This is a genomic window from Pseudoalteromonas sp. N1230-9, from assembly GCF_032716425.1.
Lineage (GTDB): Bacteria > Pseudomonadota > Gammaproteobacteria > Enterobacterales > Alteromonadaceae > Pseudoalteromonas.
This window is the reverse complement of record NZ_CP090420.1, coordinates 519,045-749,730: the sequence shown is the minus strand read 5'-3', so window position 1 is coordinate 749,730 and position 230,686 is coordinate 519,045. Positions and strand designations below refer to the sequence as shown.

Genomic DNA, 230,686 nt, shown 5'->3' with positions numbered 1-230,686 from the left:
GTCTATCACGACGGTAAACGGGTAATGTCTGCCAACGGCATCAACACTCGGCAGTAATGTGCCTACTTTTCTATCCTCAGTGACAACATTTTCACATAATGCAAAATGCCATACAGGACTGGTCAAGTATCGCTCCTGCCACTGTGAACCGAGCTGCTCTTTGCTTACAGCAATAGCAGCTTGTAACCAATGTTCCCAATGCTCACTAAATTGCTGACAAATGCCATCTTGGACAAAGTCGCCCAGAAAGGGGACCTTACCCAAGTAGCCTAACTTTAAAGCCTGGTCGGACATGAAAAACTCTCTATACTTGCGTTCCAGAATGGATGTCTAATCGATTTCGGCAGTAACTCAACCGTCGCATTATTTCCTTGCAATGAAAATTGCAGCTGCAAATCCTTTTCTGTCTGTGCTCTTTTCGCCTGTAAGTCATCTAGCATACGATACAAAGACCATTCACCTTCGTAGCTGGCATTAATAGTGCGTCCTCCATATGGTGGAGTAAACACAATACGCGTTTTATTTTGAGCGACATCACCAGGCCAAACGATGCTTTTAACTTTAGGTGGACCATGACGATAAATCATTGATTGGCCATCTATTTCTAGCATGAAACTGGAAACTGTTTGATCTAACTTTAATGGTTTTAAACCAAATTCAATGCGCGGAGTTTTGCTGTTACCATCAAAAAATACTTCGCGAATTTTGGCGGCTTTTTCAAACATTTCTAATGCTGACTTGCTTACACCGATATTCTTTTCGAATCGCCAAGGGCTCTTACTGGTGTCGACACTTGGTGCAATATAAGTATTAAAAAAGCTATCGATTGTGCCATCTGGGCCAAAAAAGTCTGAGAAATCTTTAAGATTTACCTCTTTAGATGAAGTTGAAACAAACGGATAACGACCGACAATTGCATCGTTGTACTCGCGTAATACAGTACTTTTCCATATTTCATTCAAGTGACGATTTGCACTGCTTCTGGTGATATTTGATGTATCTTGACTGATATTCAATAACCAGTTGTTCGCAGGATAAGGTAACCCTTTACTCTGGAACTCTAATTGACTAAGGAACTCAGGCTTACTCTTACCACTTAATTGATTTTTTACAGATGATTTTAGTAACCCGCCTCTATCAAGTTGATTTAAATAAATATTTAACTCTCTTAAACTTGCTTGAATCTGTTCAAGTTGCTGCTCATCAATTTCTAAAATATCACTAAAAGCTTCTTCAACCTGATAACCTGGAAGCTTTATATCAAATTGTGGTGCTTCATTTGGCAAATAGCGCTTAAGTCTATTAGCCTTAGTATGCATTGCAACTTCAGCAGCGTTCGCCGCAACCTTACCGGCTGCTTTTTGATTTTCTGAGATAGGTAGCTTAGTTAAACGCACATTCTTTTGTACTGTGGTAATGATATTTTTTATTGGGGTTTCTGGACCCGCTAACACATCAGTAACTCTGACGCCTTCATTAGGCGAGTTAAACTCATTTAGCGTAAGCTCATTAATAAACGAGCGCCAATAATAGATGTAATCTTGGAAATATTTCTGTTCAAGCTTTTTCTCTATATCTGCTTTCGAAATATCATAGGTCCCTGACGCTTCTTCACCATAAACCCAGCTACTTGCCATCAAATTACCCAACATCTTACTTTTCTCGACATTGAAGATGCCATGATAGCCATTATAGGTGTAAAGGCCTGGAATACTTTTCATGATTGATTCTGAGTTTTGGAAGCTAAACTGTTTCGCACTTTCATAGCTGATGATGTCAGTTAATTTGAAAGGCGGAATGCTGCTGTCGATAAAGTCAGCTTGTAACCTTTGATAAGCACGTTCAGCAATAGGTAATTTAGTTAACTCCGCTCGCGCTAATCGTACGGCTTGATGATCAATTTCTGATTCAGAGAAACCATGCTCTAGCAATGCTTTTGTGTGCTCAAATAATTCAGCACGCGTTTGGAAATTAACATCACCTGGTAAGTTTCTCTCGTAATATGCACTAAACCAAGCAAGCACATCTTCATTATTGTAATGCTCAGGTTCAAAGAACATTAAATAACAACGTAAGGTTTCGTAGAGATAACTTAAATAATCAGCCTGCTCTGTCATCTCAGAGGTCAGCGCATTTAATAAGTAAGGCTCTAAGTATGTTTTTAATGAACGTATATATGCTTTCTGTGAAGCCTCTGTAAGAGGTTCTACTTTACTAAAGCCATACGCTTCAAAATCATCGGCTTCTAACTGATTAACAGGGAAATTTTTAAGCATATTAAAGCGCTGATTTAGCACAATTAAATTCGCTTTATCGACCGTATTTTGATCAAGAGCTTGATACTCACTGAGCGCATTATCGGTTTTACCGATAAGCTCATTATTCCACGAAAAGCTCACATACCATGAAATACTCAAGCCTAATAAAACGACACTCGTTACGGCCAAGCAAGATATACGTAGCCACTTGTTCTGCTTTTCATGGTGTTTGTTAGTGCTTGCTAAGTTTTGCTCAGGAAAAATGACTTTTTCTAATAAGCGTTTAATAAAGAAACTTCTTGTCTGATTGATATAATCTTTCTTTACCGAACTTTGCTCGTTTAACAGGTTTGAAGGTACGCCTTCTTGAGTCGAACTTGTTAAATAAACACCGCGGAATATTGGCAGACTTTCGTATGCATTAGGTGTGAAAATTTCTTTTAAGAATGAGTAACCTACATTTTGTAAAACACGAAGCTGTTTAGGAAACTCAAAGATCTTCGATCTATTCGTTAGATCATGTTCATTGATCAAACGTCGATTAAGTAATGTTGTTAAATTAGAGATAAGCGCGTGAAACTCTTTATTAAATGCATCCATTTGATTGTCAGAGTTAGCATCAAGTTCGAAGGTAACACCCCAAACCTGCTCACACTCTTCATCGCTGAGTTCACAAAAGAATTCTCTAAACCCTTCAATTAGGTCAACTTTTGATAAAATAACATACACGGGGAATGTCATTCCAAGTTGACTTTGTAGCTCTTGTAAGCGCTGTTTAATGGCGCGTGCGTGTAAGTTTCTCTCTGTTTTTGTTTGGTTCATTAATTCAGAGATGCCCATACTAATAACCACACCATTGATGGGTCTTTTCGGGCGGTACTTTCTTAATAAGCCTAAAAATCCTTGCCACGCTTTCGCATCATGTAGAGCATGACTATTTTGTGTAGTATAGCGCCCTGCTGTGTCAATAATCACGGCCTTGTTGGTGAACCACCAATCACAGTTTCGCGTTCCGCCAACACCATGCACTAAATCAGTGCCAAGCTTATCTTTTAATGGAAAATCAAGACCTGAGTTATTGATGATATTTGTTTTACCGGCACCTGGAGGGCCAATCATGATATACCAAGGCAGTTGGTAGATGTTTCGCCCATTGAATAACTTGGCATTCTTAAGTAATTCAATCGCCTCAACCATACGTGCTTTTAATGTTTTGATCTCCTCTTGGATTTCATCACCAGCACCTTCATCAACCTCAATTAGTTCTTCGGCCATGCTTTCGTTGCGTTTATTTTGCTTTCTTAGGTGCAATAGCTTGGTTAAGGTATAAATTAATAGAATAGCGAGTATCAGGATCGCGCGTGCCGCAACACTTGCCAAAGGAGTGTAATCAGCAATAGAGATCAATGGACCGCCAAACCAGATCAATAAGAAGAGCGCTATAAAGCCAATTACAATCATAACTTTACGAGAGGTAAGCGCGTACATAGCACGCTTGCACTTTTGAATAAAACTCATTGCAACTCCATTAAAAAAGTAAGTCGATTTCAATTCTGCGATTCAATGCTTTCTGATTTGAATCGGCATTACTCACCAAGGGCTCCGCAGAACCTCTTCCTTCTGGCCATAACCTACCCATTAAGCCTGTATTTTTGGCCATAGAGTTTGCAACTTGCGTTGCTCTTGCTAATGACAGATGCCAATTTGAGGGGTACTGGTTGGTACTTATTGGACTGTCATCAGTGTGACCTGTTATTAAAATTTTACCTTTTGTGCCCTCAAGGCTCAGCGCAAGCTTTTCTAATATTGGTTGGAATGAAGGACGTAACGACGCTTCACCAACATTAAAGAGGCTTTCGTTATTAATGGTAATTCTAATTCGATCCGATTGACGCTCAATACTAACTACACCACGTTGTATTTCGGTGTGCATTAACTGCGTTAGTAGATCAAGCTGTGTATCTTTCGTGTCTTCGGTTTGTGAAGATGAAATAGGATGTACTAAATTTAAATTATCCGTTGTCGTCGCCACTTTTTCATTCAAACGCATATTAAAAAATAAATACACGGCCAATGTGAGTAGGGTCAAAACAGATACAACGACCCAAAGTGGGATCTGGTTTCTTAACTCCATACCGGCTGCAACACGGCTCTTCCAAGACGGAGTTAGGTATTTACTTTGAGGTCCATCTAGTTGATTTAAAATGTGATATACGCGATTTCGATAATCATCTATCTTACTATCGCCGCCGGTATCAACCCGATACTTACCTTTAAAACCTAAATTTAAACAGTGGTACTGTAGTTCTAAAAATTCTTTGTTTGCTTCAGGGTGTAGCAAGGCATCATCTAGCAGAGTGAAAAAGTATTCTCCGCCAAACGTCTCTTTGTGGAATGTTGATAGTAAACTTTCTTCTGCCCACTCCAGTGAGCTCCACTTAGCATTTAACGCAGCTTCATCCAGTGCAGCACACAAACAATAGCGGGCATTATTTATCACTGACAAATCGATAGATTTGGCACGCAAAGTACTTTCAAAACGTTTAATCGACTCAATGGCTCGGTGCTTCAAGGCCGCTAAATTTTCAACTTCCGAAGATTGGTTGATGAAAATCACTAAAGAAAAACAGTCATTAGCGGCTTCAAGCAAGCCATTTTTGAATATTGAAATATTATTTAAAGGCGCACTTCCACTTTCAGATTGGCTCAGTGATACGACTGTTTTATCTGAATGCGATTTTGAAGTATTTGCATCCTCCATGCCTCGGCTCAAACGGCCTGGACGTGGTTTAATTATTGTTTCATCCATTGAAACTTCCCTCTGTTAGCTTCTAATAGCCCATAAAACCAAGTTAAGATCCGGATAGTTACCGGACAAGTGAATTGCAATCCCACCGCTTGATTTTAGCTTATTCCAATGTTCACTTTGTTTGTTCAGTTCAAAGTAATGATAGCCCGCATGATACGGAACCTGACGCGGTGCTGTTGGCAGACTATTAATCGAAATCCCTGGTATTTGGTTATTTACCAAGTCACGAATAGTCTCCACACTACCTATCTTAATTTGTGAAGGTAGTAGTTTACGTAATTCTTCATGCGGCACACTGGCTTTAACTGCAAGCACAAACTGAGACGAATCAAGAATACTTTTATCTTTTAAGGCGCCAAAAGAAATACCAAACTTGCTTTGTTCAAGCTTAATTTCGGTTGCAGTTTGTTCAATAACTTGACTCAGAGATTGATACAAGAAGCTTACAACCTCAGAAAAGACGAACTGTAAATTTGCATGATCATACTTAGGCAAGACGGGCACACGCTTATTGGCCGCACTAAATGTCGCAAGTTCGCCAGCCATCTCAATTAAGCGCGTGTAAAATGCTCTTGGATGAACGTGAGAATGACTTAATAAGCTTTCAAAAACAGCGTCGTATTTGTTAAGTGTTTGAAGCATGATGAAGTCAGCCACAGACGCACTGCCAGCATACCCTTGACATAATCTTCCAGAGATACTTTCAGCGCGCTGTTTTATCAAACTGCCAATCTCTCTTACAAGTCCAATTAACGGTTTACAATGAGTAACTTGCAAGCATGGCGGAACGTATTTAGAGTCAAGCTTAATCGCCCCCTCGTTCGTTACTTCACTAATACGCGCAAGGGGCAATGTTACATAACCGGCTGTATCATCAGACATTAACATTAGTTTGCTATGAAGCTGTGCCACCTGGATAACTTCTTGCGCTTGAGAGCCTAAGTTATCATCACTAATCGATAAATCGGCAATTCGATATCGTGTAACTAGCTCATCTTCTTCAGTCGCTAAATTTATACCACTGCTTTTCAATGCTGGAACAGCTAAACATACAATTTCATTGTAGGTATTTTTTGGCACCACAAGCGGAGCAGGCAACTGCTCATTACTTGGCATGTTGATTGGACACAAATCAGAGGTAACAGCCGTTAGACTATCAACAGCGAACTGCCCTGTTACCAATAAGCCTGTGTCAATATCGATATCAACAACGCCCCACGAGTCAGCAACATTCGCTTCTATAATTTTCCTAATCGTGCTGAAGGTATGCTTGTCTGCTTGCTGGAAATGTTGGGGCCTTAAAAACATGCCCTCTGTCCATGCGACCCGCGTGTAATCACTCATTTTAATTCCTTTTAATCATCTCATGTAAGTCGCTAGCGACTCTACATTCACATCGATATCGTCATAACCTGTTGGATCTACTTCAATAACTGAACGCCAACGTGCTTTTTCAATATCTCTGTACGCCAATACAACACCAATGAATCGTGTGTTTCTATTTAAGCTCATTTTATACTCGAGCTTAGACCCTGGCTGTAACTCTAACTCATCCTTCTTTAGGAGGTCAGGTCCTAAAATTTCTTCTGGTGTATCATAAAGACTAAAAAAGTCTTGCGTATCAAAAATAGTTCGCGAACTAAGTTCAAACACTTTTAAAACTACAGGAGAAGGACGTCCTGAAATATCAGGGTTTACGTCAGCGGCAACATTAATATTTAGATCAGTTGACGGTGGTACAAATTTATTAACCGTTGAGCAGCCAACTAAAAAAACTAATAGAGCTCCAGCAAAAGTAAGTTTGGACTTTAACATGCTTTTATTCCCTTATATCACGCTTTACTGTGATTATTGTAAGCTCGCAAAAATTCTTCAGATAATGCTAATACACCTTTTGTTTCAACATCTTCAATAATTTCAGCGTGTAATTTTTGATATATATCCCAACTCGATGAGTCAGAATAAGTTGGTAAGTAATTTAAAATACTCTCTTTGTTACGCACTTGCTGCTTGATACCATCAGGAGATAATTGCTCTAATGCACCAGAAAGCGCGCCGGTGGCACCTGCTAACAGCCCTTTTTCATGAGCTTTGGTGTCGATAAAGCTCTCTTGAACGGCTTTATTTGCCTGTAAGTAGCTTGAACTTTTACGAATAAATAAGTTTTGAATAGCATCGTCAAGCGTAGCAGAGAATTTCAAAGGGTTATTTTGTTCAACCTGAAATGTCGTGTGATTCAACTTGAGTTGATTTTTCAGTAATGAACGTTGGCGAATTAAATCCATAGAGCCAACTAAAAAGTGTCTCAAGCTCTCGCCCATTTGTGCCCAAACACGTTCATCGTTTAATTCATTCGCAAGTTCACTATTCACTCCCAAGCCCTCTAAAAAAGCAGCAACTAAAGGCGAATCACCATTGCCAGTAACAGGTTTAGGTGCTTTAGCAGGTTGAGTAGCGCGAGGCTGAGCTGGCTTTTGTTGAACTTGCACAGGCGGTTCAGTAATAGGTGGACTAGCCAAATGTTGACTACTTTCACTTGCTACTTCGTTACTTGAACCCATAAACGCTATTTCATCCCAGTCTTCAGGGATTGGTTGGCTTAATGGGCTACTGTTAACAGGCTCTGAAATAGGTGCTTGCGGTTGCTGGAAAGAAGGCGCAATCATCGCTTCATCCATGCCATTAGTAAATTCATTATTTAACGAAGAATTAGCCACGTCATTATTCTGGTTATAGTTCTCTACTGACGGATTGGGCTGACTAAAGGCAGCAGCTGATTGATGTGAGCTTTGCTTTTGAAGCTGATTAGACAACTTAGCTTCAATTTGAAAATCCCCAATGGATAGTACGTCACCATCCGATAGCAAATGTTTATTTTCCTTACCCAGCGGTGAAACAGAATAGTTGATAAATAAACCATTCGTAGAGTAATCATAAACGTAGAAGCCATCTGCTTCTTTGACAACTTTACCGTGTTGACCAGAGATGACCTTTTCAGGATCAGGTAGATGCCAATCACATTGATCAGAGCGGCCAAAAGTTAATTCCTGTTCTACTGTTTTTGTAGCCTCAATCTCAGGTGAAAGTCTATGATAGCTGGTAACATTTAAAACCACTTCCATTTGATTGTTAGTCCCATAAATCTAAACATTCTAATAGAATAAAATACTTCGTTAACCAAAGTCAACGCTGTCTAATATACAAAAAACCAATTTAATTATTTCATAAAACTAAACAATAGGCGTTCTATCTAATAAAAATAACTCAAAAATAGTTAAACAACATAGTTCCTTGTTTATTTATACTAGCTGAATGATTGCTTATTATTTTGTTTTTTGTAAAATACACACCAATCAAACAGGAATGTTGATTTCAAAAAAGGAATTTAAATGACGACCGATAACGATAAAACACGCATTGCTTCAATTGAAACTAAAGGCAAAAGCCAAAATTCAAATAAACTTCATCTTATTGGTAAGAAGTTAGCCCAACGATATCTAATTGAAGAGTTAATAGGCGAAGGTGGTATGGGCCACATATACCGTGCCCGCGACATTCACTTAGAAACAAGCACCCATCAAGATAACTTTGTAGCGATAAAAGTTTTACATGAGGAGCTTTGTGACTCAGAGGAAGCCATTTCGCTTCTAAAAGACGAAACAGTCAAAACTCGTTCTTTATCTCATCCAAATATTGTAAAAGTATTCTCTGCGTCTTCAGATGAATCACACCACTTTGTTGTTATGGAGTGGGTTGAAGGTGAAACATTAGAACAGCTAATAAAAAGAAATAAACCTAATGGACTCACTCAAAAGCGTGCTAAGCCTATTTTAAAACAGCTTATTGATGCATTGTCATACGCGCATGCAAAAGGGATCATTCACAATGACCTTAAACCATCTAATGTTATGTTTGACTCTCAGGGCAATCTAAAGATTTTAGATTTTGGGATTGCAAAAACCCATAGCCATGAAGATCTATATGCAGCACCTAGCCTAAATGATGACAAACCAACCAGTACTGGTTACACCCCGACCTATGCAAGTCCTGCACAGCTAAATGGTAAAGAAGCCACTAAGAAAGACGATATTTTCTCTTTAGGCTGTATCGCGTACGAGCTTTTAACAAGCAAACATCCTTATAACAGAAAAGCCTCTAACACAGTTAGCAAAGACACCACAGTTAAAAAACCAAGCAATTGTTCAGCCTTTCTCTGGGCAAAATTAAAAAGATGCTTACAACTTGATGAAGCCAAAAGAGCTGATTCTTTAGCCGAACTAAATAATGAACTAACTAAAAGCAGAGTTCCTTTACTTGCGCATGTTGCATGTTATTTCATTATTATTGCTGGTAGCTTTTTCTACATCAACTCGGTTAAAGAGCAGCAAACAACATTGGATGCTAACTTCAAGAACTCAGTTGCTAAAGTTGAACAGCTAGAGGCATGGATGACTTGGGGCGGCGATGAGTTACCTCAACGATTAGATGAAATACCTCCACAATATAATGTTTTAAAAGAAGGTCTTTTAAAAGTTCATCAAAACAAAATTGTTGGTAGGTTTGAGCAACGAGTCGACAACTTAGCTCGCACGTCACTTAATACAAAAGACTATGATAAAGCGATAGACATTTATAATGAGGCACGGGTGTATTACCCAGATTCACAATTATTAGCTAGCAAGCTTGATAGTCTACTAACAGAAAGACAATCTATTATCTCAGATTTAAGCTACCGCTTAGATGTGCTGCTTGCACAAGGTAGATATGATGAAGGTGGCGAAAATAGTATTGAAAACTTAATTAAGCAGCTTTCAATTATTGACCTAAATTACCAATATAAGCCAAGCGAAGAGTACGAAAATGTTTATAAATTAGCTGTAATGGATGCGATTGAAAACGACGACTTCGCGATGCAAAAAACACTGTTAAATGTTGGTGAGCTCGCATTTAAAAATGCTGATAACCTTCAACCTCTGCTTATTGCACTTAGGAAGAAAGAGTCAGCAATGACTGCGCTTATTAACTACAACAATAAAGTAAGTAACGGCCAATCAGCAAGCTACCCTTCTGAAGATGCGCTTATTTTTTATCATGAAAAACTAGAAGGCTTTAAAACTCGTTTAGCTGAAATAGAAGACTATAAAGAGCTAATGGAGTTCGATGAAGCATTTTCTAAACAAGCTGAGATTTTCCCAGAGACCTTTGAGCCAATCTTATTAATTAAAGATGAAATTGCGAGCAAATATATTTCTATGGCAAGTCAACTAATGAAACGCAAAATGTATAGAACCGCGGAAAAATTAGTCGAACGAAGTGAAGTAATAAGAAAAAGTTTAGAGAATACAATTTAGCGCTATTTATAAATTAGCCAAACGTCAAGGAAGACTCAATTTGCACATCTCACGTGCTGGTTTTCCTTGTTGTTACATTTAATTTTAGTCTATGCAGTCAACGTCAATACAACAGAATATGGAGTAGTTATGAAAAAGTTAAGTACGTTATGTGTCATGTTATTTTTAACAGGTTGTTCGACAACCTCTACCGAAGTTGCTCCTGAACCCGAGCCTGTAGTAGAGCCAGTGGCGACAGCCATTGTAGCAGAAGAGACAGCAACCTCTTTAACTGTTATCACAACACCTGACGATGCGCGTGTGCGTATTATGAATATTAAGCCTGTTTACCAAGACGGTATTGAGCTTGATGAAGGTAAATACGATATTGAGGTAAGCAAACCTGGCTACTTAACTTATCGTAAATGGGTCGAAGTAAATAAGAAGACTGTATTAACTGTTGAGCTTGATAGCGTCCCAGCAACTGAATCAGCACAATAACGTATCGTTACTTTTTAACAACCATAAAGGAAAGCTCAGCTTTCCTTTTTTATGCCCTACTACATATATTGCAAATAATACAACAATGATAAAGCACATCCATTTGCAATAATTGTGAGCCAAAGCACAAAGATAAAACGGCGCTTTTTAGATTTATGCCTTAACCATTGCTGAGCAAGTAATGAGCCTGGCCAACCACCGAAAACACCTAAAATATGCAAGGTACGCTCAGGGACTCTAATCACATTCTCACCGTGTTCAACTGCTAAACGTTTATCCCAGCCATACACCAAAAAGGTTATCAGACTTACTCCCGAGTAAATACCAGCAATCAAGTAAGATAGATTTAGCTGCCAAGATACAACCCATAAAAATAGTAAAAAACAAACGGCAAAAAACGTTAGTGCTTTCTTAATCAAAGAATTATCACCTATACTAGACAAAATTATAACTAAACGAGGCATTATTATGGCACATCTAAAATCGCTTTTACTATCAATGTGCTTGTGTACTTTTTCGGTATTTTCGGCAGAGCCGCAGCTATCAGAACATTTGCAAGTTTTTAAACCTTATTTAGGCACATGGCAAGCTGACTTTGATGTTGCACAAGGTAAGCCAGCTGTACAGGATGTAAGTACATGGCAACGCGCACTCAACGGTATGGCAATAAAAACCATTCATTCAATAAATGAAGGTGAATATGGCGGCGAGTCGATGATTTTCTGGGATAATAACAAGCAGTCTCTGGTATTTTATTATTTCACGACCGCAGGGTTTTACACAAAAGGAACGATGAACGTCCTCAGTCCTACTCAATTTGTTGCTTACGAAAATGTGACTGGCAGTCAAGAAGGTATCACGAAAGTAAAATCGACGAGTGAGTATAAAGATAACAGCTTTATTGTTTCAACGTCATACTTAAAGAAAGGTCAATGGACAAAACCTGAAAAGCGCATCTATACCCGAAGTAATAAAGAGGTGAAGTTTAAATAATCACTCAGTTTGAGCACGGTCTAAGCGAGTAAACCTAAGCCGTGCTCAGTAAACGCTATTTTGCAAACTTTTTAAAAGGTTCATCAATCTCAGTGTTAGCAAGATGGTTGGTATAGTTACTCATCACTTTTTGCGATAAGCCTAATACAATTTCTAATAACTGCTGATTCGAATAACCCGCATCAAAAAAAGCGTCTAGTTGCTCTTTATCAATAACTCCTCGATTTCGCGTCATCGCTAATGTAGTACCACGAAGGATCTCGAGCTTAGCACTCGCCAAAGGGGTTTTATTAACAAGTGCATCCACAATTGCTTGATCAACTTTCATACTTGCCGCTATTGCACTATGTGCTGGCACACAATAATGACAATCATGTTCTACATTAATCGTTTGCCATACAACCGTTAGCTCCTCAGCGGTGAATGATGTTTTTTGGAATAGCTCATGCAACACTTGATATCCCTCAAGTAATGTTGGTGCTTCAGCCATTACAGCATGCAAGTTAGGGATCATCCCAAACGCAGAAACTGAATTATCTAGAAGTGACTTAGCCTCATCTGGAGCGGTATCTTTAGTATGTAACGTAAAGTTTGACATGTGTTCTCCTTAGTCTTTTTTAAATTATGAGTGCATAGCCTAGTTGTTTTTGAGCACTCGCTCAAGTTAAAATTGAACAAGTGCTCAAATTGGTGTAAAAGATGGTAAATAAAGTTAAGTTCGACCGAGAAAAGGTAATAAATAAGGCGGGGATTCTATTTTGGCAAAAAGGCTTTTCGGCCACCTCAACGCGGGATTTACAAACCACTGTTGATATGCGCCCAGGGAGTATTTATGCTGCCTTTGGCTCAAAAGAAGGCTTATATAGTGAAGCACTTAAGGACTACGCTGAACAACTTAAAACATTACTTGCCAAGCACTTATCAAGTAGTGATAGCATACTTGAAGGGTTGCACTCTTTTGTTCAGGCTGTATTGAATGATTCAGAACCCGGTTGTGAAATATGTATGCTAATTAAAGCAAATGCTGAATTTGACCACTCACAACCACTACTTAAAAACTTAACGAATGATCTACTGCAACAGTTTGAATGTTACTTAACACATATTTTTGACACTGCGCAAAAACAAAACGAACTAGCAACAAACCATGCACCGCTAGAATATGCGCGCTTGTTCCAAATCCAATTTACAGGCCTTAGAAGCTACATGCACAGGCCTCACTCACACACGATAAGCAATGAATTAGTGAACATGATGTTTAAATTAATTAAAGATTTTTAACTAAGCAAGTTAGGGCAAGACACTCGCCTTGCCCTTAAAATTAATGTCTAAAATCAGCCATTAACGCTGGAATACCTGGCAGCATACCCACAATAGCCATCACACCAGTTAAAATGACGAACATTACCAGTGGAATAATCCAACGACTCATTGGAGTCAACTCAGAGCTACGTTCTTTACAGCCAATCAAACCCAAGTTATCCAATAACATAGTCAGTGACCAACCAAACGCAGGGTTCACTAAAGCAGAAGAAAACACCACAATTGCTGCTGACTGGGTGGTTTTGCCTTCTCGCGTCATTTCCATACCAGCTTCAAGTAATGGAATAAATACTCCGACAATAAGTGCAACACATAATACCGGTTGCCAAATTGCTAAATCCATTGGGTATCCCCAAATACCTGCGATGATGCAAAATAAAGCCGTCAACACCGCACCAGCAGGTATCGGTCGCTTCGCGATGGCTGCTGGCACAATGTAAGTTCCCCATGACGAGGTAAAGTTTGAACCTCCTAACAACGAACCAAAGGTTTGACGAATTGAGGCGCTAAACATTGTATCGTCTATATTCATTTGTACCTTTTCGGTGCGCTCAGGGTAACTGATTTTTTGAAACACCTGATGCCCCAAAAAGTCAGGTGACCACATCGCAACCGCCAGCACCGCGAATGGCAATACCACTACAAAGCTCTCAAGTGTTGGTAAACCTAGCATCCAACCGGTATTTTCACCCCACCAATACATCGGGTTCATATTAGGCAACCCTGGGGCTGTTTTAAATTCAAACGGAGCACCCAGTAAAAAAGCGATTAAACCACCCAGCAAACAACTTAACGGTACGGCTAACCAACGCTTTTTGTAATGTTCAAGCAGTGCATACAAAACAATAGTCGATAAAATCACAATAAAGGCAATGTGAGTCATATCGATGCCCTCAGCCCATGCAAACAGCTTTTTAACCTGTGAAATTGTACCGATAAAGCCTAGGTAAAGCAGTAATCCCCCACACACACCACGGCTTGTTAAGCCCGCCAGTAAACTGCCTCCTTTACTGAGTGCGAGCAATAAACCAAATGCCCCGATCAGTAATCCAAACGCCATAGGATGCCCTCCCGCAGCAACCACGATAGGTATTAAAGGGATCAGCGGCCCATGCGTACCAGCCAAGTTTGCTGTAGGTAAAAAGAATCCTGAAAACAATAAGATAAATATAGAAACAATTAATAGCTCGTAGCGAACGTTTTCTAAAATAAATGCTTCGCCAAGGCCAAGCGGAGCTGCAAATGTGGCAGCAATTGCCCCCACCATCACCACTTTACCAATAGTACCTGCCATCGCAGGGATTGAATCTTCTAACTCAAAACGATAATCCCGAAAGGGTAAGTTTGGTCGCCAACGCTTAGGTTGCATGATTTGCAGTTCATTCTCGAGGTATTCATCGCGGCTTGAAAATTCGCTGCTAGGTTTGTGGAGTGCTTTGTAGCTTTGCTGGTCGAGCTCAGCAGGCGCAGTTGATGCTTGATGCTGCGTCTTATTCATGACTTCTCCTACTACTTAATCTTGAAAATTGTGTGAGTTTTTATTCTGCATTTAGGGTAAAGCAGTGAGGTATAAAACACGATTAGGCAAAAGGTAGGGTATGAATTTGTAAAAAGGCAGTTTTAAAATGTAGAACATTAAGAAAGAAAAGTTAAACCAATGAAATAAAATAGCTTTTTAATGTATAATTTATAAAAAGGCAGACAAACAATAAGTTACGGTTTACTTTTAAAGCACATTATCTATTAGTCTAATAAATTGTATGAATAGCAAACAGCGACGTTATTAGGTCGGAGAAAACAAGCATCACGCTTGCCTGTCGCGCGAAACAAGTTTCACGCCTACGTCCAAGGTTTTACTTTTGCGTTGTGATTAATCATTCATGACTAAAGTCATTCCTGCGAGATGCTATAAACGGGTTACTAGAAATGAGGTACGAGTTCGTAACAGCGATTTTACATCGCGCTTTATCTCGAACTCGTATCTCGCAACTGGCTCCTTAGAGCTATTTCGTCTTCAACTTATTCAATTCATCATCTTGCTGTGCAACGAGTGCATTAAGCGTTTGACTACCATCTCCAGCTTGTGTTGATAGCTCGGCTAATTGCGATGCAGCATCCGAAATTAACGTAAGGTTACGGTTAATTTCTTCTGTGACTGAGCTTTGCTCTTCTGCTGCCGTTGCTATATGGGTAATTTGTTGTGTAATTTCATCAACTTTTACCACAACTTCATGCAGCGCATCAAAAGCGACCGAGGTTTCATCCACCGCAGTTTGAGCTCTCACAACCCCTTGCTCAATAACTTTAGAGGCATTGCCCACTTCAAGCTGCAAGCTGTCGATTAGACCACTGATATCATCCGTTGAAGCTCGTGTTTTAGATGCAAGCGCCCTCACTTCATCGGCAACCACAGCAAAACCACGGCCTTGCTCCCCTGCCCTTGCCGCTTCAATAGCTGCATTAAGCGCAAGCAAGTTAGTTTGCTCTGCAATTGTTCTGATCACGTCTAGAATTTGTGTAATGTCGTTACTTCGCGCCGCTACTTTTTCAACGGCTTGATTAGCTTCTTTTATCTCGCTCGACATTGTTTTAACTTGTGTTACCGCAGACGATAAGCTTGACTCACTGCTGACCACTAAACCGTTAATTTCATCAGCTTGTTGAGCTGACTGCTCAGAAGCTCTCGCTACTTCCAGTGCAGTCGCGCTCATCTCATTCATTGCAGTTACGACGCTCTCAATTTCTTGGAACTGAGCTTGAACATTATGTTTGGTATCAACGGCAACACTGGTTGCAAGCTCTGCCTGTTGCTTTGTTTGAGTTGATACGTTTTTTAGCTCGCTAATCAGTGTTCGTAGTTTGGTAAGAAACGCATTAAAACCTGTAGCCAATGCAATAAGCTCCTCGTGGGTCTCGACATGCAAAGTTTGCGTTAAGTCACCTTCAGCACTGGCAAGATTATCGACCCGTTGTTGAATTTGTTGCAGTGGCGCAACAATCGTTCTTATCACTAACAGCATAATCAAAAATGCGGCACCAGCAATGATTAGTCCTGTAACCAGGATTAAACCGCCTAACGTATTTGCATTTTCACTCATCGTATTAGCAAGTGCTTGCGGGCCTTCAAGAGCAAGCTCTGCTGGCACTTCTATTAATAAATTCCACTGTGTGTTTGCAAGCTTAATGGTGATTGGATAATTAACCAAATACTCTGCGCCCACCTTAAAAATACCACTTTGCTTTTTTAACTTATTGTAGTTTTCAAGCATATTTTTTGGCACAGCTTCTTTTAAAGGTCTGCCAAGCTTGTCTTTGTAATGACTACTGCCAACGACTAAATCAAGCGAGCTTAATAAAGTAACCCGGGCTTTGCCGTTATACAGCTCTTTTGACAACTTTTCGGTCATTTTTTGGAAAACAGGAAGGGTTAAATCAACACCTGCAACGCCTATAAACTTTTCACCTCTAAGAATTGGAACAGTTAGAGAAGTCATCATTTCTGAGTACCCAGGCGAAATTTCGTAAAGGTATGGCTCCATAATGCAAGGGACTTTCGTGTCTTTCACACACAGGTACCATTCAGCTTCCCGTTGACCAAATTCATTGAGTGTATCTACGTATTTTTCTTCTGCATCTTCAACAACTTGCTGTTCAATAGCACCATCACGATTACGGGTAAAATAAATTTCAAGCGTCCCCGCCCCTGCAACTGAGTGATCATAACCGCTGATAAAATTTGCATCGCGGTTGTCAAACCCATTACGCTCAAATTGAGTATAAATAGACGACAGTAAGGTGTTTTTTTCAAGCAATGAGCGGTTTAACTCCACAACAGCTTCACGCGTTAGAGTACTTGCAGCTTTTTCATCACCCAACATCGCCGCATAAGAGTACGGCACACGATACGCTTCGTTAATAAACCCAGCAACTTGCTCACCATAGGCTGCTGCATTAGAGGCGAGTTTGTCTTCAACTTCAGCAACAATCAGCTTTTCTGATTGTGCTGATAACTGTTGGTTACTGCTTGATAACTGCCACCATAAAACACTCGATAGAACAAACACAGTAGTGAAAATACTGCCTACGGTAAGCCATAATAATTTCTTTGCTAATGCTAACTGCCGCATCGATTTTTCCCATTTTTATTGTTGGTTTGCTAATAGTTTAGACCATTTGCATGACAACAGAGGGACGAATAGAAAAAAAGTATGAATTTAAGAGCCATCAGTCCATGAAAATTGCTTTACTCTGTTTCTGCCGAAACGTCTTAGCACAATTAATTAACTATATTTAGATGGTTATTTAATTTTTTCAAATTACGTTCTATCTTTTACCCAGAAACGTTCTAAGTTATAAGCACATAATAATAAACGCCACTAGGTGATAATAATGCAGCAACACACATTTGATTTTGACCAAATTATAATAGGCTCTGGATTTGGTGGCTCTGTGAGTGCGCTTCGCCTAAGCGAAAAAGGCAATCGGGTTTTAGTACTCGAAAAAGGCCTAAGGCGCGACGATAAAGCGTTTCCAAAAACCAACCTAGATATCAAAAACTATATGTGGCAGCCAGAAATTGGCCTAAAAGGTTGCATTCAATTTTCGTTTACCAGCAAAGTCACTGTGCTGCATGGTGTGGGTGTTGGCGGTGGCTCACAAATTTATGCCAATGTGCACCTTATTCCTGATGATGAAGTGTTTCAATCTCCAGCATGGACACGCATAAAGTCAGACTGGAAAGAAAGCCTAATGCCCTACTATGGCCTTGCACAGAGGATGTTAGGCAGTGCCAAAAATACCTATACCAATGTTGCCGATCACACACTAAAAGACATTGCTGAGCAGATGGGTCAAGGTGACTCGTTCAAAACCGTGAACACCGGGGTGCTTTTTGCAAAACCAGGCGAAGCCTATAACAAAGAGCTACCCGACCCATACTTTAATGGTGATGGTCCAAGGCGAAATACCTGCCATTACTGTGGTAGCTGCATGATTGGTTGTCGCCATAATGCCAAAAACACCTTGATGAAAAACTATCTGTACTTTGCCGAGCGCAATGGCGTAGAGATAAGACCCAGCTCTGAAGTAATCAAAATCACCCCGATTAATGCAGATGGCAGCGCCGGATACAAAATTAAGATTAAAGATACCAGTCATCGCAATAGCCATGTTTATACGCTAACAACACGTGGCGTTGTGCTAAGCGCAGGGGTTATGGGCACCGTGCCTTTGCTTTTAAAAATGCGCGATAAAGACAAAACATTGTCCAATATTTCAGCTTGGCTTGGTCAGCAAATTCGCACTAATTCAGAAACCCTCACCACCGCGAACAACACCACTAAAAAAGTTGATGATGGTGTTGCGATCAGCTCATTTATTTCGGTCGACAAAGACACCAATATTGAAATTTGCCGCTTTAGAGAAGGCGCCGATGGCACATGGCTATATTTACCTTACGTTCCTATGGTGACTGGAAAAGGCCTCAAGCGTATTGCTAAGTTTTTAGTGAATACACTGCGTCATCCAATAAAAACAGCCAAAGTATTGCGGCCAAAAGGCAAAGCCCGCAGCTCAATTCTCTTTTTGGTGATGCAAAAATCCGAGGCGTTTATTCACCTAGAATGGCGACGTAAATGGTATCGATTATTTAAAAACGGCATTACTGCGGTGCAAAAAGACAATGACACGCCGCTTAGTGTTAGTTTTCCAAAAGCAGAAGAAGCAACCAAACTCTACGCCGAGAAACTCGGTGGCGTGCCAGGCTCAGCCTTATCTGAAGTGCTCTTTGGTGCCCCAATGACGGCGCATATAATGAGTGGAGTCGCCATGGGGACTGATGCTTCTAACGGCGTAGTTGATAGCTCAGGCGAAGTGTTCGGCTATCAAAACCTACGTGTTATTGACGGCTCAATCATACCGGGTAATTTAGGGGTAAACCCATCATTAACCATTACCGCCTTGTCGGAATACGCGATGAGCCAAATACCGGTATTCGATGCAGCCAGAGCAAGCATGATTAAGCCAATACAATTTAGTGAACCACGCGAAGGCCTAGTATCAGCGCTTACTGGTTCAGGTGATTTAGCAAAATCGATTGCTGAAAAGCAAAAAAGCCGTGCATAAAGCACGGCCTATTTTGGTATAGAGCAATTAGATCACTGATAATTCGACAGCAATGTTACCACGCGTTGCGTTTGAGTATGGGCATACTTCGTGCGCTTTATTAACCAGTGCAAGAGCGGTGTCTTTATCAAGATCACCTACCGATACCGCAAGCTTAACAGCGATACCAAAACCACCCTCGATAGGACCAATTGATACTTCAGAGTTAATGTGAGTATCAGCTGGTAATTTAATTTTTGCTTGGCCAGCCACTAACTTTAATGCACCGATAAAACAAGCCGCGTAACCTGCTGCAAATAACTGCTCAGGGTTTGTACCTTGACCATCATCACCACCTAGCCCTTTTGGTGTTGATAGTGCCACATCTAGACGACCATCATCTGATTTTGCTGTGCCTTCACGACCACCTGTTGCTGTTGCTTTTGCTGTGTATGCGACGCTTTGTAGTTCTTTCATGATTACTCTCCTAATTGAGTGAAAATATATTTTGCATGCAAAATATATTAGATCAGCTTTTTCGGGATTGCAAATACTTTGTATGCAAATTAAAATACACGTATTGAATTTTGAGGATCGAGTATGAAGTACCCACAACTAAAATTAGATAACCAGCTATGCCACCGCTTATATATGGCATCGAATGGGATTGCCCGTGCGTATAGAGATTCTCTCAACCTATTAGATTTAACCTACCCGCAATACGTCGTAATGATGGCGCTGTGGGAAAAAGATCAGATCAGCATTGCTGAATTACTTGAAAAAACCGCCATTGATGGTGGTGCGATGACGCAAATTTTGAAAAAAATGAGCGATAAAGCATTGTTGTCGATCACTAAAGATAGCCAAGATAAACGCAAACGACTGGTGCAGCTCGAAGCCAAAGGCAAGGCGATGCAAGATCAAGCCGCTGAGATACCGTCGCAAATTCGTTGTCGCTTCCCAAGCATTAACGAACAACAAGCACTGCAACTGATTGAGTTACTCGATTTAGTAAATAGTGATCTTAATTAACAAAAATTATTTGAAAGTGAATTTGGATTACACCGCTTTTTAATAAAACTAGATGCGCTATAGTGTTTAAAACTCATCAATACGGACACCATCATGAAAGCATTTGGATACACAACAGCAACCCCAACGTTGTCGGACTCATCATTACAAGCGATTGAATTACCTGATCCCGTTGCGACAGGTCACGACATTCTTGTAGCCGTAGAAGCAATTTCAGTTAACCCCGTTGATACTAAAATTCGCGCTAATGTGTCACCAGACACTGGCTACAAAGTTATTGGCTGGGACGCTGTAGGAACAGTTAAAGCTGTTGGCGACAACGTATCGTTATTTAATGTAGGTGATCGTGTGTTTTATGCTGGCGACTTAACGCGCCAGGGCAGTAATGCTGAGCTGCAACTTGTTGATGAACGCATTGTCGGTCTTGCACCAACAAGCCTGAGTAATAGTGAAGCAGCCGCCTTGCCATTAACCAGTATTACTGCGTGGGAGTTATTGTTTGACCGTTTACAGATTGAAAAATCTAAAAACAATAAGCCAGCCTCTGTATTAGTGATAGGTGCCGCAGGTGGTGTAGGCTCAATTTTAGTTCAGCTTGCTAAACAGCTTACCAATTTAACCGTAGTTGGTACCGCCGCACGAGAAGAAAGCGCCAACTGGCTTAAAGATTTAGGTGTTGATCATGTGCTTGATCATAGCAAAAGCCTTAACGAGCAACGTCTTGCGGCCGACCTGAATGAATTTGATTACGTAGTGAGCTTAACGCACACCGACCAACACCTTGATAGCATTATGGAAGTGATCAAGCCACAAGGTAAATTGGCACTGATCGACGACCCTGCAAGCTTTGATATTTTAAAGTTAAAGCGTAAGAGTATTTCGTTGCATTGGGAGTTTATGTATACCCGCTCAATGTTCCAAACCGATGATATGATTGCTCAGCACCAGCTTCTTTCAGAGCTTGCTAGCTTAGTTGATAACGGCACAATCAAAACAACATTGGGTGAGCATTTAGGTAAGATAAACGTAGCAAACCTTATTAAAGCCCATGGGATTTTAGAGTCTCACAAAGCTCGCGGAAAGCTTGTTTTGGAAGGATTTGAGTAACTAGCATGTAGGCGTCGCGCTTGCTTGGCGCGCGAAACAAGTTTCACGCCTACGTCCAAGGGTTTTACCTTTGTGTGGTGGTTAATAGTTCATGACTAAAGACATTCCTACAAGGCGCAAGCATGTAGCAGCGATTTCACATCGCATATTTCCTCAAACAATAATACAAGCACGCATCATTAAAGTGCATTACAGCACTTACCTTTCACTATTTTAGTGCCTGTTTGTAGGGACGCTCTAGCCGTAAAACATTAACCGATTGATTTTTAATACATTTAAATTTAATAAAGGTTTGGCACAGATCTTCCAATATTGAGTATGAACTGGCACTAACAAGGAGACTAACGTGACTAACTTTTTTCACACTCTTTATCTACTTTGGCGATTAGATATCAGCACATGGCATATTCATGAAGCACACGATCCGCATAATGTTGCTGATTTGGAGCGTCGCTATGTTAAATAATGATCCCGCATTTATCGAAGCATTAAAAAAGGTTTCTGTACATCAACTTACAATCACCGAAGCAGCAGAACAATACGACATCCCTAAAAGAGCTATTTACAAAGCATTAAGGCAGCAACAGACAAAGCTAAACAAGCAAAAGGCGTATTTAATTGCTACTCAAAAACGTCTTAAGCAAAACCTACGTAATGTAGAAATGGAGTTAGCTAGCTTCAGCTAAATAACTTCTGTATGGTTAAAATACACGCACAACAATGATGGATTAAGTATGCACGCAGTAGAAGTAAACTTTGATGGCTTAGTGGGGCCTACTCACAATTACGCGGGATTATCGTATGGCAATGTCGCTTCACTAAGTCACGCCTCTTCGCATTCAAACCCAAAAGAGGCGGTGCTACAAGGCCTTGAAAAAATGAAGGCGATGCACGAATTAGGACTTGAGCAAGGTATTTTTGCACCTCATGCTCGCCCCGACATTAACGTGCTAAAACGCTTAGGTTTTACAGGCACTGATAGCCAAATTATTGAAAAAGCATTTAAAGCCGACCCTGTTTTACTGCGAGCTTGTTACAGTGCATCGGCAATGTGGACAGCCAATGCTGGCACTATCTCACCTTCAGTTGATACCCTTGATGGCAAAGTGCACTTTACGGCTGCAAACTTAAATAATAAGTTTCATCGTTCGTTAGAGCCAATAACAACATCCGCGTTGTTAAAAGCCATGTTTAACGATGAGCGTTACTTTAGCCATCATACGCACTTACCTGAGCAAGGCTTTTTTGGTGATGAAGGTGCTGCAAACCATAATCGATTATGCGACAGCCACGCAGATACAGGGCTTGAGATCTTTGTTTATGGGGCAAGTAGCTTTAATAGCGCCCTTCCAAAGCCTGTAAAATTTCCAGCAAGACAATCTCTTGAAGCATCGCAAGCCATTGCCCGCTTACATCAACTAAAGCCTGAAAATCAGTTATTTATTCAACAAAATCCTGATGTCATAGACCAAGGCGTGTTTCATAACGACGTGATTGCGGTAGCCAATGGCAATGTACTTTTATGCCATGAACAAGCGTTTTTGCATCAAGCTGATACGCTAAAACAGATTAAACAAGCCTACCTTGGCAATAAGCCGCTACATATTATTGAAGTGCCGACCAATAAAGTAAGCATTACAGATGCTGTTAGCAGCTACCTATTTAATAGCCAGTTAATTACCTTAAGTGATAACAGTATGATGCTGGTTGCACCTAAAGAGTGTCAGCGCAATCAAGCCGTTCACGATTACATTCAAGAAATGATTGTTGCAGATAACCCAGTTCAACAAGTACGCTTTTTTGACTTACGCCAAAGTATGCAAAATGGCGGTGGCCCTGCTTGTTTACGCTTACGTGTTGCACTCAATTCGGATGAGCTGGCAGCGGTCAATCCGGCTGTACGATTTAGCGAAGAAAAATATAACCAACTAGTGAGTTGGGCGAATAAGCATTACCGTGACTCTTTAAGTAGTGACGACTTTGCCGATCCAATGCTTTTAACCGAAAGCTATCAGGCACTTGATGAGCTAACCAGCGTGCTTAACTTAGGCTCTGTGTATCCATTTCAACAAGAATAAATAATGAAAATTAAAGCAGTACACTCTATTAAAGGGGTATCTAAATCACTTAATGCATTGCTGATTGATAGCGTCGCCAATGGCGCATCAGTCGGCTTTATTGCCCCGTTATCATTACAGTCGGCACATGACTACTGGCAAGCAGTCGATGCCGATTTAGCCACTCCTTATCGTCGTTTATACCTTGCTTTCGATGGTGAAGATGTAATCGGCTCTGTGCAGCTTTCTTTATGTGCAAAGGCGAATGGTAGCCATCGAGGTGAAGTTGAAAAGCTGATGGTACATAGTGATTATCAGGGCAAAGGAATTGCAAAACAACTTATGAATAGCCTTGAAACAGATGCACAGGTGTTAGGTCTAGCTTTGCTTGTCCTAGACACACGACTTGGCGATACCGCATCACATCTTTATCGAAAGCTAAGCTACATAGAAGCAGGCACAATCCCTGGGTTTGCTAAAAGTTCAACAGGCGAATTTGATGCGACTGTGTATTTTTACAAACAAGTCGCTTAATTTAGTCAATTCAGGTGAATATAGCCATAAAGTCGACTTATAAAATTCTATAAACCCACTACACTAGTAGTAAGAATTCTATAAGGAGAAATTAATGGCGCTATCAATTCAGCAAAGGGTACTGCTTCTTGCCCTTCTTCCACCTTTACTCATTGCTATTATGCTCACTATTTATAACTATGTGCAGTCAAAGAATAGTGGTGCTCAAACAGTGGAAAGCTTTGCTTCACAAATGAAAAATGATCGCAAAGCAGAAGTGAGTAATTACCAAAAAATTGCCATGAGCTCTATCTCTCACTTAGTAGCGCAGGATAACGGTACAAATACTCAACAATTACAAGCTCAGGCTAAAGATATTCTTAGAAACTTACGCTTCGATGATGCCGGCGATACCGGCTATGTGTTTGTTTATGACCTACAAGGTGTCAGTGTTGCCCATGGTGTAAATGCATCATTAGAAGGTAAAAATCTCTACGATTTTAAAGATCCCAATGGGGTTTATTTAATTCGAGAGCTCATTTCATCAGCGAAAGACGGGGGTGGCTTCGTCGAGTATGCATGGAAAAATACCCAAGGTGTTATTAGTCCTAAACTTGGCTACGCCGCACTTATCCCTAAATGGAATTGGGTGTTAGGTACCGGATTTTGGATAAGCGGCCTTGAGCAACAAGTTGCCAGCACAGAAACAAGAGTTAATGACGCGATTGATAATGCATTTGTAAACACCATTATTGCCTCGGTGCTTGCTGTTGCTGTAACAGCCGCGATTGCCGTTGTGGTATCTCGCAGTATCACAAGTCCGCTACATACAACTGTGCTTGCCATGAATGACATTTCTCAGGGGGATGGTGACCTCACTCGACGACTCATGGAAAAAAGAACTGATGAGCTTGGCCAGCTTGGTAGTTCATTCAATCGCTTTGCTGATGATGTCGGCAAAATGGTCATCGATATTCGCCAATCATCACAATCGATGAATCACGCCTCACTCAAGCTCAATGAGCTACTTGCTAATATGCACACAGGTATTAATCGTCAACATGAAGAAAGTGAGCAAGTTGCAACCGCTATCAACGAAATGTCGGCAGCGTCAATGGAAGTTGCACGTAGCGCTCAAGAAGCATCAACTGCGGCTGAACATGCTGATCACTTGGTAAAACAAGCTAATAATCAGCTTCTTATTGCTATAAAAGTGATCAACGGACTTGCTAAACAAGTCGACGAAGGGGCGAATGCGGTTGACCAGCTCAATCAACAATCAAGTCAAATAGGCAGTGTGCTTGATGTGATCAGAAATATTGCTGAGCAAACAAATCTATTAGCACTCAATGCAGCAATTGAATCAGCACGCGCAGGCGAAGCTGGTCGTGGCTTTGCAGTAGTAGCTGATGAAGTTCGCACGCTTGCAAAACGCACCCAAGACAGTACCCATGAAATTGAAAGCATGATTGAACAAGTTCAGCAAGGTACAACAACGGTTACAAGTATAATGCAGGCAATAAAGAGTGGTAGCGCAACCAGTGTTTCTGAAGCAAGTGAAGTAGAAAAAGCTTTAAATGAAGTGTTGCACTCGGTTAACACGATTACATCGCAAAATGCACAGATAGCCACCGCAGCTGAAGAGCAAACATCGGTCTCTGAAGCGATAAACCAAAACATGACAACTATTGTTGAAATTGCAAATAAGACGGCCAGTGATACTGATGTAGCAACCTCTTATATGCACGAGCTTACTGATACAGCCACTCAATTGGAGCAGAACGTTAGCCGTTATAAGGCTTAGGTTAGGTCACACTTTTCAGCTGAAAAGTAATTTTTCTTAAGTTCAAGTTGCATTAAGTTTAATTCATTACACTTAATGCAACATTTAGAACACAAAAGGGATCAATCATGAACTTCAAAACAACTTTATTAAGCAGCGCTATTTTATTTGCACTTGTAGGTTGTGGCTCAGATAACGACGATAACGACACGCCAGATCCAACACCTCAAACAGCTCAGTTCACACTAGGTGTATCGGATGCGCCTGTAACAGGTTTAAAAGCGGTTAACGTTGTCTTTGATTCAATCACACTGAGAAGCCAAGGCGGTGAAGATTTTACATTTGAGACTCGTGAAGAGAGTGATGACACACTACCAGAGATGGTTAACTTACTCGATTACACTGGCGATGATGTTTTCTCACTACTTGATGATGAAGAAGTACCCGCTGGCGACTATCAATGGATCCGTGCTGATGTAATCAATGGTGACAGCAATAACCTAACGATGACTTCACATGTTGTATATGAAGATGACAGCATTGCCCCACTGGTTGTAAAGCGCAAAGGCAACGATGGTGTAGGCGAAATCCAGCTAGATGGTTTTACACTTAACCAAGCTGGTAACGATTTTGTAATGGAATTTGATCTTAAAAAGTCATTGGTTGATCCACAAAATAGTGACGAGATTTTCTTAAAACCTCGTGGTGTACGCCTAGAAAACCTTGCTGAGTCTGAAGATATTGAAGGTACAGTAAGCGACGTATTAATCGCTAACTGCGAAACAGATAACATCGATATCGCTCTTGAAGATGGCTCGTTTGGTCATGCTGTTTACCTATACAGCAGCGACGTAGAAGTACCAATGGATAACTACGAAGAAAATGAAGATGAGACCCCTGCTGATGCCCCGCTTGCAACAGCTGATGTCGTATTCGATAGTGATGACAATCAATTTGAGTTTGAGCTTGCATTCGTACAACCTGGTGATTATCAATTAGCATACACATGTGCAGCACATATTGATGATGCAGAAGCGCAAGACGAGGCTTTCACTCTTTATCAGGTTAAACCTATAACAGTCACTTCTGGCGACGATTTAGAAGTTTCATTCACTGTATCTGAATAATATTACAGCTTGCAAATTAAGCCCGCTATGCGGGCTTAATTACTTGCAATCCACTTCGCTACTCCCAATGCTTCCATAACAAATTCAACAGACAAAGCGGCCAAAATCAACCCCATAATACGTGTTAAGATTGACGCACCGCCAGTGCCTATTAATTTTAAAATGCGACCACTGAGTAATAACAATACAAGCGTTATTAACAACACCCCTAACATATTTAGCGCCGTTATAACTTGCTCTTTTATGGTGTATATATGGTTATCCGTTATTAAGATAACTGCCAATATTGCTCCTGGTGAAGCCGTTGCAGGAATAGCTAAAGGAAAAACGGAAATATCATGTTGCGGTTCAATATCGCCCTGTGAAGAATCATCAGCAAATATCATTTGCAGGCCAAATAAAAATAAAATGATGCCACCTGCAACCTGAAATGATAACAAGCTAATGCCCATTGCACTCAATAGTAATTGGCCAATAACAATGGCTCCTATAAGCACAATGGCAGCATACCCCACCGTTTTAAAGGCTGTTTTACGCCGCTTTTTAGCAGGTAATTTAGCCGTTAGAGCAGCAAACAGTGCCATCGTGCCTATTGGGTCAATTGTGGCCCAAATAACTAAAAAATCATGCAATACTTTATCTAACATACACACCTTAACATTTAAAAGCTGTGCCCTTAGATTAGCAATAAAGCATGGGAATAAATATCAAAAGTGACTCTTTTTCATACTTTCGCAATGCTTGCTTGCTTCTTTGTAATGATTCAATGAGGCGATAACATGAGCAATAGTGCCATTATTATTCGCAATAGGTTGAACATCACTCGTGTTAAAAGATACCTCTATTTGCTTGTAAGCCTGTTGCCACTCAGGAATTGATTCAATAACCTTTTGCTGGTCGATTATAAATTCTCTCCAACGGCTGACTTGTGACTGCAACGTTTCTTTTAACTCTGTAGCGCATTGCTGTCGAAAGTCTTCAACTTGATAATTAAACGCACGTAGCTGCAAACTTTCAACAGGGAGTACATCTACAAGCTTATCAAGTGGCGCATCATGGTGATATTCATTTCTCAAATAGGCTAAATGGTGCAAAGTATAATAATGTGCAGGCTCAATAAACGTACTAAATGTTAGTAGTGTATTGATATTAGCCTGATTGGCATTATCAGCTAACACGTTTTCAAGACGAGAAATAAATTGCGCCTTATGTTTACTACCATGTTGTATAGCAAATTCATCCATAATCGCTAAACGGCGATACATATCTCGCTCATCGGTCATACTCTTGGGTGACCAAAAACGCTCAGCAATAGCATAAACGCGTGGCCAAAGGCGTGTATCTATGGTATCTGTCGTGACTAGCTCCGCCCATATTGTTGCCTCACCGCCCAATACCTCGCCAGACTTTTTAACCTGCAATGTATCGTGTAATGTTTGATTAAGCACTTGAATGCTGGGTTTCTCATCAGGTGTAGTCTGTAAGTCATACGGGGTATTGCCAACAAATGCTGGTAAGTTACTCACTTTGTTAGTCGCAACAACCAGCATCGTAGGCCCCATCCATGTATCAATTAATACTTCGAACCCTGCCGCTCGTTGTTTCACATTTTTTGTTATAAACGCCCCTTTGCCTGTTATAGTAACTAAAGCGGCAAGCTCTGAATCGGCAGTTGTAAATACACTTATGTCGCCGGTAACAGCACTGCCCTTAAGGCGTGTTAGAGTGAACTGTGCGCGGCTTAAAATGTTGCTTGCGGTTAACGGGTCACGCTTTACAGGTTCAGGGTGATTACGATAATGGTAATTTGTCCATTGTGGCTGATCGATGTAAAAACCACTGGATAATAAACCATCAAAGCCCGCCTTTTGAATGGCAGCAAGAGAATGATGACCACGCCAAGACTGCACTAATGTTTGCTTAGGTAGTGTTGGATGTAGTACTTCATCCCAACCAATCATTTTGCGATTATATTTAGCTAAGATTTTAGCAACACGTTGATTAAAATAAGCATGTAATGCGTGACTATCTGGTAAGTCGTGCTCAGCCATAAACGCTTGTATTTTTTTATTTTCTTGCCAGTCACGCGCATCCACTTCGTCACCACCGATGTGTAAATAAGCGTCGGGAAATAACTCCGTTAGCTCTTTTATCACGTCCTCTACAAATGTATACACTTTTGGATTACTAGGGTCTAATAAGGGTCTAAATACCCCCCAGTGGCGCTCTATCGACGTAGGAGTTGTGCCACTGCCGAGCTCAGGGTAAGCAAGCACAATACTGCTCGCATGCCCTGGCACATCAAACTCCGGCACCACTCGAATACCTAACTGTGCGGCATAGCTAACCACGTCTTTAATCTGCTGCTGTGTGTAATAAAGCCCATCCGAAGCGTGTTGATGTAACTTAGGGTAACTTTTAAGCGCTATACGCCAGCCCTGATCATCTGTGAGGTGCCAATGAAATACATTCATTTTTGCTAAAGCAAGCCCTCTAAGGGTACGCTTTACATCTGCAATTGGTAAAAAGTGTCTAACGCTATCAAATAGTAGTCCTCGCCACGGGTATGCTGGCGTATCATCAATTTTGATCGCACTCAGTAAGTAAGGCTGCTTTGTTGAAAACACTAACTGCGACAAAGTACTAAATCCTCGGAGCATACCAAACTGAGTCGCGCTCTTGAGTAAAATACCTTGCGAACTAATACTCAACTGGTAGCTTTCATCCACTCCTAAAGTAGGGACTGCGGGTAACCAGTTATCAACGTCGATAACCAGCTGTGCTTTATTTTCTTCTGCCCAATTGACCTTGGCAAACTGCTGAAAAAACGCAGAGTGCTCAAATAACCCTTCACTAGGGTCTCGGTATTTCTCGGCTAAATAGACAGTTAAGTTTTTTTGATCTAATTGAAACTTGCCTTCATGTTCTGTGATACTTGCAGGCATCGGCATTAAAGGTAATGATTTAGCATGCGCAACACTTAGTACCCAAAGGCTACAAAATACAACGCGTAAAATAAATAACATGGTTTAACCCTCACTATGCTCTAATTGAATGCTGGTTGCGACTATCGCCCCTTTAGCAACAATAACTTGACTCGCCAATTGCTGAGCAATATCTACGGCGTATGTAATGGATCCAGTGTGTAAAAATGCAGCTAAAAAGCCAGCACTAAAAGCATCTCCAGCTGATGTTGTATCTATAACCAGTGTTACAGGCGTCACTGGAAAGCGCTGCAATGTTCCATGCTCAAGCACCAGTGTATCTGCCAGCCCTTGCTTTATTACAACAAGGTCAGATGAATATTGTTGATAAAACGCGACTAACTGCTGCTCTGTGCATTCACCAAACACCCCATAATGATCATCATCGGTAACAAACAAATAATCAGCAAGCTGGAATGCTTTTTTAAAGTAACCCACAGCATCGTCTGATCGCCAAAGTACAGAACGATAATTACTATCGAAAATCACTTTGCCGCCTGCCGTTTTAAAGGTATGCAATGCATCTAACAATAACTGTCGGCTAGGTGTATCTAAAATAGCTAGACTAATCGCTGAAAAATAACAATGGCTTATATGTCCTTCGCGCAAGGCATTAACGAACCTGTGTTGTGTATCTAAATAAAAATACCGCTTGGCAGCGCTGTCATCACGTTCGTAACTAAAATAACGCTCTCCTTTTGTATCGGTTGTTATACCGTAGCTACCAAGGGTTTTATTCGCTGCTATTTGCAAGTAGTCAAGCGATAAGCCCTGCTCCTGCCAAAGGCAACGTGCAACGTCACTTACTTCATCACTGCCCAGCGCCGTTACAAAATTTACCTTCGTATTTTTTAATTGTAAGCGCTTAAAATACACCGCAGTGTTATAAACATCGCCACCAAATCGAATGCGGTTATCACCGCCAAGCTCTTGCATTGCTTCGCCAAAGAAGGCCACATTAATCATGATGCATCGCCTCTCTTTGCTTATTTAAAATTGCTAATGCTTGTTCGCTACTGCAGCGTTGTTTTGGGGTGAGTAAGGTAACAATAATACAAAGTAGCATTGATGCAGAGGTTGCTGGAATGATGGGGTTACTCCAATAGGCTTGCCAATGTGGCGTTAAAATTACCGCCATTGACACAATAAATGACACTAATAATGCCGTCATCGCGCCCTGCCAATTAAATCGGGGCCAAAAATGCCCAAGCAGCACACAAACACACAACCCCGACATCAATGTCGCAATCATATTGGTGATGTAACCAATAACATCGTTAGTAAGTAACGCCAAAAGTAACGCCGTGCCAATTGTTAGCACTAAACCTATGCGTGATAGCAAAACGACCTCACTGGCATGTGGCATCCGTTTAAATACCAGCATATAGATATCACGAATCAATACGCTTACCGCCGCAATGGCATCGGAACTGGCACTTGAAATAGTGGCTGAGAGCCCAGCAATTATTACCAACGCCGCCAAGCCAAAAGGAAGAAGCTCAAAGGCCATATAAGGAAATGAAAAGGCACTGTTTTCAAGGGTTGGGTTGAGTTTGTATGCAGCCATACCTATTATGGCAGGTACAATTGCAAACAGCAGATATAAAGCGCCAGATAAATAAAATGACTGACGAATACTGCTAACATGCTTGCCAGAATATATTCGTTGGCGAAATGAAGGTGCAACAAGTACGCCAACCAAGACTGCAAAAAACAACGAAATACCATGTACAACACCTATTTTATCGAGTGATAAAAAGCTTTGATTCAGTACAGGTTGTGCTTCGTTGATCACCATCAAACCATCCGCTTGATAGAGCGCAACACCCGCCATCAAGAAAAACCCAATAAACAATACTAGAGCTTGAATAGAGTCTGTCCACACAACGGCAACATAGCCACCTATTACCACATAAATACTAAAACCAAGAGCAATGAACAATTTAGCACTCAGTGGTGATAACCCCGTTAACCAAGCCAAATACATTCCGCCACCTAGAATATGGGCGCCAAGCCAGCCAATACTGGCTACAAAAATGAATATAGCGATAGTATTCTTAACAAGCGGATCAGCCCCTACATAAAAAGAAACCTCTTCGCTCATAGTCATAAATTCATGCTTTCTGACAGGTGCAAATAGCTTTGCTAGCAGCAATATGCCGCATGCTCCACCAAGCCCATAAATCATCCCCGCCCAGCCATTGTTATAAGCAAAGCCAACTGCCCCCATTGAGGAGCCCGTACCAACCATAGTCGCAACGGTTGTACCCAAGGTTAAAATAAAAGGAAGGTTTCGTCCGCCTAGTAAAAAGTCATCACCGGTTTTGCTATTCCGACTTACCCACCAGCCAAACCAGATCATAAAAATCAGGTAGCCTAAAAAGGCCATTAGTAATTGCCACTTCATACAACATCCTGCTTCACCTCAGCCAAATTATTATCATTGCTTTATGCTTATTACACGGCTTTGGTGCTTATAATTATTTTTATGTATGAGTTCAACAGCCTAGGCTGTCGAACTTTTTTAATTTATGGGGCTTTATAACACGTCACATCGACTTCAACTTTGCAGTCAACAACAAGGTCTGCAACGGCACAAATTCGAGCAGGCGGGTGCTCACCAAAAAACTCTTTGAACACCTTATTAAATGATTGAAAGTAACGCGCATCCGTTAAAATCACTTTGACATGCGCAACATGTTCAAGGCCATAACCCGCTTCATCCATAATATCGATGCAGTTTTGAATAGCTAAACGAGACTGATCGATAATGCCACCTTCAACCACTTCACCGTCTTTCATTGGCGTTTGCCCAGACACCATCAACCAGCCGCCAGCTTCAATGGCTCGTGCAAAAGGTAAATGCTGCCCACCGGTGCCTGTACCGCCTTCTGTTCCTATACGTTTAATCATATTACTCTCCAGTTGAAGTTAAAAACTTGCCCGAATATGCAGGCACTACTTGGTCATCAATAAAGGTTGGTTGACCATTGGTCCACACTCTGTGAATACCTGATGCTGGTAATTCAGAGTCAATAAATGTGGCGTTATCGCAAATGGCATCGCTGTCAAAAAGCACCAAATCAGCAAACTTTCCTACGCTAATCTCACCACGGTCAGTTAAACCGTAATTACGAGCGCTGAGTCCTGTCATCTTATGTATTGCTGTTGTGAGTGAGAAAATGCCCTCATCACGTGCGTACTTACCTAATACACGAGGAAACGATCCCCACAAACGAGGATGCGGATGAGGATCACACGGCAGACCATCGGAGCCAATCATGGTTTTTTCAAAGGCTAGAATCATTGCCACATCTTGCTCATCAAGCCCATGATAAACAGCACCAGCCGGTTGCAGCTTCTTAGCACTTTCAAGTAACGACAACTGCCATGTATCTGCAATATCTTGCAGCGAACGCTCCGCCATTTCGGGATGAGGATCTGACCACGTTATAAAAATTTCGAAGTCGCTGGTCACTTGTTTTAAGTCCAAAGTGCTTGAACTGGCTGCATAAGGATAAGCATCGCAACTGCAACGAGAATGCGAACCTTGTCTTGAAAACCGATTAATCAGCTCTGGCGCACGTCCCCAGTTATTTTTACCAGCGCATTTCAAATGTGAAATAATAACTTTTATATCAAAAGCTTGCTCCATCGCAAACGCTTCATCCATCGCCTCGATGACAGCGTCAAACTCAGTACGCAAATGAGTTGTATAGATAGCGTCATGGGCTTTTAAAACAGGGCCAAAGGCTTGAACTTCATCACTGGGGGCCTGATTCGCATTTTTATAAGCAAGCCCCGTACTCAAGCCAATCGCGCCAGCTGCAAGAGCAGCATCAAGCTCTTTACACATATGCTTAATCTCTGCGTCATTTGCACCTCGCAAAAGATCATCCATGACATTATTACGCAATGTGGTATGGCCCACTAAAGCCGCTACATTCACATTTGCAGGTCTTGCTTGCAAAGCGTGAATATACTCAGCCATGGTGGCAAATTTAAATTCACTGAGTGCCCCCAATAAATTCATCGGATCTGGGGCTGCTTCACTTACCACAGCAGGGGCTGCACTGATCCCACAATTTCCAGTAATGACCGTTGTGACACCTTGGCTGATCTTCGCTGCCATATTAGGATTACGCAGTACTTCCAAGTCATCATGGGTATGTACATCAATAAAACCAGGCGCTAAACATAACCCTTTTGCATCTATAACTTGTTTAGCAGGCAATTCGTTGAGCTTACCAATTGCCATAATGCGATCATCGCTTATCGCTACATCAGTGACTGAGGCTTCATTACCTTGGCCATCAAATACCTTCGCCCCTAGAATCAATGTATCCACAGGCTGTGAGTCTTTGCTGTGCATTATTAATCTCCTAATGGGGCGCGATCAGGTCCTTGGCGATATTCATCTAACTCGTGTTTAATCCGACGTAGTTTTTCGCGTGATTTTTTCTGCGTTAAAATTGCCACTTCACTTGCTAGCACATCGACTGCGGCTAACATGGCATAACGCGCTGTACTTGGTGTGAAAATATAGTCAGATTCATTTGTTTTTATTGGTAAATGAATAGTGGCAGTGTTAGCAAGTTCACTCTCTGGGCAAATCGCAATCACTTTTGCCCCATAATCTTTCGCGATATTCGCTGCATCAATTAAGTCTTTGGTATAGCCTGTTAGTGATAAAACCACCACAACATCACTCACATCGACACTTGCTGCAGTCATGCGCATCATTACAGGGTCACTGTAAGCATTGCTTAAAATATCAAGTCTGAATAATCGGTTGTGGCACTCTTGCGCAACCACTGAGCTTCCTCCACCCACACCAAAAATTAAACTATGGCGACTATTTGCAATGTAATGAGCAGCTTGCTCTACATCAGTTTGATTAATTAGCCCTGCATTGACATCCAAAATGTCATGAATGGCCTGATAAATTGCCGGTATATCTTCACGCTGAGTGTTATTTTCAGTGATAAAACGCTCACCAACCGCTAAAGATTGCGCTAACTGCAACTTCATATCACGGACATTATTACAACCGAGCGCTTTCGCTAGCCGTGTAATTGATGCATGACTCACGTTTGCTTTGTCAGCCAAATCACTAATGCTTGCCGAGGCTGCAAATTGCAAATCAGCTAAAATTAACTGAGCAACAGCTTGTTCTGATTGGCGTAGATGACCCAAGCGCTCTTTTATTCTTGAAACTATATCCAAACGTCTTTCTCCTAAAAATAAGTCTCGACGACATCAACCACATTGTAGTTATCATCTATTACGTTGATGTAGCGCCACTTATCGAATGTTAAGCACGGATGAGAGGTAGCAAAGGCTACCATGTCACCAACCCGAAGTGTGGTATCATTTGGTACTTTCATCATGGCATGCTGGTCCATCATTTTTTCTATTTTCCAATTGCTATTTGCCGCGCTTATCTGCCCTTGCTGATCAACATGTAGTGTTGGGATTGGAAACCCTGCATCAAACGCTGCATCTCGTTTACCAAAGCCGATTATAGCCCTTCCCGCCTCTGGCATTGACTGCACATATGCCCAAATTTCTAAGCAAGATGTCAGCTCACTTCCTAAAGAGCATGCCAATTCATTGCGCGCTAAAATTTGCTGTTGGGCTTGCTCATAAATTCCCTGATCGTGAGTGACGTAACAACCAGGTCGCAACACGGCTATCATATTCTCGGTTAAATTATCAGGATGAAATGCCTCACACACTAAATCGTAGTATGCCGACCCACCAGCGGTGATCATCACTTGCTTAGTATCAAACGCATTATCGGCAATAAGCTGTTTGCAGGTCGCAACCGCATACTCAAGAAATTGACTCACGGCAAGGGGATCGCCCAGCACACCTTCATAAACCTCTATACCCGCTAGAGCTAATGAATCGAATTTTGCTATTTCTGCGATCAACTCTGCCAATAACTGACTGTTAACCACACCACAGCGGCCATCAGCAACACCAAGCTCAATCAGTACATGAATAGTGTGCTGAGTATTAGCAAAATACTCACCAAGCATACGTACGTTATCAAGGTTATCGACCAAGCAATAAAATACAATTTCATTGCTACTGAGTAAGTCATCAAGCTGTTGATAGTTTGCCCGACCAACCAATTGATTAGCCATCAAAACTCGCTCAGCGCCACTCGTTACTGCTGCCACAGCTTGAGCTGTGGTTGCCACAGTAATTGCATATGCTCCAGCCGCTAATTGTTTTTTAAAGATGGCAGGTGTCATGGTTGTTTTACCATGCGGAGCAAATAACACATGGCTTTGGTTGGTAAAGTCAGCCATCCAGCTAATGTTATTCAATAGGCGTGATTCATACAGACACAAACATGGCAAACTGACATCTTGCTGTGCAATGTTCCACCCTGATTTGTGAAGCTGCTGAACATTACCGAGTCCTTTATTGGCTCGGCTTACGGTTTCCAAGTTTGCAACGCTTAATTTTTTCATTCAAAAACTCTTTATATAAATCAGCTGGTTAATTACTTTTCATTAAAAACCATACAAAAAATGTGACTTATTTAATGTAATGGGTATTGCAATTCTGTTAAATCTAATGTTAATTAATAACACATTGATAGTCAATACATGTTACAAATTAACAGAAGATAATAATTAACTTTAAAAATACAGGATGAGGAACGTTTAAAATGAAAACTAAAACCCGTCACCAACATACACTCTCGCCAAGCATAACGGCTAAGGCTGTGGCAGCGGTCATTTGTGGGCTAAGTGGCCTAAATACAGTAGCCGCGCAGCAAAGTGATTTGACAAACGATGAAATAGAAACCATCGAGGTACGTGGTATTGCAGCCAGTAACAAGCAAGATATTAATAACAAACGCTTTAGTACTGGTGTGATGGATTCAATCACCGCAGAAGATATTGGTAAATTACCCGATGTGACCATTGCAGATACTCTACAACGTATACCCGGTATTCAAATTCGTCGCTCAGCAGGCGAAGGCTCAACGATTAATGTTCGTGGTATGCCGCAAGTGACAACGCTGTTAAATGGCGAACAATTTTTAAGTGCAGGCTCAATTACAACACTTCAACCTGACTTCACTGACGTACCTGCTGCGCTTTTATCGGGTATTGATGTACTCAAGTCTCCCCAAGCCGATATTCTCGCAGGTGGTATTTCAGGCACGTTAGATCTAAAAACTCGCCGCCCATTCGACTTAGAACAAGGCACGACTTTTTCATTTACAGGCGAAGCGACACGCGGCAGCTTATCAGAAGAAACCGATCCTAAATTAGTGGCATTTGCGGGCTATAACAATGACAAATTTGGTATTATTTTCACTGCCGCTTATGATGAAAGTACACTTGCTAACTACCGTAATGGCACGATTTTAACCTCCAACGAGATTCAAAATGAAACTTCTCGAGATTTCAATGGTGATGGAGACTTAAACGACAGTTACTACAGTCAACGTTTTTATGGCGTAATGCATCGTGAAACTGAGCGAGATCGCCTCGGCTTAAACACCACTGTGCAATATCAGTTGTCTGATTCACTGACTTTTACCGGTGATATATTCTATACCGACATGGATGATGCGGATCGCAAACAAGGGATGATGGTCGATAATGCGCGCGGCGAGATTTGGGCTTATTCAGATAACTTTATACCACGCCTCGACAACGACCGTGGTGGACAAATTTACACTGTTAACGACGCCACATTAGAAGCACGACGTGTCAGTGCTTACTCAGAAAGCTTAACCAATGATCGTGAATCAACTAACGCAAGCTTACTCTTTGAATACCAAGGAGATGGCCCTCTTTCAGGTGAGTTCAGATACATACATGGTAGTGCCGAGCGCGGTCATACCGAAAATGTAGCGCATGGTTATTTAACCTCTGGCGCACAACATGGCTTACTTAGAAACGACGGCACAGGCGCAACACCGGTTAACCCAAATGGTGTTGGCCCAGATCCTGTCATGGTTGATTTCTCTCGTACTGGCGAGTACATCACCCTAGGTTTTGAGGAAGGCTTTGGCAGCGATATCAATCAATATAACCTAGTATCAACTTACTCAGAAAATAACTTCGAAGAAGAAGCAACGCTTGATGTTGCTAGACTTGATGGCCGTTATGAGTTTTCAACAGACCACCTCACTAACGTCGATTTTGGATTACGGACATCAAAACGCGATGTAGAGCGCGAAACGTATATTTTAGTGGCACCATTTACATCTGGTGATATTACCGCTGATGTCATGTGGAAAGACTCTGGGGCCTCTTTAGGCGATACCAATGGCGATGGTGAAAACAGCGTTGCGGGTGGTGATTTAACTATTGGTCATCCCAACTATTTTAGTGATTTACCAGACGGCTGGGTAAACCAAATAAATGACTTTGGACCAGGTGGTGTAGGACAAGGGTTTTATCTTATCGATCCGAAAGTAATGGATGACCCTATGGCATTTCAAAATGCTATTTACCCAGGCAATAAACGACTGGCTAACCCATCACGCACTTACAAAGTAAAAGAGCAAACCCAATCAGCTTACTTTAAATTTAATTTTGCAGGTGAGTTGGCTGATATGAGTTACACCGCAAATATTGGTGCGCAATACATCAAAACAGAACTCGACATGTTACAAAACCAACTCGGTTCAGCACGTCCATGTTCATTATGTACCGCGAGTGAAAAAACAGGTGAAAAATGGTTAAGTCGTGATTATTCAGACTTCTTACCATCAATGAACTTTAATTTAAACCTCACTGAAGATTTCATTCTACGTGCTGGTTACGGCAAAACAATGACAACGCTAGACATTGGTAAACTTGCAGGCGGCATCAGTGTTGGTCGTACTCGTGCAGGTGATATCCTCGCAGCTGAACTTGGTGTGAGCCCAGATCTACTCGTTGCGGTACAAGGCACGCAAAATGGTAATCCAGACTTAGAGCCTTGGCGTGCAACTAACTATAACTTATCTGCCGAGTGGTATTTTAATGAAAGTGGCTTATTAAGTATTTCTGCTTTCTTAATGGATATAGAATCATTTGTCGAAAGTGGCACTGTAATGCTGGGTCTGCCAGACATTGACGGCGTAATTCGTCGCGAAGTACCTGTAACGACCGAAATTAATGGTGAAGGTGGTGAAATCAAAGGCTTTGAGGTTACCTATCAACAAGCATTCGACTTCTTGCCAGAACCTTTTGATGGTTTAGGTACATCTCTAAACTTTACCTATGCCCCGAGTGACAGCGCTAACGTCGATGTTTACGGTAAAAGTCTACCAATCCAAGACAACTCTGAAAAATCAGCTAATGCTGTTTTATGGTATGAAAAAGGGCCATTACAACTTCGCTTAGCTGCGAACTATCGTAGTGACCGTCTCGATAGCTTAAGCTCCGCTATGGGCGAAGGCGTGGTGCCGTTTTGGACTAAAAGTACACTGTATTATGACATGTATGCTGGTTATGAATTTGCAGAAGACACGAGCATTTATACGTCGATCAGCAATTTAACCGAAGAAAAAGAAGATATATACGCCCAGTGGTCAGACAATGTGATCACTCAAAATATCTTTGAGCGTCGTATTACATTAGGTATTCGTACACGCTTTTAAGCGTTAGCTAAATTTGGCTCACTTCTGCCCAAGTGATAAAAGACTAACTTAGTCTTTTTAATGAACAACGCACCGCGTAGTTTAGCCAAATACTAAACCAGTACAGACTCCCCTTGGTGCTGTACTGGTTTTCTCGTTGTTACTGTATGAATATGTTAATATTATAAGCCTAACCAGTTCTACCTAGGCTATGTGATGACATCTCGTTTTTTTAACTCTATTCTGTGTGCTTCTGTTTTACTAAGCTCAGCTATTTTTTTACAAGGCTGCCAAGAGCAACCAAAAAGTAACAATATCAAAGTCAATGGTGGATTAATCCAAGGACAGCAACAAGGTCGCGTAATAACTTATAAAGGCATTCCTTACGCCGCTCCCCCTGTAGGTGATTTACGCTGGCGAGCACCGCAACCTGTGCCCAAGTGGCAAGATGTAAAAGTACTTAACGATTACGCCCCTGACTGTATGCAAAAGCCATTTACAGGCGATGCTGCGCCGCTTACAACAACCCCTTCGGAAGACTGCCTTTATTTAAATGTATTTAAACCCACGAAACACAGCGATACTCCCTACCCTGTTGTGGTTTGGATACACGGTGGTGGCTTTGTAAATGGTGGCGCATCTCCCGCTGTTTACTCGGGTGAAAGCTTTGCTAAACAAGGCGTTATTTTTGTTAGCTTTAATTACCGATTAGGCCGATTTGGCTTTTTTGCACACCCTGCTCTTACTCGTTTTGAGAATGATGCACTAGGCAACTACGCATTAATGGATCAAATTGCTGCCCTTGAGTGGGTGAAACAAAATATCGCTCAATTTGGTGGTGATGCTTCTAAAGTGACACTCATGGGTGAATCGGCTGGTGGCGCATCGGTGCATGCGATGATGCAAACCCCTGCTGCTAATGGCTTATTCCAACAAGCGATTATTATGTCGGCAGGCGGACGAGAGCTATTTAAGCAATTGCCACTTAAAAGTGATGACGACACTGTATTAAGCGCCGAAAAAATTGGCGAAAACTTTGCCAAGCAACACACCATTTTAGGCAGTGATGAAAATGCCCTTGCTGCACTACGTGAATTATCTGCCGAAGACGTGGTTGATAACCTCAACCTGAGCACATTAAACCGACAAAATGATGATGAGCCTACCTACGTTGGCGGGCCAATTATAGATGGCACAATCATCAATTCGGCCACTGAAGCGCGCTTAAGTAAAGGCACATTTAGCCATGTTGCGACCATGGTTGGCACAACAGACATGGATTTAGGCTTTGCTAATTTTGCTTCAAAAGAGGCGCTATTCGCAAGTTTTGCTCCGCACAGTACACAAGCAAAAATGACTTACGATGCAGATGACCAAATGCCATTGCCTTTACTCAATTACCAAGTTGGTCAAGATACTTTAATGCAAGAACCAGCAAGGTTCGTTGCAAAACGTGTGACAGATATGGGTAAAGATGCCTTTTTGTATCGTTTTGGTTATGTGGCGCAAACCTTAGATAAACCTGGTGCAGAACACGCCAGCGAAATTCCGTACTTTTTTAATACTGTGGCAGCGAAATATGGGCATGTCACCACAGAGCAAGATAAGCAAGCCGCTAAAATAATGCACCGTTATGTGACTAACTTTATTAAATTAGGCACACCAAATGGCCCAGGGTTACCGACTTGGCAAGCATATAAAACTGATGAATCTTTTATACTGCAAATGAGCAAATCAGGGACTGCAGAGTTTTTACCCGACCCCTTACAAGCACGGTTAAACATCACAGCAACAAAAGCTGAAAATTAATTAAATAAGGCGCTTAATATAAGCGCCTTATTTTTTACCCTTGCTGCTGAACATACTCAAGCGCAGTCATCTTGTGGTAGGTTACATTAGAATGAAATACATGAGTAGGATCGGGGTCAACCACTTCTATTGGTGTGCCTCGACTACGTGCAATGTCGAGTGCCATTTGCGTAATATTGACGCTAAACGAGGTGCCGATAAAGACGATTTTATCAGCATCGAGCATACGCTGTTGCGCCTCTGAAATACGATAAAGCTCAGTGTAGTATTCGTCAAATAACAACACGTAAGGCTTAAACGATTCGTTAATCATCGGGCTTTCATTATTAATATTGAACACCTCAAGCAAGGAGTTGTGGAGATTGTCTTCATTAACTTTATCCCACGGCGCGTTAAAAGCCATCACATCGTCACCTTGATGATGAAACAGTGTCATTTGATCTAAGCGACCATGAATAGCAATAAAATCAGTATTACCTGCTTTGCCATCAAGACCATCGATATTTTGCGTAATGAGATTTTTATCACTCAACCAATGATGTACCTCATTAGGGCCGTGATGGCGATAGGTTGCAAAACGATGATAATACCAAGCTAAAAATTCGCGAGGGTTGTTTTCGTACATAGCACGGGTTGCCATTTCCATTGGCGTATAATTTTTGCTACCAATGGTCCAAAAGCCATCTTCACCACGAAAGGTCGGTATACCGCTAGCGGCACTCACACCCGCACCAGTAATATAGAGTGTATTCATAGAGATAACTTTACCTTGTAACCAAGTGCATCGGCTGTCACTTGTTGATTATTGTCCATACCACCAAGACGATACAAGCTTCCTTGGTGCTCTAATAAACCTCGATGATCCATGCTCGCAGTATCGGCTTTTGGCATCACTTGCCACGTGTTTTTATTAACATCAAAGCGCCAAACATGATCACTCGCTGGCGCGGGTTTACCATCGTATCCCATACCATTGTAGTTATATGGGTTATCAGAGCCGCCCATCATATAAATATCGCCATTGAAACTGGTTGCTGCCATACGGTAATGGGCAACACCTGTTGGATGTGGCACGGTACGCCAATCTATTTTTAATGGGTTATTAGCATCAATTGTGCCTTTTAAACACTGTGCAACCGCAGCAAATGAACGACGCTTATCTGCATTCGCCTGTGTTTTAACGCCATCACACACTAAAATAGTGTTGCCACTAATTGCCGCCGCTTGACCAAACACCGGTTGGCCTAAAAAGGGCGAAGCCTGTTGCCAAGTATCTGTTTGCGTATCATAAACTTGAACAAGGTTAACATTGCCATCGTTATGCCAACCACTGACTAAGTAGATATAACGCTGCTTATATGAAAGCGCCACACTGTCATCCACCGGCACTGGCATATTGGCAAGCTGCGTATATGAATCAGAGCGCACATCATAGCGATATACATCAGGTGTAGAGATTTCTTGATGGTCGGCACTAACGGTATAGCCACCAAATACATAAGCATGTTGACCAACACCCACTGCGGTACTCGCTAGGCGACCAGTAAGAGGCAATGTACTTGGCACCGCTTTAGCTGCTTGCCACGCATTATCGCCCACTTTAAGGACCCACACTTTATTGTGAACATCGGTATGTGCTTTGCCTGAGCTCAGGCCCATAAAGCTTAAAAAGTAGGCGTGTTCATCAATAACAACTTTGGCAACAGCGTTGTTAGCAACGGGCTCAGGTAAGGCAGGTATGGTTGCAAGTGCAACAGAAAATAACAGGCTCATAAATTAAATAGGTAACTTAACACATCACTCAAGAATACCATTTTATGAGCCTGAAGAAAGGCTCGTTATTAGTAAGCAATACTAATACGTTGATTTAAATGTGCTGCCGACTGTGCTTCATCAAGCATCGCTTTTGCATAGTCGGTGACTGATATTTTGCTTTCGCCGTTTGCATCAGTAAAGAAGCTGTCGCCACCGACACGGTATGGGCCTTCTGACTCACCAGGGTAGATAACCGCAGCGGGTGAAACAAAGGTCCACGGCGTATCTGTTGTTGATACTCTAAATACATCAAGCGCTTCACCTTGAGCAATGGCTTCTGCTTTGTATTCAGCAGGAAAGTCTGGGCTTGATACCAGTGTTACACCGGGTGCCACTTCTAAGCTTCCTGCACCGCCCACCCATAAAATGCGTGTGCCAGTACCTGCAAGCGCGTTTAGTAATTGCTTTGCTGTGTTTGCAACAATTTCATGGTTACCTAAAGCACGACCACCAATTGCAGCAATAACAACATCGCTACCCGCTGCTGCGCTTGCGATATCATCTTTTGTTAAATCAAATTCAGTCACAGTAACGTTATCTTGCGTTACTTTACTTGCATCTCTTACTAGTACATTTACTTGATGACCACGTGTGATTGCTTCTGATGTAATGTGACTGCCAATCCAACCTGTTGCGCCAATAACTGCTAATTTCATGGGGAATTCTCCGTTGTTTGTTTCAATGATTGCAGTTTACTTGTTCACTAATTACTGATAAATACACTATATAGATACACATTGTTTCACTTTAAGATACCAATGGACAAACTCAATTCAATTACTAGCTTTGTCGAAGTTGCCCGTACAGGCAGCTTTACTCAGGCCGCTGAACATTTAGGCTTGAGCCGGTTACAAGTTTCTAGGCATATTCAAGATATTGAAAAGTGGCTAAGTTTAAGGTTATTTCATCGCACAACACGAAAAGTAAGTTTAACTGTTCAAGGCGAAGAAGCCCTTAGCTATTGCCAGCAAATACTAAATCAAGTGTCTGACTTACAAAGCCGAGCGCATAGCCATAACAACGAATTGGTGGGGACTATTCGCGTTGCCTCTCCCATTGGACTTGGCCAACATAAGCTGTTTGATGCCATTAAAGAGTTTACCAAGCGCCATCCACAGACGCGATTTGAACTGTTACTTTCAGATAGTTTATCGCAGTTGGTTGATGACCGCGTTGATATTGCTTTGCGTTATATCCACCAGCCCGATGAAGGTCTTATTGCCCGCAAGCTCATGTATATCGCAACTGCAGTGTGTGCATCACACGATTATTTAGCTGCGAACCCACCGATTCATGAGCCGAGTGACTTAACTGCACACAATTGCCTTATTCATAACAAACACACTATTTGGCAATTTCAACGTGACGATAACACACAAAAAGTGACTGTTAAGGGCAACATTGTTGCCAACGATATGGGCGTACTTTTAAAAGCAGCAAAACAAGGGATGGGGGTTGCTCACTTGCCTTGTGACTTAGCTAATGACTATTTAGCATCGGGAGAACTTGTTAAAGTACTGCCAGAGCACATAACAATTGGCTCTCACTTATGGGCGGTGTATTTATCACGTAACTTCCAGCAAAATGTAGTGAGGGCGTTCATCGACTTTTTAGCAGAGCACTGGCAACAAGATATCTTATAATCTAAATCCGCTGCAGCTACGTATAAGCTACAAAAAGGAGCCGAAATGCAGCACTTAGATCATGAAATATCTCGTATTATAGAGATGGCGTGGGAAGACAGAACTCCGTTTGAAGCAATAAACCAACAGTTTGGCTTAAATGAAAAAAGCGTTATCACGTTAATGCGTGAGCAATTAACAAACTCAAGTTTTAAACTTTGGCGAAAACGCGTATCTGGGAGGCAAAGTAAGCATATAAAACTTCGCCACCCTGATATTCTACGTGGTTATTGCAAAACCCAATACAAGCACAGGTAACACTATTTAAGTTGGTCAGCGAACTGACCAACCGCATCCACTACTTTTTGCGCGCCGTTTTGAATGTCACTCATCACTTTTCCGGATTCAGTCGCAAGGCTGTAGCCCTGCTCAGCTTTACTTTTTCCTTGCTCTATCACCTCTACCGTATTTTGCGTCAGTGCCCTGTTTTGCTGTACAACATCAACAATTTCAACCGTCGCTTTCGAAGTGCGTGAAGCTAGCTGCCTTACTTCGTCGGCAACAACCGCAAAGCCTCTGCCTTGCTCACCGGCCCTTGCAGCTTCAATTGCCGCATTTAGAGCAAGTAAATTAGTTTGATCTGCGATACTGCTGATGCTCTGTACAATATTAGCTATATGCTGAGATTGCTTATCAAGTGCTGCTATTTCCGTTGCTGCTTGCTCCATTTTTTTTGCAAGTTCGTCCATTACATTCACCATATCACCTAATACCTCAGCGCCTTGATGAGCGATTTGGTCAGTTTCTGTCGAGGTGTTATATGCAATTTCAGCAGCTTGAGATACAGCTATTTCACGATTAATTAGCTCTGTAATCACTGTTGCAAATTTTACGATTTTATAAAGCTCCCCCTGCTCACAAAAAACAGGATTGTAGCTTGCTTCAAGCCAGACAGGTTCACCATATTTATTAACGCGTTTAAAGCGCGACGCAATAAACTCGCCCTTTTGAAGCTTTTTCCAAAAGTCGGCGTAGTCTGCTGAGTTTGCCTCCTCGGGTTCGCAAAAAATACTGTGGTGTTTTCCCACTATTTCTTGTTTTTTGTAGCCAACGCCTTGTAAAAACTGCTCATTGGCAGTAATTACATGGCCAGATAAATCAAACTCAATCACCGCCATTGAGCGATGAATCGCTTTTACTAAATCTTGGTTTTCTCTTGATGTTTCTATGGTTCGGGTAAGTGCACTGGCATGCAAAGTAAACTGCTGGAACTGCTGCTGCCTATTAATAACCGGATGCAAAATAACCCGCAACCACGCTTGTTCATTATGGGCATTTACAAGCTGTACAGCACCTACCCATGCCTCTTTATCATCAAGCGCTTTTTTAAAGTTGTGGTAATGGCGTGTCGTTCTTGCCAGTTCAGGCACTAAACTAAGAAGTGATTTGCCTATCAGTTGATTTTTTTCATAACCTAGCTCAACGGTTGCTTGTTCATTCAGTGACAAGATATGTGCATTTTTATCTAATTCTAAAGTAAGCATTTTACTGTCGAGCGTATTTTTTACTTGTGAAACAGTAAACAACTCATCGTCTAATTCAGTAACTTTATTCTTTAATGATTGACTAAAAAACATAGGACTCTTCACGTTAAGGTAAGATAAAATACACCTTGGTCTGATGTATAGGCATGCACATAGCAAAATAGTATATGCATGCTTACTTTAACGTATTCGTTACAGTAAAATCCTTATTTTTGCGATAATAGGAAAATTCTTAAGACGAAATAAGAATTAACTTAACAATTTGAATATAAAAAAGAAAAATACGCATATTTAACTTGTTAGTTGATTAGCAAACTGCCCAACGGCATCGACAACTTCCTGCGCTCCTTGCTGAATATCTTCCATGACTTTTCCTGATTCATTGGCTAATACTTGCCCCTGCTCAGCTTTAACTTTACCTTGCTCTATCACTCGCACGGTATTTTGCGTAAGAGACTGATTGTCTTTTACGACATCAACAATTTCTTCTGTTGCTTTAGACGTACGAGACGCCAATTGCCTTACTTCATCAGCCACAACAGCAAAACCACGCCCTTGCTCTCCGGCACGAGCAGCTTCAATCGCGGCGTTTAACGCCAATAAATTGGTTTGCTCAGCAATACTACTAATGCTTTGCACAATATTGGCTATTTGTTGTGATTGCTCATCAAGCGCTGCGATTTCCTGTGCTGCCTGCTCCATTTGCTGCGCAAGCTCATCCATCACAGCCATAGTGCTTTGTAAAACGTGTGCACCTTGTTTGGCGAGCTTGTCTGTTTCTGTTGAGGTGCCATAAGCAATTTCTGCGGCTTGAGAAATAGCATGCTCACGGTTCACTTGATCAGTAATGACAGTGGCAAACTTCATTACTTTATACAACTCACCAAAATCATTCGTAATAGGGTTATAAGACGCTTCAAGCCATACGTCATTACCATAACGGTCAACGCGCTTGAAACGCTCAGCAATAAATTCCCCCCGTCTTAGGCGCTGCCAAAATGCTTCATATTCTGCGGAGTTAGCGACCTCGGGCTCACAAAACATACTGTGATGTTTACCTACAATATCGTCTTTTTTATAACCCATGGCTGCTAAGAAAGGCTGATTCGCATTGAGTACATTACCATTTAGATCAAACTCAATAACGGCCATTGAACGGTAGATAGCATTAATAACATCCCGTTGTTCACGGGAACTGGCAATTGCATCAGTTAGCACCGTGCCGTAAATCGCAAAATAGTCCAGCTCCCCTTCTGCGGTATGAACTGGATGAGCAATTAAACGTAACCATTCGAGCTTGCCATCGAATCGAGCTATTTGTAGATGACCGACGCCATGCTCTTGACGATCAATTGCACGTTTTAGCGCTATAAATTGATCACTACTTTTAGATTGAGGTGTAATTATGTTTTCAAAAGGAGAGTTAATTAGCTGCTCAAGAGAGTAGCCTAATTCATCTAAAAAGTTTTGGTTAATATAAGCCATAACCCCATCAGCATTGAGCCTAAGAACCAGCATTTCTTCATCAATGCCTGCTGTTAGATCTTTAAGCGGGTAGAGCTCTGCTTTTAATGCTGCAATTTCAGCTTCTAAAGACTTACCAAACCACATAACACACCTTAATTAATAATAACGTATTGTTGTACCTAGAATTGTAGAACAATTAGCGCAAGCTGCTACTTTAAAATCATTAAAAAGAATGAGTGTACAATACTAAGACGCTTGAGAAGTGAGTTTGACGTACTTATCAGCAAGTTCATCAAGTGATTCTCGATGATTTGGATCAGGTTTAATGCAATCGATTGGGCAAACACTCACGCAAGTCGGATTATCGTAATGGCCAACACACTCCGTGCATTTATTAGGATCGATTTGATAAATCTTCGCGCCCATATAAATAGCCTCATTCGGACACTCAGGATCGCACATATCACAGTTAATACATTTGTTATTGATGAGTAATGCCATGACACACCTTTAAGCACGATAATGAGTATTGCCATTAAAATCCACATTATGGATTTCGGACGCAACGAAATTGCAGCCGCGTAATATAGATTGCAGCGAATGAAATTTCCTTGATCTAGATCAACCTTAGAAGTACCAAGGATTTTCTTCGGCCGATGTTCTAGAGTTACTGCATCAGCGATTATTTACCGAGCTTAGTTGTTTGATAAGGAAGTAAGATGCTTTTTATGGAAGCTAAACAGATTTTTGGTGCCTGCAACAGTTATTAAGAAGTAACTCATTTCTGTTCCAAAATGAGTTAACGTAATTGATTTAAAGGTGGCTTTAAGCAAACAGCAAACAGCAAACATTGAATATTTTCTTTTGATATGGTTTTTATATTCAGAATTTACAACTTTCCCCTATATTCAGGAAAATGAGCAATTTGCGCATGTTTATCGTAAGACCACTTTACCAAACTAAAAATATTTTGTTAGCTAGTAAAAGGTTAGTTAATTTGATAAAAATGTAGTAATCATAAGGATGGGCAGTTGTGTGGTAGAAATTTGCGCAATTTGCGCACTATTAAATTGTTAGCTGCAATAGATTTGGTTTCAACTGGAGAGTATATATGTTAGAAAAAGCAACGGAATGGCTATCGAATCATGCACCTAAAATTGTAGAGGCGCTTCAAGAACCTGCATCGACAGATAAAATTAATGAACTGGAGATTTTAGTAGGTAAAAACTTACCTGAAAGCCTTTGGACTTTATATCAAACGTATAATGGAATAAATCCAGATATGTTTGCTAATTTAGTGTACGGCATGCCATTCATTTCAATAGAGCAAACAATTAGTCAAATTACCAAATTTGAACTACCTAATGATAAAACTAATTTAAACTATTCAGATGATGGTATCAAAGCAGGTTATAGCTTCGGAAAGTTAAGGGTTCCTATTGGTGATGATTCGGGTTCCTGTTTAATATGCGTAGATCTCGACCCCGACATTAATGGTACTTATGGGCAAGTAATTTTAATAGACTATGAGCATAATGTAGCTCTCAAACTTGCTGACTCAGTAGAAAATTATATTGAAAAATTCACATCTGATTTACTTTCAGGTAAATATTCTCTTCAAGAGGATGCGCTAGAGGATGGTGTACATTGGCTTCAACCAGAAAGTGAAATTGATCCTGGTAATTGGTTTAGTTCGCCTACTTGGCAATATGTGCCTGGCCATAATTGCAGCTAACAAGCTGTTAAACGAGGACAAAAAATTGTTGGCTTTTGTTCCTTCGTCACTATTTTAGCCAACAACTTTTTGCCTGTTAACAGGGCGTTAGACAAAATTTTGAAGGACAATAATCTAGGATTTATCTACGACTTTCTAGGTGAAAGAGATAATGGCTTAGTTTTGCCTTTTTTCGCCAAGTGGACTTCCCAAAATCATTCAAAGAAAATGCTTTGGAGTCGAATTTGAGCGTAGTACGGGATTTACTCAAAGCATAACGGTTGAGCAGCTAGGTAGCTGCTTAAAATCAGTTAGTTAACCCGCTTAATTGCTCGGACTAGCGGCCTCCGTGTACGTAAAAATATAATTGCTTATTAATGAAAATTTAGGTGTAATGAATACATAATAAACGCTGAGCAATGCAGGGAAAGCTTACTTAACACTAGCTAAGCTGATTAAATTAGCGAGGAAAGTGAGAGTCTCCAAAAAGCCTATTTTTTATAAGTAAAGCCATAGCATAAACAACACCAACTCTGACACACCGAGCTGGTAGCGGCTCAGTCCAACAAGCGATTATGCAACTCAAACAGCGTGTTGCATAAATACTAAAATGTTATGTGGATGGAGGAGAAAATGGAAAGTCTTTTATATCTCGCAGCTTTCTTGCTAATGGTTGTATCTATTGCTCATTCTTACCTCGGAGAACGCTTTATCCTTTCTAGGTTGTTTAAGCGTGACAACTTGCCAAAGATCTTGGGAAGCGATGATTTTACTAAACGTACGTTGAGATTTGCATGGCACTTAACCTCAGTTGCCTGGTTGGGGCTAGCTGGCATTGTTGTGGCTCTAGTGCAGCCAGAGTTTGGTAAACAACTGGTTGGCCAAATAATCGCTATTACATTTGGTGTGCACTTTCTGACGGCCCTATTGGGATCAAAAGGAAAACACCTATCATGGATACTGTTTGGTGCAATTACCGTTTTGGTGTTGGTGGGAGCATCCACATAACAAACTGCTCAAGAGGGATTCACAACGCTTAGCATTTTTGCTGCTTCTTCAAATTTAGTGTTTATGGCACAATGCTTTAGGTAAGGTGGTAGCGTTGTTCACCCCTTACTTGGGTGTTAGGTCCCTTAAGGAAAGTTAAGTAATGATTCGAAAAGCAGAAAAATCAGACTATGAAGAAATGGACTTAGTATTCAGAGAGTCAGCCAAAGCACTTTGCATTAGAAACTATGAAACATCACAAGTTTTAGATTGGATTGGTCAACCTTGGGCTGAGCGTTTTATCGAAAGCGCAAATAAAGGTAATGATCAATTCGTAAAAATCAGTAATGGAAAAGTAGTATGCTTTGCTGAACTGAATATTAAAAACCTAAAGTTAAATTCTATATTTGTTTTACCTACATATATAGGTAAAGGCATTGGGCAAGAAATGCTGAACTTTATATTTAGCGAAGCTCAAAAAGCAGGCTTACAATATTTAGATCTTGATGCTTCTTTAAATGCTGTTAATTTTTATATGCGTAATGGTTTTAAAAAGTACGGCATTAGTAAATTTACAACTCAAAATGGCGTTGTTTTGGACTCTGTGCAAATGAGGTGTGTACTCGGCACATAATAAGCTGTTCAAGCGGGACTGTTAGATTTTTCGAGGTTTAAATGGATTTCACTTTTATCAAAGTCAAAGAAGACGATATTCCTTTTTTATTGGAACTTAGAATAAACACCATGAGTGAACATTTCGATAAAGCAAATGTAAGCCTATCTATCGCCGATCATTTAGAATTGGTAAAAGAGAACTTTGAGTGTATGTATTTTGTACTTTTCGGCGATGTAAAAATAGGGATGCTAAAATACGAAGAGATGGGTGTATAGGCAAAATTCATCAACTTCAGATCATGCCTAAACAACAAAACAAAGGGTATGGACAAGCTATCTTATCTTGGTTTATCAAGCACTCAACGTGTAAAGTATTAGAGATTAATGTATTAAAACAAAATCGTGCTTTAAATTTATACCTTTCTCTGGGCTTCGTAAAGATTGGAGAGGACAAATATGAGTATCATTTACGCCACAAACTCTAACAAAATCTCTCAAGGCGCTCGCTTCGCTCGTAGAGATAGCAACACGTCTTTGTACAAAAACGAGTTGTATACCTGTTTACTCATTTCAGTAAACCAGAATACATTGAGAAACGACTCAATGTATTCTAATAATAAGCGCTAGTCTTGAGAGAGAAGCCATTCTACAGCTGCGTCAAAACCTTTATCTGTGCCACTTACGCGATCTTGCAGGTTAAAAAATGACGTTTGAATCATCGGTGGGATACCTGTTTGCTCGTATAACACGCGCTGGTTTGATAATTGTTTCAGATTAGACAACCCAAAGACAAAACCATTCGGTAGTGATTTAATTAAACTACCCGATAACATTCCTTGCGTTGCCTCTCCTATTAATGTCACTTTTTCTGATGTACTAAGCATCACAGTTGCAAGCTCAGCAGCAGAAGCCGTTGTGTTACTTATCAGCACTACAACGGGTTTACCATAATTGTGTGCTGCGGGTGTGAGTGTTACAAACTGCTCAGGGGTAAACTGATTTCCGTAACGAGTACTTTTAATGTAGCCCGTTTGTGGGCTGGCAATGAAATACTCAGCGAGTGCCTTTGCCAAATAAGTATAGCCGCCACCGTTAAATCTTAAATCAATAATCACACCATCTGTTGATTCGAAATCAGCGATAACTTGCTTCATTGTGCTATGCAGTAAAGCAAGTGCTTCAGGGTGCTTATTCTCTTCGGTATAGTCGTTAAAGCTATCAATAAACAGATAACCTAACTTTTCGTGTGTCCCCCAAATAATGTGGTCATTAGCTGCAAATGATAAAGTATCTGAGGATAAATTACTTAAAATAGCAGCCTGAATGAGGTCTTCACTCTCTTTGATGTACTCTGCTAAGGCACTATTTTGAGATATAGTTAACGGCGGCGTTAAATCATTTTTAGTAAGAAATTCGTTTCGTAAGCGCTCATATAATATAGGCTTTTCTGACTGGCGATAAACGGCCACTTTATCGCCGTCTGAGATAAAAGCATGTCCATTTTGCAACGGCTTAATTGCCTCAGACATTATTTCGAATAACTCTGCTCTTGAGGTTTGCTCTGATACAGCCCACCTAGCTTGTTGGGCTACCTCGGTCCAATCCACCCCCACAGATTCAAAGCTATAATGGTATTGTGAAAAGGTTTGCAGAAACATCTCTAATGTCACTTCGGGGGAGTTGTTATCAATCCCTGATGTTAAATCAAAAATATCATGGCGACATATTTCAGGCAGTTTTGATGATGATTCGTACTCAATGCCAAAGTCATTATCATCCACCGACAAGCCTAGGTATGTTGGGCTGAATAGTTCGTTGTCTGCTATCTGATAACGGCTTAAAAACTCGCTTTTACTTAAGGTTTCAATTTTAGAAAGTAAACAGTAGTCTGGTGTAAACTCATAATGCATAACAGCATCTGCCACGATATGAAGTGCAGAGCCATAAGGCTCGGATACCCAATAACCTTGCTCGGGTTCAGACAGTCTACTTTCATCACACCCTCCCAATAAAAACAAAACAGGTAGTGCTAGTGTACCTAATCGACTCAGTTTCATAACATCCTCTTAATGCCAGTTTATCCAGTTCGTGATTAGTCGCTAGAAATTTTCTTACGATGAGCTATAAATCTCATCGCTTCCATTTCATGGCAAAACGAACCAGTATTGATTAAATTGTCTGCATGATAATCAAATGGCGTAGTAAATATCGGGTCGTTATGTGTCGAAATAAGACAGTTTGTGACAGTGCTCGTTAAAACGTGTCAGGGTTTGTTCGCAGGTGCTTTTTCAACGTTGTCATGGTGATACCAATCCGCAATAATACTTAATCATTTTGAGGGATAAAGCCTGTCGCTACCTGCGTTAAAAATTTCTCATTTAGAACAACTAAATAACGAACTTTTTGCCTTGTTATCAACGAGGTTTTATTGCCTCAAAATAGACTACTTAATTAAGCGAATTGGTATAAAGCCACACCATGCGGTCTAAAAACCAGCTTTTAGCTAAATAAGTTATTAAAACCCCATAAATACAGTGAGTAATATTAAAGCTATATGCACCCCACAAACTTATGAAAACACCCACTAAAGCCGTTATTTTCAGAATCTGATACAGTCGTATTTGATGATGCTCAGGCAAGCTGCTGCGATCACGGTTTAAGTATACCTGTTCGCCAAGCACAGCTTTCGTTGCCCAGCTAGACGCATCTTTAGGTTTTGAGAAAATAATGGGATTAATAAACGTCCAAACAACAGCTAATATCAAAACGACTATCATCAAAGTGATGCTGTAATTTCTTAGCCAAATAGCAGCTAAAAAGAGAGGCTGTACGCTGTATCGAGACCACACACTTAAAGGGTTTGCATGCCTACCCCAACCATCGTGATCGAGCCTAAATAAGCGAGCCAACTTGCGTTCAATTGTCATACTGTGCTCCTTGGTATAAAAGAGTTTTGATAAGTTTAATACTATGTACAAATCAAAACCAGCAAGTAGCAGTATAACGAATAGAATACAGGCTTAATGTGACAAACTGGGACAGTGTTTTATTCGTCAGCCCCCTCTTTATACCTCACATTACTTAACAGCTCACTCAGAGCATCTATGCTCAGATGGCAAGTTAAAAACAAATAGTGCACCACCTAAAGCAGAACGCCCAGCAGTAATAGTGCCGCCATGCCACCTAGCTATTTGACTCACAATCGCAAGCCCTAAGCCATAACCATTATTTGACTCTGCTCTTGTGCTGTTAAGCTGCTCAAAAGGCATAAAAATGCGTTCCAGATCAGCCTCATTTATACCTGGCCCATCATCGCTTACCTCAATTGTAAATTGCTCCGCTTGTAGGTTATATACAAGGGCGACTTCAACCTGAGAGTGAGCATATTTGCATGCATTGATGACTAGGTTGCTAACTGCACGCTGCATAGCAGTTTTATCAACATAAGCGAGCTTATCTCGACATTGAGGCTCGATATTTAACGTGTGTTGGATTGTCGGATATAACTGAAAAATATTGTGGCATTCCCACTCTAATATTGAAGAAAGGTTATAACTTGCAAAATTAGCTAATTGTATTTTGTTGCTGTACCGAGATAACTGTAGTGTTTGATTAACCAAATGCTCAACATCATCAATGCTGTTAAGAATCGTTTGTCGATACTGGTTATTTTGCTCTTTTGACGTTGAGTCATCGAGCATCTCAAACGCAAATCTAATTCGATATAACGGAGTGCGTAAGTCATGCGCTATAGCATTAGTGAGTGTTTTTTGGCCTTCAAGCAACTGCTCTATTTTCTTCGCCATTTGATTAAATGTACTACCTAAACTAGCAACAACAGATATTTTTGATACTTCCGCCCTACTGTGTAGGTTTCCTTTACCAAACTCCGATGCTGCAACCAGCAGGTTTCGAAGATCACGCCATAACGGGTATACCCATAAAAACATACAAACAGAAATCAACAGTACAAACACGACTATCAATATCAGTACCACTGAAAGATCCACAGAAGTCATTGGTATCAAATTAGCGTTCAAATACCCTTTTTTTGCTGGTAGCTGAGCATAAAATGATAGATCCCCTGAAGGCTCTTCTCGCCAGAAAAAACCATCTTGCTCAATTTGTTGTTGTTCATCCAATGTGGGATTAAGTAAGTTAGGTTCGATGATCTCCATCTCAAAAGAAAATGTTACCGACAATTGCTCAAGAAGCGACGGCCAGTCCTGCGAAGGTGTATTTTCAAATGCTTGTTGAAGAAGGTATATAGACCCTTGAGCGCCGCGTCTGATTTTTTCTTCTGCTGAAACATCAGTAAAAAACTGTAAGACTTGATCGCTTTGAGGTACTGTTTTTAAAAGACTTTCAGGCTCTGCATTAATGAATAGTATTTCACCTTGCTGTAAAAGTGCTTTTTGCTTATCACTCAAAGACAAACTAGTTAAAGGCACAAGCCTAATATCAAAACCAAATTTCTGCTCCAGTGAAGCAATGCTTTTTTGCCTCTCAGATTCAGGAATAATCGTTAATCGCGACTCAATTAACCTCAGTGTACCTTGATAGATATGAATAAATCGCTGACCTTCAATATGCTCATTAAATCGCACTATCGGATTATACTGGCTAGGATATAAAAGAAAGAATAGAGGACCAAACACCAGCAACCATAATCCTGCAAACGATTTAAGCATACGCCATACCCTCTAATATACGCATAACTGATACCCCAGTCCTCTCACAGTTTTTATCATCTCTTCAGGGTGGTACATATGTAGTTTCTTTCTTAATCTTGACACGCGCCGATCAATAGAGCGGTCTAATCCATCATATTCAAATCCTCTAATTGTCTGGATTATGTCATCGCGTGACACCACCTTACCTATTGAGCGAGCCAGTAATACCAATAGTTCAAATTCTGCACTCGTGAGTTCAACTGAATGACGATTTAATGTGACTGAGCGGTTGCTCAAATTAATGACTAAGGGGCCACATTCTATAGCCGCATGAACTTCGTCATTAGGATGATATGGGTTTGCTCTTTGTGAACGACGAAGTAAAGCATTAATTCTCGTTAGGAGTAACCGAGGTTGAACTTGTTTTACTATGTAGTCATCAGCCCCTATCTCAAGGCCCAACATTTGGTCAATATCATCGTCCAGTGCAGTTTGCATCATAATAAAACCGTGATACTCACTGCGGATCTGGCGGCAAACATCCAAACCATTCATCCCCGGAAGCATAATATCCAAGATAACTAGGTCAGGTTGGCAGCGTAAGATTTCCTTTGCAGCCTCCGCACCATTAGAAAACACCGACACATTAAATTGATATCGCTCTAAAAAGTCTCTGATTAAACAGGATAACGCTAAGTCGTCTTCAACAAGGAAAATAGATTTTTTGGAGTTGGCTTGTGGTGATAAATTCATCCTTTTCCTCTATCAATGAGCTGAGGGCTTCAAGAACCCGATTAAACTTCACAGCATCATTTAACCTACAATGTGTACTGAAGAAATGCTAATCTTTGTTATACTATCACTCGGTTTCTAAACTCGCTACTGTTACGATTTCATGTCTAAGTGTGCAGCATTTCCCCTCTTAGCGCTTGTTCTGGTCAACTCTAGTCAGACACTTTTCTTAAAAATTTTCATACTCTACTGGTGACTGGTCGTTATTAGCTAAGTGCAACATTTCAAGATTGTATTACTTTATATATTCAGCAACATTCTTTTGTATGTGGTCACAGGTTGGTTGAGCCACTTTTAACAACCAATCATTTTTCAAACTGCCAAAGCACGTTTCACAACAGCGTTATTCCAACAAGGCCCCCATACCAAACTGCTTTAACAGTTTACGATATCGCTTACTCGTATACTGAGACCCTCTATCATAATGAAACACTAAGGATTGCTTCTAAAACAATTTTAATGGCAATAATTGCCTAGGCAATTAAATTAATGTAGAGTATACTTATCGAATCAAAGTTAACAAGTTTTTCAGAACGAGATTACTGTGATGTTAAATAAAACCAAATTATTACATGAATTGACAAGCAGCTTACAACCTGTTCAGCGAGCTTGGAAAAGAGCTGTAGGTAAAGTAATTGCAGATTATGGAATCTCGATGTCACTTACTACAGTTATAGTTTTAATTCACCGAAACTCACAGGGGATGAATCAGAAGCTGCTGGCTGATGAAATGGGTATTAATCCTGGCGCATTGGTAAGATTAGTAGATCAAGCTTCATCTGAAGCATACATCGAACGTCGATGTGAGCCTGGGGATAGAAGATCAAAAATCCTACATATTTTACCAAAGGGTAAGAAGCTAGCAGTTGAAATTGAGCAGCTGGCGGACGAGCTACGATTAGAATTGATGAAGGATGTTGAGCCTGAATTAATTCATAAAGTTTCTGAAGTACTGCGTTTGTTTGAAAAACGCGCCAATGAATATACAAACAGCGCTGAAAATTAATGTATGGTACAACTAAAAGTCAAGTAGCATATGCTGTAAAAATTTATATATCAGCAATGCTCGCTTATTTTTTTGCTGTAGAAATCGGTTTGTCTAATCCTTATTGGTCAATAGTTACCTGCGTTGTACTTGCAAATCCATTATCTGGTTTACTTTATGCGAGAGCAATTTATCGCTTAATAGGTACTCTTATCGCAGGTGCTTTATCGCTATTATTGTCTGCCTTATTTATCAATGAACCTATTTTACTTATCTCATTAACAGGATTGATCTCAGCATTAATACTCACAATGTCTTTTGCAGACAGAACACCTAAAGCTTATAGCTTTCAGCTCGCAGGTGTCACGATGATGTTAGTTCTCATTGCGTATATGGGTCAACCTTCAACTATGTTCCCAATGGTCACATCAAGGGTTTTAGAAATATGTATCGGTATCTTAGCAATAATGTTTGTAGATTCATTCTGGCAGCCTGGTTCATCGTTAGCGACTTTAAGAGCTCGAAAAGACAATTGGATTAATGATCTTACAAAATGGAGAGAAGACAGTTTTCTTGCTCTGTCGGATCATAGCGTAGACCAAGATAGAATAAAGTTGTTGAATGATGTGTCATCCCTTTCTCAGTCAGTCTCCACGATGAAATATGACTTCTCTATTGATAAACAAACAAGACAAGCTTTAATAGCATTACAAAAAAGTATTATAAGATTGATCCCACGTATCGCCGCGATTGCTCATGCAATGACAGGGTTATCGAAAGAAACCCATGCAAAGATACTAAAACCTCAAAACAGGCTTTTATTAAACTCTACCGAGCAGAGCCTTAATTTTTCAAAAATCCCAACATCAGTGTACATACAAGCATCCCCTTGGGAGAAAATGATTCTAAAGCAACTAGAGCAGCTACTTTTGCAACACAAAGATGATTGGTTAGAGTTGATGAAATTGAATCAATTAGTAGATGGTCATTCAGTAAATAAAGAAACAATAAACTCAGCTATGAAAGCTAAAGCATTGCCTCTAATTCGAGATACTGGATTAATGGTAAGAATGTTTGCTGGTATTTCGCTGACATACTCAATTCTCTGTTCCATCTGGTATTTTACTGGCTGGATGCAAGGCCCAAATTTAGTGCTTCTCGGTGTAGTTGCTATAGGTTTCTTCGGAGCGGCTGATGAGCCAGGAACCACAATAAAACAGTTTGGGCGTTTTACTTTTATTTCAGTTTTAATGGCATTTTTTCTTAGTTATGTTTTATTACCTTTAGCTAATAACTACGCGGGTTTTTTAATAGTTATGGCTATGTACATGTTGCCTATAGGTCTTTGGGCATCTAAAAATCCATTAGCTCTTTTGGCTTTAGCACTTAGTCTTAGCACTATTAACCTTCAGAGTCACTATACTCCATTCAATATTGATTACTTTTTAGAAAATGCAATAGCATCTCTTGTTGGTGTTCACGTTGCATTTGTAGCTGCTTCTGCATTTCGCCGGTGGGGAGCACAAAATGCAATTGAGCAACTAATAAAACGCGAAAAGAAAGATGCGCTGAGCCTTCATTATCGATTTAATGAACCTGCCGTGCAAAAATATGCAACTCGTGCTTTAGATAGAATGGCGTTACAAGCTACAAGACTAGAGGTTTCTATCGAGAAAACAAATTTTATTGTTCTTGCGGGCATTTGCGCTAACGTTTATGCCGCTCGATTACGTCAAGCTACATCTGAAAGCTCTGAATTACAGTTTATAAAGCCATTGCTATTGTTATTGACCAAGTACGATAGACAAGATGATACAACTACTTCTGCTCTGATAAAACAAATTGACTTGAGCCTACAAATCTCTCACGAACAAGGTTTATCAGATGTTCAACGACTATTAACTGGACTGCGGTTAGCAATGTTTCCGCACTCACCAAATTGGAAACTAACACATGCCTAATGAAATCGATATTTTTGGTATTTATGTCTCTCCAATGCTGATTTGTATAATTTCTGCATTTCTACTACGAATTTTTTTATCAAGGGTAATGCAGCGTATTGGTATTTATAAACTTATATCCCACAAACCTATCTTTGATACAGCAATATTTATCTCACTGGTCGGTATTATTTTTAACCTATTTGTTGGTATATCAGCGCAAAAAGGAGGTTTTTTATTATGAGCAACAAGTTTATTTTTTCAAGCCTAAGAATATTACTCACTATTAGTGCGCTGGTGTTAGCTGGTATCACTATATGGAACCTCTATATTTACTATCATTTTTCGCCGCAAACGCGAGATGGCAAGATAAGAGCTGACATAGTCCAATTAGCTCCAGATGTATCTGGACGAGTTGAAAAAGTATATGTCCATGATAATCAATCTGTAGTCAAAGGCACGCTTTTATTTAGCTTAGATAAGGCACGTTTATCAAATGAAGTTGATAAGGCTAAGGCAACTGTTATGTTATCGAAAGCAACTTTACTTTCAGCCCAAAGAGAACTTGAGAGATATAACCGTTTAAGCACTGCAGTTTCAGTGCAATTACGTGATGACAAGCGTGATGCTGTTGCATTAGCAAGTGCTAATATGGAGCGGTCGTTAGCTGAGTTAGCACTTTCAGAATTAAACCTAAATCGAGCAGATGTATATTCACCCGTTGATGGTGTGGTAACTAACTTTTCACTGAGGCCAGGTTCTTTTGCAAAAGCGGGTTCTCCGATTATGGCTCTTATTGATCAAAAGAGTTTCTACGTTTCAGGTTACTTTGAAGAGACAAAGCTAAGTCGAATTAGTAATGGAGCAAAAGCAACAATTTTTGTTATGGGTGAAAAAGAACCAATTTATGGACATGTTGAAGGTTTGTCAGCAGGTATTAGTGACAGCGAGCTTTCTAACACCTCAGACAATATGTTAGCAAATGTTAACCCTACGTTTAGCTGGATCCGACTAGCACAACGAATTCCTGTTAGGATAAAAATAGACCGTATTCCACCAGAGTTTAACTTAATAGCTGGAAGAACGGTATCTGTCTCGTTGGATGAAACTAACTAGATTTTAACAGCTCCCTCTTTTCTTTTAGAAAGTCGATAAACGCTCGGGTTTTTGCTGGCATGTTTTCTCTTGATGGAACATAAAGATAAAAGCCAGTAAAAGGCGGGCACCACTGATCTAAAACACGAATAAGACTGCCATTTTCAATGTGCTTTTGGACTGCAAAATTAATGTGCTGAATTAAGCCTATCCCCTTTAAGCCTGCGCGTATCATTCCTTCGTCATCATTTGTGATCAGCCTGCCATTTGGCTGAACTTCTAAGTCTCTGCCATTAGGCTCTGGGGAAGTAAACTCCCAAGAATATAATGCATGGCTGGTTGCATTTCTGAATCCTAAGCAGTTGTGATTGACTAAATCAGCAGGTGATTGTGGTGTGCCGTATTGTTCAAAATATTCGGGCGTACCCACTACTGACATTTCAAGCATTGGTGTTATGGGAATTGCGACAACATGTTCAGCCAGTGATTCGCCTAATCGAATACCTGCATCGCACCCTTCTGCAATTATATTTGCTAAGCCATCATCCATAACCAATTCGATTTTCAGCTTTGGATAACGAGTGAGAAACTCATTGATATGTGGCTCAATTAAGTAGTTTGCCACAACTTTAGGGGTATTTATCCGCAATAAACCAGAAGGCTCATCATGAGCTTGACCTAAATTTCTAACAGCGCGGTCAATTGACCCAAAAGCAGGGGAGATAGCGTCTAACAGCAGTTGCCCTTCTTCAGTAAGTGACATGTCTCTGGTTGTTCTAAATATCAATGTGGTATCAAGTTTTTGCTCAAGGCTTTTTAGGTTTTGTGATAAAGCCGCTCGTGTAATCCCATATTCTTTGGCGACTTTGGTAAAGCTTTTTATCTGCGCTATGCGAACGAACCATAATAGTGAAGGTAATAATGAAGGATCCATAAACGCTTTCTCAATATTTTAAGTGTAGAAGACAGGTTAAAAGCTTTAATCAGGGATAGATTACTTCATTAACCAGCAATTTTATTGTCTTAAAAATCAATTTAATAAATCAGAAGCAGGGTTAACTAAAAAGTGAAACTGCTTATTGTAAACTAATGCTTAACACTGTAGTCATTATTATACTCTTGTCCAAGTCTAATATGAGCTCTATATTTAACACATCAGCTGAAACTGAAACGAAGGTAGCAAAGGGTTTTAATCTCAGTTAGCAATATGCAAATTAATATTTAATTTTAACCTGAAGTTTGAATCTAGCTTCAGATTAACGTCGAACTAATAAGGATGACGATTATGAAAAGTGTAATGATAAAAAACAAATTCTGGGATATCGCTGCGGATATTTATTACCCACCTGGTTTTTCTGAAGATAAAAAATATGCCGCAATTATTAGCGCACACCCAATCGGTAGCTGTAAAGAGCAGACATCAGGTGAAGTATATGGAGCTGCATTAGCCAAAGCGGGCTTTGTAGTGATTGCATTTGATGCAAGCTATCAAGGCGCGAGTGGTGGTGAGCCGCGTTATATAGAAGATCCGACTCAGCGTGTTGAAGATTTCCGCGTCGTTACTGACTACCTAGTTACACTCCCTTATGTTGATGAAAACCGTATTGGTGTATTGGGTATTTGTGGTGGTGGCGGTTATGCCATCAATGCTGCAATGACTGAACGCCGCATCAAAGTAGTCGGAACTGTAACGGGTGCTAACTATGGTCGTTTAATGCGTGAAGGCTTCAGTGGTTTTGACCCAATTGCTGCTTTAGAAGCGATGGCAGCCCAACGTACAGCTGAAGCACGTGGTGAAGAGCGTCGAGTTGATGATCTTTTGCCTCCATCACCTGAAGAAGCTAAACGCTTGGGTTATGAAGAAAGAGATTTATTTGGTGCTACTGAATATTATCGTTCAGATCGTGGCCGTAAACCAAATGGTGTAAACCGTTCATTATATTCACATCAAGCTGCTGCAGTTGGCTGGGATGCATTTCATCTAGCTGAAGTTTTACTAACACAACCATTGATGGTGGTTGTAGGTGACCAAGTGGGGGCTTTTGGGGCATATCGAGATGGCTGCGAAATTATTGGTCGAGCGGCATCTAAAAACAAAGAGCTTGTCGAGGTTCAGGGTTGGTCTCATTACGACTTATACGATAAGCCTGAGCCGGTAGGTATTGCTCTAGATAAGTTAATTCCATTTTATCAAGCAAATCTGTAATGACTTAACAGCGCTTCACAAAAGTGCGGCGCTTTAGTTGCTAATTTTCTGGATGAGTTTTGGGCTAGCAGCTTATAGGAAATTCACGATGTGTATTCAAAGTCAGTTTAAACCGCATGGCAAATATAGTCTGCAAATTCAAAACGGAATAATTTTAATAAAGGCAAGAGGTGCTTGGAATTTAGAAGGGAAAATGTCGCTTATGGATGAGTTATTTTCCTCTATTAAATTGACGAAACAAAAGTATTTTTCAATGTTAGTTGATGTGTCTGAATTCGAGCTAGGCACTCCTGATTTTCAAGCGCGGGGTGTTATCGAAAAAACCAAGTTGATTGAATTAGGTCTGCGAAAAACCGCTTATGTGAATAGTGTAAAACGGACCTCTCACATCCAACAAATAGCAAGTATGCAACCTCCTAGCACTGCATATCTGTGGCGCATTTTTAATTCTCACTCTGCAGCTCAAAAATGGTTGGCAGACGAGTCACTAAATAACCTTATTAAGTTGTAGAAGGTAGTTAAAAAATGAAGAAAGTTCTGATCTTAGGTGCAAGCGGGCAGATAGCTAAATGGGTCGTGTCTATGCTGGCTGATAATATTGACATTAAGCAAACTCTATTACTAAGAGATGCAAACAAACTCGATTATGAATTGCCAAGTAATGCACAGTTGGTTGTTGGAGATGTGCTGAATAAAAAAGGATTGGCGAAGGTAATTAAAGGGCATGACATTGTGTATGCAAACCTAGCTGGTGAAGTTGACTTGCAAGCAAAAAATATTGTGGCGGCAATGAATGATGCTCAAATAAGCCGTCTTATTTTTATAAATTCATTGGGTATTTATCAAGAAGTGCCCGGAAAATTTGGCCAATGGAATGAAAATGAAATTGGCAAGTATTTGGGGCCTTATCGTCAAGCTGCCGATGTAATTGAGGGATCTTCGCTCAACTACACTATTTTAAGAGCAGCTTGGCTGACTGATCATGATGAAGTTGATTATGAAATAACTCAACGTGATGAACCATTTAAAGGCACTGTGGTTTCGCGTAAAAGCGTTGCAGCATTAGTCACACAAATTATTGAATCGCCAGCAACTTATTCACACGAAAACGTAGGGGTTAATAAACCTAATTCAGAAGGTGATAAACCTGTACTTGATTACGAGCTAGCTTAGTGAATAAAGAGTTCATGAGGATACTATGAAGATTGTAATAATAGGCGCATCGGGCATGGTTGGCAGTGCGGTTTTAAGAGAGTGTCTTAATGCTAATGATGTTGAGCAGGTGTTAGTGGTTGGTCGCAGTAAACTGCCATTACAACACCCTAAGTTAATAAGTATTTCGAGCAATAACTTATTTGATTTAAGTGAAATTAAAGAAACGCTTATACCCTATGATGCCTGCTTATTTTGTTTAGGTACATCAATTGGTGACAGTAGTGAAGATGTTTATAAGAGTTTGAATCAAACTTTGCCTTTAGCTGTTGCTAAAACATTACTTGATGCTAATCCAGCTATGAGCTTTACCTATGTGTCGGGCAAAGGCACAGACTCTACTGAGCAAGGAAATGTAGCCTGGGCGCGAATTAAAGGTAAAACCGAAAATACGCTGTTGAACATGGGCTTTAAGGATGCGTATATGCTGCGCCCTGCACTTATTATCCCTAAAAATGGTGAGCAATCAAAAACAAAAGTATATCGATTACTTTATCGCTATACAGGATGGGCGATGCGAGTTTTACAGCCGCTTTTTCCTTCTATGATAACGGATACTCAAAAAGTAGGGCGCGCAATGTTAACTCTTTTAAGGGCGCCAGCAAGTAATCACATCATCGAAAACGAACAGATTAATTTATTAGCAAATCAGCAAATAATTTAATGCAAACTCTCGCGTTAAATTTAAAACATAAAAGGAGCAAATGATGCCTTCACAAGTTAAAGGGTATGCTGCCCACTCATCAGAATCAGATCTGGTTCCTTATTCATTTGAAAGACGTGATCTTCGAGCCGATGACGTTGAAATTGAAATATTATATTGTGGTATTTGCCACACAGATATCCATCATGTACGAGGTGATTGGGGGCCAGAGGAATACCCAATGGTGCCTGGTCACGAAATCATTGGTCGCGTCCTGAAAGTTGGCGAGGGTGTGACAAAATTTATCGTCGGCCAATCTGTTGGTGTTGGCTGCTTAGTTGACTCATGCCGCGAATGTGGTTCATGTGAGCATCATCAAGAGCAATACTGCGATGAATTTGTGCCAACTTATGGTAGCCGCGATAGGCACGATGGCACGTTAACTTTTGGTGGTTACTCAGATAAAATCGTTGTGTCTGAACGATTTGTTTTAAGCATCCCCGAAAACTTGAATCTTGCAGGCGCTGCACCTTTATTGTGTGCGGGTATTACCATGTATTCACCATTAAAACGTTGGAACATCAGCGCTGGTAAAAAAGTGGCGGTTATCGGCCTTGGCGGTCTTGGGCACATGGGAATTAAACTAGCTAAAGCTATGGGCGCAGAAGTCACCCTGTTTAGTCGTTCAAAAGGGAAAGAGGAAGATGCTTATCGGTTAGGTGCTGACCATGTGGTTATATCAAGCTCTGAGTCGCAAATGCTGTCAGTGAAAAGCTCATTCGATCTAATTATTGATACTGTTCCTTATAATCATGACGTTAACCCTTACCTTAAAACGCTAGCGCCCGATGGTGCGTTGGTATTAGTTGGTTTCTTCGGCGCTTTAGAGCCCACGGTACAAACAGCAGCACTTATCGCCAGAGGAAAAACTCTGACAGGCTCATTGATTGGTGGGCTTGAAGAAACGCAGCAAATGCTTGATTTTTGTGGTGAGCACAATGTGACCGCAGACATTGAGATGTTAGATATAAAAGACATTAACTTGGCATATGAAAGATTATTAAAATCAGACGTTAAATATCGCTTTGTGGTTGATATGAATTCTATTAAATAGATAAATGATTTTAGCCATTTCACAAGGTGTATGAGCTTTACTTAATTGTTAATTTAGACAAACACCCTGTCATTTTAGGCAAACATTTTTTTCAGCCCACTCCTATACTTAATCTCAATGAAGGACGCAAAGCAAATAGCTCTGCAATCGAGAATAGTCTCTGTCCTTACTTATTAACCCAACGAGGATATACGCTCATGAACAAAGTTACTTTTCCAAACACTAACGGTTTAGATATTACTATCGCTGGTTTATTAAATTTACCTGCTGATTTTGATGAAACTAAAAGCTATCCAGCCGTTGTCGTATCGCACCCAGGTGGTGGTGTTAAAGAGCAAACAGCAGGGACTTACGCACGTAAACTAGCTGAGCAAGGTTTTGTCGCTATTGCGTACGATGCATCTTACCAAGGTGAAAGCACTGGTGAGCCACGCCAACTTGAAAACCCACATGTTCGTACCGAGGATGTGAGTGCAGTAATCGATTACTTAACGACCTTACCTTATGTAGATAATGATCGCATTGGCGCAATGGGTATCTGTGCGGGTGCAGGTTACACCGCAAATGCTGCAATTAACGACCGCCGTATTAAAGCCGTTGGCACAGTAAGCATGGTAAATATTGGCCAAATGTTCCGTAATGGCTGGGATAACAATGTAAAAGACAGCGACGCTATCCCATATATCCAAGCTGGCTCTGATTCTCGCACATCGGATGCAAGTGGTAACGACATTGCGACTATTCCAATGGCACCGCTGAAAGAAGAAGATGCACCAAACGAAGAACTTCGCCAAGCGTGGGAGTACTATCACACAGACCGCGCCGCTTATTGCACTGCACCGGGTTTTGCGACTGCACGCAGCTTAAATCAAATCATCACTTATGATGCATTCTTTAAAGCTGAAGCATTTTTAACGCAACCATTACTGACCGTTGTCGGCAGCAATGCAGGCAGCAAGTGGATGAGCGATGACCTAATGGCGCGCGCTGCATCAAGCAGCAAAAACATGCACATCGTTGAAGGTGCAAACCACATGGATTTATATGATGGCGAAAGTGAAATCACTGAAGCCATCAGCGTATTAGCCCCATTCTTTACAAGCAATCTGTAATTATTAATACGTATGAGCCCAAACAGGGCTCATACCTAAAAGGTATTTAGGAGCACAACATGAACATTCAAACAGTTAGTATTCAAAACCACGATATGGCATGGGCTATCTCAGCACTTGTTTTAACACCTGCTAATTTTGATGAGTCAAAAACCTACCCAACCATGATCAGTGTTCACCCATTTGGTAGCTGTAAAGAACAAACCTCGAGTAGTGTATATGGTAAAGCACTTGCTGAAGCGGGTTATGTGGTTATTGCCTTCGATGCCAGCTATCAAGGTCAATCTGGCGGTACACCTCGCTTTATTGAAAATCCATCACAACGCGTTGAAGATATTAGCCATGTTATTGATTATGCAGTGACACTCCCTTATGTCGATAACGAGCGTATTGGCAGCATTGGGGTATGTGGTGGTGGTGCTTATGTGTTTAACTCAGCACTGACTGAAAAGCGCGTGAAAGCCGTTGTGGGCATCACACCAGTTAATTTGGGTCGTTTATTTAGAGAAGCATTCACCGAGTTTAACCCAGTCGGCGCACTTGAAGCGATGGCAGCACAACGGACTGCCGAAGCACTTGGTGGTGATTTACAAGTTAACGAATTACTCCCACCAAGCATTGAATTTGCCCGCGACAATGGCCTGACTGAACGTGATGTTTTCGAAGCGACCGATTACTACAAAACATCGCGTGGTCAAAGCGAAGGTGGCGCAACACGTATGTTATTTTCTCATGCACAAAAAACCCTCACGTGGGATGCTTTCGCGTTTGCCGAAACATTAATGACTCAACCTATGATGGCTGTAATTGGTCAAAAAGTAGGGGCATTTGGCGCGTACCGTGACGGTAAAGAAATTTACGGAAAGTCATTTGCATCAAAAGACCGACAACTCGTTGAACTAGAAGATTGGTCGCACTATGACCTGTACGATAACCCTGAGCCAGTTGCGTTAGCGATGCAGCAAATACTGCCTTTTTTAACCAAGCATTTATAAATCGGGCGCTTATAAACTGAGCATGCATAAAACAAAGATATTAGGCCCATGCTTGGCCTAACTTACTTTTGTTGTTGATTTGAATTTGCGATTTTAGGAGTTAAAACAATGATTAAATGGCTATTTATAATACTCGCAGTAGTCGTATTAGGGCTTTTATCTCTTGTCATTTGGGTCACACAAACCGAAAAATCACAGCATGCTAAAAACAGCTTACGTCTACAAGATGCTGAGCCGAAAATTACGCTTGATGCAAAAACAGCCGTTGTGGTTTTTTCTCGCTCTGGGAATACTGGGGTTTTAGCGGATCACATAGCGCAAAAGCATAACGCGGAGCTGTTTGAGATAACGGCTACCGATTACGAGTTAGGTATTCCTGGTTGGATAGCCGCTCTAAACGATGCCAGAAGCAAGGTAGCAACAATTACCCCGAGCAATATTAACCTTGATAAGTATCACACCATTTATTTAGGCTCGCCTATTTGGCTTTATAGCCCTGCACCACCGATTTGGCAGTTTGCAAAAAATAATGACTTTTCAGGTAAAAATGTGATTTTATTTAATACCTTTAACAGTAAGTTCGAACAGCATTTTATTGATGATTTTGAAAAGCTAGTTCGGGCAAATGGCGCAAAAACGTTTTCTCACAGGTACGTGAATCGTGGCCGTATGGGCTCTCAAATTAGTAGCCAAGATATGCTTGATAAATTTGACAGCCAAGATAACTAACCGTGAGTTTTTAAAACATGATAGACACCAACCATCAAGAGATTGCTAAACCGCTCGCGCAAAAGATTATGTTATTCGCTAATAAAGCGGGTGATATTACCTCTCATACGCCAGAGCTCACATTGCACATTCGTAACGCACCAACCGATCCCTTGCATTGTATTTACACATTAAGCCTTGCGGTGGTGCTGCAAGGTGCAAAAATGCTTTCAGTTGAAAACAGTGTACTGTCCTGCTCTGGTGGGCAAACCATGTTAACGACTTTCGATTTACCCGTGGTATCCCATGTGACCGAAGCAACACGCCACCAGCCATTTGTTGCCATGGTACTAAAGCTTGATTACAACTTAATTTTGCAAACAGCCGCAGAACTTAAACTGCCAAAGCAATCACGCAACGAAACGTTTGAGCCGATTTCTATTCATAATATCGATGCAGGCCTAACAGATGCACTCACTCGGTTATTTGAGCTTGAATATAACCCTGCACTTCGCGACGGCTTACAGCCATTACTCATGAAAGAAATTGTTATTCGCCTTTTACAGGGATCTCATGGGCCTCACCTTAGAAAACTGGCATCAGAGGGGTCACCAAGTAGTCATATCGTTAGAGTTGTGAGCTGGCTTAAAACCAACTTTATGCGCCCAGTACAAATTGACGAGTTAGCAAAACAAGCGCATATGAGCTCATCAACATTTCGCCAACACTTTAAAACCATTACTGGCACCAGCCCATTGCAGTATTTAAAAACCTTACGCTTACAAGAAGCTCGCGATCAAATGCTGATCAATGGTCTTGACGCTGGTCAAGCAAGTGGTGTGGTCGGTTACGAAAGCCCTTCGCAATTTAGTCGCGAGTACAGCCGTTTATTTGGCCTGCCTCCGCAAAAAGATATGCAAAGGTTAAGGCAACAACAAATTTAAACAAACTCGTTATTATTTGCTAATTAAAGCCAGCTTAGATTGCTTACCTTTCACAAACTCATACAGCATTTTAATTGGCAGGGGTTTACTGAAGTAATAGCCTTGTACTTGGGAGCACTCAAGCTCTTTTAGTATGTTCAGTTGCTGCGGGGTCTCGACCCCTTCAGCAATTGACTCCATTTTTAACGCACTGGCTAAATCTATCATGGCTTTAACAATTGCCTTGTCAGCATCGCTGGGGTTTTCTAAATCATCAATAAATGATTTGTCGATTTTGAGCTTATCGAGTGAAAAGTCTTTTAAATAATTCATCGACGAATAGCCTGTACCAAAATCATCAATCGACATTTTAAAACCGGCTTCACGCAATTTTGTGATGGTGTTTAAGGCAAATTGAGGGTTACCAATGGCAATGGTCTCAGTCAACTCGAGCTCAATACATTCAGGGCTAACGGAATGTGTTTGCAAAACCGCAATTAAATCACCAAGTAAATGCTTTTTAATGAATTTAGTCGCCGATAAGTTAATCGCAAACGCCAGTTTAGGCATACCACTTTCTTGCCATTGACGAACAGTTTTAACGGCATTTTCAAATACCCAGTCATCAATTTCACTGATGCGACCGCAACTTTCAGCGATAGGAATAAATTCAGCGGGTGATACATCACCCAGTATTTCTGAGTGCCAACGTAGTAACACTTCTGCGGCAACGGTTATACCCGTTGCAAGTTCGATCTGTGGCTGAAACACCAACGAAAACTCATTATGTTCAATCGCATAATTAAGCGCATTTATAATCTGTAGCTGTCGCAGCCCAGACTTATTCATCTCCTCAGCGTAAAATAGCGTATTATTACGACCTAGCTTTTTAACTTCGAACATCGCTGATTCTGCCATTTGCAATAACGGCTCAAACTCTTTGCCATCAATAGGATATAAAGCAATACCAATAGAGGCCGTAACAACAATTAATTCATCATTGACCAATAACGGCTCGCTTATCACCCTTAATAATTCTTGTGTACTTTTATTTATGGCGCCTGTCGACGTATAGGGAGTAATAAATGCAAAACGATCGCTTTGTAAACGCGCCACCATTATATGCTCCCCTAAAAAGCTGCGGATTCTGGCGCTTAACTTTTGCAGCACAAGGTTGCAATGAGCTATCCCCATTGCTTTGTTTAGTATTTTAAAGTTATCTAAACCAATTAATATAAATGCAGCTTTCGAATCTTCGTGTGGTTTGGCAATTCCTTCAAATTCCATTTTTAATCTGTCTTGATTTGCCAGTCCAGTTAGTTGGTCAAAATAGGAAAGTTGATGAATGCGTGTTTCACTCTCAACTTCTTTAGTCATATCATGTTGAAATGATATGTAATTGCTCACCTTGCCTTGTTTATCTAAAATTGGGTAAATGGTTGTTTGCTCAACAAGGGTTTTGCCATGCTTAGTCATATTGACTAACGCCCCTACCCAAGCTTGTTTATTTTTAAGCTGCTGCCACATATCTTTATAAACAGAGGGGTCTGTTTGCCCTGCACTTATTGTTTGAGGGCTTTGTCCTATTAGCTCATCGTAGTCATACTGGCACATGTCTAAATAAGCGCGGTTCATATACTCAATTTTGGCATCTGTGTTGGTAAACATAATGGGGTGTGGGTTTTGTTCAACCGCTTGTGACAGAATATGCATGCGTTTATTTAGGTTTATTTTATTAAACCACTGCCAAACAGACTCAGCCCACACTGTAAGCATATTTTTGTCATGCACTGTGAAGACTTTTTCGATATGTTGCAAAATGATAGCCATATGACATTTTCCATACCGAAGAATTGGCACAACTAAAAAAGAGTTTGAATCGCTTGGTAAACCAAATTCTTTTGCTTGTTTACGATTAACAATAACAGCTTCGCCAACGGCCACTTTTGCTTGTAGTTTTTCGGTACACACGGCAAATGTAGAACCGTGTTCAGCTCTATAGGCAAGTTGCTTTTGTTCATTACAGATAAACAGCGCAGCACCATCACAGTTTGTTATCGCACGTGCTTGCTCGACGGCATAATTTAGCAATACATCTTGGTCATCTTGAAAAGAGATTTCGGTCAAATGTAGCAGACCTCGATTAAACTTACTTTGCTGTATAAGTGCAGCTACGCGGCCAACTTTTTCAGATACATCGCGAGCATTTACTAAATAGGTAGGACCATTATTATCATATTCAAATAATGTGATAGAAAACTCAAAATGAATCACACGTCCCTTAAATGCAATAGGTAATGGATTCAACAAACACACCCCCGAACGTTTTGACTCTTTTAACCCCTTTATAAACTCTTGCGCATCTAAATCCGAAAATAGCTCGAGGATGTTTTTTCCTACCATGCCTTTAATGAAAATATGATTATCAGAATTATCACTAAAAACCTCACGAAATGTGCCATTTTCTTCAAGCTCGAATACTGAATCGGGTAATGCAGTCAGCGTTGCTGATAATTGCTTAGTTGAGTTTTCAAGTGCCGCATAAGGCTTAGTAACGGTTTCTACAAAGAGAATTTTATAGAGTAAGAAATAAGTTAACCCTTTATAAACGTGACTAAAAAAGTTAAAGATATTGGTCGTGTGAGAGGTGTCATTAAATACTACAAAACATGTTTCGCTCAAAATAGCGAGTACGCATACAAGGGTTTTGCCTGCTATGTTCAAATTTGCTCTAGGCTTGCTTAACTGAGAGGCGAACATAAAAGCTGCACTGGTATAAAGGACTAATACACTCAGTTCTATGATAAATTTTACGTGGCTTGCCCCTTTTCCTTGAATGTATATAGCTGATAACCATTGGGGCGAATAGAACATTACGCTAGTAATACAGAAACTGAAGAGCAGTAATGAAGTTAATAATATATTGGCATTAAGAGGCTTATATTTAAACCAAATCCCCATCGCAATAATTAAAAATGCTGCGGCATTAAAAAGTCGTGCAATTAACCAAAAATTAAGCACTAAACTCATTTGCTCTGCACTTTCATGCATATTGTCATAAGCTAAAAAGTGCAAGGAGTCGAAAATAGCAACACACAACATTGTGCATGCAAGCAACAACAACTGATAATTTTTAGTAAAATGCCAAGTATTCCAACCAATGGCGAAAATCAAAAACGAAATAACAACCGAAAACAACTCTACGCTAGTATGCATAGCAACATAAAATGGTATTTCAGCAATTAAACCAAACCACTCTAGTAGCAATACAACTGCACTCAAAACGATACCCGCAGCAATATATGGCAGCGTGTGTAAAAGCTCTCGATGATGGGATTTATGGACTAAAAATTTCACCACAATTTTTAATTAAATTTGTTAGTTGCCTTATAAAAAGGATAGTAAAAATAATTATTAGCGACAGTGAAATAGCAAAAAAGGTGAATAAAATGCGCTAAGTATGACCTAGCGCATCTTGTTGTTAAGCTTTATTGAATGGATTGCGGGTATCTTGGTCGGCATCTAAATTACGCATCAAAATTGCGTGATCTAAGTCGATGTCTTCTGGCAAAGGAATTTTTACAATATGGCCCGAGCCTTTTGCATCGCTAATGGCTTCGCCTTTTTTATTTTCCATAAACTCAAGGTTAAAATTGATATTGCCTTTTGGCGTCATTAGCTCAAGTGAATGACCAGTACAGAATTTATTTTTCACATCAATTTCAACTAAACCATTGTTAGTGCGACCTAATACTTCACCAACAAACTGCTGCTTATCAGATACCGAATGACCGTACTCATAGTTTTGATAATCTTGATGCGCATGGCGCTTTAAAAACCCTTCGGTATAACCACGATGCGCTAAGTTCTCGAGGGTTTTAAATAAGTTTGCATCAAATGGACGGCCTGCAACCGCATCATCAATGGCTTTACGATACACTTGCGCAGTACGTGCAACATAATAGAAAGACTTTGTACGGCCTTCAATTTTTAAACTATGCACGCCCATTTTAGTGAGCTGATCAACATATTGAACTGCACGTAGGTCTTTTGAGTTCATAATGTAAGTACCATGCTCGTCTTCAAAAGCAGGCATGTATTCGCCAGGACGCCCCTGCTCTTCCAGCATAAATACTTCGTTACTTGGTACACCATCACCCAGTGTTGGGATCACCGCTTTAGGGTCGATTTTATGTACCATTTCACCGGTTTCATTTTCGGTGCCTGGTTTTACATCGTAATTCCAACGACATGCATTAGTGCACGTTCCTTGATTTGGATCGCGTTTATTAATATACCCTGATAACAAACAACGACCAGAATACGCCATGCAAAGTGCACCGTGAACAAACACTTCAAGTTCTGTATTCGGGCATAGCTGGCGAATTTCAGCGATTTCTTCAAGCGATAATTCGCGCGATAAAATGACACGCTCAATACCTTGCTTTGCCCAAAAATTCACTGTGGCATAGTTCACCGCATTGGCCTGAACAGATAAGTGAATTGGCATGTCAGGCCATTTTTCACGAACTAACATAATAAGCCCAGGATCAGACATGATCAGCGCATCAGGCTGCATAGCAACGACAGGCTCTATATCGCGTAAATACGATTTTACCTTGGCATTGTGAGGAGCAATGTTCGACACCACATACAATTTTTTATTTTGTGCGTGCGCTTCATTGATACCTATTTGTAGGTTATCTAGGTCAAACTCATTGTTACGAACACGAAGGCTGTAACGAGGCTGACCTGCATAAACAGCATCTGCACCATAGGCAAAAGCATAACGCATATTCTTTAAACTACCCGCAGGTGATAACAACTCAGGCGTAAAAGGACGAGGGGTCAAAATAGGTGACGACATGAAAGCTCCACACATCGAACCGAGTACAAGTCGGTTGCATGAATTAATAGAATAATTGAGCGCGGGAGTATAATAATCTGCCTATTTTTTTTATTGATCTAGATCATAATTGGCGAAGCTCTCTTATCACACACCATCGATTACACAGCTATAAAGAGATGCCCAAATCGGTCGCCACCTCTTTACAACAGACTCAGTTTTAACTTAATAAAGGTTACACACCACTCAAACGGTCACGACGCTTGTTCCACAGTAAAAATTGATAGCCAAGTAAACCATCTGCTTGAATATTGATTCGTCCACCCGCTGCTTTCATCACTTTTAAAGCACCACTTTTATTATTAAACTGAAATTCAAACGTATAGGTACTTTGCGTTTGTTGTTGTAGGCGAATATCTATTTGTTGCTCATGCTGACCTTGCAAACTAATCAGCTTGCCATCTACAAAGCGGTATTTTATGGGCTTGGTTGTTGCAATTAATTTGGGCATTAATTTAGCAATATTCTCATCCCAGTAAGCTGATTTTTTAGCGTACTCTAAAGACGCTGCTTCATCTAACTCCCACACTGTAGCAAGCTCTTCAGGGAAGGTTTTGTTCGTGTTGAGTTTATCTTGCTGTAAGCTTGATTGCGCACCTGAGCTAAATGTAATGAAGCAAAAAATCAACAGATATAGTGTGTGCATCGCATGTTTATACATTACCTGCTCCTTATACAACTTAATTAGAAAAGGCTCACTGTAGCAGTGAGCCTTTGGGATCTTACGGAGTAAATATTAGTCTGCTATATGTGCGCAGCGACCAAATTCAGCGCCTTTCTCAACCGCCTTAACAACTTGCTTAGGGAAGCTAAGCTCGTAATCAGTGCCGTTATCACACACGAATGCTTTGTTTGCATCAACCTCAATTGATAAGGTTAACCCTGCAATACCAGCCATCATCTCAGAACCATTGGCACTCAAACCAAATATATTGTCTGTTAACAAGCCTTTCGCTTCGCTTACACCTTGTTTTGAGAAAAACTCTTTTGATGACATCCAGCCAATTCCCTCAAGATAAATAGCACCAACAAAACCACCTGCTAGCGGGCTGCCTGCACGACCAGTGATCATTGAAAGATCTTCATTTGCATCAAGCACTGTCACTGAAGGAAGACCAAAGCCTAAGTCAACAAGTTCATCATGGCTGTAGCCTAAGCCACAATAATCAGTCCAAAGGTTAATTGCAGGCACATGTTCACACCAACGTAGGCTACCAATTTCCTTCGTGTTACCCGTTGTTGTATCCCAAACTTTAACACCTTGTGGACGTCGATTTTCAATCGAACCAAATGCAACGTAACGACCATCTTCAGAAATAACAGAGTTATCAATTGCCCCATACTCAGTGTATGTATCAACTAGTTGACCATTTACCCATGCTATTTGGGTGTAGCCATTAGTCGAACCGGTAATCGTTGTGCCATTGCCTGACACTCTATCAGCTCTAACCCAAGCAGTACGGCGGATCTCTGTATCTCCATCCATGATTGCTGCTTCCTTACCTGAGCCATAGGAACGATCTACCGCTTTTACACCTTCTAAAAGAGTCGCCTTACCTGTACTGGCATCCCATACGGTAGGGATACCTATTGAAAACGAGCCTTCACCTGGCGCACAGCTGTTACTGCCATCGTATGGGAATCGCGTAGTACCAACGACAACCTTACCTGAGTCATCTATATCCCAAATACTATGTGAACTATTGCCTTGCTGGCTTGAAAGTGAGCAGGTGTTGCCTGTTAAATCTTCGAGCATGGAAACCTTGCCTGAATTAATATCCCAAACACCACCTTGCATAATACCGTTATCATTAAAGTGAGCTGTAATAGCCGCTTTAGTAGCCGTTTTATTCATAGCTGCATTTGTAGAACTAAGTAATGCATACCCTTGAGGTGTGGTAAGTGTATCTATTTCGTTGTTAGCACTGTCATAGATAAATGGAATACCTGATGAAGTTACACCAAGCGCCTTCTTACCATTTTTAGCATGGTCCATCACAAACGCTGAGATAAGTGGTGTATATTGGATACCATCTAGATAGCCATTAAAAACCATCTCCACTTCTTTTGTTTCACCTGCCGATACAACAATTTCTGTCATTGCACACGCATTATCGACACTTGGATCTGCGCTTTCGTTTTCATTCCAATACTCTGACTCTGAAAGAATATTGGTTTGTGTTGTAGGGTAACCACCGGCATTAATCTCTTGAGTATACAGAGCATAGCGCGCGCCAGGCTTTAAACCATTGATGGTAAATGAGCCATCAGGACCAATTAGGCCTTGCGTCATATTGCCTGATTGTTGACTGATCACGTCTTGATATGGGTCATCTAAATTACGTGCAATTAAGTTAACCCCCGAATATTCAACGCCTTCCTTGGTAAGTAGCTTACCTTTAATGCTACCGAACTGAGATTTATATTCAGCCGTTGGATAGAGGTCTGAAATATTAACAATATCGTCTTTCACATTGACCGTATGCTGGTTCGCACCGGCTGAACCACGCACATTAATGAATGGAAACATTGTTTCAATACCTGAATGGTCAAGCATAGATCCATTTGTGAATTTAGTAACGCCAGCACAACCTGGTACACCATCATATTGAGGGCTATAACTTGCCGACATATAGACTAAGTGACCATTGGCTTGCGAATGCGACATATTAATCGCATGACCAAATTCATGAGTGAAAACACCCCCAACCTGCGTACCTTCTGTGTCACTAATATCCACAAACCAGCCATTCATCAGCGCTGTTGCTTCTATAATTTCGCCTGTTTCTTCGTCCGCCCACTCAGGAAAAGCAATCCCCAGCACTGAGTCTCTAGGAACACCGAAGTAATTCTCAAGAATCGAACCATCGGTATCATAGTTAACCCAGAAGCCATAGCCATTCTCAACACCATAAATTTGATCCACATTATCAGCTGTAACATCAGCAATACCTGTTTTCTCAAAAATAGTGCCCTGAATAGACATTTCAAATGTCGATGTTTCAACATCTGACCATTCTTTAACAGCTTTTGCTGTGACTTTATTTGCTTGCTCAATTGATAAGAACGTATAGTCACGTTCAAGCTCAGTATTGGCAGGAAGCACAGTGCCGTCAGGTAAGGTCACATCAATATTAAATACTGTGCCTTTCTCAAGTACAGTAAATGTTTGTACATCATTACCGTCTTTATCTTTGATTAGTTGACCACCATCAGTCCAAACTGGAATACTTCCTTTTGATGTATCCCATTTGTAAGGGGTCATTGTTGGCTCATGAATATATAAAGGACCGCCAGCGAAGGCACCAGATGTGACGCTCGCTAAGGTTAAGGCTGCTGCAATTTTTGAAAATTTCATTATTGTTGTGCTCCAGTCAATTTACCCACTAATCCCATAAACACGCCTACATCTACGGCGCCTGGTGTTGTTAAAATATTTTGCTGCTCAGTCGTTAAATCACTGGTGTCAACGCCTTCAAAAAGGCCATCGTTAGCAAAGCTGTTCTGAACTTTTCCGTTACGTACAACAAACTTACCTTGCGCTAAACCTACCGTGGTTTGAAAACCTGTCATTGCAGCGGGTTTATACATAAACGCAATAACCTGCTCGCCTTCGCGCCATTTAGAAAATCCTTCCGGTGTAGCACCTAGGTAAACCTTACCGTTACCCATAGAACGCGGTTTCAGTAAGCCAAACTGTCTAAATGTGTAGGTAGAATCATTTTTTAACTTTCCTTTGGCATCAGATGCTACTTGCAATGTCACCTCTGTGTATGGGCGCTTATTATCAAACCCATCCGTCACTTTAATAACTTTGCCAGAAATAATATTTTTTGACTGAACCGCCATCTCTTGCAGATTTTGTTGTTTTAATTTCATTGCATGAGCAACAGGTGATAATGTCAGCACGGCACTTAACGCAATAGCGGATGCGCAAGACAGCTTAGAAAGTAGGCTGCGTGATCTCATTTTTCTCTCCTTTATATTTATTTTTAATCGAATGCATACTTAAGAATTCAGTTTCTTGTAGAAAACCAATTCACGTATATTTTATGATTGATAAACACCTAAAATTCACGCAAAACCATGTAGCGTTTTGTACATTAAAATTAACATTTCAATTACAATTTAAAATTAGGAAAGACAGTTTAAAGTGGTAAGATAGAGTTGAGAAAAAGTTTAAAAATACAAAAATCAAAAACTTATATTTATGGCATTTTATTTAAAACAAAATACACAATAAAAAGTGAACACCAAGTTAACAAAATAAAGAAAACCAACCGTTGTTAATAGCTGATCAATTAAAATCAAAAAAATGGCTTAGCCAGCACATAAAAACTGACCTGCAATTCCCCCTCAAATAAGGTCATGAAAATGACATTAATGCGCTATTTAATAAAATTAGGAATTTTAACGTAAAGCGCGTATAATTCGCGGCCGTTAATATTTAACCTTTTAAATTTAAAATTATTGGAGCATAAAGATGGCTTTAGAGCGTACTTTTTCAATCGTAAAACCTGATGCAGTTGCTAAAAACCACATCGGTGCTATCTACAACCGTTTCGAAACTGCGGGTCTTAAAATCGTTGCAGCTAAAATGGTTCACCTTTCAAAAGAAAAAGCTGAAGGTTTCTACGCTGAGCACAGCGAGCGTCCTTTCTTCGGTGCTTTAGTTGAGTTCATGACATCTGGTCCAGTAATGGTTACTGTTCTTGAAGGTGAGAACGCAGTACTTAAAAACCGTGAAATCATGGGTGCTACTAACCCTGCTGAAGCACTAGCTGGTACATTACGTGCTGACTACGCAGATAGCATCGACGAAAACGCTGTTCACGGTTCAGACGCTGTTGAATCAGCTGCACGTGAAATCGCATACTTCTTCGCTGACGAAGAAATCTGCCCACGTACTCGTTAATTTCGAGTTCACAGCTAAGTCTGTGATGCAGAAGAAAAAGGGCTTTCGGGCCCTTTTTTAGTCATTAGCTAAGCCTGTTATAAATCTGTTTAGCTAATGACTAAAGCGATTAAATAATGTACAATCGCGCACCCAAATTATTAATACCATCACCGTCACTGATTGAGGTTGTTTCATGGCCACTGAAAAAAAGATTAACTTATTAGATTTAAACCGAGATGCAATGCGCGAGCTATTTGTATCGTTCGGTGAAAAGCCATTTCGTGGCGATCAGGTGATGAAATGGATTTATCATTTTGGTGTAGATAATTTTGACGATATGACAAACGTCAACAAAAAGCTGAAAGAGAAGCTTAAAGCTGAATGTGAAATTGTTGCTCCTGAGATCTCAGTTAAACAAGTGGCAAGTGATGGCACCATCAAATATGCTCTTTTGCTACAAGGTGGCCAAGAAGTTGAAGCTGTGTGGATCCCTGAAAAAGATCGTGCAACTTTATGTGTTTCATCACAAGTTGGGTGTGCTCTTGAATGTACATTCTGCTCAACAGCACAACAAGGCTTTAACCGAAACTTAGCTGTGTCTGAAATCATTGGTCAAGTTTGGCGTGTCGCAAAAGACATCGGTTTAGATGGCGACAGCACTAAACGTCCTGTTACTAACGTTGTAATGATGGGCATGGGTGAGCCATTGCTTAACCTTAAAAATGTTGTGCCAGCGATGGAACTGATGATGGATGATTGGGGTTTTGGCCTGTCAAAACGCCGTGTAACATTAAGTACATCAGGTGTGGTGCCTGCGCTTGATTTATTAAAAGAGAAGATCGACGTCGCACTGGCTATTTCACTTCATGCGCCAAACAACGAGCTGCGTGATGTACTTGTACCAATTAATAAAAAGTATCCAATTGAAGAGTTTTTAGCGGCATGCCGTCGTTATATTGATGGCTCTAAAGCAAACAAAGACGTGACAATTGAGTACGTCATGTTGCAAGGTGTCAACGACAGCACAGATCAAGCCCATGAGTTGGTTAAAACACTCAAAGGCACACCATCGAAAGTAAACCTTATTCCATTTAACCCATTCCCTGGGAACGAATATGGTCGTTCGAGCAATAGTCGCATAGACCGTTTCTCTAAGGTATTACAAGCTGCGGGTATTACCTGTATTGTTCGTCGTACTCGCGGTGATGACATTGATGCAGCATGTGGTCAGTTAGTCGGTGATGTTGTTGACCGCACCAAACGCCTAGCGAAAAAGAAAATGCGTGAAGATAATGCAATTTCGGTGAACATTCACCAAGCCTAAACGCGAAAATAAAAGATAAGCCTTTGTAGCAAGCCTGTTATTTTTAAAATAATAGATGCAACACAAAGGCTTTTCGGTAAGATAGGCATACGGAATCAAACAAGAGATTAGGTAATGCGATCTTTACTTGCCATAACTGTTAGTACTTTAGCATTAACAGGATGTGTCACAGAAAACAGCTACAACGGCAGTAACAAACCCGTTGTAGAGAACAAAATCAACAATACAGGTGCGGCACGCACACGTATAGCACTTGCTCTACAGTATCTAAAAACAGGCAATAACTCGCAAGCAAAATACAACCTAGAACGCGCTGCTGATTTTGCTCCTGAACTCCCTGAAGTCCATTACTCTCTAGCTTATTATTATCAACAGGTTGATGAACCTGAACTTGCAGACAAAGCCTATCAACAAGCATTACGCATTGACCCTAATGATCCTAATACATTAAATAACTATGGTGTGTTTTTGTGCGGTATTGGTGAATATGACCGCGCAGCCGAAGAACTGCTAAAAGCTATTTCGATTCCGAGCTACATCCGGGTAGCAGAAAGTTATGAAAACTTAGCCCTATGTGCTATTGAATTTGATGACTTTGAAAATGCAGAAAAATACTTAAAATCGGCCCTAAGTCATAGTTCACAACGCCCATCTTCGCTGATCAGCCTCGCAGGCTTATATTACGCTAAAAGCGACTTACATAAAGCACAAGAGGTGGTTGAAAAATATGAAGCAACTGGCAGAGTGACACCACGCGCGCTCATGCTAAGTTATTTAATTCAGCAGCGCATGGGACACATAGAAAAAGCCCAAACCACCGCTGGGATTATTTTACAAACGTACCCGGGTTCAACTGAAGCCAAAGCAATTTCATCGGAGCAACTAAAACGCACTGAATTTGAAATATTGCGCGAAAAGTATCGTCAATCACAGCTCAAAGAACTACAGATCTCAAACAACACCTTTGCTGTCAGTAAAGATCAACCTAAAATACGCATTGTGAAGAAAAAAGCACCGCCAAAAGCTTCGCAGCCACAAGTAATAGCAACAAACGTAGCTGCGCCAGCAGCCCAATCATCAGCTACAAAAGCTGAAAGTGCGGTCGTTCAAAATACGCCAACCGATAATTCAGTAAATCAAAAAACAATAGTAGAAGAGCCAACTAAAGCAACAACTTCGCCAAGCACCACAGAAGCAGCTCCCGTTGCAACACAGAGTGACGATATTACTATTGTTTCATTTGGCGCGCCAAAAAAACCAGCCACCAAGCAGCAAACAACAAGGCAATCTCAAGCGAAAAGTAATGACGCGAGCACGGTAGTTTTTTACGAAGCAGAAAAAGATGAAAGCGTGTTTAATGCAAACTCACAAGGGACTCAAAACACCACCCAAACGCACTTTAGTGTAACGAACGAGCATACAAACTTACCGATGCTAAACCCAAGTGTACCTGCGCTGAATATCCCTTATCATATTATTCAAAATGGCGAAAACCTGTTTAGCATTTCGGTGCGATACAATGTTAAACTACAGAAAATTTTGCAGTGGAATGGCCTTAAGGAATCGGATCGCGTGCAAAACGGCACAAAAATCTATTTAAACGATCCGCACATTTATCACAACATAAATACCGGTGATACCCTTTTTGGCATTGCCACTGAGCACAGCGTATTGATCGATCAATTAATGCGCTGGAACAAATTAAGTCCAGATGTTGCCCTCGAACCTGGACATAGACTCTTATTGGTAGACCCTAACTCATACGCATTATGAATGAAGAAAAAAATACAGAACAACCGCAAGAAACGCTCGGCCAAGTACTAAAAAAGCACCGCGAAAAAGCGGGAATGAGCCTTGAGCAGCTTGCAGGTGCATTGAAATTATCAGTGTTACAATTACAACGTTTAGAAAATGACGAGCACACACTACTTGGCCCTGCTACTTTTGTAAAAGGCTATGTAAAAAGCTATTGTCGAGAGCTAAAGCTAGACTGCCAAGAGATTCTCACTCTCTTACCAAAACATGTTGAACCAACTAAAAAGTCCAACATGCAGAGCTTTTCTCGTCGCACAGAAAAAGAAGCACACGACAGTCGATTAATGCTGTTCAGCTATTTTATTTTAGCGATAGTCATTGGTTCATCCGTATTTTGGTGGTGGCAAAATAGCGCACCAAACTTAGAAGAACCGGTCAGTGCAGCCATGCCAAGTCAGCTTGAAAAAAATGAGCCTGCGATGCCGACCGAAGATACGACAGCCGCAGCTCACAATACAGAGCAAACAACTGATTTATCTGCGCCGCAAAACACACCGGTAGATGAAAAACCAGCGACACAAACCGTAGAACCATCAACACCTGCGGCATCTACAGCAATTGAACAAACGAAAAAAAATGACCCTGAACATAGCACCATTGTTATGAACTTCAATGAAGATAGCTGGGTCGAAATACATGACGGCAATGGCGATCGTGTAGCCTTTGGTGTAAAAAAAGCAGGCTATGTGATGACCGTAACTGGCGCACAGCCGTTTAATATTGTGTTAGGCAAACACCAAGTTGTTGATATTACTTTCCAAGGTGAAGCTATTGACACCTCGCACTTTGCTAAAAATCGATTAGCTAAATTTACTTTACCGTTATCAGAGTAACCACAATGTTTTCAGAATCTCCTATTAAACGCAGAAAATCGACACGTATCAATGTAGGTAACGTTCCGATTGGTGACGGCGCCCCGATTGCCGTTCAGTCAATGACAAATACTGATACGCTTGATGTTGATGCCACAGTGGCGCAAATCCAAGCTATTCAAGATGCTGGCGCCGATATTGTGCGTGTTTCAGTCCCAACAATGGATGCTGCTGAAGCGTTTAAAAGCATTAAAGAGCAAGTGACAATTCCACTTGTGACGGATATTCATTTTGATTACCGAATTGCGCTAAAAGTAGCGCAATATGGCGCTGACTGTTTACGTATCAATCCTGGTAATATTGGTAGTGAAGAGCGTATTCGTGCTGTCGTTGATTCTGCACGCGAGCATAATATTCCAATTCGTATTGGTGTAAATGGCGGCTCATTAGAGCGTGACCTACAAGAAAAGTACGGTGAACCAACACCAGAAGCCCTGCTTGAATCAGCAATGCGCCATGTTGAGATCTTACAACGTTTAGACTTTGAACAATTCAAAGTGTCGGTTAAAGCATCTGATGTATTTTTAGCTGTGGGTGCGTATCGATTGCTTGCAAAAGAAATTGACCAACCGTTGCACCTAGGTATCACCGAAGCTGGCGGTATGCGTTCTGGCTCTGTTAAATCAGCCGTAGGTTTAGGAATGCTACTTGCCGAAGGCATTGGTGACACATTACGCGTTTCCCTTGCTGCCGATCCGGTACAAGAGATAAAAGTGGGTTTTGATATTTTAAAATCACTGCGCATTCGCTCACGCGGCATTAACTTTATTGCCTGCCCTAGCTGCTCACGCCAAGAGTTTGATGTGGTAAATACCATGAACCAGCTCGAAGAGCGTTTAGAAGACGTTGTTGAACCCATGTCGGTATCAGTGATTGGTTGCGTGGTAAATGGCCCAGGCGAAGCGCTGGTTAGCGATATCGGCCTTGCTGGTGCCAACCGTCGTTCTGGCTTATACATCAACGGTGAACGTCAAAAAGCACGTATCGATAATGATAACATTGTTGAGCAACTTGAAGGGTATGTGCGTGACTTTATCGCTAAAAAAGAAAAAGAAACGCCAATCGACATCAAAATTGTAGAATAATTCGCATATAGTCGGCAAACCCTTAGGTTTGCCGTTTACCTTTACCGCCCAAACGGTATAATAACGGGTCAATTTTTCAGTTTTCTTGATGCGCGATTTTTTCAGCGCAAGTACAGTATTTAGGATTTATCAGTGGCAAAACAAATTCAGGCAGTGCGTGGTATGAACGATTGTCTGCCAGGCGATACGCAAATTTGGCAGAAAGTAGAAGACATTTTACGTGAAACAGTTTCATCGTTTGGTTATCAAGAAATTCGTTTTCCTATTGTTGAATCAACCGACCTCTTTAAGCGTTCAATCGGTGAAGTAACCGATATCGTTGAAAAAGAAATGTACACCTTTGCTGACCGAAATGGCGATAACTTAACTCTTCGCCCAGAAGGGACTGCGGTATGTGTGCGTGCAGGTAATCAAAACGGTTTACTGTACAACCAAGAACAACGTTTATGGTACATGGGTCCGATGTTCCGTCACGAGCGTCCACAAAAAGGCCGTTACCGTCAATTCCACCAATTTGGCTTAGAAACATTCGGCATCGCCACTGCTGATATCGATGCAGAAGTTATTTTGCTAACAGCCCAATTATGGAAAGAATTTGGTATCAGCGAGCACGTTCGCCTTGAACTTAACTCACTAGGCTCAAATGAAGCACGTGCTGAATACCGTGATGCACTCATAGCTTACTTAGAGCAACATGTCGATGTGCTTGATGAAGACTCTAAACGTCGTATGCACACTAACCCATTACGCGTTCTAGATAGTAAAAACCCTGATGTACAAGCTATTTTAACAGATGCTCCTAAGCTATCTGAGCACTTAGACGCTGAATCAAAAGAACATTTTGAAAATTTATGTGAACGTTTAGACGCCGCAGGCGTCGAATACACGGTAAATGAAAAGCTCGTGCGCGGCCTTGACTACTACAACCGCACCGTTTTTGAGTGGGTGACTGACAGCCTAGGCGCACAAGGAACGGTTTGTGCCGGTGGCCGTTATGATGGCCTAGTTGAACAACTTGGTGGTAAAGCTACGCCAGCCGTTGGTTTTGCAATGGGTCTTGAGCGCTTAGTACTGTTACTTCAAGCGTTAGAATCCGTTGGTGACATTCGACGTAGTGCTGATGTATATTTGGCAGCCATGGGCGATAAAGCCAGTATTCAAGCACCGCTTATTGCCGCTCAATTACGTAAAGATGTTGCGGGCTTACGTGTGATGGTGCACGCTGGCGGCGGCAACTTTAAAAAGCAATTAAAACGCGCAGATAAGAGCGACGCATTAGTCGCGGTAATTATCGGCGAAGATGAATTAGAACAAGGCGTTGTGACTATTAAGTACTTACGAGAGCGTAAAGAACAAGTCACCCTAAAATTAGAAGAAGCGAAGACGCTACTTGCTGCGCTTATATAAGCCCAGTGAGCAACAGAGGTAAGCATGGATATTTATTCAACAGAAGAACAACAAGCAGAAGCAATTAAACGCTTTTTCCGTGAAAATGGTGTCGCACTAGCTATTGGTATTGTTGCTGGTTTAGGTGGTTTATACGGTTGGAAAGCATATAACCAAAACCAAATCACAACGGCTGAAACAGCATCAGACTCTTTCACAAAACTTGTTGATAGCGGCGCAGTGTTAGACAAAGCAGATACGTTTATCAATGAGAATAGCGAATCAAGCTACAGTACCCTAACAGCATTTGTTGCAGCAAAAGAAGCGGTAGAAAAAAATGATCTTGATGCAGCAAGCGAAAAGCTTAACTGGATCATCACGAATGAGAAAAACCCTGAGTTAAAAGCAACAGCTGCAACACGTCTTGCACGTGTTCATATTGCCCAAAAACAATATGAGCAAGCCCTAGCTACTTTGAACTCGCAGTTACCTGAATCATTTGCAGCAACTGTCGCTGAACTTAAAGGTGATATTTTTTCTGCGCAAGGTGATAAGGCTCAGGCTCGTACACAGTACCAAGCAGCAGCTGACAAAGGGGGTCTTGAGAATAACCCTTTATTACAAATTAAACTTGATGACTTAGCACAAACTAGCCCAGCGGCGTAAGGGGTTAAGATGAAGAAGTTAACAGCGGCTACACTTGCTCTGTGTATTGCAACCCTAACAGGGTGTTCGTCAAGTGATGACGAAGAAGAGTTAGTGTTGCCAGAAATCGTTAATCAATTTGAAACAGATATCATTTGGCAAGAATCAATCGGTGATGGTGTAGAGCATTACTTTTCTCGCCTGACACCTGCGGTGCATAATGATGTTGTGTTTGTTGCAAACCGTGAAGGTGAAGTTGAAGCCCTATCGCTTGAAAATGGCGATACACTATGGCAAACAGACGTACGTGAAAACCCAGCGTTTTGGCCATGGGAAAGCACTGAAAGCGCGAAGCTTTCAGGCGGTATTTTACAAGCATACGGCAAAATATTTGTTGGCTCTGAGCATGGCTACTTAACCGCGCTTGATCGCGAAACAGGTGAAATTGTCTGGCGTAAAACCATGCCAGGTGAAGTGCTGTCTAAACCAGCCGCCGGTGATGGTCTAGTGTTTGTTAACTTAGGCTCAGGTAAATTATTAGCTGTTCACCCAGATACCGGTGAAGAGCGTTGGCGCTTTGAACAAGAAGTTCCACCTCTTACGTTACGCGGGCAAAGCTCCCCAACCGTTGCAAATGGTGGTGTTCTACTTGGCCTTGAAACGGGTCGATTAAGCGTGCTTATTTCAGAAAATGGCTACTCTGCATGGAGTGCTGAAATTGCAACGCCAAAAGGGGCTTCTGAATTCGAGCGTCTTGTTGATGTTGATACACAAGCATTAATTAGTGGCCCATATGCTTATGCTATCGCCTATAATGGTAACTTAGCAGCTGTTGATATTCGTTCTGGTAATGTTGTCTGGAAACGAGAGTACAGCAGCTATCGTGACTTATCTATGGATAACCAACACATTTACGTTGTCGATAGCGATGGCGTAATTTATGCCCTAGATAAATCATCAGGCATTGAACGTTGGAGTCAGCCAGCACTACGCGGTTGGTACCTTACAGGACCAACCATTGCAGGAAACTATATAGCCCTTGGCGACCAAGAAGGTAACCTACATTGGCTAAATAAAGAAACAGGTGAACTTGTTTCTCGTGAAGACTTTGACAGCTCAGGTTTCTTCGTTGAGCCTGTTGTGGCTGGTGACAAATTAATTTTATACACCCGAGATGGTGAAGTTAGCGCGGTTAAAATTCCAGACTAACTTATTAATATTACTTGTACTTTTTATAAGGCTTCGCTTAGCGAAGCCTTTTGTTGTTTTTTTAAGAGGTAGTTTATGCTTCCCGTGATCGCTCTTGTTGGGCGACCCAATGTGGGCAAATCCACATTATTTAACCGTTTAACACGTACTCGTGACGCCCTCGTTGCCGACTTTCCTGGCTTAACACGAGATAGAAAATATGGCCAAGCTGATTACGATGGCTATGAATTTATCGTGGTAGACACGGGCGGTATCGACGGCTCTGAACATGGTATCGAAACAGAAATGGCTGAGCAGTCGCTGCTTGCGATTGAAGAGGCTGATATCGTGCTATTTTTAGTTGATGCCCGTGCGGGTATGACTGCCGCAGACCAAGCAATTGCTAATCACTTACGTAAACAGCAAAAAAAATGCTTTGTTGTTGCCAATAAAGTAGATGGTATTGATGCTGACTCATACTGTGCAGAGTTTTTCCAATTAAGCTTAGGTGATATTCATCATATTGCGGCGGCTCACGGCCGTGGCATCACACAACTACTTGAAACAACTCTGCAACCTGTGATCGCTGAACTTGCTGGTGAAACAGAAGATCTTGAAGAAAGTGATGACGAACTCGTTGATCTTTATAGTGAAGATGAAGAAGGCGAAGACAACGCGCAAGCCTTTGCCGATAAACCTGTAAAGCTCGCTATTATTGGTCGTCCTAATGTAGGTAAGTCAACACTAACAAACCGTATCTTAGGCGAAGAACGTGTTATTGTTTACGATATGCCGGGTACAACACGCGATTCTATCTATATTCCGATGACTCGTAACGATAAAGAGTACATCTTGATCGATACCGCTGGTGTTCGTAAGCGTAAGAAAGTAAGCGATGTAGTTGAAAAATTCTCAGTGATCAAAACCCTTAAAGCAATTGAAGATGCCAACGTTGTATTATTGGTTGTTGATGCACGCGAAGGTATTTCTGATCAAGACTTAAGCTTACTTGGCTTTGCCTTAAACGCCGGTCGCTCGTTGGTTGTTGCGGTAAACAAATGGGACGGCCTTGACGATTACGTGAAAGAGCGCATTAAGTCTGAACTTGACCGTCGTTTAGGTTTTATTGACTTCGCTCGTTTACACTTTATTTCTGCGCTACATGGTACCGGTGTTGGTCACTTGTTTGAGTCAGTGGACGAAGCGTACGAGTCAGCGACTAAGCGTATTAGCACAGCGATGCTACGTCGTATCATGGATATGGCGCAAGCAGATCACCAGCCGCCACTCGTTCGCGGTCGTCGTGTTAAGCTTAAGTATGCGCATGCTGGTGGTTATAACCCGCCACGCATCGTTATTCATGGTAACCAAGTGCATGACTTACCAGACAGCTACAAGCGGTACCTGATGAATTACTATCGTAAAGCATTAGGTATTATGGGCACGCCAATCAAAATTGAATTTAGAGAAGGCGATAACCCATACGCAGGCCGTACTAATAAAGTAACGCTATCGCAAAAACGTAAAATACGTGCCTTTGCGAAAGAAAACCGTAATAAATCTTAACGACGGTATCTATTAAGATGAAAACCTTGTAATTAACACTTACAAGGTTTTTTTATCTCTGCAAAATCGTTAAAAGTATGCTTTATTTAAAGAATCAATAATCACTTAGAGTGTACAAATGGAGTTTATAAGTCAGGTTATTTACGTCGATAACGTAGAAGAAGTACTCGACTTTTACTATCAAGCATTTGCTTTAAATACCAATCATATTAGTGACGATGCAGAGTATGGCGAGCTCGTAACGGGCACGGTGAAATTAGCATTTGCCACTCACCCATATGCCCAATCGTATTTTAAACAAGGCTACATTCGCGCCCACCCAAAGCAACCTGCGCTTGGATTTGAGCTACGTTTTAATTGTAAGAACTTAGTTGAAAGCTACGATAAAGCTGTGCTTGCTGGAGCAGAACCTTTATGTCCACCAACCAAAAAAGATGCTCAGCACTATGCCTATGTTCGCGCAATCGAGGGTACCCTCATTTGTCTAATAGAGCTTTAGCTTTTTGTTAGATCTGAGTGGAGCTCTAATGTAAGTAGGCGAAGTTGCTCTAAGCGTTCCAAGCTCATATTTGAGCGCGCCATTAATTGTGAGGTAAGTTCTTCAGCGTCAGTTTTCAGCTGCATGCCCTGCCCTGTTAACGAAATCACTTTTTTTCGTTCATCTTCACTAGACACTTGGCGAGTTAATAAGCCTTTTCCTTCAAGACGCTTAACAATGGGCGTTAACGTACCTGAATCTAGATGGGTATCACGCGAAAGCTCTTTTAAACTCACTTGATTCTTGTACCAAAGAGAATGCATCACGATGTACTGTGGGTAAGTTAAATCATAAGCTTCAAGAATTGGCCGAAACGCTCTGATCAATGCATTAGTCGCACTGTATAGCGTAAAGCATACATTGTCTGAAAGATTTTGACTCATAGTATTACCTTTGCGTGAAATAGGTGGCTATTATTACGTTAATTTAGTTTGCGCGCAAATTATTTTATCAGATCACTTGCTATTTTATAAAAAGATCATTAAATTGATCGCAAATAGTTTGCGCGCAAACATTTTGCACCCATCTAAATTTATAGCAATCACTTTTAATGGTTAATACACCCGAGGTTTTTATGGTTACAAGTCAACAAATTCATTTGGTTTCACGCCCTACAGGTATCCCAACACATGACAATTTTTCACTCGTTAATATCCAACTTCCTGATTTAAAAGATGGCGAAGTACTTATCAAGAATACTTGGATGTCGGTTGATCCGTATATGCGTCCACGTATGATTGACCGTGAGTCATATATTGCACCATTTAAGTTAAATGAAGTTATGGAAGCTGGTGCTATCGGCGAAGTGATTGAATCTCGTAATGATCAATTTCCTGTTGGCAGTAAAGTAAGCCATATTAGCGGTTGGCGCACCGAGCATATTAGTGATGGTAGCGATTTAACATTACTGCCAGATGTGCCACTACCTGATCAACTATTCTTGAGTACCATGGGCATGACAGGCTTAACTGCATGGGCTGGCCTGACTAAAGTCATCACACTAAAAGAAACAGATACGGTATTTGTATCAGCTGCCTCTGGTGCTGTTGGTAGCGTAGTGTGTCAAATTGCTAAACTCAAAGGATGTAAGGTTATTGCATCTGTTGGCTCTGACGAAAAAGCGCAAATGGTAAAAGAGTTAGGCGTAGATGAAGTTATTAATTACAAAACGGTAGATAACCTCACTCAGGCACTAAAACAAGCTGCTCCAGAAGGGATTGATGTTTATTTTGAAAATGTCGGCGGCGAGCACTTAGAGGCTGCGCTCAATGTCATGAATGATTATGGCCGCATTCCTGTATGTGGCATGATCTCTGGCTACAATAACGATACTGCACAGCCTGGACCAAGTAATCTATTTTTCATAAACTCTAAAAAGCTTACTGTTCAAGGGTTTATTGTTATTGATTACTTTGACCAGTTTCCTGAATTTATTGAGCAAATGAGCGCATGGATGAGTGAGGGTAAAATTAAATCTGAAGAAACGATTTACCAAGGCATTGAAAATGCTGTTGATGCATTTCTTGGCTTATTTGAGGGTAAAAATAAAGGTAAAATGTTAGTTAAGTTATAAAGTTAGCAAAAGCCTGTGCACTTTTTTGTGGCAGGCTTTGCTCATCTAGTCGCTTAATAAAGACAAATACGCAAGCTCTGCGAGCTTTTGCAGGTTCGAATTTTCACCGGCAGCAGACTTTTCTACATGAATATGATGACGCCGTTTTGGGATTTTAACTTGAATAAAGCCATTGTTATTTGCCATGTCGATACGCAGCATTTCACGCTCTTTTGGGGTTAGGTGATTCTCATGAATTTTTTCAAGTTCCCCATTATCTAGCCAAATTGCAGCGCAGTTCGGACACTCATCAATTTCCACCACTTTGAGCGGGGTAAAAAAGCGCCGCATCATGACAACATCAGGACACTTAGGGCAGTGAATCCGCTTATTTAAATCTATTGACTCTAGTGGCAGAGTTTGTAAATGAGCCACCAGCACTTGTGCGGGCTTTAACCTTGGATCGCTGAAATGAAAGATTTGTCGATTATCAAAAAACACACCGCCAGTTGGGGATAAATAAACCTTAATATCACCAATAGTGGTTTCTTCAAGCGCTACTTTTGTTCGCGGGCAATACATTTTACATCCTTGTTTGTTACTTTAGCTTAGTGCTTTTGTAATTAATGGTTTAAGCGGCTCTGGTAATTTAATGTTACCAGCGAGTACAAATTCATGTGCCTTGTCCGACATTTTTTGCCATGTTTTACGAATAATGCCCAGCCATTTTTGCTCATCGTAATCAGGTTTGCTACTTGCAAAATCAAGCATGTAATGTTCAATAAACACAAGACTTGCGATATCTTCAATGAGTTGGCTGTCGGGGTTACGTTTTATATTCTTTTTAGCGACTGCCGCATAGACACGCTCGCATTCATCTGACGAATAGCCTGCCTGTTGCATTAACGTCGTAACACGTTCAGCATGAAAATCATATAAAGCAGTACGCCATTGATAGTAGCCTTGTTTTCCTAATGGAAAGTCACTTCGAGGGGAGCGCCAACGTTCAATGTGTTGTCCGTGGGCTGCGATACACATCAATTCATCTGCCGATGGATTAAAACGCTGCAACATCTCACTCATACGCATCGCGTAGAGACTCTCTTTGGCATAGGGATTCCCATCTACAGTCACTTTATTAGGGTCTGCAGCATTCGCTTTATCTATGGCTTTAATCACACTTTGGTACATTGCTTTTACACTTCTCAATTTCAAGTTACTGTTTCTCGGTACAAATATTTGTACTTTAAACAGTAATAAACGTCCAATTTTATGCCTACTAACTAGACAATAAAACAACCCTAAACTAGTATTTTTAAGAGCCTGCTCAATACTTAAATTGCAATATTAATCGGGAATACGAACTCTTTGCGAAATAATAACAAATCCTCACTTAGTGTGATCTCTTTCATTCTAACTTTTTGCTTATTTTCGATTATTGCATATAAAGTTTATCTCGACAGACAAACAATGCATCGTATTGAGCAAGAGTCTGTTCTTGATAGTTATACAAGCGATTTAAAAACAAACCTAGAAACGGCATTGCTCGGCCCTTACTTAATTAGAGATGCGATGCGTGATAACAGCTATACCAAAACACAGTTTGAAACACTCGCCAAGCATATCCTTAAACATAGTGACGGTAGTCAAACCATTCAACTCGCTCCAAATGGTGTTATTACTTATAGTTATCCGCTTGTTACACACGAAGGAGTCATTAACAGTAATTTGTTTGCTGTCCCTTCAATAAAACCCTCTTTAGAAAAAGCCATTCAAACTGAGCAAATGCAGCTTGATGGCCCAAAGCAACTCTCTCAAGGGGGAGCAGGGTTAGTTGCCCGCTTACCTATATTCAACAAAGACTCTTTCTGGGGATTTAGTATTGTAGTGCTTCGCTTTCCTGAATTCATTAATAAAATAAAATTAAAACATGTATCCCACTCCCATATTATCGAAGTGTGGCAAAACAACGATGGGAACTATATTCCTTTACTAGGAGAGCATGCGTTTAATAATGCTAAATGGGAAACACGTTCACTACCGGTCAAAAATCAATTATGGGTTGTAGGGATAAAAGATGAATTTGAATATCGTGCTTATGCTGAGATAGGCATATTAACCTTTATTGTTTTAGTTTTTTCATCTTTAATAAGTTACTTAATTAGCATTACTTTTCGCCTACGCGAACATGAAAAAAACTTAGAGTCATTGCTAACAAAGCGAACCAATGAACTTTCTGAGCAAGCTCTAGCCTTAAAACAAGCCCAAACACTGAGCGGTGTAGGCAGTTGGTACATTTCGCCTTACAGTGAATCGAGACATCTTTCTGCGCAAGCAACTAAATTATTTAAAACGAAGTCACCTAAGCAGCCAATCCAACAAGTATGCGACCAAATCGATAATACCTACAAAAATGCATTTCTTAATTTTATTAACGCTAAACCAGCCAGCCCCAGTGAGCTTGAGTACACAATAAAAATCAATGGTGAACAACGCTGGTTTCATGAGTATGCTGAATGGAATAACAAAACAAAAACCTTGGTGGGAACAGTAGAAGATATTAGTGCTGAAAAGCAAAAACAGCATGAACTGTATCAACAAGCTCATTTTGATCCCATAACGGGGTTAGCAAACCGTCACTACAGCGAAAAATATATCACCAGCCTATGCCCTAAAAACCAATACAATTCAGGTTTAACTCTAATTTGCCTAGAAATTAAAGGCTATAGGCAAATTGAAGACATGTACGGATATAAGGCGTCAAATGAACTACAAAAAGCCTTAGCCAATCGCTTAATTGAGTTTGCAGAGCAACACCAAGCATTCTGCTCTCATATTAAGTCAGGCTGCTTTATGCTCTTGCTAAAAGAAGGCGTTTTTGACGAAGAACTTGCGATTCTCATCGATGAGCTACAACACCGTGTCGCAGGGCTGATTGAAACAGCGGGCACAGCCCATTTTTATCATTTTTATGTTGGCATAGGCTATCCGCACTTACAGAATTTAGATGCAGCAGAGCAAATTAACACAACGTTAATTGCCATGAATGAATGCCATCGACAGAAAAAAGCCTACACCATTTACAGTCAGTCTCTTAAAGACAAATTAATCGCACAAAGTGATTTAGAAAGTGACTTAAGGCATGCACTTTCAACCGATAAACAACTTAGTATGGTGTATCAACCCATTGTAAATACAAAAGATGGAAAACTGATAGGTTGCGAGGCACTTGTTCGCTGGCAACATCCTGTACGAGGTTTTGTATCTCCACAGGAGTTTATCGCCATTGCTGAGCAATCTGAGCTAATTAACCTCCTTTCACGCTGGATTGTCGCAAGAGTCGCAAAAGATTGCCACAGCCTAGTGGAGAACAATATCCATGTAAAAATGTCGATCAACTTATCACGCAAACAGTTTTCAGATGCGCACCTTGTTAATCGACTAACAAGTGAAAAAGCGCAGCTGTTTCCTGCTACACAAAAAATTAATTTAGAAATTACCGAATCAGCGCTATTTCAAAATACACAGTATGCCATTAGTTTAATGCATGAACTCAAGGCCGTTGGATTTGACTTATCACTTGATGACTTTGGCACTGGCTATTCATCACTCGCCTCGATTCAACAATTCCCATTGGATAATGTAAAAATAGACCGCGCCTTTATTTGTAACTGTGTTGAAAATCCACGCGATGGTTTATTTTTGCAGACCATGAGTGACTTAGCCCATCAATTGAATCTGACTATCACAGCTGAAGGGGTTGAGAGTTCAGAGCAGTGGGAGCTGGTCAGCGATAAAAGCATTGATTATGTGCAAGGGTATTTAATTTCAATGCCTTTACCGATTGAGGAGTTTATAAAATTTGACCCTGAATTGTGAGATCAACAGCAATACTTTGCTTTGGTTTCTCAATCATACGCACAAGCTCTTTTTCACCATCGCTGACAATGATGGTAGGCGTATAACGTACATCGTATTGCTTAGCCAGACCATTAGGGTCGAGTTTATCATAGCCTACCGCCACCAAACGCAGCGAATCTAACTGTACCTTTGCAGCATTGAGTAATTTTAAAAAGCGCGGTACTTCGCGTTTTGAGTCATGACACCAAGTACCCAAAAATACCAATACTTGCTTACCTTGCAGTGCTTTAATTTTTACAAGCTCTTCTTCGCTTGGCGAAAAGCTCTCATACTCTTTATTAAATGCAGGGTAATCTTTAAGCAAATCATCGGTGGTAATGTCTCCTCTGTGAGGGGCATCCGTTGCATAAGCCATACTTGAAAATAGCACTAATAAAGCAGCTAAAAATCGTATCATTATTATATTTCCCTTTCATAAAGCTGTATCACATTAACTTAGACAAAACTCGTTAATTTAATAAAATCAACGCTCATAAATGAGCAAACAATCGAATCCTTTTGCCAAAACGGTTAAACTACGAAGAATCAAATGATTAAGAGTGAAGTGTATGTCTTATCCTCCCTGTCCACAATGTAATTCGGAATATGTTTATCCGGAACAAAATAATCTTATCTGCCCAGAGTGCGCCCATGAATGGAATCCTGATGCGGTCAATGAAGATGATATCATCAATGTAAAAGACGCTAACGGCACGTTATTGGCTGATGGCGACAAAGTAACCGTTGCAAAAGACTTAAAAATCAAAGGCAGCTCACAAGTCATTAAAATCGGCACCAAAGCGTTAATCCGCCGAGTGCTTGATAAAAAAGATCACGAACTCGACTGTAAAGTTGATGGTGTCGGTGAAATGATGGTGACAGCTAAGTTCGTTAAAAAAGCCTAGAATTGAGCCAACCTTTTGCTAACTTAAAAGTGGCTCAATAGCCATATCAGAAAACTATTTGTTATAGACTAAGTTTGGTCTATGACAAATATCATTAATTTCTAAAATTAGCATGCCTTTGCTACTTTTAGTCTTTTCTGTGCTCAACCTTTATAAACTCAGAACAGCTAAACTCTAGGACACTTCTGCTTGTAGCTTACCCATATACCTAATTTAATTTCTACTTCTGAAGGCTTTTAATAAGCCTTGGCATTTTTCCAACCTGACGAACTATTATCTATATGCAAATAACAAAAAGACTGAAACTATTGTTGAACTCTCGCATCAACTTCGATTGCGATGGGTTTGCATTAAGCAGGCTGCAACAATAAAACTGATGCCAAGCAATTGCTGACCATTTACAGGGTTGTTTAAAACTGTAAGTTGTAACAAGTAAGAAAATACCACTGAAGTATAAATTAAGGGAGCAAGTTCAGAGCCTGTTGATACAAGTTTATAGGCTGTACTTCTGAAATACTGTGTTGCACTACTAAAAGTCGCCATTAAGACCAGTAAGCCAACAATCACCCATGTAGTTTTATTACTAAAAATATCTTCAGGCACAGCAAAATCAAATATCAATTCGTTCGCTATTACAGGTAAAGCAAATAACACAACACTGAGTAATGAGGCCATCAAGAAACAAAGTCCATTAGCAACTAAAATAGGTGTTTTCTCTTTGCTTATCTGAAATAAACATACTTGTGAACACGCATTAAAAAAGCCTGCAGCCAAGCCTATCAGTAGCTCCCAGCGTAATAAAAACCCTTGCTCGGTCATACTTTGAATGATCAACCCTATCATCATTAACAACAAAGTCGGCACGACAAATAAGTCGATTTCTCGCTTGAAAATTAAGTATTCGAGTAAGGGAATAAACAAAGGCCCTGTGCTAAAAAGTACCACAGCCTCGATTAGCGTAAGTTTGTAAAGCGCCAAAATAAAAAAACCTTGGCACAAGGTGATAAAAACAGCGCGTAGCATCACATTTTTTAATGTAGAAAAACTAACATAATGCCAAAACCGCATTCGCGCCGTTGCTAACATTAAGCAACCTGGTAAGAGCAACCTTAAAAACAACAGTAAAATAATTGGCAGCATGGGGGTTAACAGCTGGGTAACCAGTCCATTCAGTGCTAGAGTGAGGGTAGATAACAGCATTAACGCACTAGAGCGGTGACTAATATTCATTTAGATTGCTTATAAAGCGAGTAGATAATAGTAACGATACGCTTTGCTGAAATTATAAAAAGCGAATAAAATCGCATTAATATGTAAGAAAAACTAACATATGAAACACAATATCCCACTCAAATCCTTATACAGTTTCATTGCCGTTGCAGAGACTGGCAGCATGGTTAAAGCCGCAGATTCAATTCACGTTAGTCACTCGGCTATCAGCCAAGCAATCAAGTCTCTTGAACAACAGCTTGAGGTAAAACTATTCGATAGAGTTGGTAGACAAGTGTATTTAAATGATGCTGGAAAACTATATTATCAGCGCGTTTCGCCCGCCGTTCAGGCCATCATTTCGGCAAGCGAAGAAGTTAAAAATAAAGACAAAGAGCATCATTCAATTTCACTCAACATGGTGAATTCTTTGGCATTACATTGGTGGATACCACGAGTTGATAAGCTACAAAATTGCTATGCTGAGCTAGATATTCGCTTATCAAACTTTGTTGGTGATGTTGATCTCGAAAGGCGCAACATCGACATGGCTATTTTTCAGGGCGATCCGCAAAATTGGCAAAAGTACCACTGTGAGAAGTTAGCAGATGATGAACTTGTTTTAGTTTGCAGCCCTACATTAATAAAGTCAGAACCTACAAACAACATCAATGAACTATTAAACCGCTTTCCAGCCATTCAGGTACTCAATGCCCGCAGAAATAATAACTGGCAGATTTGGGCTGAGCATAACCACATTGCCTGCCCTAAAGCACAAAAAAACCGTTCTTTTGAAACCACAGCTCAAGCATTGCAAGCTGTAACGAGAGAACTTGGCCTACTGGTTACCCATAAGCAATTTGTTTTAGAAAAGCTCGAATATGGCGAATTAGTGCAGCTAGGCAGTGCAGTAATCCATCCGCAGCAGTCATTTTTCTATGCCTGCAAAGCTGACAAATTAAAACATACTAGCATTCAACAATTGATCGCATGGCTTAAAAGTGAGTTTGTAGCAAGTTAGCAAAATTGTAGTAACGATTTTATATCGCGTAGAATTAATTACTTTTACATTGAATAATTTGTCTAGCTCCAGCAATAAAGACCAATTAAAAACTATCTTATTTAAAGCTAGTTATATGCCAAAACGTGATTAGCTTAACTTATCTTTATACTCACACATGCCTTTTAAAGCATGGTCGATTAAGGCTTTTATGTTCGTCAGCTCAGCGATTTTGGCGTCTATTTCTTTACTTTTTTCAATCAATTTGGCGGCCATAGCCTGCTGAGTTAAATTGTTTTTGCCAAGTAGCTGCGTGAGTTCTTTGATCTCTTTTAAAGTGAAACCTAGGTTTTTAGCCATTGTGATCATGTTGAGCTGCTCAACTGTTTTCTCACTATAAATGCGATAGCCATTCACATCTCTTGAAGGTGGTGGGATCAACTGCTCTTTTTCATAAAAACGAATGGTGTCTTTTGTGAGGCCGGTTAATTGCGTGACTTGCTTGGTTTTCATAAAAATACGCTTGACTGTAGAGTAAGCTCCACAGTTTATGCTCAACTCATTCTTCTATCAATACTAATAAAAAAATGAATACATCGATTAGTGCTACAACAGCCGATAACGTCACTTTAAATGGCACTCATTTTGCGGCCAACAACCCTAAAGCAACGGTGCTATTAAACCCAGGTACAGCAACAAAAACCACCTACTATTTACCGTTTGCGGAGTTCTTAGTCAGCCAAGGTTTCGATGTGGTTGTTTGGAATTACCGGGGCTTTTGCGAATCGAAAACAAGCCAGTTAAAAGGCTGTAGTTATCAATATTCAGATATTGGCCGCTTTGATATGCCAGCCATGATTGATAAAGCTAAAAGCATCAATCCTACTCTGCCACTTTATTGCGTTGGTCATAGTGCTGGCGGTCAGCAAATAGGTTTAGCTGCCAATTACCAAAAGCTTGATGCTCTTGTTGCTGTTGCTGTTTCTGCCGGATACTTTGGTTATATGCCAACCGGTTACCGTATTAAAGCTAACTTCTTCTTTCGTTTATTTTCGCCGATTACGGGGGCATTATTTAAATACGTGCCCGCTAAAAAAATGAATTTTATGGAAGACTTACCCGTTGGCTTTACTCGTGAATGGTCGGCGTGGTGTAGAGAAAAGCAGTTGTTTTTCTCAAATAAGTTTTACGGTAAATCGATTGCCGAAGGTACCTATAAAAACTTTGATATTCCGACCTATGTCTTTACCGCCGACGACGATGAAATCTGTACCGAGCAAAATGTGCATAACTTTTGGCGCAATGTAACCAGCAAACACCCTATTGCTTTTAAGCGTTATCAATCTGCACAATTACCCGCTGAAAAAGTAGGCCACTTTGGCTATTTCAGAAAACATAATCAAGCAATTTGGCATGACATATTAACCGCGTTAAATGAGACTCATAATGCAAAACAAAGCAGTACTATTTAAACAACATGCTCGTTTACTCTTTATTGTACTAGCGAACTTTATCGCCAGTATTTTACATTATGTGCACAATATTATGTATTTTGAGCACTATCCTGAACCTGACTGGCTTGCAGCAAACGTGGTCGACTACTTTTGGTTTATCATGACTTTTGTTGGCTTATATGCGCTGCTCTGTTTAGCTAAGCAACGCATTAAACACGCCATGTGGCTGCTCTATCTTTATGCTGTGATGAACATGTTATCGGTACTGCATTATGCGGTTGATAGCGATAACGTTATGACAACCGCAATGCATGTATTAATTTGGCTAGAAACCGTTGTTGCTATTTGGCTCATTGTTTTCGTTGCAAAAACACGCTTAGCAATAACCAACTAGCGGTCACTCTTGAGTCTTTTTAATTGACCTATTTTGCTTTTGAACAGTATTAACCATTTTTGAAAACGCGCGCTGCTTGGCGCGCTTTTCAGCCATGGTGGCATTGTTGCGCTCATTTTCAGCTAACAACTTACGGTAATTTTCTAAGCGTCTTGTTGATAATGAGCTCATTTCAATTGCTTTAATAACAGCGCAGCCCGGCTCTGTTTGGTGTTGGCAATCTTTAAATCGACAGGTACTTGCGAGTAGCTCAACATCTTCAAATGCACGTTCAATACCTTGCTTTGAATCACTTAATTGCAATTCTCGCATACCCGGTGTGTCCATCAATAACGCACCATTAGGCAACCCTTTAATCGATCTAAAGGTTGTTGTATGGCGGCCTTTGCTATCTTGTTCACGAATACCTGCTGTTTTTAATTCATCGGAACCAAGTAGTGCATTAACAATGGTCGATTTACCTACTCCAGATGAGCCCATAAATGCGAGCGTTTGCCCCTTTCGACAATAAGGTGTAAGTAAGTCACAGCCCTCTTCTTTTAACGCATTAATAGCAATAACACTCAAAAGAGAGTCGAGGTTTTGCACTTGCTGACAGTACTTTTCAACGTCTGGGCAAGTATCAGCTTTAGTTAACACTACCACAGGCTCAATGTGGGCATTTTTAACCAAGGCTAAATATCGCTCTATCCTATTTAAGCTAAAGTCATCATTAAGCGATGTAACAATAAACACGGTATCAATATTCGCTGCGATTAATTGAAACTCATGTTTAGAGCCTGCTGCCTTGCGCTTAATGATTGAAGCTCTTTCTAGTACCCGTAAAATACGCGAATCATCAAATACCACCCAGTCACCTACACAAATTTGTTCAAGACTCGGTGTTAAAGCAAATCGCACCGTGCCCTGCTCGCCAAGCAATACGACCTCTGTTTTGTGATGCTCAACAACACGCCCTAAATGGCCGTTTTCTAGCTCACCTAAACTCAACTGTTGTTGAAAGAAAGGTCGCATGCCTAATTCTATCAGTGATAGTGTTTGCATAGTGTTTACCAAAGCTGTGGATTATCGAGTGGTTTTAGGCAACTTGGCTTACCAGTAATTGGCAAAATTTCGTCATCTAAAACCGGTTTAGCAAGCCAACCTTTTGGGTAAGATAAGTTATGAGGTGCTTGAATAATTTCTTCACTCACAACGGAAAACCCGACTTTTCCATAAAAGTTGATATCACCATAGGTCATCACTAGGCTGACCTTTTGTTCAGATAACTTATCGCAGCCAAATTGGATCAGCTTTTGTCCTATGCCTTGTCCCTGACAATCCGTTGCCACTGCAACAGGTGAGAGTAAAAACACCTCTTTAGCGTGCGCAAACTGTAAACGCGACAGCACAATAGCGCCCACGATCCGTTGCTCATCTGTCGCGACAAACACATATAAATCAGTTGATGGATATGGCTCAGCTAAAAAGTCAGTGACTAAACGAGCAACTTGCTCGCCTTCTTGTTTTGACTCAGACGCACTAAATGTTGCCAAGTAAAGCGCAATAATGTCGCTTTTTTGGCTCTGTTCGTAAATTGAAAAATTCACTTAGACTCCTTAAGTTTTAAAATAAAATAGTGATAAGTAAAGTTTTGCCCAGTCTCATTTTCGTAAAGAGCAATTTCTGTTTGTATGTCTTTTACAGCTTGAGACTCACTTATCGATGGCGGTAACTCAGCAAGGCGCGCCTTGAGTGGTTGCCAATAGTTTTGCCAAGCTTGCTGATCCAGCGAAAACAGCCCTATAAGCTCATAGCCAAGCTCATCAAATAAAGCAACGCGACTTTCGATTGATTGCATATCTGGGTAATTCGCTTGCCAGTACTCTTTAACCGCCATTTCAGGCTGACTGTTAAGCCAAACTAAATCACTGACCACAATTACCCCATCACGGCGAAGAAACTGTTTCCAGCTTGATAATGCGCTTTGCACCCCCATGACATACACGCACCCTTCAGCCCAAATAACATCGAATGAATTTGCTTTAAAAGGCAGTGCAGTCATCGATGCGCACGTCAAAGACACACGCTCAGCCAATTGCTCTTTGTGCAATCGCTCCTGTAAATAAGCAAGTGCCGATGACTCATTATCTAAAGCTGTGATCTTGGCATCAGTTTGCTTGGCGATTAGTAATGTTGATGAGCCTTTACCACAGCCAATTTCTAAAATTTGTTTGGCATTGTTAGGAACAGCAGCAATAGCTTTTAACGTGGCTTCTTTGCTACCAGGTCCCCATCGCTCTAATGGCTCAAACACAGTCATAAAATCGTGCATGTAGCTTTCATGATCACTCATATCTTTTGATAACCAACGAAGCCGCAATGCCTCTTTTTCTGTGTATCCTTGCTTTAACAACCAATTTAAATGTGCACTTGGCGCACGCTTATTTAGCTCATCATGTAAGTGTTTTTGAGAGCGTTCGCCAAGCAAGCTTAATAACAAATCTTTGGCTTGTAACTTAGCGGTAATTTCATCTTCAAGTTGTGCTAAGCGCTGTTGCAAAATAGCTTTATCTAGCTCTACATCTAGACAGCTCTGACATTCTTTTAAGGTTAACCCCGCGCTTTGTAACTGCTGTATCAAAACCAAGCGTTGTAAATCAGCCTCGCTGTAATAGCGATACCCATTTGCAAGCCGGCGCCCTTGAATGATTTTAAGCTTCTCGTAATACAACACAGCCGTGCGCGACAAACCAAGTTTTGCTGCTAACTCTGAAATTAAATACATGATGAAATAGGCCTATAAGGCTTTTGAATACAATAAGTATGAAGTGTAAAGCTGTAGACAGGTCAAATATTTTTGCAAAATAATTTAAGAAAATAAGGTAAGCAAGAAAGCATGCTTACCTTTGTAGGGCGTGTTTAGGTTTAACTAAATTTGTTTTGGCAATTTAGTCGAAATAAGGGCAGTAATAACAATAAATAACAGTGAGATAGCCAAACAGGCTGCTAAGCCATAAAGCTGAAACACTAAGCCCGACAACACAGTACCAATTAAGCGTCCCATGGCATTGGCCATATAGTAAAAACCGACATCCAGTGATACGCCATCGGCATCAGCCATGCTAACAATTAAGTAGCTGTGCAAAGATGAGTTAATCGCGAAGACCACGCCGAACAACATCAGTCCGCCTATCAGCATTGGTTTTACTGCCCAGTCAAAACCAATAGCAAGGGCAATGGCTAAGGTGACTAAAGCAAGCAATGATGCCCACTTAACTGTTTCTGCGCTTGGTGATGTTTGCTTATTAAGCTTAATGATTTTAGGTGCAAAAGATTGCACTACCCCATAACCTATGATCCACGCAGCTATAAAAGCCCCCACGGTCCAATGATCCCAACCAAAGGCTTGTGATAAAAACACCGGAAGTGCAACTACAAACCAAACATCACGCGCACCAAACAAAAACAACCTTGCGGCTGACAAGATATTGATTGAACTACTTTTTGAAAATATCTCGTTAAACTTAGGTTTGTTTTTAGCTTTGCCTAAATCATTTTTAAGTGCATAAATACTAAAACACCACACCACCAGCAAAATGGCAGCCATGGTTAGCATTGCGCCTTTAAACGACATTAATGTCAGTAGTAAGCCACCTAAAAAGAAGCCCACACCTTTTAAGGCGTTTTTAGAGCCTGTTAGTATCGCTACCCATTTAAACAAGGTGCCTTCTTGGCCACTGGCAACCAGCATTTTGATTGAGCTTTTAGCGCTCATTTTATTGAGGTCTTTGGCAATCCCCGACAGCGCCTGCGCTAACATCACATAGGCAACACTCAGCCATTCAGGAGGGACTGCCAACATGAACAAGGCTACAACCTGTATAGCAAGGCCAATGTTCATGGTTTTGTTTAAACCAAGCCTTGCGCCTAAATAACCGCCCACTAAGTTAGTGACAACACCAAAAATCTCATAAAACAAAAACAGCACGGCAATGCTCAAAGGCGAGTAGCCAAGCGCATGAAAATGCAGTACCACCAACATTCTCAATGCGCCATCTGTTAGCGTAAATGCCCAGTAATTCCCGGTAACAATTAAGTACTGCTTTATATCAGCGGGAAGATTAGCCAAACGCGTCATTGCTTTTAACCTTGTAGTGATCGTGCAACTTTACGGGCAAGTTCGGCAGTGCGGTTTGCATAACCCCATTCGTTATCGTACCAAACATACAGCTTAACTTGCGTCTCGTTGACAACCATGGTTGATAGCGCATCAACAATGCTTGAGCGTGGGTCGGTTTTGTAATCAATAGAAACAAGTGGCTTTTCTTCATACCCTAAAATACCTTTTAGCTCGCCTTCTGCGGCTTCTTGCATCCACTGATTAATTTGCTCAGCAGTAGTTGGCTTTGTCACCTCAAACACACAGTCAGTGATTGATGCATTTGCTAAAGGAACACGAACCGCGTGGCCGTTTAATTTGCCTTTAAGTTCAGGGAAAATATGTGTAATCGCCGTTGCTGAGCCGGTTGTAGTTGGAATTAAGCTCATGCCACATGCGCGAGCACGGCGTAAATCTTTATGGGGCGCATCTAAGATAGTTTGCGTATTAGTGATATCGTGAATAGTGGTCATTGAACCATGTTTGATACCAATTTTTTCTTGCAGTACTTTAACCACAGGTGCTAAACAGTTGGTAGTGCATGATGCTGCTGTAACAATATCGTGCTGCTGTACATCGTATAAATCATCATTTACACCCATCACTATATTCAGCACGCCGTCTTCTTTTACAGGGGCAGTTACAACAACTTTTTTCACACCTTGATCAAGGTAGGCTTGCAGTAATTCGGTTTTTTTCATCACGCCAGAGGCTTCAATAACGATATCGCAACCAGACCAATCTGTGTCTGCAATTGCTTTATTTTGTGTGACGTTAATTTCATGGCCATCGATGATCACAGCATTTTCGTTACTTTCAACCTCATGAGGCCAAATACCGTGTACCGAATCATATTTTAGTAAGTGAGCCAGTGTTGCTGCATCGCCCGCAGGGTCATTAATTTGCACAAACTCAACGTCGTCCCATGCAAACGCTGCTCTTAGCGATAAACGACCCATACGGCCAAAACCATTAATGCCTACTTTAATTGCCATTGTTAAGCTCCTACTTTTTGAAATTGTCTAACTTGTTTTACAGGGTTTGCCGACAGTTAACAGTAAACCGCTTTGTTTAATTACAACAGCGAGCAACACGGGTTGGGCGATCATCTCCCATCGCATTTAGCCTTGCTAACTCGTTTTCTATGAAATTTGGTTCGTTTACCACGGTCGAGGTAATTGTTTGTTTCATCCATATTGGTAAGGTCGGATTTAAAGAGTAAAACACCCACTGCTGGTGTTTTCTATCCGACAAAATGCCCTGCTTTTTCAGCTGCGCTAAATGCCTTGAAACCTTTGGTTGGCTTTGCTCATTAAGTGCCGTCATTAATTCACACACGCAAACCTCTTGCTCAACGGCGATAAGTAATAAGCTTTTTAAACGAATATCATCTGCAAGCGCTTTATAAAATGTGGTTGGCGAAATCGATGCTGGTTTTTCTTTTTTATGGGATTGCACAAACTGTTTAATTCGCTCATTGATCTCTTGCAAGGTTTTTTCGAATGCGTGAGGTTCGGAGCGAGTTTTAGGATCTGCAAAATCCCACGCAAGGCAGTGATTACCATCGACTCGGTTGGCACATTCTTTTGCAGCGTCATCACATAAGGTAATGACATAATCAAAGTGTGTATGCAAAAACTCATTAATATGCTTTGAATAAAAACCATCGGTATTTAAACCAAAATGCGCTATTGCAGCCAAAGTGCGTTCATCAACTACTGATGGCTGAGTACCCGCACTGTGTACTTCAAACTTATCTTTACCATGATGTTTAAGTAATGCTTCAGCCATAATTGAGCGTGCTGAGTTTTCTGTACAAAGGAATAGAATGTTCACGGCTCACTCCATAACAATTTTGTTATATAATATTTTTGTTATATCAATAGTGCAAGCACTATCTCCGTTTCTAAATAAATCGCTCCTACTGTAAATAAAAAAAGCAGCGTAGCTGCTGCTTCTTGAAAACATGAAAGTTTAACTTTCGATACTCGAATAGTATCGAATTAACGCAATAACATATTAATAGCCATAATGATTAAAAGCGCAGCAAACACTTTTTTAACTGTGGATACTGGCAAGTGATGCGTTGCTTTTGCACCTAATGGCGCGGTAAACCACGAAGTACACACAATACCGAACAAAGCTGGTAAATAAACAAAACCAGCAAAGCCCTCTTTTAACGTAAAGTACTGACTGCCCGAACTGATGTAACCCACTGAGCCAAATAGTGCAATAACAATACCGCACGCCGAGGCGCAACCAATGGCTTTTTTCATATCGACCGAGAAAAACGTGAGTAACGGTACTAACACGGCACCACCACCAATGCCTATCATGGCAGATAAACCGCCCGTAATTGTTGTATAAAGCGTTAAAAGCCCTTTATTCGGTAATGCGCGAGTTGTTTGGGCATCATTTTTACTGCCAAAAATCATTTTCAATGCAATAAGCACCACACTTACTGCAAAGACAATTCGTACCACATCTTGCGGTAATAATGCTGCTAAGAAGCCACTTATCAGTGCGCCTAATGCAACTCCTGTCATAACCCAAGGAGCTAATTGCCAAGGCACATTGCCATTTTTATGATGGGCAATAGCTGATGACGTTGAAGTAAAAAGGATTGATGCGAGCGATGTTGCAATAGCCACCAGCACAACTTGTTCCGCTGGTAAAATCTGAAAATGCAGCAGTATCATACTTAATATCGGCACGATCACTAAGCCACCACCGATCCCCAAGAGCCCTGCCAAAAAGCCAACACCACTGCCGAGTATCGCGCAGGCTAGTATTAACACGATTAATTCATTCATTTTACTTGTCTTTGTTATTTGTTGGGAGCTGAGTATAACAACTAAAAGCAGCACAAATGACTATGAAGCCAATGATAAGTGGTGAATATTACTCACGTTTTATATGAAAAAATTACAACACCGTTAAAAACATCTAGCCATCTAGACATTTAAAAATGTTTTTTCAGATATTATCCTCTCTTTGCTGCTCAATAAACTAATTCCTCCATTTAGGTATGAATCAAATTCATGTTTTACCTGAAATAAAAACGTTTTTCTTCATGGTGCTGGGCACGTATAAATAGATACCCAAGCCACCTCAAGGTTAATGACCTAGCAATTAAAGGAAGGTGAGCAGCAATCATTTATCTCAGGACATTAGGTACATTGCCATGAAACACAATTTCTCATTTACAATTAAGAGTATTCGTCTTGACGAAAATTACCATCCGTCAAACAGCACCCGTATTACCACTAACTTCGCTAACCTAGCACGTGGCGAAAGTCGCCAGCAAAACTTACGTAATGCATTAAAAATGATAGATAACCGTTTCAATGCACTGGCAAGTTGGGATAATCCACAAGGCAACCGCTATTCTGTTGAGCTTGAAATTGTCTCAGTTGATTTAGATATTGCTGGTGGTGGTGAAGCGTTTCCTTCAATTGAAGTTTTAAAGACCAACATCATTGACCATAAAACCAATGAACGTATTGAGGGAATTGTTGGTAACAACTTCTCATCATATGTCCGTGATTATGATTTTAGTGTGTTATTACTTGATCACAATAAAAGCAGAGAAGAATTTAGCATTCCAGATAACTTTGGCGATCTACACGGTAAGTTATTTAAATACTTTATTGATTCAGAAACTTATAAACAGCACTTCAAAAAGCCTCCGGTTATTTGCCTAAGCGTTTCTGACAATAAAACATATCACCGTACTGAAAATCACCACCCTGTTTTAGGTGTCGAGTATCAACCTAATGAATCGTCACTCACAGAACAGTATTTCAAAAAGATGGGCTTACAAGTTCGTTACTTTATGCCACCAAACAGCGTTGCACCTTTAGCATTCTATTTCTTTGGTGACTTATTGAATGATTACACTAATTTAGAGCTAATCAGCACAATCAGTACCATGGAAACATTCCAAAAGATTTATCGACCGGAGATCTATAACGCAAACGCCGTAGCGGGTAGCAAGTATCAACCAAATTTACGAAATGCCGATCACTCTATCACACAGATAGTTTATGACCGCGAAGAACGTAGCCAACTTGCCATTGCTCAAGGTAAGTTTACTGAACAGCACTTTATTAAGCCTTATCAATCAGTTTTGGAACAGTGGTCGGCTAACTACGCGATTTAATGAGAGTTAACATGAAAAAATTATTACCAACATCGACAGCGGGCAGCTTACCAAAACCTTCTTGGCTCGCTGAACCCGAAACTCTATGGTCGCCATGGAAGTTACAAGGTGCAGAGCTTATTGATGGCAAACAAGATGCACTACGTGTAGCCCTGCAAGAGCAACAACAGGCTGGCGTTGATATTGTCAGCGACGGTGAGCAAACACGCCAACACTTTGTAACCACCTTTATTGAACATTTGAATGGTGTTGACTTTGAAAACCGTAAAACAGTTACTATTCGCAATCGCTACGAAGCAAGTGTGCCAAGCGTCGTTGGGCCGGTATCACGCAGCAAGTCAGTGTTTGTTGAAGACGCTAAATTTTTACGTTCACAAACCAAACAACCAATAAAATGGGCACTGCCAGGCCCTATGACCATGATAGACACCTTGTATGACGCGCACTATCAAAGCCGAGAAAAGCTGGCATGGGAATTTGCCAAAATACTCAATCAAGAAGCCAAAGAGCTCGAAGCCGCGGGCGTTGATATTATCCAATTTGATGAGCCTGCGTTTAATGTATTTTTTGATGATGTAAATGACTGGGGCATTAAGTGCCTAGAAAGAGCAATCGAAGGCTTAAAATGTGAAACAGCCGTACACATTTGCTACGGCTATGGCATCAAAGCAAACACTGATTGGAAACAAACGCTTGGGAATGAATGGCGTCAATACGAAGAAGTGTTTCCAAAACTACAAAAATCGAATATCGATATTATTTCGCTGGAGTGTCACAACTCTCGCGTACCTATTGAACTGCTTGAACTTATTCGCGGTAAAAAAGTAATGGTTGGTGCAATTGATGTGGCAACCACTGATATTGAAACACCCGATGAAGTGGCTGCAACGTTGCGCGAAGCTCTCAAATATGTAGACGCTGACAAGCTTTACCCCTGCACCAACTGCGGTATGGCACCACTTTCAAGAGATGTAGCTACGGCTAAACTAAGTGCACTTAGTCAAGGTGCTGAAATCGTAAGAGCTGAATTAGGCGCGTAGTTAATAAGCTCGCTCCCCACGTTATTATTTAATCTACAAATTAATCGATTCATCAACAGTGCTTCATCATAGCTTGAAGCACTTTCTTCCCTTTTACGGCTCACGCTTTAAACTAAAGATAAAATTCACTCTAAAGTACATAAAATTCCCTCCTCATTATGAGCCGGAGTGTTCCAAACAACAGGTGGCGTTGTTTTGTATTGTTTTTTAGACTATTAATGAGTTTAATGGGTCAGCTTTAATTAAAAATATGTCATGGATAAGACAATGAAATACATAAAATATAGTTTCCTTACTTTAGGCTTGATAATCTTAATTGGTATGTTGATACCAGAAAAAACCATTATTCCTGTTGAAGGAGCGACACCGAATGATTGGAACCATGAAACTTTTTGGTTCGAGCCTTGGGGCTCTTCTGTTGTACATAAAGGTATTGATATATTTGGCAAGAAGGGAACCACCGTTTCTGCTGCAAGCTCTGGTATTGTTGTTTTTTCGGGTCATTTCAACAAGGGTGGTAAGGCTATTGCTATTTTAGGGCCAAAGTGGCGTATTCATTACTTCTCTCACCTAGATAGCCTTTCAGTCGCGAGTGGGAGCCTTGTTAAAATAGGTGATACCATCGGCACATTAGGTAATTCTGGTAACGCAATTGGTAAACCGTCACACGTTCACTATTCAATTTTATCTCTGCTACCACTTCCTTGGTTAATGACAAATGAAACCCAAGGATGGAAGAAGATGTTCTATCTAAACCCTCATAAAAAACTACTGTAAAGAGCTGAATTAATTACTCCTTCTACTATTTTATTAACCCTTATTCAGAGAGGGTTAACCAAAAATCTGCAAAATAGCGTTGGCTAGATTTATTATTCTTTGCTAGATTTTAGTTGTACCCAATGGATGGGCAAATATTGAGGGATTAATATGAATGAGTTCGATATTTTCATTAAAAATATAGTCATGGATTACATTCGAGACCATGGTACTTGCAGTGATATTTGTGAAGAAAATGAACAGTTAACCTTCTACGTTGACATAGAAAACCCTGATAACGTCATCTCACATCAACAGTTTAAAGTCACCTACCCTATTACTTACTCAATTCAGTCAGCTATTAAACATGAAGTTGATTTACTGAGGTATTTAGACTCTGGCGAAATAAGAACACCGTTTACAACCGATATCGTCGAAGTACTTAAGTCGGAACTCGAGTCGTTCATGTACAGCAATAAACCTAAAGGTGAATACCAGATTTATTGATGGTTTTGTTGTGCTCCTAGATGGCTCATAAGCGACCTTAACCTATTAGCTCTAAATCGTTAAATGGCAAAAGCTGAGTTATATTTAAAACCCGTTGATGGACATTTTCGATTTAGGACTGAAATTCAGTAACGCTAAGCTAAGCGGCACAAAATAGCAGACTAAAATTTGCGACGAAGGAGCACAGCCTGCTGTTTTGTGTCCTTTGTTTAACGGCCTTGTTAGCTGCGCTTACTCTATTCTGCTAATGACCTCAACTCTTGAATTGTTTGGGCAGTAAATTTCAAGTGTTTCAGAATGAGAGTTTGTTTTACCCCAAGTACGTTCTATATGCCATGCAGGCAATTCCTCAGAATCTTCGTCCGAAGGGCTAACTGCGAAGGACCAATGACCACTGTAAAAGCAATGAATGAGAACTCCTTGAGATTCATTAGGCGCACTAATCTCCAGAGTGCAAACGTAGCCTATTTCACTTAGTTTAGGGTTAGAAGTGACATTAAACTCGTTCACCTCACAATCAATGCCCTCGCAACAAACCATTCTGTCACTAGCTCCCCAAAATATTGCTTTCTTGCCTAGAGGCTGTAGCTCTTTAGCTTGCTCTTTGCTCTTTTTCTTAAAAAACACCTTGGGACTCCATGTGCAGCTAACAACTGCATCAGCTGCGCCAAAGGCGTCACCTGGATGAACTTGTTAGTTGCGTCTTATTCCAGCCTGAATGCCTCATAAAGATGTTCTAACATCTCATCTTCAGGCCATTTGTATCTTACTTTGAGATCGTAATACATCGCTCTTAGAGCCGGAAAAAACTCTATTCGAAACTTAGCATCATCAGAATAAGCAGAACGCTCAAGTACAATTTCAGAAAGGTTTTCTAATATTTCTGAAAAATCTACATCTGAAAATCTTTCCCATAGTTTACACTCAATAATATCATGAAGTGTATAGGCGTCTAATGTTGCATTATTTTTTTCAAGAACTTGAGTTAAGCAGCAGAGAACAAAATATAGTTCATGAGGCTTATATTCAATTACTTCTTGTTTGGCTCGACTACGTACATAATCTTCTTTTCTAAGAAATGTGTCTACAAGTGCAGCAATTGTCTGAGGACTAAGATTTATAAAATTGAAGGCATATCTTGCGCCAATTACACGTACATTCTTTTCTTTAGAGAATTCATTTGTTATCGCAGATATACGCTTTGAATTTTTCTTAGAATCACCGCAGAGAATTATGTAATATCTCTCCATGTTTTCACTATAGTGATATCTCGCATCATGGTATCCCGCTTTCAACTGCTTGGAAAGGTCATTATTTTTATCATTGATTTCATTGTAAGATTTAACCTGAATGCCAACATACTTTTCAGGTTCATCTTCTGGTGTGATTTTCAATAAGACATCTACACCTTGGTCTCTTGGGCCTTGAACTATGTAAGATATACTTTCGTATTTTATGAAAGAATCACCAAGTAAATTTGTTTTTTCTTGGATTTTTTCGCATATTTGATCATGAGTGTATAAATTAAAATTCTCAGTATCACATTCATCCGCTTCTCGTAGACGGAGAAGCTCTTCAAATAATTTATCTATTGATAGCATTTAACTTCATTCTTGATGTTGAACTCTTAGCACCTAACGCTTTGCTAAGGGGCAATTAACGGTTGGCTATACTGACGCGAAGCGGCTAGCCAACTGTTAATTGTCCCTGTGAGTTTACGAACGAACTTGAGCAACTTGTTATATGCCACTTGCTAGAACGTAATGTTTAATAAAATAAAAAGCACCGTAAGGATACAAAATTATTTGAACCCAAAACATAGACCATGTGACTTTACCTAAGTGTGCAGCTAAAAATTTATTACAAGAATTAGGAGAGCGAAGTTTTAATGCTGTATATCTAAAATCGAGAAGTCGGCTAATTGTAGCAACACAACCAGCACCTGCACTTAAAGCCCAAATAATTAAGACACACTCTAATACGGCATTACCTTTAGCTGAAGTTATCAATAAATTAATGGCGTAAGCTAACGAGGCTACAGAGAAGCCCAGAAATAAATTGATTGAAAATGATAACTGGCTAACTCGATGATTTTGCCAGCGAGCATAACGCTCTCTTTGCTCGGGTGTCACGGTGCATCCTTTCTCTGTGGCATATAACGCCGCAATATGGGGCGTATAAAAGCTTGGCTAAAATTAGCGAAGAATGAGCGCCAGCCAAGCTTTAGACGTCCCATTTATAATTACCTTGTTAGGCATACATTAACCGTGGTGTCGGCGGATATGCTTTATTAAACCTGATTCGTTGAATTCTAATGAGACAATATTAGTTTTAGTATATTCAATGGTTTTATCTAAATGTGCAGGCTTAACTTTACCCATTTCAGTCATTTTAATAAAAACAACATTAGCCCCTACCATAATTTCGTTTATCTCAATATTGCTGTTTATAACTTCATCTTTTAGTTTACCAACCATATCTGAACGGAGTTTTGTTTTATAAGTATACGTAAACTTAAACTTAACATGTTCATCGATGAAATTATCAGATAATAGCGATATATAATGGTCAATCTCTTTAGTGGTTGTATTTGGTTGTTGGCGTGCATTTTTGGCTGATACAAATGCCTTTGCTTTTTCGATTAACTGATCTGCCGTGAACTTGTCATTTGCAGAAGTTGAAAAAGATAAAATAAGGGATATGAATACTAAAGTTAATTTTTTCACTAAACTCTCCTTGTATGCCTAACGCCGCAATATGGGGCGTATAAATGCTTGGCTAAAATTAACGAAGAATGAGCGCCAGCCAAGCTTTAGACGTCCCATCTATAATTGCCTTGTTAGCATTACTACAGCGGCACTCTTAATAACGGCATTGGTATACCAAGTTCAGATGCTACCCAATATACAAGCATGATAGAAAAACCAATAGTCAAAGTTGTAATACCTTTAAATAGAGTATTTCTAATTTGAGATTTACGCTCCATTCTATTTATTAGCATTTCTTCATTCGTTAACTTTTCATAGTGGTTATAAAGTCTACTATATGAACCAGTAACATTATTTTTGTATGTTTGATCTGTAGGATCTTTCAACGCTATGTCCACTGACTTATTAAAGTGCTCTATATTATCAAAATCAGCCTTATAAAAGCCCAGTAGCCTTTTAGTTGTATGGTGTAATGAAGAATTACCGTCACCTAATTTGGGTGCTGGTCGAGACGGGTTTTGAATATTCACCAGTGACTGATTCCTTGTAATGCTAACGCCTTGCTAAGAAGCGGAAAACGCTTGGCTAAAATTAGCGACGAAGGAGCGCAAGCCTGCTGTTTTGCGTCCTTTGGTTAAAGCGTTTGTTAGGTTACCAATGCTCCAGACAATGTAGACCTACCTTCTCAGCACATGACTCGATGATGGGTCTAACACTCAGATCTTTTAAATAAAACACATTTGTGTCGTCATAACCTTCGAAATAGACCGCATTTAACCTAGGAAGAATAACTTGATACATCCCCATATCAGTTTGCCGCAAATACATAGATTGAGCATGATCTGATAGGAATGATTTAAACCTAGGTTTGTCACCTTTTAACCCACGAAAACGAAAAGTTAAGATTTCTGTTTGCTCGGATAACAAGTGATTAAAGCTCTCAAATATTGAAGCTCTTCGCACAATTTCGTTTGCGTCAAGATCACCTAATAATTCCATTGCTTCGTCACGATCAAGCCAATGGTCAAAAATAGAGACTGCTAAGTAAGTATACTCTTTCGTTTCGTTAACTTGAGCTAGATCTATAAGCTTTGGAAATTGTTTCTCCAATGTTTTTTGACGTTGTTTACTCACATTTAAAAACTTACGCATAACTTCAAAAGTAACCTAACGCCGCAATATGGGGCGCATAAAAGCTTGGCTAAAATAGGAACGAAGTGACGCAAGCCAAGCTTTTTGCGTCCCATCATTATTGCATTGTTATGCAACACATTCACAAATGTTTCGTTGCCTTTCGGCTCATTTTCTTGCGAACTTCAGCTTGGCAACCTGCACAAATTTTTATTGTTTTACCGTTATTAGTAAATTTGTACACTGAGTTTTTAAACTCCTGATTACACAAACCACAAAATTTATCGCCATCAGTGATTTTCTTATATATGTAAGCAGCAACTAAAAGATAAGAAAGAATTCCGATTACCACTTGACCAAAAGAAGTAAAAATAACCAACCAAGGTATGAAGAAAAATATTAATCCAAGTAAATACAAAATATTTTTTATATTCATTGATGCCTCAGTGTTGCATAACAATTTAATATCGACCTAATGGGTCGTTTATCTGATTGAACCAGTTTTATCATACATCTTAAGCCATTTCCAAATAATAACATTTAGAAAAATCATCTTTTGACAAAAAGTAGAAAGCGACTCATTTGCTCGTTTTCTTGACTATGGGGGCAAAGTAGCCAAACTGTATATACGTACAGCATTAATTTTTATTGGAATAGTTATGAGAACACGCTCGCTATTTTTAAACTCAATCATAGATTACATGTTAACCAAACAATATTCTTTACGGTCGGTTGACACTTACCTGAAATGGATTGCTGGCTTTATTAATTATCACGACAAGCGGCACCCCTCATCTATGGGGGATAATGAGGTCGAAAAATATTTAGACTATTTGGTTTTGAAGAAAAATGTATCACCTAAAACCCAAGCGACGGCTTTAAATGCGCTGGTATTTTTATATAAACACATCATAAAACAAGAGTTATCGCCCGACCTTGTCTTTGTGCGTAGTAAAAAACAGCAAAAACTTCCGATTGTTATGACACCTGATGAAGTAAAATTGTTGATGTCATTTTTAGATAAACGCTATTACTTAATCGCTGGGTTAATGTATGGTAGCGGTTTACGCGTGATGGAGGCTGTCCAATTACGTGTTCAAGATATTGATTTTGATTATAAAAGCATTCGGATATGGAATGGTAAAGGTAATAAACATCGCATAGTGACTTTAGCCACTGAGTTAATTCCTTTATTAAGAAGTCAGATTATGCAGGCCAATGATTATCTGCTGCTTGATATAAAGAACGAGAAATTCGCGGGAGTTTGAATGCCTAATACCCTTGCTCGTAAATATCCATCCGCAAATAAATCTCTGGCATGGCAATATTTGTTTCCCTCTTATAAATTAAGTGCAGATCCACAAACAGGTGAAATTAGACGACATCATTTTTATCCCACAGGGGTGCGCAAAGCGATTAAAAAAGCTGCGTTAAAAGCACAACTGACTAAACCAATTACACCTCATACGCTAAGACACTCGTTCGCAACGCATTTACTACAAAGTGGAGCAGATATTCGTACTGTGCAAAGCCAACTCGGTCACTCAGACGTTAAAACAACACAAATATATACCCATGTTTTACAACAAGGTGCTAATGGAGTGGTAAGCCCATTGAGTAAGCTACTCTAATGAAGCAATTTTCAGCTATTAGTTCTTGCTCATTAAATAGACCTGAAGTTATGACTTAATTTAGTGGTAGTTAACGTCTGCTATTGGGAAATGTGGCTTTAATAAATAGAAAGCGTTAGCTTCCGCTTTTCGCTCATTTGAGACACATAGAGTTTTTATACTAACGCGCAAAGGGGCCAAAATGCGTTGCAGTTATTAAATGAGGAAGTGTTTTTCCTCATATTCTTCAACCAATGCAGCGAGCCTTTCAAGCTCGTCACCTTCTAGAGTTCCGGGTTCGGCTGCATCAAACAGTGATTCAATTCGCTTCAACGCGACCTTGTAATCACTTTCAGAAATTTCAAGGCCCAACTCATCCAATGTTACCTCAGCTAGTTCACCACTATGCGCAGTATTGGGTGTCATCCCCTCGACCAGTTCTTTTTCAGATCACCGTTTTTTGCTCACAACTCGTCTTTCCATTCAAAATGAGATTAGATAATTTATAGCATACTGAGTTATTAGCTACAGCGTAAGGTTTGTCCTGAAACACGCAATGGGGCATTTTTGAGTTAAGAGACAGCACAAAAAAGGCAGGTTTTTGATTAATCCAAACTGAGCTTTGTATTACCTCCAGTACTTGATATTTTAATTATGATTCATCTGTAGCTTTGAGGTAAATATACAGGTACTACGCCTTATCAGAAAACCCCAAATATCGATATTTCCCTCCACCCTAAAACCCTTACCAGACAAGACTTTCTATTCCAATCTTGTCAGAAACCATTCCAGTTTTGGAACAGAAAGAACAAAGTTAAACAGACTCTACAATAAATAATACGCTTTATGACAATAGTCATAATTCTGTCATTTAACTGATCAATAATTGACGCTAATTTAATCACCCACGTAATGAAGAAGTAATGGACAGTGCCTTGGTGCAACTTTCGTTTGCACTCCCCTCTAGTGACGATCCTATGTGTGCTGCACTTGCGCATACTGTAGAATATGAACAATTGCATTTTATTGCCGATGAGCAAAAGCGTGTCGTATTTTGCTGCGTGCTACCAGATGATGCTCATCAGGGCGATGTAATCTCTATCAGTGCAACACATCCTGATGCGCGAGAGTCTGCCTATTTTACTGCCCATACACTGACGCAAAACGATTTAGAGCAGCACGTTATTATGCTTACACTAAATAATGTGACGCATAGCGGCGAGTTTGTATTGCAACTCATGCTACATGGCAAGCATGCCACCTTAAAAGACAGTGCGCAGTTTGATGTGAGCCTTGCTACTAGCAGCTGTACAGCTGAAAACTTAACTAAACAGCAAGATAAAACGCAAAGTTTACGCCATTACATTAGTAGTATTGGCGCTAGCTTATTGGCTTTTTTTTAGTCAGCAAAGCTAATTTTCCCCATGGTAATATCGGGGATCCCTTGCTCGGTATTACCAAATCGCTGTTGCCCACCCGACAAACATTCATTTGCTAAAATAGCAAATAACACCGCCTCTTTGGCATCAGGGTTTATACCTAATTCATCTGTGTTTTTGATAGCTGAAAGTTGTGGGCAGTTGTCTAAAATAACTTTCATTAATAATGGGTTATGTACCCCACCACCACTTGCATACACTGCAACTTGACTAAGGCCGTCACTACATTGAGTAATTGCTTTGGCAATCATTAACCCAGAAAAATGCACCAGTGTTGCCATGACATCAAAGTGAGACAAGTGCTCGGTGTTGGTACGTGCTTGGGCCGCTGCTAAATAGTCTAAATTAAACACTTCGGGGCCTGTGGTTTTTGGAAAAGCAAGGCCGAAGAATACATTATCACAGAGCGCATTTAATAAAGATTCACTCACCTTTCCTTGGCTTGCTATTGCAGCATCTTTATCATAATGCAGCGGCGCAAAATGGCGCTGAATATATGCATCCATAATAGTATTGCCAGGGCCTATATCTGAGCTAAAAACAGCACGCGCATCGGCTGATTTAGGTAAATAAGTTAAGTTTGCAATACCGCCCATATTAAGCAATATGCGGTTTTCGCTGGTGCTTGTGAAATATAAATAGTCACCATACACCGCAAGGGGGGCACCTTCACCTCCTGCTGCAATGTGTTTTTGTCTAAAATCGCCAATCGTGGTAATTCCTGCTGCAACAGCAAGATGATCACTATCACCAATTTGTAATGTGGCATTGCCGTATTCTGGGCGCTTGTGCTGACTTTTTGGACAGTGATAAATCGTTTGTCCATGGCTTGCTATGACATCGACAAGCTCTTTCGCTACATTCCACTTGGCTAGGGTTTTTGCAACCATGTCACCATGTAATTGACCAATCCATGGGTTCAGTAGAGTCACCTCTTCAAGATCACACTCACGTTTTGCAAACACCCGTTTAACTCGTGACTTATAATCATCGTCGTAGTCAACTGTTGTGAATTTTATAACGTCAACATGGGTATTCATACCCTGTCCTGATACCTCACATAACGCGATATCGAGGCCGTCTAGTGAGGTTCCACTCATCAGACCAACAATTAATTTTTTTTCTTTTTTGGCGCTTAAGTACAGTTTTTCAATATGTTGATGCATAAATAAATCACTTAAAATCAGCTTTTTATATGAAAATAAACAAGCTTGGATGTTGGAATAGTTTATATTTTAAAATAATAGATTCAAAGAATAATTATTGCAAAGATTTTTAAATTGCTTTAAAACTGTACGAGTGAACTCCCCAAAAGGAGAACACGGAACGCATCATAACAAAAAGTATGACTCATTAAATTAACTAAATGGTCTAGGTAATAAGCCAACCAGCGTTGATTTAAATGATAAAACGCTAGGGAATCAACATGAAAGCAAAGACAACATCCACAACGCGCTCGCTTTTACTGCTCTCGCCACTTGCGATCGCAGTCAGTTCAATTATCGGCGTAGCCCATGCAGAAGAAGCAGAACAAGTAAAAAAGCCTGAAGTAATCACTGTAACAGGGTCGCGTATCCAACGTGCAGAGCTTGCCTCTAGCAGCCCTGTCGTCAGTGTTGACGAAGCGCAAATCCATCTCGACCGCGCGGTAAACGTAGAAGATATCACAGCAAAGCTGCCGCAAGCTGCGGCGGGTGCAAACAGCACGGGTGCAACAGTTGGTGACTCATTTGGCTCATCAACTATTGATTTACGCGGCCTTGGTCAAAACCGAACATTGGTACTTATTGACGGTACTCGCGCCGTACCATTTAGTTTTCGTAACTCAGTCGACGTAAATACCATTCCTGCTGGATTAATTAAACGCGTTGATGTATTAACTGGCGGAGCCGCGGCCGTTTACGGTGCCGATGCGGTGGCTGGTGTTGTCAACTTCGTTTTAGATGATGATTTTACTGGTGCGGAGTTTTCAACCAGCTATGAAAGTGCTGATGGCGGTAACGAAAAACTAAATTTCGAGGCGATTTTTGGTGGCGATATTGCTGATGGCCGTGGCCACATTACCGGTTATTTAGGTTACACAGAGCGTAAGGAGTTATTAGCAGGTGAACGTGATTATGCACTTGAAAACTCGACACCTTTAATTAATAGCGGTGGTTACTACACTGACGTAGCTTCTGGCAATAGCCTTGCAATTACCGATGCAGGTGCTGTAACAAATGAACGCCAAACTTCTGATTTTACTCCTCACCGCTACTTAACACAGCCAATGGATCGTTTCTCTGCTGGGTTACTATTTGATGTTGACGTAAGCGACAGTGCAATCGCTTATGGTCGAGCTATGTACTCAAAAGTAACTGTTAATGGTGCGGGAGCGAGTGGTCAAACACCTATTTTTGTTAATGAGCAAGTGACTCTTTCACAAGATAATGCTTATATCCCTGATGAGCTACGTGACCAACTAACATTTGACAGTGAAGGCAATGCCCTTGTTAATGTTGAACGTAATTTAGGTTTGGGTGTTCAACACACCAAAGCAGTGCGTGACTCAATGCAATTTCAATTGGGTTTAAAAGGCGATATTACTGACTACTTACGCTACGATGTATACGGTCAATATGGTAAAACCGATGAAGTTGCGACTATTTACAACAACGCTTACCGTAATGATAATAATGGCAACAGCCGCTTTGCTGCACTGGCAAACTCAGTGGATATTTTTGATCCGAACCATGATTTTAGTGACTTTAGCGATCCCCTGCTTTATACCACCCGCGACCGTACACAAAGTGTGATATCAGCAACCTTATCGGGTGATTCTGGGTTCCTATTTGAGTTACCAGCCGGTGCTATCGATTTTGCAATTGGTTATGAATACCGTAAAGAAACCGGTAAACAAACACCAGGCGATGCCTTTAGAAACGGCACCAGCTTTGCTTCAATTAGCGCGTTCGATATGGATGCAAGCTTTAGCTCAGAAGAGTTCTATGCCGAAATTTTAGTGCCAATTTTAGTTGACCAACCTTTTGCTGAAGAGCTTAGCTTTGAAGGTGCATACCGTATTTCTGATTATTCAAACACAGAAGCAGAAGACACCTACAAACTAGGTATCAACTGGGCAATTAACAGTGATATTCGTATTCGTGCAAACCGCTTAACGGCATTTAGAGCACCTAACTTAGGTGAATTTGCCAGCCCAATCACAGCACTTTCGTTATCGTTATTCGATCAAAACAGTGACCAATTTGTACCTCGTCTAGCAGGGCGTTATAACGGCGATCCTTGCTTATTAGGCACAGGTGATGCAACACAATGTGCAGCCTTTGGCGCACCTGCTGTTGGTACACAGTTCGATTCAAGCACCGCTGAGTATACCTACGGTGGCAACCCGAATATCAAACCAGAGCAAGCAGAGTCAGATACACTTGGCGTTGTATACACACCAAGTTATATAGACGGTTTTGATTTATCCGTTGATTACTACAGTATCCGTGTCACCGATGCTGTAAGCCAAATTCAACCAGGCGCAGCACTACAAAGCTGTTATATTGACGATCCGAACCCGAACAATCCATTGTGTGGTGCGGTACTTCGCGATCCGAATACAGGCTTTATTAGTACAGCGATCGTGAACGACTTTAACCTAGCCGCGATTGAACAAGAAGGTATTGACGTTGCAGTCAACTACGTGATTGATGCACCAGAGCAAATGGGTGGTCGTTTCAGGTTCTCGTATCAAGGTAACTTTGTTACAAAACAAACTCGCCAAAACAACAGTACAGTGCCAGAAATTGACTGTAAAGGCACTTATGGCAGTGCATGTTCTGGTGACTTTGCGAGTATTTTGCAAGCAGATTACAAACACCGTGCAAGCATTGATTGGCAGTTAGACGATATGAACTTCCAACTTGGCTGGCGCAGAATCGGCGAAGTTGAGTACGCTGTTGACCGCTCAGAAACTATTTCAGCGCAGAACTACTTAGATTTTGCTGCGGCTTGGCAAGTTAATGAGGAACTTGCGGTTAACTTTGGTGTCGATAACTTATTAGACCGTGAACCGCCAACACCTGAGGTAGGCGCAAACCACTTTAACACCGTGAGTGATTACAGTGTGATTGGCCGCTCAGTCGGGGTTTCACTAAGATATGCTCCAAGCTACTAATTGATCTTACTGTTTTAGCTACACAGGATTGATCCCCACAAGCGCACCCTGCCCGGTGCGCTTTTTTTCGCCGACTTATTTTAAAGCAAAGATGACTATGGCAAAGTACCTAAAAAAGTAAATTTATAGCGAGAAACATCATGCCATTTAACGATAAAGAACGAGATGCTTTATTAGCACTCAAAGGTGTTGGGCCAACGGTTGTAACACGGTTTGAAGAAATTGGTATTGAATCGTTTGAGGAGTTAGCAGGGTTTGATGCAAACACAATTGCTGAGCGAGTCGCATCGATGTTGCATTCAACGTGTTGGAAAAATAGCCCGCAAGCGAAAGCGGCAATAACAGCCGCTATTACGCGAGCAAAGCAAGGCTAAAGTTCTATCACTTCGATAGCGCCACGTTTTTGCATAGTCACATACATTTTAGTTTGTGACTCATTAAATGTTAGATTAGTTGGGTGTTGACCTTTTAGTTTATAAGTTTTTAACACCTTGCCTTTAGGTGATACTTTAAGCACTTTTCCAGCGCCATAACGAGTAATGAAAATTTGACCTTCACTGTTTACTCGCATGCCATCAAGGCCATGGTCGTCAAAACGTATCAGTTCTTGTTTGTTACTGATGTTTAGCTCATCGTCAAGATCATACTGCCAAACCACACGCTGCACACTTTCATTTACGTAAAGTTTAGTATTGTCACCGTTCACAGCCACTCCATTGGTTGTACCCATATTTTTTTCAAGAAGTTCAGTGCTGCCATCAGTATTAATACGCCACAACTGGCCTGTACTTTTTGACCAGTTCGGATCACTCGCAAACAGTGCCCCACTTTTAGTGATACTAATATCATTTGGCTGATTCATTTTAGCGTTATGTGCAAACACTTCGACTTGATGAGTATTAGCAGGTACTTTTAAAATATTATGATTTACATAATCAGCAATATAGAGGTTACCTTGTTCATCAAATTGCAAGCCATTACCAACGCTGTCATTTGGTAAACGCACAAATAATGATGACTTACCCATGTTATCAACACGTCCAATGGTCCCCTGCTCAGCATAATTCACTGCATATAAGGTATCGTTGTACATGGTTGGTCCTTCAACACCTTGAGTGAACACGTTATCTTTCACAAAGTCTTGGCTATCAATTGCCAATGCAAGCGGCGTACATAAAAAGCTAGTCACAGCAATAAGTGCGTGAAGTCTCATAATCGTCCTTTTAATTATCTAAACTGGTGTATACAGCTAAAATTGGATATTCATTTTCACCAAAAGACAGCGTTAACGAACGTTTTTCTCCGTTATCAAGCTTAACACCGCCACTGAAAGAGGATGGGTGTATTCTTGAGCCATCAGCAAACAAAGCCATAATATGATCAGCTTGTAAAATACGCGAGCCTGACGCTTTATTCTCAACTGTGACAACCGCTAAACGCCTGCCACTTTCACTGCTCATCAACACGCTATGAACAATGCTGAATTCACTTTCTTTTGGGTATCGCCTTGCATCATTTTCAAACGCAAATGCACTTCCTGCTGGCAAAGTAGGATCAACCGACAAAGTCCCTGAATTCGCTTGTGCATTGGTTACAGTAAGCCCCATAACAAGCGCCATTATTATTAAAGAAATACCTTTCATATCAATCCTTTTTGATCAGCTGAATATTTTTTCAGCATACACCGTAATAATACGTGGTGCAAAATGGATTGTTGCTTAACTGCAATTAACCTTCTCTGCTTGGTAACAATTTAATCATTGATTTCTATTGGCGCGCCCGCACCTCTTTATTACACAGAATTAAAAGCTAAGTCATAGGAGCTAAGCATGTCTGATCTTCAAAACCGTCAATATATTCTCGAGTCACGCCCAAATGGCCCTGCAACGAAAAGTAACGTTGCGTTAAAGACAAACTCAGTATCATCACCTAAAGAGGGTGAAGTATTGTTAAGAACGATTTATTTATCTCTTGACCCTTATATGCGAGGCCGCATGAGCGATGCGGAGTCTTATGCAGATCCTGTTGAAATTGGCGATGTAATGGTTGGTGCAACCATCTGTCAGGTTGAGCAATCAGCGCATCCCGATTATAAAGTCGGTGAATGGGTATTGGCTTACACAGGCTGGCAAGAATATGCGATTAGTAATACTGAAGGGCTAATGAAACTAGGTGAAAACCCAGACACCCCTTCTTACGCGCTCGGAATTTTAGGCATGCCAGGGTTTACCGCCTATATGGGATTACTGGATATTGGTGAACCAAAAGCGGGGGAAACGGTCGTTGTGGCAGCAGCAACGGGGCCAGTTGGTGCAACTGTAGGTCAAATCGCAAAAATTAAAGGCTGTAAGGTTGTCGGTGTAGCAGGCGGTAAGGAAAAATGCCAACACGCTGTAGAACACTTAGGCTTTGACGCATGTATTGATCATAAAGCTGACGATTTCGATGAGCAACTAAAAGCCGCTTGTGACCAAGGCATTGATGTTTATTATGAAAATGTCGGTGGTCATGTTCTTGATGCAGTGCTGCCTTTACTCAATACAAAAGCGCGTGTGCCCTTGTGTGGTTTAGTATCACAGTACAATGCAACTGAATTACCACCCGGGCCTGATCGTTTATCGATGCTGATGGGCTTGATTTTAAGAAAACGTATTAAGGTACAAGGTTTTATTATTTTTGATGATTACGGGGATCGCTATGACGAGTTTGCAAAAGACATGCAGCAATGGCTAAAAGAAGGGAAAGTTAAATACAAAGAACACCTAGAAGCTGATTTTGAAAATACACTTGATGCCTTTAACGCTATGTTAAACGGTGAAAACTTCGGTAAAACGGTTGTTCAAGTACAAAAGCCACTGTAATACTGATCCATTCAAATTATGTGGGCGTAGTAAAACCACGCCCACAAAAGGATAACTTATGATTAAACTCCATCATTTAAATAAATCACGTTCAAAGCGTATTATTTGGCTTTTAGAAGAGCTAGGCATTGACTACGACCTTGTTGCTTATCAGCGCAACCCCGAAACGTTTTTAGCTCCTGATGACCTAAAAGAAATTCACCCACTAGGCAAAGCTCCCGTAATTGAAGATAATGGCAAAATTATTACCGAATCAGGTGCCATTACCGATTATTTAATAACAACATATGGTAAAGGCAAATACATGCCAGAACCACAATCTGATAGCTATGTTAGTTACCAGCAATGGCTTCACTTTGCCGAAAGCTCTGCAATGGTGCCTTTTTTATTAAAGCTCTTTATTACAAAAGATGGTTGTAAAACTAACTTTATAGGTGACTATGCTGATAATGAAATTGGTAAAATACTGAGCTATGTGAATCAACAACTAAAAGGTAAACAGTATTTAGTTGATGATACATTGACTGGGGCTGATTTTATGATGTCGTTTGTTATTGAAAAGGTCGCTGAAGCTGGCATGTTGTCACACTTTGCTGAAATAGAGCGCTATTTTGAGCAACTTAAAACGCATGAAAGCTATCATACTGCTAATGAGTTGGAAGAAAAATACGGCAAGTGATATGGCTATGTCACGGATTGAACCCAAAAAGACTTAAGCCTTAATCAACCAACCGATAACCCACTGCGGGCTCAGTTAAGATATGCTTTGGGCTCGCTGCATTTTGCTCGAGCTTTTGCCGTAACTGACCAATGTGTACACGTACATATTCAGGACGATTAATATACTGCTCACCCCACACCTCAGATAAGATAGCGTTATGCGTTAGCACCTTGTCTTTTTGCTGAAATAACAACAGCAATATAGCGTACTCTTTTTTAGTTAGTTTAACTTCTTCAGCGCCTTTACGGACCACGTGCTTATGTGGGTCTATGTGAATATCGCCACATTGCAAAGTTAGACTTGGTGTTGTTTGAGTGCGCAGAAGCACCCGAATACGTGCTAATAATTCGTTTGCGCTAAATGGTTTGGTTAGGTAATCGTTAGCGCCATTATCAAGCGCGGTGACTTTTTCTGTTTCGCCATCCCGTGCAGAAAGTACTAATACAGGGAGCAGACTCCACTGCCTAAACTCCACCAGCCAATCTTGCCCATCCATATCGAGTAAGCCTAAATCAAGTAGCACTAAATCAAACTGCTGCTGGCTTAAAAGTGCAAACGCATCAAGCCCTTTGGCGCACACACTGACTTCATGATTGCTGGCTTTTAGCAGTGTTTTTAAAAAACTTTGCAGAGGCGGTGAGTCCTCTAAAACCAAAATATTAGCCACGGCTGTTACTCCAAATTAATTTAGCTGTTGCCTGCTTTGTCTGCTCATTGAGGGTTAATTCAAAGCGCCCTTGATGACATTTAGCAACTACATCGCAGATCACACTCCCTAAGCCAACTCCTTCATCTTGACTCGTCTCATGCTTACTAGCAAAAGGGTTGATTAACACTATTTGGTATTCAGTGTGTGTTTCAATAAATTGCATACTTGCTGTGCCATCACCATAGCGCGCTGCGTTCTCGAGCATATTGGCAAAGGCAATTTCAAGTAAGGTTTCATCACCAAAGCAGAGACTGTTTGGCTGAGCCTCAATGCTCAATTTAAAGCATTGTAATTGCTGCTGGCGACGTGATTTTGCTTCGCTAACAAGAGTCGAAATAGGCAGTTTTTGCCATTTAATATTCTCAGCTAACTTATTAACTTTACTGAGCTCCATGACTTTATCAAAGTGCTGATTAAGAATTTTACTTTGCTCATAAATATTAGCTGCTTGCTCTTTGATAACCTCAGAGCTTAATTGAATATCATCATCAGCCAACATGCTTGATGCACCCATAATGGTTGCTAATGGCGTACGTAAGTCATGGGATAAACTGCGCAATAAAGTGTTTTTTGACCTCTCAAGCTCCGCCTGCACTTTTATCGCCGCGGATTGCTCACGCAGTAAGGTTTTCTCTTGAACCTGATACAGTAAAGAGCATGCTGTATTCGCCAAAGCAAGTTGCTCAGCATTCAATGTTTTAGCAAATGCAATACCGCCAAATTCAGCTTGTTGTTCGTTTAAATAAATAAACTGCCCAGAGCCCGTTAGCTGCCAGTTACACGCAACCTTTAAATGCGCAGCCATAGTTTTTAAAAACAGCTGCTTTTGTTCCTCAAGGCTATCGAGATCATTGAGCTTTTTAGCTAACTCATACAATAAGCGACTATTACTTGCATGAGCTTGTACATCGCGAACCTTGGTATTGAGCTCCCCAGCGAGGTGGCTTATCACTAAACCCACAATCAGCATCACCAAAAAGGTAACCACATATTCAATATTTTCGATATGAAAAGTAAAATACGGCACCACATAAAACCAGTCAGTGCAGGCAACACTCACTAAGGTGGTAAGCGCGGCCACACGACGATTACTTCGCACCGCAACCCAAGTCACCCACAGCAGCTGTAACATCACAATATCAGTGGTTGTAAACAGTTCTCGAAACGGAAAAATCGCGAGCACCACTACAAGTGGCATCAACACACTTAAAAATGCGGCTTTTAAATACTGTATTTTGAATACTGACTGCATCATCTTTTCACTTATTTTTTGTTCCTATTAGATTAAAGGGTTTTCAATTTTGTCACTATAAAGTTTTTATAAAGTTTTTTTCATTCAGCATAAAATCTTTATAAAGCTTCTGCCATGTCTAAAGACTTCTGTTTTTTTGCCATTAACATTTAGCGCGAACCCACAATAGCGAGAAAAACAATGGCTCAGTTTGCAGTAATCGGATTAGGACGTTTTGGCGTAACCGCCTGTTTAGAACTTTCAAAACAAGGGCACACGGTATGTGCCGCAGATATTAGCGAAAGCACCGTTAATCACTATGCCGACCAGCTCAGTTTTACGGTGGTAGTCGACGCCAGCGATGAAACACAATTAGCGCGGCTCGATTTACCCAGTTGCCAAGCCGTATTGGTGGCCATTGGCGAGAATATTGAAGCCAGTATTTTATGTGTATTGCACTTAAAAAACTTAGGCGTAAAGCAAATTTGGGTAAAGGCCTGTACCAAAAGCCATCATCAAATCCTAAGTAAACTGGGTGTTGAACGCATCATTCACCCAGAAGAAGAAATGGGCGTGAGAGTTGCACAAGCACTTAACTACCCAATGGTTAATCAATATTTCCCGCTTAACCAGTCCACGTTTATTGTTGAACTGGGCATAGATCTGCAGCTTTCAGGTCGCAAAATTGGCTGGCTGCTAAAAGAGCGCAATAGCGATATTAAACCGCTCACACTCCGCCGTGATGATTATTTCAATACTGAGCTGACTAATGACACCGAACTGCGCCACGGCGATAGTCTGGTGCTACTTGGCTCTAAAACTTATTTAACTAAACTAGCAAAACGGTTTCGTGCATTATGATTAACTGGCAAGCCAACGTTTATCCCAAACAATTTAGCGGTGTGAAGTGTCGCAAGCGACAAAAAATTAACCCGCCATTAGTGCTCACTATCGGCTTTATTGTACTAATCATGTTGGGTACGAGTTTACTTATGCTCCCTGTAGCCAGCACCCAACCGATTAGCTGGCTCGAAGCACTATTTACAGCAACCTCTGCGGTTACAGTTACAGGGCTGGTAGTAATAGATACGGGTACTGCACTGACAGTATTTGGACAAAGCGTGGTGATGCTGCTGATTCAAATTGGCGGCATTGGCTTTATGACTGTGGCAGTAATCTCAATATTAAGTTTAGGAAAAACCCTCGGTTTACAACAGCGCTTATTGGCCAGTCGCGCTTTTGACACCAACGATTTAACCTCGGTGATCAAGGTCGCTAAATACGTTTTAGTCTATTCATTAATTATTGAATCCGTAGCGTTCTGCTTATTATTTATCAGTTGGTTTGATGATTATGGTTTAGTAAAAAGTGCTTACCACAGTTTGTTTTATACGATTTCTGCATTTAATAATGCAGGCTTTGCCTTAAGTGGCGATAGCTTATCTGCGTTCAAAGGGGATGTGACCGTAAACTTAGTGATCACAGGCTTATTTATTATCGGTGGTTTAGGTTTCACGGTACTAATTGATATTTACAAACAAAAACGTTGGTCATCACTATCAACCAATACACGCCTAGTATTAATTGCGACTTTAGTGATCAACAGCACCGCTTTTTTACTCATCTTTTTATTTGAACACGCAAACCCTGCTACATTGGCACCACTTACAACTTCAGAGCAAATACTGACCGCATGGTTTCAAGCAGTAACACCTCGTACCGCAGGATTTAATACTTTACCGATCGATGCCTTAAGCCAAGATTCTACGCTACTAACCATGCTGCTTATGGTGATTGGCGGTGGCTCAGTCAGTACGGCGAGCGGCATAAAACTAGGCACCTTTGTGATCTTAATTTTAGCGATGCGCAGTTATTTAAAACAGCAAACAACAGTCACTGTTTTTAACCGCCAGTTGAGCGACAAGCTCGTGATCAAGGCATTAAGCGTCATGATACTGTACTTATTTATCGCCTTTATTAGCATTATGGTTATTGCCAAGCTTGAACAAGGCTCGTTACTGGATATCACCTTTGAGGCAATTTCGGCACTCAGTACCGTTGGTCTTTCACGGGGTATTACGGGTGATTTAAGCGCACCTAGTCAGCTCATTATCATACTGCTGATGTTGATAGGCCGAGTTGGCCCACTCACGTTTGCATATTGTTTTGCTCGCCAGCACAGCCAACCTTTGACCTACCCTACTACCAGTATTCAAATTGGCTAAGTGTACAGTTATGACACTTTTTAGCGTTAAAGCTGTACACCTAAAGCCCTGCTACAACTGCTGTAGCAGGGCTTTAATGTCACTGTATCGTTGCTGCTCGCAAAGGCCAAAACCTGATAGCTGCCTGACTTTATTACGGGTAAATAAAGGCACGCTCATGCCCGCTAAAAAACGGCACTGGGTGTCGATGCTGACATCACTAACCCCTTTATTTGCTAAGTGCTGTTTAAGCTCTGTAACTTTACTGGCAATCACATTTTGCTCAGGCATTTGATGCACTAATGAATAGCTAAGCTTTACTTGCTGGCCTCTACACACTGAACAATGGCCACATTGCTGGGGTGCATTCTGGTCATCAAAATAGCGAGCTAAGTTATAACTTAAGCAGCTATCAAGTTCAAAAAAGCGTACTAAAGTGGCGATACGTTTAATTTCGGCCTGTTCTTTTTCGATAAAATATTGGTGAAGTTGCGGTGCTAAATCAGCGTGGCTTATTACCGAATTATTCACCTCATACACTTGCGTAATACGTTTAGTTTCAAGGGCAATATGACCTTTTTCGGCCAAATAATCGAGCGCTGCAACCACACGTTTTCTATCAACTTGAGTGGCACGGGTTAACGCATCAAAATTAAGTGTGCCCCAAATTTTCTTAAATTCGGTGTGTTTGAATACCTGTTGTAAAAACGCTTGTCGATCAGCATCAAACTGGCTAAGTAGCTGGTTTTGATCCGTTAAAAACTTATATTTAAAATCGGCGTAATAGGCATATAAAGGCGTAATAGCCCCTTGCATTTCTAACTGCACTAGTAAGGTTTTTAACGCTAAAGCACGAATATTACTTTCGCTCGATAAGCTGTATTCTTGCATTTCCCACTGGTTGTTCGTTTGTACGTTACGAATGTTATTAATGACATACTCAATCCCACTTTGCTCTGGCGTGTCGGCATAAACAAAGTTCTCAACGGTATTTAAGCCATCTAAATTTGCCAGAGTAAAACAATTTGACGGCGCACCATCTCGCCCTGCACGGCCAATCTCTTGGCTATAATTTTCAATCGATTTTGGCAAATCATAGTGGATCACATAACGAATATCAGACTTATCAACGCCCATCCCAAAAGCAATGGTTGCCACCACGATATTGATTTTACCCGCCATAAAATCATCTTGAATTTGCCAGCGTTTATCATCCTCAAGGCCAGCATGATAGGCCACCGCATGAAAGCCTGCTCCCCTCAAGCCTTCGGCTACTTGCTCGGCGGTATGTTGTAAGGTGACATAAACAATCCCAGCCCCTTGTTGGCTGGCTATAATACTTGCTAACTGCTGAGGTTTTTCTTGGCTTGCAACACTGAGCACTGATAAATCGAGGTTGCTTCGGTAAAAGCCAGTTTGCACTACACATTCTGGGGCAATAGCAAAACGCTCACACATATCACGCTTTACTTTTTTAGTCGCTGTAGCAGTGAGAAGTAATACCAGTGGAATATTAAGCTCTTCACGATAGCGCGGCAGTTTTAGGTAATCAGGCCTAAAGTTGTGACCCCATTCAGATATACAGTGCGCTTCATCAACCACCAGCATCGAGATAGGCACTTGTTTAATAAATTCACGAAAGCGCTCATTCTTAAAGCGCTCCACTGAGACCATTAAAATTTTCACCTTCCCCGCACGCACGTCGCTCATTACCGTATGACTTTGCTCACTGGTTTGGCTTGAATCTAGGCTTGCCGCATAGATGCCTTTACTGTTTAAAAAACTAATTTGATCTTTCATCAGCGCCAATAATGGCGACACGACTAAGGTCAAATTAGGTAAATGCATAGCTGTTAATTGATAACACAACGACTTTCCCGAGCCAGTTGGGAAGATAGCCAACGATGATTGCTGATTTAATAACTGCTCAATGGTTTGTTGCTGGCCTTGGCGAAATTCATCAAAGCCAAAGTACTGATTTAGCGATGCATGTAGTGACGTAGTCATCCTGATCCCTTCGTTCATTTCCTTTATTCTGAAATGATAGGTGTTTAAAAAACTGATATACCATACTAACGCGTTTCCTGTTATCGCCCAAGCATGTAAATAGGATAAAAAGCGCCACATTGTTCTTAACTTTTGCTGACAAAACAAGCAAAAAGGCGCACAATAGAGCCGTTGCCATGGGGTATTGATGGATGGATTTGCAATACCTAAGCGCTTTTTCGCAAGAGTGTTTAGGTATTATACTTTTGAGGGCAATGCAATGATTAACCAACCTCCTAAAATCGTGATAATCGGTGGTGGCGCTGGTGGCTTAGAGCTAGCAACACAATTAGGACACAAACTCGGGAAAAAACGCCAAGCAGAGATACTTTTAATCGATAAAAACCGCAGCCATATTTGGAAGCCGTTACTTCATGAAGTAGCGACGGGGTCGATTGATGCCGATTTAGACGGCGTTGTATACTCAGCTCATGCAGCAAAACATCATTATAATTTTCAACTCGGCAGCTTTTGCCACTTAGATCAAACCAATAAAACCATTACTTTAAGCGAATTAAAAGACGAGCTTGGCCACCGAATTTTACCCGAGCGCCAAGTCAGCTATGACTACCTCGTACTTGCCATAGGCAGTGTGAGTAACGACTTTAATACCCCAGGGGTCAACAAGCACTGTTTTTACCTTGATTCAAACCAACAAGCTGAACGCTTTCAGCATGCTCTACTCGATAACTTCACCCGTTTACATCAAGATGACGACCCTCTGCACTCCTTAACTATTGCCATAGTGGGTGGTGGTGCAACGGGGGTTGAACTGTCGGCAGAACTTTATCATGTATCAGACATGCTAAAAATGTATGGCCTTAATAAAATGACCGCCAAACGCTTACACATTGATTTAATTGAAGCGGGACCGCGAATTTTACCCGCTTTACCCGAGCGCATTGCAAACTCAGCTAAACGCGAGCTAGTTAAGTTAGGAGTAACAGTACGCGAAGGCACCCAAGTAAAAGAAGCCACAGAAAACAGCTTTATCACCAAAAACGATGAACATATCAACGCCGATATTATGGTTTGGGCTGCGGGTGTAAAAGCCCCTGATTTCATTAAAGACATTGGTATTTTTGAACTTACCCGCAATAACCAAATTAAGGTAAATCAATACCTGCAAAGTAGTGTTAACGACGACATTTTTGTGATTGGTGATTGCTGTGCATTTACCCAAGAAGATGGCTCACAGGTGCCACCAAGAGCACAATCAGCTCATCAAATGGCACAATGTGTTGAAAAAAACCTCATTGCCACACTTAAAAACCAGCCACTGAGTGCGTTTACCTACAGTGACCATGGCTCTTTAGTCAACTTGTCACGCTACAGCACGGTCGGTAGTTTAATGGGTAACTTAACCAGTAATAGCTTTTTCATTGAAGGAAAAATAGCGCGCTTTATGTATATTTCGCTCTACCGTATGCATCAACGTGCGATTCACGGCAGCGCTAAAACCTTTGCACTGTGGATCAGTGAAAAAGTTCTGCGGGTTGTAAGGCCGAAGATGAAGCTTCACTAAACCAAATAGGCACTATTGAGCTGTAAAATTAACCTATCGGTTTACGGCTCATAAGCGTATAATGCGCTCTTTTTGTGGGGCGCAAAAATTGAATATTATTACTCTGAGCGTTTTATCGCTTGCAATGTCGACTGATGCTTTTGCAGCTTCAATCACTAAAGGCAGTACACTTAAAAACCCGCGAATTCTCAGTGCAATTAAACTTGGGTTACTGTTTGGCTGTATTGAAGCTATCGCGCCGATTATTGGTTGGCTTATCGGTAGTGCCGGTGCTGACTACGTGGAAGCCTTTGATCACTGGATTGCATTTGTACTACTCGTTGGTCTTGGCGTTCACATGTTGCTTGAAAGCCGTAAAGAGGATGACGATGACGAAAAGGAACTTGCACCCAATACCAAGCGCTCTTTTATTGCAACATTACTAACGGCTGTTGGCACCAGCATAGACGCCATGACAGTCGGCATTAGCCTTGCCTTCATGAAAGTAAACATTTACTTAGCGGCAGCAATGATAGGTCTTGCGACGACCATCATGGTGACAATTGGCTCGCTACTTGGCAATGTAATGAGTGGCTGGGTTGGCAAAAAAGCCGAAGCCATTGGCGGTATGGCACTTATCTTGATTGGTTGTGGCATCCTTTATAGTCATACTTATGCTTAATTAAGTAACTCTTCAAAATCAGCCTTGGGCATAGGCTTGTAAAATAAGTAGCCTTGTCCAAGCTTGCACCCTAACTCTAATAAGCTAGTTAAGTGTTGCTTCTGTTCAATCCCTTCTGCGACTATTTGTAAGTTTAGTGAATGAGCCAAGCTTGAAATAGTTCTTACAATATCCATACTCTGGGTATCATTACACATATCTTTGACAAACGATTGATCTATCTTCAACACATCCACTGGGAACATTTTTAAATAGGACAGACTGGAATAACCTGTGCCGAAATCATCAATCGCAATTGTTAACCCAAGTGATGCTAAATCATTGAGCATTTTTTTCGTTTCTTCAAAATCATGCATTAAAGAACTTTCGGTTACCTCTAGCTCTAACAATTCGCTCGGTAACCCAGTGCTTTTAAGTATTTCTGAGACAATTCTGCAAAAGTTTTTATCTGTAAACTGTTTGGCAGCAATATTCACAGCCACTTTAATATTGTGTCCTCTATCAAACCACTCCTTAGCAGCTACACAACTTTGCTTTAGAACAGATTCTCCCAGTGTAAGTATCAACCCTGTCTCCTCCGCAAGTGGGATAAATTCGATAGGTGAAACAAGGTGGTTTTCTTGATCACGGATCCGAACCAAAGCCTCTACTCCAACAATTTGTTGAGTAGATAAAGCTAGTTTTGGTTGGTAAAAAACCTCAACCTTATCTTGCTCTATCGCAGTCCGTAAAAGCTTTTCAACTCTTTGTCGCTGTTTAAACTGATATTCTAAATCATCAGAGTAATAACAAAAACGGTTTCGTCCTTGCTCTTTTGCTCGGTACATAGCGGCATCAGCATGAGTCATCATTTCCTCCGCCGTGTTCGAATCAGTCGGGTTAATGCTGACCCCAACACTAACTGACAAGGTGTATGCTTGGTTATCCAACCGAAAAGGTTGGCTCATTGTGTCAATAATCTCTGATGCTATCGCATCAACAGCTGTTGTAGCTTTGACTTCTGGAATTAAAATAACGAACTCATCACCACCAATACGTGCCAGTGTCATACTTAAATCAATTAGAGACTCCAGTCGTTTTGCAACGTACTTAATAATTAAATCCCCTTGATGATGGCCAAGTGTGTCATTTAAATATTTAAAATGATCTATATCGATTAGGATTAAGGCAATTTGTTTTTGTTTACCACTTGCTACCTTACAAGCATGCAAAACCCTATCGTGGAGTAAAATACGATTTGGCAAGTCAGTCAGTAAGTCATGATTAGCTAAATGACTCATTTTTACAGCCATTGCGACTGACTCACTTACATCGTGAAAGACAATAATTCCGCCAATTATACGTCCGGCCTCGTCACGAATAGGAGCTGCGGAATCTTCTACTCGGTAAACTCTGCCATCCAAGTCTGTTAGTTGAGTATTTAATGCCATAGCAACTACTCGCTGCTCTCGTAAAGCAACGGTAATTGGGTTAACTGATTTTTGAGTGGTGGTTGCATCACAGAGGTTCATTACTTCGTCAATATGCCGCCCCTTAGCATCTTGAGCAACCCAACCTGTCAACCTTTCAGCAATAGGGTTCATAAAATGAATAATTGCGTTTTTATCCGTTGCAATGACAGCATCACCAATCGAGTTAAGCATCACCTTTAGGCGTTCTGATTCATTTGCCAATAGAGCTTTTGTTCGCTTTATAGAAGTAATATCCGTTAGCGTTAAAATAACGCCCATCACTTGATTAGCTTTTAACCTGAGATGAATATGCGCACGAACATACTCAATATTATTTCTAGGCTTTTCAAATTGAATATTGACCACTTCTTCATTAATACGCTGCTCCAAACAACGATGAAAAGCCTTGTATAAGTCCGATGGTAGGATATCTTTCGCCTGTTGCCCGAGCATCTTTTCACCGTCCATAGCAAACCAACGGCTTTGCCCATTATTATTAAATAAGTTTTCTTCTTGTAAAGACCAATACGAAATATAAACAGGAACCTGTGAGACAAGCGTAGAAATATCGTACTTAGCAGCACGAATTTGTGCTTCTTGTTGTTTTAGTTTTAAGTGGTTAATAACACGCAAGCGGCAAATTTTTATATCAACAGGCTTGTGGATGAGGTCAATTCCACCAATTTCATAACTTTGGCACTCAAATATCTTGTCATTGTAAGATGAAACAAAAATCACAGTGCAATACGCAGTTTTTGGATTGTTCTTCAGTCGCTTACAAACCTCAAAGCCATTCAAATTTGGCATTTCAATATCAAGTAAAATTACGTCAGGTTGCAGCTCAAATGCTTTTTCAATAGCATCAATTCCATTGTCACAGCATATGACGGTACCTAAATCACTCAATGCTTCAGTCATAATTAGCAAGCTGCTTGGTTCATCATCAACAACAAGAATCTTGCCCAGACTTTTTTCATGGGAAGAAAATAACAAAACTATCACCCCGTAAAAGTTCATAAAAAAATTCTAGTTCTAGCCTGTGAGTACTGCCAGAAAAAAGGTAAAAAATTTCATTCTTTAGTTGTATAAAATGCAAAAATACAGTCTATGCTTTAATCAATGTATTCAAAACTAATGCTTAGTAACCTTTGAACATAAACACTAATTTAAGCCTAGATGAAGCTGTCATATTAATTGTTGATGACGAACCAATTAACGCGACTGTCATTGAGAGTTTGTTATCACCCTATAAAACACAGATCGTTGACTGTGGCAAAAAAGTGTTATCAATGTGTGATAAGTTCAAGCCAGACCTAATTTTACTAGATGTCGTGCTAGGTGATATGAGCGGTCTTGAGGTGTGCAAAACTCTCAAGGCCCATCCACTTTATAGCCACATTCCAGTTATTTTTATTACTGCAATTTTAGATCAAGAAGATCAAAATAAGTGCTGGCAAGCTGGAGGGATCGACTTTGTCCCAAAACCAGTTTACGGCGCCACTTTACTAAACAGAGTAAAAGTCCATCTGACACTTAAAAAACAAACCGACTTACTAAAATGCCTCTCTCAACGAGATAGCCTAACGGGGCTCTATAACCGTCGCTACTTGCAAGAGGCTTTAAAACAAAACATTCGACTAGCAAAAAGAAATAACTCTGCACTATCGGTATTAATGATTGATATAGATTGGTTTAAGCAATACAACGACTTATTTGGTCATCAGCAAGGTGATTTATGTCTCAAACAAGTCGCAAACGAAATCCAAAATAGTCTAAATAGGCCAACTGATACCGTCATTCGTTATGGAGGGGAAGAGTTTTTATGTGTTCTGCCCGACACAGATATGCAAGGTGCAACGTTCATCACCAAAAAACTACTCTCTAATATCTGCAAGTTAAACATAGAACACCCAAAAGCTAGCGCTAAAATCATCTCAGTAAGTATTGGCTGTACTACACTCATAGATCATCATCTAGAGCTCAATTCGGATAGCCTTATCAGATGTGCCGACACAGCCTTATATCAAGCAAAAAACCAAGGGAGAAACCGCTGTGTATGCTTACCTGCAAAACCCTGCACCATCGCATAAGCTAAACACTTTGCCTTACGTATTTAATACCAAGAGGTAAACTAGAACATGGACTACTCAGTACTACATAAGACAGCAAAAGCAACATCAGAAGGTCGATATTTACTCCCTCTTGCAGTGCTTTTTATAGTTGCTATATTATGCTTCGCTATCTTCTTCTTTGAACTTCAGCTAAGCAAAAATATCGACAACTCAATAGAAGAGAAACTAAGAGAATCAAGCACTGCTATAAATAGCCAAGTCCAAGAGAACATCACCAAATACAAAAACGACTTACACTTTTTATACTCCACACCTCCAATTGCAGGCCTAGCAAGAGCAGCAGCTAACAGTGGTAATGATCCTCTTGATAAGACCACCGCTGAGCAATGGAAAAAAAGACTTGAGACTATTTTTGTAGCATTTTTAAAATCCAACTTAGAATATGAACAGCTAAGGATAATAAGCACTCAACAGACAGGACAAGAGTTGATTCGGGTAGATAGAGCTGCAGGCGGTATTGTCGTAAAAGCACAAAATCAACTACAAAACAAAAGAAGCCGTGATTACTATCAACAAAGCGCTGACCTTTCTCAAGGAGAGATGTACTTATCAACCATCACTCTTAATCGAGAGTACGGTAAGTTAGAATTTCCATACAAACCAATGCTGCGTATTGCATTACCTATTTTTAATGATGACATGGAGCGCTATGGGTTAATCATTGCAAATATAAACATAAAGCTCTTGTTTAACTCTTTAAATGCCATGGTTCAGCGGCCTAACTCTTTAATTTTAACTGACAGCAAAGGCTACTTTCTCATTCACCCAAATAGTGATTTAGAGTTTAGCCGAGATCTGATGCCAACAAAAAGGTGGAATACGGTTTACAAGTCAGAGCCAACAACACATACAAAGTTAATGAGCATCAGCGCTAATACGATAGGTGAAAAACCTAGTGAAGCACTCAGTAAACGCATTCCACTTACAGGTGATTTAGAAAATGGTTTCATTGATGCGCATCTGGTCATCTCCGATGATAATATAAGCAAAATGGAGCTAGAGCAGCGAACTGGAGCCTACCTTTTCCTCCTAGGTATTTCGATAACTTTAATCATCATATTAAGCTTTGTTAATCGCAATTTAAAACGTAATAGGGAGCTTGCTGAAGCACGAGCAGTATCATCGGCTATTATTAGCGGCTCAAAAGATGCCATTATAGGTGTGAATAACATCGGGTTAGTATCAAGCTGGAATAGAGCTGCCTCAGAGCTATTTGCTTTACAGCGTGAGCAAGTTATAGGGACGAATATAAACAAACTCACATTGCTCCCTAACATCGACATTCAAAAGCAATGTAATGAATTAAAAATCAATCGAAAACAACATACAATAGAGCTTGAATATCAACCTGAAAATAAGCCTCCTGTAAATCTAGCCCTCGCTTTTTCTGCCATAATTGATGATCATTACCAGCATAATGGAACCGCTATAATCATACGTGATATAACCGTAGAGAAGGTAGCAAACGACAAAATTAAACAAGCTAATAATGAGCTAGAAATAAAAGTTGCCAAGCGGACAGCAGATCTAGAAAAAGCGAGTAAAATTAAAAGTGCTTTCATTTCAAATATTAGCCATGAGATGCGTACTCCATTAAATGGCATCATTGGTACTTTGAACCTAATAAAACGTGAATCACTGACTAACCAGCAGCAACATTATTTAGAAATGACAGAAGTCAGTGTTAATAGTTTGAACGTGTTAATTAATGACATTCTCGATTTATCCAAAATTGAAGCCGGTAAACTCGACCTTGATCACAGAGCTTTCAACCCCATAAAACTTTTTGAAAGCTTAAGTGGAAGCCTAGCCATAAAAGCACAAGAAAAGAATCTAGAGTTCATTTTAGATATAACCGGCATCGAATATTGTTCAATAGTTACCGATCCTCACCGCTATTCTCAAGTACTGACAAACCTGATTAATAACGCAATTAAATTCACTAAAGCTGGATTTATTAAAGTAGTCGCGACTACCACACGCATTGACGATGAAATTATATCGCTCAGCTGTTCAATTCAAGATACGGGCATAGGGATTCCTCTGGAAAACCAAAACAAGTTATTTAATGCTTTTACACAAGCTGATAATAGCGTGGCAGCTCAATATGGCGGTACGGGGCTTGGTTTATCTATTTGTAAACAACTCGCAGTCCTGCTAAACGGGCAAATTAGCTTTGAGTCAAGTGAGGGGAAAGGAAGTACATTTAACTTCATTATTAATTTGAATAGTCACGAAGCGCAAAAACGTCAACCTCACCAGCGATTACAAAACAGAACCATTGCTTTATCAGTCAAACAACCAGAGCTTAAATCAAGCATTGAAAAACTAATAACTCAACATGGAGGGCAGCTGTCAGAGGTAACGATTGAAAATTTTGAACTAAATGAAGAGAAACCTTTCGATACCCTCATTTTAGAACCAGCTCATCCGTTATTTACTAAATTAGACAGTCTTTGTGAACATTTACCAGATTACTGTTTACCCTTTAAACTTGTGCTACTTGTCAATCCAACTGAGCCTGCACCTCAAACTAAATACAGCTCTTTCATCCGTATATCAAAACCAGTTCTAACCTCAGAGTTTTTGCTAAAACTAGTTGATGAGCGACTATTGCCCCCCTCTTTTCAACCAGAAGATAAACCAATGCGTCGTGAAACTGATTCACAAGTAAATATTGATCTTGATATTGCCGGTGCAAAGGCTCTTATTGTTGATGATAATGAAATAAATGCTGCCGTAGCAAAGGGCACGCTTGCAAATTTAGGTATTCAATTTGAAATAGCTTCCAATGGACAACAGGCTATTAACATTTTAGCTCAAACGGCTGAGGATGAGCCATTTCATTGTGTACTCATGGACTGCCAAATGCCCATTTTGAATGGTTACGAAGCAGCCGCACAAATTCGAAAAGGAAGTGCTGGTGAACACCATATTGACATCCCTATAATCGCAATGACAGCAAATGCAATGCTTGGTGAACGCAAAAAGTGCTTACATGCAGGTATGAATGACTATATAACCAAGCCCATAAGTGCCGACAAATTAATTACCACAACGGTAAAGTGGATTGCTTCTAATTACCCAAAAAACAACCTTAAGACCGAAACAAAAGCACCTTATGACTCAGTTGAGCTATCACATATAGAACAAACATCGCAGACAAAAAACGAAGAAAAGCTTCATTGGGATAAAGAGGCTGCCCTAAGCCGCTTAATGAATAATGAAGTGCTACTTAACAAAGTCAGTAAGATGTTTTTAGACAGCTCACAAATTAAGATAACCACCCTTACTCGTGCTATAAAAGATAAGGATTATCACGCTATAGCGACAACAAGCCACACATTAAAAGGTGCATGTGGTGATGTAGGCGCAGCAAAACTACATAAGCATTTCACCGAACTCGAAGTACTCGCTGCAAGCAAAGAGGATCATTTAAAAGATATTCAATTAAAACTGCTCGATATTGAAAGAGATTACAAGACTCTACTTGATATCTTACAGAAGCACACCGTAGCAAAGGTAAGCTAGCTTATCTAAATAAAAAACGGGTTTTGCATGCAAAACCCGTTTTTTATTGTTAGTAACATAATTTGTCTTCAAATTTTAACAAATGCCTTGTATGTTATGACAAACCACTAAAGGAATGACGCTATGACCCCTAAAACGCTGATTTTCAACTTTGATGGCACTGGCAGCGAACCCCGTGATGCAGAGCAATTTAGCGCAGCACATTTCAAAGAAGATGCCAGTATCTCTAACATACTTAAACTTCACTTATTATTTGGCGGCGCACTAAATAGTGAGCCAGAAACACCATTCCCTAATCAAATTAGTTTTTATTATCAAGGTATAGGCACACAAGGCAGTCGTTTTAAACGCCTTTTCAATCAAGCTTTAGCACCTAGAGGAGATGATGTTGCCAGTATCTTAAATCGCGCCATTAATGACTTTAAAAGCTATTACACTGTTGGCGATAAAGTACTGCTCACGGGGTTTAGTCGTGGCGCAGCGTTAGCACGGCGTTTTGCTAAATGCCTTGAGCCACTTATTAGTGATGATGTTTACTTATGTGTATTTGATACTGTTGCATCAATAGGGTTTTCTAAAGTTACAAAAGCAACCCGTGGCGCTGAGCATGTGATTTTTGAAAACTATACATTAGCGACAAATATTAAAGCCGCCCTTCATTGTGTTGCACTTGATGAAAAACGCAGAGCTTTTGAACCAACGCTTATTAATAAAGCGCCCCATGTTGAAGAAATTTGGTTTGCTGGTGCCCATTCCGATGTAGGCGGTGGTTACTATCGTGACGGTTTAGCCGACATTTGCCTACGATATGCAATTGAGTGGTTAATTGAACAAACAGTTGCACTAAACCTTTTAACCAGCGCAGACATCAACTACAACACGTTACTTCCACAAGAGCATCGAAACTTAATTGCACAAGACGATGTCACCGTTACGCCCGACCCACTAGCACTCAGTCATCAACAAAACTATTTTTGGTTCAATCCGTTATTCAAACTCGTTGATCGTGAATGTTGTGTACTTATTGAAAACGAACAAAGCGACCACCCGCCAACTATTCACCATACTGTCGCACATAGGATCAACCGCTTAACAAGCTATCGTCCTGAGTCACTTAAAAGCCTAACCTATAACGTACTTTATAACGATGGCAACCTGCTAAAATTTAAGGGGTTATGCCAACATATTGCGCTTGATAAGCAAAATATGACTGTGCTTAGTATTGGTCAAAGCAAGGATGTTTTAGTGTATGGTTCTGAAAAATACAATCACACGGGTGTTATGTTAGAGCAAGGTGGCACCTATCGTTTTACGCCTTACCCTGATCAAATTTGGTATGACGACGGTATTAGTTGCGGCCCAGGCGGCTGGCATCGCGATAATATACAACTGGGCGTGAAAGAAATTCCAATGGCATTACTCGAGCCATTTCGACGTTTAGCGCACGCACAATGGTTTGCACTCATTGGCGCAATTGATAACAACGATGAACACCTTTTCGAAATCGCAGAAGGTGCCGATATCCGTATAGCAAAATCAGGTGAGTTTTGCCCATTTGCAAACGATCTTGATCGCTTTTATGGGGCAAATGCTGGGCGTATAAAGCTGCGTGTTACTCGTCTTGGCTAAAGCTTTTAATATGCTCAGCTATCAAGCCTGTAATGGTTTGTTGGTGTGCAATGATGGTGTTGTTTATTCTAGTACGCTCAGACTCTGTTAAGGTTGTTTTGCTGAGCATAAACGACACCCAATTATCGTTAATAATATAATCATGAAGCTCAATTCCCTTTAAGTTAAGGGACTCTATAAGGTAAAGACCTGCAAGCTCGTCATCTATAAAAAAGTCGACTCTTTTTGCTAATAACATACCTAAACGTTGTTGCAATTTAGGTACCGCCATAATTTGATTTTTAAACATTTTGATTCGGCTAAGCGTTGTAAACTCTTCACCGTAGTAGCTACCACTATTAATTAAAATAACCTGACCTTTGAGTAATAATCCTTTTAGGCTAAGTGCCGCATACTCTTTTTTTGGATACCAAAATAATCGCATCACCTCTCTTCTATAAGGCTCTGAAAAGTAGCTAAATTGAGCACGCTCCTCACTAAAACTTGCAGCGGGAAGTAAGTCGACTTTACCTGAGCGCAGCTCAGCAAAGCCACGCTTTGAAGACGGGAGTAAAACAAATTGTGTGCAAAACCCAGATTTACTTAATACAAACTCAGTGATCTGGATATCAATACCAGAAAACGTTTTATCACGAATAAGCACATAAGGTGCCCATTGCTGAGATATTCCAACCTTTAACGTGCGTTCACAACCAAGCGCTTTTGTAAAAAGCAAAATCGAACAAAGCAGAATACACACTTTTAACTTCATCAATATACTTATCAGCAGCTATGGTTAATCATTATCAAAGTATGGTTGATAGTAAGTAAAAGGCCAAAATAAACGTCCAAGTATGAAAAAAGCAGCCTTACGGCTGCTTTAGAGGGAAATCACATTATCATGAAACGCATTCAAATGTGGCTAAAAAACACTTAAAGTGCTTTCCATACATCAGCACTGCCTGGCTCGTCTCCTTGAGTCCACCACTTCGCTTCGTATTGAGTACCTTGGTGAGTCACTTGGTCGCCGCTGTTATAAGTGCCTGCTGCTTGCCAAATTACACCACCATTTGCATCTGTAGGCTGTGAACTTGCTTCCCATACGCCACCTAGATCTGGACGATCACCTTGTGTCCACCATTTAGCAGTATATAAAACACCGTTATACATCACAGTATCACCACCCACATAAATGGCAGCTTCATCCCATGTTGTATTACCAGGAGGATTAGTCGTACCTGAGTCTGTCACTGTCACGTTGAAGCTGACTGATGTAACTGCTTGACCATCGCTTACCTCAACCGATACAGGGTAGGTTGTATCAGCAGTAACACTAGCTGCCTGCAAACTCACATTTGCACCAGAACCTACTAACGTCAGGCCTGCAGGTACAGTCCAATTATAAGTAAGGGCATCGTTATCTGCATCTGTTGCAGAAACTGAGACGGCTACGCTTGCCTCTTCTGCAACTGTTTTGTCAGTAATAGCTGAAACAACAGGCGCTGAGTTTCCACCTGTACCAGGCGCAACGACATTGACTGTCACGTTACGGCTTACACTTGCTTTGCCATCAGATACTGTCACTGTTGCAATATATCGCGTATCAACAGTGACCGATGGTGCTGTAATCGCAAGCGTATTTGAGTTTGATCCCGAAACTGTAAGTGCATTATCAGCAGTCCAGCTAAAGCTTAGAGGGTCGTTATCAGCATCTGTTGCTGATGCACTGACTGAGACAGTTTCACCCGCATTCACTGTAACTGAACCTGACACAGAGACAACAGGTGCATTGTTAGTCGGCTCAGTCACGGTACCACCTAAACCTTCATGCATTGCATTTAGGATATCACCGTTATCCGCATCAATTTCCCATGCAAATAAACCACCTAGGTTATGTTGGTTAACATAGTTACCTTTTGCGATAACTGATGCAGGGCTATCATATGTGATGAGTTTACCGGTAGAACGATTCCAAACATACGCGCCTTTTGCTTGTTCATCATAACCAACTTCAAAGCCGTTTATACCCGTACCCGATGCACCAATCATGTGTGCTTTAATGCCTTTATAATCGATTACACCATCTTCCCACACACCTTGTGCGTTACTGCCTTTTAATGGACCCGATCCTGTTGCAGTCATTGGATTACCATCAATGGTTGTGCCCGCAGGGTAAACACCTTCCCAACCACGGCCATACATTGCTGTACCAACAACAATTTTCTTCGATGGAACATTTTGCGCAAGCAGTAATTGAATTGCGTTATCGGTTGTGTAAGCAGGGCCTTTATAAGGAACACCACCAGCATCTACACCCGTACCATCACATTGGCCTGGGCGGAAATGCGTACCACAATAAAGTGCTGTTTGGTGACCTGTTACACCACTCCACGCACCATAGAAGTCATACGTCATGGCAAAGATATAATCCATGTACTGGCTCGCGGCTTGATAATCAACATCTTCAATTTTATCGTAGCCAGCACCAATTGCAGAAGTAAGCTCATATTGACGGCCAGTTTCAGCTTCTAGCTCATCAAGCATGATGCGAAGCTCTTGCATCAATGCAACATATGCAGGACCATCAGCGACAGGATCACCTAAATTAGGGTTTGCGCCGTCACCACCTGGGAATTCCCAGTCAATATCAACACCATCGTAGAATTTCCACGTTTTTAAGAACTCTTTCATCGAGGCGACGAAGGTGTCACGATTTGCCTTGTTAGTGAAATACGCGAATGGGTCTGATAACGTCCAACCACCCACTGATGGTAAGATTTTTAAATCAGGATAACGCTGTTTTAGCGCCATTAACTGTGAATATGTACCACGGATTGGATCATTAGCATCAACACCCGGAAGTGCTTTTTGAACAGCAGCCCATGGATCATGAATAACCACTTCAAAATCCTGCGAACCAGCACAAGCGGTATTTAACGCATTTTTAGGTCCACCGGTCAGTGAGTCATTCGGACCACAAATTGGAATAAAGCCATATAAAATGTGCGTTAAGTTTTGGGCAGGAATATTCGTTACATCGAAATCACGACCGTAAATGCCCCATTCAACAAAGTAAGCACCAGTGACTAATCCTTGCTTTGTACCAATATTTTTATTGTTTGGATCATAATCCATAGGCAATGGAGCTAAATGTGCGCCGTCGGTATCAGCAATAACAATTGGTTTGCCTTCACTGCGCGCACAAGTCGTGCCGCCTTCACAAAGCTCGACATACATAGTATGACGACCGGCTTTATTATAAGGGAAACTAATTACACCACTTTTAGTACCCGCTGCAAGCGTGCCTTCGTTTACCAGCATATTGTCAAAATACACTTTATAACTGTCGCCACCATCACCACTCCATGCATTCCACTGTACATTAATGGTCACTTGTTCAACACGATTCACAAGGCTTTTATATGATCCTGTCCCTTCTAAATTCACCTCAACAAATGAGTATTCTTGTGGCTCCCAATTAAGAACAGGGGTTGAAGGAACAGCACTTGCTGCACTTGCGAATAATGCAACACCAATGGCTGCGCTTAGTTGTTTTATATTCATGATTCTCTCTTTCTCTATTTTTATTAAGCTTTACGCTGTATTGAAAAGTTTGAACTACAAAACTTTAGATTTCTGTCCATACTTGGCTTTCACTCGGTACATCACCTTGAGTCCACCATTGTGCGCGATAGCGCTTTCCTTGATAGGTTACTTCGGCACTGCCCTGATAGGCTTTGCCACTCGTCCATTGTTCAGATGCTGTACCCGCTTCAAGCTGCCATGCATCACTGCTGTCAGGCTGTGCACCTTGATTCCACCACTTGGCACTGTAAATTCCACCGCCAAAACTGACTTGATCGCCGGTGTTATATTGGCGCGTGCTATCCCACGTAGGTACGCTTGGTTCGGTAGGTGTTGTGTTGGTGTCTAGCACATTCACAACAAAACGTGTTTGAGTGGTTAATTCACCGTCTGATACCGACGCTGTCACTGTGTAGCTAGTATCGCTATTAACCTCTGGCGCGACGATGGTGATATCAGCTCCAGTGCCTGTAAAACTCAGTGGTGCAGGTATATTCCAGCTATAAGTTAATGCGCTTTGTTGATCATCAAAGGCATGCAAATGCACTTTCGTACTGCTATTTTCATTAACTTGTAAATCATCGGGTTGATGAACAATGGGGGCTGTGTTTTCAGGTGCAGCTTGTACACTTAATGCAAAGCTGTAGTTTGCATTGGTTGCAAACACTTGATTTGTTAGTACATCGTTGGCATTAAAGGCAATACTGCCATCACTACCTTGAACACCAACTTGCAACAGGTGACTGTAATTAAGATTGAGTAACTCAGCAAAGGTTTGCTGCCAATTCGCTTGATTTTCGCTGGTTATTTGCATTTGTTGAGTCACTAACTCTTGCCCTGCTTCGTCAAACAAACGTGCAGAAACATTGCCACCGACAACAGCGTCTTGCCCTTGGCGAACAAAGTAACTGAGTGCAGACCAGTTTGTTGAATCTGTTGGTCCAGCGTCGGTTACAATAGTAATATCGCTACAGTTATAAAAACCTTCACCACCGGCATCCTCACGCTGCCAACGCGTATACAAGATTGCATCACCGCTGCGACCAGCAGGAATTGAGACACTCATTTCGTAATAACGATCATTGTTTGCATCAATAACAAAATCGAGGTTGCCGTATTCAGCAACTAACTCTAAGTCATTCCAAGTTAAAACTTGCGTTGCCCCATCGAAGCCTGGCTTTGTTAGGTAAAATTCCCAGAAGCTAGGGTTATGTGGCGTGCTTGCTAAAAAGCGAACTAAAATATCGCCATTCGCATTTGGAATAACATCACTGCGTTGCCAATGCGGCGAAGGCAAATCCATACCTCGTTTTGCACTATCTCCTGCGGCACACAATGCCCCATCGGGTACACTTTGTTTTACTGCGGCAATGTTAGTGTAATCAGCCGTATTAGCCGAAAACTCAATATCTTGTACAAACTGTACATGTCCTGATTCAACAAATGCTGCTCGACAAGCTAGATTTGGAATACCACTGCCATCATCAGGCCACCAATAACCACCATCAGCATTACAAATCGCCTGACGTGCTTTAGGACTTTCTAAAAATCCGTGGGCATTAACATGGCTTGATGCAAAGCCAAGCAACATGGTGCTTGCCACTGCCGATAAAGACAATGCCTTCGATTTAATAATTTTCATTGTTGTGTTCTCGCTGTAGAAACGCGGAGCAATCTCCTTGCTCCGCTTTATTGAGTTAAAGTGTGCAACTCACTGTCCAGTCAGCTGTTGTGCCTGGCTCTGCGCTTGTCCACCACTTTGCTTCGTAAACCACATTGTTGTGATTCATAAGATCGCCGCCTAGAGCATGAGTTGGGTTACCTGCCCAATCCGTTTGCGGCCAGTTTGGATAAACAGGGATACTTGTTACATCAACACCTTCACATGTCGCACCATTTCCACCAGTGTTACCGCCTGTGTCACTGCCTGAATTTGGCGTGCCAGGAACGGCATCTGGTAGCATTGGGTACTCATATTTGAACGCGTATGTTTTACCGCCCTTTTCAATCGTGAAGTTGCTTGGGCCAGTAATTGGCATGTAATACATCACTTGGGCATTTACGGTTTGGCCTGTATTAAAGGCTTTTTCGATACCGCCCCACTCATTTGTAAGCGTGATAGAAAAACGATGGAACTCATTTTCATAGCCACCAATGTTATTACCAGCTGCATTCGAGCCATTCACATCCACAGCCATACCCAGTTTTTCTTGAGCATTCCAATTTGATTTGAAAATAGCTGATGTAGATACAGGTACATCAAAACTGATTTTCGCACCGCTTAAATCAATATTTGAATTGTTGGTGAATGAGAATGTAGGCGAAATTGGGTAGTTATCATCACCAATTGGGAAGTCTTTCACTGTAAAGCTGACATCAACCGCTTCACTCGGTACAGTGAAATTAACGTTACCTTGATGCGTGTCATACGCAACACCACTTTGATTAAACTTATTGTAAGCAAGTGTTGTTAGGCTTGAACCCATGAAGTACTCACCTTTTGCTGAGTCATAATCAAAGTCACCAGCAAGCTCCCAGAACATGATGCCACCAAGGCCGTTGTTGATAACGTAATCAACTTTGGTTGCCATTGATTGCTCATCTTCGATTGATAAGAATACTTTTTTATCTGCATTCCATAACCATGGAGCCACAGCCACATTGTCGTAATGACGTGTATAAGTGCCTGTTAATACATCATTTGGATCAGTACTTGGTGTTAAACCATAGATTTCAAGATAAGACGGGTTAATACCGTTTTCTAAGTTTTTAGCATGCCATAGTGGGTTTGAGCCAGCAGGCATTTCTTCACCAGCGTCATTTTTATCATGCCACAGGTTATCGATACCTAATGCTCCGTTACCACATTTGTTCTTCTCACCAACGCCTGTTCCTTTAGCACATTTAGATTGGTCAGGCAGTGCAGCTTGTCCCCATAATCCATTTGTACCGCCAGATACATCTTTGAAACCACGGGTATAATACGGAATACCAATGTTGATACGACCCGCAGATACTGCACCGCGGAAATAACGTACAGCCCAATCTGTATTTAAGTAACCAATACCTTCAAATTCTGCCGTTGTATACACCCCCCATTGCGCAAGCTCTGAATCAAGGCCTGTATCAAACAATGCAGCATTGTGACCCACGTGCGAGTTCCATGCACCGTGTAAGTCGTAAGACATAATGTTCACATAATCTAGGTACTTAACACTTTGGAAAGTTTCCATACCACGTAACAAGTAGCCTGAAGATGGAGAAGCAATTGTTAGTAAGTAATGTTTACCCGCTTTTTGGCCGGCAATATCAAGTTCTTCACGAAGTTTTTCCATAAGAACACGGTACGATGCATTTAAACCCGCACGGCGTGCATTCGAAATTGGGAAATCATCCGGATGACCTGAGTCATTCATTGATGAAGGGTATTCATAATCAATATCAACCCCGTCAAACCCATATTTTTCGATGAACTCAACTGCACTTTTCGCGAAAGCGTTAATACCAGCTTGGTTTATTGAACCATCAGCATTCGTTGTCATAGTGTAAAAACCACCACTATTAACACGTGTGCCATCAGCACCAAAGTAGCCACCTGTTTCGGCCCAACCACCAACAGAAATCAATGTTTTTACATCTGGGTGTTGTTTCTTAAACTTGTTGAGAAGATTAAAGTGACCTGAGTAACTAAAGCTTGGATCCATCTCTGCACCGGACACACCAGGCCAAGTCATGTTAGTGGCAGGGTTACCAGGCGCATTAGGGTCGCCAATTGATACCTTGTTGTTAGCATCAACATGAGCAAATGCATAGTTAATGTGCGTGATCTTATCCCATGGAATATCGTTTACTAAGTAACTAGGTTGACCATTTGCACCATTTCGCCAGCTTGTGAAGTAGCCAATAACACGGCGTGGGTGATCTGCGCCCATTTTTTCACGACCATTTGCATCATACACAGTACAATACGGCGTATTTACGCCTGGAGTTTGATATAAGCCTTGTGGTTTACAATCTGCACCAGGTGGAGTTGCTTCAACAACATTAACAACTTTAGTTGCTGTGCCAGTCGCACCTTCGTTATCGGTGACCGTTAACATGAAAGTAACTTGACCTAAAGCGGTAGCCTGCCATGTGTAGCTTGAAGATGCAGTATTAGCTTGGTGAACAGCGGTGCCATTTTCAGACAAACTAAGTCCTGTTACTTGGCCATCACTGTCTGAGCCAGATAGTGCAAACACAAGCTGTGAGCCAACGGTAATTTCATTGGGTACAGCACTAAATTCAATGCTGGCTGTGGGTGCTTGATTTGTTGGGTCCACAACATCCGACACACTCACCGTGTTAGCTACGGCAGCCGATGCTAAACCTAAATCGTCCGTTGCAACAGCACTTATAACATGGCTACCAGCAACCGCTTGCCAGTTAGTTGAATACGGTGGTGCACTAACAACAGCAACCGAAACATTATCAACAAAAAACTCAACACTGGCGACATTGCCATCGACATCGCTCGCCTGCGCACCAATGACAACGCTGTCACCACTATTAAATAAAGAACCATCAGCAGGTGTTAAGCTAGTGACTTGAGGAGCTTGGTTATCAGTGACAACGCTGTCACAAGCTCCCAAAAAACGCCACTCTTGATCTGTGCCAGAATTCTCCACGGGGTTTGACTGTGTCCACCACTTGGCTTCATAGGCATTATTATTCGCCTGAACTTGGCTACCGCCAACGTGCGTTTGTCCTTGTTGCCATACTTCAAGATTACTGCAATCAACTGCAGCTTGTGCTGTAAAGCCATATAATCCAAGTGACATTGCACTTAGCTTAAAGGCATTTTTTATAAATTGATGTGAGCTCATTCGCTCCCTCCGCCCAAGGTTGTTATAACATTTATTTTACATTTCCAACTTAAAAGTAACACAAAAAACAAATGGGTCAACCTTAAAATTACCGATAAAAGGTAAAAATCAAATCCTTTTGGGCGTAAAATGCTTAGTTACAAACCAAAAAGAATGAATCCATTTACTCTTAATGAAACCGAGGGAGGATTCTACAACTAAAAAGTGAACACAAAGTTAACAGCAAATTAACCTTGCTAACTATGATTAACACAGGGTTTTTGAATTAAAGGCAGGGAGAAACGGGTTACAATGGCAAATAAAATACGTTTCTTATTTGGGTATATAACGAATAATCTAGTTTTTAGAAAAAAATGTATAAAAATTTTGTGTGTTTTTTGTTCTTCTCTGTTCACTTTTCAGCTTAGAAGCAAATTTGAGGTATAAAAAAAGCAAACTTTGCCAGTTTGCTTTTCTGTAAAAATCCTATTTGATCACAACTAAAATCTAAGCAGCGATTAAATAGGACTCTCGCCCTGCATGTTTTGCCTTACGTTGGTAAGCGCCTTTACCTTTTTTAGCTTTTTCTACCTTTGATTTAAATAATTTTGAAGTGACCAATGCCGCATAGACATTGTCATTAATAACACCGCGACCAGTATCAACTTGGCTTTGGTTATGTTTCTTTTTGCTCATTTATTGCTCCTATTTAAAGTGCCGCGATTATATACACGGTTTAAAGCTACGCAAGTGGTTTTAAAAAATTTCTGTTTTATTCACTGCTTTAACGAACTTGAGGATGATTTTTTATTTTTCAACCCATCTATTGTTTTCTTGTCCAATCAAAACTACCAGTAGTGACAATCATGACACATTTGTACAATATTCATACAGATGTAAAGTGATAATCTTCATTTCTAAATTAATTTTCTAAGGAGGGAGTAATGGAGTTTGAATGGGATGACCCTCTCAGACAAGAAAGAAGGGATATCAGAAACAATTATGGAGAACCTCGCTACCAGACAATAGGAAAGGGCCCTGTTGGGATATTATTTGTCGTTTATACTGTTAGAGTTTACGAGTTAGGTAAGCCTATAAATAGGCTTATTTCTGTTCGTAGGGCTAACAAAAAAGAAATTTTACAATATGAATCAAGAACATTTGCAAGAGGACTTCAAAATGAGCGATAACATAACGCGATTGTCGTTAAATCAAATTAGGAAATTGAGAAGCTTATCTAATTCAAAGAAATTTAACGATACAAGTGAAGAAGATATTCAAAAACAAATAGCTGATGATCCAGATCTTTATGAGCTAACGGATGAAGAATTAGCAGAGTTTAACTTATCAAGGAAATAAAATGAAAAAACAATCAGGAAAAGTAAGGTTATCTCTTAAAGAATTAAAAAAATGAAAGGAAAATCTAATATAGTTAAGCTTCTCAGTGAACAGCAAAAAGAACGTGAAAAAGTTGATGTTAATAAACCAAATTAATAGTGCTACTTAAAGTAACCTCAAAGTTTTGCGGCTAGCCGATTAGGGTAAAGAAAGTTTTGACAATCAATGCTTTGAATACGACTGATATCTTTATGTAGTGGGTTTATTAAAAAGTTATATTCGTCTGGACATAAACTGGAGGGAACTTGAAGCACCGCGGCCTCCATCGAAGCAAGCCAATTAGAGCCTAACGCCTGAGTATCAGCAATATAAGGGTGATCATCCCATGCTTTTGGCAGCTCTGAAGCAACTAACCTGATAACTTTTAGGTCATCGGGTATTTGAATCGTTGTGATACTCAGGTTTTTACTTAAAATATCCGTTGTGTCATTCACTAAACGTTCAAGCATTGCCAGTGATCGTGAGCTGGCGGTATACACAATTGGCTTACCAACAAAATGCCACCGTCCCTGCGCATACAAGCCACCTAATCCAGATAACGCGTTAGTTAGGTCGTTATGTACTTTAGGTGCGATCCGATAACAAATCATTAAGCAGTAAACCCATACTCAAGCCCTAAAATAACACGCTTAATCAGCGCTCGACCGCGAATGGTATGAATCACCGATTTCGGCTCTTGATTAGCAAACTGAATGTTAGGAGTACTAAGCCATTCATTCCATCGTTTAACATCACCAAAATAGGCTATACCTTGTGAAGAAATACGTGCAACCTCTAAGGCGTTTTCACTTAGCTTAGCATTAAGGCGTTTTCTGTCTTTGCTATAACGCTCAAGAGTACGCGTCGTTGTGCCTATTGAAGTCGCTAGAATATTAGCATCCCAATTTAGCTCTTTACCAAGAGATTTAATAGCACTGACTGTCACCCCCTGCGTGGCAACATTGATTTCATCTATTGTATTAGAGTGAACGGTCACTCTGCCATCGGTAACAACACCTAGGTAATCTGTTTCAATCACATTCATATTTCACCTCGCCGAAAATCGACATCTGTCATTCATTATAGTGACACTTGTCGTTTTTTACAATTATCATTGTGCAACCTTTCCTTATTACGTTTTGTAAAAGTGCATGGTGCAGCTTTTGCATCTGTTTAGATTTAGGAATGAAAATAGCGCCAAATGGCGCTATTTTAAGTTTTAAAATTGCAGCTTGATTGCGTTAAAAGCTAAAGCTCAGTTTTGCGTAATAAGTCATGCCATCAAAACCATAAGGTAAAGCACGAACAGGATACTTAAAAGCTTTATTAGTAATAAAATCAAGCACCTCGTCTTCACCTAACTCATCAGGTGTTACATCAAAAATATTATCAATACCTGCCGATAGCATCAGTTCATCGGTCAATTGATAGCCAACATTAACATCAACTAATACAGCTGATTCAACAGTGCTGGTATCTTTGAACTTGCCTGTTGGCGATAGCTCATCAGGTAGACCTATGTGATCATTACCAAAGTATTTAACATCCGTTTCGCCGTAATAATTGAAACGCACCATGCTATTGAAATCACCGCGATCATACTCAAAAGTAAGTGTTGCGCGCTCACCCGGTTGTCCATCAGTTAAAAAGCTACGTTGTAAGTTATCAAGAGCAACTGAATCAGGGATCCCTTCTGGCGCATTAACATCATCAATTTCTGTGTCATTTAAATTACCTGCAAAAGTCGCAGAGAAGTTACCTTCGTACAAATCAGTGCGGTAAGAGGCAATAATATCCACCCCTTTGGTCGTTGAATCAACAGAGTTTGAGAAGTAATTAGCTTGCTGAGCACCCGTTGCATTTAGCGCAGCGACAGCTTCTGGACTAAACGCCACATCATTTGCCGACATCAAGCTGCCTAACGTAATGCGGTCTTTAATTTCAACATGATAGAAATCAACCGTTAACGATAATTCACTACTTACGTTATATACAAAGCCTGCACTTAAATTTTCAGAGCTTTCAAGACCTAAATTATCCACGCCGAGTGCTGAAGGGAAATCAGACCCCGCCGTTGCAGTGAACGATTGTAACAACACACCACCAGCACCTAGGTTAGTGGTGTAGGCAGTGTATGCACTTTGTTGTAATGATGGTGCTCTAAACCCTGATGAAATCGCTCCACGAACGGCAAAGTCGTCTGTAATTTCATATCGAGTTGCCAGCTTACCAATGATATCATCACCTGCATCAGAGAAGTCTTCATAACGAAGTGCGGTACTGACTTGCCACGCATCGGTAATTAAGGTTTCAGCATTTACATAAAAAGCGTAGCTGTGGCGGCTTTCTTTGTTTGACGCTTCTGGACGTAAACCGTTATAAGCTTGAAAACCACACTCAGCAAATACCCCCTCATCATTGACCGCAGGATATGAAGTATCGGTGTTCGCTAAGCCGCATGCGTATGAGGCTGCTTCGCCAGGCACTATTTGATAATTCTCTTTTCGGTATTCAGCACCTACCGATACATAAACAGGCTCACTACGACCAATATCTAAAATACCGTTTAAATCGGCATTAACGGTGGTTTGATCAAATCTAAAACCACCAGAATAACCACCTGTTGGGCCCGCATTTGCGGCAATATCTGCATCACTTGCATCGGGGTTATTCGCTACATACTCAGCAGCATAAGAAGCATTTATGGTATTTTTTGACGTAAAGTCATAGCTATTTTCACCATACACAGCTGATAGGTCATAGCTCCAATCTGTATTCAGCTCACCACGGAACCCTAAGGCTACCGAGATATCTTCAGCTTCATTATCAATACGTGGCAAAAAGCCATCACTGTATACTTGCACTACATTTTTGGCGGCTTCGTTGTAATTACGGTAAAAACCATTGCCTAATGCAGTTCTATTTGAATAACCGCCAAATGAATACAGCTCAATATCGCCTAGCGGCAAAGCCATATTATAGAATAACGATGTAAATTCGCTGTCAGCATTACCTTGTCCCCAACGTACATCATCAGATAAAGCCCCTGCTGGCTCGCCTAAAGCTCCCCCTGTGTCTCGCTGTGCTCGGTTAGTGCCGTCAGCATCTCGATATTCGGCTGAAAAGTTAATAAAACCCCCTTCGTCGCCTAAATCAAAACCACGATTTAAACCAATCGATATTGTATCGCCGTCGCCTTCGCCTGTACTTCCTGCTTGCACATACCCTGTAGTTATCCCCGTCGAATCATTTAGCGATAAGTTGATAACCCCTGCAATAGCATCTGATCCATACTGTGCAGCAGCACCATCTCGAAGTACCTCAACCCCTTTTAGGGCTGTCAGTGGAATCGCATTCATATCAGTACCAGCGGCACCCGCGCCGACAGTACCATTTAAACCAAAAATAGACTGATTATGACGGCGTTTGCCGTTTATAAGCACAAGCGTTTGATCTGGTTGCAAACCACGCAATGTAGCCGGCCTAAATAAGTCTGATCCGTCAGACACCTGAGTACGAGAAAAGTTAAAAGATGGTGCGGTTGCTTGTAAGCTTTGACCAAGCTCAGTGAAGCCCCCTTTGTTTAATGTATCAGCATCAATTAAATCAATCGGAGATGAAGACTCTGTAGCAGTCCGATTAGCCACTCGCGAACCAAGCACTGATATTTGCTCTATATTTTTATCGGCTTTTGTACCCTGTGCTTCTTGAGCCTGCGTAGAAGTCGCGGTCAGCGCTAAACTCACCGCTACGGCAAGTAAGTTAAAAGAATGTGTTGTCATATGTGTCCTGTTGATAATTTTAGGCTTGCTTTCGTTAAAGTGAGGCGCCCCTTAGAAAAACGAAAGTAACCATTAAGCACGTATAGTCGATTTTAAATCGCTGTGTTGAAAGCTAACTCAAGCCTGCGAGTTAACCTTTAAGAAACATCCTATCAACAAACCAAGCAAATGGAAGAAAAAAAAGTTACGACTTAGGTATAAATTTTTCAAATAACAGAAATTACAAATTAGCACTGGTTAAATTTCACTAAAAACCAACACAAAAAAGGATACTAATGCAAAAAATAAATAATTAACCTTCTAGTCCAATTTGATTTAATACGGGGAATATACAGCTAATTCGTGACCCCATACCCTCAGCGCTTTGGATATCGATCTCTCCTTGATGCTCATGAACAATTGCATACACCATTGTCATTCCCATTCCTGTGCCCTCACCCACTGGCTTGGTGGTAAAAAAGGGATCGTAAATTTTAGCGATCGTTTGCTCGCTCATACCACATCCATTATCTTCAACATCAATGTGAATACGTCCATCAAGCTCATAAACAGATACTATGATGTTAGCATTGTCATTATTTTTACAGGCTTGGCTTGCATTAATCACTATATTTACAATTACTTGGCTAATTGCAGATAAATTACACCAACTTACAGAGATAGGGCTAAAATGGCTGTGTAGTTGACAATGCTTTAATTGATTAGCAAGTAACTTTAGTGCACTTTTAACAGCATCTGTCATATCAGAAAACTGTTTTTCATGGCTTTTGGGACGAGAAAAGTCTAATAAATTAGCCACAATTTTACTTATACGCTGAAGGCCTTGCGCGGTGTCGCTTATAAGCTCAGGTAAATCATCAGAAACAGCTCGAAACGAGTGCGATCGATTCAACTGAGTGAGTCGTTGGCAAAACGTTTCTTTATCTGTCGTGCTACATACAAACTCATCACACAGTTCAAGCAATTCGCTGAAATAAGTACAGTGGCTTTTCAGACTATCAATATTACTCATACTGTAGGCCAATGGATTGTTAATTTCGTGCGCCACGCCTGCACACAAAGTTCCCAAAGTAGCCATCTTTTCAGCTTGAATAAATAAAGCCTGATGACATTTCAAATCCGTGATTTTTTGTTCTAATTCACTATTTAGCGCAACTAGAATACGACTTTTATCTGCTAGTAGTTGCTCAGCTTCTTCTCTGGCTGCTTTCTCAAGTAAGTAGGCTTGTTTAAAATCATCCATTTTTAGCCTCAAAATATAAAATCGTCTCTACTAAAACCTAGCACAAGCCCTAATTTGAAGCTATGTTATTGATTAAAGATAATTCATAGTGCGTCCACATGGCAGAACCAGCAGTCAAAGAACATATTCAAGTTTTATGCATTGATGATGATGAAATTGTATTGCGCACTTTGCAAAGGCTACTCGTGTCTTATCACTTAAGTGTTAAAACAGCGCTTGATCCCACCGAAGGATTGAAACTGTTAAACACTTACACATTTGATGTCATTATTTGCGATATGCGTATGCCACAAATGGACGGTGCTGATTTTTTCGCACAAACACTTGATATTGCCCCAGATGTACACCGAGTTTTACTTACCGGCTACGCTGATATAGACAGCACAATTTCTGCGGTTAATAAAGGAAAGATCCACGCCTATATACAAAAACCGTGGCAAAATGAGCTACTGATACGAACGGTGAATGATGGCATCGAAAAAACAACGCTAAAGCGTAAAAATAAACAGCTCGAAAAACAAATAAAAGCGCAAAACAACCAACTAAAAGAGCTCAATAACAATCTTGAGCAAATGGTAGAAAAACGAACACAACAAATACGTAAAGTGCTTAAGCAGCTTGAAGATGCAAACGAGCGTGAAAAACACGAGCACCGCACAACATTTGAAATTTTATATAATTTTATTAACGCCAACCCTTATCTCGATGGCATACAAGCGCAAAATATAGCCACCACCTGCAAACAAATTGCACAGAGCTTAGGGTTAGACCAAAAGCATATTAATATGGCCGAAATGGCAGGTTATTTAGCACAAATAGGCTTACTTGCTATGGAACCTGCACTATATAAGACTCCTACTCGTGAATTACCCGAAAATCAAAAAAAAGTATTCTACACACACCCAAGCACAGCTCAATTAATGCTCATGCCAGCAACACATTTGCATGATGTTTCTGAAGCCATTTACCATCAGTTTGAGCATTACAACGGAACTGGTACTCCCAAAGGTTTAAAAGGTAAAGATATCCCAATCACGGCAATGATCTTGGCCGTTGCCCGTGATTTTTGGCAAGCCGTAGATAATGTAACTGTGCAAGAAAATAAATTTGCAAGCGCGCTAGATCAATTGCAGCTATACAGTGGTACGTATTATCACCCCAAATTACTTGAGGTTTTAGCGAATTTAAAAATCACATGTGCGAGTAATCAACAAGTCGGTAGTATGAAAATACTGTCTGCAAATGAGTTAAAAAATGGCATGGTACTCGGTCATGCATTAAGAAATTACGATGGCATCCTATTATTACCAAAAGGTCATATTTTTGGTGCCAAATCGATTGCAAAGCTTCAGCAACTTGAGGCGAAAAAACCAAATCCTTTCAGGATCATGATCAAAAATTAACGAACAAAAGTGATCACATAACCCCATTACTTCGTTACAATATGATTTATATTACGTTTACTTTCAAAAGGAGCGCTCAGTGTCGCGATTTTCCGCTATTACAGACAAGCCGCATGATGGCAGATTCAATAAAAAAACGGGCATATTATTGACCAACTTAGGGAGTCCTGATGCCCCAACAACAGCGGCACTGAGAACGTATCTACGCGAATTTTTATCTGACCCGCGCATCGTCGAGATCCCACGTTTTATTTGGATGATCATTCTGTATTGCTTTGTACTGACGCTCCGCCCAAAACGCTCTGCAGCACTTTATAAAAGTATTTGGACTGAAAACGGCTCACCATTAACACATATAACCCGCGAGCAAAGTAAAAAGCTGGCGGCCCTTTTAAAAGAAAAAGGCCATCAAGATACTGAGGTTGTTATGGCTATGCGCTATGGTAACCCATCAATTGAAGCAGGCCTTGAAGAACTTCGCGAAAAAGGCATTACTCGGGTGATTGTGCTGCCACTTTATCCGCAGTATTCAAGCACTACAATCGGTTCAACCTTTGATGCTGTATCGAACGTATTACGTAAATGGCGCTGGGTACCCGAGTTTCACTTTATAAACGGCTACCACGACCACCCTGTTTACATTGACGCCCTAGCAGCGAGTATTAGCGAGGATTTAAACGCTCATGGTACGCCACAAAAACTAGTCTTTTCGTACCACGGCACGCCTAAATTGTTCTTAGAAAACGGCGATCCTTATTACTGTTTTTGTATGCAAACCACACGTTTAGTTGCCGAAAAGTTAGGCTTGGAAAAAGACTTCGCAGTGACCACCTTCCAAAGCCGCTTTGGTAAAGCAGAATGGTTAAAACCATACACAGATGCCACACTTGAGAGCTACCCTAAAGAAGGCATCAAAGATGTTGCAATTTTAAGCCCCGCCTTTAGTGCTGACTGCTTAGAAACATTAGAAGAATTAGAGGGCGAAAACCGTGAAAACTTCGAACACGCTGGCGGTGAAAAATACCGCTATATTCCAGCATTAAATACGCGTGATGATCACATCAACGCCATGTTTGAAGTTATTAAGCCTCTGCTTAAGTAATTTTAGTTAGGCCCTAATACTAGGGCCTTTTTAATATTGATATTTAGCTTCTAATCTTTTCGCGTCATGACCAATGTCACTGTACCAGCTATAATCCCCCAAAAAGCCGAACCAACGGTAAACAATGTTAAGTTTGAAGCCGTCACCAAAAATGTCACTATAGCTGCCTCGGTATAATAAGCTTCCGTTAACGCTTGCTGTAAACTACTGGCAATTGTGGCAAACAAAGCTATGCCCGCTAAGGCTAAAATCAGTGCTTGTGGTAAGCTCGCTACTAAACCAACTAATGTCGCTGCTAGTAACGCCATGATGATATAAAACACACCACCAGCAATACTTGCCCAATAACGTTTATCAGGGTTCTTATCAGCTTCGGGGCTCATACAAATTGCAGCGGTGATTGCCGCTAAGTTTATCGAGTAACCACCAAACGGCGCGATAAACACATTTACAAGCCCCGTAACATTCAAAGCCGCCGAAACTGGCGCCTTGTACTGATGAGCCTTTAAAACAGCGATGCCCGGTAAGTTTTGCGATGTCATCGTCACAATAAACAGCGGTAAGCCCACACTGATCATGGCATTTAAATCAAACTCAGGAGCAATATACGCAAACTCGCTTAATTTCCATTGCCAGTTGCTTGTATCGATTTGACCAGTAAAGCCTGCCATTAAAAAGCCAACCACAACAACAGCTAACATCGCAAAGCGCGGAAAATAACGTTTACCAAATAAGTAAACAGCGACCATGACACCAATGACTAATGGCAGCTCATTCATAAAATTGAATACATCTATACCAAAATTCACTAAAACACCCGCTAGCATCGCACACGCTAACTGACTCGGAATTTTGTTCATCACTCTTTCAAAAATACCAGTGATCCCGCATAAAAACACCAATACCGCCGAGAACATAAACGCTCCAACAGCTTGATTTAAGGTATAACCTTGTGCACTGGAAATAAGTAATGCAGCCCCCGTGGTCGACCACGCAATTAAAATGGGAACCTTATAGTAATATGACAACGCAATAGAGCTGGCTCCCATCGCAAGGCCAAGCATAAGTACCCAACTGGCTATCAAATCAGGCGTACCACCTAGCACCATGACTAATTGATAAATCAAGGCAATTGAGCTGGTAAAACCAATAATTACCGCTACGAGGCCCGCAGTTGCTCGACTGATCAGTTGACTCATAAAGGGTAAACTCCTTGCAAAAAATGCAGATAAAAACCTACCTTATCGCAAGGCGTACACAATGACACTGTACACTTTTGTAGTATTTTAAGATTTATTTACTATACAGAATCAACGGTAGTTCTCGCTGCAAACATTAACAAAATTTAATTTGCTCTCCACCTTGTAGCAATCCTTGCTTAGTTAAACTACAGACACTGACTAATTTAAGGACTAATCATGACTAAACTAACCAATCAAAATCACTTATCTATTATCACATTAGCGACAATCAGCGCACTCCTTACTGGCTGTGGCAGTAGTGGTAGCAGTGAACAACCAGCACAAAATACGCTTACTCTTCCTAGTTTATTAGTCGGTGAAGTTAGTGCGCTATCTGATACCAGTATTACCGTTAATCAGCATCAAATTGCAGCAAATAATGCTGACATTGAAATTGATGACAACCGCGCATCAATCAAAGATCTAAAAATTGGTATGATGGTAGAAGTTGAAACAAATGGAAAAGAAGCAACAGAGATTGACTACGATCCAAGCTTCAAAGGCCCTATTAATATTAACGAACAAGGCGCAACCATTGCGGGGATCAAACTAAAAAACCTAAAGACAGAAAACCTGTCAGATGGCAGCCTTGTTGAGCTAAGTGGTTACAACAATAACCACAGTGAATTTACAGTTACCTACCAACAACCATTAACTAATAATGCAGAATTGGAGCTTGAAGGCTTCATTACTGAGTTAAATACCGCAGCATCTACATTTAAATTAGGTAATTTAACCATTCAATACCAACATGCAGATATAGACGGCACATTACAAAATAACCAATATGTTGAGCTAGAAGGTTACCTAAATGGAAAATTAATCATTGCACATGAGGTTGACGCTGAGCGCAATTTTGAAGGCAATGACAACACTGACACAGAATTACACGGCACAATTACGTTTATTAATAATGACATCACCCTCGTTACGCTGAATAATCAGTGGCAAGTTAGTATCACAGAACAAACCACGTTCGAAGACATTACCCGCACAACATTAGCGATTGGAGATACAATTGAAGTAGATGCTGTATGGCAACAAGCTAATAACTGGTTCGTAGCTCGCGAAATCGATCTTGAGAAAAGCCATACTGCGCCAAGTTCAACCCCTAGCTTTAGTGTTTCTGGTCTTGCCAGCTATAGTGATGGAAACATCACTATCAACGGGGTCAACTTACAAGTAACAAACAGAACGGTGTTTGAAGATGAGTTAACAGCAGATACACTTTCAGGTGAATGGTTAGAGCTTGAAGGGATTATTGACGGTCAAAACTATATTGTCAGTGAAGTCGAGCGTGACAACAGTAATGAGTTACTGGAGTTGAAAGGCATAGTGACTGCCAATGCATCACAACAAGCTAGTTTATTTGGCTATATTAGCGAAGATAACAGCTTAGCGAGCTTTACAGAGCAATATGTTGACCTAGAATGCCAGTGGGTACAAGATAATATTGTACGTGCATGCCAACTTGATGATTAACAATAAAATTTAATAATGGCAGTGCTAAATGTGCTGCCTAACCAATATCGAAATATTATGAAAAAACTACTTCTAACTTGCTTATGTTTAATTTCAGGCCTTGCTTTTGCTGCCAGTTCAGCCATTTTCAATATGCTGGATTCAAGCTCTGCACCTGCGCCAATTGATGTGCTATTTGGTATCGAACAACGCTACGCTGAAAATGCAGTTATTGTTGAATTTGAGTTTGAAATAGAAAAGGGTCAACGTGTTTATGAGGTCACGCTCTACCAAACAAAAAAACAACGTTTTATCGAGTTGCTTCTTGACCATTCAGGACACATCATTGAACAAGAATATGAACAGCCAGAATTAGATGAACAAGAAGAAATTGCAGCTGCAAACCTGATGACTAAAAAAGGGTATACATTGCATGGTCTGGTCAAACAGTTAGATGACGAACCTACCCATTACCTAATTGAAGCTCAATTAGAGCAAGACATGGGTATTACCTATATGGTCGCCACGTTTGTAACAGATAAAGGACGACACAAAAAAGCCATTGACCTTGAAACAGGTAAGAATTTGCCATTACTTCGTTGGGGCAATTAATGAAACTGTTATTGGTTGAGGACGACCAACAAAATCGCGAGTTTTTATACAAAGCCTTTGTCGAGCAAGGCTACACACTCGATTGCGCAGAAGACGGCCAACAAGGGCTTATGTTGGCAACTTGTGAGAACTACGACGCTATTATCCTTGATCGCATGCTTCCCAAGCTTGATGGTTTGCAAGTATTACTAGCACTTAGAGCTACAGGAAAAACGACCCCTGTATTGATTTTGTCGGCGCTTGATAAAGTTGACGACAGGGTAACAGGTTTAAAAGCAGGCGGAGATGACTACTTAACCAAACCTTTCTCATTTTCAGAACTGGCTATTCGAGTAGAAAACTTAATAAAACGACATACCTTTCATGCACCGTTAACTACAAAAATTAATCTTGCTAACCTAACGCTTGATTATAGTGATCAACGGGTTGACGTAAATGGTAAAACACTCAACTTGCAACCCAAAGAATTTAAACTACTTAGATACTTACTTGATCATCAAAATAAACTCGTCACCCGTACTTTATTATTTGAGTCAGTTTGGGAGTATCACTTTGATCCGGGTACTAACGTGATTGATGTTCATATTGCAAGGCTTCGTAAAAAGCTTGCCGAGGCATCGGCACAATTAGAAATAGAAACAGTACGAGGTGTAGGCTACAGGTTAAAGGCGAATGTAAGTTGATGAATGAAAATGGCCTGCGTTTGTTCGACCCTAGAAAAAGCTCCGTCTGGCGTTTAACGCTCGCGTTTGCAGCAATCACAGCGGTTACTTTACTGCTCGCGATTATACTTATCTATCAGTTATTACTGGGTGAACAAAGTCGCCAAGTTGAAAGGCGTCTTGATGCTGAAAAAACACGTATCGAAGCGCTTGCTTCAGAGTTTGACAAAGGAAGCTTTTTTCAACAACTTGATGTATTTAGAAATGAAGGTGAAATTTTAATTTTTTGGCAAAGCGAGTATGAACAAAGCCAGCAGCTCAGTTTTTTGCCTGATAACATTCCCGCACTACCGCAAACCATTGTTTTTCCTGTTCTAGATACGGGGCGCGGACAAATCCGCCTACTAACAACTGGCAAAGTTAAAACACATCATGGTGATATTGTACTTGCCACCGCCACAGAGCACTTACAACGCTTAATTGTCGACTTTAAATCTATCGCAAGCTGGACTTTCATTATAGCCATCGTGCTGACAGGTCTATTTGGATATTTATTTTCTCGCCGGCATTTACGCCGTGTTAATTATTTTAATGAAACTGCCGAGCAAGTACAAAATGGCAACTTAAGTGCGCGCCTATGCCATAAAAATAAAGGTGATGAATTCGACCGCTTAGCAGCGCATATAAACACCATGCTTGATGCTGTAGAAGAAAATTTCGCACTCGTTCAGGGTATAACCGACAACATTGCCCATGACTTAAAAACCCCACTGACACGATTAAAGCTTAACATAGAAAAGCGCTTAGAAGATCAACCCCAAATGGGCTATGAGCTTGAGCAGCTCAATAATATTATTAATACTTTTGATGCCATGCTTAAACTCACACGCCTTGAGCATAGGCAGTTTCCATTGAAACTTGAAGCAATTGATAGTAGCCAACTTACTCACGATGTATGTGAGATATTACAACCCAGCGCAGAACAAAATGGCCAAATAATTTGTGTAAATATCACTTCTCCTTGGCAATTAAACGGCGATAGAAACCTCATCTTCCAAGCAATATTTAACCTCGTTGAAAATGCCATAAAATACGCAGGCAAAGGCGCTACCATCACGTTAGCACTTGATGAAAAAAGTTTCTCAGTCACCGATAATGGTAAAGGCGTTAACGAGCAAGATTTAAAGCAACTAACTAAGCGCTTTTATCGCAGCGATCCAGCTCGTCAACATGAGGGGTTTGGTTTAGGCCTTGCAACAGTCAAAGCAATTTGCAACCGCCATAACCTAAACTTATCGCTTAGCTCAGACAATGGCTTTTGTGTAAAAATAACCAACAATACTTAGACATTAAAAAGCATTTTAGGAAGTTCAGCCAAACTAATTTTCAATAATTGAAATGACATCCGCGACTTGTCTCTCACCAACTGAGTCTGAAGGTAAACCTGTCAATCGACCATTAACAACCATTGCAGTGGAACCTCCGCCATCTAGATTTATCGCATTTACAATACCTTTACTCTCCATTAGGTTTGCAAGCTCCACAAGCCCCATCCCTTGGCTTAAGTATGAATTTCGACCATAGACAGTAAAAAAATATACGTTTCCTAAGATATCAACTCCCACTGATGTTCTTGGATGATTTCCAAAGACCCAGCTGTCATAGAAACTACTTCTGTCCAACACATTACTTGACTCAAAATCTGTTGTATCTTGACCTTCAAAAGCTGTTTTATGACTAGAAATGTGCCAGCCTTGTTTGTACCAATCATTTAAAGGAATTTTTGAGTCAAGTAGTAAAGTTGGCCCTCCTCCGATGATATACATGCCTTCATGTAAAGAAAGTTCTTTATCATCGGCAAACACATGGTAGTCCACAGTAATTTCTTGCCCATTATCACTACTATCATGGAAAGATTTCAGTTGTTGCTTTGCCTTACCCGTAGCCAGGATTAAGGTTTCATGCTCACTAATTCTTGTGGGATAACCATCAATTTTTGACAACGACTTATTTAAAATATAAATATCAGCATCAAACTGCTGCAAAATATCAAACTTCCCGAACTCTTTAGTAAAGGCAATCACTTCATCTTTGTTGGTACAAACAACATCATGTGTAGGAAATTGATATTCACCATTTTGAAAATTACCACAATTGAGTATTTTATTAGGTAATCGGTTTAGCCCATGGATAACTAGCTGATCATTATCATTATGTAAGAGCATTTTTGTTCGGGTATTGTGTGCAATGCTTACCTTTAACTCTTTAGCATTATTTACAATTAATGCAGGTCTATTATCAACGGCTTCACTCAGTAGCTTTCCATTTTCAACAACAATCCCTGAAATATCCCCAGGTAAACCTAATTTAGAATTCATTACAAAGAAATTACCATTAATACTCATAAGGGCATTATTAACAGTATTGGATTTACTAACGGTCGCTAAGCCTACGACTGACTGGTTAGCCAAACTTGAGACCAAGCGACCTTCAAAAAGCTTGGGATCAACTTTCACTAGGCTGATTAGTTGGTTTTTTCTGTGTTTGCAATCAGTACACTCTAGTACTTCTTGTACTTGAACACCTTTAGATAAAAGCTCCTTAGAAAACTTTTTTACTTCACCTGAGCTGCGACCCAAAGTAATAGAGAACCTTTTAAAGAGAGTTTTATTACCTAGATGGTCGGGGAACGCTAGCTTTTCGGTTTGTAGTGAAAGATTATGCCTTGTTGAAAATTCGGCCAAGACCTTTTCAACACTATCACTGTGTGCCAACTGATACGGCTGAGTTTTAATTACAAAACTAGCTTTATCAGAAGCTCTAACAACTATCTCTTCAAAATATACACCTTTAGTAAGCTCAATAACTGTGTTAGCTAAAGTAACTTGGGATACTAACAAACCAAAGATGACGCAACTCAATAATTTTAACAATTTAACCACCTGCTTCATTAAACTTTTCTATAAAAAGTAGACTGGCGGGCAGGCCAGTCTACTGGAACTGATAATAGGGAAATCAGCCATTATCAGTGCTTCTAGAAGCTATATCGAACACCAAATAAAATTCTGCGATCAAGTTCACTCACCCCATATGGCAAGTAACGCGAGGTCGCCTGATTTATCATTTGCTCATTAGTTAAATTCAAGATTTGCATTTGAAATTGCAGATCATCATTAACACGGTAGTTTGCAGATAAGTCTAACTGGCCAAAGTCATCAATAAATCTTGGGACACCAAAATCATCCGAGAATTGAGCAAGATACCGCTCACGCCAAGCATAGGAAAGACGCATGTCAAGCGCACCATCATCATAGTAAATAGACGCGTTATAACTTAACTTTGATAACCCAGGTAAGCCACTACTTCTCACATCATCTTCAGTATTGAAGTCAGCCTCACTGTCGGTAACCGTTAAATTAAACAGGCCTCCAAAGTTTTGCCATATCCCTTGAGGCAAAAATGTAAATGGTTTTTGAAACGCAAATTCAGCCCCTTTTACACTTGCCTCTACACCGTTGGCCGGTTGGGTAAATATTATTGGAGCAGATACAATGACACCATCAGACTGCCTTGGAAATGAGCGCACTTCAGTAAAAGAAGTTGTGTCAATCAATCCCTCGATATCTTTGTAGAATATATTGGCAGCTAAAAGAGCCTCCTCTTCAAAATACCATTCCACTCCAAAATCAAAATTTGAAGAAGTGAAAGGCTCTAACTCAGGATTCCCCTTTGCACCAGTACCACCCCCTTCATCAATACCACGAATAGTTTCAGATGGTGCTAGTGCAGGTAAGTCTGGGCGGGTTAATGTGACAGAGTAAGCAGCCCTCAAGAGCAAGTCATCATTCAGTTCATGTCTTAAGTTGGCACTAGGTAGATACTCAGTGTAGCTATTTGAAACAGTAATTGGAGTAATACGTTCAGTTGGCTGGAATTGATTCTCGACAGTATTTCCCGTTGCGGTTTGATCGGTTTTAACGACTCTTAAACCAACATTAAATAATGTGTGTTCAAAATCAAAATTAGCTTGAATATATGCATTGAACGTATCTTCATTTACTTGCCAACTTTCAGATGCACCAAAACCTGGTAATGGTCTAATAAATGCGCCTGAGACTGCATCGCCCTGAGGATAAAAAACATTTTGAATTAAGCGAGGGTCTGCCACTAACTGTGAACTCGGTGCGGTTGAACCATCAACCTCAAAAGGCATTGTCATTGCCACATCGGCTAAGCTAGGCATATCTTCAATGCTAGTTCCCGGTAAACGTTGAAGCCGCTCTTGAGTTTGTACTCTAGTTTTTTCTCGTTCTGAATATCGAAAGCCAAAATCAATACTGGTTAATGCTCCCTCATAGAAATAACGACTGAAATCCAACTTACCTGTAATTTCTTCATCTTCATCAACTGAAGGTCGCAAAATAAATACATTGAATAAAAAGTCCTCAGGGTTCGACGTAAAGTCTGTATGTGACGACTGAAAGTCTACAAAGTCACCTCTTACATCATATGAAACTGTGCCTGGATCAAACTCACCATTCTCCGCTAACCTAAATGAATAAAGGTCAAATTGACGTTTAGCATCACGTTTTGAATAACCGATAAATGGGCGTATTTGCCAATGATCATTTAACTCCCACTTGGTATCAAATGTAACCTGCGTGAAGTCTTCATCAGTTGTTAGATAGTTTGTTCCTACACGCTGCTGAACCCCTGTGAAAGTCGCAGAATTTACGATGCCGTTTTCAGAACTGAAACTAACCGTATCACCGGGATTTTCCACAGGCATATCATTCCTGTTTGCTAATCTTTCACTGTCTGATGTTGCATAAAGAACTGAAAGCAACATTTCTAGGTTATCTGTAGGCCGATATTGAGCACTAAAAGTCGATCCTAGTGTGTCCCTTTGTTCATCAAAAATATAATAGCGGGTGCCATTGGCAATAAGATCATCACTGTCGCCGCGACCAACAACGTTCATCGGACGCCAAACACCACTTTCCACTGTATTTGATTGAAAATGAGTATCTGAATAAGCAACACTAGCAGAGAAACCTAGCGTATTATCAATGTTATGACTAAAAAATAATGACCCTCGCGGATCAACTTCATCCAGTATTTCACTGTAATTACCTTGAGCTGAAACAGTAAACTTAGTGCCTTCATAACTTAAAGGTTTAGGTGTTTCTAATGTCACAACACCAGCCATGCCACCTTCGGTTTGTTTCGCTGTCGGTGTCTTCTTCACGGTCACATTTGAAAAAAGTTCAGCCGCCAGTAGTTCAAAGTTAAACCCTCGTCCTCCAGAACTTGTAGAGAAACGCCCACCGCTGCCATTTGAAGTACCCGACATACCGTTCACTTCGACACGTGTAAATTGCGGACCTAAGCCCCTTAAATTTATTGCTTGTCCTTCACCATTGCTATTCCGATTCAATGTTACTCCGGGAACGCGTTGTAATGATTCAGAAATATTTAAATCAGGGAACTTACCTAAATCTTCAGCTGAGATAGAGTCTGTAACTTCAACCGCTTCCCGTTTTTGACCTAATGCTCTATTGAGACTGGCCCTAACACCTTGAACCTCAATAACTTCTAATTGTGACTCTGAATCTTCATTACTAGCTTGTGCCAGCGCACTATGCCCAACTAATAGACCACTTGAAGCAAGCGCTAATGTAAATAGATTTAGCTTAAACTTGTTTATTTTTATCATTCTTACCTCCTATTGAATTATTGCTCATTCAATGAACACTTAAATCACATTATGTTATTTAATCAATTTTTGGAAGTAAAAAAATAAAAATTTATTGTTAAAATTAAAAGTAAATAGCATTTAAAACCGATATTCAATCACTTAACCTGAATCCTATAGTTATATGAAATTAATAATTAACTTTTAGTTAATTAATCTGTAATATGACAATTTGAGTAAAAAGTTTAACCATCTTGTAGAGCCAAAGAACTCAACTATGAAATTGATTAACCTAAATAAAAATGAGAAATTTATCCTTAGTTTCTTGAGGCGCAACCATAGAGCTAGTCGAGTGGAGCTTGCCAAAATTATGGGTGTCTCCAATCAATCACTCACACGGCTAACCAAATCACTCTTAGATCAAGAATTAATTGAACAACAATCGAAAGTTCTTGGCTCTAGAGGCCAACCTGCGATCAACATCACTATAAAGCCCAATAAATTATTTGCTGTTGGGGTCGTGTTAGCGAACAACAAACTGGTTATAAGAGTTGATGACCTATGTGGTGAACATATAGCTGAAACAACTAAAAAGGTTGATTTATCATCACCAACTGAATGCTTGAGTACGGCTAAGGGTTTATTGCAAAATATGCTCTCTAGTATGGAAATTGACAACAAAGTAATAGGTATAGGGATCTCTGTATCAGGTTTTTTTGTTACCTCAAACTCTGTCTGTAATAAGTACAATGTAGAACAATGGTCAAAGCTAAATTTAATTGACTATTTCGAGCAAGCTTTTAATGTTCCATGCTTTATGGAAAATGATGGAAATACCAGCGCAGTAGGTTATTCAATTTCAACTCGGGGAAGTGACTTAGAAAGCTTCTTTTTACTCAATTTAAGCGAAAATATAGGCGGTGGTTTTGTAAATAAGCAACAACTACTAAGCGGCCAATATGGTAATGCCGGTGAAATTGCGGGCCTATTCAGCCCCGAAGAAACGGCCATTCGGCCTTGTTTAAGCTCTCTAACTAGTTACTTGCAACATAAAGGAGCCAGTAATTGGCAAGATGCGCTTGATCCATCTTCAGCGTATTACCAACATTATTTAGAATGGCTAAAACTAGCTTCATCTGCTCTTGAGTTACCTTTACATTATATTCAAGTACTATTTGATCCAAGTGCTATCGTTCTCGCAGGTGAGCTACCCTATTACGTTCGAAAACAACTGGTAGATACCCTAACCTTCAAGGGCTTGTTTTACAAAGAAACAGAAGCTAAAAAAGCAGACTTGATTATCGATAATGACCCCAACCCATTGAGTAGAGGGGCAACGACACTCGCTATATATCATTTTTTGGGTACTACCCACTAATATGACATCTTAATGAAATAATTTATATTTACTCTAGATTATAAAATTTCAAAGGTATCACTGTGCAATTATGCCTTTTTTTGATTGCCATTTTTCTAGTGGGTTTTTGGTTATCGCTAAAAAGTAAAAAGCAATCATCAGACTCATTAATAACTGCCAATAGAAACATCCCTTGGTATATGGCTGGTTCATCGATGAGTGCAACAACTCTTTCTAGTGATACGCCAATTATTGTAGCGGGATTGGTATATAGCTTTGGAATAAGTGGCAATTGGATTTGGTGGATAGGAATTTTGAGCCTGCTATCTACTGCATTTTTTTTCAGTAAATACTGGTATCGTAGTGGTATTAAAACAGAAGTAGCGCTTTTTGAACTTCGCTACGGAGACTCTCATAACACCCGATTTTTAAGAAAAATTAAAGCAATTTTTGAGGGGGGAATTCTTAACACGGTTATCATTGCAAGTCTGACTTATGCATTTGCAATTATTTTGTCAGAGGTGCTCTCTCTTCATCCATTTTTACAACTGACAGAATTAGAAACTCAACTCAGTATCTGTGCGATATTTTTTATTGTCGTACTTTATACAGCGCTTTCAGGTCTTAAAGGAGTAATAGTTACAGATATCTTTCAGCTTATCTTTGCTGTAGGTATTTCATGGGTAGCTTTATATTTCATCCTCGAAAATCAACCTCTGAGTTCGATAATTTCAGAAGTTCCTAACGAGAAAAAAGCCCTTTTTATTGAGAACAGTGCTCCAAATAACGAATCACATTACTTTTGGGTGTTTTTAATTATTGCTTGGGTATATAAAGCACCTGGCTCAGGGCCTTTAATACAAAGGGTCATATCTTGTAAAAGTGAAGCAGACGCAAAAAATGCCATTCTTCTACATTGCGTCATTCATTTTTTTATCAGAAGTTTACCTTGGGTTTTAATTGGTATCGTTGCAATTACTCTCACGAATACTTCATTAAATGCAGACCAAGTTTATGCCCATGTCATTATGAAAGCACTCCCACCTGAACTTATAAACTTATTTATTTTTTGCCTCATCGCTGCCTATGTGTCGACCATTGACTCTCACCTAAATTGGGGAGCCTCACTTATTACTAATGATTTCTATATTGAAGAAAAACCACAAATCAGTAAAAAAAATGTCTATTTTTTATCGGTATTCTGTTTAAGCGCAATCAGTTATCTTATTTTTTTGCTGGGAATGATAGACAGTTTACTGTTCATCTATCAACTTCATATAGTTATTTTTGCAGGCCTTGCGCCTTTTGCAATCGCACGCTGGTTTTGGTGGAAGGTAACTTTGAAATCTGAAATTATAGGTTACTTATCTTCAATTATTCTTGGCATTGTATACTTCGCAATAGCGCCAAAAGACGCCGTCTACTGGTTCTCACTTCCAATGCTATTGAACTTAGTAAGCTCACTTTTAATACTTTTTTTATACAAGAGTAAAGCCCTTGAGCCTAACCAAACTCACTTAGCTTTTTTCGAAAAAATTGGCTTACCTTTATATAAAAACTGCGAACATCAGTTTTACTTGAATAAGAAAGAAATCTTCATCACAGCAAAAAACTGGGCGTTCGCAGTTATTGTTTTTGCAATTTTAACTATAGGAGTGACCGCTTTACTCTTTAGTTAACTAGTGACTCACTAATTATTACACAACTTCTAAACTTACAGCCTTGGTTACTTCAGGTTTATCAAAAATACCTAAACGGATACGAATAAAGTGCAAAATTTCTTTTGCAACATCAATTCCTAGCGCCCCTTCTAAACCTTCAAAGCCTGGGCTTGAGTTTGCTTCGCATATTTTGAAATGTTGCTCATCAAATAATAAATCAATGCCCGCCACATCAAGGTTAAGTACATTCGCAGTTTGTGTTGCAAGCCATTCGATTTCTGGCGTTATCGGAAATGACTTACCAGTACCACCGGCACTTACATTGGCTTTAAAGTTTTTGCCCTGCGAGTTACGCTCCATACAAGCAACAGCACGGCCACCGATAGTAAGTACTCGCAAATCACGACCGTGACTTGACTTAACAAACTGCTGCAAAATAATGTTTGCTTGTGGATTTGCAGCCTCAATTAACTGCATTAAATCATCAAACTCTTCTTTTGATTTTGATAAAAATACGCCACTGCCTTGCGAGCCTGATAACGTTTTAATCACCACAGGAAAACCGATTTGTTTTTCAACTAAATCAATATTAACTGGAAACTTAACAAGCATAGTGTTGGGGGTTGGTAAATTACACTCAGCTAAAATTTGCTGCGCAAATAACTTGTCTTTCACCGTTTCAATTGACTGCGAGCTATTCACGCAATACACGCCTAAACGCTCAAGGTGGCGGATAATTGCCAATGCAAAATAGGTTGTGCTAGCGCCCATACGAGGAATCACAAAGTCAGGTAATTGTACTGACTGGCCATCAATCAGAATACTTTTACCATCTTCGCGAGTAATCGTTAAATCAAACTGATCAGGCGAATAAACTTGTAAATCAATGCCTTCCTCTTTCGCCGCTGCAAGTAAACGTTCAACTTCGTAAGTTTCTTGCTTTAACAAGCCTTGGCTATCTTTATAAATGATCCACCCGCGCATAAGTCGGTACCTCTAATATTGGAGTTTCGGTGACAAAAAAACGCGGATTATGCTCATCATCGAGGAGTGAGTAAAACAAGTTAATTTTATCGTTACGATGATAAAAATGACTACAAACTGAATAAACATTGACCACATTGTTAAATTGAGGTAAAAAGTCACAGTAAGTTAACAATAAACCCGATTAGAGAAACATGTGAACAGGACGCTTGCATTAATCTTCATTATTCCACTGAGCGTATTTGCCTTAAATGAATGGCATATTCAAAGTGGTGCCTTTAAGTTACAGCCCAATGCTGAGGAGCTTTTTGTTTCCAATGATACGCCGGCTAAACACACGATTCCGCAGCCCGTTGTTAACCTAACAGCACCACTTAATCAGCTTTCAAATCGTGCTCACGATTACCTTTATAAACAAGGCCGTTTGCCTAAAAGGCTCAATAATACAACGTTTAGCAAGTTTGACCTTGGCACTCTAAAAACACTGCAATCCGGTGATAACTTCATTCTTATCGTTGACGAGTATCAAAGTTATACTGTCGAAATAACTAATATTATTGAAGCAAGTAATGGTAACCGCAGTGTGTTTGGCAAAGTGAATGATCACACTAACGCATTTCATCAAGCTGTAATGACTCTTACCGACAACACGTTGCAAGGGCAGTTTAACGCTGGCGATAAGAGTTATAAATTTGAAAGCTTTGGCGAGTTTGGTTGGGTCTCAAAAATTTAACCTAGCCATTTACACTTTTTATTTAATGGCTGGCCACAAAGTTTCACCATCACTGTCGATTGGGCTTAAAATGTTCAGTCCTAATAGTTTCGCAATAAGCGGATACACATCTAAGTTATTCACTTCATCTAGCTGTACATGTCGTTTAAATGCAGGGCCTGTGGCAATAAACGTCGCGGCCATATCATCTGTGTATGCATAGCCATGCGTACCTAAATAAGAAGCCATTTTGCTATCGGTAAATACTCGCGGTGCTGTGGTTTGTAAAACAATATCACCAACCCGAGGGCCTTTATCGTAATGATAATCGCGCTTTTGTTGGTCAGTTAAAACGATAAAACGGCCATCTGCTGCTTTAGTAAGCTTTTTACTAAAACCCTTGATGTCTGCTTTGCTATTTGGTTTTGCATAGTACAAAACGCGAGGGCCGGTGTTTTGCACCATAAAATTGTCGTCTTTTGGCAGACTATCTATTTTGATGCTCAGGCTTGGATCAACAGACGCCATACCGTGATCAGACACAATCACTAAGTTAATATTTTCATCAAGCACTTTTAAACGGGTGTGCAAGTTTGCCATTAAATTATCTAGCTGTTGAACCGCATCGTATGTCTGTTGTGCATCTGGGCCATACTCATGCCCCATGCTATCCACCAACGAAAAATAGCTCACCACCAAACGTGGGCGCTGCGCTTTTGGCAAGCTTAACCACTGAATAATTTGATCAACACGCTTTTGGTAATCACTGTGTTTGGAATAATGATAAAAATAATCAGGCAGCATGCCATTAAAGCGCGCATCAGACTCTGGCCAAAAATAGGTGGCAGCTTTTAGGCCCTGCATTTGTGCAAGATTCCAAAGCGGAATACCATTTAGCCAGGTACTGTCATCTTTACCCTTACCCATTTTGTAGCACTCATTACGCTCAGTATCACAAAAACGGTTATCAACAATGCCGTGGTTGACTGGCAATAAACCAGTAATGATAGACAAGTGATTAGGAAAGGTTTTCGTCGGATACACAGGGCGCATTCTGGTGGCTCGTACGCCCTGTTCACTGATTATTTTTAGATTTTTAGCATCATGCTTTTCAATATAATCCCAACGGAATCCGTCAATCGAAATAAGTACAACACTCTGTTCTTCAGCAGCTTTAACCACTGCACTGGATGCCAGTAAAGCGAAAAAAATAAAAGGCCAAATACGCATTAAGAATCCTTGTAAGTTAATTTTTTAAGTCATTAAGTTAGTGTATCTAACTCACTTTAAAATTTTGTGATCATAGCTACAGCGACTTTTTAGCGTAACTAAGTACAATCATTTAATAGCAAGTAGTTTGAGCAAAGTACGCAAACTAAAATTATAACTTAAAACTAATATTTTAATTTATGATACAAGCTGTTAGATTAAATTTAATCTTTAAAATCACTAGAAGTAATTACCACGACTGTAATTGACTTGGTAGGAATAGAAATGATCGATTTTCGAAAAAAAATAACACCCGCTCGTGAAATGCGCTCTACCAATAATTTACATACAGCGCTTGAAAGCGACCGTGGTCGCATTATTAATAGCGCGGCCATTCGCCGTTTACAGCAAAAAACTCAAGTGTTTCCGCTTGAGCGTAATGCAGCTGTGCGCTCGCGTTTAACTCACTCGCTCGAAGTACAGCAAGTTGGGCGCTTTATAGTACAAACGATTTTTAATAAATTAAGCGATGCTCAGCAAAAAGAGTATGGCCTTAAAGGGCTAGAAAGGCCTTTAGAAAGCCTTATAGAAATGGCCTGCTTAATGCACGATATAGGCAACCCACCTTTTGGTCACTTTGGTGAGGCTGCTATTAATCAGTGGTTTGCTAAGCATTTAGATGAACTTGTTCCTGAGCCATGTAAAGAAGTTGGCATAAGTGTTATTTTTAAACACCTTGCGCAAGATATAAAAAGCTTTGAAGGTAATGCACAAGGTATTCGTATAGTTCACTCTTTATTGTCACTAAATTTAACCTACAGCCAAACCGCTGGTATTTTAAAATACACCCGCCCTGCCAGTATGTCTAAAAAAGATAGTCCGACTAACAAAGATTATTTGATGAAAAAAGTCGGGTACTACTTTAGCGAAAAAACCTTCATAGACGCATTACGAACAGAGCTTGAAATAGAGCTATATTGCCGACACCCTGCAAGTTATATAATGGAAGCTGCTGACGATATTTCGTACTGCCTTGCCGACATAGAAGATGCGGTAGAAAAAGGCATCATAAGTGTCGATATACTTTGTGAAAAGCTAAAAGAACAATATACCAAAACACTCACAAATCTGACATTAGACAATACAAAACACGGTGACTTTGCAGAAAAAGCAATTGATTATGCATTAAGTAAAGCCGCTGAGCAGCCATATAACTTTAACAGCGAATTCTTTATTTACCTGCGAGTAACCTTACTACATCCTTTAGTAAATTATGCAGCTGAGCGCTTTATCAAAAATATTGAAGCTATTTACCATGGTGATTTTAATCAGGCACTGCTTGAGGATCGCAGCCACTTACATGCAGTCACAAAAACGCTGAAACAGGTCGCGCTTAACCACGTATTCTGCCACAAAGAAGTTGAACGACTTGAACTCCAAGGTTACCGTATCATTAGCGGCTTACTTGATTGCTATAAACCTTTGCTAGCACTTGATCACGATAGCTTTAAGCGAGCATTAAAAGGCGATAACAACTTACTTATTGAAAGTAGACTTGTTAAAAAACTTTCTAACAAGCACTTAAACAGCTACCAAAAAGCCATAGATGCGCTTAAAGCTGAGCCTGGTCACTACGCAGCTTATGAGTTTTATTATCGTTGTCGCTTGGTTCAAGATTATATCAGCGGTATGACTGACCAATTTGCTTACGATGAATATCGCGCTTTAATGGTTCTCGAATAAACCTAATTTGTTAACCAAATGTGGATAAATTAGTCGACTGAGCTTAAAATAATTCAATATATAGTCACCAGCTAAACCTCACTGGTCAGGAATCTATGTCAATTATAAAAACGACCCTTTTTTTGTTATTTACTGGTCTTAGCTTTACCAGTAGTGCCCAGTACAACGAAGCAATGTGTATTTTGTTAAAACAACAAATGCATGAATACCGCGATAATACCAGCAACCGAAACTATCGCTCAGCAGCCAGAAATTTTGAAAAAAACTGTAAAAACCCGACCCCAGTTAATAATACCGCCGCGCTACAAAAGCTCACTTCAGAAGCAACACCGACACCACCTAAAACAAGCATAACAGAGCACTCAGGTGCGATTAAAGGTGCTGCTGAAGATGTTCCTGCTCAAGCACCTGTTCAACAAGCGCCTCTAGAGCCAATACAACAAACACAGCAACCTGCAGAGCCAGAATTAATTGACTCTTCACTCAGTTCTGAGCTTAATAACAGTGAGCCGGTTCAACAAGATAACGATAGCCAGTCAATGCCTAAACTGCCACCAGCAACAGAGCCAGTGACTGAGGCGGCACCAATTACAAACACAGAACCAGCAGAGCCACAAGATCCTGCTGCAATTAAAAACGACGCAAATCAAGCTATAGAGCCTGCTAAAAAACCGGCTCCGGTTGTAGTACAAACACCAGAACCAAGCTCATCAAACTCATTATTGATGCCAAGCCTGCTTGTGTTATTAGTGCTTTTAGTTGGCGGCCTATTTATTTTGCGCCTTCGTAAGAGTAAACAGTCTGACTCAAATGCTGAACTTGAAAACACCTTGCTTCAAGCTCAAGCTGCAAGTGCCAAAATAAAAGCGCAACAAGCATTAGATGAACATGAAACAAGCTCAGCAGAATCACAACCACACTACGAAGATGAGTTTGAGAGAGCATTTAATGACACATTTAACACGAAAACGACAACGTCCGATGATGAAGAATGGTCTGAACTTGCACGCTTAAATGCTGAACACGACGAACAAAGCGCCTTCACCAGCACCGAAGAGCAAACAACTGACTTTGCACATGCGCATGAATTCAACGAGCTTGAAATTAGCCACGAAGAAACACAGAATGATGAATCTATTCAAAGTGATGAATTTGAGAGCACACGCAGCTCATTTGGATTTGACGAGTACAACACCGCAGAACCAGCAGAAACAACGCCGAGATACGACGAGTCAGATAATACCGAGTTAGGCAGTGATGAGTTAGACAATGACATTAAATCAGAGCTCAATGATGAACCCAAGTTTACCAATACACGTAGCTCTTTTGGGTTTGATGAGTACAACACCTCAGAACCCGCAGAAACGGCGCCGATTAGCGACGAGGTAGATAATACCGAGTTAGGTGATGAGTTAGGTAATAATGAGTTAGACAGCAACATTAAGCCAGAGCTCGATGATGAGCCTGAACTAACCAGTACACGCAGCTCTTTTGGGTTTGATGAGTACAACACCTCAGAGCCAGCAGAAACGGCGCCAACATACGACGAGTCAAATAATAACGAATTAGGTGATCAGCTAGGTAATAATGAGTTAGGCAGTGATGAGTTAGACAATGACATTAAATCAGAGCTCGATGATGAACCAGAGTTTACCAGTACACGCAGCTCTTTTGGGTTTGATGAATATAAAAGCGATGACCAACCTCTAAAAGATGACGTACCTGAGTACGATTTGTCATCTTTAGTAGATGACGATCTGTCTTTTACAGGCGCAATAGATGAGCCTGAACACTTAGCCGAACCTGCAACAATTACGCTTACTGACGATGACATAAGCGATGATGACTTAGCAAAAGCCCTGCAAACACTTGAACAGGAGCTGCAACAAAATACAACTGAGCTTGCTGATGCGCCAAAGACGGCACCCATTATGACTGACACGAACCTGCCAGATAATGATGACGATACACTATCTTTAGATGAGAGTGACATGCCTCAAGGGATCAGTGATGAACAAACAAAAGAAACGAGCTCAACAAACCCTTTTGCTAACTTGTCTCTAGACCCTACGTGGGATCCCAACTCAACCGAAAAGCCGCAGATTGAAAGTAAAGAAAAACAGCCTAAATCACAAGCGCTTATTGACGCAGAAAACAGAGCAAAACAACTCAAAACAGATGATTAGCGTTGATATTAGTTAGAGTGCAATAAACTACTTATAGTTTATTGCACTCTAACTTAGTCTTTAATAACAGGACGTGGGCGCATTAAAAAGTGAAAAATAAAGATAAGCGAAAAGAACACCGTTACGGCCAACGCACATAACACAATAATATTTGTTGGTAGAATTGTATCGTTAGTGTAGCTATAACGCTTTAACTCCCGTTCAGCCATTATTCTAGCTCGTTCAGATTTACTCGGTAATACAAACTCGTGAAAGGAATCTGTCGATTTAGCTTCAGCTCTTTCATACTGCGCACTTTTTTGCTGCCACAACATATCAAACTGCTGAAACTGAACCTGTTTATTCTCGATACACCAATCTAAATATTGAATATTTAAAGGCCTGTGTAAACAACGAGAAGGAATAACATAATAACGCTCCCACGCTGCTTGTTTACTAATATAACCTTGCTCAGATAAGGGTTTAGCTAATGGGTTTTCAAGATAAGCAATATCTTGGTTATAAAACGAATGAGTTCGCTTTAATATTTGTTCGTCGGTTAAGCAATTATCTGAAATGCGCGATGAAAGATTATGTAAGCGTTGTTTGTACGAATCAATTTTATCGAGTAGGTGGGTTTTTCGAATGGCTGATTGCAGCTCAGCTCGCTCTGCTTGCATACTTTCGCATTGCTCAACACTAAGAGCTTGCTGCCCCCATGCAAAACAAGGAGCCATGAATAAAGCTGATAATAAAATCCTTTTGATCATAAATTTACGTCACTGTAAAAGTTAGAGGTACAGCCTAACATTTTTATATAATACTGCAACAAAACAGCGCTAAAATGACTAAAAAAGATGATAAGTAACTGCTTTTTTGTTAATACATTTTAACTGCTTATATACTAAATAACTCCCGTTAATATTTCCCCTCTTGAATTTGACTTTTAGCTTAAATATTACGAGCAAACTTAATTTTATATAGAGCGTAAGGAGTGGAAATAGACCTGTTTCTTTATCTGTTATAAAGTTAAGCTTCTAAGCATGCTCTATAGGAAACCTACACTCGAGAAAATATTTTAATCTCTATAGCTTATTTATCAGGGTACTTACTAATAACATTCATATGTGTTTGCTTTATTTCATCTCTTTTATTTTCAAGAGTGTCAGTGAAGTATATAGATAAGCATATGGAGAAAGATAGTGTATCTCCCCCTAGTTGGGATAAAGGTATCGGCGCAAGCGCTTCGTTTTATGTATTTGCAATACTTTTTAACAAGTACAGAATTAAAAACAAACTATTTGATGCCGATTACAGCGGCCCACTTCATCCCAGTTACAGGAACGGCCGTTAGTCTTTGTATTGCCTTATATTATCAAAGCAACTGATGACGTAGCCACTACAAAACAGCTAAAACTTTATATAATAGATAACCCTTAACACAAGATTTTTTTGCAATGGCAGTACTTAACTTTATCCTATATTGTGTAATTTTCTTCTTTGCTCTCATGATGATAATGACTGTGATATTCCCCAGAATATCAATACGACATATCGAAAGTAAAATGCAGGAAAATGGAGTTTCACCTCCGAGTTGGGATAGAGGAATTGGAGCAAGTGCTCCTTTTTACGCACTCGCTATCTTTGTAAAAAGAGCTCGTAAGTCTACGCCATTATTTGATGGCAGGTTTGTCGCCAAACACGCAAGGCCTATTGATAAGTTTCTCGCTTTCTTGCATCTTGTATCAACATCTGGCTTTATAATTAGCGTATTCCTTATGGTAATTTTAGAGTACTTTTTGTTGTAGCTGAGTTTTTTACTTATTTCTAAAGTAAATATGTGTATTAATACTAATAGCTTCGTAAAAAAAGGTTATTGATAATATTTATGGTCGTAAACTATTCATAGGGGGTATTTTATAGATGGATCTTACTCTAGCTCCTATTTTAACTTCCTTATTTTTAACTTTTCTTTTCAGCTTTTTTATTTCATCTCTTTTACTTTCAAGAGTGTCGGTTAAGCATATAAATAAAAAAATGGAACTAGATGACGTGTACCCACCCAGTTGAGACCGAGGGATTGGAGCAAGCGATTCGTTTTATGTATTTGCAATACTTTTTAACAAGTACAGAATTAAAAATAAACTATTTGATGCCCGCTTTATCGCTAAACATGCGCGGACTATTGATAAGTTAATTGCAGCAATTTATTTTACTTCAGTGGCAGGCATGATAATTTGCCTCTGCATTATTACTTTATTTAAAAGCCTTACCTGAAGGAAAGCTAAACATTAACCTCTATGACAGGAGGCGCCATTATGACGATCTCATTGGAAAAATTAGTTCTAGCGAACATGTTTGTATTCATGGCTTTAGCATTTCTTTTTGTAGTTTTATTTACACGCATCTCTATCAAGTACATAAATAAACAAATGCTAAACGACAGTGTTACTCCTCCGCTTTGGGACAAAGGCATTGGCGCTAGTGCCCCCTTTTATGCCATGGCAATATTTTTCAAACGCTCGCGATTACCCACACCTATTTTTGATGGCCGTCTTATAGCAAAATATGCAAGGTCAGTAGACAAAGTACTAGCATTCTTACATCTTTTTACAATGATAGGATTCACAATCAGTGTATTTACAGCCATGTATTTAGATAGATTCTAAACAAAAGAGAATTTACAAAATGGATTTTAAAATCTTTATTTTCTACTCCTTCATTATATTTACAGTGGTTACTTTTGCGTCAGGCGTGCTGTTTTATCGAGTGTCAGTGAAGTATATAGATAAGCATATGGAGAAAGATGGTGTCTCTCCCCTTAGTTGGGATAAAGGTATCGGCGCAAGCGTTTCGTTTTATATATTTGCTATGTTTTTTGAGCGCTCAAGAATCCCAACGCCATTATTTGATGGCCGTTTTGTAGCTAAATATGCAAGGCCTATCGACAAAGTTATAGGAGCTGCGCACTTAATCTCGGTCTTTGGGGCGATTATTTGCCTATGTATCGTTTCTTATTACCAAAAAAGCTAGCTCCTTTGCCTAACTAAAAAACTATCGATGATCTAAAAGTGCGATTGAGTAGGCGTGAAACTTGTTTCGCGCGCCATGCCATATAGCCATGCAGTAAAGCGCCCCACAACCAATTTATAAGTGATAAACGAGCTATAATGAGGCGCTTTAATAACCGAATATTTATATTTGGCTTTTAACTAATACACCTCTACTTTTGAAACTTCAACAGGCTGTGCCAGCGCATTTTCATAAAAAGCGAACACAGCTTTGGTGTATGGCTGCTCGTAATGAGCATCAAGTGCAGCTTGCGATACAAACTGCTCAACTAAAAACAGACAACGCTGCTCTTTACTCGCAAACAGCTCAAAACGATTACAACCATGCTCTGCACGAGTGGCGTTTAATATGCCCTGTAAACGCCCTTTACAGTCTTCAAATAAAGCCGCTTTAGGGGTAATTTTTGCTACGATATTAATCATACTAACTCCTTAGCGTATAATTTTAAAACCAATGCCCTTATTGGCGGCGCAACCGTAAAAGCCACCACAAAAGCAGCAGGCCATGCATTGGCAAACGCCTTCATCCAGCTTGCTAAAAATGTATCGCTTAGCCCTAAATTGACATAGGTAACCCATGCCGAAAGCAAAAACGACATTAAAAACGAAAATACCGCAGTAAATGTAAAATGAATTTTCATATGTCCTCCTTGGCGTTACTATATTTGCATAGCCCAAGTGGCAACAGTCACGAAAATGCAAACTAAGATTGAGGGAGTCGTATGCTGGATGATCTGCATTTATTTATCGAAATAGCCCGCCGTAAAAGCATGAGCCAAACAGCAAAAGATTTAGGACTGAATCTATCAACGCTTTCTCGGCGCATTCAAACACTCGAAGGCAAGCTCGGTGAGCCATTATTACAACGCACGGCCAGAGGCATTGTGTTAACCGCCAAAGGCGAGTCACTTTATAACGAGTTAGGCGAGCAAGTGCTTGCTCTCAATAGTCAGTTAGCACAATTAAACGACTCGCCTACCGCAAAAGACTTTTACTTGTTGTGCCCACAAAACATCATTGCGGGTCCACTAATGGGCGCAATTAATCAATTTGCGATGGCAAACCCTACGTTAAACCTCCACATTTACCCAAGCAATGCCAATAGCCAGTTAAGCCAAAAACGTTTTGACTTAGCTATTCGTATTGGCGAACAGCAAGACTCTAGCTACTACCAAAAGCGCTTAGGTATGATTGCAATTAAACTTATAACAAAACAAGGCGTACCTAAATCACGTTTAATAATCCCCTACTCTGAGTCACAACTACCCAGTGGTTTGCTAAACAAATTAAAAAAAGAGTATGAACAAATAAGCTTTTGTTTTGATATTACAATCGCCAGAAAAATGATTGAAGCAGGCTATGCTGCAGGCATACTCCCCATGAGTGAAATAGCCTGCATTAAAGACACTAATCAATTTAATTACCTAGATACGCCACACAATTTACCTGCAAGGCCTATTTACGCCCTCTGGCCACATTCACGCACACCCTCTGCCAATGCCCAGATCTTAATAGAACAACTGCAAAACAGCATTGCTCACTCCCCTAGCTTACAAGGGGATGTGATAGAGCTATAAAATGATTGCAGCGATTTTACATCGCGTTCTAATAAGCTACTTTTAATAACTTACCGTCGCGGCATAAAGCCACTGCTACGTGTGTAAGAAAGTAACTAAAAAACAGGCCTAATTTCGGTTTAAGGCTGAGCATTCCAAGTAGATTCAAACAAGGCTTTTTGCTCAACTTTGTTTTCACTACACCATACGAAATCCGCTTGCTGGATTTTCTTTGCTCTACAGCGCTCTGGCAGCTTATAAAACTCTCCCCACGCTTTACGTTTTTCATCATCATTGTATGAATTAGAATAAACCGTAGAGTTATATACTTTCGTATTTAAAAGCCCTGTCGGGTTTGACCGATAACTATAGTTACCGCCATTACCTGCGCTTTTTGTCGGTTTTTTGCAATGTCTTGCCAGCAAAGTAAACAGCTCGTCGGAGCGCTTATTCCAACGTTCACCTTGTTGTGCGCTATAACCGCGATTCATTCTTTTACGAATAGACTCACGTTCAGCTTTAATGTTATCGCATTGGTTTTGAGAGTATTGCTCGTTGGCAATTGAAGTTGGGCTCACTAATAAACTAGCGAGTAATAAAATCCATTTATTCATAATTTCACATCAATGTTGTTAATTACTTTCCCTACAAATATTATCGACTAAAAAATATAAATAGTCTCAGAACTTTCCTGCCTTTTATAACATAAAATAAACAAAACTCTATTTATTTTAGGGCTATATAAAGTACCCAAAATTTATTTTTAGCATATTAACATTACAAATAATCATGATAGAATTCTGGCCATAGGATTTTAATAAGGATATTTTATGGATATTATAATTGGCCAACACGTGCTGAAGAAAAAAGCACAGTTAACCCAACTTTCAGATCGCGCAATCGGGCGAGAGTTTAAAGATCAAGCAGCCCTAGCAATACAAATGACACAATGTAGCGCAGCTGTTTATCGTCGCTTACAACGAACGTATAAATCAACCATCACACCAAAAGATCAAAAACGTGTAAAAGCGGGCGGCTTAAGTACAGAATCTGTGACTTTTTCAACAAGTAACCGTAGCCAAAAATCTTTCAACAGTTTACTTCCCGCTATGCGAGGAGGTGCGTCTGCTCCTGGGAACGTGCCAATAACATCTAATGATGTTGCTGTTGCTTCTAACCAACCCCAAGCAACTAACTTACTCGCTTTACTACACCCTATACTCAGCGAAGATATTATGAAAACGGGTAACAGTGTAGAAAAAGCCGCAACAATACTTGGCCTTGTTACAACAACAGCGGGTTTTGTTATTCCTGGCGGCGGCGTTGCTTCTTCAATCGTAAGTTGGGTAGGAAGTGGCGCAACTTATTCAAGCTACTCAATGTCAAGAATTCGCCCCGATGCACCCGACCGCGCTTTTCACCAACTAACAAACTACATTACCTGCTTAGCAGCATGGAATAAAAAAGCGTGTGAGTTAATTGATATTGCCGACTCAAACGGCCAATGGACTTTCCGCGATATTGAAACGGGCTTTGCATAAAACAAAGCCTTTATAATACACAAACACCACAGCATTGTGCTTGGTGTTTGTGATTTTAAAAAAATTAACGCCTCTATAAGGCCGTACACGCTCTAAGTGCAGCAGCAATAGCTGATGCACTTTGTTTTGAGTAACCCCCGCCGCCAGTAACGACGGTTGGTATATTTAGGCTTTTTAAACGAGATAAAACACTCTTTTCACGCTCAACAACATCTTCTATTGTAAGTTTAAAGCCACCCAGTTTATCAACGGCCAGTACATCTGTTCCTGCAATTACAAAAGCCAAAGCATATTCATCAATCACTAATTCGAGCGCTTGATTAAGTTTAGTCAAATACTCTTCGCCTTCGACACCGCTTTTTAATGGCACAGGAAAATTCACTCTATTGCGGGTAAAGCTCGATGTTGGGTAAATATCTTCATTGTATACATCTAACAAATGTACGTTTTCGTTATCTTTAAATGAATACGCATTACCGTTGCCATGATGAGCATCAACGTCAATAATCAACACTTTATCTGTTTCGCTTAAATGGCCATTTTTTCGTAATTGCTGGTAGGTAATGCCAATATCATTATAAATACAAAACCCTTCCATATTTAAATTACTAGCATGATGAAAGCCACCAGATAAATTCCACATAGTCTCACCAGACTCTAGCGCTTTTTCGGCACCTAATAGAGTACCCGAAACAGCTAAACGCATAGGCGTTAAGATTTTTTTATCTAGAAAATCAAAGCTAACAAAAGGAATTTTAGGAACTTCAAGGGCACGGAAAATAAGCGTTCGACTCAAGACCAATTTTCTCATTAGCTCATTGAGGTACTCGTTAATTATATCAGTAGAAATTGGTTCATTCGGTTGGATTACTTCAACATCCACACTACCAAGTTCAGATACCACTTTAGCAAACTTTTCACCATCAAATGGATGCAAATACTTCAGTAATCCTAGCTGATAGTTAAAGCGTGGTTCATAAATAACTTTCATATTTATGCATTTTCCGTTTCTGCAAGCTCTTTAGCGTAACGCAATACCTCATGAGGTGTCCAAACATGTACTTTCAGCATACAAAAAGCTTTCCCCCTATAAGGACCCACCTTTACATTTAAAAGTAATAATCAATTACGTGGTTCAAAATAACCATGCAAGTAATTTAGGCTTTGGAACTATTTAGGCACCTTTGAACAACTTGATAGCAAATAGCCTTTTGTATAGTTTCATCTAGCTGATTTTGGCGCATCGATAAGATGGCTTTGCTCAACTGTTTATGAGAAACGATAGGGAATGGTGGTCGTTGTTTTAATTCTACAAACCAACCTGGAAAGCACAAAATAGGTGTTATTTGCGTACTATAACCTGTGGCCTCACTCAACCATTTATAGACCCATTGAGCTTGCCGCTCTGTTTGATCAATAGGCTTACTCTCATTCCATGAAGGAAAGGCAAGAAAGTTATTTTCAAACCTTACTTTATAATTGATGTCATCTTTTATGCGCTTATGCCGCCCTTTTGTCTCAATTGCAAAAACACCATTTGAACCAATAACCAGATGATCAATATTAAAGCCATCTGCCTGAATATCATGAAATACTTGGTAACCATGTGATTGCAGCTCAATCAACTCTGATGCAACGGCTAACTCAGCATCCCGCCCAAGTTTTAATTTTATAAGTTTGTCTGACTCAAGCCATAACTTTCTGGCAGTATAAATTAACCCTAAAAATATAATACTAATAAAAAAGTAGTTTAATTCACCACTTGCAAACATCTCAGCAATACCCTTTAGCGCAAAAGGCAAGGTGATAATTAATACTGCTAAAAATATGTAACCTACAACGTCAAATATTTTGTCATTAACTTGGTCATTCAATGTCTGTGCAGCTAAACGCAAAAGCTTTTTGCGCTCAACAGGTAATTTAGCATTTTTTTGATGTACCCATAACTTAAAGAATAAAACACCAAGTATTGAGTAGGCCCCAAGGACAATAAATAAAAGACTTAGTCCTTGATTTAATAAGTTTTCCATTAGCATTCCCTGTTTTAACAACAGCTTATTTATACATTAATTTTTAAATTCTGTCGCGTTGACACTAACAACCAAAAAAAAGTAACCGCCGACTTTTCTTTGGAATCGCTCGGCGCCCCGAGATTCACACTGTTTCCTCAATTTGAATTAATTAAATGAACGTAACCAGCGTAGATAGGCACAGCTTTCACATCCCTGTACGCACCCCAGTTCGGATATCCATATCCTCTCGTTCAAAACTACGTTTTTCACCCATGACCAAGCTACGCTGGTTACAGCATTGCCTAAAAGGATTTAGGTACTTGGAATTTGTCGGGAACAAAATTCCGCTACGCTGTTAATTACCCATAATTAATTCAATTTCGGGTATGAACACGGGGTGTAACCGTAACTAAAGCCTGCAAATTACCAATCAAGTTATTGTTTGTTTTCATTATTTATTTTAGTAAACTGACTGTTCGAAAACAGGGAGTCGTTATGGAACAGGTTGGTATTTACGAGCAGCTGATTACGCAAGTAATCGAGCAACACCTAGATCGTGAACAGTTTTATGTCGGAGAACGCCAACTTGAATCAGCAGAAGCTGCTACTTGGCTGTCTCGATTTTTAGGTAAGTTAATTGCTCACGCGATTGATGCTATACCTAGTTCAAATAATCGCTTACAAGAGCAAATCAATCTAGCAAATAACTTAGTTTTTTGGCTTAAAGATCATATTCGAGATGATGAGCTAATAAGTGAAAACCTAATAGATAGCCAAGGTAGAATCCTCACTGCACTATTCAATACTGAAAACCCAATTGCAGCAAACCTCAAAGACTACGCCAAAAATATATTTCCATTAACAGGGCTTTCCCAAAGCGAATTATTTAGTGGCGCGAATGCGGGTATATCGCTAGAGACAGAATTAAAGCGTGAGATAAAATCGGCCGACACTATTTACTGGTTAGTTTCATTTATAAAGTGGACAGGGCTAAGAATATTTAAAAATGAACTTGAAGCCTTTACCAAAAGTGGTAACAAACTAAAAGTTATCACCACCTCTTACATGGGGGCAACAGATGCTAAAGCGGTTGAGTTTTTGGCAAGCCTACCAAACACTGAAGTAAAACTAAGCTATAACAATCAGCAAGAACGTTTACACGCAAAATCTTACTTATTTATGCGTAACACCGGTTTTCATACTGGCTATATTGGTTCGTCTAACTTATCGCATTCGGCACTCACCAGCGGCCTTGAATGGAATTTAAAAATTACAGCGCAAGAAATTCCGCATATTATCGCTAAAACCAAAAGCACCTTTGAAACCTACTGGCAATCACCAGACTTTGAACTGTTTAGTGGTAAAGTTGAATGTAAAGAAAAGCTAATAAACTCACTGAATGAACAGCGTGGTAAAGGACAAGCAAGTAACCAGTTCTATTTTGATATAACCCCTAAAACTCATCAATTAGCTATTTTAGAAAAACTAAGTGTTGAACGAAGCGTTCACAATCGCTTTAAAAACTTAGTAGTGGCAGCAACAGGCACAGGTAAAACAATCATATCTGCATTTGATTTTAAAACCGTGTACGACAAAAAACCAAATGCCAACTTTTTATTTGTTGCTCACCGAGAAGAAATCCTCACTCAAGCACAAAGCGCATATCGTGGAGTGCTAAAAAATAATGATTTTGGCGAGCTTTGGGTTGGCAACTACAAACCTCAAAGATACGACCAATTATTTGCCTCAATTCAAACCCTTAACAACCAAATCGACAACATAAAATTGAGTGCTGATTTTTATGATTATATTGTTATTGATGAAGTGCATCACGTAAGTGCTAACAGTTACCGTGGCATTCTTAATTACTTCAAGCCAAACATTTTATTAGGGTTAACGGCCACACCTGAAAGGCAAGATGGGGCAAATATATTAGAAGATTTCTGTGGTGTTATTGCCGCAGAGGTCCGCTTACCAGAAGCCATAAATCAGCGCCATTTATGCCCGTTCCAATACTTTGGCCTTGATGACGATACAGATTTAAGCACGGTAACGTGGCGAGGCGGTCGTTACGATATTAGTGAGCTTAGTAAGCTATATACAGGCGAGAATAATCGCGCGAATAAAATCATATCGAGTCTCAACGACATCGTTACAAATATTAACGCTATTAAGGCATTAGCATTTTGTGTAAGCCAAGATCATGCTGAGTTTATGGCCAGTAAGTTTAACCTTGCAGGTATAAGTGCAGACGTACTTACCAGTAAAAATACTAGTGAACGAAAACACAAACAGCAGGCGCTTAGACGAGGTGAAATACACATACTCTGCGTCGTTGATATTTTTAACGAAGGGGTCGATATTCCAGAAGTAGATACCCTGCTCTTTTTGCGTCCAACCGAGAGCCTAACGCTATTTTTACAGCAATTAGGTCGTGGCCTACGTTTACCCGACAACAGCCAAAAGCAATGTTGTACTGTACTCGACTTTGTTGGTAACGCTCGCCCCGAATACGACTTTGCCAATAAGTTTCGCGCACTCGTTGGAAAAAGTAACCAGCCAATAAAAACCGAAATAGAAAATAACTTTCCGCACTTGCCGCTGGGCTGTCGTATAGAGCTACAAGAACGCACGCAAAAAACTATTTTACGTAATATACAACAAGCAACAAACAGCAAACGCCGTTTGCAACAGCTTATAAACAGTTATTCTCATCATACAAGCGACGAGTTAACACTAAGTAACTTTTTACGTATAAACCCACAAGTCACACTAGAAGATATTTATAAACCGAAAGATACAAGGCATGGCGGTTGGCATTGGTTAAAAGACGATGATATTCCAGCAGATCAAGTTGATATATATAGTGCCTATTACAGAGCTATAAATACGCAATTACTTAGCTGTGATTCACTGAGCTATTTGTGCTTTTTACGCGATTTATGTAACAGCGACTTTAGCATTGAGATAACACCTCAAAATCAACAGTATTCACTCATGGCTCATTACAATTTTTGGGATAACACTGGCACAAGTCTAGGGTTTAAATCCCTTAAGCAAAGCTTACAAGCACTAAAAAACCCGTTATTACAACAAGAGTTATCAGAAGTGATTGTGCTTTTAATAAATCGTATTCAGCAACAAGAAAGTGACTTAGCGTGCTTACCAAACCATGCAATAAAATTGCACAGCCGCTACACTCGCCAACAAATATTAGCGGCGTTCGGCGCGCATACGTTTGATAAAAAATCGACCGCTCGCGAAGGTGTATTAGAGTTCAAAGAACAAAATTTAGAGCTACTATTCGTCACGCTCAATAAATGCGAAAAAACCTACTCACCAACAACGCTGTATCACGACTATGCAATCAGCTCAACCTTGTTTCATTGGCAAACGCAAAACAGCGCCCGACCAGAACATGGCCGCGGCCTAAGCTACATTCAGCACCAACAAACAGGCAAAACCATCTTGCTGTTTGTGCGTGAACAAAGCAAAGATGAAAACGGCCGAACCATGGGATTTGTGAACTATGGCGAGGTTAAATATCAAAGCCACAGCGGCAGCCAGCCTATGAACATAACATGGGAATTAGTAAGCCCCATGCCAAACGAAATGTGGCATGAGGCTGGAAAATTGGCGGTTGGGTGATTAGTAATAAGTTTTATATAGGAATTATAAATGGAAGCTTTTTTACAAGACACTAAAATCATCTCAGCTCTAATTACAGCTACTGTAGCTCTCATAATAGCATTAACAGGCGCTGTTGCTTTCTTTTATAGATCTCGCAGAGATAGTAAAAGAAATGCAAAAAAAGTCTTATTCCATTTGCTTGAGGTTCGCCACGCAATTAAGCTAAAAACTTTACCCATCGATGAAGTCGCTAAAGAGTATTATGAATATGCAGCCAAAAAACTTAATTCATTTACTCCTACAGAAGAAAATATCTCATCAGAAAACCCTGTACTTAAACTTATTGAGTGCAAATTCAAAGAGCAACTAGCCTCTATAGAGGAAAACCTTTCTGAGAGCGTAATACCAGCTCTTAATGAAAAATTAGCTGACTTGGCTGAAGACAACCCTATTTTAGCTTTTAAAATTAGAGGTCGAGACAATTTTCTCAAACTATTTGAAACTTCAAAAGCTCAAATAGCTACCCTTCACATACCCAATATGGGCCCACAACCTGATACTAAAAAAGATTTACTAAAGCGTGTAAAAAGAATAATGCTAATACGCGTAGCAAAAGAAAGTAACGAGTATATTGACGATGCAATCGAAAAAATAGCTAAGTATTGTGGACGAAGTCAGTTAAGAAAATGGCGCAGATTAAAACAGGAAACGGCTTTCACTCACGGATTTGATTTTACCCAATTAGATGATTTATTTGAAAGCTGTCTTGCTGCTATTGATTTAGAAGAAGTGTATTAGATGTATGATCTTCCCTTCAATACAGATATACAATTTATGAGACAGCTCTCATCTTCATCCATAAACACCAATCTACCAGCACACTCCAACTCCCCTTGATCACACCTGAAACTAAGTTAATGATGAGTAATTTACAGCATGGCGGAATTTTGTTCCCGACAAATTCCAAGTACCTAAACCCCTTTAGGCAATGTTGTACATCAAGTGTGCTCCTCGGCAGCTTCTCTTTGGTTGCCATCGCCAACGCGATGAAACCTCGAATAGAGGCTTTTAAATCTCTTCTCAACTCCTAAAAACACACAAAAATACGTGCCTTAAAACCTGTTATCAAAAAACAAAGCACGATATAAAATCGAGCCTACGCGTCATACCTCTGCTTATCTTCCGCCACTAAACCAAGCTCATTTTTGGCTATTAATAAACAGCACTTTCTGCAAACTCAAAACTATTTATGCCTACCCACAATTTAGCGCTGTTTGCTTGTGCCACCTGGTAGGCCCAGTCGCTCACTGAGCGTGATTTTTCGGCATCACAATTAAAATAATCGCTCAACTCACGAGTTATATGCTGGTTATTTATAACGAGGTTTTGTTCTTGCCAGCGCTCGCGGTGCTCTTGTGCAGCTAAAAAGTCGCGTTTGCTGTTATTGCATTTACTATGAGCTGCCACAAAGTTGTGGCCTAAATCGTTGGCGTAACGCGTAAACGGAATAAAGTGGTCAACCTCGGTTTTGCTGTTTAATGCCTTTTGACAATAAAAGCACTGCCCTTTTTGTAGTTCTATTAATACAGGTTTTGCTTTATTGAGTGCATTGCGATCAAAGCCAAATAAAAAGTCATGAAGTTGGCTTTGCGGGCCAATTAGCATTTGGTTGTATTTAATACTTTGAATTTTTTGTAGCCATGCATTTTTGGCTAAGTACACAACTAAGTCGTAAAAGCGTCTAAAGCAACTGGCAATACCTGCATTTAAGGTAATGTATTGCTGGCCTTTAACATGAGGGTATAAAAAACACTCTTCCTTACCATTTAGCTTTTGTAATAACCATAACGGTCCTTCTTTAATGGTTTTTAACGTTGTTTTACGTATGTTTTCCCAATCACTGCACTTTTTTAATTGGCTAACTGAGTTAATGTTTCTTAATTTTGCATCATGCAGTGTGGTGATGATTTTGGCTTGTTTTTTGGAATTAGTGTTTTGTAAAAGCAACAGGTCTCTATTATTACCAATAGCAGCAAAAGGAGATGCTTGGTGCCAATATAAGGTAATAAACTTTTCGACTAATTCGTCAAAAGTTATTTGTAATTGGGCATTCGGATCTATTTGCTGTTTTTCAATGCTGATATCAGCAAGCGCATGTAACAAAGCAAACTTATAAGTGGCACTAAAATCCCCTTCCACCAGCATGCGCTGGATATAAGCGATAAAGTCGAGCTGTTGCTGCATAGCCATCTCTAAACTATGCCTTTAAAAAATTGATGAGAGCTGCTTTTAAGCGCATAACTAAATCCTGTTACTGCGGCTTAAAACTAAAAACCGCTCCATGGTTTTAAATCAATACTTATTCACTAGATGTTAAGCTAGCGTTAAGCTTTCAAACAATCTAGCATAAGTAGTGATGAAAAATATAGACTTTTTCAGTAAGCGGGGTAATAAATCTAATTTTTAGGGAGGAATTTTATAGCTAAAATGCGGTACTTTAAGGATGTACCACATTATTTTTAATAATTGACTATAAGACTAAAAGATTACTTAAATAGTTCTTCTGTGCAAAATAGCATTCAGCCATATCTCTGACGCTCGCTCGGGCCGTTGGTCGGCGCTTTGCCACGACTTAAGGGTAAACAAATTGGTGTTTTTGATAATGCTCTCAAGCGTTTGCTCGTTTAGGTCGGTAAATTCGCGGCCGTTGTGCTCGCGCTCGCCGTCGCCGTATTTAAACGATACATACACAATTCCTTGTGGCTTGAGTGCACGGGCTAGGTTGTTAAATGCTTCGGTTAAGTCATTTTTTGCGACATGAATTAAGCTTGCGCAGCACCAAATACCATCGTATTTATCAACATCATTGAGTGCTTTAAAACTGCTTACAGCCACTTTTTGATTTAGGTATTCTGAGGCGAGTTTGGCAATTTCAGGGCTTATATCAAACGCATCAACATTAAAGCCACGCTCTTTAAAAATGAAGGCGTCGCGCCCTGAGCCACAACCAGCATCTAACAACGTGCCATTTTTAGGGATTAGCGGTAAAAATTCATCGTAAAGTTCTGTTAAGTCTACATCGAGCGTGGCATCTACAAATGCTTGTGCGTTCTGGTTGTAGTAATCGATTGTTTTAGTTGCCATTTTATATCCTTTATTGTGGCAGCGGTGTTTGCGTTAAAAATATCATTAAAAGGTGAGGATCATAAATAAATTTAGCAGATGTAGTGAGTATATAAATAAGTATTTATATGTAGAATGCCCTTTAAATACTATAAAATTATAAATGTAACCTTCTACTCACTTTTTAACTACCACCTCAATTTATAATATTAAAACACCTTTAAAGATTATTAATTAAAACAACAATTTTTTATTGCTCTGGTAACAATTTTCTCATACCTTATGTCGCCCATTTCGCAACTTACTACTATAATATTAAGCGAAATCAACATTTTCATACTAAATATTAGGGATACACAATGAAAAAACTTCCTATTGCATTAGCTCTATGTGCTGCTTTTGTGTCTGCAAACACGCTAGCAGAGGTTCGCATAAACGGCTTTGCTTCAATAGTTGGTGGTAAAACTCTTGATGACGACAACGCGACACTGTACGGCTACGATGATGACATTTCGTTCAAAAACGAGAGTATGTTCGCATTACAGCTGTCTGCTGATTTACAAGAAAAACTAAGTGCAACAGCGCAAATTGTTGCTCGTGGCAGTGATGATTTTGATGCTGAGTTTGAATGGGCTTATCTAACCTATGAGTTTACAGATGAGCTACAAGTTAGTGCAGGTAAAATGCGCGTGCCTTTTTATCGCTACTCTGACTTTTTAGATGTGGGCTACACGTATCGTTGGGTTCGTCCACCACAATCGGTATATAACTTACCATTTTCGACTTATGAAGGTTTAAGCCTTCTTCATAATACGCAGCTAGGCGACTGGGATTCTACGGTACAGGTTATCTATGGAAGCTTTGACGACAAAATTGCTGTGGTTTCTGTAAACGGTGATACCGAACTAAATGATATTGCAGGTATTAACTGGACGCTATCTTACGACTGGTTTAGTGCCCGCGCTGCTTATTTTGTAGCAGAAACGTCAATCGCGATTGAAAACGATACCGATGCTGGTATTGCACTTAATGGCTTAGAGCAAACATTGCGTAATGCAGGGTTTGTTGATCAAGCTGATGATATTGCTGTTAACGAAGATGATGGCTCTTTCTTAGCGCTTGGTTTTTCAATTGATTACAACGACATTTTATTTGATGCCGAATACACTGAGTTTGAAGTTGATAACAGTGCGCTTGCTAAGCAAACACAGTATTACACGTCAGTGGGCTACCGTATGGATGAGTGGACTGTTCACTTAACTTACGAAAATAACGATGATAAGCACGATAGTAGTCGTTACAACGCTCTTCCTGCTGTACCCGCTTTAAACGCCGGTATTAATCAAGTATTGGAAAGCGGTAAAGCTAAAAGTAATGTTTACACTATTGGTACTCGTTATGACTTCCACCCTTCAGCAGCTTTAAAAGTGGACTTTAGCCGCTTTAAAGATGACATCACTGATACAGACACTGATGTAGTTGCTGTTGCTGTAGACTTAGTTTTTTAATTGGAGCGCATAATGAAAAAATTACTTTTAGCTACAGCGGTAGCGCTTTTATCAAGCACCGCTTTTGCTGATGTTGCTGTGATTGTTAACCCTGCGAATGGCAATGCAATTGATGAAGGCACAATTAAAAAAATCTACCTAGGTAAAGCAAAGTCATTTGATGATGGCACTAAAGTAAACCCTGTAAACCAAGACGGTAACAGTGTTAGCGATGAATTTAACGACAAAGTAGTCGGTAAATCGAGCAGTCAGCTTAATGCTTATTGGTCAAAGTTAGTATTTACAGGTAAAGGCACACCGCCAGAAAAGCTTGCTAATGACCAAGCTGTTATCGATTTTGTATCAGCAAACGGTGATGCTATTGGTTATATTGATGCATCAAAAGTAACTGATAAAGTGAAGGTTGTTGCAACGTTCTAATTGCGTTTCAATAAAAAGAGCCACCTTCTAAAAGGTGGCTCTTTATGAGTCTACTAAAGCTGGCGTTGCCTGCTTTTTATATGTAATTTTATTCGACCTTAAATTTAGCCGTAGCATCTAGTAGTGAGTCAGAAAGGTAATGCAGGTTCTTCGCAACATCTCTTACCTCAGACAATGAATTCATTGTCTCTTCAAATGACATATGCATATTAGAAACATTATCAACCACCATACTCGCGACCGATGTTTGCTCTTCAGTAGCCGCTGCAATTTGTGAGTTCATACCATTTATTTCTAGAATTTGCTCTGCAATTTTTTCAATTGAGAGGCCTGTATTTTCAGCTGCTTGTGCGTTGTTTGTAGCCATATCTCTGGCTGATGTCATGGCATTAACAGACTCGTTTGCTGCCGTTGTTAATGTTGTAAGCAGCTCTCTAATTTCGTTGGTAGATTGCGATGTTCTTGATGCTAGTTCTCTTACTTCATCTGCAACAACGGCAAAACCTCGTCCTTGCTCACCCGCTCTTGCAGCTTCAATCGCTGCGTTAAGTGCCAATAGGTTAGTTTGCTCAGCTATCGAGGTAATAACGTTTAAAATCTGTGTCACATTTTTTGTGTCATCAGCGAGTCGGTTAATGGTCGTTGCAGCTTGATTAATTTCATTGCTCAAAGTGCGTGACTCTTGCACTGAACGCTGTATTTGAGTGCGGCTTTGCTCTACCTCTTGCTCAGCAGTTTGTGCTGCATGTGACGCACTGGCCGCCGATTGTGAAATGTCAGCAACGCTTTGACGCATCTCTTCCATTGAGTGTTTTACCACTTCTGCATCTGTTGTTTGCTTGGTTGTTGCTTTTTCTGCACGCTCCATGCCTTGCACTAAGCGTGTTGAGTTTTCCATTAACGGCTCACATACAGACATCACATCCATCACCGCCGCCTTTAAAAGCTTAATAAAGGCATTAAAGTTAATAGACACTTGGCCAATTTCATCTTTTGCATGAACAGCAAGTTGTGTGCTTAACGAGCCTTTACCATCGGCAAGTAACCCTAAATTATTTGCCGCTGCACTGGCAGACGAGCCAATTCCACGGGCAATCCAAATAGAGGTAATTACTAATAAAAAGAGTGAAATAACTGACACCACAAGCATTAACTGTAACGCATTATCTGAGCGTGCTTTAGTCGCCTGAACAAGTTCAAAGAAACGGTCATCTGCGCGTGTTTGAGCACGCTTAAAACCTTCAAGTACAGCCTCATAGAGTTGTGTTTTTTGCTGAGCTTGCTGCTGAATTTTACTAAAATCAGCGGTACCTGAGATCATTGAGCTTGCGATCGTGGAAGAAATATTAGCGTACTGTTTTAGCTTTTCTTTTGTATCATCATGAACATACGTATCGTTAATGGCAATAATATTTTTTAAATTTTCATTAATTGTTTTATAGGTTTGTGCTGCACTTTCAACTAAGTCTGGCTCACCAAATGTCACTGCTTGTGTGTAGAGTTCGTCTAATTTTTCAAGTAAACCAACATTTGATGACGTTAACTTTACTACTTCGTATGAAGACTTTTCTAACTCATCAAGTGAGGCTCTGTTGTCATTCATTGCGATGTAGTTTACTAACACAATAATGACAAATGCTGCCACTGCTATACATGTAATCGCGTGTATTTTTTTAGTAATACTTAAGTTTTTAAAAGAAATACCTGCCGCCATTGAATTCACCTTTGCTGTCTTGTTATACGTATTATCGCCCGATTTATAAAAACTGTTAACTATATTTATATATTTTCAGGGTTTTTTGTTAGCAACTAGGAAACAGTTTTAATCAAAAATACGTTTAACTTGAATGTAAACTCAGTATAGCAGTAACTTTTAGCTCGCAGCTTTTTGATTACAAAATCAATCCTTTTTTATCAAATTGACTTTATGTTTTAAAATAAGGGAGGAGTGCTTTATTAGTGAGCAAAATGAAAAAGGCCCTTTCGGGCCCCAACGTGGAGAGGGTTATTCATCGCCCTGGTTTGTAGCGATAATTTTCAGACTATTTCCAGCAATAAATAAAGATGCTGCAAACAAACCGATATCTTTCAGTAGAAACTCACCAACAAAACTTAGCACAGGGAAACCTGCTTCCGTTGTAATGCCGGATAGAAATACCATCATGCTAATTGTTACAACAAATAACGCCATTGATAACAGGCCACCAACCACTGATAAAGCAGGATTGACGAAGCGTCCAAAAAATAGCAAACCAATGATGATTTCAAGCGTTCCTAAAAAATTTACCAGACCTTGTTTCGAGAAAATGACATACATCCAAGAAACGAGAGGGTTGTTGGCGATCATGCCGTACATGCCTTCAGCCTGTCCTTGCGTAAATTTAATTCCACCAAACCAAATATAAATAATACCTAAGGTAATATATAAAAGTGGTAAACCAGCATTCTCTAGTTTGCTTGCAATTCGTTGTGCTGTTTGTTGCTGCGTTGTAGTTAAGTTCATGAGTTTCTCCTGTGGCTATAGCCGTTTTTGTTTAAAGGCTTTTAGCCTCACTTTGGGTAATTAGGTTAATTCAACTTGTGGAAAGTCAATTTCAATATCAAATGCTTCGTTAAAGTAGTTTGTGAAGCTATTTAGGGCGATATGACCAATCACTTCAACAAGCTGTTCATCGCTAAAGCCAGCACTTTTTACACGCTGTAATTGCTCTTGCGACACACTACCGCGTGATTCAATCACTTGCTTTGCAAAGCTCAGTAACACATTTGTTTGATCGTCTGCTGAAGTTGCTTTTAAATTAGCTTTAATTTCATCGGCTGACAGGCCTAGCTTGTCGCTAATATATGAATGAGCAGAAGCACAGTAGCGACAACCATTAGTACCTGCGATTGCTAACGCTAACTGCTCTGAGTGCAATTGTGTTAAAGAGCCTTTATCTAAAGCCGCTTTAAAATTTAAAAAACCTTGTAACGCTGCGGGTGAATTAGCGAGCGCACCAAATAAATTAAGCTCTGCACCCATTGCCTGCTTAAGATCACTTAGCTGAGTTTGCGCTTGGCCGCTCGTGGTGTTTACTGTCAATGTTGTAATGCGTTGCATAGTAATGCTCCTCGTACAATTTAATTACCTACTAGTAGGTAGGTTTGTTGGGTAAATTTTTTAGAAACAGAATTTATGATCTAAATGATCATAAACTCAGTGTTTCTAAACATGCATCACAAGTTTGTATGAATAAACCTTGATGATGCTCACTTCTGTTTAACATTAGTGCGCCTTTAATCGCGCAACATATTATTACAGCTTGCTGATAAGCTGACGTTTTAAAACTAAACTCATTGCTTTCAAGACCAGCTTGTAAAATAGAGCTAAGTATCTGTAATTCAAGATCAGCCATTTTCGTCACTTGCTTTTGCAATGGTTCTGCCATTAAACGTAAATCTGTTTGCATGGCATATATTCCGCACATTTGCTTTTCGCTGGCACAGCTTTGAAAAACATCAAAATAACCTTTTAAACGCTCTTTAGCTGAAGGCAATGTTTTTAAATGTGACTCAAGTTGCTGAAGCTGCTCACATTTAAGTTGGCAGAATGCAATACCTAAATCAGCTTTTGTTGCAAAATGGTGGTGGATACTCGCTTTACGAATATCGAGCTCTTTTGCAAGATCAGCATAACTAAAACCATGAAAGCCATTACTCTGAATGAGCTTATCTGCAAGTTGCAGAATATTTGTATATGTCGTGTTCATGGCAGCCATCTTACCTACCAGTTGGTAGGTAAGCAAGTTATTTTTTAAACATTTGATCAAAAAGATCCTCAAACTAAATATAGTCTATTAAAAATCATATGGTTAATAGTTTTAAGAATATTGAATAGGTAAACATATTTTTTATAAAGATAGGTAGCAACGGCTTTATGCCGCAAAATGGCAAATTACAACGCGATATAAAATCGCGACTACGGGCTGTTATGGCAAACATGTTTCACGTCTTCAGGTAGCAGCGGCTTCATGCCGCGACATGGCAAATTGCAACGCGATGTAAAATACGCTTAAGATTGTACTGTTTCCAACTTTGTCTTCTTTTTAATGGCGTTCTGAAAGGCTGATCTGTATAATCCGCGGCCTATTATTTACCCTATTGCTTGTTTATTTTCGCAGTTGCTGCGCCCATAACCTGTCAGTCTTTTTCTAGGAATAATTCGTTGATTTCAACCGCTAATATCACCATGCAGTTTGGCGCAGAGCCTTTATTTGAAAATATATCAGCCAAGTTTGGTAACGGTAATCGCTATGGTTTAATTGGCGCTAATGGCTGCGGCAAATCAACCTTTATGAAAATCTTAAGTGGTGCGCTTGTACCTACCGCTGGCAATGTGTCGATTGCGCCTGGTTTAAAGCTAGGTACGCTAAGCCAAGATCAGTTTGCGTTTGAGCAATACACTGTGGTTGATGCGGTGATCATGGGTGATGCAGAGCTTTGGAAAGTTAAACAAGAGCGCGACCGTATCTATTCTTTGCCAGAAATGAGTGAAGAAGACGGCATGAAAGTCGCTGAGCTTGAAAGCGTTTTTGCTGAAATGGATGGCTACACAGCAGAAAGCCGCGCAGAAGAAATTTTGCTTCAAGCCGGTATTGAGCAAGCGTTTCATTACGGCTTAATGGCAAACGTTGCGCCGGGCTGGAAACTTCGTGTGCTGTTAGCACAAGCGCTATTTGCAAACCCTGATATTTTGCTGCTTGATGAGCCAACCAATAACCTTGATATTCACACCATTACATGGCTAGCTAATGAGCTTAACCAGCGTAAGTGTACGATGATTATCATCTCGCACGACCGTCACTTCTTAAACTCGGTATGTACACACATGGCCGATATCGATTACGGTGAGCTAAGAATTTACCCTGGTAACTACGAAAAGTGGATCGAAGCTTCAAGCTTGCAACGCGAACAGCTACTTGCTGAAAACGCAAAGAAGAGCGCTGAAATTGACGAGCTACAAGAGTTCGTAAACCGCTTTGGTGCTAACGCATCAAAAGCAAAACTAGCGAGTTCTCGTGCTAAGCGCATGGATAAAATTAAGCTTGATGAGGTAAAAGCGTCAAGCCGCATTAGCCCATCACTTCGTTTTGACGAAGGCAAAAAGATGTATCGCCAAGCATTAGAGCTTACTAAGTTAGGTCATGGCTTTGATGGCGAAACCCTGTTCAGCGGCGGTGAGCTACTACTTGAAGCCGGTGCTAAGCTTGCGGTTATTGGTGAAAACGGTGTTGGTAAAACCACCCTATTACGTTGCCTAGTGAATGAATTACAAAGCAACGAAGGTGTGGTTAAGTGGTCTGAAAATGCAAGCATCGGTTATTGTCCTCAAGATAGTAGTAAAGAATTTGATAACGATCTCACGCTGTTTGATTGGATGTCACAATGGCGCACCGCCAAGCACAATGATTTAATGGTTCGCGCTATGCTGGGTCGATTATTATTTACCGCCGACGATGCCAATAAAAAAGCGCGTAATTGCTCGGGTGGTGAAAAGAACCGCTTGTTGTTTGGTAAGTTGATGATGCAAGACATCAATGTATTGATTATGGACGAACCGACTAATCACATGGATATGGAAGCCATTGAAGCACTTAATAATGCATTAAAAGATTACCAAGGTACGTTGATCTTTGTCAGTCATGACCGTGAATTTGTCTCATCATTGGCAACACGTATCATCGATATTAAGGATAAACAGGTCATCGATTTTCAAGGTACATTTGACGAGTATATGGATCATCTGGCCCAGCAAGCCTAGTGCACTTGAGCACCATAAAAAAAGGCTACAGAGTTCTGTAGCCTTTTGGGTGTAACATCATATCAAATTAAATATCAAAGCGGTCGGCGTTCATCACTTTAACCCACGCATCGACAAAGTCTTGTACAAAACGCTCTTTGTTGTCGTCTTGTGCGTAAAACTCTGCGTATGAACGCAAGATTGAGTTTGAACCAAACACTAAATCAACACGTGTCGCTGTCCACTTGGTAACCCCAGTGCTGCGCTCAACAATATCGTAGAAACCTTTGCTTATTGGCTTCCACGTGTAAGCCATATCGGTTAGATTGACGAAAAAGTCGGTGCTTAATGTACCCACGTTATCAGTAAACACACCGTGTAACGTACCATCATAGTTAGTACCCAACACACGCATACCACCAACGAGTGCTGTCATCTCTGGCGCTGTTAAGCCCATTAATTGTGTACGTTCTAGCATCAGCTCTTCAGCAGAAACTGCGTAGTCTTTTTTCTGCCAGTTACGGAAACCGTCATGAATTGGTTCAAGCACGTCGAACGAATCAGCATCTGTCATATCATCCGTTGCATCACCACGACCAGGCGCAAATGGCACGGTTATATCAACGCCTGCTGCTTTTGCTGCTTGTTCAACCGCAGCTGTACCACCAAGTACAATTAAGTCTGCAATGCTTACTGGTTTGCTTAAACCCGCTTGCACAGATTCAAGCGCACTGAGTACTTTTGCTAAACGTTTTGGTTCGTTACCTTGCCAATCTTTTTGTGGCGCAAGACGAATGCGTGCACCATTTGCACCACCACGGTGATCTGAGCCACGGTAAGTACGTGCGCTATCCCATGCAGTTGTAATAAGGTCTGCTTGGCTTACACCACAGTTAAGTAGCTTGGTTTTAAGCTCGCTAATTTCGCTGTCTGATAATGTGTAATCAACCGCAGGGATCGGATCTTGCCAAATTAGATCTTCGCTTGGTACATCTGCACCTAAGTAACGCGATTTTGGACCTAAGTCACGGTGTGTGAGTTTAAACCATGCACGTGCAAACACATCACTAAAGTATTCAAAGTCATCGTTAAAACGCTCGATAATCTTACGGTAGGTTGGGTCCATTTTCATCGCCATATCGGCGTCGGTCATAATTGGGTTTAGACGAATTGATGGATCTTCCACATCAACTGGCTTGTCTTCTTCTTTGATATCGATTGGTTCCCATTGCCATGCACCTGCAGGGCTCTTCTTAAGTTCCCACTCGTAGTTAAGCAGCAAGTAGCAATAACCGTTATCCCATTTCGTTGGGTGAGTTGTCCACGCACCTTCGATACCCGACGTCATCGTATCACGACCAATACCGCGTGAATTATGGTTGTTCCAACCAAGGCCCTGCTCAAACACATCTGCCGCTTCCGGCTCAGGGCCAACGTTTGCTTCGCTGCCGTTACCATGCGTTTTACCTACGGTATGACCACCGACTGTTAATGCCGCAGTTTCTTCGTCATCCATTGCCATACGGGCAAATGTTTCGCGAACTTGTTCCGCCGTTTTAAGCGGATCAGGGTTACCATTCACCCCTTCAGGGTTTACATAAATTAAACCCATTTGTACCGCAGCAAGCGGATTTTCCATCGTGTCGGGTTTTTCTACATTGGTGTAGCGTTCATCACTTGGTGCTAGCCATTCTTTTTCAGCGCCCCAGTAAACATCTTTTTCTGGGTGCCAAATATCTTCACGGCCGCCAGCAAAACCAAAGGTTTTTAAGCCCATTGATTCGTAAGCCATATTACCAGCTAAAATCATTAAATCGGCCCAAGATAGCTTGTTACCGTATTTCTTTTTAATAGGCCAAAGTAAACGACGTGCTTTGTCTAGGTTAGCGTTATCAGGCCATGAATTTAAAGGCGCAAAACGTTGGTTACCTGTACCACCGCCGCCACGGCCATCTTCTAAACGGTATGAACCCGCTGAATGCCATGCCATACGGATCATTAAACCACCGTAATGACCCCAGTCAGCAGGCCACCACTGCTGGCTTTCAGTCATCAAGTTTTTTAAGTCAGTTTTTACAGCTTCAAGATCGAGCGATTTAAATGCTTCAGCGTAGTTGAAGTCTTTACCGTAAGGGCTAGTTTTGCTGTCGTGTTGATGAAGAATGTCGAAATTAAGAGAATTTGGCCACCAATCTGTATTTGATTGTGCGGTGACAGTGTTACTACCATGCATAACTGGGCAGCCGCCCGTTTTTCCATTACTCATTGTATGCTCCTCAAAAGCTAAAGATATGACAGATATTTATGTATTAATACTGATACGTCTTTGTCATAAAAAAGGATTTCCTGTTAATAATGAATCACTAATCACTTAGAATTTCCCGTTGCTTTAAACTATAGGGGCAGTGCAAAAATAAAGCTAGGCCTGTCTTTATTTTTAAATCGATTGTATTAATTGAAAAATCTGATTTGAGTTATTGGCAAAAGTCATACATTTTATAAGGGTATTCATTGACGGTGAGAAAATCATGAAAGCCATAAACCCGCAGGTTGCAAGACAACTAAGTATTAACTTTTTTATCGCTAATTTACCTTTATTAATGTTAACAGGAATGCTTGTTGCCTCAATTGTTGGGCTGGTGTTTCGAAGCCCAATTTTATTTTGGCTCACACTGATAATGACGCCTCTGGCTATAAATCACTTATATTCAAGAAGAAAAATTAAGCAATTTTGCAAGACAAACTCATGCGATAATTTATCTTGTCTTGGCAAAGCTGTTGATTAAAAATTAATTTTATTACCCAGTCACCAGATTATTTAACCTGCATTTAGCTTAAATTTTGTTTATTAAGCTATATTAATAGGCAGTTTTAAGGTGACTGAGACACCTTGATTAGGCTGACTAGCGACGTTAATTTCGCCTTGCAAGGCTTGGGTTGCAAGGTTATACACTATCGACATTCCCAAACCGCTTCCACCTGTGCCACGCTTAGTGGTAAAAAATGGTTCAAATACTTTATGCATCACCTCATCAGTCATTCCACAGCCATTATCTTTATAGCAAAGTGTGTATATTCCCTTTTCATCATCTAGGTGAACGCTAATATCAATCACATTGTGTTCTTTCCCAATAAAACCGTGTACACAACTATTATTCACTAAATTTAAAATGATTTGACTGAGTGCTCCTGGAACAGTTATTAGTGTAAGGTCATCTGCACAGTCAATATTAACAGTAACATTATGGCTGCGTGTTAGAGGCACTAAACTGTGAACGATATTCTCGAGGTAGGCTTTAATTTGAGTTTCTAATAAATTTAACGAAGATTGATCAACCGCAGTTTGCTTGAAATCGCTGATCAGTTTTGCGGCACGCTCTAAGTTAGTAAATGAAATTTTTATGCATTCATTTAAATGATTCATTCCTTCTAGCAACGCGTGCTTGGTTAACGTATTGGCACTTATGAGTTTATCAAGCTCAGTAAGTTTATCTTTTGCTGAACTATTTGCTGTAACAGCAATACCAATCGGTGTATTTACCTCATGAGCAATACCTGCAACTAAGTTACCCAAAGAAGCCATTTTTTCAGACTCAATAAGCTTTTCTTGCATTTCTGTAAGCTCATTTAGCGTTTTTTCAAGAGTGCGGGTTCGCTCTGCCACACGGTGCTCTAAATGTTGGTTAGCCCTTTCTAACTCTGCATTTATTCGCTCATTCTCCTGTGCCGACAGCGCACGCCCATACAGATCTGCTAATGCGCCAATAAATGAACATTCATCTTCAGTCCACTCTCGTTCTCCCCCTATATGTTCACAGCAAAATATCCCTATCATTTTTCCTTTGTAGCGTATTGGCGCATCAAGCATGGCACCTATGTTTAAAGGGGTGAGGTAACTTTCACTAAATTCGTAAGTCGCAGGGTCGGTGTGAGCATTAACAGCGGTAATAGTCCGTTGCGTATCAAGGGCTTTAAAGTAATCAGGGTAGGCGTCTCTTGGAAGCACTAGCATTTGAATTTCTTTGCCATTTTCTCTATCAAGTAAAAGGCGACATTCGATAGCCGTATTTTCTTCATTCAGTAACCAAATACCCGCTCTGCCTATTTCTAGACCGTCTAACACTGCATTTAAAATTAAACGTTCAGCTAATTCAACGTTACCACTATCAAGATCTGAAGATATTGATACTCCATAGAGTAGTTGGACTAGTTGTTGGCGCATCACTCTCACCTTTTAGTTGTAAGACCCTTTAAGTCTAGACGAACAAAACTGATCTAGCATATTGAAAATAAATTTTTAGAAACTCTTTTAGTATTAAGTAGTTGTTCAGATACAAATAGCTATATTACACCTAACTCCTGTTGATACCCCTTACAACTTTATGTTGTTTATGCAGTTTAACCAGCTCACCCTACGAGCTGGTTTTTTTTGCCTAGTCCACAGTGCTCACGCATGTTACAGTTAGCCTAGAATTCACTATAAATGAATAAGCTATGCGTTATATCTTACTATTAATTACCCTATTAATGAGCCTTTCAACCCTTGCTAGTGCTCAAAACGAAACAGAAAACCGCCCTGCGCTGACAGAAGCCGAGCAACAGCAAGCTCTCGATAAGCTACAAGAGCCTATGTATAAACCGCTCTTAGAGCGCTATATTCTTGATGAGCTTAAAGCTGTGCGCCAAGATCAACAAAAGTTACGCGAAGATGTAACAAAACAAGTCGCTCACACTCAATTAGATACTGCTGATCGTGCTTTAACTTATACAACGGACACGATAAATAATGTCTTCTTCATTATCACGATTACTGCATCGATCTTGGTTTTAGTAGGCTGGAATTCATTACGCGATGTGAAAAATAAAGTAGAAGACATCGTAAATACACGCGTGAGTGCGATCACTAAAGAATATGAAGAACGTCTTAAAGTATTAGAAGAGAAGCTACGTGAACGTTCTGAAGAGATTCTGCTCAATCAGCAAAAGATCTCAATCACAAACGAAGTGCACTCTTTATGGATGCGAGCTAATTTAGAAAGTGATGTTGCGAATAAGATTGAAATATTCGATGAAATTTTAAAACGTAAACCAGAAGATGTTGAAGCTATTGCCTACAAAGCAGATGCGCTACTTGAGATAAACGAAACAGGCGAAGCAATCGAGTTATGTAATCAAGCACTTGAAATAGATAGTGACTATGGTTATGCGTATTGGCAACGAGCCTGTGCGTATGCTTTATTACACAAACATGCAGATGCGATTGCTGATATTCGTATGTCTTTGGAATATTCACCAAATCTTCGCAATGAATTATTACATGAAAGTGCCTTTGCAAGCTTACATGATAATGAAAGCTTCAATTCGTTGGTAAACGAAACGGCTTAGCCAAGACGCGCGAAGGATACGTTGGGTCGAGCGGAGCGAGACCCAACGTAAAGGAGCTTTAAGCCGTAGGTGCTAGAACGCGATATGAAATCGCTGCTACCACGAATCTAATAATTTTCCCCTTATAACTCGCTAACTTTGTCTCCCTCTCTTGTAAAAAAAACAAATACCGCTAAACTAATCATTAAACACCTAATGACTTATAAAGTAATCAATATGCGTTCTGAGCAGGCTGTAAAAATGGCACAAAAACTGGGAGATTTGATTCGCCAGCACCGAACTCTTCATTATACGCAAAGTACATTTGCGAAAATGATTGGGGTATCACGTTCGACTGTACAAAAGTTAGAACAAGGTGATGTCGTGAAAAGTGATATTCTTTTTGAAGCACTGGTTGTACTTAACTTACAAGGAGCGCTTCTTGACGAAATAAATGAATTAGCAGCCGACGTAGGTGGATACAATGCTCGCCAACGTAAACGAAATTCACCACAGGAAATTAATGATGACTTCTGAGTGCTATGTATTTATAGATGGTTTAGAAGAAAAACCCATTATCTGTGGTTACTTTAAATTAGATAATCAATCGGGTCGCGGTGAGTTCAACTATGGTAAGAGTTATTTAGCCCGAAGCGATGCCTTTGCTCTAGACCCAATACATCTTCCATTAAAGTCAGGGATTTTTAGTTACACCGCTAATAAAGGAGTGTTTGGCGTATTGAGTGATGCAGGAGCTAACTCATGGGGCCGCAAGTTAATTCTTTCGCTTCATAATACAAAACCTAAAAACGAGCTAGAGTTTTTACTAGCAGGCTCTGGGTATGGTGTAGGAGCTCTTGTTTTTAGTCTCTCTCGAAGTGCCTCAAAACATAAAACTAACAAAAACACCTTGTCTGATTTAGCCTTACTAAACCAAGCTAAAGATGACTTGCTGGCGAATAAAACAATTTCAGAAGAAGCTAAGAAAGCATTTGAGTTTGGCCAAAGCATGGGGGGAGCTAGACCAAAGACCTCTATACAAATTGACAACAAACTCTACTTAGCAAAATTCAATCGCCAAGATGATTTATTCAATTTAGTCAGAGCCGAGCATGCTGCAATGAAAATGGCAGAACAGCTTGGCATTAATACTGCTCCTACCTTCATTCATGAAACACATACCGGTGATGTGCTACTTGTTGAGCGATTTGATGTATGCAATGGTTTACCAACACACCACTTTTTAAGTGCAAATAGCTTACTTCAAAAACCCAAAATTGCTATGAGTGACCTTTCAAGTAACTACTCATATGGTCAATTAGCTGAATTCATTAGGCATCAAACAATACAAAATGCAGGCGATGCTGAAGAGCTGTTTAAGCGAATGGTGTTCAATGCGTATATTGGTAATACAGATGATCACACTCGCAATCATGCATTCCTATATTCATTTTCACAAAAAAATTGGCGATTAAGTCCAGCCTATGACATCACTCCAATCAACAACTCAAAACAACATGGTCTTGGCTTTGGCGATGATGGGCGTTATGCAAGTAAAAGCAATTTTTTATCTCAGGCAAAACGGTTTGGATTAGCAACTTCAGCAGCAAAAAATATCATTAAAGAGATAGAAGAATATTGCAAAGATTGGCCGATTCACTTTAAACACTTTGCAGACGTTAGTGATGAAGATATCACTCGTTTAAAAGGTGTAATTCCCGAAATAAATGAAGGTTGATAGCAAAAAAGCATGAAACAAGTTTCACGCCTACATGTAGCCGCAGGTTTATCCCGCGTCATTAGGTGCTAGGATTTAGGTGCTGGCGCTTGGTTCTAGGTGCTAGAACGCGATGTGAAATCGCTGCTACCACGAATCGAGTAACTTTCATCTACCCAAAAAAAAGAGCAGCTGAGCTGCTCTTTTTTCTAACGGAAGAATAACACTTTGGTTATTTTACCGTTTTCGATTTGGTAACTTGTTACAAATTCAGCCCGCTTATCAACCACATTCGGGTCTTCTGAACAGGTTTCTGATAACTCATGATCAATCACTATATTGCCATGCACAATACGTTTAATTGGCGATGATTTAATACACTTTAATTTTTTAAACATGATGCCGTAGCGAGCTATAAGCTTCTCTTTTCCTGTGAACATAAGCTCATTAGGAAACGTATAAAACTCAACATTTTCGTCATACATTTTAATAAAAGCATCAATATTACGGGCGTTATAAGCGGCAATAACTTGTTCTATAACCGCTGTTGCCTCTCGTGACTGACGCGCCTTTTCTTGCTGTTTCTCAGTAAGTGCTTTTTTAGCTTTAGCAACAGCTTGTTCAGCCTCATTTACAGCCTCTTGTTTTTCCTCTGCGGTCTTAGGCTGTTCTGCAGGTGCAGGGTTTTGTGAACCTAATACCTTACTGTCATCAACCTCAGCCACCGGTTTTTTAGCTTGGGCTGAGCTCGGTACTTGCTGAGTCGCTGACTTCTGTTCAATAAATTCAAGGCTATCGACGTCTTTCTTTTCAGGTTCGTTTACTGAAGCTGGCTGAGCTTGCTTTTGTTCAGTGCTTAACTCTGAGGCAGCCAATTGCCATGAAATAAATAGACTTATTGCAAAAAGTAACGGTTTCATAGTTTTCCTAAACAGACCATGCTCATTTGAGGCGCTAAAGTAGCAAATTCTAGCTATTAGGCATAGCTTTTTACCAATATTGCTCAACAGTTATATGACCAGGATCACGACGCCTATTGCGGCTAAAGCCAAGCTCTAGCAAAATAGCTGTTGTATCTTTCACCATTTCTGGATTACCACAAATCATAAATTGTGTAGTATCAGGCACAGCAGGATGACCTGTAACATCAAACAAACGGTGGTCTTTAATTACATCTGTGATCCGACCATTAAACCCCATTGTGACTGACTCTCGGCTGACTACAGGAGAATAATGCAAGTTTGGCTGCTGCTGTAGTAGTGCTTTAATGCGATCTTGGTAGCTCAAATCTTCATTAAGGCGCACCCCATGCACAAGATGAACATGCTCAAACTTTTGCCATACTTCGCCTTGCTCTAATATTGAAATAAAAGGCCCTAGTGCCGTACCTGTACTCAGCATATAAAGCTGCTCACTGCTTGGCACTTCATCAAGGGTAAAAAAACCTGTGGCGCGGCGCTCAATAGTCACAGAGTCACCTGGCTTTAATTGTGCCAGCTGCTGAGAAAGTTGACCGTCTTTAACGTTGATAAGATAAAACTCAAGATCTGGGTTATTTGGCGCATTCACATAAGAATAGGCACGTGCTACCCGTTTATCACCGACTTGCATTGCAAGCTTTGTAAACTGCCCTGCCGTGAATGGTTCGACATCGGCATTAACGATTAAGCTAAATAGTGAGTCGGTCCACCATTTAACGTCTTTTACCTTAGCTTCAACCCAATTAGACATACACATCCTCAGTTGTTGTTCCTCTATTAAAAGTGGCAACAGTTGGTTGAATTTTCAAGTTTTAAGGGACAGTTGCGAGATGCGAAGAGGATTTTACGCGAGGTAAATAAGTTAGCTATAAAAAAAGCCGCATAAATGCGGCTTTGAGGTTAGTCTCACTTCACTTTGGGCGTGTCTCCAAATTTCAGTGAATACGTTACCAAGGAACTTGTTTAAATTGATTCTAAAGCAATTTTAACCATTTCGTTAAAGGTGCTTTGACGCTCTTCACTTGGTGTCGCTTCACCAGTGATTACGTGGTCACTTACAGTAAATAGTGCCATCGCTTTTGCGCCGTATTCAGCGGCTACGCCGTACATGCCAGCTGTTTCCATATCAACAGCAAGTACGCCTAGCTTGTCTAATTCTTGATAGAATGTGTTATCTGCTTGGTAGAATGTATCTGTTGTAAATACATTACCTACTTTCGCTTCAATGCCTAATTCTTTTGCTGCGTTTACGCCGTTTAGTAGTAAACCAAAATCAGCAATTGCGGCAAAGTCGTAACCACGTACACGCGCACGGTTTACGTTTGAATCTGTGCTTGCACCTTGTGCAAAGATAACGTCACGGATTTTGATATCGCTACCAATACCGCCACAGGTACCAATACGAATTAGATTTTTAACGCCGTAACTAACGATCAATTCACGGGCATAAATTGACATTGATGGAATACCCATCCCAGAGCCCATAATACTAACTGGTTTACCTTTGTAGGTACCGGTAAAACCATACATATTACGAACGCCTGTCACTTGTTTTGCGTCATCTAAAAAGTTTTCAGCAATGTATTGAGCGCGAAGCGGATCACCCGGCATTAATACCGTTTCTGCAAATTCGCCTACATTGGCGCTGATATGAGGAGTACTCATTATTGGTTTCCTTTTTTGTTCGCTAATAGCTTGTCGTTAAAACTATCACCGTATTCAAGTGCAGGAAGATTAAACCACTGGGCAAGGGTTTGACCTATGTCTGCAAAACTAGCTCGTTCTCCAAGCGGGGTGCTTGTCATTCCCGGTTGGTATGCAAGTACTGGCACGTATTCACGTGTATGGTCAGTGCCTGCTGCTGTTGGATCACATCCGTGATCGGCCGTGATAATTAACACATCATCACTATTTAGCTGATTTAAGATGGTCGGTAGGTAATCATCAAACTCTTTTAATGCTTTAGCATAGCCAACTGCATTACGGCGATGACCGTACTTTTCATCAAAATCAACTAAGTTTGTAAAAATCAAACTATGCTCAGGTGCGCTTGCAATCACTTCTGAGGTTTTCTCAAGCAAGTTCATTAGCCCTGGCGCTTTGTGTTTTTGGGTGATGCCTTGGTGCGCATAGATATCGGCAATTTTACCAATACTGATCACTTCACCGCCGTCTTGCGATAATTTATCAAGCAAGGTTGGCGACGGTGGCAACACCGAATAGTCACGACGATTACCTGTACGGGCAAAATCGTCACGGCTCGAACCCAAAAATGGCCGCGCAATCACTCTTCCTATGTTCATTTCATCAAGCAGCGCCCGTGCGATTTCGCAAACCTGATAAAGTTTCTCCAGTCCAAATGATTCTTCGTGCGCGGCTATTTGAAACACGCTATCAACTGAGGTGTAGCAAATCGGCATACCGGTTTGCATGTGTTCTTCACCTAGTTGCTCTAAGATGGTTGTTCCTGAGGCATAGCAGTTACCTAAAATGCCAGGAATCTCTGCACGAGCAATTAGCTCGTCAACAAATTCTTGCGGAAAACACGGCTGTGTATTTGGGAAGTAACCCCAATCAAATAACACAGGTACACCGGCCATTTCCCAGTGTCCTGAAGGCGTGTCTTTACCACTTGATAACTCTTTAGCGTAACCCCATGCGCCAATAGGCGCTTGGCGGTCACTGACTAAACACGGTTCTTTACCTGCGGCTTCGCATGCATCGGCCAAACCTAAACGGGTAAGATTAGGTAGCGATAAGTGCTCACCGGTTTCTTCAGCATAGGCTTTGAGTAAATGAGCGAAAGTATTAGCGCCTACGTCACCAAACTTCTCTGCGTCAGGTGCTGCGCCAATTCCTAGGCTATCTGCCATTAAGATGAGTGCTCTTGCCATGGGTACCTCGTTATCAATATGTGAATACTTTATATGCTCTTCGAATTTTTGGTACAGGACATAAGTCCTGTTTCATAAAACAGAAACATTATAAATTTGCACCTCTGAGCGAAGCAAAAGAGATTAATCGTGTCTTTTTTGCTATTGTGATCTACCTAACAATGTTTCCTTCTGTGTGGGCGAGAACTTTAGTGACACGAACAATTATAGCTATTGCTGGCGCATCTGCGTCGGGCAAGTCTCTTTTTAGCAAGACAATTTATAACGAATTAGTCAATGAGCTTGAACCGGGCGCGATCGCAGTGATCGAAGAAGATGCTTATTACAAAGACCAGTCGCATTTGCCGTTTGACCATCGAACGCAAACCAATTACGACCACCCTGATGCTTTCGAGCATGAGCTTTTGCATGAGCACTTACTTCAATTACGCGCTGGAAAATCAGTAGACGTACCAACTTATGACTATGCAATGCATACCCGTAGCGATGAAACGCGCCGAGTTGCACCTGCAAAAGTACTTATCGTTGAGGGTATTTTGCTATTGAGTGATCCGGCACTTCGTAAAGAATTTGATATTAAGGTGTTTATAGATACACCGTTAGATATCTGCCTTATGCGCCGTATGCAACGAGATATGGAGCAGCGTGGCAGAACATTACAGTCCGTTGTTGATCAATATCAAGCGACAGTGCGACCTATGTTTTATCAGTTTATTGAGCCATCAAAGCACAAAGCTGATCTCGTAGTCACACGCGGCGGTATGAATCGCGTTGCCATTGATATAATTAAAAGTAAAATAAAATATTTACTGCAACAATAACAACGGGAAATAGTCAGTATGACAACATTTATGAGCTTAGTAGGCATTGTTGTGCTACTAGGCATTGCTTTTGCGGCTTCGACAAACCGTAAAGCAATTAATTTAAGAACTGTGGGCATCGCCTTTTTACTTCAAGTGTTAATTGGTGGCTTTGTTTTGTTCTTCGAAGTGGGCAAAAACGTACTGGCAAGTATGTCACGAGGCGTTTCATCGGTTATTGGTTATGCCAATGACGGGATTAGCTTCTTATTTGGCTCACTGGCATCGCAAGATACTTTAGGGTTTATTTTTGCGATTCAAGTATTGCCCGTTATCGTGTTCTTCTCCGCACTCGTTGCTGTGTTGTATCACATCGGGGTGATGGATTGGATAATCAAGATTCTAGGTGGTGGCTTACAAAAGCTATTGAAAACCTCGCGCCCTGAATCGCTTTCTGCAACCGCCAATATTTTCGTTGGCCAAACAGAAGCACCATTGATTGTTAAACCATTTATCGCCAGCATGACTAAGTCAGAGCTGTTTGCGGTAATGGTAGGTGGCCTTGCTACCGTAGCAGGCTCTGTTATGGCAGGTTACGTAACAATTGGTGTAGAGCTTAAATACTTAATTGCAGCCAGTTTTATGGCGGCACCAGGTGGTTTCTTAATGGCAAAAATGATTGTGCCAGAGACCGAAACTCCAAAAGAAGATTTAGCAGATTTAGACGTACAAGAAGAAAAGCCGGTTAACGTAATTGATGCAGCCGCATCAGGCGCCGCAAACGGTATGCAACTAGCACTGAATGTAGGTGCGATGTTACTTGCTTTCGTAGCACTTATTGCACTTCTAAATGGGTTATTAGGCGGTATTGGTGGTTGGTTTGATCACCCAACATTAACGCTACAAGAAATTTTAGGTTACGTATTTGCACCCGTTGCATGGTTACTAGGTGTACCTTGGGACGAAGCAGTAATCGCAGGCAGTTTTATAGGTCAGAAGGTTGTAGTTAACGAATTCGTTGCTTACCTCGACTTTATTAATTATCGCGATACGTTAAGCGCGCACACACAAGCGATTGTCACATTCGCGTTATGTGGGTTTGCTAACTTATCATCGATAGCAATTTTACTAGGTGGATTAGGCGGTATGGCGCCTAGTCGGCGAAAGGATATCGCACGCTTAGGGCTCAGAGCAGTGTTAGCAGGATCTATGGCTAACCTCATGAGTGCAGCAATTGCAGGTTTTTTCCTCTCGCTAGCTTAGAAACTTAATGAGATGAGCCGTAGTTGCAAAACAATAGGATAGGACTTTAAGGGGTTAAAGGTCTATCTGACTTGAACGATACTTCACCAAGGGCCGCAAGGCCCTTTTATCGTTTTATGTGCTAAGATTTAATTACTAAGTCTTTTTAAGTACATAAATGAAATATTCTCTATTTTTATTCGCCTTATTATGTATAAGTTGGCCTGCTCATAGTGAACCGACATTAACAGTCGTGACCGAACTTTCTCCTCCCAACCAAACGCTAATTAACAACCAAGTTGCAGGCGACAGTACACAGCTTGTTAAGGCTATATTTGCCAAAGCTAATTTAACAGCCAACATTGAACTGTATCCGTGGGCACGCGCTTATAGCATGGCACTAAAAAAGCCAAATACGCTTATTTATAGCATGGCAAAAACACCTGAACGAGAAAGTAAATTCGAATGGATTGGAGCAGTAGCGACTTACCGCATGGGCTTTGTAAAGCTTACACAACGCGCTGATATTAATATAACAGCAAGCGAACAAGCTAAGCAGTATAAAGTTGCAGTTCAACGTGATGACCTTTCAGCAAAGCAGCTTTCTGAACGAGGCTATACCCTGATATACACTTCAGATATAACCCGCTCTTATCAATTGCTCATATCAGGCAAAGTAGACCTTATTGTCGATGATAAAAACTACATAGCGGCAATGGCAGACCAATTAGCACAAGACGAACACAACTTCACCTTTGCTCATACTATCGACTTCTTAGTTATGAATGGCTACCTTGCAGCAAATAAGAATACAGATCCAAATTACATTAAAGCACTGAAAGACGCTTTTTTAGATGTAGCAAAGAGCCAGACTTATCGAAAAGTGATGATGCAAACTGAATATAATTAGTGCTGACTGACCAAGTACTCATTTATTAACTTGTCTAACTTACCTTGTTTCATTAGCTTTTGATAGCTGTTTTGAAATTGCTCAACAATCTCTTTAGGCATATTTTTATTCAACGCTAAAAAGTTACCCGTCGTATCGTTAAGGGGGAGTTCTATTAACTTTACAACTTCTTGACCCGCATAACCGTATTGCATGAGTTGATAATGGAAGGATAATTCTGAGCCGATAATAAGGTCGAGCTTTCCCTTAAAGAATAAGTTAATGCATTCATAATAATGGCTAAATTTAAGTAAATTCTGCTCATTTTCAAAACCAATATTTTCTACAAACTGCTCATAAATACTGTCTCTAACCACACCTAGAGTGTAATCTTTCACCTCAGATAAATCTCGCGGATTAACTTGGGGATTCGATTTTAAGCGGTAAAAATAATTACGGGATGAAGCCATAGGTCCAACCCAATTAAATAAAGGCTCTCTATCTGGGATACGTGCTGTAGACACCAACCCTGCCATCGGCTCCTCTTGCGCTAAGTGATATGCTCTAGACCACGGTAATAAGACGAATCGACATTCAATATCTGCATCCACACACATTGCTCTTACAAATCGAAGGTTAATTCCTTCCAAGTAGCCTTTATTAGAGAAGTTATAAGGGGGAAACTGCTCGGTATAGATGGTCACACTGTGCTTGGCGTACACAACAGGTGTAATGTACAAACACGCTAATACAAGATATCTAAAAATGGCTAAAATACTCAAATACGACGACTGAATTAACTATAGAAATGTTCATGCTACCAGTCAATTTTTAGGCATAAAAAAAGCAAGCCGTAGCTTGCTTCTTCTTAATTTTTACTAAAAGTAAAAATTATAACGGAGTGATGTTATCCGCTTGAGGGCCTTTTTGACCTTGTGAAAGAGTGAACTCTACACGTTGGCCTTCAGCTAAAGTTTTGAAACCTTCGCTTTTGATAGCGCTGAAGTGTGCAAACACGTCTGGGCCATTTTCTTGCTCGATGAAACCAAAACCTTTAGATTCGTTAAACCACTTAACTGTACCTGAAACAACGTTAGACATAGTCATATTCCTGATATAAAAAATTAAACAATGCCCTTAATGGGCGGGTATAGCAAAAAATCAGATGGAACTTAAAAACTTCAGGACGGTACTACAAGTATTACTTATACAACAACGAAATAAAGATTTAATTACACGCTTTCTTTCTAGCTGCGCCATACTATATAGAGTTACTAGAATAAGTCAAACACTATCGAACGCTGCATAGGCCATCATAAACAGGGCTTGCAGATACTTTTGAATAATTAAAACTCAAACTCTAGCGCCAAACGAAAGCTATGATCTTTGCCCGACTGACTCAGCTCACTAATAAAACCAGCTTCCCATTTTAATTGATGCTTGGGGCTAAAACGGTGCAAACCTATAAAACCTGGGCCAACACCAAAAAAGTCTTCACCTGCGTAAATTTCAATAGATGGTTGAAACTCAGAGCGATAGCGATAACGATACTGGGCACGAAATTCACTTTCCCACTCGTTTTCAATATCAGCCCCCCACTCATAAACCACAAAGGCATTAAGAGTTAAACTCGTGCGACCAAACTCTTTTTCCCATAAGAAACCACTTGTCGCTTCATATGCATCTAGAGTGTGCTGTTTTTCAAGCTCAAATAATGCGCCCCAATCTGCCCATAAACGGCCTTGCTCAACTAGCTGCCAACGAAGCTCAACCTCGTAAGAAGCTAAACCAAAATCACCATTGTCATCGCGTTCTCCTACTAGATAACCTTCTAAGCTCATAGTATCGTTAATTGCACCACCAAAGCCTGCGCGCTGCGCTAGCACATTACCGTTATCAGTTTGCCTAGACACTAAACGCCACTCAACTTCACGCTCAAAGGGAAGCACATAAGGGTGATAAACTTTATCAACCACCATGCCATCTGCATGTGCGACTTGGCTGATACTTGCTAACAGCAAACAACTTAAACTAACTATTAAGAACCGCATACAGGCTCCTTGGTCTTTTTAATTTTTAAAACGCGAACTATGATGATAAATGCGAGTGTAGCAACGACATACACCCACAGCGCGGTTTTACTCGGCGTGGCTTCGTAGCCCACTAAGGCTTTTAATACTCGCCCAAGCTCAGAGTTTTCAACTAAAAACCCACGCCAATCTAAATAATTTGCGGTCACATCAAGTAAGTCGACCTGACTTGCTAAATCAAGAAGTACCAGTAACTTTGCTGTTGCATTGAAGGCTAGCAACACAATCAAAGGCTGCACGCCAGCACGCTTGGTAATACTTTCAAGCAAAAAGAACAGTAACACACCAAAGCTAATACAAATTCCAACACCTAGAAAAGTACCCAGTATTAATGGCTCAGCGGTATCTTTACTGTGCCAAAAACTGACTAAATAAATCATGTAATGGCTTAAATACAAAGCCATGGTTGCAATCAAGGCCAGCGCAGCCGCTATGCTTCGTTGCTGACAGCTAATTAATGCAGCGACAAAAATTATGATACACAGCAGCATTTGTATGAACTCTAAGCCTCGATGGTCAAATAACTGGCTAAGCCAAGCAGCAGTTTGTACAAATACCAAACTCATCAAGATACCAATAACGGCATAAATACTCACTTGGCGCTGGCTTAAAGGCACAATCAAGCTCAAAAGCACGGCTAAAATCACCACTGGCAGAAGCTGGTTAATGGTCATTAATAAACTAGTTATCAGCATCTTTCACCTGTGTAGCCACAACAGTTCCTCGTGCCGTATTAGGCGAAAACTCACCAAAAAAGTCATAACGCCCAGGGCTGAGTGGTCCGATATAAATGACACTCGTGCGACCTGGGTAGAGCACTTTTTCGCGGTTTAAGTCAAAACTATCGAATTCTTCTGGGGTGTCATCTTGGTTTTCGATCAAAAGCCGCAACTTCTTATTGGCAGGTACTTTAATTTCAGCAGGATAAAACAAATGCTCTTTTAAAATCAGCTTGTACTCTTTGGCATAAGCAAGCCAAGACGACATACATAGTAGCAACATAGAAAGCGCCAATATCCATTTATTCACTCACTTCTCCTTGCATAAAGGAGACACTCACTCGCAAGCCGCCAAGATGACTGTCAGCTAAAGCAATATCAGCGTTATAAATCGACACTATGTGTTCAACAATGGCCATACCCAGCCCAGCTCCTTGCTCACCTGATGGATGTTTATCGCCACCCACACGGTAGAAACGGTTAAAAATACGCTGTTTTTGAGCTTCATCAATACCAGGGCCTGAGTCATCTACTTGCCAGATAAAACGATTATTTTCGGCTTTCAAGGTAATACAAATCTCTCCCACAGCAGGGGTATATTTTATGGCGTTACTTAGTAAATTGCCAAACAAAGTAACTAAGGTAAATTCGTCACCTGCAATAACAAAATCATCGCCATCAATGCTAATGGTGTGCTCTTTTTCATCTATACGCTCATAAAGTTGTGCCACTACTTGCTGGCTAATTTCTAATACCGATATAGGGCTAAATTGTGCTTGCCATTGCTCTGGATAAGTACGACCCAAAATCAACATCTGTTCAACGATATTGCTCAGTTTATCAACGCCTTTTTCCATCGCATCAAGCTCAACACTCTCAACACCTTGAGCCACTAAATTATGCACATTGATTTTTAAACTACTCAGCGGCGTGCGCAGTTCATGGGCCGCATCGGAGGCAAAAAAACGCTCTCGTAAATAAGCACTTTCAACCCGTTTGAATAGATCGTTTAAGCGACTAATTACAGGTTTTATTTCTTGCTCTGGGGTTTGCCAAGGGATTGCAGTAAAGTCATTTGCTTGACGATGTTTAAGCTGATTTGATAACCGAGTTAGTGGTGCAAGCCCTTGTTTTACAAATACACTAATAAGGAGGGCAAGGATAGGCACACTCCATAGCAGCGGCGTCATGGCCGACAAAATCACGGTTTCGGTGAGTGCTACACGTTTACTCAAAGGCTCAGCAATAAGCACGCGCTTATTACCTTCGCTTAAGCGATACACTTTGACTCGTTGCCCTGCCAAGTTCTCAACACTAAACCCGGTTTGCCACTGACTTTGATTGCTAGGGTTATGCTGCAATGATTTTGAGCTTGAGGCCAAGCTGTCATCAACCCAAACTTGAAATAATAACTGCGGTAGATCACTCGTATAGGCAGGAGCTTCTTTACTGAGAGGCTGTTCGATTAACACATGCGCCAGCGTTACCAGCTCGTTATCAAGCAGTGCTTCAGCCTGATTCATACTTTCACGGTAACCTTTAGTAAATGCCAAAAAGCAGGTTAAGATCACCATAGACAATATAAGTAGAGTCAGCCTTTTACGAATTGACACTAGCGCTTACCCACCACATAACCAATGCCGCGTAAGGTTTTAATAAACTCTTTCGGGAATTTTTTACGCAAGTGATGAATGTGCACTTCGATGGTATTTGACCCCACCTCTTCGCCCCATTCATACAGTTTATTCTCTAACTGCTGTTTTGATTGCACGCGGCCTTGGTTTTCTAGCAAGGCTTTTAGGAGCATAAACTCTTTACGTGGTAAGTTTACTGGCTCACCTTGAAAACTCACGGTAAAAGCGGCGGTGTCCATTTCAACATCACCGACTTTTAAAGTGCTGGTCTGAGCTTGGGTCACACGCCTGCTGGCAACCCGAAGACGGGCAAATAATTCTGCGGGATCAAAAGGCTTTGCTAGGTAATCATCAGCACCTAAATCTAGCCCCATGACTTTATCATCAATACTGCCCCGAGCCGTTAAAATCACCACGGGCAGATTTTTACGATGCTTTTTGATGTGTTTTAAAATGTCGATGCCATCACCGTCTGGTAGTCCTAAATCAAGGACTACCAGCTCAATTTCATCATTTTGCAGCCATTGCATCGCTGACTTAACGGTCGAACTATGTTCTACACTGTATCCTTGTTGACGTAAAGAACGACACAGGCCTTCTGCCACTAAATGGTCGTCTTCAACGAGCAATAAATGCATAGTTTATCTCTTTATTTTTTTCTCTACCTTAGCCAATAGTTTAGTAATTTCTTGTTGGCGGTAAAGATCTGCTTTTGGTCTATCAGGGCGCGCTGGCGCTTGCTGTGCAACCAATAAAAACTCTCTAGCTGATTTATACTTGCGCTCGTCATACAGAAATGACGCATATAAATAGTTGCTATCGATACCACGCGGGTTTAGCTCAAGCGCTTGCTTAAACAATTTTTTCGCTTCATCGTCATCACCAAAACCAATTGGCCAACCTGGTACTTTACCGTATAAGGTTGCAAGGCTCGTGTATGCTGAGCCATCAAGCGCTTTTGGATCTAGGCTTAGCGCTTTTTCAAATTGTGCTTTCGCATCTTTTGCAAGACCTAGCGCACCTAAGCCCCCTTTTGCACCTGCATAGCTCGATAACACAATACCGTACCAAATATGGCTAGCTGCTTGCTGGTCATTGGCTTTGGTAAACTCTGCAGTTTCGCTCGCTAACTTTTCGAGTGCATCTAACTGCGCATCTTCAACTAATTCGTAATTAACCACTGCCCACTGTTTTTGCACCGAACTTAAATCGCTATTAAAGTCGGCTTTTGCAGGCGCAGCCATGATAACACCTAACATCATTAGGGCTTTAAAATTTAGTTTAGTCATAATCATTCACCTTAATCAATTTAGTTGGCAAAAAAACTTTTAATTTTAGGAAGTTGTTTTGCTATTGCGTTATCAACGAGTGATGGAAATGCACCGTTAATACGGGCAAATAATGTTTCTGGAAAACCAATAAAACGACGACGTTTTTTTGATTTAATTAAATCTATTAATGCATCAGCCACTTTTTCTGGCGGATCCATGGTGTTACCCAGCTCTTTGTTCATCGCGCGTACTTGCGGCGAATTAATCGCGGTATCGGTGGCACGGGGCGCTAAATACAATACTTTCACATCGCTGTGGCTGAGCTCTCTGGCAAGGGCTTCGGTCATCCCTCTTAGGCCAAACTTGCTTGCGCAGTACAAGGTTTGATACGGATAACCAATGCTGCCAAACGATGAACCAATATTGACAATCGTGCCTTTATTGCGGGTCACTTGAGGTAAAAACAGCTGACACAATTTAATAGGCACATGCAGATTAATATTTAACAGGTGATCAATTTGCTGTTCGCTAATTTCACTAAACCCCTGCATTACATTAACGCCTGCGTTATTGATTAGTAACGTTGCCCCGCCAATTTGCTGAGCAAACTTAGCAAGATCGTCGCGAGATTCGCTGTTACTTAGGTCAGCCTGAAAATACTCAGCATCATTGCTACATTCCAATTTAAGTGCAGCAAGTTGCTTCACATTTCGACCAACAAGTAATAAACGCCAACCTTCTTTTGCAAGGCGAAGGGCAATAGCTCGGCCAATACCCCCTGTTGCACCGGTTAGCACACAAACTGGGCTACTCATGCGCTTTGCTCCAAGTCAGCCTCGCTAAAGAAAGGTTCTGAATCGAGGTCACGGAAAATATTGCCGTACAGTTTATAAAAACATTTTGCGGCGTGAATGATGGCTTGCTGGTCGTCCTCGTTATCAATTTTGTTCATAAGATTTTCGAAAAACTTCACATGTTCAATATCCAGTGCACCGTGCGAAGTAAGGTAGGTAAACGCCTTTTTAGGTAAGCCTACAACCTCACGGATTTGCCCTGCTGCATTATCGGCTAATGCAATCGAAGTGCCTTCAAGCACATGAACCATGCCAAAGAATGCCAATGGGTTACCGCGATTAATTGCATCGTAGGCGTACGACACCATTAATTCGGTCGAAAACTGTGGACGAGAATGACGTACTAGCTCTTTATCAAAACCGCATGCTGCAATATCGTTTAGCACCCATTCTTGGTGGCCTAACTCTTCTTCGATGTATTCTGCAACAGCTTCGCGCAGCCACTCTTGTTTATCGCTCAGCTTTGCACCGACTGCCATCAGCAGTGGTACTGTATGCTTAACATGGTGATAAGCTTGCGTTAAGAACGATGCATATTCACTTAGGCTTACTTCACCTTTAAAAACGCGGCCAATAATCGGCGCAGCTAAAAGGTAGTCACGTTCTTTCTGTGTTTCGGCTTGTAATGTATTGAAAAATTGACTCATGCTCGTCGCCTCTTGATAAAGTGCTGAAATCTCTGTAGCAAAAAATTGATTAATAACATCGCGTTTAGGGCGATTATTGCTGGTTAATAAACCTTGCGTGTGGCTCATAGGCTCTGCCATTCGATGCCATTTTCTGATCTGTGCGTATTCGGGTAGTTGCGCGTTTAGTGCCGTAATATGGGTAGCAAGTTCAGCGTCACTCATCGCTTGGTTTGCATAGATAAGCGCGGCTAAAAATGCCTGACCTTCGCCAATCACCACCGCTTGTTGTACTTGGCTGTGGCTAAGCAATAACGACTCAGGCCACTCGGCGCTGATATTGCGCCCAAAGCTGGTGATCAGCTGATTTTTCAAGCGGCCTTGTATAATCAAGCGACCTGCTTGCTCAGTAACGAGATCGCCGGTTGCATACCAATCGTCAGCATTTTGCGCGGCTTGACCTAAGTACCCCAAAAACAATGAGCCTTTAATATAAAGCTGGCCATTTTCAATTTTGTATTGAATGTGCTTTAGCACTCGCCCTGCGGTGTCAATGTCATCATCAGTCTGTGTATTTAGGCTCACCACCGATGAAGATTCAGATAAACCATAGCCTTGATAAACAGGTAAACCGAGCTCACGGGCTTGCTTAATAAGCGCTTGGCTTACAACCGCGCCACCTACAGCAATAAACTTTAAGCTTGTAGGTGCTTGCCAGCCTTGCTTTGCAAAAGCCACTAAACAAGTCAGTAACTCAGGCACTAAAATAAGGGTATTTGGCTCAGTGCGTTCAATGGCTGCTATCAATTTGCGTGGTTCAAGTAACTGTGCACCAGAAAAGCCAAGTTCCGCTAAAGGCACTAAGTTAACTGTGCCACCTGCTAATAGCGGCGCATACACACCCGCTAAATTCTCAAGTAAAACCGGTAGCGGCAGTAAACATAAATGGTTTGGTTTTTCTAAACCAATGCTTTGATAAAGTGATGTTGCCACCTGTAATTGGCTTTCAAGTGATAAACACACGCCTTTTGGTGTGCCCGTTGAGCCCGACGTAAAGGTAATCTTTTGCGTGTTTGCAAAATATGGAACAGGCTGTGTATTACTCAATTGATAAACATATAAAGGGTAATGCTTACATACATCCACTAGCGCCACTAATTTTGCATGCTCACCTTCGTAAGCACGGTCACATACAAATAACCCTGCCCCACTGTTTTGCAAACCAAACGCAATTTGCTGGGCAGTAAAAAACGTTGGTAGTGGAATCGCCACTCTTTTAAGCTCGCTAAGCGCAGCTTCTAATACACACCAAGCGGGTGTGTTATCTAATTGGTAAGCAACCCCCTGAGCATCAAATTCAGCTAAGGTAGGAAGCAAACGAGCCACTTGTTCTGTAAATTCTTGCTTAGTTAGTGAGCGCACACCCTCACTTTGATGGCAAACCATCAAGGTGTCGCTATCCTTATGCGGTAACTGTGTTAACCAGCTCATAACGCCTCCAAATAGATAGCCAATTCAAGGGATGACTGTAAACACTGCTGTTTGATATTGAATAAAACGGGGGTATTTAATACACGTTGATGTGCTTCGTTTAGGTCAACCACACAAATGGTTGGTTGATTGTCGTAATAGCTACCCCAGCTTGCTGGATCTTGTAGTGCTTGTGCATTGGCAACACCGATTTCTTTGCAATTTACACCCAGCATTTTTAGTAACGCTCTCACTTTGCGGGTTGCACAAAACACTAAATATTTTGCCCCTGCTTGATAGAGTGCTTCGTTCATTAAAACAAAATGTGCCAAGGTGGCTTTTCGATGCGTTGAGCATAAATTACCTAGCTCAAAAATGTGCTCACGCTTGGCACCGACAAAGTGCTCAATAGACGCAGGGAGGTATTGTTCAATAAACAAAGGTTGTGATGCAGAGCGAAGACCTAACGTACATACTTCATCATCAACATTAAGCTCACAAAGAAGCGGCATGAACTGCGAAATTTTCGCATCATAAGCTGCAGCAAAACCTTGCTTGATATTACGCTCAAGACGGTCACGGAATTGACCTCCTTCACGCGTGCAAACAAAGGCAGGCTCTTGAACTTGAGTTTGATGTGATTGTTGAACTGAAAGCATAATTGTTCGCTCCACTTAGGTTATGTGTAAAATTTATCGAGCGAAACTTAAATAAAACTTAAGAAAAATTAATTTTTATAAATATTTTTCAACCTTATGAAGTTTAATGTTTTTATTTTTATAAAAAACAAAAATGCCAGTCCGTTAGACTGGCATTTTAATATTTAAATTAATGTTAAACTTAGATTACTTAACGATAGTCATCTCTTCAAGTAAGTTTTGAGCATTATCAACTTTATCCATCACCCACAACATGTATCGTGAATCAACGTGAATTGAGCGATTTAAGTTTTCATCGTAATCCCAATCACCAATAATGCTTTCGTAAACACCATCAAATAACAAACCAACGAGCTCAGCATTACCGTTTAACGTTGGTGAGCCAGAGTTACCACCTGTGGTATCGACATTCGATAAAAAGTTAACCGGAACAGTATTCATACCGCCTGTGTAATCGCCATAAAGCTTCTGCTTAATTAGCTCGTTTTGTTTCTCTGGCGAGTTGAATGGTTCAACACCGGTGTTTTTAGCAAGCAGTCCTTCTAAGGATGTAAAGGGGGTTGCCACTAAGCCATCTTGCGGTGAATAGCCGCCTACCGTACCGTAAGTTACACGCAGGGTGCTGTTAGCATCTGCATAAACAGGCTTATTAAGCGCCTTGTTATAAGCAATGATTGCTTCCATTAATGCAGGGCGAGCAGCTTGCTGTTTACCAGCCAGTTCTTTTTTCGCATCTTCCATGTCTTTAGTAACGGCAAAAACAGCATGTGCATATTGAATAAATGGATCGCTACTTTGCTTTAACTGAGCAAGGTCAAGTTCTGCCATCCACAAACGTTTACTTTCATCTGCAAGAACCGATTTAGCATACATATCATCAAGTAAAGCTTGTTGTTTTTGCTTATCAAAGCCATTGCTCAGACTAAGTGCTTTATCGACTTCTGCAACGCGCTCATCGTTTGGTAATGCGGCATATTGCTCAATAAAGTACAGTAAGATAGCTTTATCAACGGTTTCATCATAACGACGACTCATGCTTTCTAAACGTGATTTAATGCGTGGCATATCACGCTCTTGATAACCGCTTTCGCGTTCAGCGTCTGGCTTTTGTTTTTCATATGCTAAACGATACAGCATACGAGCCGATGACATCATTTGTGAACGGTGTACGTAACCTAACATACGGTCGCGCTGGTTATGTTCTTGAGACTCAGCAACTAGCGCCGTTAAATCAGCAAGTACATGTCCGTATTTAGCTTTGCGTTTACTATCTTCATTGATCCACGCAGTGAGATCTTTTTCGAATTGTTGCTTACGACTATACATTGAGCCTTTATTGAAGCTCTCAATCATTGAGCCGTAGTTTTTAATGTAGTTGTTGTAACCCGCAATAGTACTTTCATAAGCGATTCGTGCCTCTGAACCATCCGGGGCATTTTCTTCAATTAACGAGACATATTTAGAGTTATATTTACGCGCTAATGGATAGGCTGTATTAAACACATAGTCAACTTCTGGCGAAATACGGTAACGGTTTGTGCTGCCTGGGTATCCGGTCACCATCACAAAATCACCTTCTTGTACGCCTTTAGCACTCACTTTTAAAAATGCATCACTTTGGTACGGCACGTTATCTTCTGAATATTCAGCAGGCTTGCCATCTTTGCCAACATACGCACGATAGAACGAAAAATCACCGGTATGACGCGGCCACATCCAGTTGTCGATATCACCGCCGTATTTACCTACGCCCATCGCTGGCGCATACGCTAAACGTACATCTTTAATTTCAAGCGATTTGATTAGGTAATACTCAAGGCCACCATGGAAAGTATACACATTACAGCGATAGCTCTCGTCTTGTTCACACTCACTAACAAGTGCTTTTTCATTTGCTTGAATAGCATCAAAACGTGCTTTACCGGTTAACTGTTCAGTCCCTTTGTTTACTTTATCAGTTACTTCAACCACTTCCTCGGTTACATAAACACGAGAACCAGGGGCTGCAGGCACTTCATCATTGTGCTTTTTTGCTAAAAAGCCATTTTCTAAAATGTTGTTTTCGGTGGTCGAGTTATATTGAATCGAACCATAGGCACAATGATGGTTTGTTACAACTAAGCCTTTTGGTGATACAAACGAAGCCGTACAACCGCCAAGACTGATCACCGCATTCATCGGGAACTCAGTCAGTTTTGAAATTGAATCTACATCAATGCTCAAGCCTTTCGCTTTTAAAACTGATTCAAGTTCTGGCAGTTGATGAGGTTGCCACATGCCCTCGTCGGCAACGGCAACATTTGCGACAGCAATACCCACTGCAGCAGCAATAAATTTAAAACGCATAGTCATCCTTTTTTATAATATTTTTGGCAGGCATATCATTAACCTTGTTTTTATTAATAGCAATAATTTGCGACTACCTTTGTCAAAATTTGTAAACACTTAATGCTATGAGTTCTAATACTTAGACTCATGAACTACTGCATTGTGGCCATGTAAGCTTTCTTGGTGCTCAACCTTAAATTGGTAGTCAGCAATACTCGTCATAGTTTCGAAGCATTGCTTTAATCGCCTTGCTGCATCTTCACAAAATAGTAAATTTTTCGCGTTTAGGGCTGCAAATGCTTGTTCATCTTCACGTTTAACAGCGGTTTGTACTGGGGTACCAATGGCTTGCTCACATACGGTGATAAAGCCGCTAATATCAGGTAGTTTTTCACTACTAAAGGTGACATCAATGTAGGCATAAGAGCGCTGGCTATGAGGGGTTGCAATTGAGCCCTGTTCACTTGCAAGCCAATTGAGTAAAGATGCTTTATCTATACTCGCATCGCTAAATTGTTTATCGACTGCCTCGCTCAATAGCTGCCTTGATAATGCCGCTGAGCATGGGCAGGTGCTGCTGTAGGCAATATCAACTTTTAAGTTAATGGTGAGTGATTGCTGCTTTGTAATCGTTAATACAACAGGGTAAGCATTATAACCTGCATGGTCGCTCAGGAGCGCTGGTTTTAGCAGTGGTAAATCAAAATGCAGCACTAGTTTTGCGCCTTTACTTAAGCCTTTTTGTGATGCTAAAACAGCATCCATAACCTCACTAACACGTTGACTTGTTAAGCTTTGCTTAGCCAATAGCTGATTAAGTAATAAATAAAGGCGCGACATATGAATGCCTTTAGCATTGCTATCAAGGCTAACGAACACATCAGCTTTGGCATTAAGGTGCACATCAACATGAGTTTGTGCAAGCTTCAAAGGCAATGCTATTTTTTCCATGCCCACCCATTTTAAAGGCGACTGAAAATCTACATTAGAGTGCGAGGTAATATCGGGTAATTGCATATCAACTTCTTTTAACGATTGAATGTTAAGGCCATAGCGACCTGTTTGTGCGGGTATACGTGCTTCCCATCAAAGACACACTCACCATTTACAAAGGTATGTGTTATTCGGTGTGAAAAGGTGGTGCCACTAAATGGAGTCCATTGACATAAGTAATGTGTGTTTGTATGCTCAACGTGCTTTTCTGCATTTGGGTCAACTAGGACTAAATCAGCAAAATAACCTTCACGAATAAAGCCCCGCTCTTCAATAGCAAACCGCTTTGCCACGTTATGCGCCGTTTTTTCAACAACTTGCTCAAGGCTTAACTCACCACGCTTTACCTGCTCAAGTAACGACAGTAATGCATGCTCTACTAAAGGGAGGCCTGCTGGCGCAGCACTGTATTGTTGCTGCTTTTCTTGCCAAGTATGAGGGGCATGATCGGTGGCAATAATATCAATGCGACCATCGCGTACTGCTGAGAGTAGCGCTTGGCGGTCTTGCTCTGATTTTATGGCGGGGTTACATTTAATTTGATTGCCATAGTTTGCGTAATCGTCTTGGTTAAACCACAAATGATGCACGCAGGCTTCGGCGGTTATGTGCTTTTGCTCTATGGGTGCGTTACTAAATAGTTCTAGCTCTTTTGCTGTTGTAAGGTGTAAAACATGTAATTGCGAGCCATAGCGTTTTGCCAACGATACCGCATACGATGATGATGCATAACACGCTAACTCATCACGAATTAATGGATGGTGTTCGATTCGTAACTCGCCATAACGTTTTTCTAAACGGCGCTGATTTTGTTGAATAACCTCCCCTTGCTCGCAATGGGTGGCAATGAGTACTGGGCTTTCCCGAAAAATGGCTTCAAGGGCATGAGGATGTTCAACTAGTAAATCGCCTGTTGATGCTCCCATAAACACTTTAACGCCGCATACATTTTTAGCATCAAGGGCTTTAATTTCATCGAGGTTATTAGGGGTCGCGCCAAAGTAAAACGCATAATTCGCAGCGCTCGTTTGCGCTGCTATCGCGTATTTATCAGCAAGTGCTTTTGCCGTGGTAGTCGAAGGTGAGACATTAGGCATTTCCATAAAGCTTGTAATGCCACCTGCCACTGCCGCGGCAGATTCACTGGCAATCGTACCTTTATGTGTTAGACCAGGCTCTCTAAAATGAACTTGATCGTCGATCATGCCTGGTAATAGCAACAGACCGCTTGCATCAATTACCTCATCATTGATCTTGGAACTGATATCTTTGGCAATTTCAGCGATTCGATTACCAACAATTCGTACATCGTTTATTTCGCGCTGTCCTTCATTAACAACGCAGACATGTTTAATTATGATAGCCATACGACTCCTTGCTTATTCAGCAACATTTGCAACTTATCGTAAAAAAATGCACTCCATGGCAAGATTGATTGCAGATTAAATTGTTACAATATAACATACCACATCATTATTCTTAGGTAATAGTCGTAGATGAAAATAATTAAGCATCCGCATTTGACTAGCTTGGCATTACTACTGCTATCAGTTGTAAATAGTAATTTTGCAAATGCCAAAAGCTTACGCGTGGTCACTTGGAACTCCGAACACTTAGCAGCTCACAATGGTAAAGGCTGTAAAGCCAGAGACACTGAAAGTTACACTCAGATGCGCCAATACGCTCAATCACTTGATGCAGATGTAATTGCACTTCAAGAAGTTGACTCTCTGGCGGCTGTTGAACGAATATTTCCTGACTCAAAATGGCAAATAATCATGTCATCACGAACTGATTCGCCCAGTTACACTTGTAGAGAAAACAAGCAAGCATCAACACAACAAAAAGTCGCCTTCGTGGTGAGAAAGCCTATTTTAATAAAACAGGTTAACCATCTAAGTGAGTTAGCTAAAGCGAAAGTGGGTGCAAGAGAAGCGATTCACTTACAAATTGAACAAGCGGGTAAACCATTAAACTTACTTAATGTTCATATGAAAAGTGGCTGCTTTGTTGAAAATTATGAAGTATCAAATAAATCAAATTGCGCAATATACGCTAAACAAGCTGAGTATTTAAAAAGCTACCTAGCCCAGCAAAACTTAGCTCGCGAAAACTGGCTTATACTAGGTGATTTTAACCATCATTTAACAGCCACAGATAACCATTTTAGAGTTGAGCTTTTAGCAGCTTCTGACTATAAAAATAAAAAAGA

204 protein-coding genes and 5 pseudogenes (2 of these 209 only partly in view) are annotated in these 230,686 nt (G+C 40.5%); 97 read left to right on the top strand and 112 right to left on the bottom strand.

What is annotated here, in order from left to right; translation table 11 throughout:
* The 6 genes in view from tagF to tagH are tightly spaced (at most 17 nt apart) and all read right to left on the bottom strand, a layout consistent with a single transcriptional unit that may run on beyond the window.
* Positions 1–294, bottom strand: partial view of a type VI secretion system-associated protein TagF gene (gene tagF, locus LY624_RS20660; RefSeq protein ID WP_130151809.1) — the 5' end (the start) only. It extends 435 nt beyond the left edge of the window; 294 of the gene's 729 nt are visible here — the first part of the coding sequence; the start codon lies at positions 292–294; the stop codon falls past the left edge of the window.
* Positions 276–3,776 (bottom strand): type VI secretion system membrane subunit TssM, encoded by a 3,501-nt coding sequence (gene tssM, locus LY624_RS20655; RefSeq protein ID WP_130151810.1) that lies wholly within the window; start codon positions 3,774–3,776, stop codon positions 276–278. Before tssM ends, tagF begins: the two co-directional genes overlap by 19 nt.
* 10 nt (positions 3,777–3,786) lie before the next feature.
* The gene (tssL, locus tag LY624_RS20650) at positions 3,787–5,067 is read right to left on the bottom strand and encodes a type VI secretion system protein TssL, long form (RefSeq protein ID WP_130151811.1); all 1,281 of its coding nucleotides are present in this window, start codon (positions 5,065–5,067) and stop codon (positions 3,787–3,789) included.
* 15 nt (positions 5,068–5,082) lie between these two features.
* Positions 5,083–6,411, bottom strand: coding sequence for a type VI secretion system baseplate subunit TssK (gene tssK / locus LY624_RS20645; protein ID WP_130151812.1), 1,329 nt, complete (start codon positions 6,409–6,411; stop codon positions 5,083–5,085).
* Between the two features lie 15 nt (positions 6,412–6,426).
* Positions 6,427–6,882: a type VI secretion system lipoprotein TssJ gene (gene tssJ / locus LY624_RS20640; RefSeq protein WP_062567665.1), complete on the bottom strand. Its 456-nt coding sequence runs from the start codon at positions 6,880–6,882 to the stop codon at positions 6,427–6,429.
* 17 nt (positions 6,883–6,899) lie between these two features.
* Complete coding sequence (gene tagH, locus LY624_RS20635; RefSeq protein WP_341804551.1) at positions 6,900–8,189, bottom strand: type VI secretion system-associated FHA domain protein TagH; 1,290 nt, start codon at positions 8,187–8,189, stop codon at positions 6,900–6,902.
* A gap of 267 nt (positions 8,190–8,456) precedes the next feature.
* Between tagH and LY624_RS20630 the strand changes: the two genes are divergently transcribed.
* A complete protein-coding gene (locus LY624_RS20630; protein WP_341804550.1) occupies positions 8,457–10,418 on the top strand; it encodes a serine/threonine-protein kinase in 1,962 nt (653 codons plus the stop codon).
* A 129-nt stretch (positions 10,419–10,547) separates the two neighbouring features.
* Positions 10,548–10,898, top strand: a complete 351-nt coding sequence (locus LY624_RS20625) for a PEGA domain-containing protein (RefSeq protein ID WP_341804549.1) — start codon at positions 10,548–10,550, stop codon at positions 10,896–10,898.
* A gap of 59 nt (positions 10,899–10,957) precedes the next feature.
* Here the strand turns inward: LY624_RS20625 and LY624_RS20620 are convergent, their stop codons facing one another.
* Positions 10,958–11,317: a DUF1294 domain-containing protein gene (locus LY624_RS20620; protein ID WP_341804548.1), complete on the bottom strand. Its 360-nt coding sequence runs from the start codon at positions 11,315–11,317 to the stop codon at positions 10,958–10,960.
* Between the two features lie 49 nt (positions 11,318–11,366).
* Here LY624_RS20620 and LY624_RS20615 point away from each other — a divergent pair, with 49 nt between their 5' ends.
* A complete protein-coding gene (locus LY624_RS20615) occupies positions 11,367–11,891 on the top strand; it encodes a hypothetical protein (protein WP_130151817.1) in 525 nt (174 codons plus the stop codon).
* A 55-nt stretch (positions 11,892–11,946) separates the two neighbouring features.
* Here the strand turns inward: LY624_RS20615 and LY624_RS20610 are convergent, their stop codons facing one another.
* Positions 11,947–12,489 (bottom strand): carboxymuconolactone decarboxylase family protein, encoded by a 543-nt coding sequence (locus tag LY624_RS20610; protein ID WP_130151818.1) that lies wholly within the window; start codon positions 12,487–12,489, stop codon positions 11,947–11,949.
* 101 nt (positions 12,490–12,590) lie between these two features.
* Between LY624_RS20610 and LY624_RS20605 the strand changes: the two genes are divergently transcribed.
* Positions 12,591–13,172 carry a TetR/AcrR family transcriptional regulator gene (locus LY624_RS20605; protein ID WP_130151819.1) on the top strand — a complete coding sequence of 194 codons (582 nt, stop codon included), beginning with the start codon at positions 12,591–12,593 and terminating at the stop codon, positions 13,170–13,172.
* Positions 13,173–13,212: 40 nt separating this feature from the next.
* Here LY624_RS20605 and LY624_RS20600 read toward each other — a convergent pair whose 3' ends face one another.
* Both LY624_RS20600 and LY624_RS20595 read right to left on the bottom strand, forming a co-directional pair.
* Positions 13,213–14,712, bottom strand: a complete 1,500-nt coding sequence (locus LY624_RS20600) for a DUF3360 family protein (RefSeq protein ID WP_130151820.1) — start codon at positions 14,710–14,712, stop codon at positions 13,213–13,215.
* Positions 14,713–15,217: 505 nt separating this feature from the next.
* Positions 15,218–17,341 (bottom strand): methyl-accepting chemotaxis protein, encoded by a 2,124-nt coding sequence (locus LY624_RS20595; RefSeq protein ID WP_341804547.1) that lies wholly within the window; start codon positions 17,339–17,341, stop codon positions 15,218–15,220.
* A gap of 262 nt (positions 17,342–17,603) precedes the next feature.
* Here LY624_RS20595 and LY624_RS20590 point away from each other — a divergent pair, with 262 nt between their 5' ends.
* Positions 17,604–19,337, top strand: coding sequence for a GMC family oxidoreductase (locus LY624_RS20590; RefSeq protein ID WP_341804546.1), 1,734 nt, complete (start codon positions 17,604–17,606; stop codon positions 19,335–19,337).
* Positions 19,338–19,364: 27 nt separating this feature from the next.
* Here the strand turns inward: LY624_RS20590 and LY624_RS20585 are convergent, their stop codons facing one another.
* Complete coding sequence (locus LY624_RS20585) at positions 19,365–19,793, bottom strand: organic hydroperoxide resistance protein (protein WP_054553604.1); 429 nt, start codon at positions 19,791–19,793, stop codon at positions 19,365–19,367.
* Positions 19,794–19,916: 123 nt separating this feature from the next.
* Here LY624_RS20585 and LY624_RS20580 point away from each other — a divergent pair, with 123 nt between their 5' ends.
* The 7 genes from LY624_RS20580 to LY624_RS20550 all read left to right on the top strand — a co-directional run bounded on the left by LY624_RS20580 (position 19,917) and on the right by LY624_RS20550 (position 26,935).
* Positions 19,917–20,348 (top strand): MarR family winged helix-turn-helix transcriptional regulator, encoded by a 432-nt coding sequence (locus LY624_RS20580; protein ID WP_237119177.1) that lies wholly within the window; start codon positions 19,917–19,919, stop codon positions 20,346–20,348.
* A 93-nt stretch (positions 20,349–20,441) separates the two neighbouring features.
* Positions 20,442–21,455 (top strand): zinc-binding alcohol dehydrogenase family protein, encoded by a 1,014-nt coding sequence (locus LY624_RS20575; protein WP_341804545.1) that lies wholly within the window; start codon positions 20,442–20,444, stop codon positions 21,453–21,455.
* A 455-nt stretch (positions 21,456–21,910) separates the two neighbouring features.
* The gene (locus LY624_RS20570) at positions 21,911–22,141 is read left to right on the top strand and encodes a helix-turn-helix domain-containing protein (RefSeq protein ID WP_165381505.1); all 231 of its coding nucleotides are present in this window, start codon (positions 21,911–21,913) and stop codon (positions 22,139–22,141) included.
* A 48-nt stretch (positions 22,142–22,189) separates the two neighbouring features.
* Positions 22,190–23,533, top strand: a complete 1,344-nt coding sequence (astB, locus tag LY624_RS20565) for an N-succinylarginine dihydrolase (protein WP_341804544.1) — start codon at positions 22,190–22,192, stop codon at positions 23,531–23,533.
* 3 nt (positions 23,534–23,536) lie between these two features.
* A complete protein-coding gene (locus LY624_RS20560; protein ID WP_341804543.1) occupies positions 23,537–24,046 on the top strand; it encodes a GNAT family N-acetyltransferase in 510 nt (169 codons plus the stop codon).
* Positions 24,047–24,140: 94 nt separating this feature from the next.
* The gene (locus LY624_RS20555) at positions 24,141–25,829 is read left to right on the top strand and encodes a methyl-accepting chemotaxis protein (RefSeq protein WP_341804542.1); all 1,689 of its coding nucleotides are present in this window, start codon (positions 24,141–24,143) and stop codon (positions 25,827–25,829) included.
* A gap of 107 nt (positions 25,830–25,936) precedes the next feature.
* The gene (locus tag LY624_RS20550) at positions 25,937–26,935 is read left to right on the top strand and encodes a DUF4382 domain-containing protein (RefSeq protein ID WP_341804541.1); all 999 of its coding nucleotides are present in this window, start codon (positions 25,937–25,939) and stop codon (positions 26,933–26,935) included.
* Between the two features lie 35 nt (positions 26,936–26,970).
* Here the strand turns inward: LY624_RS20550 and LY624_RS20545 are convergent, their stop codons facing one another.
* The 8 genes from LY624_RS20545 to LY624_RS20510 all read right to left on the bottom strand — a co-directional run bounded on the left by LY624_RS20545 (position 26,971) and on the right by LY624_RS20510 (position 36,404).
* A complete protein-coding gene (locus tag LY624_RS20545; protein ID WP_062567683.1) occupies positions 26,971–27,582 on the bottom strand; it encodes a MarC family protein in 612 nt (203 codons plus the stop codon).
* Between the two features lie 60 nt (positions 27,583–27,642).
* Complete coding sequence (locus LY624_RS20540) at positions 27,643–29,961, bottom strand: family 20 glycosylhydrolase (RefSeq protein ID WP_341804540.1); 2,319 nt, start codon at positions 29,959–29,961, stop codon at positions 27,643–27,645.
* Between the two features lie 3 nt (positions 29,962–29,964).
* Entirely contained in the window at positions 29,965–30,885 is a 921-nt protein-coding gene (locus LY624_RS20535) for a sugar kinase (protein ID WP_341804539.1), read from the bottom strand.
* Entirely contained in the window at positions 30,878–32,326 is a 1,449-nt protein-coding gene (locus tag LY624_RS20530) for a sodium:solute symporter family protein (RefSeq protein WP_341804538.1), read from the bottom strand. Before LY624_RS20530 ends, LY624_RS20535 begins: the two co-directional genes overlap by 8 nt.
* A 122-nt stretch (positions 32,327–32,448) precedes the next feature.
* A complete protein-coding gene (locus LY624_RS20525; RefSeq protein WP_062567687.1) occupies positions 32,449–32,832 on the bottom strand; it encodes a RidA family protein in 384 nt (127 codons plus the stop codon).
* Position 32,833: 1 nt separating this feature from the next.
* Complete coding sequence (locus LY624_RS20520) at positions 32,834–34,291, bottom strand: N-acyl-D-amino-acid deacylase family protein (protein WP_341804537.1); 1,458 nt, start codon at positions 34,289–34,291, stop codon at positions 32,834–32,836.
* A gap of 2 nt (positions 34,292–34,293) precedes the next feature.
* On the bottom strand, positions 34,294–35,145 hold the full coding sequence (locus LY624_RS20515) for a MurR/RpiR family transcriptional regulator (protein WP_341804536.1): 852 nt from the start codon (positions 35,143–35,145) through the stop codon (positions 34,294–34,296).
* 11 nt (positions 35,146–35,156) lie between these two features.
* Positions 35,157–36,404, bottom strand: coding sequence for an amino acid deaminase (locus LY624_RS20510; protein WP_130151836.1), 1,248 nt, complete (start codon positions 36,402–36,404; stop codon positions 35,157–35,159).
* 200 nt (positions 36,405–36,604) lie between these two features.
* On the opposite strand from LY624_RS20510, the gene LY624_RS20505 reads away from it, so the two are divergent.
* Positions 36,605–39,544 carry a TonB-dependent receptor gene (locus LY624_RS20505; protein ID WP_341804535.1) on the top strand — a complete coding sequence of 980 codons (2,940 nt, stop codon included), beginning with the start codon at positions 36,605–36,607 and terminating at the stop codon, positions 39,542–39,544.
* 195 nt (positions 39,545–39,739) lie between these two features.
* On the top strand, positions 39,740–41,332 hold the full coding sequence (locus tag LY624_RS20500) for a carboxylesterase/lipase family protein (protein WP_341804534.1): 1,593 nt from the start codon (positions 39,740–39,742) through the stop codon (positions 41,330–41,332).
* 34 nt (positions 41,333–41,366) lie between these two features.
* On the opposite strand, the gene LY624_RS20495 is transcribed toward LY624_RS20500, so the two are convergent.
* The 3 genes from LY624_RS20495 to LY624_RS20485 all read right to left on the bottom strand — a co-directional run bounded on the left by LY624_RS20495 (position 41,367) and on the right by LY624_RS20485 (position 43,803).
* Positions 41,367–42,086: an SIR2 family NAD-dependent protein deacylase gene (locus LY624_RS20495; RefSeq protein WP_237119191.1), complete on the bottom strand. Its 720-nt coding sequence runs from the start codon at positions 42,084–42,086 to the stop codon at positions 41,367–41,369.
* Positions 42,083–43,105 (bottom strand): Kelch repeat-containing protein, encoded by a 1,023-nt coding sequence (locus LY624_RS20490; RefSeq protein ID WP_130151840.1) that lies wholly within the window; start codon positions 43,103–43,105, stop codon positions 42,083–42,085. The genes LY624_RS20495 and LY624_RS20490 overlap by 4 nt, the downstream gene beginning before the upstream one ends.
* Before the next feature lie 68 nt (positions 43,106–43,173).
* The gene (locus tag LY624_RS20485; RefSeq protein WP_341804533.1) at positions 43,174–43,803 is read right to left on the bottom strand and encodes an NAD(P)-dependent oxidoreductase; all 630 of its coding nucleotides are present in this window, start codon (positions 43,801–43,803) and stop codon (positions 43,174–43,176) included.
* 102 nt (positions 43,804–43,905) lie between these two features.
* Here LY624_RS20485 and LY624_RS20480 point away from each other — a divergent pair, with 102 nt between their 5' ends.
* Positions 43,906–44,790 (top strand): LysR family transcriptional regulator, encoded by an 885-nt coding sequence (locus tag LY624_RS20480; protein WP_341804532.1) that lies wholly within the window; start codon positions 43,906–43,908, stop codon positions 44,788–44,790.
* A gap of 45 nt (positions 44,791–44,835) precedes the next feature.
* A complete protein-coding gene (locus LY624_RS20475; RefSeq protein ID WP_130151843.1) occupies positions 44,836–45,087 on the top strand; it encodes a TIGR03643 family protein in 252 nt (83 codons plus the stop codon).
* A gap of 2 nt (positions 45,088–45,089) precedes the next feature.
* Here the strand turns inward: LY624_RS20475 and LY624_RS21395 are convergent.
* From LY624_RS21395 to LY624_RS20460, 4 genes and pseudogenes are all read right to left on the bottom strand, one after another.
* Positions 45,090–45,518: pseudogene (locus LY624_RS21395) on the bottom strand (methyl-accepting chemotaxis protein); the annotation flags it as partial.
* A gap of 162 nt (positions 45,519–45,680) precedes the next feature.
* Positions 45,681–46,313: pseudogene (locus LY624_RS21390) on the bottom strand (PAS domain S-box protein); the annotation flags it as partial.
* 291 nt (positions 46,314–46,604) lie between these two features.
* Positions 46,605–47,924 (bottom strand): methyl-accepting chemotaxis protein, encoded by a 1,320-nt coding sequence (locus tag LY624_RS20465; RefSeq protein WP_341804529.1) that lies wholly within the window; start codon positions 47,922–47,924, stop codon positions 46,605–46,607.
* A gap of 102 nt (positions 47,925–48,026) precedes the next feature.
* Complete coding sequence (locus LY624_RS20460; RefSeq protein ID WP_237119197.1) at positions 48,027–48,281, bottom strand: YfhL family 4Fe-4S dicluster ferredoxin; 255 nt, start codon at positions 48,279–48,281, stop codon at positions 48,027–48,029.
* Positions 48,282–48,891: 610 nt separating this feature from the next.
* Here LY624_RS20460 and LY624_RS20455 point away from each other — a divergent pair.
* The 5 genes from LY624_RS20455 (at position 48,892) to LY624_RS21385 (ending at position 51,581) form a co-directional block, all read left to right on the top strand.
* Positions 48,892–49,515, top strand: a complete 624-nt coding sequence (locus LY624_RS20455; protein ID WP_052698263.1) for an SMI1/KNR4 family protein — start codon at positions 48,892–48,894, stop codon at positions 49,513–49,515.
* Positions 49,516–50,127: 612 nt separating this feature from the next.
* Positions 50,128–50,502 (top strand): hypothetical protein, encoded by a 375-nt coding sequence (locus LY624_RS20450; protein WP_341804528.1) that lies wholly within the window; start codon positions 50,128–50,130, stop codon positions 50,500–50,502.
* Between the two features lie 142 nt (positions 50,503–50,644).
* Positions 50,645–51,115: a GNAT family N-acetyltransferase gene (locus LY624_RS20445; protein WP_341804527.1), complete on the top strand. Its 471-nt coding sequence runs from the start codon at positions 50,645–50,647 to the stop codon at positions 51,113–51,115.
* A gap of 110 nt (positions 51,116–51,225) precedes the next feature.
* Positions 51,226–51,372, top strand: a complete 147-nt coding sequence (locus LY624_RS20440) for a hypothetical protein (protein WP_341804526.1) — start codon at positions 51,226–51,228, stop codon at positions 51,370–51,372.
* Positions 51,373–51,395: 23 nt separating this feature from the next.
* Positions 51,396–51,581, top strand: coding sequence for a GNAT family N-acetyltransferase (locus LY624_RS21385; RefSeq protein WP_445936749.1), 186 nt, complete (start codon positions 51,396–51,398; stop codon positions 51,579–51,581).
* A 138-nt stretch (positions 51,582–51,719) separates the two neighbouring features.
* On the opposite strand, the gene LY624_RS20435 is transcribed toward LY624_RS21385, so the two are convergent.
* The 5 genes and pseudogenes from LY624_RS20435 to LY624_RS21380 form a co-directional block, all read right to left on the bottom strand.
* On the bottom strand, positions 51,720–53,153 hold the full coding sequence (locus LY624_RS20435) for a S41 family peptidase (RefSeq protein ID WP_341804525.1): 1,434 nt from the start codon (positions 53,151–53,153) through the stop codon (positions 51,720–51,722).
* A 390-nt stretch (positions 53,154–53,543) separates the two neighbouring features.
* Complete coding sequence (locus LY624_RS20430; RefSeq protein WP_341804524.1) at positions 53,544–54,023, bottom strand: DUF6653 family protein; 480 nt, start codon at positions 54,021–54,023, stop codon at positions 53,544–53,546.
* Positions 54,024–54,185: 162 nt separating this feature from the next.
* Positions 54,186–55,787, bottom strand: a complete 1,602-nt coding sequence (locus LY624_RS20425; protein WP_341804523.1) for an ATP-binding protein — start codon at positions 55,785–55,787, stop codon at positions 54,186–54,188.
* A 12-nt stretch (positions 55,788–55,799) separates the two neighbouring features.
* Positions 55,800–56,522 carry a response regulator transcription factor gene (locus tag LY624_RS20420; RefSeq protein ID WP_341804522.1) on the bottom strand — a complete coding sequence of 241 codons (723 nt, stop codon included), beginning with the start codon at positions 56,520–56,522 and terminating at the stop codon, positions 55,800–55,802.
* A gap of 208 nt (positions 56,523–56,730) precedes the next feature.
* Positions 56,731–57,003: pseudogene (locus LY624_RS21380) on the bottom strand (integrase core domain-containing protein); the annotation flags it as partial.
* 105 nt (positions 57,004–57,108) lie between these two features.
* On the opposite strand from LY624_RS21380, the gene LY624_RS20415 reads away from it, so the two are divergent.
* From LY624_RS20415 to LY624_RS20405, 4 genes are read left to right on the top strand one after another with little or no spacing between them, the layout of a single operon-like run.
* A complete protein-coding gene (locus LY624_RS20415) occupies positions 57,109–57,567 on the top strand; it encodes a MarR family winged helix-turn-helix transcriptional regulator (protein WP_341804889.1) in 459 nt (152 codons plus the stop codon).
* On the top strand, positions 57,567–59,507 hold the full coding sequence (locus LY624_RS20410; RefSeq protein ID WP_341804521.1) for an FUSC family protein: 1,941 nt from the start codon (positions 57,567–57,569) through the stop codon (positions 59,505–59,507). The genes LY624_RS20415 and LY624_RS20410 overlap by 1 nt, the downstream gene beginning before the upstream one ends.
* Positions 59,500–59,730, top strand: coding sequence for a DUF1656 domain-containing protein (locus tag LY624_RS21375; RefSeq protein WP_445936748.1), 231 nt, complete (start codon positions 59,500–59,502; stop codon positions 59,728–59,730). The genes LY624_RS20410 and LY624_RS21375 overlap by 8 nt, the downstream gene beginning before the upstream one ends.
* A complete protein-coding gene (locus tag LY624_RS20405; RefSeq protein ID WP_341804520.1) occupies positions 59,727–60,602 on the top strand; it encodes an HlyD family secretion protein in 876 nt (291 codons plus the stop codon). The genes LY624_RS21375 and LY624_RS20405 overlap by 4 nt, the downstream gene beginning before the upstream one ends.
* Here LY624_RS20405 and LY624_RS20400 read toward each other — a convergent pair.
* Complete coding sequence (locus LY624_RS20400; RefSeq protein WP_341804519.1) at positions 60,595–61,515, bottom strand: LysR family transcriptional regulator; 921 nt, start codon at positions 61,513–61,515, stop codon at positions 60,595–60,597. The genes LY624_RS20405 and LY624_RS20400 overlap by 8 nt on opposite strands.
* A 351-nt stretch (positions 61,516–61,866) precedes the next feature.
* On the opposite strand from LY624_RS20400, the gene LY624_RS20395 reads away from it, so the two are divergent.
* From LY624_RS20395 to LY624_RS20355, 9 genes are all read left to right on the top strand, one after another.
* A complete protein-coding gene (locus tag LY624_RS20395) occupies positions 61,867–62,787 on the top strand; it encodes an alpha/beta hydrolase (RefSeq protein ID WP_341804518.1) in 921 nt (306 codons plus the stop codon).
* An 88-nt stretch (positions 62,788–62,875) separates the two neighbouring features.
* Positions 62,876–63,298 (top strand): hypothetical protein, encoded by a 423-nt coding sequence (locus LY624_RS20390; protein ID WP_341804517.1) that lies wholly within the window; start codon positions 62,876–62,878, stop codon positions 63,296–63,298.
* 14 nt (positions 63,299–63,312) lie between these two features.
* A complete protein-coding gene (locus LY624_RS20385) occupies positions 63,313–63,960 on the top strand; it encodes an SDR family oxidoreductase (protein WP_341804516.1) in 648 nt (215 codons plus the stop codon).
* Between the two features lie 25 nt (positions 63,961–63,985).
* Positions 63,986–64,663 (top strand): hypothetical protein, encoded by a 678-nt coding sequence (locus LY624_RS20380; protein ID WP_341804515.1) that lies wholly within the window; start codon positions 63,986–63,988, stop codon positions 64,661–64,663.
* A gap of 40 nt (positions 64,664–64,703) precedes the next feature.
* Positions 64,704–65,756: an NAD(P)-dependent alcohol dehydrogenase gene (locus LY624_RS20375; RefSeq protein ID WP_341804514.1), complete on the top strand. Its 1,053-nt coding sequence runs from the start codon at positions 64,704–64,706 to the stop codon at positions 65,754–65,756.
* A 197-nt stretch (positions 65,757–65,953) separates the two neighbouring features.
* The gene (locus LY624_RS20370) at positions 65,954–66,868 is read left to right on the top strand and encodes an alpha/beta hydrolase (RefSeq protein WP_341804513.1); all 915 of its coding nucleotides are present in this window, start codon (positions 65,954–65,956) and stop codon (positions 66,866–66,868) included.
* Between the two features lie 59 nt (positions 66,869–66,927).
* On the top strand, positions 66,928–67,863 hold the full coding sequence (locus tag LY624_RS20365) for an alpha/beta hydrolase (protein WP_237119211.1): 936 nt from the start codon (positions 66,928–66,930) through the stop codon (positions 67,861–67,863).
* A 108-nt stretch (positions 67,864–67,971) separates the two neighbouring features.
* Positions 67,972–68,592 (top strand): flavodoxin family protein, encoded by a 621-nt coding sequence (locus tag LY624_RS20360; RefSeq protein WP_341804512.1) that lies wholly within the window; start codon positions 67,972–67,974, stop codon positions 68,590–68,592.
* 17 nt (positions 68,593–68,609) lie between these two features.
* A complete protein-coding gene (locus tag LY624_RS20355; RefSeq protein WP_341804511.1) occupies positions 68,610–69,515 on the top strand; it encodes an AraC family transcriptional regulator in 906 nt (301 codons plus the stop codon).
* Between the two features lie 12 nt (positions 69,516–69,527).
* On the opposite strand, the gene LY624_RS20350 is transcribed toward LY624_RS20355, so the two are convergent.
* The 5 genes from LY624_RS20350 to LY624_RS20330 all read right to left on the bottom strand — a co-directional run bounded on the left by LY624_RS20350 (position 69,528) and on the right by LY624_RS20330 (position 78,369).
* Positions 69,528–72,851, bottom strand: a complete 3,324-nt coding sequence (locus tag LY624_RS20350) for a bifunctional diguanylate cyclase/phosphodiesterase (RefSeq protein WP_341804510.1) — start codon at positions 72,849–72,851, stop codon at positions 69,528–69,530.
* Positions 72,852–72,975: 124 nt separating this feature from the next.
* Positions 72,976–74,361, bottom strand: coding sequence for a prephenate-dependent tRNA uridine(34) hydroxylase TrhP (trhP, locus tag LY624_RS20345; protein ID WP_341804509.1), 1,386 nt, complete (start codon positions 74,359–74,361; stop codon positions 72,976–72,978).
* Positions 74,362–74,575: 214 nt separating this feature from the next.
* A complete protein-coding gene (locus LY624_RS20340; protein WP_341804508.1) occupies positions 74,576–75,061 on the bottom strand; it encodes a hypothetical protein in 486 nt (161 codons plus the stop codon).
* A gap of 75 nt (positions 75,062–75,136) precedes the next feature.
* Complete coding sequence (locus LY624_RS20335; protein WP_341804507.1) at positions 75,137–77,758, bottom strand: hypothetical protein; 2,622 nt, start codon at positions 77,756–77,758, stop codon at positions 75,137–75,139.
* The gene (locus tag LY624_RS20330; RefSeq protein ID WP_130151873.1) at positions 77,758–78,369 is read right to left on the bottom strand and encodes a hypothetical protein; all 612 of its coding nucleotides are present in this window, start codon (positions 78,367–78,369) and stop codon (positions 77,758–77,760) included. The genes LY624_RS20335 and LY624_RS20330 overlap by 1 nt, the downstream gene beginning before the upstream one ends.
* Before the next feature lie 514 nt (positions 78,370–78,883).
* Here LY624_RS20330 and ndk point away from each other — a divergent pair.
* The 10 genes from ndk (at position 78,884) to LY624_RS20280 (ending at position 89,677) form a co-directional block, all read left to right on the top strand.
* Complete coding sequence (gene ndk, locus LY624_RS20325; RefSeq protein ID WP_036972405.1) at positions 78,884–79,315, top strand: nucleoside-diphosphate kinase; 432 nt, start codon at positions 78,884–78,886, stop codon at positions 79,313–79,315.
* Positions 79,316–79,490: 175 nt separating this feature from the next.
* The gene (locus LY624_RS20320; RefSeq protein ID WP_062567705.1) at positions 79,491–80,621 is read left to right on the top strand and encodes a bifunctional tRNA (adenosine(37)-C2)-methyltransferase TrmG/ribosomal RNA large subunit methyltransferase RlmN; all 1,131 of its coding nucleotides are present in this window, start codon (positions 79,491–79,493) and stop codon (positions 80,619–80,621) included.
* 114 nt (positions 80,622–80,735) lie between these two features.
* Positions 80,736–82,394 (top strand): type IV pilus biogenesis/stability protein PilW, encoded by a 1,659-nt coding sequence (gene pilW / locus LY624_RS20315; RefSeq protein ID WP_341804506.1) that lies wholly within the window; start codon positions 80,736–80,738, stop codon positions 82,392–82,394.
* A complete protein-coding gene (locus LY624_RS20310) occupies positions 82,391–83,269 on the top strand; it encodes a RodZ domain-containing protein (RefSeq protein WP_341804505.1) in 879 nt (292 codons plus the stop codon). Before pilW ends, LY624_RS20310 begins: the two co-directional genes overlap by 4 nt.
* A 5-nt stretch (positions 83,270–83,274) precedes the next feature.
* Positions 83,275–84,393, top strand: a complete 1,119-nt coding sequence (gene ispG, locus LY624_RS20305) for a flavodoxin-dependent (E)-4-hydroxy-3-methylbut-2-enyl-diphosphate synthase (protein WP_341804504.1) — start codon at positions 83,275–83,277, stop codon at positions 84,391–84,393.
* Between the two features lie 132 nt (positions 84,394–84,525).
* The gene (hisS, locus tag LY624_RS20300; RefSeq protein WP_237119220.1) at positions 84,526–85,800 is read left to right on the top strand and encodes a histidine--tRNA ligase; all 1,275 of its coding nucleotides are present in this window, start codon (positions 84,526–84,528) and stop codon (positions 85,798–85,800) included.
* Between the two features lie 24 nt (positions 85,801–85,824).
* Entirely contained in the window at positions 85,825–86,445 is a 621-nt protein-coding gene (locus LY624_RS20295; RefSeq protein ID WP_130151878.1) for a YfgM family protein, read from the top strand.
* A gap of 9 nt (positions 86,446–86,454) precedes the next feature.
* Positions 86,455–87,633: an outer membrane protein assembly factor BamB gene (gene bamB, locus LY624_RS20290; RefSeq protein WP_341804503.1), complete on the top strand. Its 1,179-nt coding sequence runs from the start codon at positions 86,455–86,457 to the stop codon at positions 87,631–87,633.
* A 75-nt stretch (positions 87,634–87,708) separates the two neighbouring features.
* Positions 87,709–89,178, top strand: a complete 1,470-nt coding sequence (gene der, locus LY624_RS20285; protein ID WP_237119222.1) for a ribosome biogenesis GTPase Der — start codon at positions 87,709–87,711, stop codon at positions 89,176–89,178.
* Between the two features lie 118 nt (positions 89,179–89,296).
* Positions 89,297–89,677: a glyoxalase gene (locus LY624_RS20280; RefSeq protein ID WP_130151880.1), complete on the top strand. Its 381-nt coding sequence runs from the start codon at positions 89,297–89,299 to the stop codon at positions 89,675–89,677.
* On the opposite strand, the gene LY624_RS20275 is transcribed toward LY624_RS20280, so the two are convergent.
* Positions 89,674–90,099, bottom strand: coding sequence for a MarR family winged helix-turn-helix transcriptional regulator (locus LY624_RS20275; RefSeq protein ID WP_130151881.1), 426 nt, complete (start codon positions 90,097–90,099; stop codon positions 89,674–89,676). The genes LY624_RS20280 and LY624_RS20275 overlap by 4 nt on opposite strands.
* A 191-nt stretch (positions 90,100–90,290) precedes the next feature.
* Between LY624_RS20275 and LY624_RS20270 the strand changes: the two genes are divergently transcribed.
* Positions 90,291–91,289, top strand: coding sequence for an NADP-dependent oxidoreductase (locus tag LY624_RS20270; RefSeq protein ID WP_341804502.1), 999 nt, complete (start codon positions 90,291–90,293; stop codon positions 91,287–91,289).
* A gap of 45 nt (positions 91,290–91,334) precedes the next feature.
* Here LY624_RS20270 and LY624_RS20265 read toward each other — a convergent pair whose 3' ends face one another.
* Both LY624_RS20265 and LY624_RS20260 read right to left on the bottom strand, forming a co-directional pair.
* Positions 91,335–91,850 (bottom strand): TFIIB-type zinc ribbon-containing protein, encoded by a 516-nt coding sequence (locus tag LY624_RS20265; protein ID WP_237119225.1) that lies wholly within the window; start codon positions 91,848–91,850, stop codon positions 91,335–91,337.
* Between the two features lie 21 nt (positions 91,851–91,871).
* The gene (locus LY624_RS20260) at positions 91,872–92,459 is read right to left on the bottom strand and encodes a DUF4202 domain-containing protein (RefSeq protein ID WP_130152426.1); all 588 of its coding nucleotides are present in this window, start codon (positions 92,457–92,459) and stop codon (positions 91,872–91,874) included.
* A gap of 279 nt (positions 92,460–92,738) precedes the next feature.
* On the opposite strand from LY624_RS20260, the gene LY624_RS20255 reads away from it, so the two are divergent.
* Positions 92,739–95,147, top strand: a complete 2,409-nt coding sequence (locus LY624_RS20255; RefSeq protein WP_341804501.1) for a bifunctional diguanylate cyclase/phosphodiesterase — start codon at positions 92,739–92,741, stop codon at positions 95,145–95,147.
* Here the strand turns inward: LY624_RS20255 and LY624_RS20250 are convergent.
* Entirely contained in the window at positions 95,122–95,586 is a 465-nt protein-coding gene (locus LY624_RS20250) for a TlpA family protein disulfide reductase (protein ID WP_341804500.1), read from the bottom strand. The genes LY624_RS20255 and LY624_RS20250 overlap by 26 nt on opposite strands.
* Positions 95,587–95,737: 151 nt before the next feature.
* Between LY624_RS20250 and LY624_RS20245 the strand changes: the two genes are divergently transcribed.
* On the top strand, positions 95,738–96,073 hold the full coding sequence (locus LY624_RS20245; RefSeq protein ID WP_130151886.1) for a zinc ribbon domain-containing protein YjdM: 336 nt from the start codon (positions 95,738–95,740) through the stop codon (positions 96,071–96,073).
* A 324-nt stretch (positions 96,074–96,397) separates the two neighbouring features.
* Here the strand turns inward: LY624_RS20245 and LY624_RS20240 are convergent, their stop codons facing one another.
* Entirely contained in the window at positions 96,398–97,303 is a 906-nt protein-coding gene (locus tag LY624_RS20240) for a DMT family transporter (RefSeq protein ID WP_341804499.1), read from the bottom strand.
* Positions 97,304–97,403: 100 nt separating this feature from the next.
* Here LY624_RS20240 and LY624_RS20235 point away from each other — a divergent pair, with 100 nt between their 5' ends.
* Positions 97,404–98,303, top strand: coding sequence for a LysR family transcriptional regulator (locus tag LY624_RS20235; RefSeq protein WP_341804498.1), 900 nt, complete (start codon positions 97,404–97,406; stop codon positions 98,301–98,303).
* A gap of 129 nt (positions 98,304–98,432) precedes the next feature.
* Here the strand turns inward: LY624_RS20235 and LY624_RS20230 are convergent, their stop codons facing one another.
* Positions 98,433–98,795, bottom strand: a complete 363-nt coding sequence (locus LY624_RS20230) for a MerR family transcriptional regulator (RefSeq protein WP_341804497.1) — start codon at positions 98,793–98,795, stop codon at positions 98,433–98,435.
* A gap of 74 nt (positions 98,796–98,869) precedes the next feature.
* Between LY624_RS20230 and LY624_RS20225 the strand changes: the two genes are divergently transcribed.
* Together LY624_RS20225 and LY624_RS20220 are read left to right on the top strand one after the other, a co-directional pair.
* Positions 98,870–99,754: an alpha/beta hydrolase family protein gene (locus tag LY624_RS20225; protein WP_341804496.1), complete on the top strand. Its 885-nt coding sequence runs from the start codon at positions 98,870–98,872 to the stop codon at positions 99,752–99,754.
* On the top strand, positions 99,729–100,130 hold the full coding sequence (locus LY624_RS20220) for a hypothetical protein (protein ID WP_341804495.1): 402 nt from the start codon (positions 99,729–99,731) through the stop codon (positions 100,128–100,130). The genes LY624_RS20225 and LY624_RS20220 overlap by 26 nt, the downstream gene beginning before the upstream one ends.
* A 3-nt stretch (positions 100,131–100,133) precedes the next feature.
* Here the strand turns inward: LY624_RS20220 and rsgA are convergent, their stop codons facing one another.
* The 7 genes from rsgA to LY624_RS20185 all read right to left on the bottom strand — a co-directional run bounded on the left by rsgA (position 100,134) and on the right by LY624_RS20185 (position 107,084).
* Positions 100,134–101,174: a ribosome small subunit-dependent GTPase A gene (gene rsgA / locus LY624_RS20215; protein WP_341804494.1), complete on the bottom strand. Its 1,041-nt coding sequence runs from the start codon at positions 101,172–101,174 to the stop codon at positions 100,134–100,136.
* Between the two features lie 5 nt (positions 101,175–101,179).
* The gene (locus tag LY624_RS20210; protein ID WP_130151894.1) at positions 101,180–101,719 is read right to left on the bottom strand and encodes a GNAT family N-acetyltransferase; all 540 of its coding nucleotides are present in this window, start codon (positions 101,717–101,719) and stop codon (positions 101,180–101,182) included.
* Positions 101,716–102,897 (bottom strand): MerR family transcriptional regulator, encoded by a 1,182-nt coding sequence (locus LY624_RS20205; protein ID WP_341804493.1) that lies wholly within the window; start codon positions 102,895–102,897, stop codon positions 101,716–101,718. Before LY624_RS20205 ends, LY624_RS20210 begins: the two co-directional genes overlap by 4 nt.
* A gap of 144 nt (positions 102,898–103,041) precedes the next feature.
* Complete coding sequence (gene arsJ / locus LY624_RS20200; RefSeq protein ID WP_341804492.1) at positions 103,042–104,250, bottom strand: organoarsenical effux MFS transporter ArsJ; 1,209 nt, start codon at positions 104,248–104,250, stop codon at positions 103,042–103,044.
* Between the two features lie 5 nt (positions 104,251–104,255).
* The gene (locus LY624_RS20195; protein WP_341804491.1) at positions 104,256–105,266 is read right to left on the bottom strand and encodes an ArsJ-associated glyceraldehyde-3-phosphate dehydrogenase; all 1,011 of its coding nucleotides are present in this window, start codon (positions 105,264–105,266) and stop codon (positions 104,256–104,258) included.
* A gap of 76 nt (positions 105,267–105,342) precedes the next feature.
* Positions 105,343–106,062, bottom strand: coding sequence for a metalloregulator ArsR/SmtB family transcription factor (locus LY624_RS20190; protein ID WP_341804887.1), 720 nt, complete (start codon positions 106,060–106,062; stop codon positions 105,343–105,345).
* 212 nt (positions 106,063–106,274) lie between these two features.
* Entirely contained in the window at positions 106,275–107,084 is an 810-nt protein-coding gene (locus LY624_RS20185) for a sulfite exporter TauE/SafE family protein (RefSeq protein WP_341804490.1), read from the bottom strand.
* Positions 107,085–107,455: 371 nt separating this feature from the next.
* Here LY624_RS20185 and LY624_RS20180 point away from each other — a divergent pair, with 371 nt between their 5' ends.
* The 4 genes from LY624_RS20180 to LY624_RS20165 all read left to right on the top strand — a co-directional run bounded on the left by LY624_RS20180 (position 107,456) and on the right by LY624_RS20165 (position 110,736).
* Positions 107,456–108,433 (top strand): DUF1852 domain-containing protein, encoded by a 978-nt coding sequence (locus LY624_RS20180; RefSeq protein ID WP_341804489.1) that lies wholly within the window; start codon positions 107,456–107,458, stop codon positions 108,431–108,433.
* 11 nt (positions 108,434–108,444) lie between these two features.
* Positions 108,445–109,473, top strand: coding sequence for a methionine synthase (locus LY624_RS20175; protein ID WP_341804488.1), 1,029 nt, complete (start codon positions 108,445–108,447; stop codon positions 109,471–109,473).
* A 267-nt stretch (positions 109,474–109,740) separates the two neighbouring features.
* Positions 109,741–110,250, top strand: coding sequence for a M23 family metallopeptidase (locus LY624_RS20170; protein ID WP_341804487.1), 510 nt, complete (start codon positions 109,741–109,743; stop codon positions 110,248–110,250).
* A 150-nt stretch (positions 110,251–110,400) separates the two neighbouring features.
* On the top strand, positions 110,401–110,736 hold the full coding sequence (locus tag LY624_RS20165; RefSeq protein WP_130151903.1) for a hypothetical protein: 336 nt from the start codon (positions 110,401–110,403) through the stop codon (positions 110,734–110,736).
* A 231-nt stretch (positions 110,737–110,967) separates the two neighbouring features.
* Here LY624_RS20165 and LY624_RS20160 read toward each other — a convergent pair whose 3' ends face one another.
* The 7 genes from LY624_RS20160 to LY624_RS20130 all read right to left on the bottom strand — a co-directional run bounded on the left by LY624_RS20160 (position 110,968) and on the right by LY624_RS20130 (position 115,011).
* A complete protein-coding gene (locus LY624_RS20160; protein WP_341804486.1) occupies positions 110,968–111,363 on the bottom strand; it encodes a hypothetical protein in 396 nt (131 codons plus the stop codon).
* Between the two features lie 77 nt (positions 111,364–111,440).
* Positions 111,441–112,337: a hypothetical protein gene (locus LY624_RS20155; protein ID WP_341804485.1), complete on the bottom strand. Its 897-nt coding sequence runs from the start codon at positions 112,335–112,337 to the stop codon at positions 111,441–111,443.
* A gap of 138 nt (positions 112,338–112,475) precedes the next feature.
* On the bottom strand, positions 112,476–112,868 hold the full coding sequence (locus LY624_RS20150) for a hypothetical protein (RefSeq protein ID WP_341804484.1): 393 nt from the start codon (positions 112,866–112,868) through the stop codon (positions 112,476–112,478).
* Positions 112,869–112,997: 129 nt separating this feature from the next.
* A complete protein-coding gene (locus LY624_RS20145; RefSeq protein WP_341804483.1) occupies positions 112,998–113,462 on the bottom strand; it encodes a nuclear transport factor 2 family protein in 465 nt (154 codons plus the stop codon).
* Positions 113,463–113,584: 122 nt separating this feature from the next.
* Positions 113,585–113,974 carry a hypothetical protein gene (locus LY624_RS20140; protein WP_341804482.1) on the bottom strand — a complete coding sequence of 130 codons (390 nt, stop codon included), beginning with the start codon at positions 113,972–113,974 and terminating at the stop codon, positions 113,585–113,587.
* Between the two features lie 121 nt (positions 113,975–114,095).
* The gene (locus tag LY624_RS20135; RefSeq protein WP_341804481.1) at positions 114,096–114,596 is read right to left on the bottom strand and encodes a hypothetical protein; all 501 of its coding nucleotides are present in this window, start codon (positions 114,594–114,596) and stop codon (positions 114,096–114,098) included.
* Positions 114,597–114,717: 121 nt separating this feature from the next.
* A complete protein-coding gene (locus tag LY624_RS20130; protein ID WP_341804480.1) occupies positions 114,718–115,011 on the bottom strand; it encodes a hypothetical protein in 294 nt (97 codons plus the stop codon).
* Between the two features lie 223 nt (positions 115,012–115,234).
* Here LY624_RS20130 and LY624_RS20125 point away from each other — a divergent pair.
* Positions 115,235–116,206: pseudogene (locus LY624_RS20125) on the top strand (integron integrase).
* 195 nt (positions 116,207–116,401) lie between these two features.
* Here the strand turns inward: LY624_RS20125 and LY624_RS20120 are convergent.
* Positions 116,402–116,611: a hypothetical protein gene (locus LY624_RS20120; protein WP_237119239.1), complete on the bottom strand. Its 210-nt coding sequence runs from the start codon at positions 116,609–116,611 to the stop codon at positions 116,402–116,404.
* Positions 116,612–117,108: 497 nt separating this feature from the next.
* Between LY624_RS20120 and LY624_RS20115 the strand changes: the two genes are divergently transcribed.
* The gene (locus LY624_RS20115) at positions 117,109–117,588 is read left to right on the top strand and encodes a hypothetical protein (protein WP_341804479.1); all 480 of its coding nucleotides are present in this window, start codon (positions 117,109–117,111) and stop codon (positions 117,586–117,588) included.
* Here the strand turns inward: LY624_RS20115 and LY624_RS20110 are convergent.
* Positions 117,585–118,790 carry an anhydro-N-acetylmuramic acid kinase gene (locus LY624_RS20110; RefSeq protein WP_341804478.1) on the bottom strand — a complete coding sequence of 402 codons (1,206 nt, stop codon included), beginning with the start codon at positions 118,788–118,790 and terminating at the stop codon, positions 117,585–117,587. The genes LY624_RS20115 and LY624_RS20110 overlap by 4 nt on opposite strands.
* Positions 118,791–119,050: 260 nt before the next feature.
* Here LY624_RS20110 and LY624_RS20105 point away from each other — a divergent pair, with 260 nt between their 5' ends.
* Together LY624_RS20105 and LY624_RS20100 are read left to right on the top strand one after the other, a co-directional pair.
* Positions 119,051–121,786 carry a TonB-dependent receptor domain-containing protein gene (locus LY624_RS20105; protein ID WP_341804477.1) on the top strand — a complete coding sequence of 912 codons (2,736 nt, stop codon included), beginning with the start codon at positions 119,051–119,053 and terminating at the stop codon, positions 121,784–121,786.
* A 140-nt stretch (positions 121,787–121,926) separates the two neighbouring features.
* Complete coding sequence (locus tag LY624_RS20100; RefSeq protein WP_341804476.1) at positions 121,927–122,160, top strand: helix-hairpin-helix domain-containing protein; 234 nt, start codon at positions 121,927–121,929, stop codon at positions 122,158–122,160.
* Here the strand turns inward: LY624_RS20100 and LY624_RS20095 are convergent.
* Together LY624_RS20095 and LY624_RS20090 are read right to left on the bottom strand one after the other, a co-directional pair.
* On the bottom strand, positions 122,157–122,999 hold the full coding sequence (locus LY624_RS20095; RefSeq protein WP_341804474.1) for an SMP-30/gluconolactonase/LRE family protein: 843 nt from the start codon (positions 122,997–122,999) through the stop codon (positions 122,157–122,159). The genes LY624_RS20100 and LY624_RS20095 overlap by 4 nt on opposite strands.
* A gap of 10 nt (positions 123,000–123,009) precedes the next feature.
* Positions 123,010–123,429, bottom strand: a complete 420-nt coding sequence (locus LY624_RS20090) for a hypothetical protein (protein WP_341804473.1) — start codon at positions 123,427–123,429, stop codon at positions 123,010–123,012.
* A 186-nt stretch (positions 123,430–123,615) separates the two neighbouring features.
* On the opposite strand from LY624_RS20090, the gene LY624_RS20085 reads away from it, so the two are divergent.
* Positions 123,616–124,647: an NADP-dependent oxidoreductase gene (locus LY624_RS20085; protein WP_341804472.1), complete on the top strand. Its 1,032-nt coding sequence runs from the start codon at positions 123,616–123,618 to the stop codon at positions 124,645–124,647.
* Positions 124,648–124,705: 58 nt separating this feature from the next.
* Positions 124,706–125,326 (top strand): glutathione S-transferase family protein, encoded by a 621-nt coding sequence (locus LY624_RS20080; RefSeq protein WP_341804471.1) that lies wholly within the window; start codon positions 124,706–124,708, stop codon positions 125,324–125,326.
* A gap of 40 nt (positions 125,327–125,366) precedes the next feature.
* Here LY624_RS20080 and LY624_RS20075 read toward each other — a convergent pair whose 3' ends face one another.
* Both LY624_RS20075 and LY624_RS20070 read right to left on the bottom strand, forming a co-directional pair.
* The gene (locus tag LY624_RS20075) at positions 125,367–126,035 is read right to left on the bottom strand and encodes a response regulator (protein WP_135926753.1); all 669 of its coding nucleotides are present in this window, start codon (positions 126,033–126,035) and stop codon (positions 125,367–125,369) included.
* Positions 126,028–127,332: a DUF4118 domain-containing protein gene (locus LY624_RS20070; protein ID WP_341804470.1), complete on the bottom strand. Its 1,305-nt coding sequence runs from the start codon at positions 127,330–127,332 to the stop codon at positions 126,028–126,030. The genes LY624_RS20075 and LY624_RS20070 overlap by 8 nt, the downstream gene beginning before the upstream one ends.
* A gap of 177 nt (positions 127,333–127,509) precedes the next feature.
* Here LY624_RS20070 and LY624_RS20065 point away from each other — a divergent pair, with 177 nt between their 5' ends.
* Positions 127,510–128,169, top strand: coding sequence for a potassium channel family protein (locus LY624_RS20065; RefSeq protein WP_130151919.1), 660 nt, complete (start codon positions 127,510–127,512; stop codon positions 128,167–128,169).
* Positions 128,166–129,533, top strand: coding sequence for a TrkH family potassium uptake protein (locus tag LY624_RS20060; protein WP_130151920.1), 1,368 nt, complete (start codon positions 128,166–128,168; stop codon positions 129,531–129,533). The genes LY624_RS20065 and LY624_RS20060 overlap by 4 nt, the downstream gene beginning before the upstream one ends.
* Positions 129,534–129,584: 51 nt before the next feature.
* Here the strand turns inward: LY624_RS20060 and LY624_RS20055 are convergent, their stop codons facing one another.
* Positions 129,585–131,519, bottom strand: a complete 1,935-nt coding sequence (locus LY624_RS20055; RefSeq protein ID WP_341804469.1) for a RecQ family ATP-dependent DNA helicase — start codon at positions 131,517–131,519, stop codon at positions 129,585–129,587.
* Between the two features lie 259 nt (positions 131,520–131,778).
* On the opposite strand from LY624_RS20055, the gene LY624_RS20050 reads away from it, so the two are divergent.
* On the top strand, positions 131,779–133,083 hold the full coding sequence (locus tag LY624_RS20050) for an NAD(P)/FAD-dependent oxidoreductase (protein ID WP_341804468.1): 1,305 nt from the start codon (positions 131,779–131,781) through the stop codon (positions 133,081–133,083).
* 88 nt (positions 133,084–133,171) lie between these two features.
* Complete coding sequence (locus LY624_RS20045) at positions 133,172–133,744, top strand: manganese efflux pump MntP (protein ID WP_341804467.1); 573 nt, start codon at positions 133,172–133,174, stop codon at positions 133,742–133,744.
* Here LY624_RS20045 and LY624_RS20040 read toward each other — a convergent pair.
* Positions 133,741–136,212 (bottom strand): EAL domain-containing protein, encoded by a 2,472-nt coding sequence (locus LY624_RS20040; protein ID WP_341804466.1) that lies wholly within the window; start codon positions 136,210–136,212, stop codon positions 133,741–133,743. The genes LY624_RS20045 and LY624_RS20040 overlap by 4 nt on opposite strands.
* A 131-nt stretch (positions 136,213–136,343) precedes the next feature.
* On the opposite strand from LY624_RS20040, the gene LY624_RS20035 reads away from it, so the two are divergent.
* The 3 genes from LY624_RS20035 to LY624_RS20025 all read left to right on the top strand — a co-directional run bounded on the left by LY624_RS20035 (position 136,344) and on the right by LY624_RS20025 (position 142,487).
* The gene (locus LY624_RS20035; RefSeq protein ID WP_341804465.1) at positions 136,344–137,285 is read left to right on the top strand and encodes a GGDEF domain-containing response regulator; all 942 of its coding nucleotides are present in this window, start codon (positions 136,344–136,346) and stop codon (positions 137,283–137,285) included.
* A 48-nt stretch (positions 137,286–137,333) separates the two neighbouring features.
* On the top strand, positions 137,334–140,858 hold the full coding sequence (locus tag LY624_RS20030) for an ATP-binding protein (protein WP_341804464.1): 3,525 nt from the start codon (positions 137,334–137,336) through the stop codon (positions 140,856–140,858).
* Positions 140,859–140,981: 123 nt separating this feature from the next.
* A complete protein-coding gene (locus LY624_RS20025) occupies positions 140,982–142,487 on the top strand; it encodes a phospholipase effector Tle1 domain-containing protein (protein WP_130151927.1) in 1,506 nt (501 codons plus the stop codon).
* Here the strand turns inward: LY624_RS20025 and LY624_RS20020 are convergent.
* The 5 genes from LY624_RS20020 to arfA form a co-directional block, all read right to left on the bottom strand.
* Positions 142,471–143,238 (bottom strand): substrate-binding periplasmic protein, encoded by a 768-nt coding sequence (locus tag LY624_RS20020; RefSeq protein ID WP_130151928.1) that lies wholly within the window; start codon positions 143,236–143,238, stop codon positions 142,471–142,473. The genes LY624_RS20025 and LY624_RS20020 overlap by 17 nt on opposite strands.
* A 161-nt stretch (positions 143,239–143,399) precedes the next feature.
* Positions 143,400–146,030, bottom strand: coding sequence for a glycosyl hydrolase family 18 protein (locus LY624_RS20015; protein ID WP_341804463.1), 2,631 nt, complete (start codon positions 146,028–146,030; stop codon positions 143,400–143,402).
* A gap of 64 nt (positions 146,031–146,094) precedes the next feature.
* On the bottom strand, positions 146,095–147,693 hold the full coding sequence (locus LY624_RS20010) for a lytic polysaccharide monooxygenase (protein WP_130151930.1): 1,599 nt from the start codon (positions 147,691–147,693) through the stop codon (positions 146,095–146,097).
* 55 nt (positions 147,694–147,748) lie between these two features.
* On the bottom strand, positions 147,749–150,916 hold the full coding sequence (locus LY624_RS20005) for a glycosyl hydrolase family 18 protein (protein WP_130151931.1): 3,168 nt from the start codon (positions 150,914–150,916) through the stop codon (positions 147,749–147,751).
* Positions 150,917–151,402: 486 nt separating this feature from the next.
* Positions 151,403–151,591, bottom strand: a complete 189-nt coding sequence (arfA, locus tag LY624_RS20000) for a ribosome alternative rescue factor ArfA (RefSeq protein ID WP_062567747.1) — start codon at positions 151,589–151,591, stop codon at positions 151,403–151,405.
* A gap of 248 nt (positions 151,592–151,839) precedes the next feature.
* Here arfA and LY624_RS19995 point away from each other — a divergent pair, with 248 nt between their 5' ends.
* Complete coding sequence (locus LY624_RS19995; protein ID WP_130151932.1) at positions 151,840–152,085, top strand: BrnT family toxin; 246 nt, start codon at positions 151,840–151,842, stop codon at positions 152,083–152,085.
* Positions 152,075–152,254 (top strand): hypothetical protein, encoded by a 180-nt coding sequence (locus LY624_RS19990; RefSeq protein WP_130151933.1) that lies wholly within the window; start codon positions 152,075–152,077, stop codon positions 152,252–152,254. Before LY624_RS19995 ends, LY624_RS19990 begins: the two co-directional genes overlap by 11 nt.
* Before the next feature lie 155 nt (positions 152,255–152,409).
* Here LY624_RS19990 and LY624_RS19985 read toward each other — a convergent pair whose 3' ends face one another.
* The 4 genes from LY624_RS19985 to LY624_RS19970 all read right to left on the bottom strand — a co-directional run bounded on the left by LY624_RS19985 (position 152,410) and on the right by LY624_RS19970 (position 157,297).
* Complete coding sequence (locus tag LY624_RS19985) at positions 152,410–152,883, bottom strand: RES family NAD+ phosphorylase (RefSeq protein ID WP_130151934.1); 474 nt, start codon at positions 152,881–152,883, stop codon at positions 152,410–152,412.
* Positions 152,883–153,317 carry an antitoxin Xre/MbcA/ParS toxin-binding domain-containing protein gene (locus LY624_RS19980; RefSeq protein WP_062567750.1) on the bottom strand — a complete coding sequence of 145 codons (435 nt, stop codon included), beginning with the start codon at positions 153,315–153,317 and terminating at the stop codon, positions 152,883–152,885. The genes LY624_RS19985 and LY624_RS19980 overlap by 1 nt, the downstream gene beginning before the upstream one ends.
* Positions 153,318–153,513: 196 nt before the next feature.
* Positions 153,514–156,054: a TonB-dependent receptor plug domain-containing protein gene (locus LY624_RS19975; protein WP_130151935.1), complete on the bottom strand. Its 2,541-nt coding sequence runs from the start codon at positions 156,052–156,054 to the stop codon at positions 153,514–153,516.
* A 292-nt stretch (positions 156,055–156,346) separates the two neighbouring features.
* Positions 156,347–157,297 carry a sensor histidine kinase gene (locus LY624_RS19970; RefSeq protein ID WP_130151936.1) on the bottom strand — a complete coding sequence of 317 codons (951 nt, stop codon included), beginning with the start codon at positions 157,295–157,297 and terminating at the stop codon, positions 156,347–156,349.
* Between the two features lie 98 nt (positions 157,298–157,395).
* Here LY624_RS19970 and LY624_RS19965 point away from each other — a divergent pair, with 98 nt between their 5' ends.
* Positions 157,396–158,700, top strand: a complete 1,305-nt coding sequence (locus LY624_RS19965) for an HD domain-containing phosphohydrolase (RefSeq protein WP_130151937.1) — start codon at positions 157,396–157,398, stop codon at positions 158,698–158,700.
* Positions 158,701–158,779: 79 nt separating this feature from the next.
* Positions 158,780–159,802 carry a ferrochelatase gene (gene hemH / locus LY624_RS19960; RefSeq protein ID WP_130151938.1) on the top strand — a complete coding sequence of 341 codons (1,023 nt, stop codon included), beginning with the start codon at positions 158,780–158,782 and terminating at the stop codon, positions 159,800–159,802.
* A gap of 50 nt (positions 159,803–159,852) precedes the next feature.
* On the opposite strand, the gene LY624_RS19955 is transcribed toward hemH, so the two are convergent.
* Positions 159,853–161,001 carry a benzoate/H(+) symporter BenE family transporter gene (locus tag LY624_RS19955; protein WP_130151939.1) on the bottom strand — a complete coding sequence of 383 codons (1,149 nt, stop codon included), beginning with the start codon at positions 160,999–161,001 and terminating at the stop codon, positions 159,853–159,855.
* A gap of 219 nt (positions 161,002–161,220) precedes the next feature.
* Between LY624_RS19955 and LY624_RS19950 the strand changes: the two genes are divergently transcribed.
* From LY624_RS19950 to LY624_RS19935, 4 genes are read left to right on the top strand one after another with little or no spacing between them, the layout of a single operon-like run.
* On the top strand, positions 161,221–162,525 hold the full coding sequence (locus LY624_RS19950; RefSeq protein WP_130151940.1) for a DUF5666 domain-containing protein: 1,305 nt from the start codon (positions 161,221–161,223) through the stop codon (positions 162,523–162,525).
* A 57-nt stretch (positions 162,526–162,582) separates the two neighbouring features.
* Complete coding sequence (locus LY624_RS19945) at positions 162,583–163,116, top strand: hypothetical protein (protein WP_130151941.1); 534 nt, start codon at positions 162,583–162,585, stop codon at positions 163,114–163,116.
* Entirely contained in the window at positions 163,116–163,799 is a 684-nt protein-coding gene (locus LY624_RS19940; protein ID WP_130151942.1) for a response regulator transcription factor, read from the top strand. The genes LY624_RS19945 and LY624_RS19940 overlap by 1 nt, the downstream gene beginning before the upstream one ends.
* The gene (locus tag LY624_RS19935) at positions 163,799–165,124 is read left to right on the top strand and encodes a sensor histidine kinase (protein WP_130151943.1); all 1,326 of its coding nucleotides are present in this window, start codon (positions 163,799–163,801) and stop codon (positions 165,122–165,124) included. Before LY624_RS19940 ends, LY624_RS19935 begins: the two co-directional genes overlap by 1 nt.
* 33 nt (positions 165,125–165,157) lie before the next feature.
* On the opposite strand, the gene LY624_RS19930 is transcribed toward LY624_RS19935, so the two are convergent.
* Entirely contained in the window at positions 165,158–166,729 is a 1,572-nt protein-coding gene (locus LY624_RS19930) for a phosphodiester glycosidase family protein (RefSeq protein WP_130151944.1), read from the bottom strand.
* Between the two features lie 83 nt (positions 166,730–166,812).
* On the bottom strand, positions 166,813–169,494 hold the full coding sequence (locus LY624_RS19925) for a TonB-dependent receptor (RefSeq protein ID WP_130151945.1): 2,682 nt from the start codon (positions 169,492–169,494) through the stop codon (positions 166,813–166,815).
* 256 nt (positions 169,495–169,750) lie between these two features.
* On the opposite strand from LY624_RS19925, the gene LY624_RS19920 reads away from it, so the two are divergent.
* On the top strand, positions 169,751–170,851 hold the full coding sequence (locus LY624_RS19920; RefSeq protein WP_130151946.1) for an ROK family transcriptional regulator: 1,101 nt from the start codon (positions 169,751–169,753) through the stop codon (positions 170,849–170,851).
* Between the two features lie 62 nt (positions 170,852–170,913).
* Positions 170,914–172,509: a sodium:solute symporter family transporter gene (locus LY624_RS19915; protein WP_130151947.1), complete on the top strand. Its 1,596-nt coding sequence runs from the start codon at positions 170,914–170,916 to the stop codon at positions 172,507–172,509.
* 18 nt (positions 172,510–172,527) lie between these two features.
* Here LY624_RS19915 and LY624_RS19910 read toward each other — a convergent pair whose 3' ends face one another.
* The gene (locus tag LY624_RS19910; protein WP_130151948.1) at positions 172,528–173,475 is read right to left on the bottom strand and encodes an ATP-grasp domain-containing protein; all 948 of its coding nucleotides are present in this window, start codon (positions 173,473–173,475) and stop codon (positions 172,528–172,530) included.
* 196 nt (positions 173,476–173,671) lie between these two features.
* Between LY624_RS19910 and LY624_RS19905 the strand changes: the two genes are divergently transcribed.
* Positions 173,672–174,208, top strand: a complete 537-nt coding sequence (locus LY624_RS19905) for a hypothetical protein (RefSeq protein ID WP_341804462.1) — start codon at positions 173,672–173,674, stop codon at positions 174,206–174,208.
* An 18-nt stretch (positions 174,209–174,226) separates the two neighbouring features.
* Here the strand turns inward: LY624_RS19905 and LY624_RS19900 are convergent, their stop codons facing one another.
* Positions 174,227–175,417, bottom strand: a complete 1,191-nt coding sequence (locus LY624_RS19900) for an alkaline phosphatase family protein (RefSeq protein ID WP_341804461.1) — start codon at positions 175,415–175,417, stop codon at positions 174,227–174,229.
* Between the two features lie 264 nt (positions 175,418–175,681).
* On the opposite strand from LY624_RS19900, the gene dgt reads away from it, so the two are divergent.
* Complete coding sequence (dgt, locus tag LY624_RS19895) at positions 175,682–177,139, top strand: dGTPase (RefSeq protein WP_341804460.1); 1,458 nt, start codon at positions 175,682–175,684, stop codon at positions 177,137–177,139.
* 95 nt (positions 177,140–177,234) lie between these two features.
* Positions 177,235–179,325, top strand: a complete 2,091-nt coding sequence (locus LY624_RS19890; RefSeq protein WP_130151952.1) for a hypothetical protein — start codon at positions 177,235–177,237, stop codon at positions 179,323–179,325.
* Positions 179,326–179,378: 53 nt separating this feature from the next.
* Here LY624_RS19890 and LY624_RS19885 read toward each other — a convergent pair whose 3' ends face one another.
* Positions 179,379–180,074 carry a hypothetical protein gene (locus LY624_RS19885; RefSeq protein ID WP_130151953.1) on the bottom strand — a complete coding sequence of 232 codons (696 nt, stop codon included), beginning with the start codon at positions 180,072–180,074 and terminating at the stop codon, positions 179,379–179,381.
* Positions 180,075–181,622: 1,548 nt separating this feature from the next.
* On the opposite strand from LY624_RS19885, the gene LY624_RS19880 reads away from it, so the two are divergent.
* Positions 181,623–181,973: a hypothetical protein gene (locus LY624_RS19880; protein WP_130151954.1), complete on the top strand. Its 351-nt coding sequence runs from the start codon at positions 181,623–181,625 to the stop codon at positions 181,971–181,973.
* Between the two features lie 19 nt (positions 181,974–181,992).
* Positions 181,993–182,337, top strand: coding sequence for a hypothetical protein (locus LY624_RS19875; protein ID WP_130151955.1), 345 nt, complete (start codon positions 181,993–181,995; stop codon positions 182,335–182,337).
* Between the two features lie 179 nt (positions 182,338–182,516).
* On the opposite strand, the gene LY624_RS19870 is transcribed toward LY624_RS19875, so the two are convergent.
* Together LY624_RS19870 and LY624_RS19865 are read right to left on the bottom strand one after the other, a co-directional pair.
* On the bottom strand, positions 182,517–182,798 hold the full coding sequence (locus LY624_RS19870) for a putative quinol monooxygenase (protein ID WP_130151956.1): 282 nt from the start codon (positions 182,796–182,798) through the stop codon (positions 182,517–182,519).
* Complete coding sequence (locus tag LY624_RS19865) at positions 182,795–183,016, bottom strand: DUF2798 domain-containing protein (protein WP_130151957.1); 222 nt, start codon at positions 183,014–183,016, stop codon at positions 182,795–182,797. The genes LY624_RS19870 and LY624_RS19865 overlap by 4 nt, the downstream gene beginning before the upstream one ends.
* An 81-nt stretch (positions 183,017–183,097) precedes the next feature.
* Between LY624_RS19865 and LY624_RS19860 the strand changes: the two genes are divergently transcribed.
* Positions 183,098–183,952 carry a LysR family transcriptional regulator gene (locus LY624_RS19860; RefSeq protein WP_130151958.1) on the top strand — a complete coding sequence of 285 codons (855 nt, stop codon included), beginning with the start codon at positions 183,098–183,100 and terminating at the stop codon, positions 183,950–183,952.
* Positions 183,953–184,071: 119 nt separating this feature from the next.
* On the opposite strand, the gene LY624_RS19855 is transcribed toward LY624_RS19860, so the two are convergent.
* Positions 184,072–184,545, bottom strand: coding sequence for a hypothetical protein (locus LY624_RS19855; RefSeq protein WP_130151959.1), 474 nt, complete (start codon positions 184,543–184,545; stop codon positions 184,072–184,074).
* 216 nt (positions 184,546–184,761) lie between these two features.
* Here LY624_RS19855 and LY624_RS19850 point away from each other — a divergent pair, with 216 nt between their 5' ends.
* The gene (locus tag LY624_RS19850; protein ID WP_130151960.1) at positions 184,762–185,472 is read left to right on the top strand and encodes a hypothetical protein; all 711 of its coding nucleotides are present in this window, start codon (positions 184,762–184,764) and stop codon (positions 185,470–185,472) included.
* Between the two features lie 73 nt (positions 185,473–185,545).
* Here the strand turns inward: LY624_RS19850 and LY624_RS19845 are convergent, their stop codons facing one another.
* Complete coding sequence (locus LY624_RS19845) at positions 185,546–186,463, bottom strand: histone deacetylase family protein (protein WP_130151961.1); 918 nt, start codon at positions 186,461–186,463, stop codon at positions 185,546–185,548.
* Positions 186,464–186,629: 166 nt separating this feature from the next.
* Entirely contained in the window at positions 186,630–187,502 is an 873-nt protein-coding gene (locus LY624_RS19840) for a nuclease-related domain-containing protein (RefSeq protein WP_130151962.1), read from the bottom strand.
* Positions 187,503–187,979: 477 nt separating this feature from the next.
* Here LY624_RS19840 and LY624_RS19835 point away from each other — a divergent pair, with 477 nt between their 5' ends.
* Complete coding sequence (locus LY624_RS19835) at positions 187,980–191,132, top strand: DUF3427 domain-containing protein (protein WP_130151963.1); 3,153 nt, start codon at positions 187,980–187,982, stop codon at positions 191,130–191,132.
* Between the two features lie 30 nt (positions 191,133–191,162).
* A complete protein-coding gene (locus LY624_RS19830; protein ID WP_130151964.1) occupies positions 191,163–191,912 on the top strand; it encodes a hypothetical protein in 750 nt (249 codons plus the stop codon).
* A gap of 414 nt (positions 191,913–192,326) precedes the next feature.
* Here LY624_RS19830 and LY624_RS19825 read toward each other — a convergent pair whose 3' ends face one another.
* Positions 192,327–193,358, bottom strand: a complete 1,032-nt coding sequence (locus LY624_RS19825) for an HNH endonuclease (RefSeq protein ID WP_130151965.1) — start codon at positions 193,356–193,358, stop codon at positions 192,327–192,329.
* A 306-nt stretch (positions 193,359–193,664) separates the two neighbouring features.
* The gene (locus LY624_RS19820; RefSeq protein WP_130151966.1) at positions 193,665–194,258 is read right to left on the bottom strand and encodes a class I SAM-dependent methyltransferase; all 594 of its coding nucleotides are present in this window, start codon (positions 194,256–194,258) and stop codon (positions 193,665–193,667) included.
* Positions 194,259–194,596: 338 nt separating this feature from the next.
* On the opposite strand from LY624_RS19820, the gene LY624_RS19815 reads away from it, so the two are divergent.
* The gene (locus LY624_RS19815) at positions 194,597–195,745 is read left to right on the top strand and encodes a porin (protein WP_130151967.1); all 1,149 of its coding nucleotides are present in this window, start codon (positions 194,597–194,599) and stop codon (positions 195,743–195,745) included.
* A gap of 12 nt (positions 195,746–195,757) precedes the next feature.
* Positions 195,758–196,165, top strand: a complete 408-nt coding sequence (locus tag LY624_RS19810) for a phosphate ABC transporter substrate-binding protein (RefSeq protein ID WP_130151968.1) — start codon at positions 195,758–195,760, stop codon at positions 196,163–196,165.
* An 88-nt stretch (positions 196,166–196,253) separates the two neighbouring features.
* Here LY624_RS19810 and LY624_RS19805 read toward each other — a convergent pair whose 3' ends face one another.
* The 4 genes from LY624_RS19805 to LY624_RS19790 form a co-directional block, all read right to left on the bottom strand.
* Positions 196,254–197,879, bottom strand: coding sequence for a methyl-accepting chemotaxis protein (locus tag LY624_RS19805; RefSeq protein ID WP_130151969.1), 1,626 nt, complete (start codon positions 197,877–197,879; stop codon positions 196,254–196,256).
* Between the two features lie 291 nt (positions 197,880–198,170).
* Complete coding sequence (locus LY624_RS19800) at positions 198,171–198,668, bottom strand: DUF417 family protein (RefSeq protein WP_130151970.1); 498 nt, start codon at positions 198,666–198,668, stop codon at positions 198,171–198,173.
* Between the two features lie 60 nt (positions 198,669–198,728).
* The gene (locus tag LY624_RS19795) at positions 198,729–199,265 is read right to left on the bottom strand and encodes a carboxymuconolactone decarboxylase family protein (protein ID WP_130151971.1); all 537 of its coding nucleotides are present in this window, start codon (positions 199,263–199,265) and stop codon (positions 198,729–198,731) included.
* An 88-nt stretch (positions 199,266–199,353) separates the two neighbouring features.
* Positions 199,354–199,914, bottom strand: a complete 561-nt coding sequence (locus LY624_RS19790; protein ID WP_165381506.1) for a TetR family transcriptional regulator — start codon at positions 199,912–199,914, stop codon at positions 199,354–199,356.
* 455 nt (positions 199,915–200,369) lie between these two features.
* Between LY624_RS19790 and LY624_RS19785 the strand changes: the two genes are divergently transcribed.
* A complete protein-coding gene (locus LY624_RS19785) occupies positions 200,370–201,965 on the top strand; it encodes an ABC-F family ATPase (RefSeq protein ID WP_130151973.1) in 1,596 nt (531 codons plus the stop codon).
* Positions 201,966–202,032: 67 nt separating this feature from the next.
* Here the strand turns inward: LY624_RS19785 and katG are convergent, their stop codons facing one another.
* The gene (gene katG / locus LY624_RS19780) at positions 202,033–204,210 is read right to left on the bottom strand and encodes a catalase/peroxidase HPI (protein WP_130151974.1); all 2,178 of its coding nucleotides are present in this window, start codon (positions 204,208–204,210) and stop codon (positions 202,033–202,035) included.
* A 262-nt stretch (positions 204,211–204,472) separates the two neighbouring features.
* Between katG and LY624_RS19775 the strand changes: the two genes are divergently transcribed.
* On the top strand, positions 204,473–204,730 hold the full coding sequence (locus LY624_RS19775; RefSeq protein WP_130151975.1) for a hypothetical protein: 258 nt from the start codon (positions 204,473–204,475) through the stop codon (positions 204,728–204,730).
* Between the two features lie 62 nt (positions 204,731–204,792).
* Here the strand turns inward: LY624_RS19775 and LY624_RS19770 are convergent, their stop codons facing one another.
* Entirely contained in the window at positions 204,793–206,166 is a 1,374-nt protein-coding gene (locus LY624_RS19770) for a GAF domain-containing sensor histidine kinase (RefSeq protein WP_130151976.1), read from the bottom strand.
* Between the two features lie 272 nt (positions 206,167–206,438).
* Between LY624_RS19770 and LY624_RS19765 the strand changes: the two genes are divergently transcribed.
* The 3 genes from LY624_RS19765 to LY624_RS19755 all read left to right on the top strand — a co-directional run bounded on the left by LY624_RS19765 (position 206,439) and on the right by LY624_RS19755 (position 209,046).
* Positions 206,439–207,329 carry a tetratricopeptide repeat protein gene (locus LY624_RS19765; protein WP_130151977.1) on the top strand — a complete coding sequence of 297 codons (891 nt, stop codon included), beginning with the start codon at positions 206,439–206,441 and terminating at the stop codon, positions 207,327–207,329.
* Between the two features lie 216 nt (positions 207,330–207,545).
* Positions 207,546–207,845: a helix-turn-helix transcriptional regulator gene (locus LY624_RS19760; RefSeq protein ID WP_130151978.1), complete on the top strand. Its 300-nt coding sequence runs from the start codon at positions 207,546–207,548 to the stop codon at positions 207,843–207,845.
* Positions 207,835–209,046 carry a type II toxin-antitoxin system HipA family toxin gene (locus tag LY624_RS19755; RefSeq protein WP_130152428.1) on the top strand — a complete coding sequence of 404 codons (1,212 nt, stop codon included), beginning with the start codon at positions 207,835–207,837 and terminating at the stop codon, positions 209,044–209,046. The genes LY624_RS19760 and LY624_RS19755 overlap by 11 nt, the downstream gene beginning before the upstream one ends.
* A 188-nt stretch (positions 209,047–209,234) precedes the next feature.
* Here LY624_RS19755 and LY624_RS19750 read toward each other — a convergent pair whose 3' ends face one another.
* From LY624_RS19750 to LY624_RS19735, 4 genes are all read right to left on the bottom strand, one after another.
* A complete protein-coding gene (locus LY624_RS19750) occupies positions 209,235–209,945 on the bottom strand; it encodes a nuclear transport factor 2 family protein (RefSeq protein ID WP_130151979.1) in 711 nt (236 codons plus the stop codon).
* Positions 209,946–210,015: 70 nt separating this feature from the next.
* Positions 210,016–210,756, bottom strand: coding sequence for a ferredoxin--NADP reductase (locus tag LY624_RS19745; RefSeq protein ID WP_130151980.1), 741 nt, complete (start codon positions 210,754–210,756; stop codon positions 210,016–210,018).
* Between the two features lie 212 nt (positions 210,757–210,968).
* A complete protein-coding gene (gene deoD, locus LY624_RS19740; protein WP_036972525.1) occupies positions 210,969–211,670 on the bottom strand; it encodes a purine-nucleoside phosphorylase in 702 nt (233 codons plus the stop codon).
* Positions 211,670–212,899, bottom strand: a complete 1,230-nt coding sequence (locus LY624_RS19735) for a phosphopentomutase (protein ID WP_341804459.1) — start codon at positions 212,897–212,899, stop codon at positions 211,670–211,672. Before LY624_RS19735 ends, deoD begins: the two co-directional genes overlap by 1 nt.
* A 191-nt stretch (positions 212,900–213,090) precedes the next feature.
* Between LY624_RS19735 and udk the strand changes: the two genes are divergently transcribed.
* The 3 genes from udk (at position 213,091) to LY624_RS19720 (ending at position 215,851) form a co-directional block, all read left to right on the top strand.
* Complete coding sequence (udk, locus tag LY624_RS19730; protein ID WP_054553619.1) at positions 213,091–213,720, top strand: uridine kinase; 630 nt, start codon at positions 213,091–213,093, stop codon at positions 213,718–213,720.
* 18 nt (positions 213,721–213,738) lie between these two features.
* The gene (locus tag LY624_RS19725; protein WP_054553401.1) at positions 213,739–214,962 is read left to right on the top strand and encodes a NupC/NupG family nucleoside CNT transporter; all 1,224 of its coding nucleotides are present in this window, start codon (positions 213,739–213,741) and stop codon (positions 214,960–214,962) included.
* 157 nt (positions 214,963–215,119) lie between these two features.
* Positions 215,120–215,851: a substrate-binding periplasmic protein gene (locus tag LY624_RS19720; RefSeq protein WP_341804458.1), complete on the top strand. Its 732-nt coding sequence runs from the start codon at positions 215,120–215,122 to the stop codon at positions 215,849–215,851.
* Here LY624_RS19720 and LY624_RS19715 read toward each other — a convergent pair.
* The 15 genes and pseudogenes from LY624_RS19715 to LY624_RS19645 all read right to left on the bottom strand — a co-directional run bounded on the left by LY624_RS19715 (position 215,848) and on the right by LY624_RS19645 (position 229,841).
* Positions 215,848–216,612, bottom strand: a complete 765-nt coding sequence (locus tag LY624_RS19715) for a substrate-binding periplasmic protein (protein WP_237119296.1) — start codon at positions 216,610–216,612, stop codon at positions 215,848–215,850. The two genes, LY624_RS19720 and LY624_RS19715, sit on opposite strands and share 4 nt — an antisense overlap.
* Positions 216,613–216,721: 109 nt before the next feature.
* Entirely contained in the window at positions 216,722–216,931 is a 210-nt protein-coding gene (locus tag LY624_RS19710; RefSeq protein WP_130151984.1) for a cold-shock protein, read from the bottom strand.
* A gap of 245 nt (positions 216,932–217,176) precedes the next feature.
* Complete coding sequence (locus tag LY624_RS19705; protein ID WP_341804457.1) at positions 217,177–217,881, bottom strand: hypothetical protein; 705 nt, start codon at positions 217,879–217,881, stop codon at positions 217,177–217,179.
* Entirely contained in the window at positions 217,869–218,615 is a 747-nt protein-coding gene (locus LY624_RS19700) for an iron transporter (protein WP_341804456.1), read from the bottom strand. Before LY624_RS19700 ends, LY624_RS19705 begins: the two co-directional genes overlap by 13 nt.
* On the bottom strand, positions 218,602–218,922 hold the full coding sequence (locus LY624_RS19695; RefSeq protein ID WP_130152429.1) for a cupredoxin domain-containing protein: 321 nt from the start codon (positions 218,920–218,922) through the stop codon (positions 218,602–218,604). Before LY624_RS19695 ends, LY624_RS19700 begins: the two co-directional genes overlap by 14 nt.
* Positions 218,923–218,941: 19 nt before the next feature.
* Positions 218,942–220,252, bottom strand: a complete 1,311-nt coding sequence (locus tag LY624_RS19690; RefSeq protein ID WP_341804455.1) for an ATP-binding protein — start codon at positions 220,250–220,252, stop codon at positions 218,942–218,944.
* Positions 220,252–220,911, bottom strand: coding sequence for a response regulator transcription factor (locus LY624_RS19685; RefSeq protein ID WP_063703908.1), 660 nt, complete (start codon positions 220,909–220,911; stop codon positions 220,252–220,254). Before LY624_RS19685 ends, LY624_RS19690 begins: the two co-directional genes overlap by 1 nt.
* Positions 220,912–220,914: 3 nt before the next feature.
* The gene (locus LY624_RS19680; protein ID WP_445936747.1) at positions 220,915–221,562 is read right to left on the bottom strand and encodes a tetratricopeptide repeat protein; all 648 of its coding nucleotides are present in this window, start codon (positions 221,560–221,562) and stop codon (positions 220,915–220,917) included.
* A gap of 20 nt (positions 221,563–221,582) precedes the next feature.
* Positions 221,583–222,359 (bottom strand): SDR family oxidoreductase, encoded by a 777-nt coding sequence (locus tag LY624_RS19675; protein WP_341804454.1) that lies wholly within the window; start codon positions 222,357–222,359, stop codon positions 221,583–221,585.
* Positions 222,356–223,045: a TenA family transcriptional regulator gene (locus tag LY624_RS19670; protein ID WP_105173768.1), complete on the bottom strand. Its 690-nt coding sequence runs from the start codon at positions 223,043–223,045 to the stop codon at positions 222,356–222,358. Before LY624_RS19670 ends, LY624_RS19675 begins: the two co-directional genes overlap by 4 nt.
* A 12-nt stretch (positions 223,046–223,057) precedes the next feature.
* Positions 223,058–224,515 (bottom strand): annotated as a pseudogene (locus tag LY624_RS21370) (AMP-binding protein); the annotation flags it as partial.
* Complete coding sequence (locus LY624_RS19660) at positions 224,512–225,153, bottom strand: thermostable hemolysin (RefSeq protein WP_341804453.1); 642 nt, start codon at positions 225,151–225,153, stop codon at positions 224,512–224,514. The pseudogene LY624_RS21370 and the gene LY624_RS19660, both read right to left, overlap by 4 nt.
* A gap of 186 nt (positions 225,154–225,339) precedes the next feature.
* Positions 225,340–227,499: a S46 family peptidase gene (locus tag LY624_RS19655; RefSeq protein ID WP_341804452.1), complete on the bottom strand. Its 2,160-nt coding sequence runs from the start codon at positions 227,497–227,499 to the stop codon at positions 225,340–225,342.
* A 114-nt stretch (positions 227,500–227,613) separates the two neighbouring features.
* Positions 227,614–228,498 (bottom strand): GTP cyclohydrolase FolE2, encoded by an 885-nt coding sequence (gene folE2 / locus LY624_RS19650; protein ID WP_341804451.1) that lies wholly within the window; start codon positions 228,496–228,498, stop codon positions 227,614–227,616.
* Positions 228,499–228,509: 11 nt separating this feature from the next.
* Positions 228,510–229,841 carry a dihydroorotase gene (locus LY624_RS19645; protein WP_130151994.1) on the bottom strand — a complete coding sequence of 444 codons (1,332 nt, stop codon included), beginning with the start codon at positions 229,839–229,841 and terminating at the stop codon, positions 228,510–228,512.
* 129 nt (positions 229,842–229,970) lie between these two features.
* Here LY624_RS19645 and LY624_RS19640 point away from each other — a divergent pair, with 129 nt between their 5' ends.
* Positions 229,971–230,686: the 5' portion of an endonuclease/exonuclease/phosphatase family protein gene (locus tag LY624_RS19640; RefSeq protein WP_130151995.1), read on the top strand. The gene runs 220 nt beyond the window's last position; the window shows 716 of its 936 coding nt (coding positions 1–716); it begins with the start codon at positions 229,971–229,973; the stop codon falls past the right edge of the window.

Coding starts and splice junctions, on each gene's coding strand:
- tssM (WP_130151810.1), bottom strand. CDS start 3,776: ATGAGTTTTATTCAAAAGTGCAAGCGTGCTATGTACGCGCTTACCTCT.
- tssL (WP_130151811.1), bottom strand. CDS start 5,067: ATGGATGAAACAATAATTAAACCACGTCCAGGCCGTTTGAGCCGAGGC.
- tssK (WP_130151812.1), bottom strand. CDS start 6,411: ATGAGTGATTACACGCGGGTCGCATGGACAGAGGGCATGTTTTTAAGG.
- tssJ (WP_062567665.1), bottom strand. CDS start 6,882: ATGTTAAAGTCCAAACTTACTTTTGCTGGAGCTCTATTAGTTTTTTTA.
- tagH (WP_341804551.1), bottom strand. CDS start 8,189: ATGGAAGTGGTTTTAAATGTTACCAGCTATCATAGACTTTCACCTGAG.
- LY624_RS20630 (WP_341804550.1), top strand. CDS start 8,457: ATGACGACCGATAACGATAAAACACGCATTGCTTCAATTGAAACTAAA.
- LY624_RS20625 (WP_341804549.1), top strand. CDS start 10,548: ATGAAAAAGTTAAGTACGTTATGTGTCATGTTATTTTTAACAGGTTGT.
- LY624_RS20615 (WP_130151817.1), top strand. CDS start 11,367: ATGGCACATCTAAAATCGCTTTTACTATCAATGTGCTTGTGTACTTTT.
- LY624_RS20610 (WP_130151818.1), bottom strand. CDS start 12,489: ATGTCAAACTTTACGTTACATACTAAAGATACCGCTCCAGATGAGGCT.
- LY624_RS20605 (WP_130151819.1), top strand. CDS start 12,591: ATGGTAAATAAAGTTAAGTTCGACCGAGAAAAGGTAATAAATAAGGCG.
- LY624_RS20600 (WP_130151820.1), bottom strand. CDS start 14,712: ATGAATAAGACGCAGCATCAAGCATCAACTGCGCCTGCTGAGCTCGAC.
- LY624_RS20595 (WP_341804547.1), bottom strand. CDS start 17,341: ATGCGGCAGTTAGCATTAGCAAAGAAATTATTATGGCTTACCGTAGGC.
- LY624_RS20590 (WP_341804546.1), top strand. CDS start 17,604: ATGCAGCAACACACATTTGATTTTGACCAAATTATAATAGGCTCTGGA.
- LY624_RS20585 (WP_054553604.1), bottom strand. CDS start 19,793: ATGAAAGAACTACAAAGCGTCGCATACACAGCAAAAGCAACAGCAACA.
- LY624_RS20580 (WP_237119177.1), top strand. CDS start 19,917: ATGAAGTACCCACAACTAAAATTAGATAACCAGCTATGCCACCGCTTA.
- LY624_RS20575 (WP_341804545.1), top strand. CDS start 20,442: ATGAAAGCATTTGGATACACAACAGCAACCCCAACGTTGTCGGACTCA.
- LY624_RS20570 (WP_165381505.1), top strand. CDS start 21,911: ATGTTAAATAATGATCCCGCATTTATCGAAGCATTAAAAAAGGTTTCT.
- astB (WP_341804544.1), top strand. CDS start 22,190: ATGCACGCAGTAGAAGTAAACTTTGATGGCTTAGTGGGGCCTACTCAC.
- LY624_RS20560 (WP_341804543.1), top strand. CDS start 23,537: ATGAAAATTAAAGCAGTACACTCTATTAAAGGGGTATCTAAATCACTT.
- LY624_RS20555 (WP_341804542.1), top strand. CDS start 24,141: ATGGCGCTATCAATTCAGCAAAGGGTACTGCTTCTTGCCCTTCTTCCA.
- LY624_RS20550 (WP_341804541.1), top strand. CDS start 25,937: ATGAACTTCAAAACAACTTTATTAAGCAGCGCTATTTTATTTGCACTT.
- LY624_RS20545 (WP_062567683.1), bottom strand. CDS start 27,582: ATGTTAGATAAAGTATTGCATGATTTTTTAGTTATTTGGGCCACAATT.
- LY624_RS20540 (WP_341804540.1), bottom strand. CDS start 29,961: ATGTTATTTATTTTACGCGTTGTATTTTGTAGCCTTTGGGTACTAAGT.
- LY624_RS20535 (WP_341804539.1), bottom strand. CDS start 30,885: ATGATTAATGTGGCCTTCTTTGGCGAAGCAATGCAAGAGCTTGGCGGT.
- LY624_RS20530 (WP_341804538.1), bottom strand. CDS start 32,326: ATGAAGTGGCAATTACTAATGGCCTTTTTAGGCTACCTGATTTTTATG.
- LY624_RS20525 (WP_062567687.1), bottom strand. CDS start 32,832: ATGATTAAACGTATAGGAACAGAAGGCGGTACAGGCACCGGTGGGCAG.
- LY624_RS20520 (WP_341804537.1), bottom strand. CDS start 34,291: ATGCACAGCAAAGACTCACAGCCTGTGGATACATTGATTCTAGGGGCG.
- LY624_RS20510 (WP_130151836.1), bottom strand. CDS start 36,404: ATGAAAAAATTAAGCGTTGCAAACTTGGAAACCGTAAGCCGAGCCAAT.
- LY624_RS20505 (WP_341804535.1), top strand. CDS start 36,605: ATGAAAACTAAAACCCGTCACCAACATACACTCTCGCCAAGCATAACG.
- LY624_RS20500 (WP_341804534.1), top strand. CDS start 39,740: ATGACATCTCGTTTTTTTAACTCTATTCTGTGTGCTTCTGTTTTACTA.
- LY624_RS20495 (WP_237119191.1), bottom strand. CDS start 42,086: ATGAATACACTCTATATTACTGGTGCGGGTGTGAGTGCCGCTAGCGGT.
- LY624_RS20490 (WP_130151840.1), bottom strand. CDS start 43,105: ATGAGCCTGTTATTTTCTGTTGCACTTGCAACCATACCTGCCTTACCT.
- LY624_RS20485 (WP_341804533.1), bottom strand. CDS start 43,803: ATGAAATTAGCAGTTATTGGCGCAACAGGTTGGATTGGCAGTCACATT.
- LY624_RS20480 (WP_341804532.1), top strand. CDS start 43,906: ATGGACAAACTCAATTCAATTACTAGCTTTGTCGAAGTTGCCCGTACA.
- LY624_RS20475 (WP_130151843.1), top strand. CDS start 44,836: ATGCAGCACTTAGATCATGAAATATCTCGTATTATAGAGATGGCGTGG.
- LY624_RS20465 (WP_341804529.1), bottom strand. CDS start 47,924: ATGTGGTTTGGTAAGTCTTTAGAAGCTGAAATTGCAGCATTAAAAGCA.
- LY624_RS20460 (WP_237119197.1), bottom strand. CDS start 48,281: ATGGCATTACTCATCAATAACAAATGTATTAACTGTGATATGTGCGAT.
- LY624_RS20455 (WP_052698263.1), top strand. CDS start 48,892: ATGTTAGAAAAAGCAACGGAATGGCTATCGAATCATGCACCTAAAATT.
- LY624_RS20450 (WP_341804528.1), top strand. CDS start 50,128: ATGGAAAGTCTTTTATATCTCGCAGCTTTCTTGCTAATGGTTGTATCT.
- LY624_RS20445 (WP_341804527.1), top strand. CDS start 50,645: ATGATTCGAAAAGCAGAAAAATCAGACTATGAAGAAATGGACTTAGTA.
- LY624_RS20440 (WP_341804526.1), top strand. CDS start 51,226: ATGAGTGAACATTTCGATAAAGCAAATGTAAGCCTATCTATCGCCGAT.
- LY624_RS21385 (WP_445936749.1), top strand. CDS start 51,396: ATGCCTAAACAACAAAACAAAGGGTATGGACAAGCTATCTTATCTTGG.
- LY624_RS20435 (WP_341804525.1), bottom strand. CDS start 53,153: ATGAAACTGAGTCGATTAGGTACACTAGCACTACCTGTTTTGTTTTTA.
- LY624_RS20430 (WP_341804524.1), bottom strand. CDS start 54,023: ATGACAATTGAACGCAAGTTGGCTCGCTTATTTAGGCTCGATCACGAT.
- LY624_RS20425 (WP_341804523.1), bottom strand. CDS start 55,787: ATGCTTAAATCGTTTGCAGGATTATGGTTGCTGGTGTTTGGTCCTCTA.
- LY624_RS20420 (WP_341804522.1), bottom strand. CDS start 56,522: ATGAATTTATCACCACAAGCCAACTCCAAAAAATCTATTTTCCTTGTT.
- LY624_RS20415 (WP_341804889.1), top strand. CDS start 57,109: ATGTTAAATAAAACCAAATTATTACATGAATTGACAAGCAGCTTACAA.
- LY624_RS20410 (WP_341804521.1), top strand. CDS start 57,567: ATGTATGGTACAACTAAAAGTCAAGTAGCATATGCTGTAAAAATTTAT.
- LY624_RS21375 (WP_445936748.1), top strand. CDS start 59,500: ATGCCTAATGAAATCGATATTTTTGGTATTTATGTCTCTCCAATGCTG.
- LY624_RS20405 (WP_341804520.1), top strand. CDS start 59,727: ATGAGCAACAAGTTTATTTTTTCAAGCCTAAGAATATTACTCACTATT.
- LY624_RS20400 (WP_341804519.1), bottom strand. CDS start 61,515: ATGGATCCTTCATTATTACCTTCACTATTATGGTTCGTTCGCATAGCG.
- LY624_RS20395 (WP_341804518.1), top strand. CDS start 61,867: ATGAAAAGTGTAATGATAAAAAACAAATTCTGGGATATCGCTGCGGAT.
- LY624_RS20390 (WP_341804517.1), top strand. CDS start 62,876: ATGTGTATTCAAAGTCAGTTTAAACCGCATGGCAAATATAGTCTGCAA.
- LY624_RS20385 (WP_341804516.1), top strand. CDS start 63,313: ATGAAGAAAGTTCTGATCTTAGGTGCAAGCGGGCAGATAGCTAAATGG.
- LY624_RS20380 (WP_341804515.1), top strand. CDS start 63,986: ATGAAGATTGTAATAATAGGCGCATCGGGCATGGTTGGCAGTGCGGTT.
- LY624_RS20375 (WP_341804514.1), top strand. CDS start 64,704: ATGATGCCTTCACAAGTTAAAGGGTATGCTGCCCACTCATCAGAATCA.
- LY624_RS20370 (WP_341804513.1), top strand. CDS start 65,954: ATGAACAAAGTTACTTTTCCAAACACTAACGGTTTAGATATTACTATC.
- LY624_RS20365 (WP_237119211.1), top strand. CDS start 66,928: ATGAACATTCAAACAGTTAGTATTCAAAACCACGATATGGCATGGGCT.
- LY624_RS20360 (WP_341804512.1), top strand. CDS start 67,972: ATGATTAAATGGCTATTTATAATACTCGCAGTAGTCGTATTAGGGCTT.
- LY624_RS20355 (WP_341804511.1), top strand. CDS start 68,610: ATGATAGACACCAACCATCAAGAGATTGCTAAACCGCTCGCGCAAAAG.
- trhP (WP_341804509.1), bottom strand. CDS start 74,361: ATGTCGTCACCTATTTTGACCCCTCGTCCTTTTACGCCTGAGTTGTTA.
- LY624_RS20340 (WP_341804508.1), bottom strand. CDS start 75,061: ATGTATAAACATGCGATGCACACACTATATCTGTTGATTTTTTGCTTC.
- LY624_RS20335 (WP_341804507.1), bottom strand. CDS start 77,758: ATGAAATTTTCAAAAATTGCAGCAGCCTTAACCTTAGCGAGCGTCACA.
- LY624_RS20330 (WP_130151873.1), bottom strand. CDS start 78,369: ATGAGATCACGCAGCCTACTTTCTAAGCTGTCTTGCGCATCCGCTATT.
- ndk (WP_036972405.1), top strand. CDS start 78,884: ATGGCTTTAGAGCGTACTTTTTCAATCGTAAAACCTGATGCAGTTGCT.
- LY624_RS20320 (WP_062567705.1), top strand. CDS start 79,491: ATGGCCACTGAAAAAAAGATTAACTTATTAGATTTAAACCGAGATGCA.
- pilW (WP_341804506.1), top strand. CDS start 80,736: ATGCGATCTTTACTTGCCATAACTGTTAGTACTTTAGCATTAACAGGA.
- LY624_RS20310 (WP_341804505.1), top strand. CDS start 82,391: ATGAATGAAGAAAAAAATACAGAACAACCGCAAGAAACGCTCGGCCAA.
- ispG (WP_341804504.1), top strand. CDS start 83,275: ATGTTTTCAGAATCTCCTATTAAACGCAGAAAATCGACACGTATCAAT.
- LY624_RS20295 (WP_130151878.1), top strand. CDS start 85,825: ATGGATATTTATTCAACAGAAGAACAACAAGCAGAAGCAATTAAACGC.
- bamB (WP_341804503.1), top strand. CDS start 86,455: ATGAAGAAGTTAACAGCGGCTACACTTGCTCTGTGTATTGCAACCCTA.
- der (WP_237119222.1), top strand. CDS start 87,709: ATGCTTCCCGTGATCGCTCTTGTTGGGCGACCCAATGTGGGCAAATCC.
- LY624_RS20280 (WP_130151880.1), top strand. CDS start 89,297: ATGGAGTTTATAAGTCAGGTTATTTACGTCGATAACGTAGAAGAAGTA.
- LY624_RS20275 (WP_130151881.1), bottom strand. CDS start 90,099: ATGAGTCAAAATCTTTCAGACAATGTATGCTTTACGCTATACAGTGCG.
- LY624_RS20270 (WP_341804502.1), top strand. CDS start 90,291: ATGGTTACAAGTCAACAAATTCATTTGGTTTCACGCCCTACAGGTATC.
- LY624_RS20265 (WP_237119225.1), bottom strand. CDS start 91,850: ATGTATTGCCCGCGAACAAAAGTAGCGCTTGAAGAAACCACTATTGGT.
- LY624_RS20260 (WP_130152426.1), bottom strand. CDS start 92,459: ATGTACCAAAGTGTGATTAAAGCCATAGATAAAGCGAATGCTGCAGAC.
- LY624_RS20255 (WP_341804501.1), top strand. CDS start 92,739: ATGCATCGTATTGAGCAAGAGTCTGTTCTTGATAGTTATACAAGCGAT.
- LY624_RS20250 (WP_341804500.1), bottom strand. CDS start 95,586: ATGATACGATTTTTAGCTGCTTTATTAGTGCTATTTTCAAGTATGGCT.
- LY624_RS20245 (WP_130151886.1), top strand. CDS start 95,738: ATGTCTTATCCTCCCTGTCCACAATGTAATTCGGAATATGTTTATCCG.
- LY624_RS20240 (WP_341804499.1), bottom strand. CDS start 97,303: ATGAATATTAGTCACCGCTCTAGTGCGTTAATGCTGTTATCTACCCTC.
- LY624_RS20235 (WP_341804498.1), top strand. CDS start 97,404: ATGAAACACAATATCCCACTCAAATCCTTATACAGTTTCATTGCCGTT.
- LY624_RS20230 (WP_341804497.1), bottom strand. CDS start 98,795: ATGAAAACCAAGCAAGTCACGCAATTAACCGGCCTCACAAAAGACACC.
- LY624_RS20225 (WP_341804496.1), top strand. CDS start 98,870: ATGAATACATCGATTAGTGCTACAACAGCCGATAACGTCACTTTAAAT.
- LY624_RS20220 (WP_341804495.1), top strand. CDS start 99,729: ATGCAAAACAAAGCAGTACTATTTAAACAACATGCTCGTTTACTCTTT.
- rsgA (WP_341804494.1), bottom strand. CDS start 101,174: ATGCAAACACTATCACTGATAGAATTAGGCATGCGACCTTTCTTTCAA.
- LY624_RS20205 (WP_341804493.1), bottom strand. CDS start 102,897: ATGTATTTAATTTCAGAGTTAGCAGCAAAACTTGGTTTGTCGCGCACG.
- arsJ (WP_341804492.1), bottom strand. CDS start 104,250: ATGACGCGTTTGGCTAATCTTCCCGCTGATATAAAGCAGTACTTAATT.
- LY624_RS20195 (WP_341804491.1), bottom strand. CDS start 105,266: ATGGCAATTAAAGTAGGCATTAATGGTTTTGGCCGTATGGGTCGTTTA.
- LY624_RS20190 (WP_341804887.1), bottom strand. CDS start 106,062: ATGGCTGAAGCATTACTTAAACATCATGGTAAAGATAAGTTTGAAGTA.
- LY624_RS20185 (WP_341804490.1), bottom strand. CDS start 107,084: ATGAATGAATTAATCGTGTTAATACTAGCCTGCGCGATACTCGGCAGT.
- LY624_RS20180 (WP_341804489.1), top strand. CDS start 107,456: ATGAAACACAATTTCTCATTTACAATTAAGAGTATTCGTCTTGACGAA.
- LY624_RS20175 (WP_341804488.1), top strand. CDS start 108,445: ATGAAAAAATTATTACCAACATCGACAGCGGGCAGCTTACCAAAACCT.
- LY624_RS20170 (WP_341804487.1), top strand. CDS start 109,741: ATGAAATACATAAAATATAGTTTCCTTACTTTAGGCTTGATAATCTTA.
- LY624_RS20165 (WP_130151903.1), top strand. CDS start 110,401: ATGAATGAGTTCGATATTTTCATTAAAAATATAGTCATGGATTACATT.
- LY624_RS20155 (WP_341804485.1), bottom strand. CDS start 112,337: ATGCTATCAATAGATAAATTATTTGAAGAGCTTCTCCGTCTACGAGAA.
- LY624_RS20135 (WP_341804481.1), bottom strand. CDS start 114,596: ATGCGTAAGTTTTTAAATGTGAGTAAACAACGTCAAAAAACATTGGAG.
- LY624_RS20130 (WP_341804480.1), bottom strand. CDS start 115,011: ATGAATATAAAAAATATTTTGTATTTACTTGGATTAATATTTTTCTTC.
- LY624_RS20120 (WP_237119239.1), bottom strand. CDS start 116,611: ATGACACCCAATACTGCGCATAGTGGTGAACTAGCTGAGGTAACATTG.
- LY624_RS20115 (WP_341804479.1), top strand. CDS start 117,109: ATGGACAGTGCCTTGGTGCAACTTTCGTTTGCACTCCCCTCTAGTGAC.
- LY624_RS20110 (WP_341804478.1), bottom strand. CDS start 118,790: ATGCATCAACATATTGAAAAACTGTACTTAAGCGCCAAAAAAGAAAAA.
- LY624_RS20105 (WP_341804477.1), top strand. CDS start 119,051: ATGAAAGCAAAGACAACATCCACAACGCGCTCGCTTTTACTGCTCTCG.
- LY624_RS20100 (WP_341804476.1), top strand. CDS start 121,927: ATGCCATTTAACGATAAAGAACGAGATGCTTTATTAGCACTCAAAGGT.
- LY624_RS20095 (WP_341804474.1), bottom strand. CDS start 122,999: ATGAGACTTCACGCACTTATTGCTGTGACTAGCTTTTTATGTACGCCG.
- LY624_RS20090 (WP_341804473.1), bottom strand. CDS start 123,429: ATGAAAGGTATTTCTTTAATAATAATGGCGCTTGTTATGGGGCTTACT.
- LY624_RS20085 (WP_341804472.1), top strand. CDS start 123,616: ATGTCTGATCTTCAAAACCGTCAATATATTCTCGAGTCACGCCCAAAT.
- LY624_RS20080 (WP_341804471.1), top strand. CDS start 124,706: ATGATTAAACTCCATCATTTAAATAAATCACGTTCAAAGCGTATTATT.
- LY624_RS20070 (WP_341804470.1), bottom strand. CDS start 127,332: ATGATGCAGTCAGTATTCAAAATACAGTATTTAAAAGCCGCATTTTTA.
- LY624_RS20065 (WP_130151919.1), top strand. CDS start 127,510: ATGGCTCAGTTTGCAGTAATCGGATTAGGACGTTTTGGCGTAACCGCC.
- LY624_RS20060 (WP_130151920.1), top strand. CDS start 128,166: ATGATTAACTGGCAAGCCAACGTTTATCCCAAACAATTTAGCGGTGTG.
- LY624_RS20055 (WP_341804469.1), bottom strand. CDS start 131,519: ATGACTACGTCACTACATGCATCGCTAAATCAGTACTTTGGCTTTGAT.
- LY624_RS20050 (WP_341804468.1), top strand. CDS start 131,779: ATGATTAACCAACCTCCTAAAATCGTGATAATCGGTGGTGGCGCTGGT.
- LY624_RS20040 (WP_341804466.1), bottom strand. CDS start 136,212: ATGAACTTTTACGGGGTGATAGTTTTGTTATTTTCTTCCCATGAAAAA.
- LY624_RS20030 (WP_341804464.1), top strand. CDS start 137,334: ATGGACTACTCAGTACTACATAAGACAGCAAAAGCAACATCAGAAGGT.
- LY624_RS20025 (WP_130151927.1), top strand. CDS start 140,982: ATGACCCCTAAAACGCTGATTTTCAACTTTGATGGCACTGGCAGCGAA.
- LY624_RS20020 (WP_130151928.1), bottom strand. CDS start 143,238: ATGAAGTTAAAAGTGTGTATTCTGCTTTGTTCGATTTTGCTTTTTACA.
- LY624_RS20015 (WP_341804463.1), bottom strand. CDS start 146,030: ATGAATATAAAACAACTAAGCGCAGCCATTGGTGTTGCATTATTCGCA.
- LY624_RS20010 (WP_130151930.1), bottom strand. CDS start 147,693: ATGAAAATTATTAAATCGAAGGCATTGTCTTTATCGGCAGTGGCAAGC.
- LY624_RS20005 (WP_130151931.1), bottom strand. CDS start 150,916: ATGAGCTCACATCAATTTATAAAAAATGCCTTTAAGCTAAGTGCAATG.
- arfA (WP_062567747.1), bottom strand. CDS start 151,591: ATGAGCAAAAAGAAACATAACCAAAGCCAAGTTGATACTGGTCGCGGT.
- LY624_RS19995 (WP_130151932.1), top strand. CDS start 151,840: ATGGAGTTTGAATGGGATGACCCTCTCAGACAAGAAAGAAGGGATATC.
- LY624_RS19990 (WP_130151933.1), top strand. CDS start 152,075: ATGAGCGATAACATAACGCGATTGTCGTTAAATCAAATTAGGAAATTG.
- LY624_RS19985 (WP_130151934.1), bottom strand. CDS start 152,883: ATGATTTGTTATCGGATCGCACCTAAAGTACATAACGACCTAACTAAC.
- LY624_RS19980 (WP_062567750.1), bottom strand. CDS start 153,317: ATGAATGTGATTGAAACAGATTACCTAGGTGTTGTTACCGATGGCAGA.
- LY624_RS19975 (WP_130151935.1), bottom strand. CDS start 156,054: ATGACAACACATTCTTTTAACTTACTTGCCGTAGCGGTGAGTTTAGCG.
- LY624_RS19970 (WP_130151936.1), bottom strand. CDS start 157,297: ATGGATGATTTTAAACAAGCCTACTTACTTGAGAAAGCAGCCAGAGAA.
- LY624_RS19965 (WP_130151937.1), top strand. CDS start 157,396: ATGGCAGAACCAGCAGTCAAAGAACATATTCAAGTTTTATGCATTGAT.
- LY624_RS19955 (WP_130151939.1), bottom strand. CDS start 161,001: ATGAGTCAACTGATCAGTCGAGCAACTGCGGGCCTCGTAGCGGTAATT.
- LY624_RS19950 (WP_130151940.1), top strand. CDS start 161,221: ATGACTAAACTAACCAATCAAAATCACTTATCTATTATCACATTAGCG.
- LY624_RS19945 (WP_130151941.1), top strand. CDS start 162,583: ATGAAAAAACTACTTCTAACTTGCTTATGTTTAATTTCAGGCCTTGCT.
- LY624_RS19940 (WP_130151942.1), top strand. CDS start 163,116: ATGAAACTGTTATTGGTTGAGGACGACCAACAAAATCGCGAGTTTTTA.
- LY624_RS19935 (WP_130151943.1), top strand. CDS start 163,799: ATGAATGAAAATGGCCTGCGTTTGTTCGACCCTAGAAAAAGCTCCGTC.
- LY624_RS19930 (WP_130151944.1), bottom strand. CDS start 166,729: ATGAAGCAGGTGGTTAAATTGTTAAAATTATTGAGTTGCGTCATCTTT.
- LY624_RS19925 (WP_130151945.1), bottom strand. CDS start 169,494: ATGATAAAAATAAACAAGTTTAAGCTAAATCTATTTACATTAGCGCTT.
- LY624_RS19920 (WP_130151946.1), top strand. CDS start 169,751: ATGAAATTGATTAACCTAAATAAAAATGAGAAATTTATCCTTAGTTTC.
- LY624_RS19910 (WP_130151948.1), bottom strand. CDS start 173,475: ATGCGCGGGTGGATCATTTATAAAGATAGCCAAGGCTTGTTAAAGCAA.
- LY624_RS19900 (WP_341804461.1), bottom strand. CDS start 175,417: ATGCGTATTTGGCCTTTTATTTTTTTCGCTTTACTGGCATCCAGTGCA.
- dgt (WP_341804460.1), top strand. CDS start 175,682: ATGATCGATTTTCGAAAAAAAATAACACCCGCTCGTGAAATGCGCTCT.
- LY624_RS19890 (WP_130151952.1), top strand. CDS start 177,235: ATGTCAATTATAAAAACGACCCTTTTTTTGTTATTTACTGGTCTTAGC.
- LY624_RS19885 (WP_130151953.1), bottom strand. CDS start 180,074: ATGATCAAAAGGATTTTATTATCAGCTTTATTCATGGCTCCTTGTTTT.
- LY624_RS19880 (WP_130151954.1), top strand. CDS start 181,623: ATGACGATCTCATTGGAAAAATTAGTTCTAGCGAACATGTTTGTATTC.
- LY624_RS19875 (WP_130151955.1), top strand. CDS start 181,993: ATGGATTTTAAAATCTTTATTTTCTACTCCTTCATTATATTTACAGTG.
- LY624_RS19870 (WP_130151956.1), bottom strand. CDS start 182,798: ATGATTAATATCGTAGCAAAAATTACCCCTAAAGCGGCTTTATTTGAA.
- LY624_RS19865 (WP_130151957.1), bottom strand. CDS start 183,016: ATGAAAATTCATTTTACATTTACTGCGGTATTTTCGTTTTTAATGTCG.
- LY624_RS19860 (WP_130151958.1), top strand. CDS start 183,098: ATGCTGGATGATCTGCATTTATTTATCGAAATAGCCCGCCGTAAAAGC.
- LY624_RS19855 (WP_130151959.1), bottom strand. CDS start 184,545: ATGAATAAATGGATTTTATTACTCGCTAGTTTATTAGTGAGCCCAACT.
- LY624_RS19850 (WP_130151960.1), top strand. CDS start 184,762: ATGGATATTATAATTGGCCAACACGTGCTGAAGAAAAAAGCACAGTTA.
- LY624_RS19845 (WP_130151961.1), bottom strand. CDS start 186,463: ATGAAAGTTATTTATGAACCACGCTTTAACTATCAGCTAGGATTACTG.
- LY624_RS19840 (WP_130151962.1), bottom strand. CDS start 187,502: ATGGAAAACTTATTAAATCAAGGACTAAGTCTTTTATTTATTGTCCTT.
- LY624_RS19835 (WP_130151963.1), top strand. CDS start 187,980: ATGGAACAGGTTGGTATTTACGAGCAGCTGATTACGCAAGTAATCGAG.
- LY624_RS19830 (WP_130151964.1), top strand. CDS start 191,163: ATGGAAGCTTTTTTACAAGACACTAAAATCATCTCAGCTCTAATTACA.
- LY624_RS19825 (WP_130151965.1), bottom strand. CDS start 193,358: ATGCAGCAACAGCTCGACTTTATCGCTTATATCCAGCGCATGCTGGTG.
- LY624_RS19820 (WP_130151966.1), bottom strand. CDS start 194,258: ATGGCAACTAAAACAATCGATTACTACAACCAGAACGCACAAGCATTT.
- LY624_RS19815 (WP_130151967.1), top strand. CDS start 194,597: ATGAAAAAACTTCCTATTGCATTAGCTCTATGTGCTGCTTTTGTGTCT.
- LY624_RS19810 (WP_130151968.1), top strand. CDS start 195,758: ATGAAAAAATTACTTTTAGCTACAGCGGTAGCGCTTTTATCAAGCACC.
- LY624_RS19805 (WP_130151969.1), bottom strand. CDS start 197,879: ATGGCGGCAGGTATTTCTTTTAAAAACTTAAGTATTACTAAAAAAATA.
- LY624_RS19800 (WP_130151970.1), bottom strand. CDS start 198,668: ATGAACTTAACTACAACGCAGCAACAAACAGCACAACGAATTGCAAGC.
- LY624_RS19795 (WP_130151971.1), bottom strand. CDS start 199,265: ATGCAACGCATTACAACATTGACAGTAAACACCACGAGCGGCCAAGCG.
- LY624_RS19790 (WP_165381506.1), bottom strand. CDS start 199,914: ATGAACACGACATATACAAATATTCTGCAACTTGCAGATAAGCTCATT.
- katG (WP_130151974.1), bottom strand. CDS start 204,210: ATGAGTAATGGAAAAACGGGCGGCTGCCCAGTTATGCATGGTAGTAAC.
- LY624_RS19775 (WP_130151975.1), top strand. CDS start 204,473: ATGAAAGCCATAAACCCGCAGGTTGCAAGACAACTAAGTATTAACTTT.
- LY624_RS19770 (WP_130151976.1), bottom strand. CDS start 206,166: ATGCGCCAACAACTAGTCCAACTACTCTATGGAGTATCAATATCTTCA.
- LY624_RS19765 (WP_130151977.1), top strand. CDS start 206,439: ATGCGTTATATCTTACTATTAATTACCCTATTAATGAGCCTTTCAACC.
- LY624_RS19760 (WP_130151978.1), top strand. CDS start 207,546: ATGCGTTCTGAGCAGGCTGTAAAAATGGCACAAAAACTGGGAGATTTG.
- LY624_RS19755 (WP_130152428.1), top strand. CDS start 207,835: ATGACTTCTGAGTGCTATGTATTTATAGATGGTTTAGAAGAAAAACCC.
- LY624_RS19750 (WP_130151979.1), bottom strand. CDS start 209,945: ATGAAACCGTTACTTTTTGCAATAAGTCTATTTATTTCATGGCAATTG.
- LY624_RS19745 (WP_130151980.1), bottom strand. CDS start 210,756: ATGTCTAATTGGGTTGAAGCTAAGGTAAAAGACGTTAAATGGTGGACC.
- deoD (WP_036972525.1), bottom strand. CDS start 211,670: ATGAGTACTCCTCATATCAGCGCCAATGTAGGCGAATTTGCAGAAACG.
- LY624_RS19735 (WP_341804459.1), bottom strand. CDS start 212,899: ATGGCAAGAGCACTCATCTTAATGGCAGATAGCCTAGGAATTGGCGCA.
- LY624_RS19725 (WP_054553401.1), top strand. CDS start 213,739: ATGACAACATTTATGAGCTTAGTAGGCATTGTTGTGCTACTAGGCATT.
- LY624_RS19720 (WP_341804458.1), top strand. CDS start 215,120: ATGAAATATTCTCTATTTTTATTCGCCTTATTATGTATAAGTTGGCCT.
- LY624_RS19710 (WP_130151984.1), bottom strand. CDS start 216,931: ATGTCTAACGTTGTTTCAGGTACAGTTAAGTGGTTTAACGAATCTAAA.
- LY624_RS19705 (WP_341804457.1), bottom strand. CDS start 217,881: ATGCGGTTCTTAATAGTTAGTTTAAGTTGTTTGCTGTTAGCAAGTATC.
- LY624_RS19700 (WP_341804456.1), bottom strand. CDS start 218,615: ATGCTGATAACTAGTTTATTAATGACCATTAACCAGCTTCTGCCAGTG.
- LY624_RS19695 (WP_130152429.1), bottom strand. CDS start 218,922: ATGTTGCTACTATGTATGTCGTCTTGGCTTGCTTATGCCAAAGAGTAC.
- LY624_RS19685 (WP_063703908.1), bottom strand. CDS start 220,911: ATGCATTTATTGCTCGTTGAAGACGACCATTTAGTGGCAGAAGGCCTG.
- LY624_RS19680 (WP_445936747.1), bottom strand. CDS start 221,562: ATGACTAAACTAAATTTTAAAGCCCTAATGATGTTAGGTGTTATCATG.
- LY624_RS19675 (WP_341804454.1), bottom strand. CDS start 222,359: ATGAGTAGCCCAGTTTGTGTGCTAACCGGTGCAACAGGGGGTATTGGC.
- LY624_RS19670 (WP_105173768.1), bottom strand. CDS start 223,045: ATGAGTCAATTTTTCAATACATTACAAGCCGAAACACAGAAAGAACGT.
- LY624_RS19660 (WP_341804453.1), bottom strand. CDS start 225,153: ATGCTTTCAGTTCAACAATCACATCAAACTCAAGTTCAAGAGCCTGCC.
- LY624_RS19655 (WP_341804452.1), bottom strand. CDS start 227,499: ATGCGTTTTAAATTTATTGCTGCTGCAGTGGGTATTGCTGTCGCAAAT.
- folE2 (WP_341804451.1), bottom strand. CDS start 228,498: ATGCAATTACCCGATATTACCTCGCACTCTAATGTAGATTTTCAGTCG.
- LY624_RS19645 (WP_130151994.1), bottom strand. CDS start 229,841: ATGGCTATCATAATTAAACATGTCTGCGTTGTTAATGAAGGACAGCGC.